Origin of the sequence: Leclercia sp. UBA5958 (assembly GCF_002430365.1) — a bacterium.
Taxonomy (GTDB): domain Bacteria; phylum Pseudomonadota; class Gammaproteobacteria; order Enterobacterales; family Enterobacteriaceae; genus Enterobacter; species Enterobacter pneumoniae.
Genome location: NZ_DJCE01000012.1, coordinates 171,836 through 397,688, shown reverse-complemented (window position 1 = coordinate 397,688; position 225,853 = coordinate 171,836). Strand labels below are relative to the sequence as shown.

General features: G+C 55.9%; 215 protein-coding genes, 4 tRNA genes and 3 pseudogenes (2 of these 222 cut by a window edge). 118 read left to right on the top strand and 104 right to left on the bottom strand.

Annotation, left to right across the window (positions count from 1 at the left end):
- The 4 genes from deoB to B2Q93_RS20220 all read right to left on the bottom strand — a co-directional run.
- Positions 1–1,155 carry the 5' portion of a phosphopentomutase gene (gene deoB, locus B2Q93_RS20235; protein ID WP_040077275.1) on the bottom strand. 69 nt of this gene lie to the left of the window's left edge, so 1,155 of the gene's 1,224 nt are visible here — the first part of the coding sequence; it begins with the start codon at positions 1,153–1,155; the stop codon falls past the left edge of the window.
- A 53-nt stretch (positions 1,156–1,208) separates the two neighbouring features.
- Positions 1,209–2,531 carry a thymidine phosphorylase gene (gene deoA / locus B2Q93_RS20230; protein ID WP_286934277.1) on the bottom strand — a complete coding sequence of 441 codons (1,323 nt, stop codon included), beginning with the start codon at positions 2,529–2,531 and terminating at the stop codon, positions 1,209–1,211.
- 54 nt (positions 2,532–2,585) lie between these two features.
- Positions 2,586–3,365, bottom strand: a complete 780-nt coding sequence (deoC, locus tag B2Q93_RS20225) for a deoxyribose-phosphate aldolase (RefSeq protein ID WP_040077277.1) — start codon at positions 3,363–3,365, stop codon at positions 2,586–2,588.
- A 1,140-nt stretch (positions 3,366–4,505) separates the two neighbouring features.
- A complete protein-coding gene (locus B2Q93_RS20220) occupies positions 4,506–5,729 on the bottom strand; it encodes an anaerobic sulfatase maturase (protein ID WP_046885044.1) in 1,224 nt (407 codons plus the stop codon).
- A 156-nt stretch (positions 5,730–5,885) separates the two neighbouring features.
- On the opposite strand from B2Q93_RS20220, the gene B2Q93_RS20215 reads away from it, so the two are divergent.
- The 6 genes from B2Q93_RS20215 to B2Q93_RS20190 are packed head-to-tail and all read left to right on the top strand — an operon-like array spanning position 5,886 to position 11,644.
- The gene (locus tag B2Q93_RS20215; RefSeq protein WP_286934274.1) at positions 5,886–7,427 is read left to right on the top strand and encodes a PTS transporter subunit EIIC; all 1,542 of its coding nucleotides are present in this window, start codon (positions 5,886–5,888) and stop codon (positions 7,425–7,427) included.
- A 14-nt stretch (positions 7,428–7,441) separates the two neighbouring features.
- Positions 7,442–9,202, top strand: coding sequence for a sulfatase (locus B2Q93_RS20210; RefSeq protein ID WP_286934273.1), 1,761 nt, complete (start codon positions 7,442–7,444; stop codon positions 9,200–9,202).
- 2 nt (positions 9,203–9,204) lie between these two features.
- Positions 9,205–10,071: an aldose epimerase gene (locus tag B2Q93_RS20205; RefSeq protein ID WP_286934271.1), complete on the top strand. Its 867-nt coding sequence runs from the start codon at positions 9,205–9,207 to the stop codon at positions 10,069–10,071.
- Positions 10,072–10,126: 55 nt separating this feature from the next.
- Positions 10,127–11,008 (top strand): MurR/RpiR family transcriptional regulator, encoded by an 882-nt coding sequence (locus B2Q93_RS20200; protein ID WP_046885048.1) that lies wholly within the window; start codon positions 10,127–10,129, stop codon positions 11,006–11,008.
- Positions 10,992–11,381 carry a YidH family protein gene (locus tag B2Q93_RS20195; RefSeq protein ID WP_046885049.1) on the top strand — a complete coding sequence of 130 codons (390 nt, stop codon included), beginning with the start codon at positions 10,992–10,994 and terminating at the stop codon, positions 11,379–11,381. The genes B2Q93_RS20200 and B2Q93_RS20195 overlap by 17 nt, the downstream gene beginning before the upstream one ends.
- Entirely contained in the window at positions 11,378–11,644 is a 267-nt protein-coding gene (locus tag B2Q93_RS20190; protein WP_207292951.1) for a DUF202 domain-containing protein, read from the top strand. The genes B2Q93_RS20195 and B2Q93_RS20190 overlap by 4 nt, the downstream gene beginning before the upstream one ends.
- A 97-nt stretch (positions 11,645–11,741) precedes the next feature.
- Here B2Q93_RS20190 and B2Q93_RS20185 read toward each other — a convergent pair whose 3' ends face one another.
- The 8 genes from B2Q93_RS20185 to B2Q93_RS20150 all read right to left on the bottom strand — a co-directional run bounded on the left by B2Q93_RS20185 (position 11,742) and on the right by B2Q93_RS20150 (position 18,137).
- Positions 11,742–12,524, bottom strand: coding sequence for a TatD family hydrolase (locus B2Q93_RS20185; protein WP_286934268.1), 783 nt, complete (start codon positions 12,522–12,524; stop codon positions 11,742–11,744).
- Entirely contained in the window at positions 12,521–13,591 is a 1,071-nt protein-coding gene (locus B2Q93_RS20180) for a patatin-like phospholipase family protein (RefSeq protein WP_233801893.1), read from the bottom strand. Before B2Q93_RS20180 ends, B2Q93_RS20185 begins: the two co-directional genes overlap by 4 nt.
- A 136-nt stretch (positions 13,592–13,727) precedes the next feature.
- Positions 13,728–13,889 (bottom strand): DUF1328 domain-containing protein, encoded by a 162-nt coding sequence (locus B2Q93_RS20175; RefSeq protein ID WP_046885052.1) that lies wholly within the window; start codon positions 13,887–13,889, stop codon positions 13,728–13,730.
- A gap of 126 nt (positions 13,890–14,015) precedes the next feature.
- On the bottom strand, positions 14,016–14,633 hold the full coding sequence (osmY, locus tag B2Q93_RS20170) for a molecular chaperone OsmY (protein ID WP_046885053.1): 618 nt from the start codon (positions 14,631–14,633) through the stop codon (positions 14,016–14,018).
- A 304-nt stretch (positions 14,634–14,937) separates the two neighbouring features.
- Positions 14,938–16,527 carry a peptide chain release factor 3 gene (gene prfC, locus B2Q93_RS20165; RefSeq protein WP_046885054.1) on the bottom strand — a complete coding sequence of 530 codons (1,590 nt, stop codon included), beginning with the start codon at positions 16,525–16,527 and terminating at the stop codon, positions 14,938–14,940.
- A 90-nt stretch (positions 16,528–16,617) separates the two neighbouring features.
- Positions 16,618–17,295: a pyrimidine 5'-nucleotidase gene (gene yjjG / locus B2Q93_RS20160; protein ID WP_040077282.1), complete on the bottom strand. Its 678-nt coding sequence runs from the start codon at positions 17,293–17,295 to the stop codon at positions 16,618–16,620.
- Between the two features lie 16 nt (positions 17,296–17,311).
- A complete protein-coding gene (gene rimI, locus B2Q93_RS20155; protein ID WP_040077283.1) occupies positions 17,312–17,755 on the bottom strand; it encodes a ribosomal protein S18-alanine N-acetyltransferase in 444 nt (147 codons plus the stop codon).
- The gene (locus tag B2Q93_RS20150; protein ID WP_286934264.1) at positions 17,724–18,137 is read right to left on the bottom strand and encodes a DNA polymerase III subunit psi; all 414 of its coding nucleotides are present in this window, start codon (positions 18,135–18,137) and stop codon (positions 17,724–17,726) included. Before B2Q93_RS20150 ends, rimI begins: the two co-directional genes overlap by 32 nt.
- Positions 18,138–18,238: 101 nt before the next feature.
- Here B2Q93_RS20150 and rsmC point away from each other — a divergent pair, with 101 nt between their 5' ends.
- The 4 genes from rsmC (at position 18,239) to B2Q93_RS20130 (ending at position 19,733) form a co-directional block, all read left to right on the top strand.
- Entirely contained in the window at positions 18,239–19,267 is a 1,029-nt protein-coding gene (gene rsmC / locus B2Q93_RS20145; RefSeq protein ID WP_286934262.1) for a 16S rRNA (guanine(1207)-N(2))-methyltransferase RsmC, read from the top strand.
- A gap of 147 nt (positions 19,268–19,414) precedes the next feature.
- Positions 19,415–19,500 (top strand) — tRNA-Leu (locus B2Q93_RS20140).
- A 28-nt stretch (positions 19,501–19,528) separates the two neighbouring features.
- Positions 19,529–19,614, top strand: a tRNA-Leu gene (locus tag B2Q93_RS20135).
- 33 nt (positions 19,615–19,647) lie between these two features.
- Positions 19,648–19,733 (top strand) — tRNA-Leu (locus B2Q93_RS20130).
- Between the two features lie 28 nt (positions 19,734–19,761).
- On the opposite strand, the gene B2Q93_RS20125 is transcribed toward B2Q93_RS20130, so the two are convergent.
- Positions 19,762–19,992, bottom strand: coding sequence for a DUF1435 domain-containing protein (locus B2Q93_RS20125; RefSeq protein ID WP_286934260.1), 231 nt, complete (start codon positions 19,990–19,992; stop codon positions 19,762–19,764).
- A gap of 151 nt (positions 19,993–20,143) precedes the next feature.
- Here B2Q93_RS20125 and fhuF point away from each other — a divergent pair, with 151 nt between their 5' ends.
- Positions 20,144–20,932: a siderophore-iron reductase FhuF gene (gene fhuF / locus B2Q93_RS20120; protein ID WP_286934258.1), complete on the top strand. Its 789-nt coding sequence runs from the start codon at positions 20,144–20,146 to the stop codon at positions 20,930–20,932.
- Positions 20,933–21,246: 314 nt separating this feature from the next.
- Here the strand turns inward: fhuF and B2Q93_RS20115 are convergent, their stop codons facing one another.
- Positions 21,247–22,590 (bottom strand): PTS sugar transporter subunit IIC, encoded by a 1,344-nt coding sequence (locus B2Q93_RS20115; RefSeq protein WP_040077289.1) that lies wholly within the window; start codon positions 22,588–22,590, stop codon positions 21,247–21,249.
- Between the two features lie 329 nt (positions 22,591–22,919).
- Between B2Q93_RS20115 and B2Q93_RS20110 the strand changes: the two genes are divergently transcribed.
- The gene (locus tag B2Q93_RS20110) at positions 22,920–23,378 is read left to right on the top strand and encodes a YbaK/EbsC family protein (protein ID WP_233801884.1); all 459 of its coding nucleotides are present in this window, start codon (positions 22,920–22,922) and stop codon (positions 23,376–23,378) included.
- A 32-nt stretch (positions 23,379–23,410) separates the two neighbouring features.
- Here the strand turns inward: B2Q93_RS20110 and bglJ are convergent, their stop codons facing one another.
- Complete coding sequence (gene bglJ / locus B2Q93_RS20105; RefSeq protein WP_040077290.1) at positions 23,411–24,046, bottom strand: DNA-binding transcriptional activator BglJ; 636 nt, start codon at positions 24,044–24,046, stop codon at positions 23,411–23,413.
- Complete coding sequence (locus B2Q93_RS20100; protein WP_286934252.1) at positions 24,043–24,777, bottom strand: helix-turn-helix transcriptional regulator; 735 nt, start codon at positions 24,775–24,777, stop codon at positions 24,043–24,045. Before B2Q93_RS20100 ends, bglJ begins: the two co-directional genes overlap by 4 nt.
- A 365-nt stretch (positions 24,778–25,142) precedes the next feature.
- Here B2Q93_RS20100 and B2Q93_RS20095 point away from each other — a divergent pair, with 365 nt between their 5' ends.
- The 9 genes from B2Q93_RS20095 (at position 25,143) to opgB (ending at position 32,607) form a co-directional block, all read left to right on the top strand.
- Positions 25,143–25,919 carry a threonine/serine ThrE exporter family protein gene (locus B2Q93_RS20095; protein ID WP_046886512.1) on the top strand — a complete coding sequence of 259 codons (777 nt, stop codon included), beginning with the start codon at positions 25,143–25,145 and terminating at the stop codon, positions 25,917–25,919.
- Entirely contained in the window at positions 25,910–26,383 is a 474-nt protein-coding gene (locus B2Q93_RS20090; protein WP_286783758.1) for a threonine/serine exporter, read from the top strand. Before B2Q93_RS20095 ends, B2Q93_RS20090 begins: the two co-directional genes overlap by 10 nt.
- Positions 26,384–26,448: 65 nt before the next feature.
- Entirely contained in the window at positions 26,449–27,090 is a 642-nt protein-coding gene (locus tag B2Q93_RS20085; RefSeq protein WP_212478240.1) for a TetR family transcriptional regulator, read from the top strand.
- 41 nt (positions 27,091–27,131) lie between these two features.
- Positions 27,132–27,584 (top strand): MarR family winged helix-turn-helix transcriptional regulator, encoded by a 453-nt coding sequence (locus B2Q93_RS20080; RefSeq protein ID WP_286934247.1) that lies wholly within the window; start codon positions 27,132–27,134, stop codon positions 27,582–27,584.
- Between the two features lie 82 nt (positions 27,585–27,666).
- Entirely contained in the window at positions 27,667–28,095 is a 429-nt protein-coding gene (locus B2Q93_RS20075; protein ID WP_040077297.1) for an organic hydroperoxide resistance protein, read from the top strand.
- 107 nt (positions 28,096–28,202) lie between these two features.
- Positions 28,203–28,748, top strand: coding sequence for a primosomal protein DnaT (gene dnaT, locus B2Q93_RS20070; RefSeq protein WP_046886509.1), 546 nt, complete (start codon positions 28,203–28,205; stop codon positions 28,746–28,748).
- Entirely contained in the window at positions 28,745–29,482 is a 738-nt protein-coding gene (gene dnaC, locus B2Q93_RS20065; RefSeq protein WP_040077299.1) for a DNA replication protein DnaC, read from the top strand. Before dnaT ends, dnaC begins: the two co-directional genes overlap by 4 nt.
- Positions 29,483–29,558: 76 nt before the next feature.
- On the top strand, positions 29,559–30,041 hold the full coding sequence (locus B2Q93_RS20060; RefSeq protein ID WP_212478241.1) for a DUF2501 domain-containing protein: 483 nt from the start codon (positions 29,559–29,561) through the stop codon (positions 30,039–30,041).
- A 274-nt stretch (positions 30,042–30,315) separates the two neighbouring features.
- Positions 30,316–32,607: a phosphatidylglycerol--membrane-oligosaccharide glycerophosphotransferase gene (opgB, locus tag B2Q93_RS20055; protein WP_286934243.1), complete on the top strand. Its 2,292-nt coding sequence runs from the start codon at positions 30,316–30,318 to the stop codon at positions 32,605–32,607.
- A gap of 80 nt (positions 32,608–32,687) precedes the next feature.
- On the opposite strand, the gene B2Q93_RS20050 is transcribed toward opgB, so the two are convergent.
- Positions 32,688–33,710 carry a zinc-binding alcohol dehydrogenase family protein gene (locus B2Q93_RS20050; protein WP_286934241.1) on the bottom strand — a complete coding sequence of 341 codons (1,023 nt, stop codon included), beginning with the start codon at positions 33,708–33,710 and terminating at the stop codon, positions 32,688–32,690.
- A 145-nt stretch (positions 33,711–33,855) separates the two neighbouring features.
- Between B2Q93_RS20050 and B2Q93_RS20045 the strand changes: the two genes are divergently transcribed.
- Positions 33,856–34,770: a GntR family transcriptional regulator gene (locus B2Q93_RS20045; protein ID WP_046886505.1), complete on the top strand. Its 915-nt coding sequence runs from the start codon at positions 33,856–33,858 to the stop codon at positions 34,768–34,770.
- A gap of 212 nt (positions 34,771–34,982) precedes the next feature.
- Positions 34,983–36,344, top strand: coding sequence for an MFS transporter (locus B2Q93_RS20040; RefSeq protein WP_212478244.1), 1,362 nt, complete (start codon positions 34,983–34,985; stop codon positions 36,342–36,344).
- Positions 36,345–36,382: 38 nt separating this feature from the next.
- Here the strand turns inward: B2Q93_RS20040 and tsr are convergent, their stop codons facing one another.
- A complete protein-coding gene (gene tsr / locus B2Q93_RS20035; protein WP_286783763.1) occupies positions 36,383–38,047 on the bottom strand; it encodes a methyl-accepting chemotaxis protein in 1,665 nt (554 codons plus the stop codon).
- A gap of 86 nt (positions 38,048–38,133) precedes the next feature.
- Positions 38,134–38,574, bottom strand: coding sequence for a homoprotocatechuate degradation operon regulator HpaR (hpaR, locus tag B2Q93_RS20030; protein ID WP_040077306.1), 441 nt, complete (start codon positions 38,572–38,574; stop codon positions 38,134–38,136).
- Positions 38,575–38,844: 270 nt separating this feature from the next.
- Between hpaR and hpaG the strand changes: the two genes are divergently transcribed.
- The 11 genes from hpaG (at position 38,845) to B2Q93_RS19975 (ending at position 49,081) form a co-directional block, all read left to right on the top strand.
- Positions 38,845–40,122, top strand: coding sequence for a 4-hydroxyphenylacetate degradation bifunctional isomerase/decarboxylase (hpaG, locus tag B2Q93_RS20025; protein ID WP_263617789.1), 1,278 nt, complete (start codon positions 38,845–38,847; stop codon positions 40,120–40,122).
- Positions 40,119–41,585, top strand: a complete 1,467-nt coding sequence (gene hpaE / locus B2Q93_RS20020) for a 5-carboxymethyl-2-hydroxymuconate semialdehyde dehydrogenase (RefSeq protein ID WP_286783764.1) — start codon at positions 40,119–40,121, stop codon at positions 41,583–41,585. The genes hpaG and hpaE overlap by 4 nt, the downstream gene beginning before the upstream one ends.
- A 1-nt stretch (position 41,586) precedes the next feature.
- On the top strand, positions 41,587–42,438 hold the full coding sequence (gene hpaD, locus B2Q93_RS20015; protein ID WP_286934234.1) for a 3,4-dihydroxyphenylacetate 2,3-dioxygenase: 852 nt from the start codon (positions 41,587–41,589) through the stop codon (positions 42,436–42,438).
- A 9-nt stretch (positions 42,439–42,447) separates the two neighbouring features.
- Positions 42,448–42,828, top strand: a complete 381-nt coding sequence (locus B2Q93_RS20010) for a 5-carboxymethyl-2-hydroxymuconate Delta-isomerase (protein ID WP_212478248.1) — start codon at positions 42,448–42,450, stop codon at positions 42,826–42,828.
- Between the two features lie 127 nt (positions 42,829–42,955).
- Entirely contained in the window at positions 42,956–43,759 is an 804-nt protein-coding gene (hpaH, locus tag B2Q93_RS20005; protein ID WP_015572593.1) for a 2-oxo-hept-4-ene-1,7-dioate hydratase, read from the top strand.
- Positions 43,760–43,768: 9 nt separating this feature from the next.
- Positions 43,769–44,566 (top strand): 4-hydroxy-2-oxoheptanedioate aldolase, encoded by a 798-nt coding sequence (gene hpaI / locus B2Q93_RS20000; protein ID WP_040077312.1) that lies wholly within the window; start codon positions 43,769–43,771, stop codon positions 44,564–44,566.
- Positions 44,567–44,587: 21 nt separating this feature from the next.
- Positions 44,588–45,934, top strand: a complete 1,347-nt coding sequence (hpaX, locus tag B2Q93_RS19995; RefSeq protein WP_286934230.1) for a 4-hydroxyphenylacetate permease — start codon at positions 44,588–44,590, stop codon at positions 45,932–45,934.
- Positions 45,906–46,838 carry a 4-hydroxyphenylacetate catabolism regulatory protein HpaA gene (gene hpaA / locus B2Q93_RS19990; RefSeq protein WP_212478250.1) on the top strand — a complete coding sequence of 311 codons (933 nt, stop codon included), beginning with the start codon at positions 45,906–45,908 and terminating at the stop codon, positions 46,836–46,838. Before hpaX ends, hpaA begins: the two co-directional genes overlap by 29 nt.
- Before the next feature lie 343 nt (positions 46,839–47,181).
- Entirely contained in the window at positions 47,182–47,580 is a 399-nt protein-coding gene (locus B2Q93_RS19985; protein ID WP_286934227.1) for a hypothetical protein, read from the top strand.
- Complete coding sequence (locus B2Q93_RS19980) at positions 47,568–48,131, top strand: PAAR domain-containing protein (RefSeq protein WP_286934224.1); 564 nt, start codon at positions 47,568–47,570, stop codon at positions 48,129–48,131. The genes B2Q93_RS19985 and B2Q93_RS19980 overlap by 13 nt, the downstream gene beginning before the upstream one ends.
- Before the next feature lie 11 nt (positions 48,132–48,142).
- A complete protein-coding gene (locus tag B2Q93_RS19975) occupies positions 48,143–49,081 on the top strand; it encodes a DUF6402 family protein (protein ID WP_286934221.1) in 939 nt (312 codons plus the stop codon).
- Here the strand turns inward: B2Q93_RS19975 and B2Q93_RS19970 are convergent, their stop codons facing one another.
- Positions 49,082–49,480: a hypothetical protein gene (locus tag B2Q93_RS19970; RefSeq protein WP_212478254.1), complete on the bottom strand. Its 399-nt coding sequence runs from the start codon at positions 49,478–49,480 to the stop codon at positions 49,082–49,084. It abuts the gene before it with no gap.
- A 209-nt stretch (positions 49,481–49,689) separates the two neighbouring features.
- Between B2Q93_RS19970 and hpaB the strand changes: the two genes are divergently transcribed.
- From hpaB to yjiA, 6 genes are all read left to right on the top strand, one after another.
- Positions 49,690–51,252: a 4-hydroxyphenylacetate 3-monooxygenase, oxygenase component gene (gene hpaB, locus B2Q93_RS19965; RefSeq protein WP_033144556.1), complete on the top strand. Its 1,563-nt coding sequence runs from the start codon at positions 49,690–49,692 to the stop codon at positions 51,250–51,252.
- Between the two features lie 17 nt (positions 51,253–51,269).
- Positions 51,270–51,782: a 4-hydroxyphenylacetate 3-monooxygenase reductase subunit gene (locus tag B2Q93_RS19960; RefSeq protein ID WP_040077316.1), complete on the top strand. Its 513-nt coding sequence runs from the start codon at positions 51,270–51,272 to the stop codon at positions 51,780–51,782.
- 205 nt (positions 51,783–51,987) lie between these two features.
- A complete protein-coding gene (locus B2Q93_RS19955; RefSeq protein ID WP_040077317.1) occupies positions 51,988–52,875 on the top strand; it encodes a helix-turn-helix transcriptional regulator in 888 nt (295 codons plus the stop codon).
- A gap of 215 nt (positions 52,876–53,090) precedes the next feature.
- Positions 53,091–55,244 (top strand): carbon starvation CstA family protein, encoded by a 2,154-nt coding sequence (locus B2Q93_RS19950; protein ID WP_046886494.1) that lies wholly within the window; start codon positions 53,091–53,093, stop codon positions 55,242–55,244.
- Between the two features lie 97 nt (positions 55,245–55,341).
- The gene (locus B2Q93_RS19945; RefSeq protein WP_003856610.1) at positions 55,342–55,545 is read left to right on the top strand and encodes a YbdD/YjiX family protein; all 204 of its coding nucleotides are present in this window, start codon (positions 55,342–55,344) and stop codon (positions 55,543–55,545) included.
- 10 nt (positions 55,546–55,555) lie between these two features.
- Positions 55,556–56,509 (top strand): GTPase, encoded by a 954-nt coding sequence (gene yjiA / locus B2Q93_RS19940; protein WP_286934213.1) that lies wholly within the window; start codon positions 55,556–55,558, stop codon positions 56,507–56,509.
- A 35-nt stretch (positions 56,510–56,544) separates the two neighbouring features.
- Here the strand turns inward: yjiA and B2Q93_RS19935 are convergent, their stop codons facing one another.
- Positions 56,545–57,024 (bottom strand): Hcp family type VI secretion system effector, encoded by a 480-nt coding sequence (locus B2Q93_RS19935; protein ID WP_286934210.1) that lies wholly within the window; start codon positions 57,022–57,024, stop codon positions 56,545–56,547.
- 234 nt (positions 57,025–57,258) lie between these two features.
- Positions 57,259–57,951, bottom strand: coding sequence for a hypothetical protein (locus B2Q93_RS19930; RefSeq protein ID WP_286934207.1), 693 nt, complete (start codon positions 57,949–57,951; stop codon positions 57,259–57,261).
- A gap of 546 nt (positions 57,952–58,497) precedes the next feature.
- Here B2Q93_RS19930 and B2Q93_RS19925 point away from each other — a divergent pair.
- Positions 58,498–59,043, top strand: coding sequence for a YfaZ family outer membrane protein (locus tag B2Q93_RS19925; RefSeq protein WP_233801866.1), 546 nt, complete (start codon positions 58,498–58,500; stop codon positions 59,041–59,043).
- A gap of 53 nt (positions 59,044–59,096) precedes the next feature.
- Here the strand turns inward: B2Q93_RS19925 and B2Q93_RS19920 are convergent, their stop codons facing one another.
- Together B2Q93_RS19920 and B2Q93_RS19915 are read right to left on the bottom strand one after the other, a co-directional pair.
- Positions 59,097–60,467 (bottom strand): NAD-dependent succinate-semialdehyde dehydrogenase, encoded by a 1,371-nt coding sequence (locus tag B2Q93_RS19920; RefSeq protein ID WP_040077323.1) that lies wholly within the window; start codon positions 60,465–60,467, stop codon positions 59,097–59,099.
- 104 nt (positions 60,468–60,571) lie between these two features.
- Positions 60,572–60,694: pseudogene (locus B2Q93_RS19915) on the bottom strand (BrnA antitoxin family protein); the annotation flags it as partial.
- Between the two features lie 117 nt (positions 60,695–60,811).
- On the opposite strand from B2Q93_RS19915, the gene B2Q93_RS19910 reads away from it, so the two are divergent.
- From B2Q93_RS19910 to B2Q93_RS19895, 4 genes are all read left to right on the top strand, one after another.
- On the top strand, positions 60,812–61,555 hold the full coding sequence (locus B2Q93_RS19910; RefSeq protein ID WP_286934205.1) for a helix-turn-helix transcriptional regulator: 744 nt from the start codon (positions 60,812–60,814) through the stop codon (positions 61,553–61,555).
- 45 nt (positions 61,556–61,600) lie between these two features.
- Positions 61,601–62,266, top strand: a complete 666-nt coding sequence (locus tag B2Q93_RS19905) for a LysE family translocator (protein ID WP_286934204.1) — start codon at positions 61,601–61,603, stop codon at positions 62,264–62,266.
- A 4-nt stretch (positions 62,267–62,270) separates the two neighbouring features.
- Positions 62,271–63,539 (top strand): DUF445 domain-containing protein, encoded by a 1,269-nt coding sequence (locus B2Q93_RS19900; RefSeq protein WP_040077327.1) that lies wholly within the window; start codon positions 62,271–62,273, stop codon positions 63,537–63,539.
- Positions 63,540–63,668: 129 nt separating this feature from the next.
- Positions 63,669–63,836 (top strand): tautomerase family protein, encoded by a 168-nt coding sequence (locus B2Q93_RS19895; RefSeq protein WP_242637298.1) that lies wholly within the window; start codon positions 63,669–63,671, stop codon positions 63,834–63,836.
- Here B2Q93_RS19895 and B2Q93_RS19890 read toward each other — a convergent pair.
- From B2Q93_RS19890 to B2Q93_RS19870, 5 genes are all read right to left on the bottom strand, one after another.
- A complete protein-coding gene (locus B2Q93_RS19890) occupies positions 63,827–64,891 on the bottom strand; it encodes a DUF2955 domain-containing protein (protein WP_040077328.1) in 1,065 nt (354 codons plus the stop codon). The genes B2Q93_RS19895 and B2Q93_RS19890 overlap by 10 nt on opposite strands.
- Positions 64,881–65,948 carry an HlyD family secretion protein gene (locus B2Q93_RS19885; protein WP_154298918.1) on the bottom strand — a complete coding sequence of 356 codons (1,068 nt, stop codon included), beginning with the start codon at positions 65,946–65,948 and terminating at the stop codon, positions 64,881–64,883. Before B2Q93_RS19885 ends, B2Q93_RS19890 begins: the two co-directional genes overlap by 11 nt.
- Entirely contained in the window at positions 65,945–66,415 is a 471-nt protein-coding gene (locus B2Q93_RS19880) for a MarR family winged helix-turn-helix transcriptional regulator (protein ID WP_040077330.1), read from the bottom strand. The genes B2Q93_RS19885 and B2Q93_RS19880 overlap by 4 nt, the downstream gene beginning before the upstream one ends.
- Before the next feature lie 110 nt (positions 66,416–66,525).
- On the bottom strand, positions 66,526–67,128 hold the full coding sequence (locus tag B2Q93_RS19875) for a YcxB family protein (protein ID WP_286808438.1): 603 nt from the start codon (positions 67,126–67,128) through the stop codon (positions 66,526–66,528).
- 134 nt (positions 67,129–67,262) lie between these two features.
- Positions 67,263–68,672: an aldehyde dehydrogenase family protein gene (locus B2Q93_RS19870; RefSeq protein ID WP_286808437.1), complete on the bottom strand. Its 1,410-nt coding sequence runs from the start codon at positions 68,670–68,672 to the stop codon at positions 67,263–67,265.
- Positions 68,673–68,772: 100 nt separating this feature from the next.
- On the opposite strand from B2Q93_RS19870, the gene B2Q93_RS19865 reads away from it, so the two are divergent.
- Positions 68,773–69,672 (top strand): LysR family transcriptional regulator, encoded by a 900-nt coding sequence (locus B2Q93_RS19865; RefSeq protein WP_286783779.1) that lies wholly within the window; start codon positions 68,773–68,775, stop codon positions 69,670–69,672.
- Here the strand turns inward: B2Q93_RS19865 and B2Q93_RS19860 are convergent.
- On the bottom strand, positions 69,662–70,138 hold the full coding sequence (locus B2Q93_RS19860; RefSeq protein WP_286808436.1) for a carboxymuconolactone decarboxylase family protein: 477 nt from the start codon (positions 70,136–70,138) through the stop codon (positions 69,662–69,664). The genes B2Q93_RS19865 and B2Q93_RS19860 overlap by 11 nt on opposite strands.
- Positions 70,139–70,240: 102 nt before the next feature.
- Here B2Q93_RS19860 and B2Q93_RS19855 point away from each other — a divergent pair, with 102 nt between their 5' ends.
- Positions 70,241–71,632: a PLP-dependent aminotransferase family protein gene (locus B2Q93_RS19855; protein ID WP_286934201.1), complete on the top strand. Its 1,392-nt coding sequence runs from the start codon at positions 70,241–70,243 to the stop codon at positions 71,630–71,632.
- Positions 71,633–71,735: 103 nt separating this feature from the next.
- A complete protein-coding gene (locus B2Q93_RS19850; RefSeq protein WP_040078604.1) occupies positions 71,736–71,990 on the top strand; it encodes a DUF4282 domain-containing protein in 255 nt (84 codons plus the stop codon).
- Positions 71,991–72,014: 24 nt separating this feature from the next.
- Here B2Q93_RS19850 and B2Q93_RS19845 read toward each other — a convergent pair whose 3' ends face one another.
- Positions 72,015–72,206, bottom strand: coding sequence for a DUF1127 domain-containing protein (locus B2Q93_RS19845; protein ID WP_040077337.1), 192 nt, complete (start codon positions 72,204–72,206; stop codon positions 72,015–72,017).
- Positions 72,207–72,383: 177 nt separating this feature from the next.
- Between B2Q93_RS19845 and B2Q93_RS19840 the strand changes: the two genes are divergently transcribed.
- Entirely contained in the window at positions 72,384–73,799 is a 1,416-nt protein-coding gene (locus B2Q93_RS19840) for a PLP-dependent aminotransferase family protein (protein WP_286934197.1), read from the top strand.
- A 37-nt stretch (positions 73,800–73,836) separates the two neighbouring features.
- On the opposite strand, the gene foxA is transcribed toward B2Q93_RS19840, so the two are convergent.
- The 3 genes from foxA to B2Q93_RS19825 form a co-directional block, all read right to left on the bottom strand.
- The gene (gene foxA / locus B2Q93_RS19835; RefSeq protein ID WP_154298916.1) at positions 73,837–75,945 is read right to left on the bottom strand and encodes a ferrioxamine B receptor FoxA; all 2,109 of its coding nucleotides are present in this window, start codon (positions 75,943–75,945) and stop codon (positions 73,837–73,839) included.
- A gap of 121 nt (positions 75,946–76,066) precedes the next feature.
- A complete protein-coding gene (locus B2Q93_RS19830) occupies positions 76,067–77,047 on the bottom strand; it encodes a helix-turn-helix domain-containing protein (protein WP_286783783.1) in 981 nt (326 codons plus the stop codon).
- Between the two features lie 148 nt (positions 77,048–77,195).
- Positions 77,196–77,429 carry a DUF2171 domain-containing protein gene (locus B2Q93_RS19825; RefSeq protein ID WP_040077340.1) on the bottom strand — a complete coding sequence of 78 codons (234 nt, stop codon included), beginning with the start codon at positions 77,427–77,429 and terminating at the stop codon, positions 77,196–77,198.
- A gap of 193 nt (positions 77,430–77,622) precedes the next feature.
- On the opposite strand from B2Q93_RS19825, the gene B2Q93_RS19820 reads away from it, so the two are divergent.
- Positions 77,623–77,808 carry a 6,7-dimethyl-8-ribityllumazine synthase subunit gene (locus B2Q93_RS19820; protein ID WP_040077342.1) on the top strand — a complete coding sequence of 62 codons (186 nt, stop codon included), beginning with the start codon at positions 77,623–77,625 and terminating at the stop codon, positions 77,806–77,808.
- Positions 77,809–77,857: 49 nt separating this feature from the next.
- On the opposite strand, the gene B2Q93_RS19815 is transcribed toward B2Q93_RS19820, so the two are convergent.
- Positions 77,858–78,979 (bottom strand): cupin domain-containing protein, encoded by a 1,122-nt coding sequence (locus tag B2Q93_RS19815; RefSeq protein WP_286934190.1) that lies wholly within the window; start codon positions 78,977–78,979, stop codon positions 77,858–77,860.
- Between the two features lie 201 nt (positions 78,980–79,180).
- On the opposite strand from B2Q93_RS19815, the gene B2Q93_RS19810 reads away from it, so the two are divergent.
- The 14 genes from B2Q93_RS19810 (at position 79,181) to B2Q93_RS19745 (ending at position 96,828) form a co-directional block, all read left to right on the top strand.
- Positions 79,181–79,477, top strand: a complete 297-nt coding sequence (locus B2Q93_RS19810; RefSeq protein WP_212478274.1) for an SH3 domain-containing protein — start codon at positions 79,181–79,183, stop codon at positions 79,475–79,477.
- Between the two features lie 253 nt (positions 79,478–79,730).
- Complete coding sequence (locus B2Q93_RS19805) at positions 79,731–80,948, top strand: VWA domain-containing protein (protein ID WP_286934187.1); 1,218 nt, start codon at positions 79,731–79,733, stop codon at positions 80,946–80,948.
- 264 nt (positions 80,949–81,212) lie between these two features.
- Positions 81,213–82,625, top strand: coding sequence for an SrfA family protein (locus tag B2Q93_RS19800; protein WP_286934421.1), 1,413 nt, complete (start codon positions 81,213–81,215; stop codon positions 82,623–82,625).
- Entirely contained in the window at positions 82,626–85,628 is a 3,003-nt protein-coding gene (locus B2Q93_RS19795) for a virulence factor SrfB (RefSeq protein ID WP_286934184.1), read from the top strand.
- Positions 85,628–88,279 (top strand): putative virulence factor, encoded by a 2,652-nt coding sequence (locus tag B2Q93_RS19790; protein ID WP_286934181.1) that lies wholly within the window; start codon positions 85,628–85,630, stop codon positions 88,277–88,279. The genes B2Q93_RS19795 and B2Q93_RS19790 overlap by 1 nt, the downstream gene beginning before the upstream one ends.
- 6 nt (positions 88,280–88,285) lie before the next feature.
- Complete coding sequence (locus tag B2Q93_RS19785; RefSeq protein WP_286934178.1) at positions 88,286–89,245, top strand: hypothetical protein; 960 nt, start codon at positions 88,286–88,288, stop codon at positions 89,243–89,245.
- Positions 89,246–89,254: 9 nt separating this feature from the next.
- Positions 89,255–91,210, top strand: a complete 1,956-nt coding sequence (locus B2Q93_RS19780; RefSeq protein WP_286934175.1) for a vWA domain-containing protein — start codon at positions 89,255–89,257, stop codon at positions 91,208–91,210.
- On the top strand, positions 91,210–91,896 hold the full coding sequence (locus B2Q93_RS19775; protein ID WP_286934172.1) for an ABC transporter ATP-binding protein: 687 nt from the start codon (positions 91,210–91,212) through the stop codon (positions 91,894–91,896). Before B2Q93_RS19780 ends, B2Q93_RS19775 begins: the two co-directional genes overlap by 1 nt.
- A gap of 31 nt (positions 91,897–91,927) precedes the next feature.
- Complete coding sequence (locus B2Q93_RS19770; RefSeq protein WP_349679671.1) at positions 91,928–93,109, top strand: ABC transporter permease; 1,182 nt, start codon at positions 91,928–91,930, stop codon at positions 93,107–93,109.
- On the top strand, positions 93,099–94,634 hold the full coding sequence (locus B2Q93_RS19765) for an SUMF1/EgtB/PvdO family nonheme iron enzyme (protein ID WP_286934169.1): 1,536 nt from the start codon (positions 93,099–93,101) through the stop codon (positions 94,632–94,634). The genes B2Q93_RS19770 and B2Q93_RS19765 overlap by 11 nt, the downstream gene beginning before the upstream one ends.
- 23 nt (positions 94,635–94,657) lie before the next feature.
- Positions 94,658–95,359: a hypothetical protein gene (locus B2Q93_RS19760; RefSeq protein WP_207292909.1), complete on the top strand. Its 702-nt coding sequence runs from the start codon at positions 94,658–94,660 to the stop codon at positions 95,357–95,359.
- 10 nt (positions 95,360–95,369) lie between these two features.
- Positions 95,370–95,852 (top strand): hypothetical protein, encoded by a 483-nt coding sequence (locus B2Q93_RS19755; RefSeq protein ID WP_207292908.1) that lies wholly within the window; start codon positions 95,370–95,372, stop codon positions 95,850–95,852.
- A 53-nt stretch (positions 95,853–95,905) separates the two neighbouring features.
- Positions 95,906–96,385 (top strand): hypothetical protein, encoded by a 480-nt coding sequence (locus tag B2Q93_RS19750; protein ID WP_212478279.1) that lies wholly within the window; start codon positions 95,906–95,908, stop codon positions 96,383–96,385.
- An 11-nt stretch (positions 96,386–96,396) separates the two neighbouring features.
- Positions 96,397–96,828 carry an IrmA family protein gene (locus B2Q93_RS19745; protein ID WP_286934167.1) on the top strand — a complete coding sequence of 144 codons (432 nt, stop codon included), beginning with the start codon at positions 96,397–96,399 and terminating at the stop codon, positions 96,826–96,828.
- Here B2Q93_RS19745 and B2Q93_RS19740 read toward each other — a convergent pair.
- Positions 96,825–97,433 carry an ATP-dependent Clp protease proteolytic subunit gene (locus B2Q93_RS19740; RefSeq protein ID WP_040077345.1) on the bottom strand — a complete coding sequence of 203 codons (609 nt, stop codon included), beginning with the start codon at positions 97,431–97,433 and terminating at the stop codon, positions 96,825–96,827. The two genes, B2Q93_RS19745 and B2Q93_RS19740, sit on opposite strands and share 4 nt — an antisense overlap.
- A gap of 62 nt (positions 97,434–97,495) precedes the next feature.
- Entirely contained in the window at positions 97,496–98,266 is a 771-nt protein-coding gene (locus B2Q93_RS19735; RefSeq protein ID WP_286934165.1) for a DeoR/GlpR family DNA-binding transcription regulator, read from the bottom strand.
- A gap of 86 nt (positions 98,267–98,352) precedes the next feature.
- Between B2Q93_RS19735 and B2Q93_RS19730 the strand changes: the two genes are divergently transcribed.
- The 4 genes from B2Q93_RS19730 (at position 98,353) to B2Q93_RS19715 (ending at position 100,893) form a co-directional block, all read left to right on the top strand.
- The gene (locus B2Q93_RS19730) at positions 98,353–98,535 is read left to right on the top strand and encodes a hypothetical protein (RefSeq protein ID WP_286808431.1); all 183 of its coding nucleotides are present in this window, start codon (positions 98,353–98,355) and stop codon (positions 98,533–98,535) included.
- Complete coding sequence (locus B2Q93_RS19725; protein WP_286934163.1) at positions 98,532–99,689, top strand: MFS transporter; 1,158 nt, start codon at positions 98,532–98,534, stop codon at positions 99,687–99,689. Before B2Q93_RS19730 ends, B2Q93_RS19725 begins: the two co-directional genes overlap by 4 nt.
- Position 99,690: 1 nt before the next feature.
- Entirely contained in the window at positions 99,691–100,077 is a 387-nt protein-coding gene (locus B2Q93_RS19720; RefSeq protein ID WP_286934160.1) for a VOC family protein, read from the top strand.
- Positions 100,078–100,275: 198 nt separating this feature from the next.
- A complete protein-coding gene (locus B2Q93_RS19715; protein WP_207292901.1) occupies positions 100,276–100,893 on the top strand; it encodes a response regulator transcription factor in 618 nt (205 codons plus the stop codon).
- On the opposite strand, the gene B2Q93_RS19710 is transcribed toward B2Q93_RS19715, so the two are convergent.
- From B2Q93_RS19710 to B2Q93_RS19690, 5 genes are read right to left on the bottom strand one after another with little or no spacing between them, the layout of a single operon-like run.
- On the bottom strand, positions 100,885–106,449 hold the full coding sequence (locus tag B2Q93_RS19710) for a trifunctional serine/threonine-protein kinase/ATP-binding protein/sensor histidine kinase (protein WP_286934158.1): 5,565 nt from the start codon (positions 106,447–106,449) through the stop codon (positions 100,885–100,887). The genes B2Q93_RS19715 and B2Q93_RS19710 overlap by 9 nt on opposite strands.
- Positions 106,450–106,505: 56 nt before the next feature.
- On the bottom strand, positions 106,506–106,874 hold the full coding sequence (locus tag B2Q93_RS19705; protein ID WP_046886471.1) for a response regulator transcription factor: 369 nt from the start codon (positions 106,872–106,874) through the stop codon (positions 106,506–106,508).
- 26 nt (positions 106,875–106,900) lie between these two features.
- Positions 106,901–107,158, bottom strand: a complete 258-nt coding sequence (locus B2Q93_RS19700) for a DUF1427 family protein (RefSeq protein ID WP_286934156.1) — start codon at positions 107,156–107,158, stop codon at positions 106,901–106,903.
- On the bottom strand, positions 107,155–107,364 hold the full coding sequence (locus B2Q93_RS19695; protein ID WP_046886469.1) for a DUF1427 family protein: 210 nt from the start codon (positions 107,362–107,364) through the stop codon (positions 107,155–107,157). The genes B2Q93_RS19700 and B2Q93_RS19695 overlap by 4 nt, the downstream gene beginning before the upstream one ends.
- A gap of 59 nt (positions 107,365–107,423) precedes the next feature.
- The gene (locus B2Q93_RS19690) at positions 107,424–108,116 is read right to left on the bottom strand and encodes a hydrolase (RefSeq protein WP_046886468.1); all 693 of its coding nucleotides are present in this window, start codon (positions 108,114–108,116) and stop codon (positions 107,424–107,426) included.
- A 232-nt stretch (positions 108,117–108,348) separates the two neighbouring features.
- Here B2Q93_RS19690 and B2Q93_RS19685 point away from each other — a divergent pair, with 232 nt between their 5' ends.
- The 4 genes from B2Q93_RS19685 to B2Q93_RS19670 are packed head-to-tail and all read left to right on the top strand — an operon-like array spanning position 108,349 to position 113,094.
- Positions 108,349–110,220: an amidohydrolase gene (locus tag B2Q93_RS19685; protein ID WP_046886467.1), complete on the top strand. Its 1,872-nt coding sequence runs from the start codon at positions 108,349–108,351 to the stop codon at positions 110,218–110,220.
- Between the two features lie 2 nt (positions 110,221–110,222).
- Entirely contained in the window at positions 110,223–110,636 is a 414-nt protein-coding gene (locus B2Q93_RS19680; RefSeq protein ID WP_040077359.1) for a DoxX family protein, read from the top strand.
- Positions 110,633–112,243, top strand: a complete 1,611-nt coding sequence (locus tag B2Q93_RS19675; protein ID WP_286934153.1) for an MFS transporter — start codon at positions 110,633–110,635, stop codon at positions 112,241–112,243. The genes B2Q93_RS19680 and B2Q93_RS19675 overlap by 4 nt, the downstream gene beginning before the upstream one ends.
- Before the next feature lie 29 nt (positions 112,244–112,272).
- On the top strand, positions 112,273–113,094 hold the full coding sequence (locus B2Q93_RS19670) for an alpha/beta fold hydrolase (RefSeq protein WP_040077361.1): 822 nt from the start codon (positions 112,273–112,275) through the stop codon (positions 113,092–113,094).
- Positions 113,095–113,225: 131 nt separating this feature from the next.
- Here the strand turns inward: B2Q93_RS19670 and B2Q93_RS19665 are convergent, their stop codons facing one another.
- Positions 113,226–113,681 (bottom strand): hypothetical protein, encoded by a 456-nt coding sequence (locus B2Q93_RS19665; RefSeq protein ID WP_286934151.1) that lies wholly within the window; start codon positions 113,679–113,681, stop codon positions 113,226–113,228.
- Between the two features lie 641 nt (positions 113,682–114,322).
- Between B2Q93_RS19665 and B2Q93_RS19660 the strand changes: the two genes are divergently transcribed.
- Positions 114,323–115,012 carry a helix-turn-helix domain-containing protein gene (locus tag B2Q93_RS19660; protein WP_212478291.1) on the top strand — a complete coding sequence of 230 codons (690 nt, stop codon included), beginning with the start codon at positions 114,323–114,325 and terminating at the stop codon, positions 115,010–115,012.
- Here B2Q93_RS19660 and B2Q93_RS19655 read toward each other — a convergent pair.
- From B2Q93_RS19655 to B2Q93_RS19625, 7 genes are all read right to left on the bottom strand, one after another.
- Positions 114,995–115,591: a 2-dehydro-3-deoxyphosphogluconate aldolase gene (locus tag B2Q93_RS19655; protein ID WP_286934149.1), complete on the bottom strand. Its 597-nt coding sequence runs from the start codon at positions 115,589–115,591 to the stop codon at positions 114,995–114,997. The genes B2Q93_RS19660 and B2Q93_RS19655 overlap by 18 nt on opposite strands.
- Positions 115,581–116,474: a 2-dehydro-3-deoxygalactonokinase gene (locus B2Q93_RS19650; protein ID WP_286934147.1), complete on the bottom strand. Its 894-nt coding sequence runs from the start codon at positions 116,472–116,474 to the stop codon at positions 115,581–115,583. Before B2Q93_RS19650 ends, B2Q93_RS19655 begins: the two co-directional genes overlap by 11 nt.
- Entirely contained in the window at positions 116,471–117,367 is an 897-nt protein-coding gene (locus B2Q93_RS19645; RefSeq protein WP_286934146.1) for a dihydrodipicolinate synthase family protein, read from the bottom strand. The genes B2Q93_RS19650 and B2Q93_RS19645 overlap by 4 nt, the downstream gene beginning before the upstream one ends.
- A complete protein-coding gene (locus B2Q93_RS19640; protein WP_046886459.1) occupies positions 117,361–118,512 on the bottom strand; it encodes a mandelate racemase/muconate lactonizing enzyme family protein in 1,152 nt (383 codons plus the stop codon). Before B2Q93_RS19640 ends, B2Q93_RS19645 begins: the two co-directional genes overlap by 7 nt.
- 17 nt (positions 118,513–118,529) lie before the next feature.
- Positions 118,530–119,771 carry an MFS transporter gene (locus tag B2Q93_RS19635; protein WP_040078607.1) on the bottom strand — a complete coding sequence of 414 codons (1,242 nt, stop codon included), beginning with the start codon at positions 119,769–119,771 and terminating at the stop codon, positions 118,530–118,532.
- Between the two features lie 268 nt (positions 119,772–120,039).
- Positions 120,040–121,419 (bottom strand): MFS transporter, encoded by a 1,380-nt coding sequence (locus B2Q93_RS19630; protein WP_286934143.1) that lies wholly within the window; start codon positions 121,417–121,419, stop codon positions 120,040–120,042.
- Between the two features lie 45 nt (positions 121,420–121,464).
- Positions 121,465–122,553 (bottom strand): cellulase family glycosylhydrolase, encoded by a 1,089-nt coding sequence (locus B2Q93_RS19625; RefSeq protein WP_286934142.1) that lies wholly within the window; start codon positions 122,551–122,553, stop codon positions 121,465–121,467.
- A 185-nt stretch (positions 122,554–122,738) separates the two neighbouring features.
- Between B2Q93_RS19625 and B2Q93_RS19620 the strand changes: the two genes are divergently transcribed.
- Entirely contained in the window at positions 122,739–123,746 is a 1,008-nt protein-coding gene (locus B2Q93_RS19620; protein WP_286934141.1) for a LacI family DNA-binding transcriptional regulator, read from the top strand.
- Here the strand turns inward: B2Q93_RS19620 and B2Q93_RS19615 are convergent.
- Positions 123,743–124,168 (bottom strand): FosA family fosfomycin resistance glutathione transferase, encoded by a 426-nt coding sequence (locus B2Q93_RS19615; RefSeq protein ID WP_286934140.1) that lies wholly within the window; start codon positions 124,166–124,168, stop codon positions 123,743–123,745. The genes B2Q93_RS19620 and B2Q93_RS19615 overlap by 4 nt on opposite strands.
- Before the next feature lie 260 nt (positions 124,169–124,428).
- Here B2Q93_RS19615 and symE point away from each other — a divergent pair, with 260 nt between their 5' ends.
- The gene (gene symE / locus B2Q93_RS19610; RefSeq protein ID WP_286808408.1) at positions 124,429–124,755 is read left to right on the top strand and encodes an endoribonuclease SymE; all 327 of its coding nucleotides are present in this window, start codon (positions 124,429–124,431) and stop codon (positions 124,753–124,755) included.
- Positions 124,756–125,017: 262 nt separating this feature from the next.
- Here the strand turns inward: symE and B2Q93_RS19605 are convergent, their stop codons facing one another.
- The 4 genes from B2Q93_RS19605 to B2Q93_RS19590 form a co-directional block, all read right to left on the bottom strand.
- On the bottom strand, positions 125,018–126,388 hold the full coding sequence (locus tag B2Q93_RS19605) for a carbohydrate porin (RefSeq protein WP_286934139.1): 1,371 nt from the start codon (positions 126,386–126,388) through the stop codon (positions 125,018–125,020).
- A 127-nt stretch (positions 126,389–126,515) separates the two neighbouring features.
- Positions 126,516–129,182 (bottom strand): alpha-L-rhamnosidase, encoded by a 2,667-nt coding sequence (locus tag B2Q93_RS19600; protein ID WP_286934138.1) that lies wholly within the window; start codon positions 129,180–129,182, stop codon positions 126,516–126,518.
- A gap of 13 nt (positions 129,183–129,195) precedes the next feature.
- Complete coding sequence (locus B2Q93_RS19595) at positions 129,196–130,497, bottom strand: MFS transporter (RefSeq protein WP_286934136.1); 1,302 nt, start codon at positions 130,495–130,497, stop codon at positions 129,196–129,198.
- 183 nt (positions 130,498–130,680) lie between these two features.
- Positions 130,681–131,523, bottom strand: coding sequence for a helix-turn-helix domain-containing protein (locus B2Q93_RS19590; protein ID WP_040077379.1), 843 nt, complete (start codon positions 131,521–131,523; stop codon positions 130,681–130,683).
- Between the two features lie 593 nt (positions 131,524–132,116).
- Between B2Q93_RS19590 and B2Q93_RS19585 the strand changes: the two genes are divergently transcribed.
- Together B2Q93_RS19585 and B2Q93_RS19580 are read left to right on the top strand one after the other, a co-directional pair.
- On the top strand, positions 132,117–133,130 hold the full coding sequence (locus B2Q93_RS19585; RefSeq protein WP_286934134.1) for an HNH endonuclease: 1,014 nt from the start codon (positions 132,117–132,119) through the stop codon (positions 133,128–133,130).
- On the top strand, positions 133,130–133,747 hold the full coding sequence (locus tag B2Q93_RS19580; RefSeq protein WP_286934133.1) for a class I SAM-dependent methyltransferase: 618 nt from the start codon (positions 133,130–133,132) through the stop codon (positions 133,745–133,747). The genes B2Q93_RS19585 and B2Q93_RS19580 overlap by 1 nt, the downstream gene beginning before the upstream one ends.
- Before the next feature lie 213 nt (positions 133,748–133,960).
- On the opposite strand, the gene B2Q93_RS19575 is transcribed toward B2Q93_RS19580, so the two are convergent.
- Positions 133,961–134,770: a toll/interleukin-1 receptor domain-containing protein gene (locus tag B2Q93_RS19575; RefSeq protein ID WP_286934130.1), complete on the bottom strand. Its 810-nt coding sequence runs from the start codon at positions 134,768–134,770 to the stop codon at positions 133,961–133,963.
- A gap of 92 nt (positions 134,771–134,862) precedes the next feature.
- A pseudogene (locus tag B2Q93_RS19570) lies at positions 134,863–135,318 on the bottom strand (type I restriction endonuclease subunit R); the annotation flags it as partial.
- A gap of 171 nt (positions 135,319–135,489) precedes the next feature.
- Between B2Q93_RS19570 and B2Q93_RS19565 the strand changes: the two are divergent.
- The 5 genes from B2Q93_RS19565 (at position 135,490) to B2Q93_RS19545 (ending at position 140,316) form a co-directional block, all read left to right on the top strand.
- Positions 135,490–135,882, top strand: coding sequence for a hypothetical protein (locus B2Q93_RS19565; RefSeq protein WP_286934129.1), 393 nt, complete (start codon positions 135,490–135,492; stop codon positions 135,880–135,882).
- 947 nt (positions 135,883–136,829) lie between these two features.
- On the top strand, positions 136,830–137,417 hold the full coding sequence (locus tag B2Q93_RS19560) for a tyrosine-type recombinase/integrase (RefSeq protein ID WP_286934127.1): 588 nt from the start codon (positions 136,830–136,832) through the stop codon (positions 137,415–137,417).
- Positions 137,418–137,697: 280 nt separating this feature from the next.
- On the top strand, positions 137,698–137,958 hold the full coding sequence (locus B2Q93_RS19555; protein ID WP_286934126.1) for a type II toxin-antitoxin system HigB family toxin: 261 nt from the start codon (positions 137,698–137,700) through the stop codon (positions 137,956–137,958).
- Positions 137,958–139,169: an ImmA/IrrE family metallo-endopeptidase gene (locus B2Q93_RS19550; protein WP_286934124.1), complete on the top strand. Its 1,212-nt coding sequence runs from the start codon at positions 137,958–137,960 to the stop codon at positions 139,167–139,169. Before B2Q93_RS19555 ends, B2Q93_RS19550 begins: the two co-directional genes overlap by 1 nt.
- Before the next feature lie 16 nt (positions 139,170–139,185).
- Entirely contained in the window at positions 139,186–140,316 is a 1,131-nt protein-coding gene (locus tag B2Q93_RS19545; RefSeq protein WP_286934122.1) for a beta family protein, read from the top strand.
- Positions 140,317–140,427: 111 nt separating this feature from the next.
- Here B2Q93_RS19545 and B2Q93_RS19540 read toward each other — a convergent pair whose 3' ends face one another.
- A complete protein-coding gene (locus B2Q93_RS19540) occupies positions 140,428–140,580 on the bottom strand; it encodes a hypothetical protein (protein ID WP_286934120.1) in 153 nt (50 codons plus the stop codon).
- A gap of 383 nt (positions 140,581–140,963) precedes the next feature.
- Here B2Q93_RS19540 and B2Q93_RS19535 point away from each other — a divergent pair, with 383 nt between their 5' ends.
- Positions 140,964–141,158, top strand: a complete 195-nt coding sequence (locus B2Q93_RS19535; RefSeq protein ID WP_032694866.1) for a hypothetical protein — start codon at positions 140,964–140,966, stop codon at positions 141,156–141,158.
- A 79-nt stretch (positions 141,159–141,237) separates the two neighbouring features.
- Here the strand turns inward: B2Q93_RS19535 and B2Q93_RS19530 are convergent.
- The 4 genes from B2Q93_RS19530 to rraB all read right to left on the bottom strand — a co-directional run bounded on the left by B2Q93_RS19530 (position 141,238) and on the right by rraB (position 143,396).
- Positions 141,238–141,322, bottom strand: a tRNA-Leu gene (locus tag B2Q93_RS19530).
- A gap of 108 nt (positions 141,323–141,430) precedes the next feature.
- Positions 141,431–142,147, bottom strand: coding sequence for a topoisomerase II (locus B2Q93_RS19525; protein ID WP_286934119.1), 717 nt, complete (start codon positions 142,145–142,147; stop codon positions 141,431–141,433).
- A 19-nt stretch (positions 142,148–142,166) separates the two neighbouring features.
- The gene (gene miaE / locus B2Q93_RS19520) at positions 142,167–142,925 is read right to left on the bottom strand and encodes a tRNA isopentenyl-2-thiomethyl-A-37 hydroxylase MiaE (RefSeq protein WP_286808389.1); all 759 of its coding nucleotides are present in this window, start codon (positions 142,923–142,925) and stop codon (positions 142,167–142,169) included.
- 45 nt (positions 142,926–142,970) lie between these two features.
- Complete coding sequence (gene rraB / locus B2Q93_RS19515) at positions 142,971–143,396, bottom strand: ribonuclease E inhibitor RraB (protein ID WP_040077411.1); 426 nt, start codon at positions 143,394–143,396, stop codon at positions 142,971–142,973.
- A 98-nt stretch (positions 143,397–143,494) separates the two neighbouring features.
- On the opposite strand from rraB, the gene argL reads away from it, so the two are divergent.
- From argL to B2Q93_RS19505, 3 genes are all read left to right on the top strand, one after another.
- The gene (gene argL / locus B2Q93_RS21295; protein WP_233803539.1) at positions 143,495–143,590 is read left to right on the top strand and encodes a putative translational regulatory protein ArgL; all 96 of its coding nucleotides are present in this window, start codon (positions 143,495–143,497) and stop codon (positions 143,588–143,590) included.
- On the top strand, positions 143,560–144,564 hold the full coding sequence (argF, locus tag B2Q93_RS19510) for an ornithine carbamoyltransferase (protein ID WP_286783810.1): 1,005 nt from the start codon (positions 143,560–143,562) through the stop codon (positions 144,562–144,564). Before argL ends, argF begins: the two co-directional genes overlap by 31 nt.
- Positions 144,565–144,746: 182 nt before the next feature.
- Positions 144,747–145,505, top strand: coding sequence for an IclR family transcriptional regulator (locus B2Q93_RS19505; RefSeq protein ID WP_046886436.1), 759 nt, complete (start codon positions 144,747–144,749; stop codon positions 145,503–145,505).
- Positions 145,506–145,509: 4 nt separating this feature from the next.
- Here the strand turns inward: B2Q93_RS19505 and B2Q93_RS19500 are convergent, their stop codons facing one another.
- From B2Q93_RS19500 to B2Q93_RS19475, 6 genes and pseudogenes are all read right to left on the bottom strand, one after another.
- Positions 145,510–147,129 (bottom strand): glycoside hydrolase family 43 protein, encoded by a 1,620-nt coding sequence (locus tag B2Q93_RS19500; RefSeq protein WP_286934118.1) that lies wholly within the window; start codon positions 147,127–147,129, stop codon positions 145,510–145,512.
- A gap of 12 nt (positions 147,130–147,141) precedes the next feature.
- Entirely contained in the window at positions 147,142–148,521 is a 1,380-nt protein-coding gene (locus B2Q93_RS19495) for an MFS transporter (protein WP_286934117.1), read from the bottom strand.
- Between the two features lie 350 nt (positions 148,522–148,871).
- On the bottom strand, positions 148,872–150,839 hold the full coding sequence (locus B2Q93_RS19490; RefSeq protein ID WP_286934116.1) for a YjhG/YagF family D-xylonate dehydratase: 1,968 nt from the start codon (positions 150,837–150,839) through the stop codon (positions 148,872–148,874).
- Positions 150,840–150,853: 14 nt separating this feature from the next.
- The gene (locus B2Q93_RS19485; RefSeq protein WP_286934115.1) at positions 150,854–151,762 is read right to left on the bottom strand and encodes a dihydrodipicolinate synthase family protein; all 909 of its coding nucleotides are present in this window, start codon (positions 151,760–151,762) and stop codon (positions 150,854–150,856) included.
- A gap of 291 nt (positions 151,763–152,053) precedes the next feature.
- Positions 152,054–152,506: a YhcH/YjgK/YiaL family protein gene (locus B2Q93_RS19480; RefSeq protein ID WP_040077420.1), complete on the bottom strand. Its 453-nt coding sequence runs from the start codon at positions 152,504–152,506 to the stop codon at positions 152,054–152,056.
- 146 nt (positions 152,507–152,652) lie between these two features.
- Positions 152,653–152,730 (bottom strand): annotated as a pseudogene (locus tag B2Q93_RS19475) (hypothetical protein); the annotation flags it as partial.
- Between B2Q93_RS19475 and pyrL the strand changes: the two are divergent.
- The 5 genes from pyrL (at position 152,710) to gbpA (ending at position 156,348) form a co-directional block, all read left to right on the top strand.
- Entirely contained in the window at positions 152,710–152,814 is a 105-nt protein-coding gene (gene pyrL, locus B2Q93_RS19470) for a pyr operon leader peptide (RefSeq protein ID WP_072039576.1), read from the top strand. The pseudogene B2Q93_RS19475 and the gene pyrL overlap by 21 nt on opposite strands.
- A gap of 34 nt (positions 152,815–152,848) precedes the next feature.
- On the top strand, positions 152,849–153,781 hold the full coding sequence (pyrB, locus tag B2Q93_RS19465) for an aspartate carbamoyltransferase (protein WP_046886522.1): 933 nt from the start codon (positions 152,849–152,851) through the stop codon (positions 153,779–153,781).
- 12 nt (positions 153,782–153,793) lie between these two features.
- Positions 153,794–154,255, top strand: coding sequence for an aspartate carbamoyltransferase regulatory subunit (pyrI, locus tag B2Q93_RS19460; RefSeq protein ID WP_040077423.1), 462 nt, complete (start codon positions 153,794–153,796; stop codon positions 154,253–154,255).
- Positions 154,256–154,318: 63 nt separating this feature from the next.
- On the top strand, positions 154,319–154,705 hold the full coding sequence (gene ridA, locus B2Q93_RS19455; RefSeq protein ID WP_040077424.1) for a 2-iminobutanoate/2-iminopropanoate deaminase: 387 nt from the start codon (positions 154,319–154,321) through the stop codon (positions 154,703–154,705).
- Between the two features lie 182 nt (positions 154,706–154,887).
- Positions 154,888–156,348: an N-acetylglucosamine-binding protein GbpA gene (gbpA, locus tag B2Q93_RS19450; RefSeq protein ID WP_286934113.1), complete on the top strand. Its 1,461-nt coding sequence runs from the start codon at positions 154,888–154,890 to the stop codon at positions 156,346–156,348.
- Between the two features lie 35 nt (positions 156,349–156,383).
- On the opposite strand, the gene B2Q93_RS19445 is transcribed toward gbpA, so the two are convergent.
- Positions 156,384–158,768: a beta-N-acetylhexosaminidase gene (locus tag B2Q93_RS19445; RefSeq protein WP_286934112.1), complete on the bottom strand. Its 2,385-nt coding sequence runs from the start codon at positions 158,766–158,768 to the stop codon at positions 156,384–156,386.
- Positions 158,769–158,971: 203 nt separating this feature from the next.
- Entirely contained in the window at positions 158,972–161,680 is a 2,709-nt protein-coding gene (gene mgtA / locus B2Q93_RS19440) for a magnesium-translocating P-type ATPase (protein ID WP_286934111.1), read from the bottom strand.
- 491 nt (positions 161,681–162,171) lie between these two features.
- Here mgtA and treR point away from each other — a divergent pair, with 491 nt between their 5' ends.
- The 5 genes from treR (at position 162,172) to nrdG (ending at position 169,484) form a co-directional block, all read left to right on the top strand.
- Positions 162,172–163,119 carry a trehalose operon repressor TreR gene (gene treR, locus B2Q93_RS19435; protein ID WP_286934110.1) on the top strand — a complete coding sequence of 316 codons (948 nt, stop codon included), beginning with the start codon at positions 162,172–162,174 and terminating at the stop codon, positions 163,117–163,119.
- A 125-nt stretch (positions 163,120–163,244) separates the two neighbouring features.
- Positions 163,245–164,663, top strand: a complete 1,419-nt coding sequence (gene treB / locus B2Q93_RS19430; protein WP_286934420.1) for a PTS trehalose transporter subunit IIBC — start codon at positions 163,245–163,247, stop codon at positions 164,661–164,663.
- Between the two features lie 48 nt (positions 164,664–164,711).
- Entirely contained in the window at positions 164,712–166,367 is a 1,656-nt protein-coding gene (gene treC, locus B2Q93_RS19425; RefSeq protein WP_286934109.1) for an alpha,alpha-phosphotrehalase, read from the top strand.
- Positions 166,368–166,740: 373 nt separating this feature from the next.
- Positions 166,741–168,879, top strand: a complete 2,139-nt coding sequence (nrdD, locus tag B2Q93_RS19420) for an anaerobic ribonucleoside-triphosphate reductase (protein ID WP_286934107.1) — start codon at positions 166,741–166,743, stop codon at positions 168,877–168,879.
- 140 nt (positions 168,880–169,019) lie between these two features.
- Positions 169,020–169,484 (top strand): anaerobic ribonucleoside-triphosphate reductase-activating protein, encoded by a 465-nt coding sequence (gene nrdG, locus B2Q93_RS19415; RefSeq protein WP_286934105.1) that lies wholly within the window; start codon positions 169,020–169,022, stop codon positions 169,482–169,484.
- On the opposite strand, the gene B2Q93_RS19410 is transcribed toward nrdG, so the two are convergent.
- The 10 genes from B2Q93_RS19410 to B2Q93_RS19365 all read right to left on the bottom strand — a co-directional run bounded on the left by B2Q93_RS19410 (position 169,481) and on the right by B2Q93_RS19365 (position 178,146).
- Positions 169,481–171,391, bottom strand: coding sequence for a BglG family transcription antiterminator (locus tag B2Q93_RS19410; RefSeq protein WP_040077433.1), 1,911 nt, complete (start codon positions 171,389–171,391; stop codon positions 169,481–169,483). The genes nrdG and B2Q93_RS19410 overlap by 4 nt on opposite strands.
- A gap of 19 nt (positions 171,392–171,410) precedes the next feature.
- Positions 171,411–172,547, bottom strand: a complete 1,137-nt coding sequence (locus tag B2Q93_RS19405; RefSeq protein ID WP_286934104.1) for a lactonase family protein — start codon at positions 172,545–172,547, stop codon at positions 171,411–171,413.
- A gap of 115 nt (positions 172,548–172,662) precedes the next feature.
- Positions 172,663–173,403 carry a 2-dehydro-3-deoxy-phosphogluconate aldolase gene (gene dagF, locus B2Q93_RS19400; RefSeq protein ID WP_286934103.1) on the bottom strand — a complete coding sequence of 247 codons (741 nt, stop codon included), beginning with the start codon at positions 173,401–173,403 and terminating at the stop codon, positions 172,663–172,665.
- Entirely contained in the window at positions 173,400–174,518 is a 1,119-nt protein-coding gene (locus B2Q93_RS19395) for a DgaE family pyridoxal phosphate-dependent ammonia lyase (RefSeq protein WP_286934101.1), read from the bottom strand. The genes dagF and B2Q93_RS19395 overlap by 4 nt, the downstream gene beginning before the upstream one ends.
- Entirely contained in the window at positions 174,502–175,635 is a 1,134-nt protein-coding gene (locus B2Q93_RS19390; RefSeq protein ID WP_286934100.1) for an amidohydrolase/deacetylase family metallohydrolase, read from the bottom strand. Before B2Q93_RS19390 ends, B2Q93_RS19395 begins: the two co-directional genes overlap by 17 nt.
- Before the next feature lie 42 nt (positions 175,636–175,677).
- Complete coding sequence (locus tag B2Q93_RS19385) at positions 175,678–176,319, bottom strand: DUF4310 family protein (protein ID WP_006179056.1); 642 nt, start codon at positions 176,317–176,319, stop codon at positions 175,678–175,680.
- A gap of 13 nt (positions 176,320–176,332) precedes the next feature.
- Positions 176,333–177,109, bottom strand: coding sequence for a DUF4311 domain-containing protein (locus B2Q93_RS19380; RefSeq protein ID WP_040077439.1), 777 nt, complete (start codon positions 177,107–177,109; stop codon positions 176,333–176,335).
- A gap of 22 nt (positions 177,110–177,131) precedes the next feature.
- Positions 177,132–177,431: a DUF4312 family protein gene (locus B2Q93_RS19375; RefSeq protein WP_040077441.1), complete on the bottom strand. Its 300-nt coding sequence runs from the start codon at positions 177,429–177,431 to the stop codon at positions 177,132–177,134.
- Positions 177,432–177,433: 2 nt separating this feature from the next.
- A complete protein-coding gene (locus B2Q93_RS19370) occupies positions 177,434–177,796 on the bottom strand; it encodes an SFCGS family glycine-rich protein (RefSeq protein WP_002437459.1) in 363 nt (120 codons plus the stop codon).
- 11 nt (positions 177,797–177,807) lie between these two features.
- The gene (locus tag B2Q93_RS19365) at positions 177,808–178,146 is read right to left on the bottom strand and encodes a PRD domain-containing protein (protein WP_154298914.1); all 339 of its coding nucleotides are present in this window, start codon (positions 178,144–178,146) and stop codon (positions 177,808–177,810) included.
- A gap of 417 nt (positions 178,147–178,563) precedes the next feature.
- On the opposite strand from B2Q93_RS19365, the gene B2Q93_RS19360 reads away from it, so the two are divergent.
- Positions 178,564–178,719 carry a Hok/Gef family protein gene (locus tag B2Q93_RS19360; protein ID WP_040077445.1) on the top strand — a complete coding sequence of 52 codons (156 nt, stop codon included), beginning with the start codon at positions 178,564–178,566 and terminating at the stop codon, positions 178,717–178,719.
- 70 nt (positions 178,720–178,789) lie between these two features.
- Here B2Q93_RS19360 and cybC read toward each other — a convergent pair whose 3' ends face one another.
- Together cybC and pmbA are read right to left on the bottom strand one after the other, a co-directional pair.
- Positions 178,790–179,176, bottom strand: a complete 387-nt coding sequence (gene cybC / locus B2Q93_RS19355) for a cytochrome b562 (protein ID WP_040077446.1) — start codon at positions 179,174–179,176, stop codon at positions 178,790–178,792.
- Between the two features lie 51 nt (positions 179,177–179,227).
- Positions 179,228–180,580 carry a metalloprotease PmbA gene (gene pmbA / locus B2Q93_RS19350; protein WP_040077447.1) on the bottom strand — a complete coding sequence of 451 codons (1,353 nt, stop codon included), beginning with the start codon at positions 180,578–180,580 and terminating at the stop codon, positions 179,228–179,230.
- Between the two features lie 95 nt (positions 180,581–180,675).
- On the opposite strand from pmbA, the gene yjgA reads away from it, so the two are divergent.
- The 3 genes from yjgA to B2Q93_RS19335 all read left to right on the top strand — a co-directional run bounded on the left by yjgA (position 180,676) and on the right by B2Q93_RS19335 (position 182,641).
- Positions 180,676–181,227, top strand: coding sequence for a ribosome biogenesis factor YjgA (gene yjgA, locus B2Q93_RS19345; RefSeq protein ID WP_040077448.1), 552 nt, complete (start codon positions 180,676–180,678; stop codon positions 181,225–181,227).
- A 518-nt stretch (positions 181,228–181,745) separates the two neighbouring features.
- Positions 181,746–182,069 (top strand): hypothetical protein, encoded by a 324-nt coding sequence (locus tag B2Q93_RS19340; RefSeq protein ID WP_052953290.1) that lies wholly within the window; start codon positions 181,746–181,748, stop codon positions 182,067–182,069.
- Between the two features lie 248 nt (positions 182,070–182,317).
- Positions 182,318–182,641: a hypothetical protein gene (locus tag B2Q93_RS19335; RefSeq protein ID WP_052953289.1), complete on the top strand. Its 324-nt coding sequence runs from the start codon at positions 182,318–182,320 to the stop codon at positions 182,639–182,641.
- 47 nt (positions 182,642–182,688) lie between these two features.
- On the opposite strand, the gene mpl is transcribed toward B2Q93_RS19335, so the two are convergent.
- Entirely contained in the window at positions 182,689–184,059 is a 1,371-nt protein-coding gene (gene mpl, locus B2Q93_RS19330) for a UDP-N-acetylmuramate:L-alanyl-gamma-D-glutamyl-meso-diaminopimelate ligase (protein WP_286934099.1), read from the bottom strand.
- 199 nt (positions 184,060–184,258) lie between these two features.
- Between mpl and fbp the strand changes: the two genes are divergently transcribed.
- Together fbp and B2Q93_RS19320 are read left to right on the top strand one after the other, a co-directional pair.
- The gene (gene fbp, locus B2Q93_RS19325; protein WP_040077452.1) at positions 184,259–185,257 is read left to right on the top strand and encodes a class 1 fructose-bisphosphatase; all 999 of its coding nucleotides are present in this window, start codon (positions 184,259–184,261) and stop codon (positions 185,255–185,257) included.
- A 250-nt stretch (positions 185,258–185,507) separates the two neighbouring features.
- Positions 185,508–185,861, top strand: a complete 354-nt coding sequence (locus B2Q93_RS19320) for a LysR family transcriptional regulator (protein ID WP_046886417.1) — start codon at positions 185,508–185,510, stop codon at positions 185,859–185,861.
- On the opposite strand, the gene B2Q93_RS19315 is transcribed toward B2Q93_RS19320, so the two are convergent.
- The 5 genes from B2Q93_RS19315 to ytfQ form a co-directional block, all read right to left on the bottom strand.
- The gene (locus B2Q93_RS19315) at positions 185,836–187,404 is read right to left on the bottom strand and encodes a methyl-accepting chemotaxis protein (protein ID WP_286934098.1); all 1,569 of its coding nucleotides are present in this window, start codon (positions 187,402–187,404) and stop codon (positions 185,836–185,838) included. The two genes, B2Q93_RS19320 and B2Q93_RS19315, sit on opposite strands and share 26 nt — an antisense overlap.
- A 93-nt stretch (positions 187,405–187,497) precedes the next feature.
- Positions 187,498–188,499: a galactofuranose ABC transporter, permease protein YjfF gene (gene yjfF, locus B2Q93_RS19310; RefSeq protein ID WP_286934096.1), complete on the bottom strand. Its 1,002-nt coding sequence runs from the start codon at positions 188,497–188,499 to the stop codon at positions 187,498–187,500.
- A complete protein-coding gene (ytfT, locus tag B2Q93_RS19305) occupies positions 188,486–189,508 on the bottom strand; it encodes a galactofuranose ABC transporter, ATP-binding protein YtfT (protein ID WP_040077455.1) in 1,023 nt (340 codons plus the stop codon). Before ytfT ends, yjfF begins: the two co-directional genes overlap by 14 nt.
- Positions 189,509–189,521: 13 nt before the next feature.
- The gene (ytfR, locus tag B2Q93_RS19300) at positions 189,522–191,024 is read right to left on the bottom strand and encodes a galactofuranose ABC transporter, ATP-binding protein YtfR (RefSeq protein WP_040077456.1); all 1,503 of its coding nucleotides are present in this window, start codon (positions 191,022–191,024) and stop codon (positions 189,522–189,524) included.
- Positions 191,025–191,070: 46 nt separating this feature from the next.
- On the bottom strand, positions 191,071–192,027 hold the full coding sequence (gene ytfQ / locus B2Q93_RS19295; protein WP_046886414.1) for a galactofuranose ABC transporter substrate-binding protein YtfQ: 957 nt from the start codon (positions 192,025–192,027) through the stop codon (positions 191,071–191,073).
- 309 nt (positions 192,028–192,336) lie between these two features.
- Here ytfQ and ppa point away from each other — a divergent pair, with 309 nt between their 5' ends.
- Positions 192,337–192,867, top strand: coding sequence for an inorganic diphosphatase (ppa, locus tag B2Q93_RS19290; RefSeq protein WP_040077459.1), 531 nt, complete (start codon positions 192,337–192,339; stop codon positions 192,865–192,867).
- Between the two features lie 255 nt (positions 192,868–193,122).
- A complete protein-coding gene (locus B2Q93_RS19285; protein WP_046886413.1) occupies positions 193,123–194,706 on the top strand; it encodes a methyl-accepting chemotaxis protein in 1,584 nt (527 codons plus the stop codon).
- 52 nt (positions 194,707–194,758) lie between these two features.
- On the opposite strand, the gene B2Q93_RS19280 is transcribed toward B2Q93_RS19285, so the two are convergent.
- From B2Q93_RS19280 to tamA, 3 genes are read right to left on the bottom strand one after another with little or no spacing between them, the layout of a single operon-like run.
- Positions 194,759–195,103 (bottom strand): gamma-glutamylcyclotransferase family protein, encoded by a 345-nt coding sequence (locus B2Q93_RS19280; RefSeq protein ID WP_040077463.1) that lies wholly within the window; start codon positions 195,101–195,103, stop codon positions 194,759–194,761.
- A gap of 2 nt (positions 195,104–195,105) precedes the next feature.
- The gene (gene tamB / locus B2Q93_RS19275; RefSeq protein ID WP_286808357.1) at positions 195,106–198,882 is read right to left on the bottom strand and encodes an autotransporter assembly complex protein TamB; all 3,777 of its coding nucleotides are present in this window, start codon (positions 198,880–198,882) and stop codon (positions 195,106–195,108) included.
- A complete protein-coding gene (gene tamA / locus B2Q93_RS19270; RefSeq protein WP_046886409.1) occupies positions 198,879–200,612 on the bottom strand; it encodes an autotransporter assembly complex protein TamA in 1,734 nt (577 codons plus the stop codon). The genes tamB and tamA overlap by 4 nt, the downstream gene beginning before the upstream one ends.
- A 223-nt stretch (positions 200,613–200,835) precedes the next feature.
- Between tamA and msrA the strand changes: the two genes are divergently transcribed.
- The gene (msrA, locus tag B2Q93_RS19265; RefSeq protein WP_040077466.1) at positions 200,836–201,477 is read left to right on the top strand and encodes a peptide-methionine (S)-S-oxide reductase MsrA; all 642 of its coding nucleotides are present in this window, start codon (positions 200,836–200,838) and stop codon (positions 201,475–201,477) included.
- 193 nt (positions 201,478–201,670) lie between these two features.
- Positions 201,671–203,008, top strand: a complete 1,338-nt coding sequence (locus B2Q93_RS19260; protein WP_207292873.1) for a hemolysin family protein — start codon at positions 201,671–201,673, stop codon at positions 203,006–203,008.
- 66 nt (positions 203,009–203,074) lie between these two features.
- On the opposite strand, the gene B2Q93_RS19255 is transcribed toward B2Q93_RS19260, so the two are convergent.
- Positions 203,075–203,281, bottom strand: coding sequence for a DUF1107 domain-containing protein (locus tag B2Q93_RS19255; RefSeq protein ID WP_012015808.1), 207 nt, complete (start codon positions 203,279–203,281; stop codon positions 203,075–203,077).
- A 328-nt stretch (positions 203,282–203,609) separates the two neighbouring features.
- On the opposite strand from B2Q93_RS19255, the gene B2Q93_RS19250 reads away from it, so the two are divergent.
- On the top strand, positions 203,610–204,167 hold the full coding sequence (locus B2Q93_RS19250; RefSeq protein WP_040077468.1) for a YtfJ family protein: 558 nt from the start codon (positions 203,610–203,612) through the stop codon (positions 204,165–204,167).
- Here B2Q93_RS19250 and cysQ read toward each other — a convergent pair.
- Positions 204,161–204,901, bottom strand: coding sequence for a 3'(2'),5'-bisphosphate nucleotidase CysQ (cysQ, locus tag B2Q93_RS19245; protein ID WP_212478339.1), 741 nt, complete (start codon positions 204,899–204,901; stop codon positions 204,161–204,163). The two genes, B2Q93_RS19250 and cysQ, sit on opposite strands and share 7 nt — an antisense overlap.
- Before the next feature lie 190 nt (positions 204,902–205,091).
- On the opposite strand from cysQ, the gene B2Q93_RS19240 reads away from it, so the two are divergent.
- Positions 205,092–207,035, top strand: a complete 1,944-nt coding sequence (locus B2Q93_RS19240; protein ID WP_046886405.1) for a bifunctional 2',3'-cyclic-nucleotide 2'-phosphodiesterase/3'-nucleotidase — start codon at positions 205,092–205,094, stop codon at positions 207,033–207,035.
- A 33-nt stretch (positions 207,036–207,068) separates the two neighbouring features.
- Here B2Q93_RS19240 and B2Q93_RS19235 read toward each other — a convergent pair whose 3' ends face one another.
- Positions 207,069–207,449 carry a winged helix-turn-helix transcriptional regulator gene (locus tag B2Q93_RS19235; RefSeq protein WP_233803580.1) on the bottom strand — a complete coding sequence of 127 codons (381 nt, stop codon included), beginning with the start codon at positions 207,447–207,449 and terminating at the stop codon, positions 207,069–207,071.
- A gap of 89 nt (positions 207,450–207,538) precedes the next feature.
- On the opposite strand from B2Q93_RS19235, the gene B2Q93_RS19230 reads away from it, so the two are divergent.
- From B2Q93_RS19230 to B2Q93_RS19220, 3 genes are all read left to right on the top strand, one after another.
- A complete protein-coding gene (locus tag B2Q93_RS19230) occupies positions 207,539–208,387 on the top strand; it encodes an SDR family oxidoreductase (RefSeq protein ID WP_046886404.1) in 849 nt (282 codons plus the stop codon).
- Between the two features lie 81 nt (positions 208,388–208,468).
- A complete protein-coding gene (locus B2Q93_RS19225; RefSeq protein WP_040077473.1) occupies positions 208,469–209,293 on the top strand; it encodes an AraC family transcriptional regulator in 825 nt (274 codons plus the stop codon).
- A gap of 75 nt (positions 209,294–209,368) precedes the next feature.
- Positions 209,369–210,334, top strand: a complete 966-nt coding sequence (locus B2Q93_RS19220; protein ID WP_046886402.1) for a DMT family transporter — start codon at positions 209,369–209,371, stop codon at positions 210,332–210,334.
- A gap of 7 nt (positions 210,335–210,341) precedes the next feature.
- Here B2Q93_RS19220 and B2Q93_RS19215 read toward each other — a convergent pair whose 3' ends face one another.
- Complete coding sequence (locus tag B2Q93_RS19215; protein ID WP_046886401.1) at positions 210,342–211,991, bottom strand: methyl-accepting chemotaxis protein; 1,650 nt, start codon at positions 211,989–211,991, stop codon at positions 210,342–210,344.
- A 243-nt stretch (positions 211,992–212,234) separates the two neighbouring features.
- Here B2Q93_RS19215 and ytfE point away from each other — a divergent pair, with 243 nt between their 5' ends.
- Positions 212,235–212,897 (top strand): iron-sulfur cluster repair protein YtfE, encoded by a 663-nt coding sequence (ytfE, locus tag B2Q93_RS19210; RefSeq protein ID WP_046886400.1) that lies wholly within the window; start codon positions 212,235–212,237, stop codon positions 212,895–212,897.
- 62 nt (positions 212,898–212,959) lie between these two features.
- Here ytfE and cycA read toward each other — a convergent pair whose 3' ends face one another.
- Positions 212,960–214,369 carry a D-serine/D-alanine/glycine transporter gene (cycA, locus tag B2Q93_RS19205; protein ID WP_040077479.1) on the bottom strand — a complete coding sequence of 470 codons (1,410 nt, stop codon included), beginning with the start codon at positions 214,367–214,369 and terminating at the stop codon, positions 212,960–212,962.
- Positions 214,370–214,676: 307 nt separating this feature from the next.
- A complete protein-coding gene (fklB, locus tag B2Q93_RS19200) occupies positions 214,677–215,297 on the bottom strand; it encodes an FKBP-type peptidyl-prolyl cis-trans isomerase (protein ID WP_040077480.1) in 621 nt (206 codons plus the stop codon).
- 231 nt (positions 215,298–215,528) lie between these two features.
- Here fklB and B2Q93_RS19195 point away from each other — a divergent pair, with 231 nt between their 5' ends.
- Complete coding sequence (locus B2Q93_RS19195) at positions 215,529–216,170, top strand: LysM-like peptidoglycan-binding domain-containing protein (RefSeq protein ID WP_286934093.1); 642 nt, start codon at positions 215,529–215,531, stop codon at positions 216,168–216,170.
- 42 nt (positions 216,171–216,212) lie between these two features.
- Here the strand turns inward: B2Q93_RS19195 and B2Q93_RS19190 are convergent, their stop codons facing one another.
- The 5 genes from B2Q93_RS19190 to rpsF form a co-directional block, all read right to left on the bottom strand.
- Positions 216,213–217,142, bottom strand: a complete 930-nt coding sequence (locus B2Q93_RS19190) for a DMT family transporter (RefSeq protein WP_286934092.1) — start codon at positions 217,140–217,142, stop codon at positions 216,213–216,215.
- A 150-nt stretch (positions 217,143–217,292) separates the two neighbouring features.
- Complete coding sequence (gene rplI, locus B2Q93_RS19185) at positions 217,293–217,742, bottom strand: 50S ribosomal protein L9 (RefSeq protein ID WP_040077484.1); 450 nt, start codon at positions 217,740–217,742, stop codon at positions 217,293–217,295.
- 41 nt (positions 217,743–217,783) lie between these two features.
- Positions 217,784–218,011, bottom strand: a complete 228-nt coding sequence (gene rpsR, locus B2Q93_RS19180) for a 30S ribosomal protein S18 (RefSeq protein ID WP_000135199.1) — start codon at positions 218,009–218,011, stop codon at positions 217,784–217,786.
- A 4-nt stretch (positions 218,012–218,015) separates the two neighbouring features.
- A complete protein-coding gene (gene priB / locus B2Q93_RS19175; RefSeq protein ID WP_006178996.1) occupies positions 218,016–218,330 on the bottom strand; it encodes a primosomal replication protein N in 315 nt (104 codons plus the stop codon).
- 6 nt (positions 218,331–218,336) lie between these two features.
- Positions 218,337–218,732 carry a 30S ribosomal protein S6 gene (gene rpsF / locus B2Q93_RS19170; RefSeq protein ID WP_040077485.1) on the bottom strand — a complete coding sequence of 132 codons (396 nt, stop codon included), beginning with the start codon at positions 218,730–218,732 and terminating at the stop codon, positions 218,337–218,339.
- 345 nt (positions 218,733–219,077) lie between these two features.
- Here rpsF and yjfY point away from each other — a divergent pair, with 345 nt between their 5' ends.
- The gene (gene yjfY / locus B2Q93_RS19165) at positions 219,078–219,353 is read left to right on the top strand and encodes a DUF1471 family protein YjfY (protein WP_286934089.1); all 276 of its coding nucleotides are present in this window, start codon (positions 219,078–219,080) and stop codon (positions 219,351–219,353) included.
- Positions 219,354–219,483: 130 nt separating this feature from the next.
- Here yjfY and yjfP read toward each other — a convergent pair whose 3' ends face one another.
- Positions 219,484–220,215, bottom strand: coding sequence for an esterase (gene yjfP / locus B2Q93_RS19160; protein ID WP_286934088.1), 732 nt, complete (start codon positions 220,213–220,215; stop codon positions 219,484–219,486).
- A 138-nt stretch (positions 220,216–220,353) separates the two neighbouring features.
- Here yjfP and bsmA point away from each other — a divergent pair, with 138 nt between their 5' ends.
- From bsmA to B2Q93_RS19145, 3 genes are all read left to right on the top strand, one after another.
- Positions 220,354–220,683, top strand: a complete 330-nt coding sequence (bsmA, locus tag B2Q93_RS19155) for a biofilm peroxide resistance protein BsmA (RefSeq protein WP_040077489.1) — start codon at positions 220,354–220,356, stop codon at positions 220,681–220,683.
- A 136-nt stretch (positions 220,684–220,819) separates the two neighbouring features.
- Positions 220,820–221,107 carry a DUF1471 family protease activator YjfN gene (gene yjfN / locus B2Q93_RS19150; protein WP_046886395.1) on the top strand — a complete coding sequence of 96 codons (288 nt, stop codon included), beginning with the start codon at positions 220,820–220,822 and terminating at the stop codon, positions 221,105–221,107.
- A 171-nt stretch (positions 221,108–221,278) separates the two neighbouring features.
- Positions 221,279–223,204 (top strand): methyl-accepting chemotaxis protein, encoded by a 1,926-nt coding sequence (locus B2Q93_RS19145; protein ID WP_286934087.1) that lies wholly within the window; start codon positions 221,279–221,281, stop codon positions 223,202–223,204.
- Between the two features lie 3 nt (positions 223,205–223,207).
- On the opposite strand, the gene B2Q93_RS19140 is transcribed toward B2Q93_RS19145, so the two are convergent.
- Positions 223,208–224,830 carry an isovaleryl-CoA dehydrogenase gene (locus B2Q93_RS19140; protein ID WP_046886393.1) on the bottom strand — a complete coding sequence of 541 codons (1,623 nt, stop codon included), beginning with the start codon at positions 224,828–224,830 and terminating at the stop codon, positions 223,208–223,210.
- Between the two features lie 193 nt (positions 224,831–225,023).
- On the opposite strand from B2Q93_RS19140, the gene B2Q93_RS19135 reads away from it, so the two are divergent.
- Positions 225,024–225,853 carry the 5' portion of an MFS transporter gene (locus B2Q93_RS19135; RefSeq protein WP_212478348.1) on the top strand. The gene runs 460 nt beyond the window's last position, so 830 of the gene's 1,290 nt are visible here — the first part of the coding sequence; its start codon is at positions 225,024–225,026; its stop codon lies beyond the right edge, outside the window.

The window sequence follows — 225,853 nt, the reverse complement described above, 5'->3', positions numbered from 1 at the left end:
CGCGAAAGTTTCACGGTGTCCCAGAGAGCCTGGTTTCACTTTCGGGCCGTACACCAGCACCGGAATGTGCTCACGGGTGTGGTCGGTACCGGTCCAGGTTGGGTCACAGCCGTGGTCAGCGGTCAGGATCAGAATGTCGTCCTCACCCACCAACTCCATCAGCTCAGGCAGACGACGGTCGAATAACTCCAGCCCACCGGCGTAGCCTGCAACGTCGCGACGGTGGCCCCAGGAGGAGTCAAAGTCTACGAAGTTAGTGAAGACAATGGTTTTATCGCCCGCCTCTTTCATCTCTTTGATGGTGGCATCAAACAGCGCGTCCAGACCGGTGGCTTTCACTTTTTTGGTGATGCCGCAGTTGGCGTAGATATCTGCGATTTTACCCACGGAAACCACCTGGCCGTCTTTCTCGTCGACCAGTTTTTGCAGCACGGTTGGTGCCGGTGGCTCTACGGCCAGATCGTGACGGTTGCCGGTACGCTGGAAGTTACCCGCTTTATCGCCGATAAACGGACGCGCGATGACGCGGCCAATGTTGTAGCCGCCTTCGGTCAGCTCTTCACGGGCGATTTCGCACAGCTCGTAAAGTTTATCCAGGCCAAACGTCTCTTCGTGGCAGGCAATCTGGAACACGGAGTCAGCGGAGGTATAGAAAATCGGCTTACCGGTTTTCATATGCTCTTCGCCAAGCTGGTCCAGAATCACGGTACCGGAGGAGTGGCAGTTACCAAGGTAACCCGGCAGGTTAGCGCGCTTAACCAGTTTATCCAGCAGCTCCTGCGGGAAGCTGTTTTCGTGATCGGAGAAATAGCCCCAGTCGAACAGAACTGGCACACCGGCGATTTCCCAGTGGCCTGACGGGGTATCTTTACCGGAAGAGAGCTCGTGCGCCCAGGCATAGGCGCCCACCACTTCCGCGTTACCGTCCATACCGGCGGCGATTTTGCCCGTCGCGCCTTCGTGGGCCTTCACCAGGCCCAGGCGGGTCAGGTTTGGCAGAGTCAGAGGGCCTTTACGACCGTTGTCCGCTTCGCCTTTTGCGCAGGCTTCAGCGATGTGACCCAGGGTATCGGAACCCACGTCACCAAAACGTTCTGCATCTTCGGTTGCGCCGATGCCGAATGAGTCCAGCACCATAATAAATGCACGTTTCATAATTGTTCTCCGTACGTAGTGCTTCAAAAATGAGTGATCAGATCAGTATACCGCTATTCAGTGACACGGCGATAGACCGTCGGCGTGGTTTCCGGCGCTTTATCGTCAAGGCAAATTGCCGCTTTCACCGCCTTCGCCGCTTCCTGCCAGCTGGCTTCATCTTTCGCGTGGATCACCGCCAGCGGACGTTGCCCGTCAACGCTGTCACCCAGGCGGGCCATGTCGGTGAAACCGACGCTGTAATCAATAGTGTCCGAGGCCTGACGGCGACCGCCACCCATCGAGACGACCGCCATGCCAAGCGCGCGGGTGTCCATCGCTGAGACGAAGCCTTCGGTATCCGCATACACGGCTTTGCTGAGCGTCGCCGTCGGCAGGTATTTGGCATAGTTTTCGACGAAGTCGGTTGGCCCTTTTTGCGCGGCAACCATCCGGCCAAAGATCTCGGCCGCTTTGCCGTTGTCCAGCACCGCCTGCAGCTTCGTCCGCGCCTCTGCATCGTCTTTGGCAAGCTTGCCGGAGATTAACATCTCGACGCACAGCGCCATGGTCACGTCGAGCAGACGTGGGTTACGGTACTCTCCGGTCAGGAACTGCACCGCTTCACGCACTTCGACGGCGTTACCCGCGCTGGAGGCCAGCACCTGGTTCATATCGGTCAGCAGTGCGGTGGTGCGGACGCCCGCGCCGTTGGAGACGCCAACGATCGCTTCGGCAAGCGCTTCAGAGAGCTCATAGGTTGGCATAAAGGCGCCGCTACCCACCTTCACGTCCATCACCAGCGCATCCAGCCCTTCCGCCAGCTTTTTCGCCAGAATAGAGGCGGTAATCAGTGGGATGGAGTCCACGGTGGCGGTAATATCGCGGGTGGCGTAGAAACGCTTGTCCGCTGGCGCAAGCGAACTGGTCTGGCCGATAATCGCCACGCCAACGTCTTTAATAATATCGCGGAAACGATTGTCATCCGGGAAGATATCGAAGCCCGGAATGGCTTCCAGTTTGTCGAGCGTACCGCCGGTATGACCCAGGCCACGCCCGGAGATCATCGGGATGTAACCGCCGCAGGCTGCCACCATCGGGCCCAGCATCAGGGAGGTGACGTCACCGACTCCGCCAGTGGAATGTTTATCGACGATCGGGCCGTTAAGGTTAAGGCTTTTCCAGTCCAGCACCGTTCCTGAATCCCGCATCGCCATGGTCAGCGACACGCGCTCAGGCATAGACATATCGTGGAAGAAGATGGTCATCGCAAGGGCGGCAATCTGCCCTTCAGAGATGGTGTTATCGCGAATGCCGTTGATAAAGAAGCGGATCTCTTCGTCGCTTAAGGCCTGACCATCACGTTTTTTACGAATAATTTCTTGTGCGAGAAACACGGTAACCTCCCGAAAATAGGCCGGGAGCGCAACGCGTCACCCGGCAATTCATACTTAGTAGCTGCTGGCGCTCTTACCGTCGCCATGACCCAGCGCTTTCAGCAGGCTTGCCAGCAGGCTGGATGCGCCGAAACGGTAGTGACGGGAATCCGCCCACTCTGCGCCAAAGAGTTCATCGGCAATGGCGAGGAACTGCTGGGCGTCTTCTGCGGTACGCACGCCGCCAGCCGGTTTGAAGCCGACGGTTTTTTCAACACCCATGTCGCGGATCACTTCCATCATGATGCGCGCGCTTTCCGGGGTTGCGTTCACCGGCACTTTACCGGTAGAGGTTTTGATGAAATCGGCGCCCGCTTTGATCGCGATTTCAGACGCTTTACGAATCAGCGCCTCTTCTTTCAGCTCGCCGGTTTCGATGATCACTTTCAGCAGCACGTTTGCCGCGGCACAGGCCTCTTTACAGGCTTTCACCAGGTCAAAACCGACCTGCTCGTTGCCAGCAATCAGCGCGCGATACGGGAAGACCACATCCACTTCGTCAGCACCGTAGGCAATGGCAGCGCGGGTTTCGGCCAGCGCGATCTCAATGTCGTCGTTCCCGTGCGGGAAGTTGGTAACGGTCGCTATGCGAACTTCCGGCGTGCCCTGCTCTTTCAGCGTTTTACGCGCAATCGGGATAAAACGTGGATAGATACAGACGGCAGCGGTAGTCCCCACCGGGGTCTTGGCCTGATGACACAGGGCGATCACTTTTTCATTAGTGTCGTCGTCATTCAGGGTAGTCAGATCCATCAGTTTCAACGCGCGCAGGCTGCTTGCGGTTAAATCGGTCATATCAGTCTCCAACGGCTTTGCCGTAAAATTTCACCTTGCGGGTCTGTGAATATTCTAACATCCGCCCGCATATACACTTCGACATTCATCACAGTTAATGAAAACTGCATACAAATTTGCATTACTGTAATGAGATCCAGTTCAAACAATCTCACCCTGACGGCTGAGGACGACGTCAGGCAGACGCGTAGTTTTTAAAAACCAGCCGCCACACGCTCTCTCCAGGTGGCTCATGCCAGACAGTCAGATTAAGGATGCAGTTATGCCCCTCATCCTATTCAGTGGCCTGCAATAACGTTGCCAGCTAAGTGTGACAAGCCTTCTATAACGGCCAAAATAGCTGGAACCGGAAGGAGGAAGCTTTGACTATGCCTTCTCGCGGCTCATTGGCTTTTAGCAGCCTCTTCCATCTAACATGCTGGTAAACGACGGCGAACAGAATGTTATAATTATAACACAAAAAACAATCTATCGTCGTCTTAAACCTTGTACCGTTCTGATGCTGTCGAAAGCTTTTATAGGTATGAAGATCGGTAGAGAAAACAGACCTTACATCTGAGAAAAATACGGTAAGAAGCGGACACCCAGCCATTAACGTCCACTTTGACAGAAGATAATTATCGGCAGAACGCCGCGAATGTTTGACGATGGGATGCGGGCAACCATCTTTGTGTAGCCAGCAAACATGACACCCCTGATGTCGAAAAATGGTAAAATAGTCACAAAAACATGCCAGTACCGTCATTTGTTACAACTCGCTGTCGTACGGCTGTTCTTTGCACCCTAAAATCACCGGTGCGCAGTGTTGATCTCTACGCACACGCTGGCTTTATTGATAATAGCGTTCTGGAAAAGGTGAGCGGCCCGACTGGCTATAAAATGAACGTTATGGAACCCGTCTCGCTGAGAGCAAGCGGGTAATATTCGGGACGCGTTGCCATGTAGTCGGGACGTTGAAGTAGTCGATGCCGTGTTACTGGTCGTTCGTGTTCGCAGGTGTAAAGAGACTATTCCCGACGGGCTACACAATTGAAGGGGCTGTTATTTTATCCACAAAGGTGACCGACCCGGCACGTTAAAATAACCTCTTCCGTGACATTACAGAGATAAGAGTGAGACGCTCCTCTTCGTCAGAATTGATTATTTCGATATGGATTCAGAGGCGCCAATCGAATCAATAACCTGCATAACCCTGGCCGGTGGTTGCTGAGCTTTTATTTGATCAGCCATATACCGCATGTAAGGATCCATGTGGCTAAAAATGGCTTTATAGCCCGCGCAAAGATGATTGTGCCAGCGCTCTCCACTCTTATGGATACGGTGTTTTGGGCAGCCGCCATGGCAGGCAAAGCGCCACTCACAACGCATACACTCTGCACTAACCTCTGTTTTTGCCAGACCAAATTTGCGCTGTTGTTTACTGGCGACCATCCTGGCCAGATTATCTCGCCTGACGTTTCCCAGCCGATGTTCAGGATAGACATAGTGGTCGCAGCTGTAGACATCACCGTTTTGCTCTACCACCAGACCGAACCCGCACGATGACTGCATGACACACAACGACGGTTTCTCTCCAAGCCAGGCAGCCAAAGCGCTGTCAAACATCTGAACGTACACCCGACCGACATCCTTTCGCACCCAGCGATCAAACACCCCCTTCATAAATTGTCCGTATTGTTCACCTGAGACCGACCACTCGGTGACAGAACCTTTGAGCGTCTGCGGATACAATAATTCACCGTATTTTTTATCAACAGCGCGTTGTTCTACGGCAGGAATGAATTGAACAAATTCCGCTTTCAACTCCTGAGTCAGGAAATCGTAGATTTCTTGCGGGTGCTCGGCCGTTACATTGTTTACGACTGTGAGTACATTCACCTCAACGCGATACTTTTGTAGCAGCCTCATAGCGCGTAGCACCTTATCAAAGACCGATTGCTGGCTGCGAGTCTTACGATACCGATCGTGTAGCCATGCCGGCCCGTCTATGGAGAGTCCCACCAGGAAGCGATTTCTCGCCAAAAATTCAGCCCATTGCTCGTCAATTAGCACGCCGTTAGTCTGAATACTGTTGGTAATGCGTTTCGTGCCAGCAAACTTTTTTTGCAATTCCAGAGCCTTTTGATAAAAGGCGATACCGGCAAGGGTGGGCTCCCCACCCTGCCAGGTAAACTCTACTTCCGGGGCTGGGTTTGATTCGATGTACTGCCGGACATAAGCCTCCAGAGTGCTATCGTCCATATGACGGGCAGCTTTACGAGGTTTGAGTGTTCCCTCTTCTTTCTCCAGATAAAAACAGTAGTCGCAGGCGATATTGCACTGAAAACTGACTGACTTAGCCATAAGGTGAAAGGGTTTGTTCATATGCACTCCTGAAAATCACGCCGGGAAATTTAGTGACAGAGTTCACTCTTTTGCTGACGTGTTTTGACTTTGTACAAAAAGGATCGAAACATATATTTCTCAAAAACAAATATAACATGAAATATAAACTTCATAACACCAACATCAGGGGTCTTTATGAGCAAACTGTTTGCCGGAGCACAAAATCTGGGTAAATCGTTTATGCTGCCGATTGCTGTCCTGCCCGCGGCAGGCCTGCTTCTGGGGTTCGGCGGCGTTTTCACTAATCCGGTTACCATAGCTACCTATCCCGTACTGAACAGCGAGATTATTCAGGCGATCTTTACGGTCATGAAGCTATGCGGCAGCGTGGTCTTCGATAATCTGTCCCTGCTGTTTGCTGTAGGGATAGCCGTAGGTATGGCCCGAAGTGATAAAGGCACCGCCGGTCTTGCTGCAGTGCTGTGCTTTATCGTGATGAACAAGGCGATCAATGCCTCACTGTTACTGTCAGGCACACTGGCGACAGAGAATCTGGCGGCGGCAGGTCAGGCAAGCGTAATGGGTATCACGACCTTACAGACTGGGGTCATGGGAGGTATCCTGAGTGGGCTCCTGGCGTTCTGGGTGCAGAAACGCTTCGGGAAAACGCAGCTTCCTAATCTGCTGGCCTTCTTTAGCGGTTCACGTTTCGTCCCTATCGTAACCTCTTTCTTCGCCATCTTCCTCGGGGTGGCTCTTTTCTGGATCTGGCCGCATATTCAGATGGGCATTACCCACCTTGGCGGGCTGGTCGAAAAGACTGGCTACGTCGGTACACTCATCTACGGCATGATCCTCAAATGCCTCATTCCGCTTGGTCTGCATCACCTGTTTTATCTGCCTTTCTGGCTAACCAGCGTAGGTGGGGAACAAATGGTCAACGGGCAGATAGTACAAGGCACGCAGAAAATCTTCTTTGCTCAGTTGGCCGATCCCTCTGTCACGCAATATTACATCGGCGTTTCACGCTTCATGGCGGGCCGCTTCGCCGACTTTATGTTTGGTTTACCGGGTGCAGCGCTGGCTATTTACCATTCCGCACGTCCAGAGAACAAAAGAAAGGTCGCCAGCCTGATGCTGTCTGCTGCGCTGACTGCCTTTGTCACCGGTATCACCGAGCCACTTGAATTTGCGTTCATGTTCTGTGCGCCACTGCTCTATGGCGTACATATTGTTCTGACCGGCGTGGCATTTATGTTGACGCATATCCTGCAAATTACCGTCGGTCAGACCTTCTCTGGTGGGCTCATTGACTTCCTGTTGTTTGGTGTACTGCAGGGCAATGCAAAGACAAACTGGGTACTGATGCTGCCGCTTGGGCTCGTCATGTTCTGTCTCTACTACTTCAGCTTCCGCGCGTTGATTAAGTGGTTACAGCTCAGAACGCCGGGCCGTGAAGAGGAATCGGAAGAGGAACAACCGGCATCCACGCTTGCCGGTAACGAGAGAGCTGAAGGCATCGTTCAGGCTTTAGGTGGACGTGAAAATATTGTGGATGTGGACTGCTGCGCTACGCGCCTGCGCATCACGGTAAAAGATCCGCAGCGGGTAACAGTAGAAGCCTTCAAACAGTTAGGTAGCCGTGGCGCCTTCGTCCGTGGAGAGGGGGTACAGGTAGTCTACGGCCCGCATGTAACCCTGATTAAGAATGAAGTAGAAGAGTTTATCGGTTCATAAAGAAGAGACGTCTTATGAAAGCTGTAATGTTAATGTTTGATACGTTGACGCGTAACCATCTCGCCCCCTATGGGGGCGATGCCATCACCCCTAACTTTACCCGGCTGGCAAACGAATCTGTACAGTTTGATAATTTCTACGTTGGCAGCATGCCTTGTATGCCTGCCCGGCGTGAACTCCACACTGGCCGTTACAATTTCCTTCATCGCAGCTGGGGTCCTATAGAGCCCTTCGATTTCTCGACGTTTCAGGCTTTGAAGCAGGCCGGTGTCCACACCCATATGGTAACCGACCACAAACATTACTGGCGTGATGGCGGCGCAACCTACCATACGCGTTATTCCACCTTTGAATTTATCCGGGGTCAGGAAGGCGATTGCTGGAAAGGTCAGGTTGAGAAACCGGCGATTAACTGGCAGGGCATGGAGGATGAAGAGACGCTTCGTCGCCGCAGTGGCCGAATGACTCAGGATCTTATCAATCGTGCCGCAATGCCCACGCAGGAAGAGCATTTCACGCATCGCACCATCAGCGCTGGCCTGGAGTTCCTCGATGTGAATCAGCACCAGGATAACTGGTTCCTGCAAATAGAGTGTTTCGATCCCCATGAGCCATTCTTTGTGCCCGAAAAATATCTCGCGCAGTACGGTTGCACGCCGGATGAGTTCGATGGCTGGGTGCCTTACTACTGCGGTTCGCCAGGCGGTAAAGACGACGATAAGGTCCGAAAATTTTACCAGGCGCTCATCACAATGTGTGATGACTACCTCGGGCAGGTGATGGATAAGCTTAAGGCGCTCAATCTCTGGGAAGATACCCTATTTATCGTCTGCACCGATCATGGCTTCCTGCTGGGTGAACACCAGTGGTGGGGCAAAAATATCATGCCGGTTTACAATGAAATCGCCAATACGCCGTTCTTTATACGCCATCCGCGCTGTAAGGCAGAGGGCGTACGCCGTAGCGCGCTGGCGCAAACCGTGGATATCCCGGCTACCCTGCTGGACTACTTTGACGTTACCCGTCCGCCATCTATGACCGGTAAACCTCTTCTTCCTGCCGTACAAGATGATACCCCGATCAGGGATTATGCAATGTTTGGCTATTTCGGTGGGCACATCAACATTACTGATGGCAATTACGTTTACATGCGATGCCCTCGCGAGGCCGGCAAGGAGAACCTGTACGAATATACCCTGATGCCAACGCGTATCGACAGCATGTTTAAAACTAGCGAACTCACTGATATCCGTATCCATCCCGGTTTCGATTTCACCCTGGGGGCTCAGGTCATGCAGATCCCTGCAACCTTTGGCTACCTTAACCCATGGCGTTTTGGAGATAAGTTCTTCGATCTGAAAAACGATCCCCGACAGATGCACTCTCTGCACGATGAGAAACGGACGCTTCAGTTTGCCAGCGCCATTGCTGAAGAGATGCGGCGTCATGACGCACCCTCTGAGCTTTACACGCGTTTTGAGTTAGACCCATTAGTGCCTGAGCGAGAACGCGCCTTTGCCGAGCGCTGGGCAAAGCAGACCTTATGGACTGGCAAAGAGTATCGCTGTGAACATCATGGTGTGGAAGAAGCCTTGCGCTTCATCCTTACTGCGGCAAAGGAACAGGGTCTGGCTGCCGAAGCCATACTCACCCATTTCCCGGCAGGGCATGTGTTGGTTGAACAGGATCTGTTTGCGCTCATAGATGCCTGCTTTACGGGCGATCGTCATAAGGCGCTGGTTTATCAGGCCCGGTTGCTGTTGAGGACGGAATAACCATGAATGTCTGGACGATTGGCAATGACCGCTTTCAGGTCTCAGTCAATGCACTCGGCGGGGAACTTTGCAGCCTGCGTGATAAACAGACAGGGGGGGAATGGCTGTGGCAACCACAAGCTGACGTCTGGAATCATTCCACCACACAGCTTTTTCCTGTTGTAGGAGGACTTGTTCAGGGCGGAATCAGGGTTAACGGGCACTTCCTGGCCTTAGCGCCACACGGTTTTTTACGTCACCAGACATTTTCCTGTCTCAGTAAAGGTAACAACCATGTTCTTCTCGAGGCCATGGCAACGACCGAAACAATGAAACAATGGCCCTGGCGATGGCGTATCAGGTATGAAGTTACTCTTGAAAGGGAGAGGGTTTGCGTATCGCAGCAGGTTTTTAATGATGACGATCGCCCTTTCTGGTACTCCATTGGCTGGCATCCGGGCTTTGCCTTACCGATAGCCAGTCAGCCTGGCTGGCATGTTGAGTTTGCAGATAATCCGGTGCGGGGGCCATTCCTTACCCGGAACAGAACGCTAATCACAGAAGAGCAATTCCAGACCACCGGGACCTTTCCGCTTGAGCCGTCCTCATTTCGCGAAGGGGCCGTTTACTTCGGGAACTGCCAGCAGCGGCAGATTTTTATCCGTAATCCTGAAGGTAACGTGGTGATGTCGCTGGAGACGGGCACACAAGATTGGCTGGCACTGTGGGGAGTTCCCGGTGCCGATTTACTCTGCATTGAACCCCTGGCGGGTACGACCGATTGCCCAGGATTCAAAGGGGATATAACTCACAAGCGTGGGATACGACAGCTTAAGCCGAATGAAAACGAGGCATTCAGAGTGAAGCTACGTTTTGCGGTGGACGCATGAGCGGGGTATTGCCAAAATATCCGCTTATTCATCATGCTTAAGGTCAGGTGTAGCGATGAGCGCTAATCGCGAGAATGTTCGGGTTTATATCAGCAATATCATGTCGGGATTGAGTGAAACTGACCAACATATTGCCCGCTTTATTCTTGAGCAGCCCGCAGCGGTGGCACAGATGCCGGTGCGTAAACTGGCAGAAGCTATCTCAGTCAGCGAAGCCACGATCGTGCGTTTTTGTAAGAAGATCGGTTATACCGGGTTGCTGGAACTGAAATCAGCCCTGAAGCGCGAGTTGCTGGAAGAGACCGACCAGCTTTTGCCCACCTCACCGGATATTTTTCTGGATGACACGCGCAATGACGTAGCGCAGAAGATCTCAATGACAGTGGCAACCACCCTCAATGAGACTATCGGCCTGCTTGATATGAAAGTCGTTAATCCAGTGGTGGAGCGCTTATTGACGGCCAACCGCGTTCTGTTTGTCGGATTTGGCGCTTCAGGGCTTTCAGCCATGGAAGCGAGAGACAAAATGAACCGTCAAGGTATTGATTCTGAAGCCTATACCGATCGCTTCACCATGACGCTAAAGCTTGCCAACCTGAAGCCCAACGATCTGGTCATCGCCTTCTCCCATTCCGGTGAAACGCCGGAAGTGGTCAACGCATTCAGGCTGGCAAAGAAAGCGGGAGCACAGCGTCTGGCAATCACGCATAGCCCCCAGTCACCGCTGACTGAACTTGCAGAAACCTGGCTATTAACCTGCGGCAGTGCAGGCCCCTATCAGGGCGACTCCATTGCTACGCGTATTTCGCAGCTATTCATCATTGAATTCTTATGTACTGAAGTGACACGCCATAACCTACGAGACAGTGCATCAACCGGACTGTCGATAAAAGAATTGCTAATTAAAGAAAGGATTAAACGTGAGTCAACAGGATAACGTCTCGTCCGTACGACCCAGAGGTAAATGGTGGCTGGCGGGTAAAACGCCAGACTACCGCTTCACTCTCGCAAACGAACGAACTTTTCTTGCCTGGATCCGCACGGCACTTGCGCTGATGGCGGGCGCCGTAGGAATTGAACAATTTTCTCCTCAACTCTCATCCGGAGAGTTACGTATAGCTATCTCGACAACGCTTCTGCTAAGTGCGTCCCTGATGGGATTTATGGCATGGCGCCGCTGGCGACGTAATGAGTATGCCATGCGGCTGGCGACAAATTTACCTTATACCCGTGCACTCGTAATCCTTTCTGCTTTGATGGTTGTGCTTTCTGTTTCACTTGGGATCTTGCTCTGGCAGGGAAAACCATGACGACTGGCGATCCCGGCCTTCAGCCGGAAAGGACCGAACTTTCCTGGCGAAGAACAGGCTGGTCGATGATTATTCCTGCGCTGTTGTGTCTGCGGGGTTGGGGAAAATATGGAGAAGTGCTTTATGCAATCGCAGGCACACTCTTGATGGGTGGCTCGGTATCGCTTTTTTGCGGGCTTGGTCGCGGGAAATACGCTTTTATTTCTCTGATCGTGGTGACGGCTGGCACGCTCTTATTATTAGCGGCTGGGCTGAGAGATTGAACGCAATCGCTAACAAAAACATCGTCTTGTAAACCCGCCAGCCCCCTCAGCATCCGCAGGCAGAAGAGGCTCATGAGTATAACGGCAACCACCCTTTCTAGAGCGGCAGATCAAAGAGCGCGCGGGTGTTATCCAGCAGCGCCCCGGCGATCACCTCTGGGGGTTCATTTCGCAGTTCGCAGAGAGTGGCGAAGACCCGGGCCGCCTGCTCGGGGCGATTCGGTTGCCCCTGAAAACCGTTAAGCGGCATGTCAGGCGCATCGGTCTCCAGCAATAGCGCGGAGAGTGGCAGCTGCGCCATCACATCACGCGTTTTACTGGCACGCGGGTAGGTAATGGTGCCGCCGACGCCAATTTTGTAACCCATGTCGATAAACCGCTGCGCCTGCTGCAGGCTGCCAGCAAAGCCGTGCACCACCCCGGTACGCGGAAGATCCTGCCGCTTAAGGTGCATAGCCAGCTTATCGTGAGTACGGCGGGAGTGAAGAATCACCGGTAGCTCATAGCGTTTTGCCAGTTTTAACTGGGCCTCGAGGATCGCTTCCTGGCGCGCAAACTGGGGATCAGCGCGATACAGATCGAGGCCGATCTCGCCGATGGCCACCAGCTTTTCAGGCCTGGCCTGAAGCGCCGCTTCCAGCACCTCCAGATCGCGCTCCTGATGGGTTTCGATCACGATAGGATGCAGGCCGAGGGCAGCATACAGAGCCGGATGCCCGCCTACTAATTGCAATACCTGCTCAAAGCGCGCTGCCTGAATAGCGGGCACGATGATCGCCTCCACGCCCACCTTTGCCGCCCTCTCGATGCTGGCCGTCTCATCGCCAGTAAACGGGGGAAAATCGAAATGGCAATGGGTGTCTACAAAGCGGTAACTCACGCTAAATCCTCGTTATCAAACAGCGTATCGTTCGCCTGGGGAATATCCACCAGCGGCGTGGTAACGGCATCGTTGGCCACGGTTGCAGGCGGTACCACCACCGTAGCCGGGGGGATAAGCCGCGTATGGCGGCGCAGCGGTGGACTTTCCGCCAGCAGCTTGCCGAGGGTGGCCAGAAAATAACGCCCACACTGGCGCCCTGTTTTGTAATCTTCCCGCAGCGCGGGCAGACGACTGCCCAGCGCCATACTGCTTAAAGGCCTGGGCGGATAGATTTCGATGACGCGCACCTTTCCCGGCGGCTTATCGATAAATTGCTGGATCGCGTGATAAGTCGTCTCATGATGATGTACGAGATTCATCAGCGGCTGCAGGCTGCTCTCCCCAAGCCAGCGCTCCATGCGCTTAAACCACTGGGGGGTGTAGTACATCTGGGAGGGAACCGTGCGGATCACCACGATTGTCTGTGCTCCACGCCGGGCCGCCTCCTGCACCGGAATGGCATCGCTAACGCCGCCGTCCAGATAGTTAATGCCATCCAGCGTGGCGCCATTGCGATAGAAACCCGGTATGGCGCTCGAGGCGCGGATAATATCCAGCCAGTTCTCTTTCAGCGGGGAAAAATAGCCCGGCGTATAGTCATCGCTGCGACTTGCGCACATCCAGAAAGACTTACCGGTATCAAACAGCCTCGCGGCGGTGTCCATCGCCAGCGGCATTTGACGAGAGGTAGAGTCCAGTAGCCAGTCGAGATCGATCAGATTTCCTCCCCGCACAAAACGTACCGGGTCAAAAAACTCCCGCGAGGTGGTGTAGCGCATAATGACCTTGCGGGCATAACCGGGCTGATTACAGACATAGGCAGAGAGATTTTGCGCACCCGCAGAGGTGCCGAAATAGAGATCGAAGGGGTTAAATTGCGCGCGCATAAACTCATCCAGCACCCCTGCTGTGAAGATGCCACGCTGCCCCCCGCCTTCGCAGACTAATGCTATCTGCCCCGGGCGAAAGGGTTTTATCGCCAGCGGCGCAATATTGCCGAGCGTAACGGGAATTCGCTGACCCACCTCTGCCTTCCTGTTTTTAATTATTGTGTCAGGACACAGTAACGCAAACGTGGCCTGTTCCTCAAACGGGAAAAGCCAGTCGCAAGGACTGGCTTTTAAGATGCTCCGGTATATCCGTGTTACGGATTAGCTGTTGCTATGGACGGCGTCGTCCGGTGAACAGGCTGACCAGGAACAGAACAATACCGACAACGAAGACAATTTTCGCCGCGCCAGCCGCGGTACCCGCCAGTCCGCCAAAACCAAGAGCGGCGGCAATTAACGCGATAACCAGAAATATAATGCCCCAACGAAACATAAGCCTCTCCTTTACCATAGTTAATGTCGACCGCTAAATCTGAGCGCTCAGATGCTCACGCGATATCTACAGGTGTAATTCTGATCTCGCCTTCTGGCCTCAGCCAGAAGGGCGAATTTAGATTTTTTATTTCGATTTCAGGTCGTTTTTAACGCTTTTCACGCCATCAACCGCTTTCGCGATGCTTTCAGCGCGGTCTACCTGCGCCTGAGAGTCAACCGTACCGGAGAGCTGAACTACGCCATCGGTAGTTTCAACTTTCACTTTACGTGACGGAACGATGTCATCTGCTAACAGTTTAGCTTTGATTTCGCTGGTGGTTGCAGTATCGCCTGCATAGCCTTTAACGCCCTGCTCTTTGCCATCACGGACATGCAGTTTGTCGCTGACTGAGGAGACACCCTCAACCTCTTTCGCCACTTTCACAGCCTGTTCGGCCTGTGCCTGGCTTTCAACGAAGCCACTCAGGGTGACGACAGCTTTTTCCGTTTTCACGGAGATATCGGTGCTCTTGATATTATCGTGATCCACCAATGCCGCTTTAACTTTAGCCGTGATAGCACTGTCATCCATGAAATTACCGACTTTATTCATAGAGCTATCGATTTTTTCACCTGCGCTGCTCGCGCTGTTTTGCGCCTTGTCCGTGGTGGTCTCTTCCGCCAGAGCGGAACCACTTACCAGGGCACTGCCCAACATGACGGCCAGCAGGGTTTTTGAAATCTTCACACTTTTCATATTCATCGATGTACTCCTGTTATCTACTCGTTATTCGAGCGACGAATATCCCTTAGATTCAGTCTTTAATATTGTGAGAGAACACAGGGTGAGGATGAGAGACTTATCAACACGCATTGAACAGAGCTTTCATCCACACCCGGTGTTAAACACTGAGTTAAATATAGATCACAATTTTAACGCCGCTTTCAGAATCGAGGAAAAAATGAACAACCAAAAGCAAATCGCGGTGATTTAAGAACATTCCGCAAGGAGTTAATAAGGCAGGGAATTAAGCAGAGCACGGCGACAGCCGTGCTCTGAGAGGGGATTAGTGCTCGCGGGTTTTGCGGAACTGTACGTCAGGATAACGTTCTTGAGTGAGGTTCAGGTTCACCATAGTTGGCGCGATATAGGTGAGGTTATCACCCCCATCCAGCGCCAGTTGAACTTCGTTTTTGCGCTTGAACTCTTCGAATTTCTTCACATCGGCACATTCCACCCAACGGGCGGTCGCGACGTTGACCGATTCGTAAATCGCTTCCACGTTGTACTCGCTCTTCAGACGGGCAACCACCACGTCGAACTGCAGTACACCCACCGCCCCTACGATCAGATCGTTGTTGGCGATAGGGCGGAATACCTGTACCGCACCCTCTTCGGAGAGCTGGACCAGCCCTTTGAGCAGCTGTTTCTGCTTCAGCGGATCGCGCAGACGAATACGGCGGAACAGTTCCGGGGCGAAGTTCGGAATACCGGTGAACTTCATCATTTCACCCTGGGTGAAGGTATCGCCAATCTGGATAGTACCGTGGTTGTGCAGACCAATGATGTCACCCGGATACGCCTCTTCTACATGCGAACGGTCGCCCGCCATGAAGGTCAGGGCGTCGGAGATCACCACGTCTTTACCGATACGTACCTGGCGCAGTTTCATGCCCTTTTCGTACTTGCCGGACACCACGCGCATAAAGGCGACGCGGTCACGGTGTTTCGGATCCATGTTGGCCTGAATTTTAAATACGAAGCCGGTGAATTTCTCCTCCTGCGCTTCCACTTCACGGGTGTCGGTTTTACGTGGCATCGGCTTCGGCGCCCACTCCACCAGGCCGTCGAGCATATGGTCTACGCCAAAGTTACCCAGCGCGGTACCAAAGAAGACCGGGGTGATATCCCCGCTCAGGAACAGCTCTTTATCGAACTCGTGAGAAGCACCTTTGACCAGCTCCAGCTCATCACGCAGCTGCGCCGCCAGCTCTTCGCCAACCGCCGCGTCCAGATCCGGGTTATCCAGCCCCTTCACGATACGGACTTCCTGGATGGTGTGGCCTTTACCGGTCTGATAGAGGTAGGTTTCGTCTTTATAGAGGTGATACACCCCTTTGAACAGCTTCCCGCAGCCAATCGGCCAGGTGATAGGCGCACAGGCGATCTTCAGCTCGTTCTCCACTTCATCCATCAGCTCCATCGGATCGCGGATGTCACGGTCGAGTTTGTTCATGAAAGTAAGGATCGGCGTATCGCGCAGACGGGTCACTTCCATCAGCTTACGGGTCCTGTCTTCAACACCTTTCGCGGCGTCGATCACCATCAGACAGCAGTCCACCGCCGTCAGAGTACGGTAAGTATCTTCGGAGAAGTCTTCGTGGCCCGGGGTGTCCAGCAGGTTGACCAGGCAGTCGTGATAGGGGAACTGCATCACGGAGGTGGTAATAGAGATACCACGCTGCTTTTCCATCTCCATCCAGTCAGATTTTGCATGCTGGCTAGAGCCGCGACCTTTTACGGTACCGGCGGTCTGGATCGCCTGTCCGAACAGCAGCACCTTTTCGGTGATGGTGGTTTTACCGGCATCCGGGTGAGAAATAATGGCAAAAGTGCGGCGCTTGGCCACCTCCTGCAAATAAGGAGACAACGTCATAATTAATCTTCTAAGTAAGCACGGCGAAGCGCCACGCATGATGAATACGAAAAATTGCGGCTATTTTACCCATCAACGGGGGGGAGGCAATCAGTGTTTACACAGGAGCTGCTCCAGTTCGCTCAACGAGGTAACGGTCCAGGTCGGTTCGATGCCTTCAGGCAGCGCGCGACCGTGCGCATTTAGCCAGCAGGTAGCCAGCCCGGCGTTCATGCCGCCGCGAATATCAGACTCTGCGGTATCGCCCACCATCAGTACGCGGGCGCGATCCGGATTACCGGCAAGCTCCAGCGCATAATCAAAAATACGCGGATCCGGTTTTGGTACGCCGACCTCTTCTGAGATCACCAGCGCATCAAAGTAGTCACGCAGACCCGTGCGTTCGAGGCGGATCTGCTGCAGTGCTGTAAAGCCATTGGTGATAATCCCCAGCTTCGCTTTGCCTTTCAATGAATCCAGCAAAGAGACGGCACCCGGCAGCGGAGCGCAGATTTCAGCCATCGCATTAAGGAAGGCATCATTCAGTACGCCAGGGCTGACGTTCAGGCGGCCGGCCCAGAGGTCAAAACGCTGATGTTGCAGCTGTAACGCAGTGATGGCGCCATTCTGGTAATCGACCCACAAAGGTTTGTTCACCGCCTGGTAATCCTGAAAATCCTCAGCGGTAAAGGTGATGCTGTAATCCAGAAACATCCGCTGTAAGCCGCCAAACGAATCGAAAGTAAACAGCGTTTCGTCGGCATCAAAGAAAATCCAGTCCCAGTTCATTTTACAACCTTTTTAGTTATCCAAGCGGTAGAGCCATGATGATGGCGTCTTCACGTCCTTCTGCAGTGGGGTAATAGTTACGGCGAATCGTCGCCTCGTTGAAGCCTAAGCTTTCATACAGGGCGATGGCGGCGACGTTCGATGCACGTACTTCCAGCCACAGCGTGAATACGTCTCGTGTTTCCAGCTCGCGAATAAGGTGCTCAAGCAGCGCCCTGCCCAGGCCACGGCGCTGGAAAGCAGGATCGACTGCGATGTTAAACAGCGTCGCTTCATCCAGAACAACCTGCGTGATGGCGAAAGCCGCCATAGTGCTATCGACATCCATGCGATAGTTCAGATACCGCTCACCCTGGTTGCTGGCGAAGGTTTTTTCACTCCACGGAAAGGCGTGGGCGCGTTTTTCAATGGCAAACGCCTGCGCTAAATCAGTCGTCGTGAGGGAAGAAATTGTGTTCATGTTCGCAGATTTGTTGCCACAGCGCGCTGAGGGCGGCCGGGTTGGCTTTAAGTTCGTCCAGCGCTGGGGTAGCAAGATTGCTGCCGTTAAGCGCCATCGCTTCCGTCACGCCGAGCTGCCAGCTGTTACAGCGACTCCCTTCTGGCAACATCGCCACGCGCTCCGGGGTGAGCTGTAGCACCTCATCGGGCATCAGCTTCAGGGCGCGAAGGACATCGGTCACGAAAGGCTCGCTCAGCGCGGGCAGGTTATTTGCCACCATCACCAGGCGCACATGCGCAGGGAGGGAGATGGCGATTTCGCCCTGCAATGCCGCCGGGCGGCGCAGCGCCCACTGGGTAATGCCCAGCTGCTGTAATTGCCTGTCTCGTCGGGATGTCATTGCGAAAACTCCTGTCTGTCAGGCGCGCAAATATACCAAACTCGTCGAATCTGCGCCAACAAACAACTATAATCGCCGCCACTGATTATTGAGGAACAACTATGTCTGCATTTACCCCGGCAAGTGAAGTCTTGCTGCGTCACAGTGATGATTTCGAACAAAGCCGTATTCTGTTTGCCGGAGATATGCAGGATGACCTGCCTGCCCGTTTCGATTGTGCCGACAGCCGAGCGCACACTCAGCAGTACCACCACTGGCAGGTTTTAAGCCGTCAGATGGGCGAGCGTGCGCGCTTTAGCCTGGTCGCGGAGCAGAACGATGTGGCTGACTGCGACACCCTGATCTATTACTGGCCAAAGAATAAGCCGGAAGCCCAGTTCCAGTTGATGAACCTGCTCTCACTGCTTCCGGTGGGCTGCGATATCTTCATCGTCGGCGAGAACCGCAGCGGTGTGCGTAGCGCCGAACCGATGCTGGAAGAGTACGTCACGCTGACCAAAGTCGACAGCGCCCGTCGTTGCGGCCTCTATCATGGCCGTCTGGACAAAAAACCGGCGTTCGATGCCGAAAAATATTGGGGGGAATACGCCCTCGATACGCTTACCATCAAAACCCTGCCGGGCGTCTTCAGCCGTGACGATCTGGACGTAGGAAGCAAACTGCTGCTTTCAACCCTGACGCCACATACCAAAGGTAAAGTGCTGGACGTGGGCTGCGGTGCAGGGGTGCTCTCCGCGGTGCTTGCCAGCCATTCGCCGAAGGTGCGCTTAACCCTGTGTGACGTGAGCGCGCCGGCCATTGAAGCCAGCCGTGCGACGCTTGCCGCCAATGGTATTGAAGGTGAAGTGTTCGCCAGCAACGTCTTCTCGGACGTGAACGGTCGTTTCGATATGATCATCTCAAACCCGCCTTTCCACGATGGTATCGAAACCAGTCTTGAAGCGGCCCAGACCCTGATTCGTGAAGCGGTGCGCCATCTGAACAGTGGCGGCGAACTGCGCATCGTCGCGAACGCCTTCCTGCCATATCCAAAAATCCTGGACGAAACCTTTGGCTTCCATGAAGTGTTAGCCCAGACCGGCCGGTTTAAAATTTATCGCGCCATCATGACACGCCAGGCGAAAAAATAACGTCTCCTGCCCGGCGTAAGCCGGGCACCGTTAAAGCCCATTTTTGCACCGTTCACGCTGCCCCTACGCATTTTTCTGTTGACGTCCTTCTTAAAACATCTAGAATGCGCCTCCGTGGTTACGATACTTTTAAAGTATCGATGGTTTGCGAAGGTGGCGGAATTGGTAGACGCGCTAGCTTCAGGTGTTAGTGTCCTTTGGATGTGGGGGTTCGAGTCCCCCCCCTCGCACCATAAATCACGTTGATATTGCTCGCACTGGGCGAAGGTGGCGGAATTGGTAGACGCGCTAGCTTCAGGTGTTAGTGTCCTTAGGATGTGGGGGTTCGAGTCCCCCCCCTCGCACCAACGAGGCGATATCAAAAAAAGTAAGATGACTGTGCGAAGGTGGCGGAATTGGTAGACGCGCTAGCTTCAGGTGTTAGTGTCCTTAGGATGTGGGGGTTCGAGTCCCCCCCCTCGCACCAAATCTTACCTTCTCTCTTGCAGTACCCTTCACTTCAGATTCATCATCAGCACCAACATCCCACTGATTAGCGCAACACACGATGGCAGCAACACAAAGTGCCGTAATGTTTTATGCCAGATCATGACCGATGTCAGCAGTAAACCAGTGACGATAATCCCTTTCCAGATCGCCATAGGCAGATCGACAAAGGCCAGCGTGGCGATAATCATCGCCGGCAGTAATATCCCCCACACACTCCCCAATGCTCTGCTTAACATAGTCTGTCCCGCACACTGATAATGATAACCAATATCATATGGTAATATTTCTCATTTGTCAGCACGGGCGGGAGTAAAATCCCTTGCGATCGGTTTTATCTATAGTTAGGATTGGCAATCATTATCATTTAGATTTTTATCCAATCCGCTTATGGCCATACAGTCCGCACATGCCGTTGAAAATATTCTCTGGCGCGCACCTCTCCCCACCGGGAGGTCGGCGCTTGCGGATGCGTTGCATAACACCATCGCCCAGACGCGTGAACATCTGCTGGAGTTCATTAAACTGGATGAAGCTCCCCCGCACAGCAGTATGACCCTGGCGCAGTGGCGCCGTCCGGTTGAGCTGCAATCGCTGTTGGCCGCCTATTCGGATCACATCTACCGTAATCAACCCAGCCTGACGCGTGAAAACAAGCCGCTCCTCTCTTTGTGGGCGCAGTGGTATGTCGGACTAATGGTGCCGCCGCTGATGTTAGCGCTGCTTGCGCAGGATACGGCGCTGGATGTCTCTCCCGAACATTTCCATGTGGAATTCCATGAAACCGGGCGTGCCGCCTGCTTCTGGATCGACGTCCATGAGGATAAGCAGACGTCCCGGCTTTCAGCTCAGCAGCGAATGGAAGTGTTGATTACGCGGGCGCTGGTTCCGGTCATTGAGGCGCTGGAAAAGACCGGGCAGATAAACGCGAAACTCATCTGGAGCAATACCGGTTACCTGATCAACTGGTATCTGAATGAGATGAAACCGCTGCTAGGGGAAGAGAACGTTGACGCACTGCGTCACGCCTGTTTCATGGACCGCTCGCTTTCTGATGGCAGCGATAACCCCCTTTTCCGCACCGTTGTTCTGCGCGACGGTTTGCTGGTGCGTCGTACATGCTGTCAGCGTAACCGCCTGCCCGATGTGCAGCAGTGCGGCGATTGCACGCTGAAGTAGGTTTTTGCGGGCGGATGCCCTTCCCCACGGCCCCGCAACGAAATCGGTGCTTCGCACTGCGCTCACCTCCCGACCTCCTGCCTGCGGTCGGCTCAACTCGACGTCCCTGTCTCGCTTCGCCTCTGGCCGCCATCCATGGCGTCCAGCCCTTGTCATCCGGTCTCCGGTTCGCCGATTTCAGCGGGGAGCCAACACCCGTGCACCGGTCAGGCCGCAGAGGAACCGGCATAAAGCAGAGATGCCTTAGTGAACGGAACGATTCCACCGTGCTTAACCGATCGGCATTATAACCTCCGTTGCCGGTTTGCTTTTACCTAAGCCACCTGCTGGCTCTCCTCTTCCGCGCGCTGCGCCTCTTCAGCCTCCTGCGCGAGCAGCTGTTTCTCGTACACCTTGAAGAACGGGTAATAAATAATGGCAGAAACCAGCGCCAGCAGTATCACCAGTACGGCGGCCCTGAAATCCCAGCCCAGTGCCCATGCCGCGCCAACCGGAGCCGGGGCCGTCCAGGGGACCACCGATATCACGCGTCCAATCAGATCCAGTTTCATTGCCGCCCATGCCAGTACCGCATTGACCATAGGTGCCAGCAGGAAGGGGATAAAGAAAACGGGGTTCATTACGATAGGGGTGCCAAAAATCACCGGTTCGTTAATGTTGAAGATGCTTGGCACCACACTCAGACGCCCAATAGAGCGTAAATGCGCAGACCGGCTACGTAAGTAGCAGAAGACCAGCCCCATGGTTGCACCCGAGCCGCCAATCACGATAAAGAAGGTCCAGAACGCCTCCATAAAGATGTGCGGCAGCGGTGCGCTCTGTGCCAGCGCCGTCTGGTTCATCCCGAGGTTAGTGAGCCAGAACATCTGCAGCATGCCAGAGACGATGGCAGCCCCATGGATCCCTGCAAACCAGAGCAGGTGCCCAATCAGCACCGCCAGCAGAATGGCTGGCAGCGAATCGGCAGCCGACACCAGCGGTTTGAAGATAGCCATAATGGCCTGCGGGATGAGCATATCGAACTGCGACTGAATAAACAGGCTCAGCGGATAGAGAGTTAACACCACCACCAGGACGGGAATCAGCAGATCGAAGGAGTTTTTGATCATTGGCGGCACCTGGTCAGGCAGGCGAATACCAATGTTGTGCGCTTTCAGGAAACGCATCATCTCCACGCAGTAGATCGCGACAAGGATGGCCGTAAAAATCCCCGTCCCGCCAAGGCTGTCTACCGGCATCGCCCCTTTCGTTTTAGGCGCGGCGATGAGTAAAAACGCCATTAAGGAGAGCATGGCGCACATGAACGGATCAAGCTGATGCGAGTTAACGTAATGCTTGCCCAGGTTGTAGGCAATGGCCGCGCAGATGTAAATGGACATAATGCCCATGGTCATATCAAACGGGGTCAGGATCTGGCCTTCAAACTGTTTTGCCATATCAAGCCAGGCGCGGGCAAAGCCCCAGGTGGTATCTGGCGAGAATGGCGGATAGGCAAACACCAGCAGGAACGAACCCACAATCATAAACGGCATGGCTGAGATAAAGCCGTCGCGGATGGCCATAACGTGGCGTTGGGCAGAGATACGCCCGGCAACAGGACTGACATAATTTTCGACAAAACGGAATATCAGGTTAAACGCAGCATGGTTGGCAGACATAACGGCTCTCCTGTCACAGGTTCGTTTCGGGCGCCTGCGCGCCGCACGGTGTTCCATAAACCACTTTCACCACCTTGCTGGTTCGTCTACCAGCGGTACTGCTCAAACGGATAGGTTTCATAGTCGACTCTTATTATTGGATACAGGGGGAGTTACGTATTCAGTATTAATCTCTGCATACGGCAACTGCAACCGGTTACTGTAACCGGTTTCCGTGAATGTGAAGGCGATCCAGAAATCACTGATACGGGATTTTTGTTACTTAAGGGATATTTACAGAGCATAATTTGATATGAAAGATTACGCAGACTATTTCGCAGGAGAAAACAATGAGTTTGCAGTCTGTAAGGCAATTTTTTGCCGACAATGCTCCGGACATTGAAGTCATCGAGCTCAGCCAGAGTACCGCTACCGTTGCGCTGGCTGCGGCGGCACACAACGTTGCCCCCGGCCAGATCGCCAAAACCCTTTCACTGAAGGTTAAAAACGAGGTGATTTTAGTGGTGGCAAAAGGTGACGCCCGCCTGGATAACAAAAAATTAAAAGAGGCCTTTGGCGCCAAAGCACGCATGCTCAGCAGCGACGAAGTCGTGACCGTAACCGGCCATCCTGTAGGCGGCGTTTGCCCTTTTGGGCTGGAAAATCCGCTGGCAGTCTACTGCGATGTCTCTCTACGGGAGTTTAAAGAGGTGTTACCCGCTGCGGGGGCCATTCACAGTGCCGTTCGCATTTCACCGGAGAGAATGGCCACGCTGACGGATGCAACCTGGGTGGATGTCTGTCAGTAAGCAGGGCGCCAGAGAAACCTCTGGCGTCATGTTCAGGAGTGATAAAGCATAAAGTTTTGTGGATTACGACGATCCGGCATAGGGAAGTGGCTCAGGATGTCGGCAGCATTCAGCAATCCCATGTCGGAGTGAACACCCAACTTAACCATGGCGTTAAACTTATGTGCGCGAATGGTTTTGATATTGCGATCCAGACGCGTGGCAATCTCCGGGATTGAATATCCGCTGGACATAAATTGCAGAATGGCGCGCTCTGTCGGGCTCAGTAAGCGTCCACGATGCAGGTTCCAGTGATTATGAATACTGTCACTGCTCCGCCGCGTTTCGCTTAACAGCGCACCTAACTGCTCCTGTAACGCTTTGACCGATTCCGATTTAATCACAATACCGTGCAAATGCGACGGGGAGAGGTGGTTGATAAGACTGGCCTCTTTGGTATCAGACGCCAGAACAATACGCTGAATATGGCTATGATTGGCGGCCAGCGACTTTAAACATTCCAGACAATAACGGCGCTCATTTCGCGAATCGGAAAGCGAATAGATAAGTGCTGAAAATGGAATAGTCTCAAGTGCTTCATTAAATTGCGCAATATCGCTGAAAATAGAGGGATGATAATTTTTAAGAGTCGGGCTGGAAAACAGATGTTCCAGACCAACGGCACTCATTGTGCACTTTTCGACGATAGCGATAGGTCTCTTAACGGCGCTCTTTTCCATTCGTCCTGTTCTCCATAGGCTGAAAAAAGATTCAGCTCTTTCATTCCCTTGTTACTGTTAATCCACGCGTACATTTCGGCATTACTGCGTAATGACAGTCGCCTCATGGCGCTATTTTTTTGGGCACTGACCGTTTTGTTGCTTTTTTTAAGCAAGGCGGCAATTTGATTTATGCCCCAGCCTTTTCCAAGCAGGCGTAACACCTTGCGTTCAGAGTGAGTCAACATCACCTCATCCCGACTTTCGTCGAGCTCCTCCAGCTCCGGTTTTAGCAGCGTCTGGCTAATGCGTTCTGCACTCTGGCTTCCGCCACGAATGGCGTTAATCACGCCCTCAATGGGCTCGATATCTGAAAGCAATGAACTCTCTGGTCGTAACAGAAGCTCTACCGCACAGGGATAGACCCGGCGTGAAACTAAAAATATCCAGTGAATATCACGGTAATGATTCTGCAAAGAATAATATTCTTCGCAAATTCGACGCGGGTTACGTTGCTCCCCGGAGATATCGGCAATGACAACATTCGCCCGACGTAATTGAAGAAGTGTAAGCTCTTCCTGAGAGCGGCAATAGGAAACTTCATAATCAGGCAAATTACGTGAGATAATACAACCTAAGCCCGTTTGCATTACCGGTAATTTACTGATAATAATTGCGTGCTGACAACTTATTGGCGTCATTTTTGTTTTGAGTCCTTTCCTGACGTTGATCAAACGCCGTTATCTTTATCGCATCCTCGATAAAGTAGTGCATCCTGTTTTTATACACCGCAAAAGTCGCTTACAATATCGCACACCCTGCCGAATTTGATAATGTACTATCACTGATCATTTTAAAAAGGTGAAGTTAGAAATTCTAAATATAACAAAAAGCGGAATGGATAGATTAATCATATAAAAATCCAGAATTAATAACGCCATTAATAACGCGAAAAATAAAATACCGATAGCCGAAAGTTTGATCTGCCTCAGCACCGGCGTTACAGCGATGTGTTGTAAAAGTAACCATTACGGGCTTTCAGGCATCACCATCGTCAGGGTAATCCATGCAGGTAGATCAATCATCGCAGCGCGCAACGACGCGGCTGTGTATTCAGTGCGGTCTGTTTTTATTACAGCACGGTGCGGAAAGCACGCTTGTTGAGGAGTTGTCCACCCGCCTGGGGCTGGCGCTGGGCATGGACAGCGTCGAAAGCGCCATCTCCTCCAATGCCATTGTGCTGACCACCATCAAAGAGGGCCACTGCCTCACCTCTACGCGCAAAAATCACGATCGCGGAATTAACATGCACGTGGTGACCGAGGTACAACATATCGTCATCATGGCCGAGCACAAGCTGCTGGATGGCAAAGATGTTGAAAAGCGCTTTAACCAAATTAAACCGCTCCGCTACCCCCGTTGGCTGGTAGTGCTGATGGTGGGGCTCTCCTGCGCCTGTTTCTGCGTGCTCAATAAAGGCGGCTGGGACGGGGCTGCCATTACCTTTGCCGCCAGCGCGCTGGCGATGTATGTGCGTCAGGTCCTTACCCACCGACAGATTCACCCGCAGATCAACTTCTGCATCACCGCCTTTGTGGCAACAACCGTCTCCGGCCTGCTGCTGCGGCTACCCGGCTTCGCCAGTACGCCCACTATCGCGATGGCCGCCAGCGTGCTTCTGCTGGTGCCGGGCTTTCCGCTGATCAACGCCGTGGCCGACATGTTCAAAGGCCATATCAATACCGGACTTGCCCGTTGGGCTATCGCCAGCTTACTCACGCTTGCCACCTGTATTGGCGTCGTGACGGCCATGACCTTATGGGGGCTTCGCGGATGGGCGTAATCACGTTTTTACTGGCGTTAGTGCAGGACATGCTGCTGGCGGCAATTCCGGCAGTGGGCTTTGCCATGGTCTTTAACGTTCCCCAGCGTGCGCTGGCCTGGTGCGCCTTACTGGGGGCTATCGGGCATGGTTCACGAATGGTGATGATGACAGCCGGACTCAATATTGAATGGGCAACCTTTATCGCCGCGATTCTGGTCGGCAGCATTGGCATCCAGTGGTCGCGCTGGTATCTGGCCCATCCGAAGGTGTTCACCGTCGCCGCGGTTATTCCGATGTTTCCCGGCATTTCGGCCTACACGGCGATGATCTCGGCGGTCAAAATTAGCCATCTCGGTTACAGCGAGCCCCAAATGATTATGCTGCTGACAAACTTCCTGAAGGCCTCCTCGATTGTCGGCGCGCTCTCCATTGGCCTGTCTATCCCCGGTTTGTGGCTATATCGCAAACGTCCTCGGGTATGAAATTTGTGTTCCCGGTCGGCCCCAGAGATAATCGCCTGACCCACCCGGCAATAAAAGGAAGCGATGTGGCATACCCTGACAGCGAAGCTGGCGAAATCACTGACGAATCCAGCCTGAAAGACAAAATTTTCCTCAGCGCCATCGCCCTGTTCGCCGAATACGGCCTGAACGGCGCGCGTATGGAGCAGATTGCCGAGAAGGCAGGTACCACCAAGCGCATGGTGGTTTACCATTTTAAAAATAAAGAGAATCTCTATCTGCTGGTGCTGGAGTATGTCTATACCCAGATCCGCGCCAGTGAAAGACAGTTGAGCCTCGATGGCATGCCTCCCGTCGAAGCGCTGGTGCATCTGGTGGAGACCACCTTCGATTACCACGCCGATCACCCGGACTATATTCGCATCATCTGCATGGAGAATATGCAGCGTGGCCGCTTTATGCAGCAATCCAGCTATTTGCGGCAGGTCAACCGCAGCGCACTGGAGCTGCTGGAGGCCATCCTCACGCGCGGCAAAGCAAAACAGCTGTTTAACCAGAGCGTGGATGCCCGGGATCTGCACCGTTTGATCAGCAGTTTTAGCTTTCATTATGTGGCGAACAGTTACACCTTTACCCTACTCTTTGAAGAGGGGGCAGACGAGCAGGCCCAACGTGAGCACTACCGTAAGATGGCGGTACAGGTCGCCCTGCGTTATACCTGCCCATAAAATCGCTTGCAATTAAATTGCGCACTACCTATATTGAAGACATGAAAACGATACCCACTGATAACACCGCTGCGCTGTTGCTGGATAACCAGCTCTGTTTTGCCCTCTATTCGGCGAACCTTGCGCTGAATAAGCTCTATCGGCAACTACTGGCGCCGCTTAATCTCACCTACCCGCAATATCTGGTGATGCTGGTGTTATGGGAAAAGGATGACATTACCGTGTCGGATATTGGTGAACGTCTCTTTCTGGATTCCGCTACCTTAACGCCGCTGTTAAAGCGTCTTGAGGTTGCGGGCTTAATCGTTCGCCAGCGTTCGCGCCAGGATGAGCGTCAGGTGGCCGTCACCCTTACTGAAGCAGGTACTGCCCTGCAACAGCAGGCGCTGGGTATTCCCAATGCCGTAGGCTGTGCAGCCCAGTGTGATGTCGACACGCTGTCCGTCCTGAAACAGCAGCTGGAACAATTACGTCATCAGCTTCACCGCGCGTGAAGCTATAGTTTATATGTTTGCCACACGTAACTAAATCGCTCGCTATTAAATAGCAAGCAAAACACAAGATAAGGAATCTGCCATGTCTTTAGAAAAAGTTGTCTACACCGCCAAAGCGACCGCTACCGGAGGCCGTGACGGCCGTGCTACCTCTTCCGATGGCGTTCTGGATGTTAAACTGGGCGTACCCAAAGAGATGGGCGGCGCGGGCGGCGAAGCCACCAACCCAGAGCAGCTGTTTGCTGCGGGTTACTCCGCCTGCTTCCTCGGTGCCATGAAGTTTGTTGCGGGTCGTGACAAAATCAGCATGCCGAAAGAGGCCTTTATTGAAGGCGAAGTGGGTATCGGTCCGCTGCCGACCGGTTTCGGGATTGAAGCCAAACTGAACATTCACCTGCCAGGTATGGATCAGGCAGAAGCGAAAAAACTGGTCGATGCGGCCCACATTGTCTGCCCTTACTCCAACGCAACGCGCGGCAACATTGATGTGACTCTCAACATCATCGCGTAATCCGCTGGCTGCCCTTATCCTCTGGATAAGGGCACATTCATCCCCCCTTCTCTCTGTGCTACTATGTGCTGCAATCACGCCCGCAGTAATCCAGTTGAGAAAGTGCTATGTCCTCCAGAATCCTGACAACCCGCGTCACTGGCCTTGATGCCCTCACGCACGATCCTCGTGGCGTGCTGGCCAATGCCGAAGGCGGCGCCATCGCGGTCTTTGTCGATAATGCGCCTGCTTTTTACGCCATTACCCCGGAACGTCTGGCGCAGTTGTTGGAAACCGAAGCGCGGGTTGCCCGCCCGGCCAGCGATGTCACCCTGGATACGCAATTTTTCGAAGAACCTACCAGCGCTCCGGTCGCCGTACCGATGGGCAAATTTGCCATGTATGCCGGCTGGCAGCCGGATCCCGATTTTCAGCGTCAGGCGGCCTTGTGGGGCATTGCCCTCACCCAGCCCGTCACGCCGGAAGAGCTGGCGGCGTTTACAGCTTACTGGCAGGCTGAAGGTAAAGTTTTTCACCATATTCAATGGCAACAAAAACTGGCGCGCAGCGTACAGATCAACCGCGCCAGTAATGGCGGCCAGGCCAGACGCGATATCAATTCATTTTCAGAACCGGATAAACAGATCCCCCACGGATTCCGAGGTGCCAAATGAAAGAGTTCGGCGAACTGATGAAACGCCTGCAGAAGATCATGCCGGCGAACGTAAAACCGGCGTTTACCACCGGCGAAGAGCTTCTGGCGTGGCAAAAAGAGCAAGGTGAGATCCGCGCCGCGGCGCTGGCCCGCGAAAACCGGGCCATGAAAATGCAGCGCACCTTTAACCGCTCCGGCATTCGCCCGCTGCATCAGAACTGCTCGTTTGAAAACTACAAAGTAGAGAGCCAGGGGCAACTGGCGGCGCTGACGCAGGCGCGTCAGTACGTGGAAGAGTTCGACGGGAATATCGCGAGCTTTATCTTTAGCGGCAAACCCGGCACCGGCAAAAATCATCTTGCTGCTGCCATCTGCAACGAGTTGCTGCTGCGCGGAAAGTCGGTGCTGATCATCACCGTAGCCGATATTATGTCGGCAATGAAAGACACCTTCAGCAATCGCGAAACCAGTGAAGAGCAGTTACTCAACGATCTGAGCAACGTCGACCTGCTGGTCATTGATGAAATTGGCGTCCAGACCGAATCCCGTTATGAGAAAGTGATCATCAACCAGATTGTCGATCGCCGCTCCTCCTCCAAGCGCCCCACCGGCATGCTGACCAACCACAACATCGATGAGATGACCCGTCTGCTGGGTGAACGCGTTATGGATCGCATGAAGCTCGGCAACAGCCTGTACGTGATATTTGACTGGGAGAGTTACCGTAGCCGTGTCACCGGGAAGGAGTATTAAGAAATCTACCCGGGAAGTGTCTGGCCGTGGGGTTTATACTGGCCCCACTTCCGCCCCAACTCTTTGAGTAAGTCTTATGAAAACAGCATCTCTTCTCAGCGCCGTATTAAGCGCCACGTTAGTTCTGGGTTCCGCCCACGCCGCATCCTGGCAGGATTCGCTCTCCAGTGCCGCCAGCGAACTTTCCAAAAGCAGCGGTTCAGAAAGCGGCGGCCTCTCAGCCAGTACCCTGACCGGCCTGCTGGGTAACAGTAACCAGAGCCTGAGCGCGGGCACCATGAACAACGCCGCCGGGATCCTGGAGTATTGTGCGAAACAGAAACTGGCGTCGGTCACCGACACGCAGAATATTAAAAATCAGGTTCTGGGTAAGCTGGGTCTGGATACGCAAGAACAAAAAGAAGATACCAATTTTATGGACGGTATTCAGGGTCTACTGAATGCACAGAATGGTCAGCAGCTGAACCTGAACACGCTGGGCGACTCCGCGCTGGGTAAAAAGGTCAAAACCAAAGCCTGCGATTTAGTATTGAAGCAGGGACTTAACTTCCTCTCCTGAACCTCCCCCTTTTTGACGACATCACGCCGCGATTAACAGCTTACGCTCACCTCGCGGCGTGCACGCTTTATTTCCCCTGCCTGACATTGCCTGAGCCCCCGTATCGAGGGATGAGACGCTGCTCAAAGTTTGCAATATCTAAACCAAATCCTAACAACAGCACAATTTGATGACACTAGAATTGCAGCTACATGGCATCGCAATTACATTGTATTACCCAAAAAATAGACAGTTGGTTTGTTAACCCGCGGCTGCAATCGTTGAGGATAAGCTGTTGTCAGAGTTACTTTCTTTTACCCTGTTTCTCGCTTCGGTAATGGTTTATGCCTGGAAAGCGGGTCGCAACACTTGGTGGTTTATTGCCACGCTGCTGGTGCTGGGGCTTTTTGTTGTTTTAAATATTACCCTGTACGCCAGCGATTACTTTACTGGCGATGGCATTAACGATGCCGTTCTTTATACCCTGACCAATAGTCTTACAGGTGCGGGGGTTAGTAAGTACATACTTCCCGGTATAGGGATCGCTACCACGCTAGCGCTGGTGTTTGGTCTGTTGGGCTGGGTGTTGCGCCGTCGTCGCCACCATCCGCACCATCTTGGCTATAGTCTGCTGGCGCTGATACTGGCATTGGGCTCTGTGGATGCCAGCCCGGCATTTAATCAGATTACCGAGCTGGTAAAATCCCAGTCTCGCGACGGTGACCCCGATTTTGCCGCCTGGTACAAAGAGCCCGCAAAAACCATCCCCAACCCCAAACTGAACCTCGTTTATATCTATGGTGAAAGCCTGGAGCGCACCTACTTTGACAACGACGCCTTCCCGAATCTGGCACCGGAGTTAGGGGCGATCAAAAATGAAGGGATTGATTTCAGCCATACTGCTCAGCTGCCGGGTACCGATTACACCATTGCGGGCATGGTGGCCTCCCAGTGCGGTATCCCGCTGTTCGCCCCGTTTGAGGGCAATGCCTCGGCCTCGGTATCGAGTTTCTTCCCGCAAAATATCTGCCTGGGCGACATCCTGAAAAACTCCGGCTATGAGAACTATTTTATGCAGGGCGCCAACCTGCGCTTTGCCGGGAAAGATGTCTTTCTGAAATCTCACGGCTTCGACCATCTCTACGGGGCCGAGGAGTTAAAAACCACCGTCGCCGACCCGAGCTATCGCAACGACTGGGGCTTTTACGATGATACGGTCCTGGACGAGACCTGGAAAAAATTCGAAGCGCTGTCCAGGTCCGGTAAGCGTTTCTCGCTATTCGCCCTGACGGTGGATACCCATCACCCGGATGGCTTTATCTCCCGCACCTGCCAGCGCAAGAGCTATGCCATTGATGGCAAACCGAACCAGTCGTTTAGTGCCGTTGGCTGTAGCCAGGAGCACATTGCAGCGCTGATTGAGAAAATCAAAGCCTCGCCGTACTTTAAAAACACGGTGATTGTGGTCTCTTCCGATCATCTGGCGATGAAAAATACCGCCTGGGACGAGCTGAATAAGCAAGATCGCAGCAATCTGTTCTTCGTGCTGCGCGGCGATAAGCCGCAGCAGGAGACGCTCGCCGTTAAGCGCAACACCATGGATAACGGCGCCACGGTGCTGGATATTCTCGGCGGCGATAACTTCATCGGTCTGGGCCGCAGCAGCCTGTCAGGGCAATCCTTGTCAGAAATTTTCCTCAATATGAAAGAGAAAGTGCTGGCCTGGAAACCGGATGTCATCCGCCTGTGGAACTTCCCGAAAGAGCTAAAAGCGTTCACCGTCGATAGCGATAAAAATATGATGGCCTTCTCCGGCAGCCATTTCCGCCTGCCGCTGCTGCTGCGCGTCTCAGATAAGCGCGTCGAGCCGCTGCCAGAGAGCGAATACTCCGCACCGCTACGCTACCAGCTGGCAGATTTTGCTCCGCGCGATAACTTCGTCTGGGTCGATCGCTGCTACAAGATGGGCCAGCTCTGGTCACAGCCGCTGGCGCTCTCTACCGACTGGTGCGTCTCCCAGGGCCAGTTGGGTGGGGAGCAGAACATTCAGCGTGTGGACAAGCCTCAGTGGCAGGGTAAAACGGCGTTCAAGGATACGGTCATCAGCACCGATCGCTATAACCGCAACGTCGAGATGCTGAAGGTGGCCGATAACGACATTCGCTATAAAGCCGACAGCTTTGTCTTTAACGTCGCCGGTGCGCCAGAAGAGGTGAAGCAGTTCAGCGGCATCTCGCGTCCGGAATCCTGGGGCCGCTGGTCTAATGCCCAACTGGGCGACGAAGTGAAGATTGAATATAACCAGCCCCTGCCGGCGAAGTTTGACCTGGTCATCACCGCCAAGGCCTTTGGCCCCAATGCTAATCGCCCTATCCCGGTGAGGATTGGCCAGAGCGAGCAGACCCTGAAGCTCGGCAACGAGGTGACCACCACTACGCTGCATTTCGACAACCCTTCACGCAGCAGCACCCTGGTCATTGTACCGCCGGATCCGCAGTCCACTAACGAGGGCAATATCCTCGGTCACTCTCCGCGCCAGTTGGGGATTGGGATGGTGGAGATTAAAATCGTCAACGCCGAAGGCTAACCGCAGGAGAGGGCTGCCTCTCCTGCGCGGCAATAAAAAAACAGCGCCCAACACCACCCCGGGCGCTGTATGGCAAGACGTTAAAAGGCAATCACCCCTTTAATCAGCTGACGATTATTGATCACCCCCGGTTCGTAACTCTCTGCCAGCTCGTGAAAAGCGTAGCGGTGCGTCAACATCATGTCTGCGCTCAGCTTGCCCTCCGCCATCAGCCTGCCGACCTTTGCAAAATCCTCTGCGGTGGCATTCCGGCTGCCCATCAGGGTGGTCTCTTTCTTGTGAAATTCGGGATCCGAAAAACAGAGATCGCCCTTAAACAGGCCGACAAAAACAATGCTTCCCCCGTGACGAATCAAGTTCACGCTGTTGTTCATGGCGTGCGGGTTGCCGGTAGCGTCGATCACCGTCTGCGCCAGCGCCCCGTCAAAGTGCGCCCGTATCTGGTCGGTAAAGTCCGCCGCCGCAGGGTCAACCGTCGACAGTCCAAGAGACCCGGCAACATGTTCACGCCTGGAAGCGCTGGTATCCGCAACGACCACCCGGGCGCCATCCGCATGGGCAATCGCCGCCGCCCCCAGCCCAATGGGCCCGGCCCCCACCACCAGCACCGCATCGCCGGGCTGTACGGCCGCACGGCGGACCGCATGGGCGCTGATGGCGAAAGGCTCAATTAACGCCGCCGCTTCGGGGTCGATACCCTCTGCCAGCAGCAAATTAGTAACGGGTACGGCGAGATACTCGCAGAAGCCGCCATCCTGATGCACGCCAATGACCGAAATCGCCTCGCAGCAGTTGGTCCTGCCGCTCAGGCAGGCGGGACAGCGCTGACAAGCCACATAGGGGATCACCGCCACCTGTTGCCCCGGGCGCAGCGTACGAATATTTTCCCCCACGCTAATGACCTCGCCACATATTTCATGGCCTAACACCCGGGGGTAATTAAAAAAGGGTTGATTCCCACCCCAGGCGTGAATATCGGTGCCACAAATCCCGACGGTTTTTATTTTTATTAGCGCTTCGTTTTCGCCCGCTACGGGAATGTCTCGCTGCGCCCAAATAAGTTTTTTTGGTTCCTGACACACCAGCGTATTCATTGTTGCCATTTTTTTGCCTCCCGTTTTTTTGTGGATTCAGATATTGATGAAAATAAGAAATAACGGGCAGGCAAAAAGCTGAAATGTGAAATCACGCGCATAAAGCCGTTTTAAATAGGGTTTTAATGCCTCTCCAATGGCAAAAGGAGCCCGTATGAGCCGCTCACAAAATTTGCGTCATAACGTGATTAACCAGGTCATCGATGATATGTCACGGGGGCACATTCCCTCGCCGCTGCCGTCGCAAAGCGCGCTGGCAGAGATGTATAACATTAGTCGCACCACCGTTCGCCACATCCAGTCTCACCTGTGCACCCGCGGCGTACTGGCCCAGGTGAACCATGACTATGTGATTATCCGTCAGCCTACCAGCGAGGATGGCTTCACCTGCGACGCGGCCCCGCTGGCCGAACAAAACCGATTATTTGAGCAGGCATTTTTTTCAATGATTAACCAGCGCCAGCTGCGCGCAGGTGAATCCTTTTCCGAGCTGCAACTTGCTCGTGCCGCCGGAGTCAGCCCTGTGGTAGTGAGGGAGTACTTACTTAAGTTCAGCCGCTACAACCTGATTGAGAGCGACAAACGCGGCCAGTGGAGTATGAAGCAGTTCGACCAGTCCTATGCCGAGCAGCTCTTTGAACTGCGCGAGATGCTGGAAACCCACGCCCTGCAGCACTTTCTCAACCTGCCAGACAACGACCCGCGCTGGCTACAGGCGAAAACCCTGCTGGAGGAGCACCGCGCCCTGCGTGACAGTATTGGCGACAGTTTTCGCACCTTCTCCCTGCTGGATCGCGACTTTCACTCGCTGCTGCTCAGCGCCGCCAATAACATCTTTTTCAACCAGTCGCTGGAGATCATCTCCGTGATCTTCCATTTCCACTACCAGTGGGATGAAAGCGACCTCAAACAGCGCAATATCATCGCCATTGACGAGCACATGACCATTCTCAGCGCGCTTATCTGCCGCAACGATCTAGATGCCAACCTGGCGTTGCGTAACCACCTCTCAACCGCAAAACAGTCCATGATTCGCTCCCTGCAACAGAGCGCGACGGTCTTTTATTAAGTACCGATTAAAAACGACAAACTATTAAGGGCAGCACGCTTCCGATAAAAGGCCCGCGCGAGAAAAAAAAGGCTGCCTATGCTCACGATAAGTCGACCTGGTGTTATTTCCCGTGAGTGACAGTGAATTTAAATTTACATCACTTGTCGTTATCAATATTCCTCTTATTTATAAAAAAAGAGAAATAATAAAAAATATTTCAGGAGTCAGGTGTGGAAAAAAACAATATTACTCTCGACCCGCAAACCACCTTCGACAAAGAAAAAACGCGGGATATTCCCGTACCGCCGGTGGGTGCCGTAGCGCGTTCTCCGCGTATTAAACGCATTCAGACGACCGCCATGCTGTTATTATTTTTTGCGGCGGTGATTAACTACCTTGACCGCAGTTCGCTGTCGGTGGCAAACCTCACCATTCGCGAAGAGCTGGGGCTAAACGCGACCGAAATCGGCGCCCTGCTCTCCATTTTCTCTCTGGCCTACGGTATCGCACAGTTACCCTGCGGCCCGCTGCTGGACCGCAAGGGCCCACGGCTTATGCTGGGGATAGGGATGTTTTTCTGGTCGCTTTTCCAGGCGCTCTCCGGCATGGTGCAGAACTTTACCCAGTTTGTGCTGGTACGCATCGGGATGGGGATTGGCGAGGCGCCCATGAACCCCTGCGGCGTTAAAGTGATTAACGACTGGTTTAACATCAACGAGCGTGGCCGCCCTATGGGCATCTTCAATGCCGCATCCACTATCGGCGTGGCCATGAGCCCACCTATCCTGGCCGCGATGATGCTGGTCATGGGCTGGCGCGGTATGTTTATCACTATCGGCGTGCTGGGGATTTTCCTCGCCATCGGCTGGTACATGCTCTATCGCAACCGTGAAGAGTTATCGCTGAGCGGCCAGGAAGAGGCTTACCTGAACGCGGGCAGCGTCAACGCCCGCCGCGATCCGCTCACATTCGCTGAGTGGCGTAGCCTGTTCCGCAACCGTACCATGTGGGGGATGATGCTCGGCTTCAGCGGCATCAACTACACCGCCTGGCTCTACCTCGCCTGGCTGCCAGGTTACCTGCAAACGGCTTATAACCTCGATCTGAAAAGCACCGGTCTGATGGCGGCCATTCCGTTTATCTTTGGGGCGGCAGGGATGTTAACTAACGGCTTCGCCACCGACTGGCTGGTCAAGCGGGGAATGGCGCCGGTGCGGAGCCGTAAAATCAGTATTGTTATCGGTATGCTCTGCTCAGCGGCCTTTACTTTCGTGGTACCGCAGGCAACCACGCCGATGAGTGCTGTTTTATTGATTGGGATGGCGCTGTTCTGCATCCACTTTGCGGGTACATCGTGCTGGGGATTGATTCATGTCGCCGTCGCTTCGCGCATGACGGCCTCGGTAGGTAGCATTCAAAACTTTGCCAGCTTTATCTGCGCGTCCTTTGCGCCCATCGTGACCGGATTTATCGTGGATACGACCCACTCCTTCCGCCTGGCGCTTATCATCTGCGGCTGCGTCACCGCACTGGGGGCGCTGGCCTATATCTTCCTGGTTCGCAAACCGATCGACGATCCTCGTCAGGCGTAAGTCTGAAATACGCGCCCCGGAACGGGGCGCGTGATTTATCAGAAGGTTTCCCAGTTGTCGCCAGCATCAGCGGTTGCGGTTTTACGCGCCATCGCCGGGGCCGCAACAGGTTTCAGCGACGCGTTAGCGCGCGCTTTCTGCTGCTCCTGCTGAATGCGGAAGACCGCTACAGCCTGCGTCAGACGGCTCGCCTGCTCTTCCAGCGCGGCGGCGGCGGCGGCGGACTCCTCCACCAGCGAGGCGTTCTGCTGAGTCACGCGATCCATCTCCGCAACGGCCAGACCTACCTGGTCGATACCGCGGCTCTGCTCATCAGAGGCCGAGGCAATTTCGCCCATGATGTCCGTAACGCGGGTTACGGCATTAACGATTTCACCCATGGTTTCACCGGCGCTCTCTACCAGGGTAGAGCCCAGATCCACGCGGCTCACGGAGTCTTCAATCAGACTCTTAATCTCACGCGCGGCCTGCGCACTGCGCTGAGCCAGGTTACGTACTTCGCCAGCAACAACCGCAAAACCACGACCCTGCTCGCCCGCACGCGCCGCTTCAACGGCGGCGTTGAGCGCCAGGATGTTAGTCTGGAAGGCAATGCCGTCGATCACGCTAATGATGTCGGCAATTTTTTGCGAACTGCCGGCAATATCACGCATGGTCTGCACCACGTTATCCACCACTTTGCCGCCTTTCTGCGCGGTTTCAGAGGCGCTCAATGCCAGATGGCTCGCCTGACGGGCGTTCTCGGCGTTCTGCTTCACGGTGGCGGTCAGCTCTTCCATGCTGGCGGCGGTCTCTTCCAGAGAAGCGGCCTGCTGTTCAGTACGGGAAGAGAGATCGTTGTTACCCATGGAGATTTCGCTCGCGCCGCTGTAAATCGCGTTCGCGCCATTACGCACGTCGCCGACGGTACGCACCAGCTCACCCTGCATATGACGCAGCGTTTCAGCCAACTGACCCATCTCGTTAGTCCCTTCCACATCGATGCGCTTCACCAGATCGCCGCTGGCGATATGACGAATGCTGTCGATCAGACGGTTCATCGGAGAGATCAGGGCCTGACGGATACCCAGCCACACGCCAACAATCACCACCAACACCGCAACCAGAATGCTAATCAGCACCCAAATCGCCTGGCTGTAAGAGCTGTTGCTGTCATCCACCGCAGTCTGATACAGCTTGTCGTTCTGCTGCAGGTAGTTAACGTACTCTTTCTCGAAAGCGTCCTGATAACCCTGAGTCGGCTGGTCAAAGAATTCGTTAATTTTACCCGCGCCCAGCAGCTGGATCAGCTCGGCCAGTGCGCCATGATAGATATCGTAGTTACGTTTAATTTCCAGCGCTGCGGCGTCGTTCTGACGCGGGTCGCGCGGCAGAGCTTCGTAGTCAGCCCAGCTTTTTTCCGCCTGCTTCAGGGAAGCCGCAGCAATCTGCATCAGATCGTTAACGGTCGCACCGCTGCCGATATTGTTCTGATCCATCATGTAGCGGATACCCGCACGGTTCAGGGTGTTACGGGTTTGCAGCAACGCGACCCAACTGCCGTTAAGCGTGGATTGTTGCTGACGAATGGTTTGCAGAACGGTGAAGTTTTCTTTGTCATGCTTCAGGGCATTAAAGAAAAGACCACCGGATGTGAGTTGTAAAAGGCCAAAAATAGCTAATACTATCAACAAGCTAGTAACAATCTTAATACGATTTAACATTTTTTCTCTTTCCACCAGACAGATAACAGAATTTTCGGCCTGGTAAGGGAAAACTTTACGAAAATCGTCCTGATCGTTAGCAGAATTTACTCTTCATCCTGCCTGGCGGAGCGCTGCTGACCCAGCGCAATAAACTCCCGCAGTAGTCCGGTCAACTGCTGCATCTTCTCTGCGGTAAATTCCGCCTCGATCTGCTGATACACCTCTTCCACTTCGGCCTGGGCGTGGGCGTACAGCGCCTGCCCCTCTTTGGTAAGCGAAACATAGAGTTTGCGCTGGTCATTTACCGGTTTTAATCGCAACACCAGCCCTACGCTCTCCATCCGGGTGAGGATGCCGGTCAGGCTGGGGCGCAGAATGCAGGTTCGAAAGGCGAGATCGTGGAAATCCATATTCGGGTTTTCAGCCAGCACGCGCACGATGCGCCACTGCTGCTCCGTCAGATTATGGCGTTTGACGATGGGGCGAAACCAGGCCATCGCCGCTTCTCTGGCCTGAAGCAAAGCAATGGTGAGTGAGTCGTGCATAGCACCTCCCTTAAAATCATTAACAAGCTAACAATCGTCTCCGACGGACTCTGACTGTCGCCTTCACGTGAAGAAAAAAGTCTAACAGAAAACAGATAAAATCATTAACTCACTGTATATAAACACAATTATTATAAATATGTAAATTTATTGTTATTGATATCACAAATATTTCACTTCCGTTTGCCAATGTCCGAACGAAAGCCTAAAACCTATTCATTAATATATTAACGAACTCAAAACCGGGCAACAGAGCCTGAGGAGAGAGCAATGAAAGGTACGGTTTTCGCAGTCGCCCTCAACCACCGCAGCCAGCTTGCCGCCTGGCAAGAGGCATTTGGACAGCCCCCCTACAACACACCGCCTAAAACAGCGGTATGGTTTATCAAACCGCACAATACGGTGATTCAGGCCGGTGAGCCGATCCCCCACCCCGCCGGTGAAAAGGTGCTGAGCGGGGCGACGGTTGCGTTGATTGTGGGCAAAACCGCCAGCCGCGTGCGGGTAGACGAGGCGCAGCACTACATTGCCGGTTACGCGCTGGCGAACGACGTGAGCCTGCCGGAAGAGAGCTTTTACCGCCCGGCCATCAAGGCGAAATGCCGCGACGGCTTTTGCCCGCTCGGGGAACTGGCCGCCGTTGATAATATCGATAACCTGAACATCATCACCGAAATCAATGGCCGCGAAGCTGACCACTGGAACACCGGCGATCTCGAGCGCAATGCCGCCGAACTGCTGAGCGCCCTGAGCGAATTCGCCACCCTCCAGCCCGGTGACGCCATTCTGCTGGGTACCCCACACACCCGCGCCGAGATCCGTCCCGGCGATCGCGTGCGCATTCTGGCTGAAGGTTTCCCGCCGCTGGAAAACCCGGTAGTGAATGAGCGCGACGTCGCCATTAAACCGACCACACCCCCGCACGCCACGCTGTTTGCCCTCGGGCTGAATTACGCCGATCACGCCAGCGAACTGGCCTTCACTCCCCCTACCGAGCCGCTGGTGTTTATTAAAGCGCCGAACACCCTTAACGGTGATAACCAGACGTCGGTGCGCCCGAACAACGTCGAGTACATGCACTATGAGGCGGAGCTGGTGGTGGTCATCGGCAAAACCGCGCGTAAGGTCAGTGAGGCCGACGCGATGGACGTTGTTGCGGGCTACACCCTCTGCAACGATTACGCCATCCGCGACTATCTCGAAAACTACTACCGCCCCAACCTGCGGGTGAAAAGCCGCGACGGGCTAACGCCGATCGGCCCGAACATCGTGCCGAAAGCTGCCATTCCCGATCCGCACAACCTCACCCTGCGCACCTTCGTTAACGGCGAACTGCGACAGGAAGGCACGACGGCAGACCTCATCTTCAGTATCCCGTTCCTGATCGCGTATCTGAGTGAATTTATGACCCTGCAGCCGGGCGACATGATCGCCACCGGCACGCCGAAGGGGCTCTCCGACGTGGTCCCGGGCGATGAAGTGGTGGTGGAAGTGGAAGGCGTAGGTCGCCTGGTCAACCGGATTGTCAGCGAGGAGACGACAAAATGAAAAAGATAAACCATTGGATCAACGGCAAAAACGTGGCGGGTAGCGACTACTTCCACACCACCAACCCGGCCTCCGGGGAGGTCTTAGCGGAAGTGGCCTCCGGCGGTGAAGCGGAGATCCATCAGGCGGTCGCCGCCGCGAAAGAAGCCTTCCCGAAATGGGCCAACCTGCCGATGAAAGAGCGCGCGCGCCTGATGCGCCGGCTGGGGGAGCTGATCGACGAGAACGTCCCGGCGATCGCTGCCATGGAGACCGCCGACACCGGCCTGCCGATCCACCAGACCAAAAACGTGCTGATCCCGCGCGCCTCGCACAACTTCGAGTTCTTCGCCGAGGTGTGCCAGCAGATGAACGGCAAAACCTACCCGGTCGACGACACCATGCTCAACTACACCCTGGTGCAGCCGGTGGGCGTTTGCGCGCTGGTCTCACCATGGAACGTGCCCTTTATGACCGCCACCTGGAAGGTCGCGCCGTGCCTGGCGCTGGGTAACACTGCGGTACTGAAGATGTCTGAACTCTCCCCGCTGACCGCCGACCGCTTAGGCGAGCTGGCGCTGGAGGCGGGTATCCCGGCGGGGGTGCTGAACGTGGTGCAGGGCTATGGCGCGACGGCCGGTGATGCGCTGGTGCGCCATCACGACGTGCGTGCCGTCTCGTTCACTGGCGGCACCGCCACCGGGCGCAACATCATGAAAAACGCCGGGCTGAAAAAATACTCAATGGAGCTGGGCGGCAAATCGCCGGTGCTGATTTTTGAGGATGCCGACATCGAACGCGCCCTGGACGCTGCCCTGTTCACCATCTTCTCCATCAACGGCGAGCGCTGCACCGCCGGTTCGCGCATTTTCATTCAGCAGAGCATCTACCCGGAATTTGTTAAACGCTTCGCCGAACGCGCCAGCCGCCTGCGGGTGGGCGACCCGACCGATCCAAACACCCAGGTTGGCGCGCTGATTAGCGCCCAGCACTGGGAAAAAGTCTCCGGCTATATCCGCCTCGGTATTGAGGAAGGGGCGACCCTGCTGGCGGGCGGGCCGGATAAACCCACCGATCTGCCTGCTCACCTGAAAGGCGGCAACTTCCTGCGCCCGACGGTGCTGGCGGATGTCGATAACCGGATGCGGGTGGCCCAGGAGGAGATCTTCGGGCCGGTGGCCTGCCTGCTGCCGTTTAAGGACGAAGCGGAAGGGCTGCGCCTGGCCAACGACGTGGAGTATGGCCTGGCGTCGTATATCTGGACCCAGGACGTCAGCAAAGTGCTGCGCCTGGCACGCAACATCGAAGCGGGCATGGTGTTTGTCAACACCCAGAACGTGCGCGACCTGCGCCAGCCGTTTGGCGGCGTGAAGGCCTCCGGCACCGGGCGCGAGGGCGGCGAGTACAGCTTTGAAGTGTTCGCCGAGATGAAAAACGTCTGCATCTCGATGGGCAACCATCCGATTCCAAAGTGGGGTATCTGATATGGGCACCTTAGCGTTAGCGGCAAAAATCACCCACGTGCCATCGATGTATCTCTCCGAGATACCCGGCAAAAACTTTGGCTGCCGCCAGTCGGCCATCGACGGGCATAAAGAGATCAGCAAGCGCTGCCGCGAACTGGGGGTCGATACCATTATCGTCTTCGACACCCACTGGCTGGTGAACAGCGCCTATCACATTAACTGTGCGGACCATTTTTCCGGCGTCTACACCAGCAACGAGCTGCCGCACTTTATCCGCGACATGACCTACGACTACGACGGCAACCCGGAACTCGGGCAACTGATCGCCGACGAGGCGGTGAAGCTCGGCGTGCGCGCCAAAGCGCACAACATCCCGAGCCTGAAGCTGGAGTACGGCACCCTTGTGCCAATGCGCTACATGAACGCGGATAAGCACTTCAAAGTGGTTTCCATTTCGGCGTTCTGCACCGTTCACGATTTTGCCGACAGCCGCAGGCTCGGCGAGGCCATCGTCAACGCCATCGAAAAATATGACGGCACCGTAGCGGTGCTCGCCAGCGGCTCGCTCTCGCACCGCTTCATCGACGACCAGCGCGCGGAAGAAGGGATGAACAGTTACACCCGCGAGTTTGACCGTCAGATGGACGAGCGCGTGGTCAAGCTGTGGCGCGAGGGCCAGTTCAAAGAGTTTTGCAGCATGCTGCCGGAGTACGCCGACTACTGCTACGGCGAAGGCAACATGCACGATACGGTGATGCTGCTGGGGATGCTCGGCTGGGACAAATACGACGGCAAAGTGGAGTTCCTTACCGAGCTGTTCGCCAGCTCCGGTACCGGTCAGGTTAACGCCGTTTTCCCGCTGCCCGCGTAAGGAGCCATCATGCCGCACTTTATTGCTGAATGTACCGACAACATCCGCGAGCAGGCCGACCTGCCGGGGCTGTTTGCCAGGGTGAACGCGGCGCTGGCCGCCACGGGTATCTTTCCAATCGGCGGTATCCGCAGCCGCGCCCACTGGCTGGATACCTGGCAGATGGCCGACGGGAAACACGATTATGCCTTCGTGCACATGACGCTGAAGATTGGCGCGGGGCGCAGCCTGGAGAGCCGTCAGCAGGTGGGCGAGATGCTGTTTGCGCTGATTAAAGATCATTTCGCCGGGCTGATGGACGCACGCTATCTGGCGCTGTCGTTTGAGATAGAGGAGCTGCATCCGACGCTCAATTACAAGCAAAACAACGTGCACGCGTTGTTTAAGTAGTACCTCTCGATCTGTCCCCTCTCCCTTTGGGAGAGGGTTAGGGTGAGGGAAATCTCTGCGGCCTGATGCCCTCACCCCGGCCCTCTCCCACAGAGAGAGGGAGAAAACAATACAACAGGATATCGCCATGCTCGACAAACATACCCACACCCTGATCGCCCACCGCCTGCATCAGGCGGAACAGTCCCGGGAGCAGATCCGCGCGATCTCGCTGGAGTATCCGGAGATCACCATAGAAGACGCCTACGCTGTTCAGCGCGAATGGGTGAGCCTGAAAATTGCCGAGGGCCGCGTGCTGAAGGGCCATAAGATCGGCCTGACCTCCAAAGCGATGCAGGCCAGTTCGCAGATTAGCGAGCCGGACTATGGCGCGCTGCTGGACGATATGTTCTTCCACGATGGCAGCGACATCCCCGTCGATCGCTTTATCGTCCCGCGCATCGAAGTGGAGCTGGCCTTCGTGCTGGCAAAACCCCTGCGCGGCCCAAACTGCACGATCTTCGACGTCTACAACGCCACGGACTACGTGATCCCCGCCCTGGAACTGATCGACGCCCGCTGTCACAACGTTGATCCTGAAACCCAGCGCCCGCGCAAGGTGTTCGACACCATCTCCGATAACGCCGCCAACGCGGGGGTGATCCTCGGCGGCCGCCCGATTAAGCCCGACGAACTGGATCTGCGCTGGATCTCCGCCCTGCTCTATCGCAACGGCGTCATCGAAGAGACCGGCGTCGCCGCGGGCGTGCTTAACCACCCGGCGAACGGCGTGGCGTGGCTGGCGAACAAGCTCGCGCCGTACGACGTTCAGCTTGAACCCGGCCAGATCATCCTCGGCGGCTCCTTTACCCGCCCGGTTGCCGCCAGCCGGGGCGACACCTTCCACGTGGACTACGGCAACATGGGGTCCATCAGCTGCCGCTTTGTCTAGGAGACGACCATGCAAAACGCATTCAAAACGGCACTGAAAGCCGGAACACCGCAAATCGGTTTGTGGCTGGGACTGACCAGCAGCTACAGCGCGGAACTGCTGGCGGGCGCAGGCTTCGACTGGCTGCTGATCGACGGAGAGCACGCCCCGAACAGCGTGCAGACAGTCTTAACCCAGCTGCAGGCCATCGCCCCCTATGCCAGCCAGCCGGTGGTACGCCCGTCATGGAACGATCCGGTGCAGATCAAACAGCTGCTGGACGTGGGGGCGCAAACGCTGCTGGTGCCGATGGTGCAGAACGCCGACGAAGCACGTCTGGCGGTGAGCGCCACCCGCTATCCACCAGCGGGTATCCGTGGGGTCGGCAGCGCGCTGGCGCGGGCATCACGCTGGAACCGCATCCCGGATTACCTGCAACAGGCCAACGACGCCATGTGCGTACTGGTGCAAATTGAAACTCGCGAGGCGCTGAAAAACCTGCCGCAGATCCTCGACGTGGAAGGCGTCGACGGCGTGTTTATTGGCCCGGCGGATCTCAGTGCCGATATGGGATTTGCCGGTAACCCGCAACATCCCGAGGTGCAGGCCGCCATCGAACGGGCCATCGCGCAAATCCGCGAGGCGGGGAAAGCCCCCGGAATTCTGATGGCGAACGAGACGCTGGCGAAACGCTATCTCGAGCTCGGGGCGCTGTTCGTCGCGGTTGGCGTCGACACTACTCTACTCGCCCGCAGCGCCGAGGCGCTGGCCGCACGCTTTATCGATAAACCGGTTACGTCAGTAAATAACAATAAATCCGTCTACTAAAGGTAAGATCAGGAGCGCAGCATGACGACCTCTACCCTGCAAGATGAAAAAGCCGTTGAACATCGTGCCATTAACAAGCTGTTCCGTCGTTTGATCGTGTTTCTCTTTATTCTGTTTGTCTTTTCGTTCCTTGACCGCATCAACATCGGCTTTGCCGGGCTGACAATGGGCAAGGATCTGGGCCTGACCTCTACCATGTTTGGCCTGGCCGCCACGCTGTTTTACGTCACCTATGTCCTGTGCGGGATCCCGAGCAACATCATGCTGGCGAAGGTAGGTGCGCGCCGCTGGATCGCCAGCATCATGGTGGTGTGGGGTATAGCCTCCACCTGTACGATGTTCGCCACCAGCCCGGAAACCCTCTACGTCCTGCGCATGCTGGTAGGGATTGCCGAAGCCGGCTTCCTGCCGGGGATCCTGGTCTATCTTACCTGGTGGTTCCCGGCATACCATCGCGCCCGCGCCAACGCGCTGTTTATGATCGCCATGCCGGTCACCATGATGCTCGGCTCGATCCTCTCCGGCTATATTCTGGCGATGGACGGCTTGTGGAACCTGAAGGGCTGGCAGTGGCTGTTCCTGCTGGAGGGGCTGCCCTCCGTGGTGCTCGGGGTGGTGACCTGGTTTTATCTTAACGACACGCCGGACCAGGCGAGCTGGCTGGACGAGGACGAAAAGCGGGCGCTGAAAACAATGATCGCCCGCGAACAGGAGATGGCCATTGCGCGCCCCTCCACGCCGCGCTCAACGCTGCGCGAGGTGTTAACCCCGGCGGTGCTGCTCTACACGCTGGCCTACTTCTGTCTGACCAACACCCTGAGCGCCATCAACATCTGGACGCCGCAGATCCTCCAGAGCTTCAACACCGGCAGCAGCAATATCGTGATCGGCCTGCTGGCGGCGATCCCCCAGTTCTGTACCATCCTCGGGATGATCTGGTGGAGCCGCCGCTCCGACAGGCTGAAAGAGCGAAAAAAGCACACCATCCTGCCGTACCTGTTCGCCGCGGCGGGCTGGATGCTGGCCTCCGCAACGGATCACGGCCTGATCCAGCTGCTTGGCATCATTATGGCCTCAACCGGATCCTTTACCGCTATGGCGATCTTCTGGACCACCCCGGATCGGGTCATTAGCCTGCAGTCCCGGGCGGTGGCGCTGGCGGTGATCAACGCCATCGGCAACGTCGGATCGGCCGTCAGTCCGCTGCTGATCGGCATTCTGCGCGACGCGACCGGCAGCTTTAGCTCAGGTTTATGGTTTGTCGCCGGGCTGCTGGTGGTTGGCGCGCTGGTGCTGACCCGTATTCCGATGACGCAGCAGGATCAACAGAGGAACGACCATGTGCCAGAGCCCTATCGCCAACATTGATATCAGCAAAGAGTATGACGAAAGCCTGGGCACCGACGATGTGCACTATCAGTCGTTTTCTCGCATGGCGGCCTTCTTTGGCCGCGACATGCAGGCGCACCGGCACGACCAGTATTTTCAGATGCACTTTCTCGATACCGGACAGATTGAGCTGCAACTTGACGATCACCGCTACTCGGTGCAGGCCCCACTGTTTGTCCTCACGCCGCCGTCGGTGCCGCATGCGTTCATCACCGAATCGGACAGCGACGGCCACGTGCTGACGGTTCGCGAGGATCTGATCTGGCCGCTGCTGGAGGTGCTCTATCCCGGCACCCGGGAGGCGTTCGGCCTGCCGGGGATCTGCCTCTCGCTGGCCGATAAACCGGACGAGCTTTTGGCGCTAAAACACTACTGGCAGCTGATAAAGCGCGAATCCACCGCGCAGCTGCCCGGCCGCGAGCATACGCTGGTACTTTTAGCCCAGGCGGTCTTTACGTTGCTGCTGCGCAACGCGAAGCTCGACGACCATGCTTCAAGCGGCATGCGGGGCGAGCTAAAGCTTTTCCAGCGCTTTACCCAGCTGATTGACGCGCATTACCACCAGCACTGGACGGTGCCGGAATACGCCAGCGAGCTGCATCTCACCGAATCGCGCCTGACGGATATCTGCCGCCGCTTCGCCAACCGCCCGCCAAAACGGCTGATCTTCGACCGTCAGCTGCGCGAGGCCAGACGGCTGCTGCTTTTTTCCGACAGCGCGGTGAACGAGGTGGCCTGGCAGCTCGGCTTTAAAGACCCGGCCTATTTTGCCCGCTTTTTTAACCGGTTAGTGGGGTGTTCGCCGAGCGCGTATCGGGCGCAGAAAGTACCGGTGTCGCCTGTTCCCTCCGGTGGTTCTGGTACGGTACTTAAACCCTATTAATGCGTATTTACCAAGTTCTCACACCCGGCTGCGGTTATCGCCATTACTCAGGCAACTTACGACTCAGCTAAGAGAAAAAGGTCAAAACCTTTCCTTTAATCTGGCTATTTTATACTTTACGAGCACTCTTTAAGAATGGCGAGGTTACAGGACGGGCGGCCTGTTCCCCTCAACCGCCCTCAATAAAATTGGGTTTTTATGCACCCTCAAACCTCATTCCAAATATCTACTCATAATTTGTAATTATATTCTGAAAAAACGAGCATCCATTTTAATTCTAAAAATGTGGGCATATAGTTCATAGGCGACATGACTTTTTTACTTAAAAAACAGGAAAAATAAAGTGAATAAAAAATTAAATGAATCGGGTATTAAAGAGGTCCGTTTATATGCTGTAACCGGTGCTAAAACCAAAAACAATGGCTTTATTATTGGCATATCAAGCCTTACTAGTTACGGCAAAAATATCGTGCTTGAAAACGATATCGTTACTTATCCTGATGGTACTACAGCCTTCGTTATGTCAGACCCTACCACGCGATTGACTACCGAAGTCAACGCAAAAATGCTGTTCGTTGCCGCTAGCGGTACGTTGATAAGCAATGGTGATGTCATCGCTGATGCTGGGCAAACTTCAATGGCCCTGGTCATCTTCGAAAATAATACAGCTATATGCTGCGTTATGGATGAAGGGAAATACGAAGCTGTAAAGGCTGAAGGAATTATTAGATGCGCGGTATGATAGCAAAACACACCATATGGACAGGTGATACCACCAGTCATGGTGGCACACTTCATGATGGTTGCGAGAACGACACCTATAACAATACTCACCGTGCTGTGCTGGTTGGCCATAAATTCTGGTGCCCACAATGTATGTGCTGGTCGAAATTCATTGAAGGTACCCCCCGCTACTCCATTCACGGCAGGGCTCGAGTTCTGGAAGGCTATAGGGCCTCATGTGGTGCTTTCGCCATTCACCGCCTCGACATCCCTGTAACCTGCTACGATCTCCCCTCTAATGAGCATAGAGAGCATTTACTGTCCCAGAATGCAAAAAAAGCTGCCCTGGCAAACCAGCAAATCAATGGCGAATACTCGCATCAATTCTCAATCCTCAATTCAGGACAAGAGCCGCTCAGATATGTCATTTTCAAACAGGATGGAATGCTTGAAATGGGTACGGCCATAAAGAATGATTACAGCGGCCCCGGTATTTATACAAAAGTGACGACTGGAAATAGTGAAAAAATTTTTGTGGCGATGCAAGCACCAAAGCCACTGCTGAAATAAAGGAATGATTTATGGCAATGCACATATCCGGTATTGAGAAGGATCTCTATTTTCTGATGGAGGATGCTAAAACCAGACCGAACGAAATGAACTCTCAAAGCGAGGTTGAATTACAGCCAATTCGTATAAGCGAGATTCCTAAGGTGATGCGAAAAATTGGCTGGAAAAAATCTGCTAAGATGATGGAACGTTGGCTTAATTCTCCAGGCTGGAAATGCCCTGACACCTGGAAGAAGGGAAGCGAATTACCACAGGGACTGTATATCCCCGATCAGCATTGTGACGACACCATCATTACGATGACATGGTTAATGCAGTACCCGTCGGCGGTTAGCTCCATGCGTACGCTGATGGCAAAAGCATGCTCTCCGGCCGCAATGAAAATGACCGCACAGCGATTGAAAGCGCTTGGGTGGAATGGCTCTGATACTTATACCTTTGGTCGACGGAATCTAATAGGCAGGCCATCAATGTCTGCACGAGAACTGGAACAAAAATATCAGAATAACTTTGAAGCTGTAGGCGGAAATTTCGTCACACATATGTTCGATACGCTGGATGACATATATGGCGCTCTCGGTACATATTCATTGAAGATTGCGGTTATCGGTACTGCATTCCAACATACCAATGGTAAGCATTATCTCGAAGCTGAGTGGGGAGGTATTTACGTCAAAGATTTTTATGATTTCAATAATAATGGAGCATGGGATCAGCCGTTAGGATACTGGACAAACGAAGGGATATTACGCCGGGCTGATTCGGCTGTTTCAACAATCGCCGGGCAAAAGATTTACATTAACAAACGGATACGCAAGGTATCAGTTGTCCATAATTCTGACTTCCTTAAATATCGTGAAGCCACTGGAAAAGGGGGCGACTTTGTGGTGTTTTCAGACGTAAATTGGGAAAAGATAAGCGGCACTTACGAAATTCCATGGGAAGCGTAATCACCCAATAATGGGGCCATTGATATCGTTGGCAATGTAAAACAGAAACGTAATACCCACCAGATAAAAGGCGATCAGGCAATAAATGAATCGCCTTTTGTTTGGCACATCCCTCAGAACAGTCCAGCAAAACGTACCGACATAAAAAATTATTGCAACTAAGGTCGCTACGGCTGTCGTGATATAACCCATTCCGCTCATTACTCCCGTGTATGGAAATACCACCAGACGTAAAACTGGCGGCATCAGCAGCCCAAAGGGAACGAATAACATTATCCGACCGGTAGCAAAACGTTTAAATCCGACTAACCTCTGCGCTATCTCGCAGATAATGATTGAGAGCAGGCCACCAACCACCAGCGCAATCATATCTGGCAGTATTATTGTTATACGTTCCATCGTTTTTCTCCTGCCATAATCCATAAAAAATAAGTGGTTAAAGTGCCGCCAGTTTATGCAAAACCCACCATGATCACAAATCTCACATCCACCCGAAAAGTACCCGCCGTTGTCCCAATCGTCCCTTCACGTTCCCTTCCTCTCAAGCTTCAATTAAACAACAAAAACAAAACATAAATTTAACAATCATCTTCCGATACGAGGTCCCTATGAAGCCTGAAGATTTCCGCGCCGATGCCAAACGCCCGCTCACCGGCGAAGAGTATTTAAAAAGCCTGCAGGATGGCCGCGAGATTTATATCTACGGCGAACGCGTTAAAGACGTCACCACCCATCCGGCATTTCGTAACGCGGCGGCGTCCATCGCGCAGATGTACGACGCGCTGCACAAGCCAGAGATGCAGGACACCCTCTGCTGGGGCACCGATACCGGCAGCGGCGGTTACACCCACAAGTTCTTCCGGGTGGCGAAAAGCGCCGATGACCTGCGCCAGCAGCGTGATGCCATCGCCGAGTGGTCCCGCCTGAGCTACGGCTGGATGGGCCGCACGCCTGACTACAAAGCGGCTTTCGGCTGCGCGCTGGGGGCTAACCCGGCGTTCTACGGCCAGTTTGAGCAGAACGCCCGTAACTGGTACACCCGCATTCAGGAGACCGGCCTGTACTTTAACCACGCCATCGTCAACCCGCCGATCGACCGCCACAAACCGGCGGACGAGGTCAAAGATGTCTACATCAAGCTGGAGAAAGAGACCGACGCCGGGATCATCGTCAGCGGCGCGAAAGTGGTGGCAACCAACTCGGCGCTGACCCACTACAACATGATCGGCTTTGGCTCCGCGCAGGTGATGGGCGAAAACCCGGACTTCGCGCTGATGTTCGTCGCGCCGATGGATGCCGAGGGCGTGAAGCTGATCTCCCGCGCCTCCTACGAGATGGTGGCCGGTGCCACCGGCTCGCCGTATGACTATCCACTCTCCAGCCGCTTCGACGAGAACGATGCGATCCTGGTGATGGATCATGTGCTGATCCCGTGGGAGAACGTGCTGATCTACCGCGATTTCGATCGCTGCCGCCGCTGGACCATGGAGGGAGGATTTGCCCGCATGTACCCGCTGCAGGCCTGCGTACGTCTGGCGGTGAAGCTCGATTTCATCACCGCCCTGCTGAAAAAATCGCTGGAGTGTACCGGTACCCTGGAGTTTCGCGGCGTGCAGGCCGATCTTGGCGAAGTGGTGGCCTGGCGCAACATGTTCTGGGCATTGAGCGACTCCATGTGCTCGGAGGCGACCCCGTGGGTCAACGGTGCGTACCTGCCGGACCACGCGGCGCTCCAGACCTACCGCGTGATGGCCCCAATGGCCTACGCCAAAATCAAAAATATTATTGAGCGCAACGTTACCAGCGGCCTGATCTACCTGCCGTCCAGCGCCCGGGATCTCAACAACCCGCAGATCGACCAGTATCTGGCGAAGTACGTGCGCGGCTCCAACGGTATGGATCATGTCGAGCGTATCAAGATCCTGAAACTGATGTGGGATGCCATCGGCAGCGAGTTCGGTGGCCGCCACGAGCTGTATGAGATCAACTACTCCGGCAGCCAGGATGAGATCCGCCTGCAGTGCCTGCGCCAGGCGCAAAGCTCCGGCAACATGGACAAGATGATGGCGATGGTCGACCGCTGCATGTCCGAGTACGACCAGCACGGCTGGACCGTGCCGCACCTGCACAACAACTCCGATATCAACATGCTGGACAAGCTGCTGAAATAACGTAGCGGGAGGTTTTAATGCAATTAGATGAACAACGCCTGCGTTTTCGCGATGCCATGGCCAGCCTGTCGGCGGCGGTCAACATTGTCACCACTGAGGGTGAGGCGGGACGCTGTGGCATTACCGCGACGGCGGTCTGCTCGGTTACTGATACGCCACCGTCCGTGATGGTGTGCCTCAATGCCAACAGTGCCATGAATCCGGTCTTTCAGGGTAACGGCAAACTGTGCATTAACGTGCTAAACCATGAACAGGAGCTGATGGCCCGCCACTTCGCCGGGATGACTGGCATGGCGATGGAAGAGCGGTTCAGCCTCTCCTGCTGGCAGAAAGGGCTGCTGGGTCAGCCGCTACTAAAAGGGGCGCTGGCAAGCCTTGAAGGCGAAATCAGCCAGGTACAGACCATCGGTACCCATCTGGTCTATCTGGTGGCGATCAAAAATATTGTCCTGGCTGAAGAGGGCCACGGGCTCATCTACTTTAAACGCCGTTTCCACCCGGTCATGATGGCACTGGAAGCCGCGCTTTAACCCTCTCTGCGCTGGCATTCTTTGATGACCAGCGCAAAATTTCCTCTCTTTTCCTCTCCTGCACAAAAAGCATTAATGTTTATCGCAAATCACGCCGTTATATATATCCATAAGAGAAATTTTCATGTCATTGACACGGCTGACATATTTTGTCAGCAGCGTGGGCATAATTCACAGCAATGCTTTAGTTTACGGGAACTTTATTATGACAATTCCGAGCAGGAGTCGATCAGCGGAGAGGCTGGTCGATATTCTGATGGAGCTGCATTTACACGGTGTGGTTAGCCGACATGCCCTGATGCACAAATTTAATATTACTGAGCGGACAGTCTATCGGGACCTCAATGCGCTCTCCCCTATTGTTGAACATACCGGAGGCGGACAATACCGCTTAATCCACGCAGTACAGAACTCAGCCGGACAGGGGTTGCACCATACCATTGCTAACTTCCTGAATGCCGATAGCTTTTTCCCTGACAGAGGCACGGAGTTCTGGCAAAAACTGGAGTCACGCGTCGACGAGAGTTATATTCAAATCCTTAACAATGATGCCGAACATTCGGTCGAAAACGATATCCGTCGATATTTACCGTCGATTGAGAAATCGATTAAAAATCGTAATGTTTGCAAGATCGTTTATAAAGACAAAAATCGTACTGTTCACCCCTATAAACTGATTAACAAAAAGAACATCTGGTATTTGCAGGCGACTGAAAATGGCCGTTTGAAATCGTTTTCTTTAAGCCAGATTAAATGGCTCGATATTCAGAATGCCACTTTTAGCCCTGAAGAACACGCGATAGCGCTGCTGGAAAAGAACCTTAGCCCGTGGGTATCAGAAGATACTTTCGAAGTGAAAATATTTATTAACAATACTATTTCGCACTACTTTCGCCGCCGCAATTTGCTGCCGCAGCAAGAGATTCTGGAAGATCACGCCCAGGGCACCACTATTCGCTGCATGGCGGCACACGAGAATCAGATCCTGCCGCTGATTTTCTACTGGCTGCCCAATATTCAGGTACTGGAGCCCGCGTGGCTTAAGCAAAAGATGGTCAAAACGCTGGAGAGCTATCTGACGCCCGAAACCTGACACGCAGGCCGCGTGATCCTTATCACACTCTCTCCTTCCCGCACGGCGAGCCTCAACCGCTCGCCCTCTTTTTTGACCGTTCATCGCCCCATTTAACCACTCACGCATTTACCGTCCTTTACGCGCGCGGGGATCTGGCACGATCGCCGTAGCATTACTCACTACATCTACAACATACCCTGACCCTTTTTTCAGCTAAAAAACCAGGTCTTATTATGGATACCAAAAAACTACTTAAGCACGTGCCCTGGGCGCTCCTCGGGATCCTCGGCGCTTTCTGTCTGGCAGTGGTTGCACTACGCCGGGGCGAGCACGTTAGCGCCCTGTGGATCGTGGTCGCCTCCGTCTCTGTCTATTTAGTGGCCTACCGCTACTACAGCTTATACATCGCGCAGAAGGTCATGAAGCTCGACCCTACGCGCGCTACCCCGGCGGTCATTAATAATGACGGCCTGAACTACGTGCCAACTAACCGCTACGTGCTGTTTGGCCACCACTTTGCCGCGATCGCCGGCGCGGGTCCGCTGGTCGGCCCGGTACTGGCCGCGCAGATGGGCTACCTGCCGGGTACCCTCTGGCTGCTCGCCGGCGTGGTGCTGGCAGGCGCGGTGCAGGACTTTATGGTGCTGTTTATCTCTTCGCGCCGTAACGGCTCCTCGCTGGGTGAGATGATCAAAGAAGAGATGGGCCGCGTGCCGGGAACTATCGCCCTGTTCGGCTGCTTCCTGATTATGATCATCATCCTCGCGGTGCTGGCCCTGATCGTGGTGAAAGCGCTGGCTGAAAGTCCGTGGGGCGTCTTTACCGTCTGCTCTACCGTACCGATTGCGCTCTTTATGGGCATTTACATGCGCTTCCTGCGCCCTGGCCGCGTAGGCGAGGTGTCGGTGATTGGTATCGTGCTGCTGGTGGCCTCTATCTACTTTGGCGGCATCATCGCCCACGACCCTTACTGGGGCCCGGCACTGACCTTCAAAGACACCACCATTACCTTTGCGCTGATTGGCTATGCGTTCATCTCCGCCCTGCTGCCGGTCTGGCTGATCCTGGCCCCGCGTGACTATCTGGCCACCTTCCTGAAAATCGGCGTTATCGTGGGCCTGGCGATCGGGATTGTGATCATCAACCCTGAGCTGAAAATGCCGGCGGTCACCCAGTACATCGATGGTACCGGTCCGCTGTGGAAGGGGGCGCTATTCCCGTTCCTGTTTATCACCATCGCCTGTGGCGCCGTGTCTGGCTTCCACGCACTCATCGCTTCCGGCACCACGCCGAAGCTGATGGCTAACGAAACTGACGCGCGCTTTATCGGTTATGGCGCGATGCTGATGGAGTCCTTTGTGGCGATCATGGCGCTGGTTGCAGCCTCCATTATCGAACCGGGTCTCTACTTTGCGATGAACACCCCGCCAGCCGGTCTGGGCATCACCATGCCAAACCTGCATGAGATGGGCGGCGAAAATACCGCAATGATCATGGCGCAGCTGAGAGAGGCCAGCGCACATGCGGCGGCAACCGTCAGTTCCTGGGGCTTTGTGATCTCGCCTGAGCAGATCATGCAGACCGCGAAAGACATCGGCGAACCATCGGTACTGAACCGTGCAGGCGGCGCACCGACGCTGGCTGTGGGGATCGCCCACGTGTTCCACAAAGTGCTGCCATGGGCGGACATGGGCTTCTGGTACCACTTCGGTATTCTGTTTGAAGCGCTGTTTATCCTTACCGCGCTGGACGCGGGTACCCGTGCGGGCCGCTTTATGCTGCAGGATTTACTCGGTAACTTCGTGCCGTTCCTGAAGAAAACCGATTCCCTGGTGGCGGGCGTTCTGGGTACCGCGGGCTGCGTCGGTCTGTGGGGTTACCTGCTGTATCAGGGCGTGGTCGATCCGCTGGGCGGCGTGAAGAGCCTGTGGCCGCTGTTCGGTATCTCTAACCAGATGCTGGCAGCCGTGGCGCTGGTGCTTGGCACCGTGGTACTGGTGAAGATGAAACGCACCAAATACATCTGGGTGACGGTAGTACCGGCCTGCTGGCTGCTGCTCTGCACGACCTGGGCGCTGGGCCTGAAGCTCTTCAGCGCCAACCCACAGCTGGAAGGCTTCTTCTTTATGGCTAACCAGTACAAAGAGAAGATTGCCGCTGGCGGCGCGGATCTGACCGCGCAGCAGATTGCCAACATGAACCATATCGTGGTGAACAACTACACCAACGCAGGTCTGAGTATTCTGTTCCTGGTGGTGGTGTATAGCATTATCTTCTACGGCATCAAAACCTGGATGAAAGTGCGTAATACCGACGGTCGTACGGATAAAGAGACCCCATACGTGCCGGTACCGGAAGGCGGCGTGAAGACCTCTTCACACCATTAAACCTTCCCCCTCACCCTAACCCTCTCCCTCAAGGGAGAGGGGACTGCCCGGCGCGCTCTTTTCTCCCTCGCCGGGCTTTTTCTGTCTGGAAGGCATAATGTTTGGTAATTTAGGCGAAGCAAAAAAATACCTCGGTCAGGCGGCGAAAATGCTGATTGGCATTCCGGACTATGACAACTACGTTGAACATATGAAGACCAACCACCCGGATAAGCCGTACATGACCTACACCGAATTCTTCCGCGAGCGACAAGAAGCGCGCTACGGCGGAAGTGGAGAAGGCGGCGTTCGCTGCTGCTAAAGGAGAGACCATGACCCCGATTGCCGTTACCCTGCTCACCGGCTTTCTTGGCGCCGGTAAAACGACCCTGCTGCGCCACATCCTCAACGAACAGCACGGTTTCAAAATCGCCGTCATCGAAAACGAATTTGGTGAAGTGTCCGTTGACGATCAACTGATTGGCGATCGCGCCACCCAGATCAAAACCCTTACCAACGGCTGCATCTGCTGCACCCGCTCTAACGAACTCGAAGACGCCCTGCTGGATCTACTCGATAGCCGCGATCGCGGGGAGATCGACTTCAACCGCCTGGTGATTGAGTGCACCGGCATGGCCGATCCCGGCCCGATTATCCAGACCTTCTTCTCGCATGAGATCCTCTGCCAGCGCTATCTGCTCGACGGGGTGATCGCTCTGGTAGATGCAGTGCATGCCGACGAGCAGATGAACCAGTTCACCATCGCCCAGTCGCAGGTAGGCTACGCGGACCGTATCCTGCTCACCAAAACCGACGTGGCAGGCGACAGCGAGAAACTGCGCGAGCGGTTGACGCGTATTAACTCACGCGCCCCGATTTATACCGTGACGCACGGCGATATTGACCTGGCACAACTGTTCAACACCAACGGCTTTATGCTGGAAGAGAACGTCACCTCGAAGCCGCGCTTCCACTTTATGGGCGACAAGCAAAATGACGTCTCGTCGATTGTGGTGGAGCTGGATTACCCGGTAGATATCAGCGAAGTCTCCCGGGTGATGGAGAACCTGCTGTTGTCGTTCGCAGACAAGCTGCTGCGCTATAAAGGCATGCTATGGATCGACGGGGAGCCGAACCGTCTGCTGTTCCAGGGCGTGCAGCGGCTCTATAGCGCCGACTGGGACAGACCCTGGGGCGAAGAAGTGCCGCACAGCGTGATGGTGTTTATTGGCATTGCGCTGCCGGAAGAGGAGATTCGGTCGGCATTTGCGGGGCTGCGTAAGTAAACACATTAGTGCCCTTCTCCCTTTGCAGAGGGGCACTAGCTTATACATTGAGCGTTCCACCTATCGCGATAGATAATATTGCCTTCCGTATACTTCCAGGTTATCGACTCATAACGTAATTCCAGCGTCTCCAGATGCGTGCTGCTCAGACCATTAGGCGACAGGTACGGCGAAACCGTTATCAGCTTTACGTTATCCAGCGTGATAGTGAAATATTCAGCCTCAATGCCGGACTCCAGAATACGGTACATCCTGAAGATTGCTCTCTTCAACGTGCGCCCCTCACACACCGCGCGATAAAGGATCGGGGTTGTCTGGTCGAACTCTTTGACGACGATAATAGGGCTGTGAACCCGTGTACTGGTGAGCTTGCCCCAGTGGGGATCTACGGGAATGGTTACGCTGTGAGAGAATGACTTTAATTCAATGGAGCCTAAGCGCAGAGGCATTAAACAGCTACCGACAATAGGAGAGCCGTTTTCATCTTCGAGCCATAAGTGTGCGGGGGTAGACATATTATTTCCTTATCAATGTTCCAGGCATATTACCGGATAATATTTATCACCTAATATAGCGGGCAAACATATATGTTATAAACATAGCAAACACGCCTACCAGCCAGAGTGGGCCATTCGGGAAAAAATAAAAAAGGGCTACAGCAAACAAAAGCGTTAGAAGAGCAGGACCCTGAATGGATATTAAGGACTTAAACACACGACAACAAATCCTTTTTAATATATTCATCATGATTATCGAATCATTCTTGTAATCATATCAACAATGTCGTTATTCGCGCTGTGTTGCATTCTAAATACCCCCGCACGTTCAAACAGGGGCTCAATCAAAAAATACATCATCTCAAGTTTGTTGGCGTAAAGCGCGGCGTAATAGTGTGGTTGAATGTAATGAAGTCGCCGGGCGCTATCAGCAGCCTTCTGTACGATTCCATATATTCCCAGGATAGTTATTGCCCCTCCTGCTACTTGTCCTGTGAGAACGTTCATTTCAAGATTCAGGCTCATTCCGAGCGCGACTGACGTTGTGACTGCTAAAGCGAAACCATGTCCGGTAAGAGTACTTGCAGCAATGTGGACATTCGCTTTCATTAACATCTTTTTTATGTGTTCCAACTGCTCCGATGTTTTGTTTTTAAATATTTCCTCGAAATATATTTTGAACATCTCATATATAATATCGACATTTTGCAAAAGTTGCGCGACTCCGTAGGAAAACCGTACATCCTCTGTCCTTTGCCTTTTACACACATCCTGATACTCATCCGTAAAGCATGAGGTGTAATATAATGCCCGCGTTGTACCGGCACCAATTGTTTCGATTTGATTCGTTACCGCCATCTTTACACCTGCAACCGCATGATCAAGTTTCAGTGCGAGAATCTTATTAGACTGCAAATAACTGATGACGTCGTTCCGGTAATACATGGACGCTCCTTGCCAATAATGACATCCTGCAAAAAGTGTATGTACTGCCTGTTTTCGAGTAAATGGATAAGGAGAGTTTCATTTGCGATCGCGATCAGAATTTAAAAAGACAATAAACCGGCTTATACAACCTAAGACTCACAAACGTTTTACACGCATTTTTTGGCCAAATGAAATCTGCGTCCAATATTCGCACTATCTATACGTAGAGATGACAAAATAGTGAGTTGATTTTAACCAAAGAAATGTAAACTTACGTTGTTATATATGACAAATGAAACACTTTATAGAAATTATTAGCGGCTTCATTAATACGTCCCGAATGACTATTACTTCCCTGTTCAGGGTCTGTTTAGAAAAAAATTAAACCTGGACTAAACGCCGAAAGATTAACCATTGACGCCAGAACAAACCAACCTTTTACAAACATGAAAAGGTAAATCCATTAACAAAAACAGCATAAAACCTCGATCCCCATCATATTTGCAGTCATAAACATCGCTTGCTAAGGTGCCCTCAGATTAATTTGATGACGAGGAAAACCACATGAAAAAACTGAATATCTTTATTCTTGCCGCGATGACTGCGGTATCAGGTTCCGCACTGGCGATGGGCGGCAGCATTGAGCAGGGTAAAAACTACACCAACCTCAATCTGGAAATGGGTAAATCCTCGTCCGGCCTCTATGCCGAAAGCAACTGGCTGAAAAACACTGACGACGGCACCCAGACCGGTGGCGTAGGTGCAGGTTATAACCTGGAACTGGGTCCGGTCATGCTGAACGCAGGCGCAAAAGCGATCTACATCGGCCCGAAAAAAGGCGATAACGGCGTTGCGTTCCCGATTGGCGGTGGCGTAAACGTGGCGCTGACTGACAGCATCCACGTTTTCGGTGAAGGGTATGCCGCACCGGAAGGGCTGAACAACAGCGTGAAGAACTACGTTGAAGCCAACGGTGGCGTAAGCTGGACGCCAATCAAACCCGTCACGCTGAAAGTAGGCTATCGCCACGTGAGCGTTGACGGCAAAGATGGCCGCCCTGGCCACACCCTGATCGACGGCGCTTATGTCGGCGGCGGCGTGAGCTTCTAAAGCGCCCTAAAACAAAAAAACCTGCCGGATGGCAGGTTTTTTTGGCTGATGCCTTACCGGCGAATGACCACCAGCTTCTGGTTCACAAACTCTTTGATCCCCAGGTCCGACAGCTCGCGTCCGTAACCGGAACGCTTCACGCCACCAAACGGCAGCTCGGCTGCGGTATCGGTGAGCCAGTTGATCCACACCATCCCGGTTTCGATACGCGAAGCCATCTTTTTAGCGCGCTCGGTGTCTTTGCTAAACACCGCTCCGCCCAGGCCGTAGTGGGAATCGTTGGCGAGGGCAACCGCCTCGTCGTCGTTTTTCACCACGTAAATCTGTGCCACCGGGCCGAAGAACTCTTCGAAGTACGCCGGGTTATCGCGGGTAATATTGGTCAGGATTGTCGGCTCGAAGAAACAGCCCTCGCGCGATACGGGCTTACCGCCCAGATGCAGCGTCGCGCCATTTTTCACCGCCTCGTCCACCTGTTTGGTCAGGGTTTCCAGCGCGTCTTTGGACGACAGCGGCCCCAGAGTGGTGCTCTCGTCCAGCGGGTCGCCAACCTTCAGCTGTTTGAAAGCCTCGGTATATTTTTGCAGGAACTGCTCAGCGATGCCTTCGTGCAGGATAAAGCGTTTAGCGGCGGTACAGACCTGCCCGGCGTTAGCGATACGGGCGTTAACCCCGATTTTCACCGCCTTCTCCACATCCGCATCGTCCAGTACCACGAACACGTCATTACCGCCCAGTTCGAGGGTCGATTTTTTGATGTGCTTCGCCGCCTGAGCGGCCACCACGCTCCCGGCCTTTTCCGAGCCCGTCAGCGCTGCACCCTGCACGCGATCGTCGGCGATGATGTTCGCCACCTGATCTGAAGAGATAAAGAGGTTAGTCCATGCCCCTTCCGGCGCACCGGCTTCGCGCACCAGGTGGGCAAAGGCTTCGGCACAGTGCGGCACGATGCTGGCATGTTTGGCAAGTACCGGGTTACCGGCCGCCAGGTTCGGCGCCAGCACGCGCATCAGCTGGTAGAACGGGAAATTCCACGGCTCCACGGCCATCACCACGCCAATCGGGTGATGCTCAACCCAGGCTTCGCCCATCTCGGAAGGGTATTTCACCGGTGCAAGAAATTGCTTCGCGTTATCAGCGTAGTAGCGGGCAATTTGCGCACAGAGCTTCACCTCGCCGCGACTCTGCTCAATGAGTTTACCCATCTCCGTACTGGCAATCTTCGCCAGCTCTTCGGTTCGCGCATCGATCAGATCCGCCAGTTTATGCAGCACCGGCAGGCGTTTATCGATACTGCCTTTCGCCCACTCGGAGTGATAAAGCGCGTCCGCCGTCTTTAGCGCCGCTTCGATATCGGCATCGGTATGGGAGGGGTATTCCTTGATGAGCTTGTTGGTAGCAGGATTCACTGTTTGATAAGCCATTATTGCCTCCTTTTTTAACGCAGAGGCTTATAAGGGTAGTCAAAATGGCTGGGGTTGAAGGTAAAGTTCGGTATATTCGCAGCACTACATCGAGGTGGCGTGGGTTATTTTGGCCAGCATCGCTTCGCGTAAAACCGGGTTTGATACCCTTTCCCGGGACGTTTTAACCATGCTCTAACCTCCGCATCGATACGCACCGAGGCCTGCGTGATTAACGGCCTCGCAAATCCCAAAGCGTGCTTGCAAAAATATCCGGCTGGCAACGCCAGAGAACAAGGGACAGCAGGACACCTCCCCCCTCCCATGCTATAACACCCCTCTACGCCCCTGCACAGGCACCCTTTATGACTCAGACTCGCCACGTCAATCAGACCTTCCTCCGCCGGCCCGGCGTTGAGCTGCGCAGTACCTGGCAGAGCACCCAGGCCTATAAATGTCACAGCCATGCGCAACTCTCCATTGGCGCCATCCTTGAAGGGCAGACCTGCTGCACGTGCGAGGGTGAAGCGTTGATCCTGCAGCCAGGCGATTTGATTGTCATCCCCGCCCATATGCCGCACAGTTGCAATCCGCTGGCGGGACAGCCTCGCAGCTACCACATGCTCTATCTTGATACCGACATCCAGCCGCGGCAGCAGGTGATCCGCAGCGACGCGCTGTTCAGCCTCTATCTCGAGATCGTCAATACGCTGTCGCCCACGGCCATTACGCGCCTGCTAACAACCCTTGCCACACAGCCCACCGCCTGCGGATCACTGCGCCCTACCAGCCTTGCGTTGCAAGACGCATTGCGCCACAGCCTGCACGCCCCGCCCTCGCTGGACGCCTTCGCCCGGCGCTTTTCGCTACGCAAAGAGACCTTAATCAGAACCTTTAAGCAAGATACCGGACTGACGCCCGGCGCCTTTCTGAACGTTTCACGTATTGAGTTCGCTAAAGCGCGGCTGCGTGCCGGAGATGACATTGCCGACGTCAGCTACCAGAGCGGTTTTGCCGATCAGAGTCATTTCCATAAAACCTTTGTCCGCTATACCGCCGCCACGCCGCGCCAGTACGCGACGGGTCGATCAATATCCGACAATAATTAACTCGCGCCTCACTCCAGGATGACCTTAGTTTTTATTGATGAGGTCATGATGGAACTGCTTAGCACACTTTTTCCCTCCGCGTTTCTCGCCCTGGCGCTGGCCCATTTCGTGGCGCTGTTAAGCCCGGGTCCTGATTTCTTTTTACTGATAGGGTTTGCCGCCCGCCACCGCCTGCGCGGTAGCGCCGGGTTATGCGTAGGCATCGCCGCAGGCAATGGGCTGTACATACTGCTGGTGATTTTGGGATCCCACGCGCTGCGTCAGTTCACGCTGCTCTTTACGCTGATTGAGCTACTGGGAGCGCTTTATCTGCTGTGGCTCGGCTGGCTGCTGGTGCGTAGCCCGGCGAGGCCACTCAGGTTATCCAGCACAGCGCAACGCTACCCCTCCTGGCGCAGGCAGCTCCTGCTGGGGCTGGGGTCGGCGTTGTTAAACCCGAAAAATGCCCTTTTCTATCTGGCACTCATGACCGCCCTGCTGGGGCCAGATGTCACCCTGGTGCAGCAGTCGGTGAGCGGTATCTGGATGGTCATGGTGGTGCTGACGTGGGATCTGACCCTGGTCTCCTGTCTCGCCCTGCCTGCGGTACAAGCGCGTCTGTGCAACAACGTATGGAAAATCGAGCGTACGGCGGGCGCGATACTGCTGCTCTTCGGCGCCGGGATTATCGTCCGATTTTTGCATCTTCTTCCCGCTTCACTCTATCCTTAACCCTATGGAAAAATTAGCTGAACTCAAACGCGCCAAGCTGCTGGCGCTGTCGCTGCTGCTGATCGCCGCCGCGACCTTTATCGCCACCCTCTTTTTGCCGCAAACTTTCTGGGTGCGCGGCGTCAAAGCCATTGCTGAAGCGGCGATGGTGGGGGCGCTGGCAGACTGGTTTGCGGTCGTCGCCCTGTTTCGCCGGGTGCCCATTCCGTTTATTGCCCGCCATACGGCCATTATTCCGCGTAATAAGGACCGGATCGGCGACAATCTCGGGCAGTTCGTGCAGGAGAAGTTTCTTGATACCCAGTCGCTCATCACCCTCATTCGCCGTCACGAACCGGCCCTGTTGATTGGCAACTGGTTCAGCCAGCCGGATAACGCGCAGCGCGTGGGGCTGCATATCATGCAGGTGATGAGCGGTTTCCTGGAACTGACCGATGATGGGCGCATTCAGCGGATGCTCAAACGCGCCGTCCATAAGGCGCTCGATAAGGTCGATTTCAGCGAAACCAGCGCCGCCATGCTGGAGAGCATGACGAAGAATGGCCGCCACCAGGTGCTGCTGGATGCGGTGATTAATCGCCTCATCACCCTTTTACAGCGCGACAGCACCCGGGATTTTATCGCCGCGCAAATTGTCCACTGGCTGAAGACCGAACATCCGCGCAAAGCGATGGTTCTCCCTACCGAGTGGCTGGGAGATCAGAGCGCCGAAGTGGTGTCGAACGCGGTCAATGCCATTCTGGATGACGTGAGCCACGACCGCACCCACCAGATCCGCCAGGCCTTTGACCGGGCGGTGCTGAAGCTGGTTGAAAACCTGAAAAACGACCCGGAAACCGCCGCCAAAGCCGAGAACATCAAAACCTATCTCAAGAACGACGAGGCCTTTAACCGCTACCTGGGTGAGATGTGGGGCGACCTGCGTCAGTGGCTGAAGAGCGACATGCAGAGCGAGGACTCCCGGGTTAAACAGCGCATCGCCAACGCCGGACTGTGGTTTGGTGAGACCCTGGTTGCCGATAGCAACCTGCGCAACTCGCTCAATGAGCATCTGGAACAGGCCGCGCACCGCGTGGCGCCAGAGTTCGCCACCTTCCTTACCCGCCATATCAGCGACACGGTAAAAGGCTGGGATGCCAAAGACATGTCGCACCAGATTGAGTTAAACATCGGCAAAGATCTGCAGTTTATCCGCGTCAACGGCACCCTGGTGGGCGGGACCATTGGTCTTATCCTGTTCCTTCTCTCGCAAATACCGACGTTTATCCATTAAGCGCCCTGAGGATCAGCGCGTGCATACTGCTCACCGCGGCATTGGTGGATCGGTCGCACGTATGCAGCGCCATTCCCAGCTCTCCGGCGTCGGGCAGCAGGCCGCGGTCGGTCTGTAGCGCGTCATATCGTGGCGGGGAAACCGCGAAGTGAGGCGCAAAAAGCCGCCTTTTATCGCCGGCTGGCCTCAGAGCTGAGCCAGCAGATGGGCATTGCAGAAGCCGATGTGATGGTCGTGATACAGTTTACGGCCGCTGAAGACTGGAGCTTCAGCGGCGGCATATTGTATCAACCCTGAATCACATAGCGGGTGGGGGCGAAACAGTTCAGAACCCGGTGCACCAGAAAGACCAGCGTCAGGGTCACCACCAGCGCCACGGTCACCGAGACGATGCGGTAGAGGTCGCTGAAGACCAGATCGCTATCCGGGTGCATGTTCTGACCAAACATAATGCCGATGGTGGTGGTAATGGAGAAACCGACCCCCGCCCCCACCTTCTCCATCACGTGCAGCCGGGCGCCAAACGCCAGCCCGAGGGCAATCAGCGGCATCATCAACAGCATATGGCTGCTGTGATCGTACAGCACCAGCTGCACCACCAGAATGTACAGACACCCCATCACAACGCCGACCACGCGCCAGATGGAGCTCATCACCGCGCCGCGATAGTTCATCGGAAAGAGGATCAAGATACCCGCCATCAGCGCGGAGAGAGAGTCGCTAAGGTCACTGATCTGAAACACCACAAAAATCAGGGTCGCCACGGTGCCGGAAAGCAAAGACTCATGGCGCACTCGAGCGTCGTCTTTCTCGATCAACGGTGGCGGCTTGCGTGGCTCAACGTCCGGCAGCAGGTAGTTCATCAGCGCGCTCAGGCACACCGCCATCACGCTGGCCTCGATGTTGGAAAAGAGCAGCGTATGCCAGTCCGTGGTGGGATAGCTCATAAAGTTGAGCATCACGCTCTGGCACACCACGCCCATTGAGCCAAACAGGAACAGCGGCCCCTTACTCATAAAGCGAAATCGCATCACATACAGCGCAAAGACGACCGCAGTCATGATCAGCGGCCATTGTGATAGATAGCCAATAATCAGTACCATTTCGACGCAGTTTAGCGAGGCGCTGAAGATAAATTGTTTCGCAACGTGGCGATTAAAGACCGGCACCAGCGACAACAACATGATCGGGTAGACCACAAAAAAGACGCCATAGCTGGTGTTGTAAAAGCTCGACACGCTAAGGGCAATCACCCCCGCCAGCACGACGCGTAGCGTCTGGCGAAAATCATTGGCGGTGTAGACGATGTTGCCGTGCGGGGTAAAAACCCGCGCGAGGGTATTAATAGACATAGTGCAGCAAGCTTACCAGGTGAATCTGTACGCCAGAGAAGAAGCGCGCAAACGGCCCTTCGCTGTTATAAAGCTGTACGGTAGCACGCGCGCCGGTGGGCAGATGCTTTGGCAAGGCGTCGTCCAGCGCCACGTGAATACGCATACGTTGCGCGTCGCGTACCCAGCGGTTAGAGGTCTCCGGCGCGGAAAGCTCACCGTTAACTGCCTCCTGCCCCGCCAGAATACCGGCATCGCTGCTGGTTACGTGGGCGCGGAACACCTGCCCCGGAAAGGCATCGAACACCACTGCGGCATCGGTCCCCTGGTGGGTATGACGCAGGCTTTTCTCGCGAAAATCGGCCACGATATCGGTCTGGTTGTTGACCAGCGCCAGCGCCGCCGAGCCGGACGAGGCGTAATACCCCGGACTTAGCTGCAGGTTGCTGACGGTCCCGTCGTTTTCCGCGTAGACCTTCGTCCAGCCAAGGTTAAGCTCGGCCTCTTCCAGTGCGTTACGGTACTTTTGCAGCGTCACGTTGCGGGCCTCATCGCGTTCGCCGCGCTCAATGCGCAGCTGATGGAGGGTGGCTTCAAGATTGGCAACCGACTGCTCGCTGCTCTGCCAGGTGGTGCGCACTTTATCGAGATCCGACTGCGACACATTCTGCATGCTACTCAGCCGCTGATAACGATCGAAGGTCACCTTGTCGTTACGCGCAGTGAGCTGCGCCGTTTTCAGGCTGGCCTGGGCGGCGACAATTTGTGCATCCAGCTGCTGATTAGCAAGGCGGGCCTGCTCCAGCGCAATCTGCGCCGCTTCCACTTTATTGCGGAACGGCGTTGGGTCGAGTTCAAACAGCAGATCGCCTCTCTTCACCTGGCTGTTGTTGTGGACATGCACCGCCGCCACGTAGCCCGGGACGCGGGCAGAGACCGGCGTCACCACGCGCATCACGGTGGAGTCTGGCGTCAGCGGGATCCAGATATCCGCCACGATGAAATAGACAAACATCAGCAGGAAAGAGGCAATACTCACCCTTACCCAGCGGGCAAACTTTTGTTCAGGAGTCATTATTTTTCAGTCTTGTTATCTTCTTCGCGGATTGTCCGCAAATTGCAGGCGATTTGGTTCAGTGTGGCGCTGAAAATGTCGAGATGCTCTGGCGCAATGTTCTGTGACACGCGCGCCTGAAAGGTTTCGATCACCTGGCTGAGCGTGACCAGAACCGCTTTCCCCTCGGGTGTCAGCGTCAGTAGCCGGATGCGCTTGTCATAAGGCGATGTGACGCGCAGCAGATAACCCTGCTTCTCCAGCTGTGTGAGGGTGCGCATGAGCGGCGGCAGTTCAATGCCCTGTACCTCCGCCAGTTCGCTTACCGAGACGTTATCCCCCAGCTGTTTTAGCTGCATCATTACCGTCCAGCTTGACTGGGTTAACCCGGTCTCGAGAATGGCATCGTCAATCACTGCGCGCCATTGACGCACAATCATGGCCATGCGCATGCCCATAGGCCGACGGCAGAACAGATCTTCTTCACTCATGGGGGGAACCTCGCTTCACACCGCGCCACGATAATGGTTATCAGGGTAAGTATCAAGAAACGAGGTTGATAAGCGCAGGAATTGCGAACCGGTGATAGCGATTCAGGGAGTTACGGCGTCATAAGCCGTTGCCGGTGGTGTGCAATCTGTGCCGCAATAAAGTCGTAGGTTTGTGCGGCCTCATCGGGGGAGGCAAAAATGCGCTCAGGTATCACTACGCATTGATTACTTCTCAAATGGATGAAAATAAAGCCCCCTTTTCTATAGCTCTCCTTGATATTTTCCCAGTAGGTTTTGCCGCTCGCCACCCGGGTAATATGTTCGATGAAATAGCGGTTTAGCTTAACCTTATGCTGGGTTTCGTCATCTTCCTGCTCCTGCGGCTCACGGCTGGCCATGATTTTGTTAATGAGCAGTTCATAAATTTTCAGTAACAGGCCCCCGGTGCAGAAAAGGCCGAGAAGCACCATGCTGCTGTGTCTCATCCTTTCCATAAATGCTGTGTCTGGTGAGCGAGTTATACTGAGCGTGATAAGCAGAAGAAGCGTCAATAGCGCGGCGGCAGCCAGCAGCAGTATCGCCGCCCGCTTAATAAGAAAAATGCGGTCATAGGGCAAAATCAGTTCGTCTTTATGCGCGTTAATGAGCTGACTGGCGCGGGTCCGTTCTAAAACGGACAGCGAAAAAGAAAATGCCATTCTGCTTTTAATCATCTCTCCCCCTCTGCGTAATAACGATTTCCTACTGGCCTTAACTGCGCAAAGCCGGGGAGGATGATAGCACGCTGAAATGCAGGGGCGCGGGATAAACAGACGGGCATCTATCCTGCCCCTGGCGGGGGAAGCCCTTACCCCAAAATTGATTTCGGCTCCATATAGGCGCGTATTCCCCAGGTTCCCATCTCACGCCCTACGCCGGAGTGTTTAAACCCGCCGAAGGGGGCTTTGGGTTCATGGGTAAGGGTATTGACCAGCACCCGCCCCGCCTCTATCTGCTGCGCCACCGACCCGGCGCGTGCGCCGCCCAGCACCATCGCACTCAGGCCATAGTGCGTATCGTTGGCAATGGCGATCGCTTCAGCTTCATCGCGATAAGGAATAATGCAGAGCACCGGCCCGAAGATCTCCTCCTGGGCAATCGTCATCTGGTTATGAACGTCGCTAAACATCGTCGGACGCACAAACCAGCCCTCTTCTGTTCCTTCCGGGCGTCCTTCACCGCCCACCAGCACCCTTGCCCCCTCATCAATGCCTTTGCGGATATACCCCTGCACCCGCAGCCACTGCTTTTCGCTCACCATCGGGCCGATTTCGGTATCGGGATGGCGCGGATCGCCAGATTTTACCGCTGCGACCGCCTGCGCCAGCGCGCTTTCGATCTCCGCTTTACGCGACGCGGGCACCAGGATACGCGTACCCGCCACGCAGGCCTGCCCGCTGTTCATAAACCCGGCCTGCACCGCCAGGGGGATCGCCTGCGCCAGATCCGCATCCTCCAGAATCAACGTTGGCGATTTGCCTCCCAGCTCCAGCGTCACCCGTTTAAAGCTGTCGGCCGCATTACGCAGGATCGCTTTGCCGGTCTGCGTCGATCCGGTAAAGGAGATTTTTGCCACGTCCGGGTGGCGGCTTATCGTGTCACCTACCGTGTCGCCGCGTCCGGTGACGATATTAAATACCCCCGGCGGCAGGCCGGCCTCGTGCAGGGCTTCGGTGACAATCTGCGTTTGCCAGGCGCTCATCTCGCTCGGCTTGATCACCGCCGTACAGCCGGCGGCCAGCGCCGCCGCAAGCTTGCCGCAGATAAATCCGGCGTCGCTGTTCCAGGGGGTGATCAGCCCTGCCACGCCAAGCGGCATCAGCTGTACGGTGGCCGCCCCGGCGCGGGTGGTAAAATCAATCGACTCCAGCGCCTCGATGGCCTGGGCGATGACCTCCGCCGGGTAGCGCGCCATCCAGGCCGAGCGGGCGGCAGGGGCACCATACTCCTCGATCACCGCCTCCAGCAGCGCGTCCTGTCGGGCCGTCACAGCGGCGTGCATCCGCTGCAGAGCCGCAATCCGCGTCGCTTTAGGGGTGTTTGCCCACGCCGGAAACGCCGCTTTTGCCGCCGCAATGGCGCGTTCGGCATCCTGACGGTCCGCAAGCCGTACCTGCCCGAACACCCGGGCGGTGGCCGGGTTCCAGAGATCAAACCGTTCGCTGCCGTGCGGGGTCACAAACTCGCCGTTAATGTAGATCTGTTCGATGTTGCGCATAAAAACCTCCTCAGACGGTATAGAGCCAGTCTGGCACGACTACGTCGTTTCGATAATCCACGCTATGCTGCAAAGGTTATTTCGATTTTCAGGATAATGTATGCATCGTTCAGGACTGACAGAGCTGGAAGTGGTGATGGCGGTTGTCCGTCGCGGCAGTTTTCGCGCGGCGGCGCAAGAGCTGGGGATGTCCGCCACGGCGGTAAGCAATGCGGTGGCCGGGCTGGAGAGCCGCCTGCAGACCCGGCTCTTCAACCGCACGACCCGCAGCGTGGCGCTTACCGACGCCGGGCAGCGCTATGTGGCGCGCATTGGCCCGGCGTTACAGGAAATTCGCCAGGCCAGCGAGGAGATCCACAGCGATACCGGTGAACCCGCCGGTACGTTGCGCCTGAACGTGCCGAACAACGTGGGCGCGTTGTTTCTTGATGCCCTGCTGATTGACTATATGCAGCGCTACCCGAAAATGCGGGTCGAAACGGTAAGTGAAGCGCGAATGATCGACATCGTGGCCGAGGGTTACGATGCCGGCATCCGCCTGGCGGAGTCGGTTCCCCAGGACATGATCGCTATCCCCCTTACCGCCGATATTCGCCAGGTGGTGACCGCCACGCCGGACTATTTCGCCCGCCACGGCACCCCTGGGGTGCCGGACGATCTGCTGCGGCATCAGGGGATTGGTATGCGCATGGCCCACGGCGGGATCTATCGCTGGGAGTTGGCGCGGCGCGGAGAACAGCTCGCCCTCGCAGTGCCGGCACGCTTCGCCACCTCGGATCTGTTTGCCTCGATCCGGGCGGTAAAAGCAGGGCTGGGGGTGGGATTTTTACCGGAACTCTATATTCAGCAAGAGCTGAACCGCGGTGAGCTGATCACCGCGCTAAACGACTGGACGCAGCCTTTCGCCGGGCTGCGTCTCTACTATCCCGGTCATCGCCATATCCCGCCGGGATTGCGGGCGCTGGTGGCGATGATCCGCGAACGCGGGGTTACAGGTTAGCCTTTTTCAGGCCATAGGCCTCATCCAGCGCGCCGGGCACCATGCGGGAGGTGATGCCTAAGCGGTTCCAGGCATTGATGGCCACGATGGCGAAATTCAGTTCGGAAATCTCCACGTCAGAGAAGTGCTCCGCCACGCTGCGGTACAGCGCGTCGCTCACCCCGTGGGCGCTGATTTGGGTCAGCGCTTCGGTAAAGGCCAGCGCCGCTTTTTCGCGGGCGTTGAACAGCGGAGACTCACGCCAGGCGGCAAGGTGATAAAGGCGCAGCTCGCGCTCACCGGCGATTTTCGCCTCCTTCGAGTGCATATCCAGACAGAACGTACAGCCGTTCAGCTGTGAAACACGAATATCAATCAGATGCTTCAGGGCCGGGTCGAGCGAGGTTTTGCCCACCGCCATGCTCAGATCGGACAGGGCTTTACTGAGGGCAGGTGTGGCTGTGTGATGATTAACGCGAGTGCTCATTTTCTTTCCTCTTTTTGGGGCGGCATAGTCATTGCGATGAGGCAAATGTACGCCGTTTATGACATAGTCAAAAGATACAAAAACCGTTAAAAGAGGTAGGACATGAAGCCGGGATATCAGCAGATTTATACCCGCTACCGGGACAATATTACGCGCGGTATCCTGAAACCTGGCGATAAAGTTCCGGCTATCCGCGTACTGGCGGCAGAGCTGAAGGTGGCGCGTAAAACCGTTGAAACCGCCTACGCCATTTTAAGCGGCGAAGGGTATCTGGTAAGCCAGGGGGCACGCGGTACGCGGGTGAATCCGGATCTGATCCTGCCCGCCAGCCCCTCCCCGTCGTCAGAGGCCGTAACCGGCACGCTGCCGGCCTCGCTTATTGCCCAGCGCGAACGGGCCGGTTTTTTACGCCCGGGTATCCCGTCGCTGGACAGTTTTCCCTATAAAAAGTGGTTGCTGCTGGCAGGACAGGCGACCCGTGCAATGCGCCAGGAAGAGATGCTGAATCCGCCGGTGATGGGCTGGTATCCGCTGCGCCAGGCGATTGCCAGCTATCTGAATATCTCCCGGGGACTCTCCTGCAGCGCCGAACAGGTGCTGATCACCAGCGGCTACAGCGGCAGCCTGCGTCTGATCCTCGACACGCTTGCCAGCCGTAGCGATAAGGTGCTGTTTGAGGATCCGGGCTATTTTATGGGCCAACAGCTACTAAAGCGTATTGTGCCAAACCTGCATACCGTGCCGGTGGATCGCGCGGGTATAGATACCGATTATCTGCTGCGCCATCATGCGGATGCCCGCTTTGCTATCGTCACCCCCTCGCATCAGAGCCCGCTGGCGGTCACGCTGTCGCTGCCGCGCAAGCAGCAGTTACTCGACTGGGCGACCCGAAACGATGCCTGGATCATCGAAGATGACTACGACGGCGAGTTTCACTATACCCGCAAGGTGCTGCCCTCACTGAAGAGCCTTGATCGACACGATCGGGTGATCTTTATGGGCACGTTCAGCAAAACGGTGATGCCTTCGCTGCGTCTCGGTTACGTGGTGATGCCCACCAGTACGGTACCTGCCTTTACCGACTGCGCGGATATTGTCGCCAGCGGTCAGCCGGTGCTGACGCAGAAGATCCTCACCGCATTTATTAATGACGGCCATTTCTTTCGCCATCTGAAAAAGATGCGCGCCCTGTATCAACAGCGGCGCGACTGGATGATCGCGGCGTTGCAGGAGGTGTATGGCGATCGCTTTTTCACCGAGCAAAACGACGGCGGGATGCACATCGTGGCGTTCCTCACCGCAGGCAATAACGACCGCGAGATCGCCCGCTGCTGGCAAGAGCAGCAGCTGCAGGTGAATGCGTTGTCGGAGTGGTATCGCGGCTCGGGCAAGCGCTACGGACTGGTCATGGGCTATAACAACGTGCGCTCCTGGGACGAGGCGGTGGCGTTAATTTCGCGGCCCAGGGCGCAAACACTCGAACTTTTAAAATAGCAACCCCCTGATTTCGCACCATTTTAAGGGGATATCAGGCCTGTACATCACGGCGAAGGACTTTATAATCAGCGCGCAAAATAAACATTATCAAGGATTAAAAATGAAACAACTTCTGGGATTTGACTACCTGCTCACACCGCGCGTACTGGTCTTCTTCTACTGGATCGTCATGCTGTTCATCCTGATCGGCGGGCTCTACTCCATGTTCACCGGCAGCCTGATTGCCGGCTTTTTCGGCATGCTGTTTAGCCTGATCGGCTGCCGCGTCACGTTTGAACTGATTATGGTCGCGTTCAAAAATAACGAATACCTGCGCCGCATTGCTGAAAATACCGGTAAACCTACCGCCGAGTAATGCTGTGACCCGCCGGATGAGATGTCACTTCATCCGGCCATCCTGCCCATAACGTCCCAAATCCGCCCGCGACAGACCAATATCCCGCAGATGTTCATCACTCAGCCGGTTCAGAATGCGCCGCGTCTGGTTAATGCGATACCAACGGACGAGCAACTTTCCCATCCAGATGAACAGGTAGAACGGTCTTTTGGCCCGATTTTCATAGAATTCCATATTGCGCTCCTCAGGTTGTCAGAGCCGTTATCATCACGGATTTCACACCCGGCAATACAGATTCAAAAATAACTTTTTTTTAACATACAGATCCGTTAAAACAGGATCTGAATGGCATTTTTTGCCCCGATCTGTACTGCTATTGAATTCTGTATGGTGATAACAAAGGATACAGCTATGACGCGCTATCAACACCTGGCCAACCTGCTGGCAGAACGCATTGAACAAGGGCTGTATCGCAGCGGCGAGCGCCTGCCCTCGGTGCGTGCGCTGAGCCAGGAGCATGGCGTCAGTATCAGCACCGTGCAGCAGGCCTACCAGATCCTGGAAAATCTGCAGTTGATTACCCCCCAGCCGCGCTCAGGCTATTTTGTTGCCCACCGTAAAGCGCAGCCCCCGGTTCCGGCCATGTCTCGTCCGGTGCAGCGCCCGGTAGAGGTGACCCACTGGGATGAGATACTGACCCTGATGGAAGGGCGCACCAAAACAGGTATCACGGCGTTTGGCGGCGGGCAGCCGGATCTAAGCCAGCCAACCCTCAAACCTCTGTGGAAAGAGCTTAGCCGGGTCGTTCAGCACAACGTCAACGAGATCCTCAGCTACGACGAGCTACCGGGGCGCCGGGAACTGCGCGAGCAGATCGCACGGCTGATGCTGGATGCCGGATCGGTCGTGACCGCCGACGATCTGATCATCACCAGCGGATGCCATAGCGCGCTCTCCCTGGCGCTGCTGACGATCTGCAAGCCTGGCGATATCGTGGCCCTTGAATCTCCCTCGTTCTACGGCACGATGCAGATGCTGCGGGGACTCGGTATCAAAGCCATCGAGATCCCCACCGATCCCGGGACCGGGATCAGCGTTGAAGCGCTGGAGCTGGCCCTGGAGCAGTGGCCGATCAAAGGGGTGATTGTGGTGCCCAACTGCAACAATCCGCTCGGTTTTATCATGCCGGAGGCCCGTAAACGCCAGCTGCTGGCGCTGGCCCAGCGCCACGATATTGTTATTTTTGAGGATGATATCTACGGCGAGCTGGCATACGAGTACCCGCGCCCCAGCTCGATTCACTCTCTCGACATCGATGGCCGGGTGCTGCTGTGCAACTCCTTTACCAAAACCGTGGCGCCAGGCTTGCGCGTGGGCTGGATTGCCCCCGGTCGCTATTACGATCGGGTGATGCACATGAAATATGCCGCGAGCGGCACCAATGTCCCCTCAAGCCAGCTGGCGCTGGCCGCCTTTATCCGCGAGGGGTACTACCATCGCCACGTGCGCCGGATGCGCCAGATTTATCAACTAAACATCGAGACCTACACCTGCTGGGTGCGGCAATTTTTCCCGTGCGGGATCTGCGTCACCCGGCCAAAGGGGAGCTATATGCTGTGGGTAGAGCTGCCAGAACACGTGGATATGGTCTGCGTCGCCCGCGAGCTTAGCCGGTTTAATATCCAGATTGCGGCAGGGTCGCTCTTTTCGGCGTCGGGTAAGTACCGTAACTGCCTGCGCATCAATTGCGCCCTGCCGCCGAACGAGAAACATCGTATGGCGGTCGAGCAGATGGGTGAGGCGGTGAATATGGCGATGGAGGAGTAAGCCCCATCCCTGGGGCTCAGATCGGTGCGTCAGGCGGTTAAAACTTCCAGGAGACGCTGCCCACAATGCTTCGCTCGGCGCCAAAGTAGCAATAAGAGAGCGAGTTACAGGCCGCCACGTAGTCTTCATCCGTCAGGTTATTGACGTTTAGCTGCGCGCTAAAGCCTTTTAACCCCAGCTTCGAGAAGTCGTAGCCCACCGCCATATCCACCAGCGTATACGAGGGTAAGGTATGGGTGTTCAGACGGTCGCTGGTGACGCCATTCACATAGCGCACGCCAGAGCCGAGGGTCAGGCCATCCAGCGGGCCGCTTTTCACGTCATAGCTCAGCCAGGTGCTGGCCATATTGCGTGGAGCGTAGACCGCGCGTTTGCCCTCCTCTTCCGGGCTGCTCTTCTTGTAGCGAATATCGGTGTAGGTATAAGCCGCCTGCAGGCGCAGGTTGTCGGTGATCTGCCCTACCGCTTCCAGTTCCACCCCTTCAGATTCGATCTCGCCGATGGAGCGGTACGGATCGGTCGGCTCCTCTTTGGTGGCGATATTTTTCTGATTGATGCGGAATACCGAGGCGCTGAACTGGCTGTTCATCCCCTCCGGCTCCACCTTCACACCCGCTTCCCACTGCTTGCCCTTCATCGGATCCAGCACGTTGCCGTTCTCGTCGGCAAAGCTGGTCGGGGTGAAGGCGGTGGAATAGCTAATGTACGGCGCAACACCGTTATCAAACAGGTACAGCAACGCCGCGCGGCTGCTGAAGTTGTTCTTATCCAGGTTGCTGCGGGTGTTGTTCAGCTTATCGATATTCGACACGCTCACCTGGTCGTAACGGCCCCCCAGGGTCAGGCGCCAGCGATCGAGGGCAATCTGATCCTGCAGGTAGTAGCCGGTCTGACGCAGCTTATGCTTCTCCTGGCTATACATGGAGATGTCAATCGGGCCCGCGCCATACACCGGATTAAAGGCGTCGATTGGCGGGAAGCTGCCATAGTAGCCGGTGGTATTGTTGCTGCGATCCTGATAGTCGAGACCAATCAATACGCGGTGGTTCAGCGCCCAGGTATCGAAGCTGCCGTCAACCTGGTTATCCAGGGTGATGGCGTTCATCTTCTCATCGGAGCCGGAGTAGCCGCGGTTCAGCTCGGTATCGTTCAGCCAGCCTGAGGCATAGACCTGATTCAGCTTCACTTTGGTGTGCAGATAACGCAGCTTCTGGCGCACTGTCCAGCCGTTATCAAACAGATGTTCAACGTTGTAGCCCACCATGTTCTCGCGGCGGTCGTACTTGTCGTAGTCGTCTTCACCCTCGAAGAAGGTGTTTGAGATGCGCTGGCCGGCGTGCGGCACCACGGTTCCGTCATAAGGCAGGCCGGAGTGGCTGCCCCCTTCCGGGTCGCGGTGGAGATAGGCCATCAGATCCAGACGGGTGTTATCGGTGATCCGCCAGGTCACGGACGGCATCAGCGCGTAACGCTCCTCTTTCAGCGGATCGAACTGGGAGTCGGCGTAGCGGGTCATACCGCTCAGGCGCGCCGCCACGCGGTCGTTGTCGTCCAGGGGACCGGTGACGTCGAACATCGCCCCGCGCTGGTTATTGTTTCCGGCGAAGAGTTTCACCTCCCCACCTGTATCGAAGGAGGGTTTGCGTGAAGTGAGGGCGACAATCCCGCCCGGCGATGAACGACCATACAGCACCGATGCCGGGCCGCGCACCACTTCGATATTTTCAAGGAACCAGGGGTCGACCACCAGCGAGCTGTGGGAGTTGGTATCGCCCATCATCTTCAGCCCGTCGAGATAGACGTTATCCAGACTGCCGTCGGAGAAACCACGCAGCACGATGTAGTCGAAGCGGTTAGAGGCGCCAATCTGGTTGCTGTACACCCCCGGCGTATAGCTCACCGCCTGACGGACGCTGGTGGCTCCCTGCTCTTCAAACTGTTCGCGGGTGACAATGGATACCGCCTGCGGGGTTTCGATATCCGGGGTCTCCAGTTTGGTAGCGCCGCTCTGCATTTGCGAGGTGACCACCACGGTATCGTTTTTCGGCGTCTCCTGAGCAAGTAAAGGGAAAGCAACGCTGCCGGTAACGCATCCCACCAGCAGGGCTAAGCGCGATTTAGCGAACATGAAAATCTCCAAAGGCATTTCTAATTGTTAATAAGAATTATTACCTTTTTCATCTCGCAAACAGCTATGCGCGCTGCCAGGTTATGTATGCGCAATGACAAAACGCACGTAAAGCGTTTGCGATTGGGAGAAAAGCGGATTAACAGCCGCTGCGCACACTGCCGGGGCAGATGCCGTAACGACGGCGGAAAGCGGTGGCGAAATTGGTGGCGTGCTGATAGCCGGACATCCACGCCGCCTGCTGCACGCTATGCCCTTCCAGCAGATAGCGACGCGCCAGCGCCAGGCGGCAGTCGCGCAGGTAGTCGAACACCGTGCAGCCATAGGTCTGGCGGAATTTGCTACGCAGGCTGCTGGGGCTCATTGCCGCCTGGTTAGCCAGGGCTGCGAGGGTATATTCCTGTTCGGGCGCCTGTTCAATGCGTCGGCGGACTTGCTCCAGTCGGGCCTGCTCCCCGTGCGTTGGGGCCTGGCCCACCCTTCCCTGCTGTTCCCGCAGGTGCAGGCCATGGCCCAGCAGTTGATACATCACCCCCTCCAGCAGCAGATGACGAGACAGGGAACTGCGTTCACGCTGCTGAGCATGCTGGATACCGGTCAGGACGAACTCGGGCACCTGCCAGACGAAGGCCGGTACGCTCAGCCGCGCCCACTGTTCCAGCAGCGAAGCCAGCAAGCTCTCGCGCAGGGCTTCATGGGGATAGACACCAAAAGAGAGCGTTTTGAGCGTAATATCAGCGTCGTGGCGGGCCGTCATCACCTGCTGTTCACTGAGCGTGGCACTAAAGGCCATGCCGGGGCTCAGGCTAAAAATCTCATCGTTGAGACGCAGGGTCACGCACCCTTCCAGCACCACCAGGACATACAGCGGGCTGCTGTGGCGGGAGGTGGTTTCATAAGGTTGCAGTACGCGCACATCAGAGTGGGTAAGAGAGATACCGGACGGCAAGACCATCTCTTCCACGTTTCCATGCAGGACAGGGCTGGCGCTGGCGCTGACGTCGGTCAGAAGGGGGAAGTGGTAGTCAATGCCATAGCGCTCGCCAAAGACGTTAAAGTCGGCAACGGAAAATGTTTTTCCCCCTACCGGGCCTGGGCTCTTGAGCGTTGTTTTCGACATACCTGCGCCTGAAGGAAGATAATAAAGTAAAACAGTATCACTCCTTCAACGTAACGGCAATGCAGGCCGTTTTTAACAGCTTATAAAATATATTAAGCCCCGGGATTAAACCGGGGCTAAAATATCACACTGGCGTGCGAGGTATTAATTAAGCTTCTTGCCAGCCGGCAAAGACCGCTTTATGATCCTGGGTCAGGACGACTTTATTATCATCCACTTTTGCTACCCACTCCAGCGGAATGTAATGGTGTTTACCACCGGATTCCGGGTCGCTTTTTGCCAGTTTAATACGCTCGCCGTCGAGATGGTCCACAACGCCTACGTGGGTACCACAGCTGGCGACAACCTGTGCATGATCCTTGATTTCGCTCTTATTTACCATTCTGAATTCTCCTCATCATGTTTATGCGGGTTGTGTCACGCTAATAACTGTAGACCATAAAAACGGTATTAACAGCGCCATTAGCATCTCGAAACAATATTCCGCCTCAGCAAGATAAGAATTCCCTGATAAATATTTTAGGCAGGTGATTATGTCGCATAATTAATTACTCGCACACGACATGGAGACATATATGGTAATTGAGCAAAATCGTACCGAAATATCCCTGGCGCTTGGCGAAGCGGTAATCGATGTCGTACAAAAAAACCAGGAGATCTCCCGGGCTAACCTGGCGCGAGCCATGCGGAGAAAAGCGGAGCAGGAGAACGATGACGATCGCCTCCTGAGTTACTGGAAGGCGTGTCATATCCTTGTGTAACCTGAGCGGCGGCGCAGCTTGCGCCGCCGGTGTCAAACGCCCGGTGGGGTTACTCGTCGAAGTACCAGTAACCCTGGTTAATCAACCCGGTCAGCTCGGCGATAAAGGCCGGGTTATCCAGTGCCTCTCCCAGCTCTTTTTTGCCGAACCCGGTATAGCGGCACAGGACATCAGCGTCTTTAGCATCGACGGTGTCCAGCTGTTCACTGTTAATAAAGAAACGGTCGGCGATATTCAGTACGCGCAACCCGCTGAGACGGGTGAGGGTCTCGCCCCCCTGCAGCGCATCCAGCACCTCTTCCGGGGTGTAAGGCGGCTCTGCGGCGGCAATGTCCAGTTCATGGCGCGGCGTGGAGATGAAGCTGCCAAACCACTGGGTAAAATCATCCGGCCGGCTAATCATCTCGATCATCATCTGGCGCAGGCGTTCCAGCTCATAGGCTTCAACCCGGCCCGGGTGCTCGCGGCAGGTCAGATCCGGATCGCTGTAGTGCTCCCCGCCCAGATCGTTCTCCAGGGCGTAATCGGCAAAGCTGCTGATCAGATCCCGACCATTCGGCCCCCGGAAGCCTACCGAGTAGTTCAGCGCCGTTTCGTGGGTAAAGCCGTCGTGCGGGAAGCCCGGCGGAATATAGAGGATATCGCCCGGGGCCAGTTCTTCATCAATGATCGGCTCGAAAGGATCGACATGCAGCAGCGCCGGATGCCGACAGAACTGGCGCATCGGCAGTTTGTCGCCCACGCGCCAGCGGCGGCTGCCCATCCCCTGGATGATGAACACGTCGTACTGATCGATGTGGGGGCCCACGCCGCCGCCCGGCACCGAGAAGGAGATCATCAGGTCGTCCAGACGCCAGTCCGGCAACACGCGAAACGGTTGCACCAGCTCGGCGGCAGGCAGATGCCAGTGGTTAACCGCCTGCGCCAGCAGCGACCAGCCGGTTTCACCTAAGCCATCAAAGTGTTCAAAGGGGCCATTACTGGCAGACCATTTTCCCTCTTTATGGCTCACCAGACGGCTGTCTACCTCCGGCTCCATGGCCAGCCCGGCCAGTTCATCCGGGGTAATCGGGTCGATAAAGTGGGGGAAAGCGTTCTTCAGAACGACGGGTTGTTTCTGCCAGTATTTTTCTAAAAATTCCGGCCAGTTCAGGTTGAGTTGGTAAGCCATGCGTCGCACCAGTGATAGACAAACGGGCCTGATTATAGGAAGAGGTGGCGGCTGGCTGCCTTGTCGTGGGTCAATGACGCACGAAAATCTGTGTCAGCCTTTTACATGACACATCCTGACAGCTTCACGCTTTATGGTTATCGCCCCCGTTTACCACGGCTTATATCGTTTAAAGATGCTTACGTTGTCAGGAGGTCTGAGATGAGTGATGTCACTGAAGTCGCCGTAACAGGTAGTGTGAAAACCACCATGCCAGTGTATGCCCGTCTGGGCACCCCCTCCGTCTATGCGCCGGTGGCCCTGGACCTCCCCGCTGGCAGCCGTATCGACGTGTGCGCTGCGGTCGTGGGCGATGCAGTTGAAGGGAACCCCCACTGGTACCGTATCGACGAGAATATCTTTGTCTGGACGGGCGCCTGTACGCGGCTCGATCCCTGTCCGGATTTCCCGGAAAGCACGAAAGTGAAGTGGATGGCGGTGGTGTTTGAGGTGCGCTAGCACGCTTAAAGGAGAACGCATGATGGGCGACAGACCTCCTGGTTTAGACCTAAAGCCAAATTAAAGGTCGCCCCACCCCCTTATAATTTAGGGGTTGCAAAACACATGTAAATTTTATTTCTAATAAAATGATCCCCAATGCCTATAAATATTAGTAGTTATTTATCGCAGCAATCATAATTAGAATTAAGAATTATCTTTTCATCTGTATAATTTTAATCTGTGATTTAGTGCAGATGGCGCAGCGATTTCCATGATCAGAATAACAAGGACGGTTAAGCATAGCGCCTCTGGGCAAAGTTATATCAACCTCTACCCCGCGTTAATTTCTCTGGTCGAACAGCATCTCCCGTCTGGCTACAAAAATCTTTTTGCACGTCCGCATCAGGCCTCAGATGGGGCAATTGAATGGTACAGCGATATTAATGGTCAACCTGTATCACTCACCGCCCTTCCCGTAGCAGAAAAAGAGAAAGCGCAGGCATTGCTGCAGCAAAAGCTGGTGGTGATAGAGCAGCTTTATCACCGGCTTGCGGCGGCTAACGCGGCGCCTGCCGACGTTATGCAGGTCCTCTCTCTTGCCGCTCGTCAGCCCGATGAACGCGGCGTCTGGGTGATTGATGGCCAGCCGGTGATTACGGCCTGGAGCGAAAGTCCCACCGCTCCCGTTATGCCAGCGGCTCCGGTGGTCAATAAGGGTCGCCGCGGGCTGTGGTTACTGCTGTTAGTGTTATTGCTGTTAGCGCTGTTGGCGTTATTTTTACTGCGCGGTTGCGTGCCTGCGGCTAAACCGCCCGCTCCTGCTGCCCCCGCTCCGCTGCCGGTAAAACAGATCTGCCCGGCAGAGAGGACCAAGCAGCAAGCCCCTGAAATGGTGCTAATTTTTGATGCTTCAGGCTCAATGGCTATCAGTATGGATGCCACACCGGATGAACTACGCCGCCTGATGCAGGATAAGCCGGTGAAGAATATTGAGCGTGAGCCACGCCGTATTAGCCTTGCACACCGCTCGGCAAAACAGGTGATCGATGAAGTGCCCAAAGATATGGATATTAGCCTGGTCTCGGCAGCAACCTGCCAGCAAGTATTCGTTTCTCCGGCCTTACCTTTTGCCCAGCGTAATGTGTTGAAACAGGCTATTGATAAGATTCAGCCGGTGGGCAAAACCGCACTGGCCGAAGCGCTGGAAAAGGCCGGCAAGTTGGTTGATGGCGTAGATCGCGATGCCATTATTGTACTGATAACTGATGGGGAAGAGACCTGCGGCGGCGATCCCTGTGAGGTCGCGCGTCAGCTCAAGCTGAAGAAGCCCCGTTTGCAGGTAAACGTGGTCGATATTATGAATACCGGTGCCGGAAACTGTATTGCCAGCAATACTGGCGGTGCTGTTTATGCCGTCAATAATACCCACGAATTTAATGAAAAGATGAGCCAGGCAATAAAAGAATATATCCCGGAGGGCTGCGATTAATTCATCAAAAACATTAATGAATGCCAGCAGCGTTTCGGCGTGGAATCAAAAATGTTTTTCGCGCATTTGACCGTAACCGCCGCCAAAAATTTAATTTATGGCTAAACGTTTTCTGTCACCTGCCGATAATTTTTCTGCTCAATTTATACCTTCAAATGTGATTACGGTCGCTGACGATTTGTTATCGCCGAGAATGCCGTACGTACCAATAAAAGCAGAGTTAACCCGAATAATTACCAGCAAGGGTATGCCAACGTGAAAGAGATGTTCCTGTGCAGTGACAGGCTCGATAAATACCAGTCAATGGGTGAGAACGGTCAGGCAGTACATATTTCTGCGCTGCAACTGCGCGAGACGCTGCGCCTGAGAAAACAGAGCGCCGTTGCCGATACGCTGGCAATTCCGCAGGTTAACGAGCACGGCGATCGTATCGACTGGTACGCCCCTGCCGCCGGAGATGTGATCCCCTGGTCTGCCGCCACCGAGAGCGAGCGTCAGGCTGCCCTCGGCCAACTGGAGCAGAGCCACGCTGTCTTACGCCAGCTCAGCGCTGAATACAGCCAGCATGCCAATCCGGAACAACGCCTGTTCGGCCAACTGCTTGAAAAAGCAATGCAGTTTCCCGACCAGAATCAGGTCTGGCTAGTGGGCGGCAAACCTGTCATCAGCTTTTGGGGTTTCGTTAATGCCCGTCATCAGTCACGTATCGACCCGCTCGACTGCCTGCGCCCACCGGTTCCATTACCCCCTACCGCTACCGCCCCGGTTGCGGCGTCGGCGCCTCTGGTAACGGAGCCGGTTACCGAGCGTCGCGTAACGCGTCGGTGGTGGTGGACGTTACCTGCGTGGCTACGCTGGTTGCTTCCTTTGCTGCTTCTGGCGTTGCTGATCCTGTTGCTGCTACGTAGCTGTGTTCCGGGCGTGCATATCCCTGGTTTTTCCGCCACGCTGCCTGGCCTGCCGGATGCCCATCTGAACACGTCAACCGTAAAGACCGGCCTACACGGAACCACCAGCTCGCAGGGGAGCGGCCTGAGCCTGAACGGCAATGGCACGGGTCTGCCAGATGCTTCACTCCCGGCGATGAAGACGCCAACTCACGGCGAGGCGCCGGTTAACGGTGAAACACCGACGGCACCGGCTCTGCCCGATGGCGCCCCCACAGAAAACGCGCCGCCCGTAAATCCCGCCGCACCTGATAACGCAGGTGAGCCACCCGCGCCACCTACCCCGGACGCCGCTGCGGGCGTTACCCCGCCGGAGGTTCCATCAGGAGATGGCCAGCCGGGTGTCAATGCGCCGCTGACCATTCCAACCGGGGCACTGGCACAGGGGAGTACCGACTTCTTAAACGGCCGCTGGCACGCCGGTGCTGGCATTCAGGACCAGCGCACCGGTAAGCCGCTGAGCCTGAATTACCAGATCAAAGATGGTCAGGGCGAAGTACAGATGGTGCGCGGCGATGGGGTGACCTGTCGCGGTGCAGTCAACGCGGCCATCCAGTCCGGCAATCTGGCCATCAACAACCAGGGTGAAGCGCAGTGCTCCGATGGATCGGTATATCAAATGCCCGAAGTCCAGTGTGCGCCTGGTGCGCAGAACATTGCGGATTGTAAGGGCCGTTACGACGCCAACACCCTTTTCCCTATTTCGATGAAGCAGGAGGCAAGTAAGTAAATGCTCGCTGAACTTACTGATTTTAAAAAACAGGTCAAACTTATTCGTGACAGCGGCATCCAGTTCCTGGACTTCGCTTTTACGCTTCCTGCCCGTAAAGAGTACGGTGAATTTCTGCGCCAGAATGGCGATGGCGCCATTTTGCGCCTGGTCTATAACGAACGTGAAGATAAGCTTCAAATCCCGGCGGCAGATAACGCCGCGCCGCGTTTTGCCGAATCGGATTACTCCCTGACGACAGAAGAGTCGCTGCGGCTCTACCAGGGGTTATGGCTACCGCTGCCCTTCTTCCGCTTCAATCCGCCACGTGCCTTTGCACACGGACCAACCAACTGGGCGCGGGTCCAGTTCCACGAGCTGGCAGAGCCCGACGAGAAGGGCAACACCTGGCGCGCCATCCTGATCTTCGATACTAAAATTTTCCCGGATCGTGAGAACACCCAGTACCTGGCACCGAGCGAAGATGATGTGCGCACCGGGGCCGGTTTTGCCCTGGCACTGCATCCCCATGAGATGGGCGATTTCCTGACGCTCCCCTGGATAGATGAGTGGCTGCGTGAGGTGTTCAGTACCCAGGCGCGCGATGTGCTGCGCCAGCACGCGGAAGACATTGATGAAAAACTGCTGCAGAAAGAGCATCAGGCGCACTATCTCAATCTGCTGAATATCCTGAGTGCCACTGTCGCTATCCCGGAAGTGCAGGTCAACGACGTGAAGATCCGCGACTCAGCCATTCCGGTGGATTTGGTGCTGGACATCGGCAACTCCCGCAGCTGCGGCATCCTGATAGAAGAACATCGGGATGACAATAAAGGGCTATCTCAGCTCTATCAGCTGCAACTTCGTGACCTGAGCCATCCGCAAAATGTCTATAACGAACCCTTCGACAGCCGTCTGGAGTTCGCCCAGGCCGAGTTCGGTAAGCAGGACTTCTCGCTAAAAAGCGGGCGCAGCGACGCCTTCACATGGCCGACCATTGGCCGCGTCGGGGACGAAGCCTTCCGCATGGCGGCGCAGCGCCTGGGGACAGAGGGCTCAACCGGGATCTCCAGTCCAAAACGCTATCTTTGGGACGATCAGCCCTATTCTCCCGGCTGGCGCTTTAGCCAGGCCTTTGTGAAATCCGATCGTGAGCCGCTCGCAACCGCAGCGCCGTTGCTGTACATGCTCAACGATCAGGGCAAGCTGTTGATTCGCCTGCCAGAAGATGAACGGATGCCGGTCTTCTCCCCGGTTTACAGCCGCAGCTCGCTCATGACCATGATGCTCTCCGAAGTGCTGAGCCAGGCGCTAATGCAGATAAACAGCCCGGCGCAGCGTCTGAAGATGAACCACGCCAGCACCCCACGTCGCTTGCGAAATGTCATCATGACCGTGCCACCGGCGATGCCAAAACCTGAGCGAGCCATCTTTGAACAGTGCATGCTGGACGCCATCCGCCTGGTGTGGAAAGCGCTGGGCTGGGAAGAGATGGATGACGAAAGTGAAGAGACCGCGCAGCTAAAACATCCGCGCCCAGGCGTGCATGTGAAATGGGACGAAGCCACCTGCGGACAGCTGGTTTACCTCTACAACGAAACCCAGACCTACTTCGGCGGCCGAACCGACGAGTTCTTTGCCGCGACCCGTCGCCCGGATAACCAACAGGCCGCCAACGAAGCCCGTAGCCTGAAGGTGGCCTCCATCGACATTGGCGGCGGCACCACCGACCTGGTGATTTCCCGTTATATGCTGGATGACGGTGAAGGGATCAACGTGCGTATCACGCCGAAGCAGCTCTTCCGCGAAGGCTTTAAGGTCGCGGGGGACGATATCCTGCTGGATGTCATTCGCCTGTACCTGCAGCCTGCGGTAAAAGCCGCGATGATGAAGGTAGGCCATAGCGATCTGTCGGCAGAGTCGATGATGTCGCAACTCTTTGGCAGCGAATCCATCGAGGCCGGCAAGCAGGTCCTGCGCCAGCAACTGACGCTGCAGATCTTTGCCCCGCTGGCGTTGGCAATCCTGCATCGCTACGAAGAGTACTCGCCGGAAAACGGCCGTGAGCTGCTTAATTACACCTTCCGCGATCTGCTGACAGAGAACACGCCAACGCTGAAAGTGCAGGATTACGTGAATGATGTGGTACGCCTGGGCCAGCTCTCCAGCGAAGCGCCATTCTCCATTCTGGACGTGGCACTGGAGATCGATCTGGCCAGCCTGCACAACGAATTCATCAACCCACGCAGTGGCCGCATGAATATCTGCCACAGCCTGCGCGCCCTGTGCGAAGTGCTCTGGCACTACAACTGCGACGTGCTGCTGTTGACGGGCCGACCGTCACGCCTGCCGGGAATTCAGGCACTGATTCGCCAGCTCCAGCCGGTGCCGCCATCGCGCGTTCTGCCGCTGCATGGCTATGAAACCGGCGGCTGGTATCCCTTCAACAAGAAAGGCTGCATCGACGATCCGAAATCCACCGCGTCCGTGGGGGCGATGTTGTATCTGCTGGCCGAGAACTCTCGCCTGAGCAACTTCTTCTTCCGCACCGCCAACTTTGTGCCGTACTCCACCATTCGTTATCTCGGCATGCTGGACGGTAACAACCTGATCAAGGACAGCAACGTCTTTTATCGGGATATCGACCTGGATGCGCCGGAGTTCCAGCTGCCGCAGGGGCAAGGTTTTGAAGCGCGCGGCGAAGTGCGTATTGGTTTCCGTCAGCTTGATAACGAGCGCTGGCCGGCGTCTGCGCTCTATACGCTGAAAATTACCAACCCTAACCTCGCCAGCGAGCTGGCAGGCGACGCCATGATGCGTATCGAACTCACCGCCGAGCAGGGTCGCCCACGCAACGGCGTCGAGGCGGTCAGTCCGGAGAAATTCCGTATTGAATCCCTCGAGATGGAAAATGCCCGTCGCAACTATAACCGCAAAGACGTGGCATTCCAGTTGAACACAATGGTCGGTAACGGTCTCAGCGAGACGCACTACTGGCTGGATAGCGGGAGTATCAAAAGCTAATGAGTACCCTTAATTCTGCAAAGATCGTTCAGGGCTGGCAGGGCGTTGAGCAAGGCGCCAGTCAGGCTATCGACTGGATTGCTTCCGTCCGCCATGACGCACCGCGTCTGAACACCGAAGCCGACCGACTGACGCTAAATTTGCGCCGCAGTCGCAACAAAGCGCGCCGACTGGCGCAGGCGGCGGCGCGACCGATGACTATCGGCTTCTTTGGCCTGTCGCAGGCGGGCAAGTCATACCTGATTTCGGCGCTTGCCGCAGGTGAGAATGGCAAGCTGGGCACCCAGCTCGGCGGACATCAGCTCGACTTTCTGACCCATATTAACCCGCCAGGCGGCGGAAAAGAGGCAACCGGTCTGGTGACACGCTTTAGTCGTCTGAAACACGAAGACGATAAAAACTGGCCGGTCAAACTGCAGCTCTTTAGCGAAGTGGAGATGGCGAAAATCCTCGCCAACGCCTTTGTGCATGACTTCAACCAGGAGAAGTTCGACTGGGAGTATGACGAAGGACGGATCCGTGACCTGCTGGCAACGCTGGAAAAACGTCGTCGCCCAACGCGGGTTCCGGGCGTTACAGAAGATGACGTCGTCTCCTTCTGGGACTACCTCATCCGCCATGCTGGAAAAACCCAAAGCCGCTTCGCCCTGCATTACTGGCCACAGGCGGTGAATCTTGCGCCGTGGCTGACCACTGACGATCGCGCGCAACTCTTCTCGGTGCTCTGGGGAGAGGTGCCCGAACTAACTCAGGCGTATGGCCATTTTGCTCAGACGCTGCAACGTCTGGGTGGCGTACAGGAAGTACGCGCGCCGCTAAGCACGCTGGTGGTAGAAGAGAACGGCCTGCTGATCCAGAAAAACAGCATCATGAATGTCGATATGCTGGAACACCTTAATCAGCCGAACGACCAACGCATTGAAGTCTGCCCGGTGCAGGAAGGCCAACTGGCCTCGCCTGTCGCCATCTCGCTGGCCGAACTGACAGTGCTCACGGCCGAGTTGCACGTTCCACTCTCCGCACCGACTACCGAACCGCTGTTTGATCACGTGGATCTGCTTGATTTCCCGGGTTATCGCGGCCGTATGTCGATCGATGCCTTCGGTGCCCAGTCGGCAGAGAGCGAAGGCGGTAGCCGTCTGGCTGAGCTGATCCTGCGCGGTAAAGTGGCCTACCTCTTTGAGCGTTATACCGAAAACCAGGAGATGAACGTTCTGGTGCTCTGTACCGCCTCCGCCAAGCAGTCTGACGTGAAGGACGTCGGCGATGCGCTGGACGAGTGGATCTGCCGCACCCAGGGCGCCGATGCCGATGTGCGCAGCCGCCGCTTACCGGGGCTGGTCTGGGCTTTAACCATGTTCGATAACCGCATCACCAGCGCACTGTCTCACGAAGAAGCGTTGCTTCGTCAGTACTGGGGACAGGGCGGAATGATCAAAATGGCGATGCTGGAGAAATTCGGCAAATACAGCTGGATGTCCGAGTGGAAGAAGGGTGAAACCTTCAACAACACCTTCCTGGTGCGTAAACCGGGCATGCAAACGCCGTTTATCCGGGTGAGCGGCGGTAGCGAAGTCGCCTTCAGCGAAGAGAATGCCGATCAGTTGACGCTGATGCGTAAAACCTTCCTCGAAGACGAGGCCGTAAATCGCTACATCGCCTCGCCGGCCGAGGCCTGGGACGCGATGCTCAACCTCAACGACGGTGGGATGAGCCGAATGGCGAACTACCTGAGCCAGGTTGCGCGTCCGGAGAACAAGCTTGAACGCATTGCCGAGCAGCTCGAAGAGAGCCGTCACGATCTGGTGGAAGGCGGTCTGGGCAACTGGTATCAGCCCGATGGTGAAGAAGAGGTAGCGAAGAAAGCCCGCATCGCGCAGGAGATTGTGGCGGCGGTGAAAAAACGCAACGGCATGCACGGTGAACTGCTGGCACGGCTGGTGCCGACTCGCCGCTCACTCCATGCGCTGTACATGCAGCAGGTCACCCTGCCTGAAGTCCAGGAAGAGGCAGATATCTTTGATATCGGTCTTGGAGATGGCCTTGATGACGGCATCTCGGGCATTAAGACCCATAGCCACGAAGTTGCCTTTGCCCGTCAGAGCGTGCAGCACTGGATCAACCACCTGCGCGGCCTGCCGGAAACCCCGGCGATGCTCAATTATATCGGCCTGCCGCGCGCCACCGCCGAGGAGCTGGTGGATGAACTGATCACCGGTTTGCTGCGCCTGCGTGCCGAAGACGCGCTGGTTAGCGTGATGCAGAACACCGAGCAGGACGGCGTGCGTCGCGATCGGATGGTGGATCGCCAGGTCTCTCGCGTGCTGCACGTGATGAGCGACTTTATGACCTGGCTCGGCTATCAAAGCGTGCCGGAGAAGAAGCGCCCGACCCGCCAGAACCAGCCCGATCAGCCTATCTTCACCCGCCCTGCCCAGTGCGACAGCGTAGTGTGGAAGGATGACGAGCGGCTGGTCAGCCTCACGCCGCAGCAGCTGAACTACAGCGGCTATTTCATCCTCGACTGGCTGATCGGTCTGGAAGCACTCATCACCGAGAATGCCGGACATTCCGCCGGCCGTGAAATCAGCGTGGCGCAGAACGAAAAGCTGGGAGCCATTCTTCACCTTATTCAGCGTTCACAGGAGTAACCGGACGTGATCAAACCCGAACTAAAACCCTTAGAGCCCGTCAACCCTGGCTACGCCACTCTGCTCCTTAAAGGCTGGAAAGGGGGCACTGAGGGCGTTGAGATCTCCATCCTGCGCAACCAGGACAGCCTGTATCTCGACAGCCGCGGCGGATGGGTAAGCAGCGAAATGTTCCTAGGCCTGCCTGCACTGAGCGTGATGGACGACGTTCCTGCCGTGCAGGTCGGTCCGTCGTTTATTGACCCACTGCTGGCTAACCGCCAGGCGGCGTATCGTATCGCCATTAAAGACAGCAGTACCCGGGATATGGGTATCCTGGCTATCACAGACGGTTTGCTGAGCTCGCAGGCAGGGGGAGAAAATCCGCTGGCAGAGAATAGCCAAACCCTGGACGTTGCCCCACCGGTTCAGCCCGAGCCGGCGATCGAGCCGCCAGCGCCGGCGCCAGAACCGGTAGTCGACGCACCGCCCGCGGCCCCGGCAAAACGGAAAGCGCCGATCGCCATTATCCTCGCCGTGGTTGCCCTGCTGCTGGCCGCCGCTGCTGCCGGATGGTGGTTTATGCATAAACCTGCAACTGCCGACGCCTCCGCACCTGCCGCCGCCCCGGTAGCGAAAATCAGCGGTCCCTGTGGGGATGAGCAGATGAGCAGTGGCAATGACATGGAGTTCGTAAAAGGCTGCCTGCGTAGCCAGCCAAGCAGCGCCCAACTGCTGGATGTGATTACCAAAGCCAAAGCCGACAAACGCTGCGATATCGCCCAACGCCTGTATGCCTATAAAGCGCAGTCTGGCGATACGCAGATGGCGATGCGCTACGCCCAGGAGTATGACCCGAAATCCGCCCAGGCGGACGGGTGCTTCAGCCCCGACCCGCAAACGGCCAGCTACTGGTACGAAGCGGTGGTGAATCAGGATCCGCAAAACGCCGAAGCGAAAGCCCGTTTAGCTGAGCTGAAAAAATAGGACGAAATAATGAGAAAAAGTCATGGGTTCAGCGGCCTGCTGTGCGCGGCGGCGTTAAGTCTGCCCGCCTGGGGCGCCGACACGCAGCCGCTGCTGCAGGAAGGGAAACACACCCTGTTCCAGCGCGTGCTTACTTATCCGGGCTGCCAGTTGGCTGCTAAAGCGGGCGAAGCAGGCAAAGAGCAGCCCGCGTTCAGCCGCTTTTATGTCTATCAACGTGAAAAGCAGGGCCAGGACGAGTGGCTGCAGGTTGGGCCAGACAGCTTCGGCCATGTTTCTGGCTGGATGAAAGCCGCCTGCACCGTCGACTGGAAAGTCCAGCTCACGCTGGCCTTTACCAACCCCGCCGGGCGCCACCCGATGCTGTTCTTCAAAGAGAAAAGCGACGTGGAGTCGCTGCTGAACAACCCTAAACCCGCGGCAGCGCTGGAGCCGATGGTCGCCAGTCTGAATCAGCATAAGCCGGTGCCGCAGGTGCTGGCTCGTGAACCCGACTACATGGTCGATCAGCTGAAAAACTTCTACCTGCTGCCGGTGCTTGGTTCCGATGATGTCTTTACCGATACCGGTTTCCAGGTGCGGGTGCTGAACGTGGCCTCGGTCACTGAGAAAGCGAGCACCGCCGCGCCGGCTAAAGCGACCGATGAGAAGAACATGATGAAGGGCTTCTCGGCATCTGTGGTCTTCGTAATCGACTCGACTATCTCAATGGGGCCGTACATTGATCGCACCAAAGAGGCGATCGACAAGATCTACAAACAGATCGAAAAAGAGAAACTTCAGGACAAAGTGAAATTTGGCCTGGTTGCCTACCGCTCCAGCGTAAAAGCGGTGCCGGGTCTGGAATACGACGCCAAAATGTATGTCGATCCGAACACGGTAAAAGATGGCAAAGATTTCCTCGCCAAAGTGCATGACCTAAAGCAGGCCACGGTCTCCAGCAGCAAAGTTGATGAAGACGCCTACGGCGGCGTGATGACCGCGCTGGATAAAGTGGACTGGACGCAGTTCGGCGCACGCTATGTGGTGTTAATCACCGATGCGGGTGCGCTCGACGGTACCGACAGCCTCTCCTCCACCCACCTGGGTGCGGAGCAGGTACGCCAAGAGGCAGCATACCGCGGGGTGGCGCTTTATACCCTGCACCTGAAAACACCGGGCGGTAAGAAAAACCACGCTTCCGCCGCGGCCCAGTATCAGGAGTTGACCCTCAATCCGTTCCTGCATAAGCCGCTCTATTACCCGATCGATTCCGGCGACGTGAATAGCTTTGGCACCATTGTGGATAGTCTTTCCAGCGCCATCGCCGGCCAGATCAAAACGGCCTGGAGTGGTGAAGAGACGGCAGGCAGCGCCCTGGGTGCCAGCCCGGAATACGCGGGCAAGAAAGACGATCCGTTGCTAAGCGATGCCGAGAAGCTGAGTAAAGCGATGCGTCTGGCTTATCTGGGCGAAAAACAGGGGACGCAGGCCCCGCCGGTATTCAAATCCTGGATCAGCGATCGCGATCTGGTAAATCAGAATATCCCCGCGACCGAAGTGCGCGTCCTGCTGACCAAAAGCGAGCTGAGCGATCTGAGCGACGTGATGAAGAAGATCGTCAACGCCGCCAACGAAGGGATGATCTCCCCGGACGATATGTTCGCCAGCCTGCGATCGCTGGCCGCCACCATGGGCAACGATCCTAACCAGGCAAAAGGCAAAAATGCGACCCGCCTTGGTGAAATGGGCCTGCTGGGCGAATACATCGAAAGCCTGCCGTATCTGAGTGAAGTACTTAGCCTGGATGAAGAGACCTGGAAGAGCTGGGATGGACTGGAACAGGAGCGCTTTATCCGCCGCCTGAATACCAAGCTCAACTACTACCAGCGCTATAACGAAGATGCCGATCGCTGGGTTGCCCTGGCACCCGACAGCGACCCGCGCGATAACGTCTATCCGGTTCCGCTGGAGAACCTGCCCTGATGCTTCACATTCGTGATATGGACATCCGCCGGGGCGGGCCGCAGGGCTTCTACGTCTCGCTGCCGGCGCTAACGCTCCGGCCCGGTGAAGTGGCGGCGCTCACTGGTCCAAGCGGCTGTGGTAAAAGCACGCTGCTGGAGATGACCGGCGCAATTTTGCGTCCGGGCTCCCTTGGGGTTTATCAGTTGGGTGAGCGAGATATTGCTGCCCCGTTGCTGGCCGAGGACGAGCCCACGCTGGCTGCCATTCGTGCCCACGAACTGGGGTTTATGCTGCAACATGGCGGGCTGCTGCCGTGGCTACCGGTGATGGAGAACATCACTCTGGCGCGACGGCTGGCGGGCATGGCCACCCACTCCCCCTGGCTGGAGACAGCCATCGACACCCTTGGCGTGCGTCACCTGCTAAAGAGCCTGCCTTCCCGGCTCTCTATCGGTGAGCGCCAGCGCGTGGCATTTATTCGCGCCATCGCCCACCAGCCGCGTTTGTTGTTGGCAGATGAACCGACCGCCGCGCTGGATCCCGATAACGCCAGCCGTCTGTTTGCGCTGATCGTCGAAATGGTGCACAGCCTGGAGATGACGGCGATCGTCGTCAGTCACGACTGGCAACGCGTGGATCACTATGGCCTTAAACGCTATACCGCCAGCATTGAGGAGGGGAAAAGTGTCTTCCTGCCCGCTTGACCGGCCGCCTGAACGTGGGCTGCTATGGCGCATGGCGTTCCGCGATCTGATCCACGATCGTAAAGTTGCCCTGTGCATCATCTTTTCGCTTATCGCCGTGATTGCCCCGCTGCTTCTGCTTTTTGGGCTGAAAAATGGCATCGTCAGCCAGCTACGCCACCAGCTTCTGGAGGATCCTCGTACCCGGGAGGTGCGGATCACCGGCAACGGTAATTACGATTTTAGCTGGCTGGAACGGCTGGCTGAACGCCCGGAAGTGGGCTTTTCGATCCCACTGACCCGATCGCTGAATACCCAGGCGGATCTGGTGCGCGATGGGCAGCACTTTGTGGCCGGCGCCGAGGTGATCCCCACCGGCGCCGGAGATCCGCTGCTGGCGGGCGTTGCCGTACCGCGTCAGGATCGTGAGGTGGTGCTCAGCGCCAGCGCCGCTCGTCGGCTCGACCTGAAGCCTGGAGAGACATTTCGCCTGATGGTCAGCCGTAAAATTGACGGTCAAAACCAGCGTGCCGCCTTCGCCCTGACGGTTAGCGGCATACTGGATGACGCCCGCTTTGCCCGGGCTGGCGCCTTTATCACCCTGCCGCTGTTGGTCGCGCTGGAGGATTACCGCGACGGCTACCAGGTACCGCTGTTGCAAGTAAGCGCAGGCAAGCCGCCCAGAGAGCGCACGCGCTTCTCGCGTGCCCGCGTTTACGCCCGCTCACTGGATGATGTCTCCGCGCTGGCTCGCTGGCTGGAAGCACAACACATTGAAGCGGTCACCCAGTCGGCACAGATCGAAGCCGTACGTGCCATCGATCGCGTGCTGGGCGTCATCTTTGGGGTGATCGCCTGGATCTCAGCGACCGGCTGCATCGCCTCGTTGATCGGCGCCTTTATTGCCAACATCGATCGCAAACGTAAAGACATGGCGGTGCTGCGGCTGCTCGGTTTCCGTCGACGCGCGGTAACACTGTTCATTGTGATTCAGGCCCTGTGCCTGACGGGCGTAGCTTTCGGTGCCGGGCTGGTGTTCTACCTGCTGGGCAGCGCGCTGTTTAACCGGGTGCTTGGCGCATCGTTACCCGATCGGGCGTTTGTCTGCCACCTCGAACCCCTTCATTTTTTGGCAGCGCTACTGTGCGTGCTGGTCGTTGCACTCAGCGTTGCCGCTATCGGGGCCATACGCGCCCTGAAGATTGAACCTGCGGAGAGTTTACGTGAAATTTAAACTGGCACTGGGCCTGACGCTGATGGGCCTGGGTTACTCCTGCGCCGTGCAGGCCACCTGGGATGAAAAATTCTGGAACCCGAAGCCGCTGGCAGACGATGTGATACTGCCCATGCCGTGCGATGGTGCGATGGCTTTCCGCAAGGTCGCCATTCCGCAGAACAAGCCCCTGGAAGATTACAACATCACCCTCGGTCAGGAGGGCGATGAGTGGGGTTACGTAGAGCAAGCGCGCCAGGAGCATATTGCCGGCAGCTTCCCGGACCAGAAGAACAAAGGCCGTTATTACCTGATGGCAAAGTATGAACTGAGCGACCTTCAGTTCCGCGCCCTCTCAGGGGAGTGCCCAAAGGCCGACATGAAAGGCCGCCTGCCAAAAGTGAACATTGGCTGGATGGACGCAATGGCCTTCGCCAATCAATACAACCTCTGGCTGCGGAAAGAGAAACTCGCCGCGCTGCCAAAAGACGATGGCCAGCCGGGCTTCCTGCGCCTGCCAACCGAAACCGAGTGGGAATTTGCAGCCCGTGGCGGGCTGGCGGTCTCACCCTCAGAATTTCGCGATGTGCATTTCCCGATGCCGGAGGGGCTGAATGGCTACGTCTGGTATGCGGGAGCGCAGTCGGCCAACGGCAAATTGCAGCTGACGGGCCTGTTAAAACCCAACCCGCTCGGCCTGCATGACATCCTCGGTAACGTTGCGGAGATGATGTTTGAACCCTTCCGCCTGAACAAGCTGGATCGCCTGCATGGTAAGGCGGGCGGCTATGTGGTGCGCGGCGGTAGCTACGTCACGACCCAGGGGGATATCCGCAGCGCTCTACGCGGTGAAGAGCCTTATTACAGCGAAAGCGGCGAGAACGTCAGTAAAACCACCGGCGTGCGCCTGGTAATGGTCTCGACCACCCTCACCTCCCGCGATCGCGTGAAAGAGATTGAGAAAGAGTGGCAGGCGCTGGGCAGCGAGCAAAAAACAGATGCAAAAGGTAAGGCACCGGATTCACTGCAAAACCTGAACGCCCTCTCTGCCAAAGTGCAGGATGACGGGCTGAAAAAGGAGCTGGAGAAGCTGCGTGCCGAACTGCGCGCCAACGGTCAGCTGCGCGATGAACAGCGCGACCAGGCTATTCGCACCTCGCTGCAGCTGGGCGCGTTCCTCTGCACCAAGATGAAAGATGATGGGGAGTTTCTTGATCGTCTGAATCAGCTCTACAGCAAAACCTGCGCCGCAGATAGCCAACTGGACGCTAACTGCTCACGCCGGCAGGAACAGCTTGGCCAGCACCAAAAAGCGCTGGATTTCATCTCCAGTTATTACGCTGACACGCTGGTCGATATGGGCACGACCTACAACAAATCGCTCATTGACCCGCAAATCACTGTGGTCCAACAGCAGATGGCTGCACGCGGAAAAACAAACCTGAATGGCTACCTGGACACCTACTGGCAGAACCTTCAGGGCTACTGGAAAGATGGCAAAGTCGCGCGTGATGCGTGGTTGATGGCATGTAAAAAAAATAAATAATTCTGACAAGGAGATAGCAGTTAATGATCACTTTTAAAGCGTTACGCACAGCAATGGTTGCCGGACTTCTGGTGGTACTGGCGGGTTGTCAGAGCACAGGCAGCAGCGGTGGCGGCGTCGATCCACGTCTCGCCAACAACCAGGATGTGGAGTTCTTTAACAAATCTGGCTGGCAGGCTTGCGCCGGCGGCGCGGCGCTGGGTGCGCTGGCGTGTGCCGTCAGTAACTCCAGTAACAAAGCTGTGTGTATGGCGGCGGCGGCGGTAGCAGGCTGCGGCGTGGGGATGGGTGCCAACGCCTATCTGGACAATCAGCGTAAAAAGTATGCCTCGAAAGAGCTGCAGTTAGACGCGGCGATCAAAGATGTGGAAAGCGAAAATGCCCGTATCCAGAGCGCCACGAACGTAGCGAAATCGGTTATCGCTTCCGACAAGCAGACGCTGGCCAGCATCGAAAAAGAGATGGCCGCTAAATCCGTGAAAAAAGACGAAGTGCAGAAAAAAATCAAAGGGGTGGATGCCAATATCGCCTACCTGCGGAACACCATCACGGATATGAAAAAGCATGAGAAACAGTGGAAAGACGTCTCTGCGAGCATGAGTAAATCCGGCAGCGACACCGAAAACCTGGACAGCAAAATTGCGCTGATGCGCGACAAGATCGGCTCTCTGCAGGGTGAGCTGGACAGTCTGTATACCCAGCGTACCGCGCTGAAAGTGGGTTAAGGAGAGAGTGATGCGTTATCTACTGCTGGCCGTAGGCGCGCTGCTACTAAGTGGCTGTGCGACCAACGCGCGTGACTGTGACCCGACCACGGGCGATGTCAGTATCATCACCAAATTCAACTGCAACTATTCCGGCACCTGGGATAAGCGCGTGGATGCGAAACAGAGCACGCTGGCGCACGAACAGGTATTGAATGCGGAATTCAAAGCGGTTAACGAAGCCATTGAGAAAGAGAAAGCGCAGAGCAACGCCAGCGTTGCCAGCAAACGTCAGTCTCAACAGGCGTTACAACGCTCGCTGAATAATCTGGTGGCGCAGCTGAAAAGCAAAACCGCCGGTCGTGCGGATGCGCAGAAGCAGGTCGCCGACCTGGAAAAAAGCATCAAAGCGGCGCAAAACCGTCCGAGTGACTCTGAAATGCAAAAACAGATGGAGCTGCAAAAACTGCAGGGTCAGCTGACCGATCTGCAAGCCATGCTGGCAACCCAGTAATGCGCCCCTGCCGGGTATCACCCGGCAGGTTTTCTCCTTTCCAGGACAACGCCATGAAAACAAAATTGATTGCCCTCTCCCTGCTGGCTACGGCGACGCTGATGAACTCTGCCGTTGCGGCGCCGCCCGACCCGGAGCTGCTGTTCAACTGTGACTTATCCAACGGCAAAGGGGTTGTCGTGCGCCTTAATAATGACGTGCCCACCTACTATTATGGGTCGATTGAAAAAGTCGAAATGACACTCCCAAAAATCGAAGGCGATAAAACCCAGGTTCGCGCAGGACAGATCCCGTTCTCAGGCGGGGGCGCCTTCTACTACCGTTTCATTAACGGCGTTTACAGCTACGTGGTGTACAGCGGCATGGGCAAAGGCTGGGAATTCACCGGCCTGAAGGTCTATAAAAACGCCAGGCTGTTGATGCGAAAAGCCTGTACCAACGGCGGCTTCATAACCCAGACCTACCGGGGTGAAAACCTGGTGCAGGAAACGGACACGGGCGACGACGGTACCTACGGCTTTGCCGACGAATGACGGGAGAGGTTATGAAACAACAACTGAAAGCAGGTGCCCTGCTCGCCTGCCTGGTCACCGCCGCGCCCGCCAGCGCGCTGGAAATCTGGCACTCAAACACCGTCTGGGCAAATCAGGGGATGTGCAGCGCCACCTTTATGCTGGATAGCGGCATGGAGGAGACTGGCCCGCTAGAGATAGGCGTCGAGCTGGTCAATGCGAAGGGGGTGGTCATCGCGTCCGATACGCTGAATGTGGATGCCTTCGGCGATGCCGAAGCCACCCGCTATCAGACGACCTTTCTGGAAGGTGAAGCCGTGTGTGAAGATGACCTCACCGTACGCTTCACCTCCCTGGCGCGGGTTTCTGGCCAGCAGAAACAGCCGCTACCGCTGAGCGATCTGCAGATCCGCGATTTTAAGCCCTTCAGGCTTATCAATACGCAGGCGGATAAGCAGGGTTAATCCAGCTTCAGCTCATCAAAGTGGGTAATGATCTTACCCACTATGCCGTAATCGAGCGCTTCAGACGGCGACATCCAGAAGTTACGGTCGGTGTCCTTTTTCACCTTCTCCAGCGGCTGCCCGGTGGCATCGGCAATCAGCTTATTCACGCGCTCCAGCATGCGGATGATCTCCCGCGCTTCGATCTCGATATCCGTTGCCTGCCCACGCACCCCACCCAGCGGCTGGTGAATCATAAAGCGGGTATTGGGCAGGGTATAACGATGCTCTTTTTTAGCGGCGAGGAAGATGGTGATGCCCGCGCTGGCGACCCAGCCGGTGCCAATCACGTGCACTTCCGGGCGGATAAATTTAATGAAGTCGTGGATGGTATCTCCCGCCTCCACGTGGCCGCCCTGGCTGTTGATGTAGATCTTAATCGGATCGTTATTGATGCTTTGCAGCAGGATCAGCTGGCTCACCACTTTCTCGGCCAGCGCCTGGTTGATCTCCCCGGAGATCACGATCGAACGTGACGCCAACATCTTCTGCTGAATCAGCGCGCTGCTGCCGGTTTCGTTCTCTTTGGTCGTCTCATCATGATCTTTATTCTGTGCGTAATACATGGCTCTCTTCCTCGGCTTTTAGCGCTAAAAACTGAGTGTAGCCCGTTTCGTGTCGCATGGCATCAGGCGCTGACGATCCGCACCTCCTGCGCGGCAAACGCAGCGATGACGTCGCTATCCAGATCCGCCTCCACCACCAGCACGTCGATATCGCTGCATGTCGCCACCACAAAGCGCGCTACGCCCGGAATTTTATCGGTGGTGAGTGCCACCAGGGTCTGATTGCTCTGGGCGATCACCGCTTTTTTAAACGCACAATCCGCAAAATCGAAGCCGGTCAGCCCCATCTCCGGATCCATGGCGCAGCCGCCGATAAAAGCCTGATCGAAGATCATGCCCTGGATTTGGCGCGTGGCGGTGCTGTCCACCGTTCCGCCTGAGGCGCGCTGGATCTGCCCGCCAGTGATAATCACCTCGCACAGGGGGTGGCGCAGCAGTTCGGCGGCAATGGCCGGGGAGTTAGTCACCACGGTCAGGGCCAGATCGGCCGGAAGGGCTCTGGCCAGCGCCAGGTTGGTGGTGCCCGTATCCATAAAGAGGCAGCTTCCCGCCTTCACCAGGGTTGCCGCTTTCTGCGCGATCTGCTCTTTTTTGGCATGATTCTGCTGCTCGCGGCTGATAAACGTGCCTGCGTCGGCCAGCTGTAATACCGCGCCGCCGTAAACCTTTTTACAGTTCCCCTCTTTGCTAAGCTCTTGTAAATCCCGGCGAATCGTGTGCTCAGAGACCTTCATTTGCTTCGCCAGCTCGGCGCATACCACTCTGCCCTGTTGTTGCAGGATCTGGCGGATCCGATCTTGTCGTTGTTCCGGAAAAGCTGCATAATCGAGCATAAATAGCCTTGTTAATTTTTTAAATCGAGCAATAGTGAGCATGATGTTGCATAGAGGCTCACCCTGTCAATCACTGGAGCGTCACCATGAAGCGCGATGATGATTACCGCCAACAAGTGCCCGCCACCAGGCCGCACGATGGCTTCTTTTTTGAGCCTGCCGCCCCCGGTGCCCGCGCCGAAGAGCGCGTAGGGCGCGACGCGTCCGGCTCCCCCCTTTTACGTAGCGCCAGCCCGGCCCTCCCCCGACCCGATAAGGATGTTAAATGAGTTTGCAGACCACAGGCCCGGTTCATCGCCTCGCCACCCGGATCGTCTTTTTTATTGCCGGCTACGTCACCGCCACCTGGGCGGTGCTGGTGCCCTATGCCAAAGCCAATACCGGTGTTAACGAAGCCACCCTGGGTTCCCTGCTACTCTGCCTGGGGATGGGGGCGCTGGTGGCGATGCCGCTTACCGGGATGCTCACCAGCCGTTACGGCTGCCGCAAGGTGATAGTGACCGCGCTGGCTATGGTGATTCTGACCACACCGCTGCTGGCGATGATCACCAGTCCGCCGCTGCTGGCCGCCGCGCTGCTGCTGTTTGGCGTGGGGGTGGGGGTAACCGACTGCGCGATGAACATTCAGGCCATTATCGTTGAGCGCGACGCGCCTGGCCCGGTGATGTCGGGCTTTCACGGGATGTACAGCGTGGGCGGTATCGCCGGCGCCGGTGCGATGACCCTGCTGCTGACGCTCGGGGCCAGCGCGCCGCTCGCCTGCCTGATCATTATTCTGAGCGTGGCGATCATGCTCGCCGCCAGCCTGAAAGGGTTATTACCCTGGGCTAACCCGGCCTCTGGCCCGGCCTTTGCGATACCGCGTGGCGTGGTGTTACTGATTGGCGTCGTCTGCTTCGCGGTCTTTCTCGCCGAGGGGACGGTGCTCGACTGGAGCGCGGTCTACCTGACGGAGGTGCGTCGCGTGCCGGAGTCGCTGGGTGGGCTGGGCTTTACCTGCTTCGCGGTGGCGATGACCTTGCTGCGTTTAACCGGGGATAAGCTCATTGCCCGCATTGGCGCACCGCGTGCGGTGGTGGGCGGCGCCCTCGTCGCGGCCCTCGGCTTCGCGATAGTGACCCTCGTGCCGGTGTGGCAGCTGGCGCTGCTGGGCTACGTGCTGATTGGCGCAGGCTGCGCCAATATTGTGCCGGTGATGTTCTCGGCCGTGGGCCGCCAGAACCGGATGCCGCAGTCGGTGGCGGTGCCAGCCATCACCACCCTGGGTTATCTCGGCGTCCTGGCCGGGCCGGCGGTGATTGGCTATGTCGCCCACACCACCTCGTTAACTCAGGCCTTTATGATCATTATGGCCCTGATGCTGGTTGTGGCAGGGCTTTCCCTGACGGTCACCTCGGGTCAACACGCGCAACGTGAGGGATAAGATGAAAATTGCACATGTCGCACTCTGGACCCGCAACCTGGAGGCTCAGGTCTCCTTCTGGCAGCAGGTATTTAACGGGCGCAGCAACGACCGCTATCTCAGTAAAAATCGGCCGGGATTTGCCTCGCACTTTATTACTCTGGCCGACGGCCCCACCGTTGAGCTGATGACGGTGCCGGATCTGCCGGATGCTCCGCCACATGCGGAGTTTATCGGCTGGGCGCATATTGCCCTGGACGTGGGCAGCAAAGCCGATGTGGATCGGATGGCGGCGCAGGCGCGTCTTAACGGGACCCTGCTCAGCCCTCCGCGAATGACCGGCGACGGATTTTATGAAGCGGTTATCGCCGACCCGGACGGCAACAGAATTGAGCTGGTGGGGGAGTAATTCCCCCTTTTTTACACGCCAAAATTATCTCTTCCCCGACATTCATACGGTTATCATATTGTTAAATGATAATGATAATTAATGTGTTAAAATTAATGCGTTCATAAAACTGCCGCCTGACCAGCATCGATAAAGGCGCGGTTTTCACGCTGTACGAAATCCTCTCATCTTTATCAGGCTGAAACATTGGGGTTATTAATGGAACACATTGTCTACGTCGTCGATGATGATCATGCTGTCCGGCGGTCCGTGGTCGGGCTGCTGGAATCTGCCGGATTGAATGCGATTGCCTTCTCCTCGGCGGAATCTTTTCTGCAACACCCTTTCGAAGATCTCCCCTCCTGCGTGGTGCTGGATATGCAGATGCCCGCCATCAGCGGCTTTGAAGTGGCAGATGCCCTGAAGGCCAGCGGGCGCGAAATTCCGATTATTTATCTTACTGGCCATGGCACCATCCCGATGACCGTGAAGGCGATGAAAGGCGGGGCCTATGAGTTCCTCACCAAGCCGGTGGCATCGAACGACCTGCTGAATACGATTGGCGACGCGCTAAAGCTGGCGCAGGACAACGCGCTCCAGCTACGCGAGCAGTACTCCCTGAAGCAGCGCCATCTTTCCCTTACCCCGCGCGAGCAAGAGGTGCTGCAGCTGGCCATCAGCGGCTTGCTGAACAAGCAGATTGCCGCCGAGCTGGGGGTGAGCGAAATCACGGTCAAAGTCCACCGCCGCCGGGTGATGGATAAGATGCAGGCCCGCTCGCTGGCAGACCTGGTCAGGGCCGCAGAGCGCCTGACCATAAGCCTGCCGTCAGAGTAACGCCTCGCCGCTTGCCAAGGGCAGCGTAAAGGCAAACACGCTGCCGTGGGGATCGCGGTGGCGGGCCGTCAGCTTGCCCCGGTGGCGTTCAATAATGCTGTAGCTGATGGTCAACCCCATCCCCATCCCCTGCGCTTTTGTGGACCAGAATGAGTCGAAAATGCGCTCCATCAGCGCCGGTTCAATACCGGTCCCGCTGTCGGCAATTTCACATCTCACCAGCCCCTCCTCGGGGTTCGAGGTCGAGAGAACCAGAGTGCCCGGCCGCTCCGTGACGTCCGCCATCGCCTCCACGGCGTTCATCACCAGGTTCAGCAGCACCTGCTGGATCTGCACGCTATCGCCCATGATAAAGCTGTTTTCCGCCGCCAGTTCATAGCTGACGTTGATACGGCGCTGCTCCAGTTCGCTGCGCGACAGGGTGATGATATGGCGGATCGCATGGTGCAGATCGAGGCGGGCAAAGGTGGGATCTTGCCGGCGGGTAAGGGATTGCAGGCTGCGGATGATCTCCCCTGCCCGCTCCCCCTCGGAGATGATCTCCTCCAGCCCCATCCGCGCCTTATCCAGCCGGGCCGGATCGCGATTGAGCCAGCGCAGGCTCGCCCCGGCGTTAGAGACGATAGACATCAGCGGCTGGTTGATCTCATGCGCGATAGAGGAGGACAACTGCCCGACGGTGGTGGCACGCGAGACGCGGGCTAAATCGGCCTGCGCCACGCGCATGGCGTCTTCGGCCATACGCTGGCTGGTGATATCGGTGATGATGCCGAAATATTCGTTCACCTCGCTCCCCACGCCCACCGGATCGCCAATCCCCAGAATGGTGCGGGTGGCGCCGTCGGCGCGAATAATTCGGAACTCGGCGCGCATGGTCAGGCCGTCGCGCACACTCTCGGTGACCAGGGTACTGATGCGCGGATAGTCATCCTGATGAACAAAGGTCAGGAACTCCGCCATCGAGATCATCTTCTGCTTTTCAGGCAGGCCGAGGATGCGCGCATACTCTTCGGACATAAACATCAGATCCTGCTGCAGCTCCCAGCGCCAGCTTCCGGTGTGGCTAATCTGCTCGCCGAGCATGAGTGAGGTCTGGCTGGCGCGCAGCTCCTTCTCGACCCGGCGGCGCTGAATGTTCTCCTCCACCAGCTCGGCGTACAGGCGGGCGGTCTCCAGCGAGATGGCCGCATGCGCCCCCAGCAGGCTTACCACGCGGGAGTGTTCAACGGTAAAGACTTCCGGCATCAGGCGGTTTTCCAGGTACAACACCCCCACCAGCCGCGCCTGTTTAAACATCGGCACGCACATCACCGCCGCGCCAGAGGTGACCAGATAGGGATCCTGGCTAAAGGGGTGAAATGCTTCCGGCTTGCCGGTGTGGATCTCCTGGCCGGTGCGGATCACCGCCGCCAGCACAGTGAGTGGCATATCGGAGGCCGTCGGCACGTCTTTCATGATCCGCACCCGCACGCCGTCCGTCGAGGTGATGGCGCTGGCCTCGATCTCCGGAATGGTGTTCTCGCCCACGCGGATCAGCAAGCCGCGCTGGGCGCCAGCACGCTCCAGTAGAATGGTCATCAGGGTTTCGATCAGCCGTTCGAGGTTGATCTCCTCCGACAGCGCGCGCGACGCCTTGATCACGCTTTGCAGATCGCGGATCTCTTCATTGCGCGCAAAGGCCACCGTGTCCCAGGCGTTCGCCTGTCCGGAGGCGAGCAGATAGGGGAAATCCTGCTCCAGCTGACGCATTTTGGATTGCGCCCCGGCCCGACCCCAGGCCGTTAACGCGCCACGGAAGTGGGCGTCGGCGGCGGTAGGGTAACCGCAGGCGTGAGCAAATCGCCCTGCCAGCTCGTGGGCCATGGCGTTATACGGGCTGAAGCCCGCCTCGCGCGACAGGCGCACCGCCTTCTCATACTGCTCCAGGGCGATGCTGTTCATGCCATCAAGGCGTACGATCTCGGCGTAGATCAGCGCCTCTTTATCGGCAAAGGTGCCCGGATTGATGCGCGCCCAGAGGGCGATCTTGTCATAGTGAAGATGGATCTGGCGGCGAAGATCGGCCGAGAAAGTCTCCGGCGTCAGCTGCTGCGAGAGCGCCAGCGCGCTGTAGAGATGGTAATCCAGCAGGTGAATATGCCCCGGCGCAGACCAGGCAAACTGCCCGGCCTTTTCGAGGTTTTCCGCCGCCTGCGGGTATTCGCGACAGGCGAAATGGGCCATGCCCCGGTAGAGCCAGAACCAGAACAGCATGGTTGAAGTCTGTTCCGACGCCTGTCCCGGCGCGGCGGGCAGCAAAGATTCCGGCAAGACCTGCGCCGCGCTCCACTGCCCCTCCACCGGGGTGCGCAAATGTTCCACATAGTGGCGCTGAATCAGCAGGGTGGCCTCCACATCCTGGAAATGGGTTTTGCGCACGTAAGCGAGGCCACGCTCAATGCTGGTCAGCACGGCGTCGAGGTGATCGCCCCGGGTCAGGAAGTTGATCACCTGATGGCAGGCGGCAAAGCAGGCCATCGTCATGTCACCGTGGGTCACGGCAGAGGTAAAGCAGGCTTTGGCGCACTCAATGGTGTATGAGAGCGGCTGCGTCCAGACGCTGAGCTGGTCCAGCGCCAGCAGGGTTTTGGCTTCAAAGGCGTCGTAGCCGTGACGGTTGACCAGCTCCCGCGCCAGGGTGCCGTACTGGAACCCAAGGCGATACTCCGCATAACGTTGGCCAATCAGCACGCCAAACCAGGCCATCGCCGTGGTAGAGGCGCCGGTGATACCGCGATCCAGCGTGAGCGCCATCATCCGGCACAGTAAAAGAAAGTGCAGGCGCGGGTGGGTAAAGCTGGCGAACAGACTGGCGCTGTTGAGCAGGTTCATCACCGCGTCGGTTTCGTCGTCATCCCTGCGCGCCAGTCCGCGAAAATGGCGATCCGGATTGTCCCCCACGCGGCGGCACAGGCTATGCCAGGCCTCGTCGCACTCGGCGTCATCGGGATAGCGGCTAACGTGAATACCAAAGACCGCCAGCCAGCAGAGCGCCGCCTCCAGCGCCAGCCGGTTGTCGGACTGTCGCATATACACTTCCGCCAGCAGGTTGGCCGCCAGCGCTTTTTCCGTTAACCCGCCCGGGGCACCCAGAATGCGATCGCACAGCCTGCGGGTGATGTCGAGATTGCCCAGGGCAAACTCGCACCCGGCCTCTTCGAGATCCAGCGCCACATCGCGCACGCTCCCGGCGTTACCCAGCGCGCGGGCGGTCTGAATATAGCTCAGGGCCGACCGGTAATCGCCCGAGCGCCTGGCGCGGCGGGCAGCCAGCAGGCTCAGCTCACGGAACTTCTGCCGCTCAGGGGCGGGCTGAATGCAGTCCAGCGCCGCCGTGACGTGGTGGACGGCGCGGAACAGGATCTCGTTGCCTGCCGCCTGGCGTGCCGACTCCGCCAGCACGCAGGCGGTGGTCAGGTGCAGGCGGCTCTTCTCTTCGTTATCCAGCAGCGCAAACGCGGCCTCCTGGACCCGGTCGTGAATAAAGGCATAGTCCCCGTCGCTGAGGGCGATCAGCTGCGCAGTCACCGCCGGGTGCAGGGCATAGCGGATCTCCGCGACAGACATCCCCACCACGCGGCAGACCATCTCCAGCTCGCCGCTGCCGCCCAGGCAGGCGATACTCCCCAGCAGATGGCGGGTCTCTTCCGGCATCTCCTCCAGCTGCTGTAACACCAGCGTGACCACGTTTTCGGTGTAGTGCCGGGCGCGGATGGCCTCAAGATCGTAGCACCACCGGTCCTGATACTTATTGTGCGTCACCAGCCCGTCATCAACGATGCGGCGGAAAAACTCATGTACAAACAGCGGATTACCGCCGGTTTTTTCGTGAATCAGCCCCGCCAGATCGGCGGTGCTGGCCGAGCGGGTATGGAAAATATCGGCCAGCCAGCGCGAGACCGCCTTCACCGACAGCGCCTCCGGGCGCAGCTCGACGGTGTTGCGCGATGCGCGCTGCAAATTGGCCAGCGACGGCTCATGCGCGCTGTCATCCCGATACGCAACCACCATCAGCATGGGGAGGGTGCTGCCGCTGGTCAGGAGGTCATGCAGGATCTGCAGGCTGGCGGGATCTATCCAGTGGATATCATCCAGCAGCAGCACCAGCGGGCAGCCCTGGCTGGCAAAAGCTTTCACCAGCGCCAGCACCATCTGGCTAAAGCGCGCCCGGGCATCGGTCGAAAAGGTATCGCTGGAGAAACGCGGTTTGTTATCCAGCAGCAGGCCAAGCTCCGGCACCAGGCCGACGGCTAAGGTTTCATAGCCCTCCAGATCGCGCGACAGGCGAACTTTCCACTGGGCCACCTCCTCGGTGGACAAGCCCAGCAGATGCAGCGCCAGGGCGCGAAACGCCGAGGTGAGCGCCGCATAGGGTAGCGCGGGAGAAAACTGATCCACCTTGCCTACCGCCAGCAGCACGTTGCGGTGCTGAAGCGCCTTCAACCCCGAGGCGATCAGCGACGATTTACCAATCCCCGACGGGCCGCTGATGGTCACCAGCCCGGCCAGGTTATCGCGGCACACCCGATCAAAGGCGTTAAGCAGCTCCGCCGCCTGGGGATGGGCATTGTAGAGGGTATCGGTCAGATAAAAGGCCGGGGAGCGATCCTGCAGGCCGGGGGTAAAGGCCGCGATATCCCCGTCGTCGCTCAGGGTCGCCTGGCAGCGGCGCAGATCGGCTATCAGCCCGTCCACGGTCTGATAGCGGTGCTCGGGTCTTTTCGCCAGCAACTTAAGGACGATAGCCGAGAGCATGGCCGGAATACCGGGCAAGACGGCCCCCGGCGCCCGGGGCTCAGAGGCGATGTGGTAGTGAGCCCACTTGCCCTGATCCTGGCCCCCCAGCTCAAAGGGCAGGCTGCCGGTCAGCAGTTCGTAGAGCACGACGCCGAGGCTATAGAGATCGCTGCGGCTATCCACCGCTCTGTGGGTGCGGGTGGTGTGCTCCGGTGACATATAGGCGGGGGTGCCGCCGGTCACCGACAGCCGCGTCTGGCTGAGATCCTCTGCGCCACCGGACGACAGGCCAAAGCCCCCCAGCCGGCAGCGATGTTCGTCATCGATAAAAATATTGCCGGGCTTGATATCCCCGTGCACCAGGTTGCGCAGGTGCATCAGGCGCAGGGGGAGGCAGATGCGGATCGCCAGATCGAGAAAGTGCTGCATGCCGGCCATCGGCGTGCCGACCCTGCGGGTCAGCAGCACAAAGGCGAAGGGGGCATAAACCAGGGCAAAGCGTCCGTGATATTGCGTGCTGGCCACCGGGCGCACGGCCCAGTCGTCGCTCAGGTACTCACGCAGGGCAAACTCATTGCGCAGCAGGCGCGTTGCGCTGGCCTCTTCCTCATCACTGACGGCGGTCGCGATGATAAACGCGCCGCCGGAGGCAGGCAGGCGTGCGTTCAGCCAGCAGAGGCTACCCTCCTGTCCCAGCGGCGTAAAAATGACGTCTTCTTTAAGCACAAAAGCCTGCCCCTCAGAGAGATTCTCAGGGGCAGGCAGCGATGGGTTGTTCATCCACGTTCCTTATTTTTCTTCATTAATGGTTCTCGTGGGGGTGCGGTACAGGGTTTTCAGGTCTGCAGGGCGTGCGCGATGTGCGCCAGCAGAACATCAATGTTTATCGGTTTGGGCAGAAACGCCACGGCTCCTGAATGCATAGCGTAGCGCTGCATGTTGTCATCTGCATGACCAGAAATAAGAATGACAGGCGGCGGGACGGAGGCGATCAGCTGTAGCTTCTCTACCATTTCGATGCCGGTCATGCCCCGCAGCCGGATATCGGCAACCACCAGGGCGATCTCCGCCAGAATGGTAGGATGGCTGAGAAACCCCTCTGCGGAGTCAAAGGTCTCGGTGGCATACCCTTCAGACTGCAGCAGGTTGCTTAACCCACTGCGGACAGAGCGTTCATCATCAATGATAGCTATGCGCTGCGGCATGCTCGCTTTCCTCAAACTGGACGTGATTATCCCTCGCTACCGTCGCCGGGACGCGGAGGAGGCGCAGTGCCGCTAATTTTGGGTACACACTCATGACGAAACCACGTCAACGTCAACTGACGACTCAGCAGACGGCGGCCGATCGGGATCAGCTGTTCACCCACCAGCATGCCAAACAGCCCCATCAGCGCGACAATAGGGGGCGCCGGGGAGTGTACATCAATAGCGGCATAAATCACGCCTGCCAACATTCCACACAGCAGGGAAACAACCCAGGCTTTCATGACGAGGCTCCTGTTGAGAGGGTAACGGGCGCTTTTTGTGCCGTCTCATCGGCATGCAGAAAATGACGGGTCGCCTGCTCACCTGCCAGCATCCCCAGCAGGCCAATCAGCGCCAGCGCGGGCGGCGCGGGAGATCGCACTTTCAGCAGCGCGTAAAGCAGGCCGATAAGCACGCCTGCCGCGAGGGAAATTAACCCAGTACTCATGATGAACTCCAGAGAGGTCAGAAGCAGGCCGGATGAGGGCCCAGCCTGCCGCTGAAAACTTAGCGAACCGGAGCCGGTACTGGCGCCAGGGTTTCGTGCTCGCTCTTCTGGCGAGATGGCGCTTTGTGCACCATGGTGTAGGCGTAGTCCACACCCATGCCGTAGGCGCCGGAGTGCTCACGCACGATATCCATCACCGCGTTGTAGGTCTCTTTACGCGCCCAGTCACGCTGCCACTCCAGCATCACCTGCTGCCAGGTTACCGGGATCACGCCGGCCTGGATCATGCGCTGCATCGCGTAGTCGTGCGCCTCTTTAGAGGTGCCGCCCGAGGCGTCCGCCACCATATAAATCTCGTAGTCACCTTCCAGCATGGCGCACAGAGCGAAGGTGTTGTTGCACACTTCGGTCCACAGACCGGATACCACCACCTTCTTCTTGCCGTTAGCTTTCAGGGCATCACGCACTTTCTGGTCATCCCAGGAGTTCATGGAGGTACGCTCAAGGATCTCTTTCCCCGGGAAGACGTCCAGCAGCTCCGGGAAGGTGTTACCCGAGAAGCTTTCGGTTTCAACGGTAGTAATGATGGTCGGGATGTTGAAGACTTTGGCCGACTTAGCCAGCCCTACTACGTTGTTTTTCAGAACCTGACGATCAATAGACTGCACGCCAAACGCCATCTGCGGCTGCTGGTCGATGAAGATCATCTGGCAGTTATCCGGGGTTAACACTTCGAGTTTTGAGTTAGACATAATGGTATCCAGTGAGGTTTGCAGGTGAAATCCGTCGCGATGTGACGGGAAGCTGGCTGCATCCTATTCCTCCCTCTCGTCTGGCGTAATTATCTCTTGGTATAACTACCCTTTCGTATAGCTATACGCGGGTATAGTTATACTTTGGTATACCTATCCCATTGTATAACTGGTTTTTTTCAGTAACTGGTTCCAATAATCCTGATATTTCCTCTCTCAGTCAGGAGCCGTTATGACTTCCTCTGCTAAAGCAGATTTGATTCTGGTCAATGGTCAGTTTCATACCGTCGATCGTGAAAACCCCCTCGCCGAAGCGGTCGCTATCCGCGACGGTAAATTCCTTGAAGTGGGAACCGTTGCCGAGGTGATGCAGTACCACGACGACGCCACCAAAGTGGTCGATCTGAAGGGCCACACCGCCATTCCCGGCCTGAACGATTCTCACCTGCACCTGATTCGCGGTGGCCTGAACTATAACCTCGAGCTGCGCTGGGAGGGGGTACCCTCGCTGGCGGATGCTCTGCGGATGTTAAAAGAGCAGGCCCTGCGCACGCCGTCGCCTCAGTGGGTGCGCGTGGTGGGCGGCTGGAGCGAGTTCCAGTTTGCCGAGCGCCGGATGCCGACCCTGGATGAAATCAACGAGGCTGCGCCGGATACCCCGGTCTTTATCCTGCACCTGTACGACCGCGCCCTGCTCAACCGCGCGGCACTGAAGGTGGTGGGCTACACCAAAGATACCCCGAATCCGCCGGGGGGTGAGATCCAGCGCGACGCCAACGGCAACCCGACCGGGATGCTGATTGCCCGTCCGAACGCCATGATTTTGTACGCCACGCTGGCCAAAGGACCAAAACTGCCGCTGGATCAGCAGGTGAACTCCACCCGCCAGTTTATGCGCGAGCTCAACCGTCTGGGGCTGACCAGCGCCATCGACGCGGGCGGCGGTTTCCAGAACTACCCGGAAGACTACGAGGTGATCGCCGAGCTGCACGAGAAAAAGCAGATGACGATCCGTATCGCCTACAACCTCTTTACCCAGCGTCCGGGCCACGAGCTGGAAGACTTTGAGAAATGGACCGATATGCTCAAGCCGGGCCAGGGCACCGACTTCTTCCGCCATAACGGCGCGGGGGAGATGCTGGTCTTCTCGGCGGCGGATTTCGAAGATTTTCTCGAACCGCGTCCGGATCTGGCCCCCGGCATGGAAGACGAACTGGAGCGCGTGGTGCGCCACCTGGTCGAACACCGCTGGCCGTTCCGCCTGCACGCCACCTACGACGAGTCCATCAGCCGCATGCTGGACGTCTTCGAGAAGGTGAACCGTGACATCCCGTTCGATGGCCTGCACTGGTTCTTTGACCACGCCGAGACGGTGACCCAGCGCAACATCGATCGTATCAAAGCGCTGGGCGGCGGCATCGCCGTGCAGCACCGTATGGCCTTCCAGGGTGAGTATTTCGCTGAGCGTTACGGTATGGAAGCGGTGCGCCACACCCCGCCGGTGACCCGCATGCTGGAAACCGGTGTACCGGTGGGCCTGGGCACCGACGCCACCCGCGTGGCGAGCTACAACCCGTGGACCGCGCTCTACTGGCTGGTCTCTGGCCGTACCGTCGGCGGCATGCAGATGTATGATCACAGCGCCCGCCTCGATCGCGACACCGCCCTGATGCTCTGGACTCAGGGCAGCGCCTGGTTCTCGAACGAGCAGAACCAGAAAGGGCAGATCAAAGCAGGCCAGCTCGCCGACCTGGCGGTGCTGAGCAAAGACTTCTTCCGCGTGCCGGAAGAGGAGATCAAGGGCATTGAGTCGGTGCTGACGGTGGTGGATGGCAATATCGTCTATGCCGCAGGCAGCTTCGGCCCACTGGCTCCGCCGGCTATCCCGGTCTTGCCAGAGTGGTCACCGGTGGTGAAGGTGCCGGGTCACTACCGCTCCGCGCCGCCACAGGCGGCCCGCGTAGGAATGAGCGCTGTGCACCACTGCAGCGGCCCGTGCGGCGTGCACAACCACGCCCATGATTTTGCCCGCACGGCAGAGATGCCGGTGGCCGACGATAACGCATTCTGGGGGGCGCTGGGCTGCAGCTGCTTCGCGTTTTAATCATGATCAATTCAAAAACTGACACCCTGCCCCGGTTAGACCTGGGGCTGTTCTTCCTGCGCATCACCGGCAGCCTGCTGTTGCTCTATGTTCACGGCCTGCCGAAAGTGTTGCACTTCAGCGAAGAGCTGACGCGTATTGAAGATCCCTTTGGCTTTGGGCCCTATTTCAGCCTGATCCCGGCGATCGTGGCAGAAGTGATCTGCCCGATCCTGATCCTGTTCGGCGTGGCGACGCGCCTGGCCTGTCTGCCGATTATCGCCGTGCTGCTGGTGGCGATGCTGGTGGTGCATCCGGGCTGGTCGATTGCCGAGGGGCAGTTCGGCTGGCTGCTGCTGATCATCTTCACCACGCTGGCGATCACCGGCCCTGGTGGCTGGCGGCTCCGCCCGCGCGTGAGCGAGAGGTTCGCATGACGCAGGTGACCGACGCGCACATTGAGCATCCGCCTGCCCCGACGATCTCCACCTGGCAGCCACTGCACCAGCGGGTCTTCCGCATGCTGTGGATCGCCACGGTGGTATCGAACGTCGGCTCATGGATGAGCGACGTGGGGGTCAACTGGAGCATGCTGACGCTGAGCGCCGATCCGCTGAATATCGCGCTGGTGCAGGCGGCGAGCAGCCTGCCGATGTTCCTCTTCGCCCTCCCCTCCGGGGTGATGGCCGATATCGTCGACCGGCGTAAATACCTGCTCTTTTCGCAGCTGTGGGTGTTTATCGCGGCGGCGGGGCTGACGGTGCTGTCGTTTACCGGCCAGGTGACGCCGACCGTATTGCTGGTGGCGGCGTTTCTGCTGAGCGTCGGCAGCGCCATGAGTTCACCGCCGTTCCAGGCGGTAGTACCGGATCTGGTGAGCAAGGCCGAGCTGGGCCCGGCCATTGCGCTTAACTCGCTGGGGGTGAACATCAGTCGTGCCATTGGTCCGGCGCTGGGGGGCTTTTTGCTCTCGCTGGCCGGGCCGTGGATGGTGTTTCTCCTCAACGCCCTGTCGGTGCTGGGGGTGGCCTGGGTACTGTGGCGCTGGAAGCCTGCCGCCAGCGTGCAGCGTCTGCCGCCGGAGCACTTTTTCTCGGCGGTGCGCGCCGGGGTGCGCTATGTCCATGCCGCTCCGGTGCTGCGTAACGTACTGATCCGCACCGTGGCGTTCTTCTTCTTTGCCAGCGCGGGCTGGGCGCTGCTGCCGCTGGTGGCACGCCGGGAGCTGGGCCTCGGCCCGGCGGGGTACGGCATTATGCTGGCCTGCATCGGGCTGGGAGCGATTGCCGGGGCGGTGCTGCTGCCGCGCCTGCGCCAGCGTCTGAACGCCGATCGGCTGATGGTGGCGGCAAGCCTGGTCTTCGCCCTCACCATGCTGGCGCTGGCCTTTGTACGCCACTTCTGGCTGCTGAACCTGTTTGAGTTTTTCACCGGTTTTGCGTGGATTGCCGTGCTTTCGACCCTGAATCTGGGGGCGCAGCGCAGTGCCGCCCGCTGGGTAAAAGCCCGGGCGCTGGCGGTCTATCTGACGGTGTTCTTCGGCTCGATGACCGCAGGCAGCGCCATCTGGGGACAGATTGCTTCGCACACCAACACCGCCACGTCACTCTGCGTGGCGACAATCGGCATGCTGCTGGCGAGCGCCACGGTGCTGTGCTGGAAGCTGGAGAAAGATCCGAACCTAAACCTCGATACCAGCGGCCTGATTGCCGACGACGCGCGGGAGCGCATTCCCAACGAACGCGGCCCGGTGCTGGTCTCCTGTGAATACCAGATCGATCCTGAAGCGGTAAGCGATTTCCTGCAGGCGGTCCACGAGCTGCGCCGGGTGCGCCGCCGCGCGGGCGCCATGAGCTGGGCCGTGTATGAGGATATCGATCGACCGGGCCTCTATATCGAGACCTGGCTGCTGGGCTCCTGGGTTGAACACCTGCGCCTGCAGGAGCGCCACACCATGAACGACCACCTGCTGCAAAGCCGCGTACTGGCTTTCCATCAGGGCGATACCCCTCCGGCGACCCGCTACCTGGTGGCGCCGGTATAAAAAACACAACCACACGTGAGGATAAGACTATGGCGACGATTAAAGCGAAAGATGGCACGCAGATTTACTACAAAGACTGGGGTGCGGGTAAACCGATTCTGTTCAGCCACGGCTGGCCGCTGGATGCGGATATGTGGGACAGCCAGCTGAACTATCTGGCCGAGCGTGGCTATCGCGCCATCGCCTTTGACCGTCGCGGCTTTGGCCGTTCGGATCAGCCGTGGACGGGTTACGATTACGATACCTTTGCATCGGATATCAACGACCTGATCACCGCGCTGGATCTACGCGACGTGACGCTGGTGGGCTTCTCGATGGGCGGCGGCGACGTCAGCCGTTATATCGGCACCTACGGCACAGACCGCGTGGCCGGACTGGCGCTGCTGGGTGCCGTTACGCCGATCTTCGGTAAATCGGACTCTTACCCGCAGGGTGTGGATCAGTCGGTATTCGACGGTATTCGCGACGGACTGCGTAAAGATCGCGCCCAGTTTATCAGCGACTTCGCCACCCCGTTCTACGGCACCAACGCCGGGCAGACCGTCTCTCAGGGTGCGCTGACCCAGACGCTGAACATTGCGCTGCTGGCCTCCCTGAAAGGCACCATCGATTGCGTGACCGCTTTCGGCGAGACTGACTTCCGCGCCGATATGGCGAAAGTCGACGTGCCTACGCTGGTGATCCACGGCAGCAACGACCAGATCGTGCCTTTTGACACCACCGGTAAAGTGGCGGCAGAGCTGATTAGCAATGCCCAGCTGAAAGTGTACGACAACGCCCCGCACGGCTTTGCCCTGACCCATCAGGACCAGCTGAACGAAGATCTGCTGGCGTTTGTGCAGTCGCTGTAAGTTTGTTGAGGCCGGGTGATGCTGAGCGATCCCGGCCAGGCGATTTTGTCGGCCCGTGCAAGCGCAGCGCTGCCGGGCAAATTACCCGCGCCTTAAGATGATGTTTGCCATCAGGTAGCTGGCAGCGAAGGTCAGGTGGCTGCTGGCGTGGGGCATGGGGAGTGCTCTTTTATAGAGGTTAGTGTCACTTCTTTAGCCTGCTTATTAACGTACAAATAAAAGCGATGTGTGCCCTCGTTGTTCGGCTGGCACCACACTTCCATTCCACGCAGCCTGCGCTGCTCTCTGACATACCCTAAACTTCCCAGGTAGGCTCGAAGCGGTTCGGGATGAGTAGCCTGTTTAAATATAATAGTATTTGATGGTGCGTTTCCGTCGCCGGGTTGAGATTCGAAATAATAATGTTGGGAAATTCTCGGTGCGTTTTTAATTTCCTTGTAGGTGAGAGAGTAATAATTATAGCGCTCGGTTTCTTTATAAACAGTTGCCGTATTTATACTCGATGCGATGAGGTAGACAAATAGCCCGCATAAAATTAATGCTGTAAAAGATGCACTCATAAAGAACTTCGCAAAAATGGAGAGCATTATTCAGTTCCTGCTTAACCGAATGCTGTATTAATTTCTGTCAGTGCATTGACGATATCAGAGATAAAATCGACCCTGGGAGTAAGCACATCGCTATAAACCAGTGCACTCAATGAATGTTCGAAGTCAGCACCATCTCTTATATCTTTCCTTGAGCTCACGATAAATGCCCTTATAAGCGTAAAGATCTGATGGTACTCAGGCTAATTTATCTTTGTCTATGCCAGACTTGATGATTAGGATTTTAACCCGACCCTGAATATAGTAGTTAAATTGGAATTCCTGCGCAGAAGCGATTTCATTTCTACGTAATATAGCCATCACAAATAAAAAACATGGCGACAGGCTGCTCCTCGCCCGAAACGAAAACGATTAAAGAAGGGCAGTAACGACATATACGGACCGTTGATCCTTTCAAGGGGAAAGAAAATGATGTTTTCGTTCTGGGGTGTGGCGTACAGAACAATAGCGGCACTAAACGGAGAATGAGGGACATCCCATTGCTCAGGGTTGCTGTAAGTGCTGACCGGGGCCCGGTTCTTTTTTTTCCTGCCGCCCTCACACTTATCGCACCCGACGCCAGGTTTCCCGCCCCGCCCCCCTTACACTTAACGCTTTGAAAAGTTTCCCCGGAAGGTGACATGAACAGCACCGTCTTTGACGCATTCCGTTGTCTGAATCTGCTGGCGACGGGCAACCGTGCGTTTGGCATTCGCGAAATTGGCCGCGCGCTGGATCTGGATCCGGCTAAGATCTCCCGCCTGATGCAGACCCTGCTGGCGCTGGAGATGGTGCAGCAGGATGCCCGACGTAAGTACAGCCTGGGGATGGGTATCCACCGGCTTTCGGCGAATGCGATCCATAATTCTGCGTTTTACACCGCCGTGCTGGAGATGCTGGAGGAGACCGGCAGCCATTCGGTGTCGATTGTGGTGGGCGTGTTAAGCGGTAAAAACGTGGTCTATCTCATCCATACCCGCGGGGGAAAAAGCATTGCCCGCGCTATCGGAAACTATGAATCGTATCCGGTGCATGACTCGGTCATTGGCATCAAGCTGCTGTCGGCAATGAGTGATGAAGAGATTGTGGCGCGTCTTGGGGTGCATGACTATCAGCTGCTGAAACGCGACATCGAAGAGGCCCGGCGGCATCAGGTATTTGGTAAAACCTTCAATGAAACGGATTACCGGATGGCCTGCATTATTCCGGGTATGCAGGCCGCCATCGCCCTGTCCAACATTCAGGGCGATAAGCTGGATATCGACAAACTACGCCATTTTCTGATCTCCGCCGCGCGTAAAATCAGCGGCGCCTCACGGCCTGCTCTCTAGCCATCGCGCACAGCGCGCGGCCGTGGTGGTGACCGGCTGCCCCGGCCGGTAGAGCGCGCTGCCTATCCCCACGTTGTCGTAATAACGCAGGTAGGCGGCCGCATTGTCCATGTCCACGCCCCCTACCGCTGAAAAGCGCACCGGCAACGATAGCGGCCCCTTGATCATCTGCGGATAATTTTCCGGCACGGCGCTGGCCGGGAAGATCTTCAGCACGTCGGCTCCCGCCTCGCAGGCGGTGAAGATCTCGCTGGGGGTCATCACCCCGGCGCATACCGCAAGCCCCTGGCGTTTGGCCGCACCAATCACCCGCAGATCGAGGTTCGGGGTGAGGATAAATTTCGCCCCGGCGGCGGCACAGGTATTCACCTGCTCAGGGGTTAACACCGTGCCCGCCCCCACCGTGACCTCGTCGCCAAAGGCCTCGTCCAGCCGTTGCAGGCTGGTGACCCACTCCGGGGAATTGGTGGTGATTTCAACGGTGGAGATGCCGTAATCGCGCAGGCAGGCCACATGCTCCACGCACTCCGCAGGGGTTATGCCGCGCAAAATAGCAATAATGTGCGCCTCAGCCATCATGACGAAATACCTCGTTCAGCCCGGCGATCAGTGCGGTTTCGGCTGCCAGCGTGGTGCAGGGGAGCCCGGTCTGCTCACACGCCTGTTGGTAGAGAGGTAGCAAAGCGGAACTCCCGATAAAGCAGACAGGCTCAGTGACCGGATGACCGCGCAGGATCTCATGACCAATCAGCAGGCCGGAGAGCCAGCTGGCGGCGAAGGCCGGATCAAGCTCGCCCAGAATGTAACGACCCCGGCAGCGGAATAGCTCGCTGGCCAGCTCCGCCTGCCCGGCCTCAATCGTCTGCGCCACGGCCACACCCTCGCTGAAGGCGGTGGCGGAGGTTATCTGCGTCGGCAGCCCTTTGCCCACCACCGACTGGTTCAGAACCAGGTGATAGAGCTCGCCGGTCATCAGGGTACGCAGGCCCGTCACCTGCTGCTGCTGGCGGTTGAGGGTCATCCATTTGCTGTGGGTGCCCACGGCGGCAAAGGTGCTGGCATCCGTCAGGACAATGCCCCCGGCCAACTGCATCTCTTCGCCACGGCAAATTTCGTTCACCCGGGGATCGCTAATGCCGGGCCGCAGGGTGAGCGGATTGCTCAGGATGCCGGGTAACTCGCGCCCCTTGCCCAGCAGATCGCCAAAGCTGAGCGGCAACGTCATGTAGCCCGCATCGGCAATACCGATGTTACTGCCGATCATGCCGCACAGCAGCACCGGCAGATGCGGGTCCCAGGCCTCCTCCAGCCGCTGTAATTGCTGGCGCAAAATCGCGGGCAGCGCGGCGCGCTCGCAGCTCGCCACGCCGCAACTCGCCTGCACGGTGCGGATCACCTTGCCCTCACGCACGCTGATGGCCCGAAAGTTGCTGGTACCCCAGTCGACGGCGATGTAGTTCATACCCGCGCTCCAAAGACGGCCAGCGGCAGCGCGTCGGTGAGATCCTGGAGTTCATCCCGGGTGACCGCATCCAGCCCTTTGGCCGGCTCACGTACCACGTCAGTGGCGAAGATCCCCGCCCGGTAGAGCACGGTTTTATGAATGGCCACGCCAATCCCCGGCTGCACGCCATAGCGCAGGAAAGGCAGATAGCGGTAAAAGAGCGACTGCGCTTCACGCGGGTCGTGCTGCCAGGCCTGCAAAATCATATTGATGACCTCCGGGAATTCACAGGCGGGCATGGTGCCGATCACCCCGCGCCGCAGCTCTTCATAGAGAAAACCGGCGTTCAGGCCGCCGAACAGCCCGACGCTATCCCCCAGCGCCTGCTTCAGGGCGGTGATTTTCAGCGTGGTGGGCGGTTGCTCCACCTTGATGTACTTGATGGCGGCAAACGACTGGCAGAGCGTCACCAGGGTTGGCACCGGGATGTTCACCCCGGTCATCAGCGGCGCGTCCTGGATCATGATGTCGATGTCGCAGGCCTCACAAATATCCCGGTAGAAATGGACAATCTCCTCAGGACCGGGCTTGATGACGGCAGGCGGGTTAACCATTGCCACCTGCGCCCCCCAGCGCTGCACCCGCGTAATCTCTTCGATAGCGACCGCCGCAGCGGCGCCCCCGGCGGCGGCCACCAGCGGCAGATCGCCGGTGAGATTTTTCACGCAGGCGAACAGCGCCTCTTTTTCGTCCTGGGTCAGGGCGTAGCCCTCGGAGGCGTTGCCAAACAGCGCCAGCCCATCGATGCCCTGTTGCAGCAGGAATTTCACCAGCCGCTCCATCGAGGTGAAATCCACGTTGCCCTGCGCATCAAACGCGGTGGCCAGAATTGGTACGTTGCCTTTTAACATGTCGCCTCCCTGACGGCGGTTTCATTGATGTCGATACCCAGCCCCGGCCCCTGCGGTAGCTGATACGCCCCCTGCTGGCAGCGCAGCGGCGTGGTAAGCAGTTGGTTGGCAATCTCAAAGACGGGAGGTTGATACTCCAGCATGTAAAGATTGGGAATAGCGGCTGCAACATGCAGCGAGGCGGCGATGCACGGCGCCAGGCCCACGCTGAGATGCGGGGCGACCTTCAGGTTCCAGGTCTCTGCCAGCGAGGCGATGTGCATCAGTTCGCTAATACCGGTGCGACCCACGTCCGGCTGGAGGATGTCGGCGGCGCGCTGCTCGATAAAGGGTTTGAACTGGTAGCGGGTACGCTCGGTTTCACCCAGCGCAATCGCCACCGGGCTTTTGGCCCGCAGCTCCCGGTGTCCGGCCACGTCCTCCGGCAACAAGGGCGCTTCAAGAAAACCGACGCCCAATTCACGCAGCGCCCCGGCCAGCTCGGCGGCCTCGGCCACGCTGTAGTTCCAGTGGGCATCGAGGAAGATCTGCGCCTCTGCACCCAGAGTTTCGCGGATCGCCCGCACGTTGGCGATGTCTTCCCGCACGCCGTAGCCCAGCGCCAGCTTCACCGCGTTAAAGCCCTTCTCCTGCCAGCGTTTCGCCAGCGCGCAGCGCGCGGGCAGATCCGGCTCCGGCAGCCCCGACACGTAACAGGGAATGGTGTCGCGGTACGCGCCGCCCAGCAGTTGCCAGACCGGCAGACCGAGCAGCTTGCCTTTCAGATCCCAGAGGGCGATATCCACGGCGGCCAGGGCATCAATGTGGTAGCCGGTGATATGGCCGCGATCGCGCATGGCATCGTACATGCGGGAGTTCAGCACCCCGCTTGCGAAGGGGGACTGCCCCTGCAGCAGAGGGGCGAAGAGCTGGGTGATCAGCTCGGCGATCACCTGCGGCACCACCGGCGCCAGCGCCTCGCCCCAGCCGACGCAGCCCTCTTCGGTGGTGATTTTGACCAGACAGGTCTCCATTTTGCGCGAGTAGACGCAGCGGTACTCCGGGCGATAGTAGTAATCGCTGGCGTGCCCCTCGGCGCTGCCCCCCAGATAGGCCTGCGCGGGGGTGATCTTCAGTGGAAAACATTCAACATTTTGGATCTTCATGACAACTCCGGGTGAGGTTAATCCAGCACTTTGCCGGCAGTCTCTTTCGCCAGCCACACGGCAATAAAGGAGATCAGCGCGGCGAACATCACATACCACGCGGGTGAGAGTGGATCGCCGGTTAACGAGATCAGACTGGCGGAGGCCAGCGGCGTAACCCCGCCGAACACCGCCACGGTGAGGTTGTAGGCGATGGCGATGCTGCCGTAGCGAATGGCGGTGGGGAAGAGTTCGACCATTGCCGCGCCGCAGCCGCCGTTAAACATGGCGACAAAGACACCCAGCATGCTCATAGCGGCAATGGAGGTGCCCACCGAGCCCTGGCTCATCACCAGCATCGCCGGCCATGTGAGCAAAATAAAGCCGCCGCAGCCCAGTAACATCATCGGCCGCCGCCCCCAGAGATCCGACAGATAGCCGGTAATCGGCATACAGACCGCCACGCTAAGCAACCCCAGCGTGGTGATGAGGTAGGCGTCGGTTTTGCTGTAGTGCAAATGGGTGGAGAGATAGCCCGGCATAAAGGATTGCAGCACCCAACTGCTGACCGCTTTCACCACCACGAAGCCGGTGCAGAAGAGCAAGGCGCGCGAGGAGGTCGAGAGCGATTTACGCAGGGGCGCTTTTTCCAGCTTGCCGGTGGCCTTGAGCTTATGAAACTCCGCCGAGTCGGCCATATTGCGGCGCATATAGAGCCCGCCTAACCCCAGCGGCGCGGCCAGCAGAAACGGAATGCGCCAGCCCCACTCGTTCATGGCCGTTTCGCCCAGGGTGTGGGTGAGGATCAGCACCAGCCCCGAGCCGCAGACAAAGGCCATAAAGCTGAAGTTTTCGCTCCAGCAGGTAAGCGTGGCGCGACGATTGGGTTTGGCGCTCTCTGCCAGGTAAGTGATGACGCCGGAGCTTTCGCCCCCGGCGGCAAAGCCCTGCACCAGGCGGGTGAGCACCAGCAGCACCGGGGCGAGCATACCGACCTGATGCCAGGTGGGCAAAATGCCCATTACAAAGGTCGAGCATGAGGTAATGACGATCACCGTCACCAGCACCTTACGCCGCCCGAGCCGGTCGCCCATCGAGCCAAAGAAGAGCCCGCCGAGCGGACGCATCAGAAAGCCGGAGCCAAAAACGGCGAAGGATTTCAGCAGAGCGATAACCGGATCGCCGCTGGCGAAGAAGTTGCTGGCTATAATCGCCGCCAGGGTGCCGTAAAGGCCGAAGTCGAACCACTCAATAAAATGCCCAATGCCCGCCGAGAGCATCATTTTGGTTCTGCTCTGGGCGGGTGCGTGCGGCCCGGCAGACGCGTAACCACCCGCGTATTCAGAATCGGTGTTAGCCATGTAACCTCCCGGTGTCAGGCAAGGTGTGTGTTGTGTTTGTTATGAATGGGCTGAGTGTAGAGAAAGCAGAGAGGCTGGCGAGCGGCGGGTGCGGGAGCGTGAAGAGCATCAAAGAAGGGGCGGAAAAAATGTTTCATATAGTGAAACAGGGGGAAAAGGACGCCCGCAGGGCAGGCGTCGGGTGAGATCAGTTGGCCGGCGCTGGCGTCTCCAGCGGCCCCTTGTCGCTTAGGTTGCGGCGCTCCGCCAGCAGGCGGCAGATCTCCGCGTGCTTCTCTTCCGTAAAGGTGAAGCGCGACATGACCGCCAGGCGGATCAGCGAGCCGATGGCGGGCAGCAGACAGATACCGAAGAACAGCCCGGTGAGCACGCTGTCGCTCTGGGCCTGCGCCTGCGGCACATAGCCGATGATGGTCAGGAACACGCCAATCAGCCCGCCCCCCACCGCTACCGACATCTTGCCGGTGAAGGTCTGCCCGGAGAAGGTGATGGCCGCGCAGCGCTTGTTGGTGTGGTACTCGGCGTACTCGATGGTATCGGCAATCATCGACGAGGTGAGGATATTGCTCATCATCACGAACAGCGTGCTCAGGCCCAGCAGGATAAAGAGCAGCGCCGTGTAGTGATAACCCGCAAACCACATCACTATGCGCACCGCGATATCCAGCCCGCAGAGGATCATAAACAGCCTCCGTTTCTGCATTTTGCGGGTCAGCATCGGGGCGACCAGGCACACCACCGCCGCCACGATCCCCATCACGCCTATCGCCATCTGCAGGCCGCCGTCGCCCATGTTGTAGATGAAGAAGTAGATGTAGATGCCATTGGCAACGTTGTGAAACACGCAGAAGAAGAACGACAGTAGGATAATAAACAGCGGCTTATTCTGGCGCAGGTTGTGGAAGGTGTCGCGCATCGTCACCTTTTCCGGGCTGGGCGGCACGCGCTCTTTAATCTGCATAAAGCCGTTCAGCATCAGCGGCAGGCCCACCAGCATCATCACCAGCGCCGCCATAAAGTAGCCTTTGTCATTGCTGTACTGGGCGAAGAAGGCCGTCAGCTTCGGGAAGAAGATATTGGCGCAGGCGATACCGGCGTTAACGCCCAGCATCGCCGCCGTGACCGCGCGGGTACGCTGACCAGAGTCGTTAGTCATCACCGACGACATCGACCAGAACGGGATATCGGAGATGGCATACAACGTTCCCCACAGGATGTAGGTCACCCCGGCGTAGAGGATTTTGGTGGTCATGTCCGCTTCGATTTTATAGAACGACAGTAGCGTGACGCCGGTGATCAACAGCGGGGCAAGCAGTAAAAAGTGACGAAACTTACCGAACCGGGTGTGAATGGTGTCCATGATGCTGGCAAACAGCGGATCGTGAACCGCATCCCACGCGCGGGCAATTAAGAAGATGGTACTGGCCGCCAGGGCCGAGATCCCCAGCACGTCGGTATAAAAGTAGTTAATAAATGAACCCACTAAACCAAAACTAAAACACTGACCTAAACCATAGCCAAAATAAGACCACAACTCGCGAGACGGTATTTTCATTGTCGTTGCCATAGTGCGTACCTTGCTGCCCGGCGCCGCAGCGCCGGGTCGTTATTTTTATGCCCGCGGCTGCGGGGCAATGTGACGGAGCTTTTGGATCAGGGCGATTTCCGTGCGGGAGAAGGGAATGCCGTTCTCTTCGAACACATCGTGGAACCACAGGCGACAGTAGTCGTTGGAGCTGGTCATCACCACCGGCCACGGCAGCCAGGTCTGGGTCTTGCCGCGCACCAGCCCCCACTGATACGGGGCAACCTTCGCCATGTACATGAGCGGTAGCTGCTCTTCGATGGTGCCGCCCACGTGCCGGGCCAGCCATTCGGTACAGAAGATCGGGCGACCCAGCGTCTGCAACTGCTGGATAATGGCCGTCATGCGGGCGGTGTTCGTGTAGGCGTGATAACTCACCACGTCCGACAGAGCCAGCGCAGTTTGATCCAGTGGGTGTTGATAGAAGGTCTCCCCCGCCTCTTCCGCCGGCAGACGCCAGGCGCAGACGGTCAGCGGCTGGACGGGATCCTCTTCCCGCACCCACTGGAACGCCAGCTTCATCAACTCATGGGCGCAGGTTTCCAGTTTTTCGTCGTATAACACCTCTTCGGTGCCGGTGGCGAAGATGCCCCGGTTACCCGGCTCGTTGTAGAGATCCCACAGCAGCACGCGCTTATCGTCGCGGAACTGGCGAACAACATCGCGGATATAGCGCTCAATCTGCGGCCAACAGTCGCGATCGCAGACTTTATCCCGGCCGGGGCTTGCCGCCGCCTGGCTGTTGTGCTTACCCGGCACCGGCGCTTTTTGCGGCCCCAGATAGGGCTCATCCCCCGAGAAGCCGCAGTCGTCCATTAGCGTAAGCATGGTGCTAAAGCCACGACGAGCGGCGATCGTCAGAAAACGGTCGATACGCGCCATCAGCCCGTCGCGATCGTGCTCCCAGACGATAAACGGCAGATTGATACGCAGCGTGTTAAAGCCCGCCTCCCCTGCCCAGCCCAGCTCCCGGTCGATGGTCTCCGGGTCGAAGGTCTCTTCCTGCCAGATATCGGTCCAGTTCACCGCCGTAGAAGGGAGGTAGTTAAACCCACACAGCCATCCCTGCTGCTGATACCACGCCTGCGCCTGTTCCTTGCTCCATTGCTGTTTCATCGCTGTTCCTCTTACTGATAATATTTAGCTAATAAATATTAGTAGCAGCATAAATGAGCAAATCGCCATGCGTAAAAAAGCGACGGCAATCACAAAGATCGTTGCGGCATCAGGAAGAAACGTGATCGACAGCGCTAAGGTGGGCAGGTAGGGTATGATGCGGTGTCGGGAGAGGGAGAGAACGGATGAAGCGGAAAAATAAAGTCACGATGAACGATATTGCGCGGGCGGCCGGGGTGTCGCAGGCGACGGTATCGCTGGTGCTTAACCAGTCTCGCAACATTAAGCTTAGCGACGAGACCCGCCAGCGGGTGATTGGCGTGGCGACCGAACTGGGTTACGACCGCCTGCCCGCCATCCATGCTCCGCGCAACCAGGAAGAGATCGCCCTGCTGGTTAGCTCCCTGCAGAGTTACGATCCCTTTATCGATGCCATCAGCCAGGCGCGGGAAGCGGCGTGGCGCAACGAAGCGCTGCTCACCGTGTATGACTACGGCGACGACGTGGAGCTGGCGCTGAACATTATCCGCCAGCTGGAGAAGCGCAACTGCGTGGGGGTGATCCTCGCCTCCCCGGTGACGACGCTGGTGGATATGGCGGCGTTTGAGGCGTGCTCGCGCATTCCGCTGGTGTTGCTGAACCAGCGCGATCCTGGCTCGCCGCTGCTGCCCTCGTTTATTCCGGATGACTATGCCAACGCCTTTCAGATCACCAAACACCTGATCGCCTGCGGCGCAACGCGCATTGCCCACATTACCGGTGAGAGCTGGATGGAGGCGTCGCGCCAGCGTCTGGCGGGGTATCAGGCAGCCTTACAGCAGGCCGGGTTAGCGTGCGATGAGCGCCTGGTGCGCCAGACCAACTGGCAGTTTAGCGAGTCGTTTACCGCTACCGCGTCGTTACTTGGGCAGGAAGAACGTCCGGACGCCATCTTTTGCGCCAGCGACTGGCTGGCGATTGGCTGTTATCAGGCCCTGGCAGGCGCCGGGGTGAAGATCCCGGACGATATCCTGCTGGCAGGCTACGACGATCAGAAGATTTCCGAGCAGATGTCCCCGCCCCTCACCAGCGTCCAGCTGCCCTACAGCGAACTGGGGCGACTGGCGGTGGAGTATTTGTGTAATCAGGAAGATGCCGCCACCCACGTGACGCTGGCAGGCAGGCTGAAGGTGCGTGCCTCCAGCTCGCGTTAGTTGTCGTCTGCAGTAAAGACCATGCCCGCATAGGGTTTCTCCCGACACGCCGCCAGCCGCGCGGCGAGATCGCCGACGTGCAGTTCCAGCTTGTGCCCGTCCGGGTCAAGAAAATAGAACGACGCCCCTTCGCTTTTGTTGTCTCTCCAGACGGTGACGTTGGCAGCGGTAAGCATTTGTACCAGCGTGTCGAAGTGCTCCGGCGCGACGGAGAAGGCATAGTGGGTATAGTCGCTGTTCTGCGGCGGAACATACTGGCGCGCGTCATCGTAAGAGAGGCAGAGCCAGAGATCCCCGCAGGTGAGGTACGCCCCGGTATCCCATTCGGCATGCAGGCGCAGGCCGAGAAGATCGCGCCAGAAGGCGATGCTGGTGGGGAGATGGCTGACGGCGAGGGTGAGATGGTTTAGGGCGTGGAGCATGATTTTATTGGCCTGTGAGCGGTGAGAGAATATAAGAAATATATCACACGTGGCACAGTGATTTATTAATTAAATATATTACCTCATCAAAAAATAATTATTCTGAAACCTTTCTTAATGACGCTTATTACGTTTTATATTCAGGTGGATTTTATTTTCTTTACTGGGTAGATTTACAGGTGTTGTTATTTTCGCGATGCGGATATGCGCCAACATACCCGCACCGCTAATCACAATCACTATTTAAGGGAATAGTAATCATGACTAAGCCAGATTGTATTGCAGATTGTTTTGATCCAGAAGTGTTTGATGCAGTGAGCCGCCATTTTACCGTGGGCTATGCGAGTCGTTACCCCGATCATCTGCACCTGCCGGCGCTGACGATAAAGGGCCATTGGCTTGAAGAGGCCGGGTTTGGTACTGGCACCAAAGTGGATGCGAAAGTGATGCAGGGCTGCATTGTGCTGACGGCGCGGGAAGAGATGTCGGAGTTCGAACTGGCGGTGCGCGAGGCGTGCAAGCTGTCGAAACGCAAGCAGAAGCAGGTGGTGGAGTTTATTGGAGTGATTGCGGGGAAAGGCCGCTGAGGCTCTGAATGCGGGTTGTGAATAAGGCGCTGATGGCGCCTTTTTTGTTATTGCGCCGCACCTGTTAATTAACCATGTTTTGTAGGCAGCATCGCGATGATGTAACGCATTCCGCACCCGGGATTTATACCCTCACGCGGCGATAATCAAAATCAACGGCCCCCTATTGGTTGTCCTGTATTGCCTTCACTAAGCACTAATTTTACGGAAGCATCACACAAGAGCCTGTAACAGGCTCTTGTGTGAGAAGACGGCCAGTCAGTCAGAAGAAATATTTAAAGCGAACGCGCGCGCCGTACCGGTCCTGAGCCTCCTCGTTCCCACCCTTCTCATTCAGCCATGACCAGTAAGTACCCAAATAGATGTTGAAATTCTTCATATCCATAATATTGGGTATCTGATAAGAGGCATGAAGAGTGTGAATATCATACGTGCCCGTATCCGATATCCAGCAATCATCTTCACAGCCGACCAGCGAGTTTTGATCGAACTGTTCAATTTTATTGTGAGCGTAGATATAACCGAGCTCAAAGCGTTTCCAGAGCGCATTGATCCCAGTAGAAAAATCTTTCTCGCCCGACGCATCCAGGTAGGCGGTACTCAGGTTCAGGACGACACCATTTTCAGGGTCATTTTTAAGCCCGTTCCATGTCATGACCGCGCCATAGCCGGTACGCTGAGATTGATCGACCCACTTGCCCTGCTGATCGTAATATCCGTAAGCGTTATTGACGACATTGGACTCCATAGCCGCAGAGAGACTTAAGGCATCCTGGGTCCAGGAGATCACCGGACGTAAATACACCACGTTTTTGTCATTGACCAGTTCCCGACCATGATAGGTCGAATCAACAAAGAGCGAACTGCCATTTTCTATCAGTGTGTTCAGTTCGAAATACCAGTTATCCAGTTGTTTACTGAGCAGGAAGTTACCGCCGGAATCCGAACGTCCACGAGCCTCTTTCATCATGTAGATATAACCGTGGCCATCATCATAAAGATCGCTCGCCGTATCGCCCGAGTGCTCGACGAAGGTATCCTGATTGAGCGGGAACATATCAAAGGCTTCAAATCGACCGATTTTAATTTTCCAGTCATTTTCTCTACCGAAGAAAAAGGCAGCGTCATCCAGATTCATCGAACCGGTCATATCGGCCAGCGGTTGGGCAGTAAATCCGGCAAAATGGCCGTTATTCAGATTTCGATAACCATCGATGCCCAGTAAAATACGACCATTAATATCCCATTTTTCATTATCATTATCCCTGTCACTAATTAGCGAGCCTTTGCGACTTTCGGCATCCATATTAAATTCGACATCGCCATAGAGTTTCAGATCGCCGAATCCGCTGAGTTTCAACGTGGGGGCCGCCACATTATTTCTGCTCTCTTCTGAAGGCGTCGCACTGACAACGGCTATAGCGGGGGTGTCTGGCGGCGCCGCTTGCGAAACAGGTTGCTGCGTCTGTTTTAACTGGCGTATCTCACTTTCCGCCTTCTGCGCCCGCGTTTCGGCTGCCAGTAAACGTTGTTCAAGGAGCTGCATACGCTGCTCCAGCGTCGTTGTTTGCGCCCAGGCCGCAGGCGCAGCCAGTGCCATCCCTAATGAGAGGGCGATAAGTGTCTTTTTCATTATATTGTCCATTACGTAGGGTAAAAGGTATTTTCTTTTTTATGGCGTAAGTACGCCCAAAATATCAGACCCGCATTAACGCATCTGATATTCCGGAGTTATTGATAACGTAACGACTTAGACGTTATTAAAAGCGATACTCAAAACGATATTTACCCGATCCAATATTGGCTTGACAGGTATTATCCCGGAGTGTGAAGGCGATATTATCTGCATCAACAATATGACTTTCCGCTGGCAGAATAACGGTTGCATGGGTGTTATGTGGCACAATAACACTTAAGACCACATGCTGCTGTTGATCCCCCGAAGCCTCAACCTGCCAGTTAACAGCAATATCACCATAACCAGAACGGTAGCGGGCATTCACCCACTCAAGATCGCCGCCGATCACCGGCTGAATGCGCGTATGTTTAAAGCCGGGCTCTGCCTCATCAACATCAATCCCTGCCACGGCGCGATATAACCACTCACCAATCGCACCATAGGCATAGTGGTTGAATGAGTTCATATCCGGACTCCACATGGTTCCATCTGGCTTAATACCATCCCAGTGCTCCCAGATGGTTGTGGCCCCCGCTTTGACCTGATACAGCCAGGACGGGAAATCGTCCTTCAACAGCAGTTGCCAGGCCTCTTTTGCACGACCATTGTTGCTCAGGGCATGGCAGAAATAGGGGGTGCCGACGAAACCAGTCACCAGATGCCCATCCTGTTCAGCCAGCAACTCCACCAGGGTATTGACGGTGCGCTCACGGAACTGCTCCGGTACCAGATCAAAATGCAACGCCAGAATGTGCGCAGTTTGCGTCCGGGCCGCTAACCGCCCGGTGGGGGTAAAGAACTCCTGCTGGAAACTGTTTACAATATCGCGGTGCAGCGCGAAGTAGGTTTCGTAATCGTCCTCGTGCCCCAGCACTTTTGCCGCTTTGGCAAAGAGCAGCGTCGACCAACTGTAATAGGCCATGCAGGTTAAATCGTTGGGCGTGGCACCAAAATAACTGCCCTCTTTGGCATCCAGCGCCACCCAATCGCCAAACTGCAGCTTATAAGACCACTTATTGTCCACGGCATGGGCACGCATAAAATCAATCCACGCTTTCATGCTGGAGTACTGGTTACGCAGCGTCTCTTTGTCGCCATACATCAGATACAACGTCCAGGGATTGATCACTGCCGCATCTGCCCACGCCGCCGCAGAGTGGGTGCAACCATCCGAGAGAAAACGGTCGTTATCGCAACGATCGGTGAGAATGTCTGGTACCACATGTGGTACCCCCCCTTCCGGGGTCTGGTCATAGTGCAAATCCGTTAGCCATTTGGCGAAGAAATTTCGCGTCTGCATGAGATAGCTCGCGGTACGGCAGAAGATTTGCGCATCCCCAGTCCAGCCCAGTCTCTCGTCCCGCTGCGGACAGTCTGTCGGTACATCGACAAAGTTTCCTTTAAGCCCCCACAGGATATTGTGATGGAGTTGATTGAGGTCCGGATTTGAGCAGAAGAATTCCCCGGTGCGCTCCATCTGTGAATGCACCACCACCGCCTTAATATCGTCCAGGACGATTTCGCCGGGCCATGCCTCTACGCTAACGTAGCGGAAACCCTGGAAAGTAAAGTTAGGATGGTAAGTCTCCGTTTCATCGCCACGGAGAATGTATTCGACACGCTGCTTCGCAGAGCGAAGGTTTGCGAGATAGACATTTCCGTCGGCATCCAGCACCTCAAAATGGCGCAAGATGACTTTGTCTCCCGCCTTACCGCTAACGCGAAACGCGACCCAGCCCGTGAGGTTCTGACCAAAATCGATAACCCGCTCGCCCTGCGGCGTGGTAATGAGCGCCCGCGGAGTGAGCGTTTCGATGGCCTGAACCGTACTGGCCCCCTGCGCGCGTAAAACCTTTTTGTCTGCCGGAATAACGGTTACATCACGCCAGGAGGAAAGGTCGCAATCCACGCGGTTCCATCCCGGCATTTCCAGCCGCGCGTCGTAGATTTCGCCGTCGTAGATTTCAGAAAAAAGTACCGGGGAGTCCGCACCACGCCATGCCGTATCTGTGCCGTAAAGCACCTGCCGTCCGTCTTGATAATTGACCACGATCTGGCAGATAAAGGCGGTACGTTCGCCATAATAATTACGATAGCGATTAAAGCTCATATCGCCTTTGTACCAGCCCGCACCGATGCTCGCGGCAATAGCATTATCACCTGCGCAGACAAGATCGGTTAAATCATAGGTCTGGTAAAGGAGGTGGTGGTGATAGCTGGTCCAGCCGGGGGCGAGCTCATCCTCCCCCACTTTCTGGCCATTCACATAGAGTTTGTAGAGGCCCAGGGCACTGGCGTGAACGATAACCGAGGCGACTTCATCAGCATCCGTAATCGCAAAAGTGTTTCTGAGCAATGAGCCTTTTGAAGAGGCTTGCTCCTCTGGCCTCTCAGCGCTAATAAATTCCGCCTGCCATTTCGCCGCAGGCAGGCCACTTATAAAGTGTGCAGCATCGCTCCAGTCGCTGTGTTGACCATGGTTATCGCTGATTTTTACTCTGACGTAATAACGTGTTGAATGATCGAGTTCGATTCCACTCAGCGTAATATTTTGCGATGTATCGCTGGCAACGGTTCCGCTGTCGAAAATAAGGGATGTAAATGCCGCATCAGCGCTGACCTGTAATTGCCAGTGAGTCTGTTCGACACCCTTTTTATCGCTGCTAATGACCCAGCCAACAACCGGCATGGACTCGACGCCGTACAGTGCGGACGCATAGTTTAGCGTGACGTTTTGAATTGCTAACATGTTAATGCTCCTGTTAATTTTCACCTACAAATCGGTTGTTCAGCTTTGGATCGTCATTACTGGACGCCACCATGTTGGCTTCGGCGTCAAATTCATTGCGTTGTTTGCCGCGAAAGCAGAGCCAGGCCAGAAACAGGCCGACTCCTACCGTAGAGGTGAGCATGGCGTAGAGCACCATCGGGCCGGCATCGAGAAGTACGGGAGTGATAAAGGCGAGCACACCGCAGGAGAGTCGTGCGACGGCAACAATGATCCCCTGAGCGGTCGAGCGCAACATGGTCGGAAAGGACTCCTGGGACCAGACTTTCATGATGCCTTCAAACGCCAGGCCATTGCCCATATTGGTCAAAAACATGCAGCCGAACCAGGCCGCAGGAGCAAAGTTGAAAAGCATCGGTAGCGCATAGCCGCCCGTTAGCATTACCGCGCCCAGAATAAAGAACGGCATACGTTTTGAGGTATCAACAATGCGCATAAACAGAATGCCGGATGCCATGCCTACGGGCATGATCAGCAAATTCCATAGCGAGTTAGTACTGACAGAGATGCCCACCACATTCACGGCGACATAGGTGCCGAATTGCCCGCCGGTATTAGCTGCAAGATTGGTGAAAGTGTAGAAAACGCATAGGGTCAAAAATGGCCAGAGGTATTTCCCCTGCAGGAGATCTTTAAAGGATGATTTTTGAGCCCGCACGGTAGCAACGCCGCGACGCAGTTCATCGCGTGCAACAAGCCACAGAGGGGATTCTGGAATAAACCAACGCAGAATAAGCAATATCAGCGCGACCAGGCCAACATGCATATACATGATTTGCGCGCCGACCCGGCCCCATTCCCCAACAACCGCGCCAATGCCCATGGTGACGCCGATCCCGACGGTCCAGAGTAAATTGGAGAAGGCGATAATTTTGCCGCGGTTTTTGTCGGATGCCGCTTCAGAGATAGTGGCCAGTGAAACCGGCAAATCTGCGCCTGTTGCCAAACCAATGAGTAGCGTGCCCACCAACAAGGTGATAAATGACAGCCCGAACGCTAACAACAGTGTTCCGACTATGATCATCGCCATGGTAATAATAAACACTTTACGACGGCCTACTCGATCGCCCAACCGCCCCCCCGTAAACGCGCCGAGGGCAATACATAATGTGAGCAACCCCGAGAGAATACCTATCTCGGTTGAGGTTGTACCAATCGTTTTTTGATAGATAACCAGTGCAGTGCCATTAGATATAATGGCAGCGGAATCAATATAAGATGCCATCCCTGACACCACCCCTATATACCAGGGGTTGGCAGTTTTATTCATTGACATAATATTTATCCTGTGTAGGGTTTATTTGTTTTATCAGAGGAAATTCTACGTCAACCACATAAATAACAGGCCCACTGAATAAATTGGGCTCCTGTCTTATTTCTTCACTACCTTTTTGCCAATACCTCCCTCCCCTACAATGGAAAAAGCGATGCCTGATAAATGTAATTTATCCTTACTGGATTAGCGCACCAATTTCCGCTCCTGAGAGGGCGTATAGCGGAATTGCCTTTTGTAGGTCTCCGTGAATCTTACGGTATTCATAAAACCGCAATTTATTGCCACTTCATTAATCGTTTTATCTGTGGTGCGTAAAAGCTCCTGAGCTTTCAATAAGCGAAAAAGCAGCTGAAACTTTGCGGGGGTATAGCCGGTAACATCCTTGACGAAGCGGAACATGGTCCGTTTCGTCATCCGACTTTCATCACATAGCCCTTCCCAGTTGATATGCCGTAAATAGTTGTGCTTCAGGGCATTGATCAAATATTTTCGCCCACAGGCTTCGGCCTGCTGCCGCAAGGTTTTTTTCCGCGCCCGGCGGCACAAGGTGTCAAGGATGCCCAGTATGGCAGTCTCTGCCGTAGAGAAGTAAAGCTCATCAAATTCATCATCCTGGAGCTGGTTTATGATTTGCGTAAAACCAAGGATTTTATCCAGTTCCTCTTCCGATAATGAAGTATCGTAGGTGCATCTCAGACTGTTGTTCTCTTTAAGAATGTCGATCAACTTAGCGATATTTGCCAGAAAGAAAAAGCTGCGTTCCTTATGAATTAATACGTTAATCACTGACAAATTATTGGTAGAAAGGTAACTGTGGGTATCGTTCACTGATACAAAAAAGAAATCACCTTTATAGATAAATTCGACGCTGCCATTAATAATATGGAAACCACTTCCTTCGCTTACAATGACAATCTCATCAAAATCATGTCCATGTACTTCCTCCATGTTTTGCTTTCCCAGCATAAACAGGCAGAAGGCATGCCTATCTGATAAGAAAAATTCCTGGCTTTGCAGAACTTTCATATTATCACCATATTGAACAGTTAATTTTCATTTTCTTTACTGCGCTTTCTGTTCATGCGTCACTGTATAGCTTTTTATCTCGTTATTAACATTCATCTGCATCTTATTTGTTTCCATTTAACAACATTAGTTATGCCAAGTCTACACGGTAAAATGGCACTCAGGCGTAATTCGGCGTGATTTAACCTTCATTTTTCGACAGCACTTCGGGGAATGCGTTATCTATTTCGACGCTATTGGACATTTTTGCAGAAAAGATAATTGCTGGGCGCAATTAAATTATCACCGCACTGTTTATACGCCTAATAAAACCTTTCGGAATAATCGCAGCCAGCGGTGCAATTGTGCAGAAGCAAGGGAAAAGGGGTTTGAGAGATAACGGTATCGCCAGGGTGATGAATGGAAATGCCCGGGACAATCGACTTCACCATCTTTTGCGTCGGGCTGAAGTATGAAATTCAAGCTTCAATACCCCCCATCAAGAATTCACCACATCTATCAATTTACGATTTACATCATCCACAATTTGTTATGTGATCCCGTTACAGGTTTCGGTTGCCCACAACCTTACCCACGTAACAGGACCCTTATCGATGGAATTTTACCAGGCCGATCCTACGCTGGAGAACTACTGGCGCGGGGTGATTCTCTTTGGAAGGAACGTCGCATCCTACAAGTTTGCGCTTGCGCATGCGCTCTATGAAGTGGATAAAACAGGCAGCGACCTAATCACCCTGGATGAACTCGCTGTCCCCTTCAGCCGCCATCTTTGCGAGCACCTGAAGCACGCCCCGAAGCAAATTACATCCAGCAAAAGCCAGTATCTGGATACCTGCGTTGGCTTTAATCAGGGTGAGGTCTCGCAGAGCCAGTTGATTGACAGCACCGTTCGCCGTGGGTTCGGCGTGGTACTGGACGCCTTCCATAATGTTAATGCCGCCGAGATCGACAAACGCTTTTTCATCGATGAGCGCAAAACGCATAAAGGCATACGGCTAACGGATAATTTCTACTTGCTGGGTGAACGCCAGCAATATCAAAACCTGGCCTTTGAAACGACGGCGCGCTGGAATCTGGTGGAGCAAGCCTGGGCGATGGGCGTGTCACGTAATCTGGTTGGTGTCGAATTCGATGAAAGTAATCAGATGCTGTTTGCCAAAGTGAATGCGCGACGCGTTGATATCACCAGCTGCCGCGACAGCCTGAATGGTTACCAGAAAGGCCGCTGTTTTTACTGTTACAGGCCAATCAGCCTGATTCCCGGCGATGCCGAACTGGCAGACGTTGACCACTTTATCCCCTGGGCCGCCCGTGAGGGGGTCGCCAATATCAATGGCGTCTGGAACCTGGTGCTCGCCTGCAAATGCTGTAACCGTGGTGCCGCAGGCAAGTTCGCGCATCTGCCGGGGATTAAACTTCTGGAAAGATTAAACCGGCGCAACGAGTATTTTATTCAGAGCAAACTTCCCCTGCATGAGACGATCGTCCAACAAACAGGGCGTCATCCCGCCGTGCGAAAAGACTTTCTTGAAAAGAACTGGAATGCTGCCAAAGTAATGCTCTTCCATATCTGGGAACCCAACGCCGAAGGCGAGGCCACATTCTAATGACGCTTAATTACTACCAGAACAACGCACAGACATTTTTCGACGGCACGGTGAATGTTGATATGTCTTCACTCTACGAAACCTTTACCCGCTCTCTTGCGCCCGGTGCGCGGGTGCTGGATGCCGGGTGTGGCTCAGGGCGTGATGCCAAAGCGTTTATGGAAATGGGCTACCAGGTAGAAGCCTTTGATGCCTCATCTGCCCTGGTTGAGATGGCGCGTGCGCATACCGGATTGCCGGTTCAGTTGATGACGTTTGCGAATGTGGCCTGGAAGGAAGAGTTTGACGGGATTTGGTGCTGTGCTTCTCTGCTGCATGTTCCGGCTGTGGAGTTGCCGGGGGTGATGCGGAGACTTGCGGATGCGCTTAAGCCTGGGGGGGTGTGGTATGTGTCGTTTAAGTATGGGGATGGGGAACGGGAGGTAGATGGAAGGCGATTTACGGATATGGATGAGGTGGGGTTAAGGAGGTTGGTGGAGGCTGTGCCTGGATTGGACATATTGGCGCTGTGGGGTACGCAGGATAAACGGCCGGAGCGGAATGAGAAGTGGTTAAATGGAGTGTTGAATAAGGCGCATGGAAATATTCGACTACCAGTCAAATTTCCCTCACCATAAAAATGGGTTAACACATAAAACAAGATAAAAATATATTTATCAAGCGCAAACAAAACTAATACAATATGATCTTAAACATTAACTCTTAAAAAATTAATGACATCACAATTAATTTTATGAGATTGGATTAAATTGCGCAATTACTTAGTCGGGTGACCGCCTAAGCGGTCACTTCTGAGGATATTGCATCCATATTAGCTTCAAACATTGCTATTATTTGGCAAGCATTTTATTTATTGCATTCGCAATTTCCGGAAGAGCCCTCCCCCCCTCCCACTGGATATAGCGATAAGCTTTCATAATATCCATTATTTTCCCTTCTGTAACACCAGCATCGATCATAAGGATTTTTTTCTTAGTATTCATTAAACTCATAAAAAATGCTGAAAATTCCGTTACAGGCCAGCCACTTCGGCTATCAAAGAAATTATCAGTCAGCACAAATAGACCAACATCAGATTTTTCAATACCTTCATTAACTTTAATCAATATATTATCGCCATAGTCAATATCAAAACTATCATACCAGGTCGCAATTTCATTAGCTTGTAAATAAGAGTTTAAAGTGTTGACGATTAATGGCTTATCTCTTGAAGAATGACTTATGAATACTTTTGACTGTTTTTTCTGAAGTCCGGCATATTGTGGATGGTTTTTCTCCAACAGTTCTCTTTCGGGCCATAAAAAGGGATGACTATTCCCTTGCTCGGATATAAATAAATCTACCATATCCTCATCTAAAAACGTCACTATATTATAGTGCATAAGATCTTTAGTGAATACATTATGTCGCCTCATTTTCTCTGGGTATTTATTTTTCAGCCAATTCTCAAATGGAATAGGATCTTTTTGCAAATTAACAGCCACATTAAATGAAAGACAGTATGGGTTATTATTTACCATAACCCCAACCATCGTTGCATAATCTTTATCAAAGGAATTGAGAATATCCTTTATAAATTGCTTTTCTTTTATTCGATGTCCATAGTCACACTCAAATACATAAAGGTAATCATTTATCATAAATTTTTTCCTGCATCAAAGATTGAAAAAGTATAAAAAATCAAATGTTCTTTGGAACATACTGGAAGCATTTTAGCTGCATTTCCATAAATTCAAGACCCTTTCAACATATCAAACACCACGCGGGCAAAGCCTTTCGCCAGCTCAGGATTAGTGAGGTATTGCACCATCATCTCCTGCTGGGCGTCGTTGATGTCCATCACGGCATCATCAATCGCCTTCGGGAAATCGCCCAGCATCGCCTGTTCACGCGTATTGTTGGCAGTCTGCGTCATCACCGCCTGGTTTTCTGACAGCTTGTCTCGCACCGCGAAGGCATAATTGAACATGTCTTTATCAGTGAGGTTATCAGTGACATACAGCTCGTTAAGGCGCGCCAGGATATTCGACAGAAACTCTTCTTTCTTGTCCTTCGGCTGTGCCGTACCGACATCATTATCAGGTTTGATTTTTTATTCTTCAGCATGTTCCTGGAGCTTAAAATGCTGTTCGTAGAGCTTCGACAGGAGGTAATGGCTCATCTCGACGTTGCTAAGTTTTATGTGCTCTTATTGCAGATCATACAGAACCTCCCCTATGTTCACTATTACCATACCCCCTCCCCTCTGGCAGAAGTTACCTCTTACCCAATGATTAATAGCACAGCGTCATATTTCCTTACTGGTACTTTCAACCGTAAATAAGTAACCTCGTTCAATCAGTGAACAAAAGGAAACAATATGGAATTCGTCCAAGGTAAAGACTGCTTTAACGAGATGGCAACCGGAATTCTGGTGAAACTGTTTGCGGACTATCCGTTTTACTCATATTTCGACTTTTCAGACTTCGGCTGGAAGCCCAGAGGAGACAGAGCTCAGATTGACCTGTTGTGCTACACGCTCCAGGCGCTCACTGATATGGGTTATACGGAGATTATTTCTTCAACCGACATGGACACCGCCGCCAAGTTAACACCTCGTGGTTTGAATTTACTTCAACAGCAGGCTCCGGGCGTAGGCGATACCGTGATTAACATTCTGAAAGCTGGGGCTGAAAAAACAGGTGGTGCAGTAGTTGGTTCAACAATAAGCACCCTGATTGATTGGATTTTTAAAGGCAATAAAAGCCGTTAAATGCAGTTTAATTGCTTTTATTTATCCGTAAATCCAGCCTTGCGTCACTGGCTCGCCTGTGGGGTGTCGTGATCGTTATATCTTGATATATACAACGAAGCCACGCCAGTGCTGGATGCGTTAAATCTGTCATTCATGGTGTGGCTAAACACAATCACCGATCCACCCTTCCATACCGAAAAAATAAATTTTCTTCACAACCTTTTGAAAATACTTCCATTTTTGGACGCAGTGAGCCACCTGTATAACGCTGTGGGATGTCGTGGATTATTGGTCTTTCAGTTCACAGTTGTGTGGAGATAATGCCGCTACGGGCTTCTGGTTAAGCGTAGGAGGGATTGGTGGGGTTAGAAGGTTTGATGCTGTTTTAATTGTGGGAAGAGGTCAAGATCTAGGTCGGAAGTTTAGAGAATATCTCCAGTCGCTGGCGTCATGCTGTGGGAATTGCAGCAGTGCAGGAGGAAGGAGAGCGAAGCACTGAAAGTGAAGACTTATAGTCTCCACTTTATAAGTGATTGATAATAAACAGATGAGACTACAATCACCATCAGACGACCTTTATATGCAGTATTTATGCAGGTTCAGGCAAGGTTTATTCACTTCGTTGGGGTGATGCTCGGGACTCGGGCGGTACTCGATAACTCAGCCACTAAGATATTTGCAAAAGATCCTGCCATTTCCGCAAGGGGCCATCAGCCCCGCCTAACCGATCAGACATAGGGACCGAAGGACATTTCCTTACTTGCCAAGCTATGGCACTACCCATGTTGGTTAGTCTCCCGGCGGTCGGGGGCATACCTGCCTTGCAATCACTTGGCGTACAATCCGCTCTCAACATTTGTTCATTTTGTGCTATTAATAAATTAAAGAACTTTATATCTAATTGTTTTTGATCAAAAATTTATCAATCAAGAGATTGGCAACCGCCCGGCGGCAAGGAGAAGGGCATGGGTAATTCGATGGTGGCATTGAAGACAGCGGACGAGGTGAAGGCAGTCATCGCGGAGTTAGCAAAGAACAAAAAGACGAACCTGTTTCGCTGCCTCTGGGCGATGCAATTTGAAAGCGCTCTCCGCTTCGGTGATGCAGTAAAGCTGACCTGGGATCAGTTCGCTGAGGGCAAAACACATCTGTCTATCAAGCAAGAGAAGACGGGGAAACTTCACAAGGTAACTATTACCCCAGCTATGCGCTCTATCGTCCAGGCTCGCCGGGAAGAAGCAGCAGACCGCCCAAAATTCAGTGACTACATATTCAGCCTGTCCGATCTGAGGTCGAAGGGCCTGCCAGTTTCACACAACGCGGTGTTGACTGAGTACGGGAAATGCGGACGCCGTGCAGGTTTTCAGGATGTGGGAAGCCATACACCACGCAAAAGCAAGGGCCGTATATTGTTTGAGAACGGTGCTCCACTGGAACACATCACAAAATTGTTGGGCCAGGCAAACCCTGCCTCAACGCTATTTTACATCGGGTTCACACAAGAGACTGCGGACACGCTATCAGAAGAGTTTTCTCTTGGGGAGGAATGGTAACGATGAAAAAATGCACAACATAAGTTTTGACTTTGTTGGCCCTGCTGGCATATCAGCCAATGGCGGCAAACGCAGACCAAATCAAGATGCAGTTAACCGAACATTATAAGACGTTATAATCCCTAAAAGCTAAAATGGCTATTCTGTTGATTGAATTCATGAAAATAATTACTGTAACGGGGTAAAATGTAACCACTGAAATTTCTTGCGTTCCATTTTTGGGAACAAGTTGACACAGCAAACAGAGAACACTATGATGTTCCCATATTAGGAACAAATTATGAGATTGTGCGGAAGAAATCATCTGGATGAGTTCAAGAAAACCACACCAGCCTGCATTGTTTGGATCAATGCATGGGCAGCAGAGTTAGATTCAGTGGTTTGGAAATCAGGCCATGATGTTATGAACCAGTTTCCAAGCGCCTCCAGTGTTGATGGACGCTCTTTCATATTCAAAGTTGATGGTAGCAACATCGCTGTTGAAACTATCATTGATTTCAACATGTTACTGGTGCTTATTACCTCAATAAAGGTAATGTAATGGATATCAAAGTTATAAAAACAGAGCAACAGCATCAGGAGTATTTAAAGAAGATTCACTCTTTAATGCTGGAAATGCCCCCCATTCATTCCAAGGCGCATGAAGACTTGGAGTTGCTAATAACTATTGTTGAAGCATATGAGAACTCCAAGTATCCAATCGAACCTCCTGACCCTATTGACGCCATTCTTTTCAGAATGCATGAGAAAGGTCTAAAGCAGGTTGATCTTGTACCCTATCTGGGAACAAGAAGCAGGGTCTCAGAAATCCTTGCCCGTAAAAGACCTTTGACGGTGTCGATGATCAAAGCGCTTTCTATTGGGCTGGGCATTTCCACAGATACGTTAGTTGGGATGAATGCAGACAATGAGCACTCTTCTGACGATCACATTGACTGGTCTAAATTTCCAGTTAAGGAAATGATAAACAGAGGTTGGCTTCCAGATATAGTTGATAGAACGAAGAAAAATACCGAAGAAATTATAAAGAGCTTTATTGATCAAGTGGGTTGGCAGGCAAGTAGCAGCGTTTCATTCAAACGGACGCTTTCTGGTGATGCTTATTCACCTGCAACAAAATATGCGCTGTTTGCATGGGTCAGCAGAGTGGTGCAACAAGCACGTAAGCGCAAGAATTCCTTAGGTGTCTTTAATCCAGATGTCTTATCAGCCAGCTTTATGCGTGATCTTGCTCAATTAAGTTGGTTCGAAAAAGGCCCTTTATTAGCAATTGAGTTCCTTGAAAAACATGGCATTGCGATAGTCATTGAGCCATGTCTAAAGGGAACAAGAATTGATGGTGCAGCGCTAAAAGACGTTGACGGGTTGCCGATCATTGGTTTGAGCTTACGATATGATCGGTTAGATAACTTTTGGTTTACTTTGTTACATGAAGTTGCCCACATATGGAAACATATTGATTCTAATGAGATTTTCTTAGATGACATCGACTCAAACACAGATGATAGACAGGAGTCAGAAGCAAATCGGCTTGCCAGAGAAGCATTTATACCCAGGTCGACATGGAAGCGAAGCCAAGCTTATTCATCCCCATCTAAAGAGGCAATTGATAGCCTCTCAAGAGAGCTAAAAATTACACCTGCGATTATTGCAGGTCGGATACGGCGTGAAAGCGGAAATTATAGAATTTTCAATGATCTGATTGGTCAAGGTGAAGTAAAAGCACTATTGGTTCCGGCCTTCGATAACTAAACGCAGGAGAGTTATTATGTACCCTACATATGTACCTATTCTCAAAGCAAAAGCAGGTGAATTCGCTGCTTTAAAAAATCTGAAGGCTGCATACTCTGAAAAAATAGCACCTTTTTTCGAGATTCCTATTTTAGTAAGAAAAGAAAAAGAGCCAAAATGGCTCATGGAATCAACACAGCCTTTGACAGATCATCTGCAAAGAACGGCTAAAAAGCTTGTAGCTTCATGCCAATCTAACGCCTTTTTCTTTGACATCACGCAATGGAAAGCCGACTGTTATATTGAAACTGGTGAGCATGTACTGAGCTATCTTTACAGAGAATTATCCAAAAGCGGCGCGATTATTCACCCTGTGGTGGGATTCGATAGATGGGATATTTTAGATTACCAAATAGCATTGAAAGATTTAAATATCCCTGATGGGAATAATTATTGCATTCGAATTGATTCATCTTCAATTATTGATGATTCTTACGATGTCGATTATTTCACCGAGACTCTTGAAACAATCATGGAGGAGCTTGGCTTATCAAGCAAAGAAGTCATGATAATGCTTGATTTTGATGATGTTACAAACAAATCGATTGAATCCTTAAACGCTCACGTCAAGCATGTTTTAAACATTTTATCCGATTATGAATTTTCATGCGTTATTATTTCAGGTGGTTCCTTCCCCGCATTCATAAATAAAGCAGTTAAGGACGAGAATTCATCTGATTATGTGACAAGGCGCGAAATTAACGTTTGGAAATCATTCGTTGATGATTCAAAGCTACCTCTTGTTTTCTCTGATTATGGTATCAGAAACCCTAAAGCCGAAGACGATATTATAGCTCCTAATGCCAATGGAAAAATACGATACACCATTGAAAACAAACACTTTGTTGTTCGTGGCTACTCTAAATTGAAAGGGGATGGTTACAAACAATTGCACAAATTGGCTGAAAACATCGTCAATTCCCCCAACTACTTAGGGCCAGACTTTAGTTGGGGCGATGAATGTATTAAGGCATGTAGTAAAAAAGAAAAACTCGGTGGTAATACTGAGTGGATCAGCTATGATACAAACCACCATATAAGTTATGTAGTTGAAGAAATTACCGAATTTAATAGAGTTAGAGTTGCTAAAAAAACAGCAACCATATAAAAAATCACGCCCATTATTTTGGGCGTGTTTCTTTATTAGTCTTAAAGGCCTGAGGAGAGACGGTGTAGATATTTATCGCCACTATAACGACTTCTTTATGATTAGCTCAACTCAGATAAATTTCCTGACCTCTGTGACCATTTTCAACTCAGCCTCTTCTGCCTTCTTCCGTTCGAGCCATGCTTTCCCCTCTGGTGTCGCCAGAAACTTACGAGCGTGAATTTTACGGTTGTTGCGTTTGGTTGCTGCTGCATTTTTCGCCATGATTACCTCCAGATCAGCCCTCACACTGGGGCTATAAGGGCAGGCTACAGAAAATCGCAGTGACATATCTAGGTGCCAAAATACCCTACCAAATGGTGCCGAAGGCAATAGGTGACAATTACGTGCCGTGTTGGGCACATAAGGAGGGGCGGAGCGAAGCGACTTCCGCAGAAGTATGATCCCCTAATGGGAATGATGACGCCTTGTCATGGCTTCTTATCAGGTAGCCGTTGTGATCCGGTGGCTGAAACCGTGGCAGAGCCGGATTCTTTCCCGATCCGGTTAGTCTTCCCAACATTACGCCTGTTTATTCGCTGCAACGTCATCTCGACGTGTTGCATCATGGAGCGCCGCACGAAGCGCGAGCCACATTGACAAGGGTTATGGGAAAAGGATTTGAGACGCTGGCGGCGTCTTCCGGCTTCAAAGGAAAAGCGCAACGTATAGACCAGCGACAAGAAATTAAGCCGTCAGTGCTGACCGTTCACGTTTTGTACAGGGTTGAGCCTGGAAATTACCTGCCGCTGCGTGATAACATCCCAAAAGCCACTACCAAACACAGCGGCAATCGTTGGTGACATTATTCAAGCAAAAAACACAGGCAAGAAAGGCAGAGTTATTTAACTAACGCTTTGTTTCTAAGAGGTTTTTCTTGATTGGTGCCGAAGGCCGGACTCGAACCGGCACGTATTTCTACGGTTGATTTTGAATCAACTGCGTCTACCGATTTCGCCACTTCGGCACTGAAGGGGATGCGGAAACGTTGTGGATTATACCTGTCACGCGCCGCCATGCAAGCGGCGGCGCGCTAAACCTGCGCTAAGTGTTGAAAAAACCAGCGTAACCGCCCTTACAGGTCCGACACCGCATAGCGGATCAGCCCGGCGGCGTTCTTCTCTGGCAGCGTCAGCACGTTGTTCCACAGGTCCTGCACCAGCTCGCAGCTTACTTTCTCTTTGCCCACCGCCTTGTTCGGCGCCTGCAGCAGTTCGAAATCCTGGCCGTACTTCTCGGCCAGCTTCTGCACAATCGGCACCACGTCGGTCTCGGCGCGTTTTACCTCTTCCGGGGTCACGGTGTGCTTGTTCGGGCCGAAAGCAGCACGCATCATGGTGGCATCCGCTTCCATGCGGCGCTGCATCAGCTCTTTACTCAGCAGGCGCATCGGGTTCACGCCCCCTTTCACTTCCGGGTAGAGGAAGCGGAAGCAGCTATCGTCGCTCACCTTCTGCATGGCGGCGGTCTGCTCCATATTGATCTTCATATACTCCACCACGTTGGCGTCCGGGGCGTTTTGCAGGCGCGCCATCTGCAGATGCAAAATCTGCGGCTGGATGGTGTCGATAATCTGCTGCTCGTTCTTGCCCGCCTTTTGCAGGGCGATCATCTCGTCCTGCACCTTTTTGCGGAACTGTGGGTCCTGCTCTTTAATCACCTGCCACACCGGCATGCTGCCCAGCGCGGTGTCGAGCTGCTGTTCCGTGGTGGGCTGCTGGTCGCGAAAGATCCAGCCCGCTACTACCATGCCCAGCACGACGGCTGCCGCAATACCTAACCCTTTTTTCATTATCCTTTGTCCTTATCAATTAAACCGGCACGCCGCTATGAAAGCGGAACTCGCTATCCGCAGACGTGATAAGCGTAGCCTCGACGTCGCCAAAGTGCTTAATGCGCGGAGTGATGTCTTCGTCACTCACCTGCTGCGCAAGGTGCAGATAGTCCTGATAATGGCGCGCTTCAGAGCGCAGCAAAGACAGGTAAAACTTCTGCAGGTCGTCGTCGAGGAAGGGGGCCAACGCGGCGAAGCGCTCGCAGGAGCGCGCCTCGATATAGGCCCCACAGATTAATTTGTCGATCAACGTCAGCGGCTCGTGGGTGCGCACGGCTTTCAGCATCCCTTTGGCGTAGCGGCTGGCGGTGATTTTGACGTACGGGATGTTACGCGTGACCATCGCCTCGCGCACCTGCCAGAAATGGTGCAGCTCTTCTTTAATTAACAACACCATGCTGTCGATAAGCGCCTGGCCCCAGGGGTCGTCGGTTTTGGGCATCACGCTTTTGCTTATCTGCTTATGCAGGGCGATAAAGTCGGGTTCCGGCCCGTCGCGAAAGGTGAAGGCTTCGTAGGGCTTAAGCCACGCCAACAGCGCGTCGGCACCGCTTTCATCGGCGACGTATTTACGTACCAGCAGTAGTGCGGTCTGGGCGGCCTTCAGTTCGCACACCATATGATCGGTAAGCAACAGCGGCAGGTTGGCCGGGTCGCGGGCTTTGTCTATCCATGCTTGCGGGGTGGGGCACGGGAGGAAGTCTAGAACGGGAGCAAGTATCTGCGGGTAATCCATGTTTGAACCTTGAAAGCGGCAGTGTGCACTGCCGCTAATACGCTATTAGTGACGCACGCCGTCGTCATCTTCGTCGACGTAGTCTTCGTCGTCGCCTTCTTCACCCTCTTCGCCGTTCGGATCTTCGAAGTAGGTGCCCCAGCCGTCGTACTCCACTTCAAAGCGCTCGGCCAGGTCCATCAGCTGTTCTACCTGCGCGTCGATCAGCTCAGCTTTCAGGGCGCCTTCGCTCAGGATATCGCAGCAGATGACGGTGTCGCCCTCTTCCACTTCCAGCTCTTCCGGCTCGGTCACTTCATAACCCAGACGGAACGCCTCCACCGCCAGCTTCTCCAGCGCTTCAAAATCATCCGCAGAGAAATGGTGCTCAATGGTGTACAGCGCATCCGGATCGCTGCCATCTTCCAGCAGCTCTTCAATAATCAGGCGCGTCTCTTCGCGTTGCTCTTCCAGTAGTTCCGGGTTTGCCATGGCTCAATCCTCTTTAAAGTGCGGCAGTACTTCTATTTTCACACACGGATGTGTTTGCCTCCACCTTTCGACGAAAGATTTGTGAAACAGGGTTGCAAATGAATATTCATATAGATAAATTGAATTTTAATTCAATAAGTGGCCTCTGCCATGTGAGGATAAAATGTCTGAACTGTTTAAAAAACACTTCCTGAAATTGCTCGACTTTACCCCTGCCCAGCTTACCGGGCTGCTCGCTCTGGCGGCGCAGCTGAAGTCCGACAAGAAAAAAGGGACTGAAGTACAAAAGCTTACTGGCAAAAACATCGCGCTCATCTTCGAAAAAGACTCAACCCGTACCCGATGCTCTTTCGAAGTTGCCGCTTTTGACCAGGGCGCTCGCGTCACTTATCTCGGCCCAAGCGGTAGCCAGATTGGGCATAAAGAGTCAATTAAAGACACCGCGCGGGTGCTGGGCCGCATGTACGACGGCATTCAGTATCGCGGTCATGGCCAGGAAGTGGTCGAAACCCTGGCGCAGTTTGCCGGCGTGCCGGTGTGGAATGGGCTGACCAATGAGTTTCATCCCACGCAGCTGCTGGCAGACCTGCTGACCATGCAGGAGCACCTGCCGGGCAAGGCGTTTAACGAGATGGTGCTGGTCTATACCGGCGATGCACGTAATAACATGGGTAACTCGATGCTCGAAGCGGCAGCGCTTACGGGGCTGGATCTGCGCCTGGTGGCGCCACAAGCCTGCTGGCCGGAAGCGAGCCTGATAGCCGAGTGCAGCGCCCTGGCCGAGAAGAACGGCGGTAAGATCACCCTCACCGAGGATGTGGCAGCCGGTGTGAAAGGGGCCGACTTTATCTATACCGACGTCTGGGTGTCGATGGGCGAGCCGAAGGAGAAGTGGGCGGAGCGGATTGCTCTGCTGCGCGGTTATCAGGTGAATAGCCAGATGATGGCGCTGACCGGCAACCCGAACGTCAAGTTCCTGCACTGTCTGCCCGCCTTCCACGATGACCAGACCACCCTGGGCCAGCAGATGGCGAAGGAGTTTGATCTGCACGGCGGCATGGAAGTGACCGATGAGGTCTTTGAATCCCCGGCGAGTATCGTGTTTGATCAGGCGGAAAACCGCATGCACACCATTAAGGCGGTGATGGTGGCGACGCTGGGGGAGTGATCTCAGGTTTGTCCTCTGCGGTCTGATGCCCTCACCCCGGCCCTCTCCCACAGGGAGAGGGAGCAAATAATAAAAAGCCAACTTACGTTGGCTTTTGCTTTTACCTTGGCGCCATTCGATTGATTTTTCAGCGAAAAACAGGTACTTTTTTTGCCTGATTCCAGCGCGAGTGATGCCTGATTATGCCTATTATTCAATCTGTTGAACGTGCCTTAAAGATCCTCGACCTCTTTAACGAGCAGGCCACGGAACTGAAGATCACTGATATCAGCAAACAGATGGGGCTGAGTAAAAGCACGCTTCACTCGCTGCTCAAAACCCTGCAACTGCATGGCTATATCGATCAGAACCCGGAGAACGGTAAATATCGCCCCGGCATGAAGCTGGTCGAGCGCGGTCATTTTGTAGTGAGCACCATCGACATCCGCCAGAAGGCGAAAAGCTGGCTGCAGGCGTTGTCCGACCGTACCGGGCAGACCACCCACCTGGGGATTCTGGACGGGCGCGAAGGGGTCTATATCGAGAAGATTGAAGGCAAACTCGCGGCCATCGCCTATTCGCGCATTGGCCGTCGCCTGCCGGTGCATGCCACCGCCATCGGGAAAGTGTTGATTGCCTGGCTCGGCGAGGCGGAGCTGAATACCCTGCTGGAAGGGTACGACTACGCCACCTTTACCCCGGCGACCCTTGCCAGCCGCGAGGCGCTGCTGGCGGCGCTGGCCGAAACCCGTGCGCAGGGTTACGCCCTGGATAGCGAAGAGAACGAACAGGGCGTGCGCTGCGTGTCGGTGCCGGTGCGCAACCATGAATCACGCGTCATTGCCGCGCTAAGCCTCTCTACCCTCACCTCCCGGGTGGACGACGCGGAGCTGGCCCGCTTCCGCGAGCAGTTGCAGGAGGCCGGGCAGCAGCTGTCGCGAGCCCTCGGCTGCCCGGCCTGAGGCGTTACGCCTCTTCTGGCGTGTAGCTAAAGTAGTCGAAATCAGCGTGGCAACCGTCACCGCTGATATCCTCGCAGTGCAGCCCCACAAAGGCCCCGGTAAAGAAGCCGCGCCCGCCAATATAGTCATCTGACAACTTCCACGCCTCGAAGGTGATGGGTACGCTGTGCCAGGTTTCACCGTCGAAGGAGTAGCTGTAGTGATACTCAAGACGATCAACCTCCACCCGCAGCCAGATGCTTTGTGCGTCGTCCGGCACCGGGATGGGCTGCTCATGCAGCGGCCAGAGCGGCTGGTTCTGATCGAGCTGAATAACTTTCAGGGTGCGCCCCTGCCCCTCCTCATAATCGACAAAGCAGTAGCTCCAGTTTTTGCTGTTGTAGTAGCAGGTGAGCCCGGCGCTCTGCTGGAAGTGGCGCGGCGAAAATTCCATGCGCGTCTCGGCCGTAAAGGTGAAATGTTGCCAGCGGCGTGCGACGGTAGATTGCACAAAGGTCGAGTTCAGGGAGTCGTTGCCGTACAGCCGCAGCCAGCCCTTGCGGGCGCTCAGGGAGCCGAGCGAGGCATCGAACGGGATACGCAGGGTCTGCAGTTCCGGGTCGAGGGCATCGTGATCAAAGTCATCCCGCCAGGTGGCGGGCGCGGCCACGTTGCTCTCTGCCATCTGCGGCCCCGGCACGCTGAGCTGCGCGTGCTTGCCCCCTTCCACGTACGGCCAGCCGTCGCGCCATGCGATGCGGGCGATGCCCGTCTCGCGCCCCAGCGAGCAGTAGCCGCGCCCGCCGCTTGCCAGCAGCGGGATGCCCGGTCTGCGCTGCGGGCGGCTGGTGAGGTAGGCCATAAACCACTCTCCGGTGTGGGTCTGGAGCAGCGAGCCGTGGCCGCTTTTTTGCAGCGGATTCTCCGGCAGGTGCCAGCTGGTCATCATCGAGACTTCCGGGTGCAGTTCGTACGGCCCCTCCAGCGTGCGGGAACGCAGCACCACCACCGCGTGCTCGTAGCTGGTGCCCCCCTCCGCCACCAGCAGATAGTACCAGCCCTCTTTACGATAAAGGTGCGCCCCCTCGGTGTAGCCCAGCGGCGTGCCGGTGAAGAGCGTTTTACGCTCGGGCGACAGAGTCCGGGTCTCGGGGAAGTACTCCTGCATCACGATGGTGTTATGCGGATTACTGTGGTGGCGCGGCCCCCAGGGGCGGTAGAGGTAGTATTTGCGTCCATCGTCGTCATGGAACAGGGACGGATCAAACCCGCCGTTGCCCATCGGGATCGGCTCGCTCCACGGCCCCTCGACGGAGGGGGCGGTGACGAGGAAGTTGCGCCCGTTTTTCCAGGGTGAATCGACAATTTTAACGTCGGTATAGAGCAGCCAGAACTGCCCGTCGGCGTAGCTCAGGCACGGCGCCCAGATCCCGCCGGAGTCCGGGTTGCCTTTCATGTCCAGCAGCGACACGCGGTCCAGCGGGGTGCTCGCCAGCCGCCAGTTTTTCAAATCCCGGGAGTGGTAGATGCGCACGCCAGGGAACCACTCGAAGGTGGAGGTGGCGATGTAGTAATCCTCGCCCTGCCGGCAGAGCGACGGGTCCGGGTTAAAGCCGGTAAGAATCGGGTTGGTAATGGTGTACATGGTGCCTCCTGCTTAATGCGATGCTGCGGTGGTGGCCGCCGGAAGATCGTCGCCTCTGGCCGCCCGGTGCTTGATCAGCTGCTGGCTGATAGCCTCCACGCGCGCGTCCGTCAGCTTGTAAAAAGAGAGCATGATGAACATGCCCACGTAGAGGATGACCGGCACCACGCAGAACAGGATTTTGATGGTGGAGAGCACTTCCACCGGCTGCACGCTGCTGCTGGCGGAGTAGTTCACCCAGGCCAGTATCCAGCCTACCAGCGCGCCGCCAATGGCCAGGCCAATCTTCAGGGCGAAGAGATAGGTCGAGAACACCAGCCCGTCCAGACGGCGGCCGCTGCGGCTCTCTTCGTAATCCACCACGTCAGAGGCCATCAGCCACTGCAGCGGCGTGGTGGTGTTAAAGACAAACAGGAACAGGATATTCAGGGCAAAGATCAGCGCGATGTGCTCGGCTGGCGTAAAGAAGATCAGCAGGCTAATCAGGGAGTAGGCCACGATGATCCACTTGAAGGCTTTAACGCGATCAAAGCGGCCCAGCAGCCGGGATGAGCAGAGCGAGCCAAACATGGTGGCGATGCTGCCGTACAGCAGAAACTGGGTCGCCATCTCCGGATGGTCCATCACGTATTTCACGAAGTAGAGCGTGGCCCCGCCGCGCACCACGTTGGAACAGGTCGCCATCATTTTAAAGGCACACATAATGCGCCACTGGCTGTTGCCCAGCAGCAGCTTAAGATCTTTCGAGATCGATGCCCCCGGCTGCACCTCAAAGGTGTAGCGCTCTTTGGTGGTGAAGAAGCAGACATAGAGCAGCACCACGCCGCAGAGCCCCAGCACGCACATGGCGCCGAAGTAGCCGAGCTGTTCGTCACCCCGGCCGATGATCCCCACCAGCGGCAGCGCGATACCGCTGATCGCCAGCGATCCCGCCGCCGCCAGGAAGAAGCGCCACGACTGCAACGCGTGGCGCTCTTTCGGATCGGCGGTGATCACCCCCGGCATGGCGCAATAGGGCACGTTAACGAAGGTGTAGACCAGCGTCAGCAGAATGTAGGTAACGCAGGCATAGAGGATTTTGCCATTGGCCGAAAACTCGGGCGTGTAGAAGGTGAGCATGCAGACCAGGCCAAAGGGGATCGCCCCCCACAGCAGAAACGGGCGGAACTGGCCGTGGCGCGTGCGGGTGCGGTCCACCAGCAGCCCCATCAGCGGGTCGGTCACGGCATCCAGCACGCGAGAGACTAAAAACAGCGTGCCCATTATTCCCGCCGAGAGGCCAAACACGTCGGTGTAGAAATAGGCCAGCAGGAACATGGTGGCCTGCCAGACGAAACCACAGGCGGTGTCACCCAGCCCGTAGCCAATTTTATCTTTCATGGTTAACTGCATCTTTACCCCCAACGCAAAGTGGAACGGTACCGACGTCAGGGACCTGAGCCAGGGAAAAAGCGCCCCGGCGCATCGACAGGAATACACCCTTTGGTCATCTGATTAATTACAAATTCGTGTTAATAAAGTGTAATAAGGGGCTTATTTTTCCGGCAATGGTCATTTCTGGTTTATGAATTATGATATTTTGCTTTTGTGATTCCGGTCGTTATCAACGCACCAGGTAGAATATTTTTATCTTATATTTTAGTGATTTATTAAATTCCCATTGCTTTAATCTAAATATATTTCAGACAGCTAAAAGCCGTCCGCGAATTTCTCTTCGCAGACAGCCTTTTTTATTTTAGAACCTAAAGTCCGAGCGCTTTTTTACCGGCGTTAATAACCTCGATAATTTTATCTGTGTCGTAAATACAGCCTTTCCAGGTGCCACCGCTCACCGACTGCAGTGCCGCCCACAGGCGGGTGTCGTCCGGCAGGAAATCGTGGGCGTGCAGTTCCGGATGCGGTGCGCGCAGGGCCAGCACCGCCGCCCCCTGCGCCGGGGTAAGGGGATCTTCCAGCGTGCCGATAAAGTTCACGCTCCCGGTCAGGCGAAGGCGATCCACCTCGATGGCGATGATGTCGTTATCGCGCAGCTTGCCAATCGGCCCGCCCGCCAGCGCCTCGGGGGCCACGTGGCCGAAACAGGCCCCGGTTGAAACGCCCGAGAAGCGGGCATCGGTGATCAGCGAGACCGTCTTACCCCAGGAGACATGCTTCAGCGCCGAGGTGAGCTGGTAGGTCTCTTCCATCCCGGTGCCGGAGGGGCCGCCGCCTATCACCACCATGATGTCGCCCTCGGCAATCTCGCCGTTTTTAATCGCTTTAATGGCCCGCGCTTCCGAGACAAACACCCGCGCCCGTCCGGTATGACGATAAACACCGTCTTCCCCGACCACAGAGGGATCGATGGCCGTGGCTTTGATTACCGAACCGTCCGGGGCGATGTTGCCCACCGGGAAGGCCACCGTCGAGGTGAGGCCGCGCGCTTTGGCACGCGCCGGGGGCAGGATCACGTCATCCGGATCCACGCCGTCTTCCTCACGCAGGCACTGGCGGAAGCGCGCCCGGCGCTCGGAGGCCTGCCACCAGTCAAGGTTTTCGCCCACCGTCTGGCCGGTGACCGTCATCGCATCTTCATGCAGCAGGCCCAGCGCACGCAGGTGGAGCATCACCTCCGGCACGCCCCCGGCAAGAAACGCCCGCACCGTGGGATGATAATCCGGGCCGTTCGGCAGCACGCTCACCAGCCGCGGGACTTTACGGTTGATGCGCGTCCAGTGTTCCACATCCGGAATGGTGCAGCCCGCCGCGTGGGCGATAGCCGGAATGTGCAGCAGCAGGTTGGTGGAGCCGCCAAAGGCCGCGTGGATCACCATCGCGTTCTCGATAGCTTTATCCGTCAAAATGTCGCGGGTGGTGATGCCGCGGGTATCCAGCTCGCTCACCGCCCTGGCAGACTGGCGCGATATCTCCAGCCAGACGGCCTGGCCAGAGGGGGCCAGCGCCGAATGGGGCAGCGCCAGCCCTAGGGCCTCGGCCACCACCTGCGAGGTGCCTGCGGTGCCAAGAAACTGACACCCGCCCCCCGGTGACGCGCAGGCGCGGCAGCCCAGCTCGGCGGCCTCCTGCAGCGACAGCTCGTGGTTGGCATAGCGCGCGCCGATGGTCTGAACCTTACCGGCATCTTCCCCGTGCGTCGGCGGCAGCGTGGCCCCGCCCGGCACCAGAATGGTGGGCAGATCGTGCATAGAAGCCAGCGCAATCATGGTGGCGGGCAGCCCTTTATCACAGGTGGCGACGCCAATCACCGCCCGGCGCGTGGGCAGCGAGCGGATAAGCCGCCGAAAGACGATAGCGGCATCGTTACGGTATGGCAGGGAGTCGAACATGCCGTGGGTGCCCTGCGAGCGGCCATCGCAGGGGTCGCTGACAAAGGCGGCAAACGGGATGCCACCGTTACGGGTGATCTCTTTCGCCGCCGCCTGCATTTGCAGGCCAATCTCCCAGTGGCCGGTGTGGTAGCCCAGCGCCACCGGGCGTCCGTCGCCCGCGCGGATTCCCCCCTGGGTGCCGATGATCAGCACCTCTTTGCCGGTCAGCTTGTTGGCATCCCACCCCATCCCGGCGTTTTGCGTCATGCCGAACAGGTTACCGCTGGGTGATTCCATCAGCATTTGCGGGGTCAGCGGCAGCGCCCCTTGCGGCCCGGCGGCGTGGGTTTTCACCGAGTAGAAGGCGTGATCCTGCGGCGTAAAAATCGTTTCAATCGACATCGTGACCGTCCGGCTCAGCAGAGTTTGAGCTGTTGTAGCAGCGATTTCAGCTGCGCTTTGCGCGCCTCATCCAGCGGCCCGGCAGGCGGCAGCACGTAGGTTGATACCGGGCGACCACAGAGGGAGATGGCCTCTTTGATCACGTTCACGAACGGCGTATCCAGCTGATACATCTGCGGAATTTGCAGCATGGTCTGGTGGTACTGCGCCGCCCGGGCCAGATCGCCGTCGCGGAATGCCTGCAGCAAGTTGACCGACACCTGCGGGGCAAAGTTACCGCTGGCCGAAATGGCGCCATCGCCCCCGAGCATCAGGGTATTGAACAGATGGTCATCGTAGCCGCAGAGCACCACAAAGTGCGGATGGGCCGCCTTCACGGTAAGGATCATGCTGCGCAGATGGGCCACGGAGTCGATGGTGTCTTTGATCCCCACGATATTGCTGCGCGAGTCCACCAGGGTTTTCACCAGCGCCGGGGTGAGATCCTGCCCGGTCAGGGCCGGGAAGTTGTAAAGGATCACCGGCAGGGTGACGCTGTCTGCCACCTGCTGGAAGTAGCGAATCAGGTTGGCTTCTGAGACTTTCCAGTAATAGGGATTGATGACCACAATCCCGTCCGCCCCTGCCTGCTGGGCATGCTGACTCAGCTCAAGGGTTTCGCGGGCGTTGGTGCCCCCGGTGCCAATCAGTACCGGTACGCGACCGTTCACATGCGCAATGGCAAACTCGGCGATCGCTTTGCGCTCGTTGGTATTGAGCTGGGTAAACTCCCCGCCGCTGCCGAGGAAAAACAGGCCATCCACCCCGGCGTTGATCATGTCGTCGACCAGCGCGGCGGTGCCCGCTTTATCGAGCATGCCGTCCGGGGTGAAAAGGGTGGAGACAGGCGGAATAATTCCCGAAAACTGCGCGGTCTGCTGCATGGGATCTCCTTGCTTAATCGTTTTGTTCTACATTATAGAACAGCGTTCGTTTATTTAACGATCATACTATGACGCAGAAAAAGCGCAGGACAATGGGATGAGATGAGGGAGTGCGGGAAATTTAAGCTGGATCACATTCTACAGGGTGCGGTCTGGTGCCCTCACCCTAACCCTCTCCCACAGGGAGAGGGAACTCTTACCCCCTCTGTCCAAAAGGGCGAGGAAGAAAAGACGGCCCGGTACAATCCCCTCTCCCCTCTGGGGAGAGGGTTAGGGTGAGGGGTAAGAGAATTACCCCACCAGCATCTTCACAACCACCTTACGCACCTGCCCCGGCGCGCCCACCGCGCAGAGCGGCTTGTGCACTTCACCGGGGTAGAAGACCACAAAATCCCCTTCGTTCAGGACTACTGTCTTCTCTTGCTCCCCTTCCGGCAGGAAAGCGATATCTTTGTCCGCCAGCCAGTCGGTATCCGGCGTGCCGTTTGGCAGGGTGCTGAAGGTCATCCCCTCCTGGCCTTTCAGGACAATCTGGATATCCAGATAGCGGGCATGATACTCCGCGCGGCGCTCAGCAAAGGGCTGGGTCATATCTTCCGAGACCAGGAAGAACAGACGGTTGCCGTCGATATCATGTTTACCGGTCGGGGTCGCCTCGGTAACGTGCGTTTTTACGTGCTCAATCGCCTGACGCAGTTCCGCAGGCAGCCAGCTCTGGAGGTTGTGAATGTTGCCAACGATCATGGTTGAATCCTCAATATAAAACAACGTTTCATTTTAAACTTTTATACGAGAAATTTGGCTGCCATACCACTACTTTTTGGCCGGGATTTGCCGCAGCGCATAACCATGCAATGCAAACCGTTTGCTTTGCTTAAAGCGTGAATTTATCGCTTGATCCCGCCTTCAGGCTGCGTATAATGCCCCACAATTTGCCGGGAGGAAGCATGGTTCAGTGTGTACGACATAATGTCTTACCGCGTCTCAAAACAGACGCTGGCCTGCCGTTTTTCTTCCCGCAGCTATCCCTATTCCCAGAGCCCCTCATTTGAGGGGCTTTTTTTTGCCCGGCGTCAGGAGATAAACATGAATCCGCTTTATCAAAAACACATCATTTCCATAAACGACCTTAACCGCGAAGAGCTGGAGCTGGTGCTGGAAACCGCGGCAAAACTGAAAGCCAACCCGCAGCCGGAGCTGTTGAAGCACAAGGTCATCGCCAGCTGCTTCTTCGAGGCCTCCACCCGTACGCGCCTGTCGTTCGAGACCTCAATCCACCGCCTGGGCGCCAGCGTAGTGGGCTTCTCCGACAGCAGTAATACTTCGCTGGGCAAAAAGGGCGAAACTCTCGCCGATACCATCTCGGTCATTAGCACCTACGTGGACGCTATCGTGATGCGCCACCCGCAGGAGGGGGCCGCGCGCCTGGCAACCGAGTTTTCTGGCGGTATTCCGGTGCTTAACGCCGGTGACGGGGCTAACCAGCACCCCACCCAGACCCTGCTGGATCTCTTCACCATTCAGGAGACCCAGGGGCGGCTGGAAAATCTGAACATCGCCATGGTCGGCGACCTGAAGTATGGCCGCACCGTCCACTCTCTCACCCAGGCGCTGGCGAAGTTTACCGGCAACCGCTTCTACTTTATCGCCCCGGACGCGCTGGCGATGCCGCAGTACATTCTGGATATGCTCGACGAGAAAGGCATTAAGTGGAGCCTGCACGCCAGCATCGAAGAGGTGATGGGGGAAGTGGATATTCTCTATATGACCCGCGTGCAGAAAGAGCGCCTGGATCCCTCCGAATACGCCAACGTAAAAGCGCAATTCGTTCTGCGCGCCAGCGACCTGGAGGGCGCACGCGCCAACATGAAAGTGCTGCACCCGCTGCCGCGCATTGATGAGATCACCACCGACGTCGATAAAACGCCGCACGCCTGGTACTTCCAGCAGGCCGGCAACGGCATCTTTGCCCGCCAGGCGTTACTGGCACTGGTTCTGAATCGCGATTTAGCTCTGTAAGGGGAGACGACCATGACACACGATAACAAACTCCAGGTTGAAGCCATCAAGCGTGGCACCGTGATTGACCACATCCCCGCGCAGGTGGGCTTTAAGCTGCTGACCCTGTTCAAGCTGACCGAAACCGACCAGCGCATCACCATCGGTTTGAATCTGCCGTCCGGCGAGATGGGGCGTAAGGATTTGATTAAAATCGAGAACACTTTCCTCACCGACGAGCAGGTTAACCAGCTCTCGCTGTATGCGCCAGACGCCACGGTGAACCGTATCGACGACTACGAAGTGGTGGGCAAATCCCGTCCGAGCCTGCCAGAGCGTATCGAGAGCGTACTGGTCTGCCCGAACAGCAACTGCATTAGCCACGCGGAGCCGGTTAACTCCAGCTTTGCGGTAAAAAAACGCGCCAACGATATCGCGCTGAAGTGCAAATATTGCGAAAAAGAGTTTTCCCATACGGTGGTGCTGGCCGGTTAATCTGCAATGACGTGTATAATGGCCGGGAATCCGTTTTTATCACGCTGTTATTCAGGAGAAAACATGACCAAAGTACTCGCGACGGAAAATGCACCAGCCGCTATCGGCCCGTATGTTCAGGGCGTTGATCTGGGCAGCATGATCATCACCTCAGGCCAGATCCCGGTGAACCCGAAAAATGGCGAAGTGCCGGAAGACGTGGCCGCGCAGGCGCGCCAGTCGCTGGAAAACGTGAAAGCGATTGTTGAATCCGCAGGGCTGAAAGTGGGCGATATCGTGAAAACGACCGTTTTCGTTAAAGATCTCAACGATTTCGCTACCGTTAACGCCACCTATGAAGCCTTCTTCACCGAACACAATGCGACCTTCCCGGCGCGCTCTTGTGTGGAAGTGGCCCGTCTGCCGAAAGACGTGAAGATCGAGATCGAAGCGATCGCCGTACGCCGCTAACGCTTGTTTTTTAATATTAAGGCAGCCCAGGCTGCCTTTTTTTATTTCCCCGATACACAGCCGAAAATAGCCTTCAAGTTTTTTCACTATTATTTTTCGTCCCGCCATTCCATGACTTCATTTTTATTCCGCGCAACACTAACTGCGCCCAAAAGCATTACTCTCTTTTAATGGAATAATAAATGAAACTGTCTAAAATTGCGTTGGCACTTGCCACACTCACGGTTGCTTCATCGGCTTTAGCTCACGGTTATGTCCAGTCTCCGGCCAGTCGTGCTTATATGTGCAAACTGGGTCAGAACGTTGACTGTGGCACCGTACAATATGAACCGCAGAGCGTGGAACGCACCTCCGGCTTCCCGAACGGCGCCCTGCCGCCTGATGGTCAGCTCGCCAGTGCGGGCATCTCCCAGTACTCTCAGCTGGATCGTCAGAGCCTGAACGCCTGGACCAAAACCCCAATGACCGCCGGCGCGCATACCTTTACCTGGTATCACACCGCACCGCATAAAACCACCAACTGGCGTTATTACATCACCAAACAAAACTGGGATCCAAATAAGCCACTGACCCGCGCGCAATTTGAATCCACGCCATTCTGTACCGTTAATGGAAATGGCCAGGCGCCAGCCGTTACCCAGAATATGAATTGTAATGTTCCGGAACGTACGGGTTACCAGGTTATTTACGCGGTATGGGAAATTGCCGATACCACAAATAGCTTCTACCAGGCTATCGACGTTGATTTCGGTAATGGCGGCAGCCAGACGCCGGACGAAACCCCAGCGGTCGTGTCTGAGTGGGCGAAAACCCTCAACGGCCAAATTTCCGGTAATAACCTGAACGCTGGCGATAAAGTGATTGCCCGCTTCTTCGATGCCAACGGTGAAGTGGTCTCCATGCGCACCGAAATGACCATCTCCTCTGACGCCCAGGGCGATGCTAACCAGTGGTCTTACGACCTGGCGCAGAAAATCAACGCCGAGCAGAACGATGTCCGCGTGGGGATGAAAGATGAAGGCGGCGATGTGAACCCGGTTCACGGCGCTAACAGCGTGTATGTGAGAGAGGGCAGCGCCCTGCGATCCGTAGCCATCTCTTATGAAGAGCAGCAGGCTCAGGTGGACGAAAGCATTGCCGTGAGCAATGTCCAGTACAGCAAAATCGTTAACGGCAACGCGACCGTCTCCTTCCACGTTAACACCCAGGGTGATGTGAATCTGGAAGCGCACGTGATGAACCATCAGGGCGCGGAGAAAGGCTATCTGAAGCAGGATATGAACAACGCGAATCAGGATGTCACCATGAACCTGACTAACGTGACAGCTGGCCACCACATGCTGAAATACTACGCGACCAATAAAGACGGCACCCTGTTTGCGCAGGACGTTGTCAACATGATGCTGGAAGAGGATTCAGCCAGCGCCGATACCGGTACTGCGGGCCAGTATGACTACCGCTTCCCGGAAAACCTGAGCAGCTACACTGCGGGCACCGTTGTTCTGCAGCCGAAAAATGGCAAAACCTACCAGTGCAAACCGTTCCCATATAGCGGCTACTGCGTACAGTACAAGAAAGCGGCTAACCAGTATGAACCGGGGGTCGGTTCACACTGGCAGCAGGCCTGGGTGCTGAAAAAATAACATCCCTTCCCTCTCCCGCCAGGGAGAGGGATTTTTTACTGATTGCGCGTCGCGCGCAGCAGTTTTTCCAGCGGATAGACCACCGCGATCACCACCTCATCCTGAATCTGTGCCGCACCGTCCAGTTCGCGCTGAATAGAGGCAATCTCGGCATCATCCAGCGTCCCTTGTCGCGCCACCAGATCGGTGAGCCGCAGGCCAATGGACGACAACTTATCCACCTCCTGAATTACCGGCTTCAGCGCTTTTAACTGATAGTTGCTTTCGCTGAGCGCCAGCGCATCGCTGGTGTTGTTCTGCCAGCGGGTAAAGACATGCCGCAGCGCGTCGGCGCTTTCGTTGTCTTCGGCATCGCTCACCAGACGTTCCGCCCACTTGTTCATCTGACGCACGGTATGACTTTCCGCACTCAGGGCATCCGCGTAGCGGTTCAGCGGCTCGAACTGATGGTAGTTGCCTGCCTGGAACTTCAGGTGCTGGCGCGTGTAATAGTGCGCAGGCTCCAGCGCCTGGGCGAGAATTTGCAGCGCCACGGTATCGGTGTTATTTGCCAGGCGGATAAACTGCGTTTGCTGCTGGCTATGCTGCTGCAGGCCTGCAGAGACGGTACTCCAGGTGTCCATCGCCTGCAGGCGAGTGTACATGTTGTCGATGTCCGTCACCTCTTTCGCCGACCATAGCCGCTCCGCCACCGCAAACGCTCGCGGCCAGAGCTTGATATCCAGCACCGGCGCGGCCACGTTCTCGGCCCACAACGCCACTTCGCCACCCAGCAGGTTCGCCTGTTGCGCGGAATCCGGAACGGCGGGCGTGATCCCCTTCGGCACCGCATCCAGGCGGGCACCGGTCACCGGATAGCGTACATTGCCCACCAGGAAGTAGCCGCTGAGCTTATCATCCGTGACGGTGATGACCGGGCGGGTTTCCCCCATCCAGGTATCCACCGTGAAGCTCACCTGATTGTCGGCGCGCCACTCAATGTCGTTTACCGCCCGACGGGATTTACCGTTGAAATCGATAAATCCGCGCCAGCCTTTCTCGCCGGTCACCAGCGTAAAGCTGCCCTCTACCGGCTTGCCTTTCAGACGCGGCATGCTAAATGACCAGCTCTGGGCGCTGTCGTTGTCGGTAATCACATCCACATTATTGAGCCCCTCGGGCACCACTTCGTTGCGGTAGTGATAAGCGGTGCTTTGTGGCTGATCGAGATAAAAACCGGTGGAGAGGATGCCCTTATACCCCTGCTTCGCCACTTCCCCCAGTGCGTCCTGCCCCTGCCAGGACTGGATCAGGATGCTTTTTGGCAGATCCGGGTGGAAGATTTCGTCCCAGCCCACCATCTGGCGCTGATTTTTCTCGAGGATGGTCTCCAGCTTGCGGTTGAAATACGCCTGCAGCGCGTGGCTGTCGGCCAGCTTATTGTCGCGCATAAACTGCTGGATCCTGGCATTGGCTTTCCACTGGCTGTCGTCCACCTCATCCCCGCCGATGTGCAGATAAGGATCGGGGAAGATCGCCGCCAGTTCGCTGACCATCGCCGCCGCGAAGGTATAAGTCGCCTCTTTGGTCGGATCGAGTACTGGCTTCAGCACGCCCCAGTGACGCTCCATCTCATACGGGCCGGGGGCGCTCATCAGCTCAGGATAGGCCACCGCAATCGCCGAGGCGTGGCCTGGCATGTCTATTTCAGGCACCACGCGGATCCCCCGCGCCGCGGCGTACCTGACCACCTCACGCATCTGCTCCGGAGTATAGAACAGTCCGTCGCTGGCGAGCTGGGTCAGCTTTGGATAACGCTTCGAGGTAAAGCGCCAGCCCTGATCGTCGGTGAGGTGCCAGTGCAGCACGTTAAGTTTCGCCGCCGCCATACCGTCGATCTGGCGTTTGATCGCCTCCAGCGGAATAAAGTGACGGGCAGAGTCGAGCAGCAGGCCACGCCAGGGGAAGCGCGGTGCATCTTCAATCGAGACCCACGGCAGCGCGGTGTTTTCCGGGCCGTTCTGAATCAGTTGCAACAGGGTTTCCATCGCCCGCAGCGCGCCGAAGCGGGTATTTGCGGTAATAGCCACGCCATTCGCGTTGACGGTCAGTTTGTAACTCTCATCACTGTCCGGCTTTGGCAGCGCGTCCACCTTGCGGGCAACGGTAATGGTGATGGTCGGCTTATCCGGGTTGGCGGGCTGCGGCTGTAACGTCCAGCCGGTTTGCAGCGCAATGCGATCGCGCAGACGGGTCACGGCATCGCTGAGATCGTCTCCGCTGACCTTGACCGCGACCTGATTGGTCAGCACAAGCGCGCCCTGCGTGGCGGGATGCTCTACCTTTGCCGGCCAGGGCATCAGGGGAAGATCGCCCACCGGGGAGGCAAACGCAGACGCGCCGAGCATAAGCCCGGCGGTTAAGAGGCTGTACCGTAACATGAAAGTTCCTTATTTGACGGGCCAAAAAAAGTAAAACATTTTGTTAACATGCCCCTTATTAGGGGTCAAGCTAACAGGATGATGTAGATCACAGCCTGTCTAATTTAGGAAAAAATAGGGGTCTGTTTGAGGAGTGCTTACCGCAATGCGCTGCGTGGAGAGAGTAAAATGGCAACCGGGGTTGCCATTTATTGTTAAAACGCTTACTGCCAGCCATAGCGGCGGCTATAGAACCCTTTAACCATCTGGGTCAACACCATGTACCCGGCCAGAATCGCCACCAGCCACGGGAAGTAGCTCAGCGGCAGCGCCTGTAGCTGCAGGTAACTCGCCAGCGGCGAGAACGGCAGCGCAATGCCCAGCAGCATCACCAGCCCGGTCATCAGGATCAGCGGCCAGGCCGCACGGCTCTGAATAAACGGGATGCGGCGGGTACGGATCATATGCACAATCAGCGTCTGCGACAGCAGCCCGACCACAAACCAGCCGGACTGGAATAGCGTCTGCGCTTCCGGCACGTTGGCATGGAACACAAACCACATCAGGCAGAAGGTCAGGATGTCGAAGATCGAACTGATCGGGCCAAAGAAGAGCATAAAGCGTCCCAAATCCGCCGGATTCCAGCGCTGGGGTTTGCGGATCTGCTCCTCGTCGACGTTATCGAACGGGATCGCGACCTGCGACACGTCATACATCAGGTTCTGAATCAGCAGGTGCAGCGGCAGCATCGGTAAAAACGGCAGGAAGGCGCTGGCAACCAGCACGCTAAAGACGTTACCGAAGTTGGAGCTTGCGGTCATCTTGATGTATTTCAGCATGTTGGCAAAGGTGCGGCGCCCCTCGATGACCCCCTCTTCCAGCACCATCAGGCTTTTTTCCAGCAGGATAATATCAGCCGCTTCCCGCGCGATATCGACCGCGCCGTCCACGGAGATACCGATGTCGGCCGCCCGTAGCGCCGGGGCGTCGTTAATACCATCCCCCATAAAGCCCACCACGTGCCCTTCGCGCTTCAGCAGGGTGACGATGCGCTCTTTGTGCATAGGCGTCAGACGGGCAAACAGAGTGGTACGTTTGGCCAGTACGGCCAGTTCATCATCTGACAGCCGTTCGATATCGCTGCCTGTCACCACGTCGCCCGCGTCCAGCCCCACGTCGCGGCACACTTTGGCGGCCACCAGCTCGCTGTCGCCGGTGAGGATTTTTACCGTGATGCCGGAGGCTTTTAGCGCCTTCAGCGCCGGAGCGGTGGTCTCTTTCGGCGGATCGAGGAAGGCGATATAGCCTTCGAGGATCAGATCCGATTCATCGATACGCTGGTAATCCCCCTCGCGCGCAGGCAGCCGTTTTGTCGCCACCGCCACCACCCGCAGCCCCTGACGGTTCAGGGTATCGGTCACCCGGGCGATGCGGCGCAGCATGCTCTCATCCAGCGGCACTACGTTGCCGTTATGACGCACGTGGGTCGAGACCGCGAGGACCTCCTGCAACGCCCCTTTGCAGATAAGCGTATGCACATCCTCCTGCTCGCTGACCACCACCGACATACGGCGGCGTTCAAAGTCGAAGGGGATCTCGTCCACTTTTTGCCAGCGGGCAGAGAGCGTCCGCGCGGCGGTTTCGTCTACCCCTTCCAGCACCGCCACGTCGAGCAGGTTTTTCAGCCCGGTCTGGTAGTGGCTGTTCAGCCAGGCGCTGTGCAGCACGTGCTCGCTGCTTTTGCCGGAGATATCCGTGTGGTTCTCCAGCACGATTTTATCCTGCGTCAGGGTGCCGGTTTTGTCGGTGCAGAGGATATCCATGGCGCCAAAGTTCTGAATGGCGTCGAGGTGTTTAACAATCACTTTTTGCTTTGAAAGCTTCACCGCCCCGCGCGCCAGCGTGGAGGTGACAATCATCGGCAGCATCTCCGGGGTTAAGCCCACGGCCACTGACAGAGCAAACAGCGCCGCCTCCCACCAGTCGCCTTTGGTGTAGCCGTTGATCACCAGCACGATGGGAGTCATCACCAGCATAAAGCGGATCAGCAGCATGCTGACGCGGCCAATCCCCTGCTGGAAGGCATTCGGTTCACTCTGCTGCTCGCTGACGCGCCCGGCAAGCTGGCCGAACCAGGTATTGCCGCCGGTGGCGATCACCATCGCTTGCGCTGTACCGCTTACCACCGTGGTGCCCATAAAGCAGAGCGTATCGCACTCCAGCGGATGGGTTTGCTGCGGGTTGCGGCTGCGGGCAACCTTCTCTACCGGCAGCGATTCCCCGGTGAGCGAAGCCTGGGCCACGAACAGATCCCTTGCCTGCAACAGGCGTAAATCCGCCGGGATCATATCCCCGGCGGCCAGCTTCACAATATCCCCGGCCACCAGCTGATCGACGGGCAACTCACACCACGCGTTCTCGCCTTTATCATTAATGACGCGCAACACCGTGGCGGTATTGCTGACCATCGCTTTCAGGGCATCGGCGGCTTTGGTCGAGCGCGCCTCCTGCACAAAGTTCAACAGCGTGGCGATGGCCACCATCAGGGCGATCACCCCGGCGGCAAAGAGATCTTCCGTGGCGTAGGAGATGACCCCCAGCAGCGTGAGCAGCAGATTGAACGGATTGCGGTAGCAGGACCAGAGGTGCCGCCACCAGGGGGCCGGCTGTTGCGCCGGAATTTGGTTGTCGCCATGGGCTTCGCGCACGGCGGCCACCTCGGCAGGATTCAGCCCTTCCGGGTGGCTGCCAAAGGTGTGCCACAGCGTCTCTTCGTCCATCGCCGCCACGCGCAGGCAGTGGGCAGAAAGGCTATCTGGCAGGGTGGCATCGGCCAGCTGTTTGCCAGTCATCATCGGGTCGCGCTGTACCAGACGACGCGGCAGGTGGCGGCTCAGTTGGCTGAGCAGCAGTTGGGTTAAATTTTTGAACATAGTCAGTCCCCCGCACCCGCCACAGCGGGTGCAGAATATCCTTCAGACGTGACAAGGCCGCGCCTGAGAGGCGATCTGTTTTATGCAGGGACGTTTTTGGACGTCACTGCCTTACGCATCCGGTAAGGCAGTGAAAACAGGCTTACCGGCGTGAAGGGGCTCTCCGTCGGGGGAGAGGGGTGGGATCGGGATCCATAAAGCCTCCGGTAAGAAAAAAAGTAAGCCGACGCGCAGTATAGGGTTTTAACCATACCGTGAGTGACATTTCGGGCGGTATGATAATCGCCGGGGACTAAACCAAACGTAAACCAGACTTTGCCCATTGCGGATCCCCCTGCCCGAATTAGAACCTATTCCACAGGGCCGACTTATTACGGCCAGTCTGGAGACGCACAACGCGGCCCGGACCCAAACAGGCCATTAAACGAGCCCAATGGGGTAGACTGTTAGGCTTATTGATCACTTCATTGTCGTATTACAGGGAACAGAGCATGCAGAACCGCCTGACCATCAAAGACATCGCGCGCTTAAGCGGCGTGGGCAAATCGACCGTTTCACGCGTGCTGAATAACGAAAGCGGTGTCAGCCAGCGTACCCGTGAACGCGTCGAGGCGGTGATGGAACAGCATGGCTTCTCCCCTTCTCGTTCCGCGCGCGCCATGCGTGGGCAGAGCGATAAAGTGGTGGCGATCATCGTCACGCGTCTCGACTCTCTCTCGGAAAACCTGGCGGTGCAGACCATGCTGCCGGCCTTTTATGAGCAGGGTTACGACCCCATCATGATGGAGAGTAAGTTCTCGCCGCAGATGGTGGAAGAGCACCTCGGCATGCTGCAGCGCCGCAATATCGACGGTGTGGTACTGTTTGGTTTTTCCGGCATAGAAGAGCAGATGCTCGCGCCGTGGCAATCCTCGCTGGTGCTGATGGCGCGCGATGCCGCCGGGTTTGCCTCGGTCTGTTATGACGACGAAGGGGCGATCCTGATGCTGATGCAGCGCCTGTATGAGGGCGGTCATCGCCACATTAGCTATCTGGGGGTGCCGCACAGCGATATCACCACCGGCCAGCGCCGGTATGACGCTTATCTCTCCTTCTGTAAAAAACGGGCGTTGCCTGCCGTGGCCTCGCTGCCGGGGCTGAGCATGAAGCAGGGCTATGACCAGGTGGCCGCCGTGCTTACGCCGCAAACCACCGCCCTGGTCTGCGCCACCGATACCCTGGCGCTGGGGGCGAGTAAGTACTTACAAGAGCAGCGCATCGATAACCTGCAGCTGGCCAGCGTGGGCAATACCCCCTTGATGAAGTTCCTGCACCCGGAGATCATCACCGTCGATCCCGGCTACGCCGAATCGGGTCGTCAGGCCGCCTTACAGCTGATCGAGCAGATCACCGGCCGCAGCGAACCCCGACGAATTACCATTCCCGCCACCCTCTCCTGATCCCTTCCGTTACGGTTTATTGTGATCTTCGCCGGGTTTCGGGAACGTTCCCGTTTCCGTGCGTCTGCTTAAAGAGTAGCCTTGCGTGCAGTTCCTTCCCTACACCTGTGTCATGAGGCTTCATGATGAGTAAAGTAAAACAAGACGATATTGATCAACTGATCGTACTGGTTGGTGGACGTGAAAACATCGCCACCGTCAGCCACTGTATTACCCGCCTGCGCTTCGTGCTGAACGATCCGGCCAAAGCCAACCCCAAGGCCATTGAAGAGTTGTCGATGGTGAAAGGGTGCTTTACCAATGCCGGGCAGTTCCAGGTCGTGATTGGTACCGAGGTGGGCGATTACTACAAAGCCCTGCTCGCCACGACCGGCCACGCGTCAGCGGATAAAGAGCAGGCCAAAAAAGCGGCGCGACAGAATATGAAGTGGCATGAACAGCTCATTTCACATTTCGCCGAAATCTTCTTCCCGCTGCTGCCTGCGTTGATCAGCGGCGGCTTGATTCTGGGCTTCCGCAACGTGATTGGCGATGTGCCGATGAGCGACGGCAAGACCCTGGTGCAGATCTACCCGACGCTGCAAAGCATCAATGACTTTCTGTGGTTGATCGGCGAAGCCATCTTCTTCTATCTGCCGGTGGGCATCTGCTGGTCGGCGGTGCGCAAGATGGGGGGGACGCCCATTCTGGGGATCGTGCTGGGCATCACGCTGGTCTCTCCGCAGTTAATGAACGCTTACTTACTGGGTCAGCAGGTGCCGGAAGTCTGGAACTTCGGCCTGTTCACCATCGCTAAAGTGGGCTATCAGGCGCAGGTGATCCCGGCACTGCTGGCTGGTCTGGCGCTGGGCATGATTGAAGCCCGTTTAAAACGCATGGTGCCCGATTACCTCTATCTGGTGGTGGTGCCGGTCACGTCGTTGATTCTGGCGGTCTTCCTCGCGCATGCCTTTATCGGCCCGTTTGGCCGGATGATCGGCGACGGCGTCGCCTGGGCGATGCGTCACCTGATGATCGGCAGCTTCGCGCCGGTGGGCGCCGCGCTGTTTGGCTTCTTGTATGCACCGCTGGTTATTACCGGCGTGCACCAGACCACCCTCGCTATTGATATGCAGATGATTCAAAGCATGGGCGGTACCCCGATGTGGCCGCTGATTGCCCTGTCGAACATCGCACAGGCTTCGGCAGTGACCGGCATTATTCTGGTGAGCCGCAAACATAACGAACGCGAAATCTCGGTTCCGGCGGCCATCTCTGCCTATCTGGGGGTCACTGAACCGGCGATGTACGGCATCAACCTCAAGTACCGCTTCCCAATGCTGTGCGCCATGATCGGCTCAGGTCTGGCGGCGCTGCTGTGCGGCCTGAACGGCGTGATGGCGAACGGCATCGGCGTGGGCGGGCTGCCGGGTATCCTCTCCATTCAGCCAGACTTCTGGCAGGTGTTCGCGCTGGCGATGGCGGTGGCCATTATCGTGCCAATGGCGTTAACCACCGTGATGTATCAGCGCAAGTTCCGTCAAGGCACGCTGCAGATTATTTAACTCTTTTCGGGGCGCCCTTGCGCCCCTTCGCATTTGCAGGAACGTATTATGACTACCCTTCCCCACTGGTGGCAAAACGGCGTTATCTACCAGATCTATCCAAAAAGCTTCCAGGACACCACCGGCTCCGGCACCGGCGACCTGCGCGGGGTGACGCAGCGTCTCGACTATCTGCAAACGCTGGGCGTTGATGCCATCTGGCTCACCCCGTTTTATATCTCCCCGCAGGTGGATAACGGCTACGACGTGGCGAACTATACCGCCATCGACCCGACTTACGGCACGCTGGATGATTTTGATGAGCTGGTCGCCGGCGCCCACGCCCGCGGCATTCGCATCGTGCTGGATATGGTCTTCAATCACACCTCCACGCAGCACGCCTGGTTTCGCGAGTCGCTCAACAAAGCGAGTCCGTACCGACAGTTTTATATCTGGCGCGACGGCACCCCGGATCAGCTCCCCAATAACTGGCGCTCTAAATTTGGCGGCAATGCCTGGCGCTGGCATACGGAGAGCGAGCAGTACTACCTGCATCTGTTTGCCCCTGAGCAGGCCGATCTCAACTGGGAAAATCCGGCGGTGCGTAACGAGCTAAAAAAAGTCTGCGCGTTCTGGGCCGATCGCGGCGTGGACGGGCTGCGCCTCGACGTCATTAACCTGGTGTCGAAGGACCAGGCCTTCCCGGACGACGAGCTGGGCGATGGGCGTCGTTTCTATACCGACGGGCCGCGCATTCATGATTACTTGCAGGAGATGAGCCGCGACGTCTTTACGCCGCGTAACCTGATGACGGTGGGTGAGATGTCATCCACCACGCTGGAGCACTGCCAGCAGTATGCCGCGCTGGACGGGCGCGAGCTGTCCATGACCTTTAATTTCCACCACCTGAAGGTGGATTATCCCAACGGCGAGAAGTGGACCCTGGCACAACCCGATTACGTGGCGCTCAAAGCCCTCTTCCGCCACTGGCAGCAGGGGATGCACAACCGGGCGTGGAATGCGCTGTTCTGGTGTAACCACGATCAGCCGCGCATCGTCTCCCGCTTTGGCGACGAGGGCGAGTATCGCGTCCCGGCGGCGAAGATGCTGGCGATGGTGCTGCACGGTATGCAGGGCACGCCATACATCTACCAGGGTGAAGAGATTGGGATGACCAACCCGCACTTTACCCGCATTACCGACTATCGCGACGTAGAGAGCCACAATATGTTTGCCGGGCTGCGCACCGCCGGACACGATGCGGACGCGCTGCTGGCGATTCTGGCGAGCAAATCCCGCGACAATAGCCGAACCCCGATGCAGTGGGATGCCAGCCTCAATGGGGGCTTTACCGGGGGCGAACCCTGGATTGCCCTGTGCGATAACACCCGCGACATCAACGTGCAGGCGGCGCTTAACGATCCCGATTCGGTGTTTTATACCTACCAGCGGCTTATCGCCCTGCGCAAAGCGATGCCAGTGTTGACCTGGGGCGATTATCAGGACCTGCTGCCCGAACATCCCTCCCTCTGGTGTTATCGCCGTCAGTGGCAGGGGGAAACATTAATGGTGGTCGCCAACCTGAGCCGGACATGCCAGTCCTGGCAGCCCGAGGCCGCAGAGGGGGAATGGCAGACGGTGATAAGCAACTATAGCGAAACGGCCAGCCATCCTGCTGCCATGACGCTGCGCCCGTTTGAAGCGGTATGGTGGCTGCAGTCATAAACCAGAAGGCCGGGCGTAATAATTACCCCGGCTTATTATGCTGTTTTTGTTGAATATTTAATCAGCTTTATTCTCTGCATATTTACAATCGTCCTAACGCCCGCCATTTGTACGCTCGTCTTTTTGCTTTGTCCTGAATCAAATAAATCGCAAACATGTTTGATGCAAATCACTATATGTAGCACTTAAAATGCACGCCAACCCAACATCTTGTATTAGGCGTCTACGCTTTCAACAACAAGATGACAAGAAATTGTGGATAACAACTGTGGGTAACGCGGGAAGTCGCTGGGCCCTGTGCCATTGCGCCCAGTGCATACTTCTCCACCTCTGTGGATAACCGGTAGTTATAAATAGATAAAATGGAGTGATCATGACACCGCATGTGATGAAACGTGATGGCTGTAAAGTGCCGTTCAAATCAGAGCGCATTCAGGAAGCTATTCTGCGTGCAGCTAAAGCAGCGGGAGTCGATGACGCAGATTATTGCGCCACCGTCGCAGACGTCGTTTGTAACCAGATGAACGGCCGCAGCCAGGTCGATATCAATGAGATTCAGACGGCGGTGGAAAACCAGCTGATGTCCGGCCCTTATAAGCAGCTGGCGCGCGCTTACATCGAGTATCGCCACGACCGTGATATCCAGCGCGAGAAGCGTGGCCGCCTGAACCAGGAGATCCGTGGCCTGGTGGAGCAGACCAACCCGGCCCTGCTGAACGAAAACGCCAACAAAGACAGCAAAGTGATCCCCACTCAGCGCGATCTGCTGGCCGGGATCGTGGCCAAACACTATGCCCGTCAGCACCTGCTGCCGCGTGACGTGGTGCAGGCGCATGAGCGCGGCGAGATCCACTATCACGATCTCGATTACTCCCCCTTCTTCCCGATGTTTAACTGCATGTTGATCGATCTGAAAGGGATGCTGACCCAGGGCTTCAAGATGGGCAATGCCGAGATTGAGCCGCCAAAATCCATCTCTACCGCCACCGCTGTCACCGCACAGATCATCGCCCAGGTGGCCAGCCATATTTACGGCGGTACCACCATCAACCGCATTGACGAAGTGCTGGCCCCGTTCGTAACGGCAAGCTTTGAGAAGCACCGCAAAGTCGCCCAGGAGTGGCAGATCCCGGATGCAGAGGGCTACGCGCACTCCCGCACCGAGAAAGAGTGCTACGACGCCTTCCAGTCGCTGGAATATGAGGTGAACACCCTGCACACCGCTAACGGTCAGACGCCGTTTGTCACCTTCGGATTTGGTCTCGGCACCAGCTGGGAGTCGCGCCTGATCCAGCAGTCAATTCTGCGTAACCGCATCTCGGGCCTTGGCAAGAACCGCAAAACGGCGGTGTTTCCGAAGCTGGTCTTCGCCATTCGCGACGGCCTGAACCATAAGTTTGGCGATCCCAACTACGATATCAAACAGCTGGCGCTTGAATGCGCGAGTAAGCGTATGTACCCGGACATCCTCAACTACGACCAGGTCGTTAAGGTTACCGGCTCGTTCAAAACGCCAATGGGCTGCCGCAGCTTCCTTGGCGTGTACGAAGATGAAAACGGCGAGCAGATCCACGACGGGCGTAACAACCTGGGCGTGATTAGCCTTAATCTACCGCGCATCGCGCTGGAGGCGAAGGGTAATGAAGCGGCGTTCTGGTCGTTGCTGGAGAGCCGTTTGACCCTGGCGCGTAAGGCCCTGATGACCCGTATCGCCCGTCTGGAAGGGGTAAAAGCCCGTGTCGCCCCCATTCTCTATATGGAAGGGGCATGCGGCGTGCGCCTGAAAGCGGATGACGACGTCGCGGAGATCTTCAAAAACGGCCGTGCCTCTATTTCGCTGGGCTATATCGGCATTCATGAAACCATTAACGCGCTGTTTGGCGACAAGCACATGTATGACAGCGAGGCCCTGCGCGCCAAAGGGGTCGCGATTGTGCAGCGTCTGCGCGACGCGGTTGACCAGTGGAAAGACGAAACCGGCTACGGATTTAGCCTCTACAGCACCCCAAGCGAAAACCTCTGCGATCGCTTCTGCCGCCTGGATACCGCGGAGTTTGGCGTGGTCGACGGCGTAACTGATAAAGGTTATTACACCAACAGCTTCCACCTTGACGTGGAGAAGAAGGTGAACCCGTACGACAAGATCGACTTCGAAGCGGCCTACCCGCCCGTCGCCAACGGCGGCTTCATCTGCTACGGCGAGTACCCGAACATTCAGCACAACCTGAAGGCGCTGGAAGACGTGTGGGATTACAGCTATCAGCATGTGCCCTATTACGGTACTAACACGCCAATCGACGAGTGCTATGAGTGCGGCTTTACCGGTGAGTTTGAGTGCACCAGCAAAGGCTTCACCTGCCCGAAATGCGGTAACCACGATGCCGCCCGGGTGTCCGTCACCCGCCGTGTGTGTGGCTATCTTGGCAGCCCGGATGCGCGTCCGTTCAACGCCGGGAAGCAGGAAGAGGTGAAGCGCCGCGTGAAGCATTTGGGGAATGGGCAGCTCGGTTGAGTTTTTACCGGGTTCTCCCCCTCACCCTACCCCTCTCCCTCAAGGGAGAGGGAACCGATCGAGCACGTTGTTATGCCTGTCGCCGGTTTTCTCCCTCTCCCTGTGGGAGAGGGCCGGGGTGAGGGCATCAGGTTAAACCTATGAATTATCATCAGTACTACCCCGTCGACATCGTCAACGGCCCCGGCACCCGCTGCACGCTCTTTGTGGCAGGCTGCGTTCACGAATGCCCCGGCTGTTACAACAAAAGCACCTGGCGTCTGAACTCAGGCATGCCGTTTACGGCAGAGATGGAAGATCGGATCATCAAGGATCTGAACGACACGCGCATTCACCGTCAGGGGATCTCCCTCTCCGGCGGTGACCCCCTTCACCCGCAGAATGTGCCAGAGATCCTGAAGCTGGTGAAGCGAATCCGCCGCGAGTGCAGCGGCAAAGACATCTGGGTCTGGACGGGCTATAAGCTGGATGAGCTGAACAACGCCCAGCGGGAAGTGGTAGATCTAATTAACGTGCTGGTGGACGGCAAATTTGTGCAGGATTTAAAAGACCCGTCGCTGATCTGGCGCGGCAGCAGCAACCAGGTCGTTCATCATCTGCGTTAAAAGCGGCTCAGGCACTCCACCGCCACCGTTTTAAATGCCGCAAAATCACCGCAGCCGCACAGCCGCGCCATCGCCCGCTCGCGTAAAAAGGTGACGAAAATATCGTAGATCGCCATCGCCTCTTCGTACTCGCTTTTGCTAATGGCCAGCAGGAAGATAACGTGCGCGGTTTCATCCCCCCACTGGATCCCCTGCGGGGCCAGCACCGTATAGACCACGGTCTTTTGCGCCAGCAGACCCAGCGAGTGCGGCAGCGCTATGCCATCGCCCAGCATGGTGCTGACGATGGCTTCACGTTCAATCACCGAGTCGAGAAATTCGCTGTTTACAAAGCCTTCTGACTGAAGCTGTTCACACAGCTGGCGGAACAGCGTCTGCTGGTCGATGGGCTGGTCAATAATGCGGAAATGAGCGGCGTCGAAATACTTCTCCAGCATCCACGGGCGGGTGCGGTCCACGAGCACCAGCTTGCCAATCTGCTCCAGTTGATAATCGGTCGGAAAGGGGGCGATCTGCACCACCGGCTTGGCTTTTTCGCTGATACGCGCGGTAGAGATAACAAAGTCTTCGGCGATGGCCTCACTCTGCTCGTACTCGCGCAGCGTCACGGTGCGGGTCACCTCCACCTGCGGGTATTTGCGCTGCAGCACCGCTTCGATCATTCGCACCATCGCGTTACCGGCATCACACACCAGCAGCACCCGCGGCTGGCGCTGGTAGCCGATATTGTAGTGACGCTCCAGCCCCACGCCGATATGCAGCACCAGAAAACCAATTTCGTTTTCGCTGATGACATAGGGGGTATATTTGCCCCAGCTCGACACGGCAGCCAGAGTCATATCCCAGGCCATCGGGTAGTGCTGTTTGATGTTATCCAGCAGCGGGTTGGGGATCATGATCTGATAACGCACCCGGGTGATCATGGTCTTGATGTGCGTGAGCAGATCCGCATGCAGCTGGGCATCGCTGAGCAGGTTGTAGTTATAATGGGTGTTGATATAACCCAGAATATAGTTAACCAGCGCTTCGTCGTCGTCGGCATTAATGGCGCTGGGGGCGATATCCTGGATCTGACGCGCGGCAAGGTGCACGCAGAGCCAGTTCTCTTCGGAGGGGGCCAGCGCTTTATCCGCCAGAAGCGCTATCGCCGCGGCAATATCCTTTGCGGCATCCCGCACGTTCTCTTCCACATCTTCCGCGCTGAACTCCGGCAGCGGGTAGCCTTCGCTGATGCGACGTACCGACACCGCGCAGTAGAGGCGGACAAACAGCTCCCCCTCATCGGTAAGGCGGATGTGATGGCGGGTCAGCGTATCGTGGAGTACGGCCACCAGCTGTTCCGGAACGCCCGCGTTCAACGCCACCTCGGTGACCAGCGGATTCAGGCCGTCCTGCTGCGCCAGTTCCCACAGCAAATCGGTCAGGCAGGCGCGAATGGACATCTCGCTGCCAAACAGCTTCATACCGTGGCGCGGACGCGTCTCCAGCGTCAAGTTATAGCGGGTAAACCATTCCCGAACTTCAACCATGTCACTTTGCAGGGTGGCACGGCTGATAAACCACTCGTCAGCCAAATCTTCCAGCTTGAGGGAAAAAGCCGAGGTAAGAAAACGCACCACCAGGTAGTGCACCCGCTCCGGCCCGGTTCGCGGAATACGCAGCGCGCGCGGGTGAGATGACTGCAGTTGCTGATAGCGCTCGGCGTCGTCAATTTTGAGTTGATAGCCATTGCCACGGCTCAGAATAAACTGCGCGCCGTGGCTCGCCAGCAGCGCGTTCAGGGCGGTGATATCAGCACGGACGGTTCGCGTGGAGACCGACAGCCGCTGCGCCAGTTCGTCCTGCGGCAGCGTCTCGTTTTGCAACAGGTCGAAAAGTTGCGCTAAACGTTGGTTCGGGAATCGCACGGGGATGTCCTCTTACAGCTTAAGGTGAAATGACCATCTGGGATGGGCTGCCGACCGGGGTATAGTCCGGCTCGAAGCGGAGCTTGCCGTCCTGCGCCACGCGAAAACGGGTAATGTTATCGCTGCGCTGATTCATGACGTACAGCCAGCGTCCCTGCTTATCAAGCGTGAGGGTGCGCGGATAATCACCCCGCGTCCAGACGTCGTCCCGGTGCGTCAGCGTGCCATCGGCTGTTACGGTAAAGTGCCCGATGCTGTTATGCAATCGGTTAGCCACGTAGAGCTGCTTTCCATCAGCACTTAATACCAGCCCGGCGGCAAAACTGGTGCCTTTGTAACTTTCCGGCAGGGCGGAGAGGGTTTTGCCCTCTTTGAGCTGGCCGTTGCTGTTCAGCGCATAATGGGTCAGCGTCGAGGCCTCTTCGTTAATCAGCCACAGGGCATCGCCTTTTGGCGTGAAGACGAAGTGGCGCGGCCCGGCCCCTTTCGAGGAGGCGTTAATGAACGGCGGATCGTTGGGCGTCAGCTTGCCGGTTTGCTCGTCAAAACGGTACTGGTAGATCCGATCCAGCCCCAGATCGGTGGAGAACACGAACTTCCCGCTCGGATCGGCGGCGATCATGTGCGCATGGGGACCATTGTGATCGCTAATGGCGAAGCTGCCTTCCACTGCCGCCTCGGGTTTGGCCGCACCGGGTTCACCGCTATCCTGGTGGGTATCCGTGGCCTCACCCAGGCTGCCGTCCGCCTTCACCGGTAAAACGGCGATTGACCCGCTCACGTAGTTCGCCACCAGCAGATGCTGACCGTTCGGCGTCAGAGCGAGATAGACCGGCCCCGCGCCGCCGGAAGCCACCTGATTTAACTCGCTCAGATCGCCGTTATCACCGATGCGCAGCGCCTGCACTACCCCCTGCTCCACCTCGCTTGCCAGATAGAGCGTTTTGCCGTCGTGCGAGACGGTCAGCTGCGCGGCGTTCGGCAGCTTGCTCACCAGCGTTTTGTTCGCGAGCGCGCCGGTTTGCGGGTCGAGGGTAAAGCGGTACAGCCCTTCACCGTTCGGGTTGTAGGTTCCCACCCAGGCGTACTGCGTCTGGGCGACGGCGGTAGTAGCGAGTAACGAGAGTGAAGCGACGAGCAGGTTGCGGGTGTGCATGGTGGCTCCTTTGGGTTTGTGCGGTTTGTTTCCCCTCACCCCGGCCCTCTCCCAAAGGGAGAGGGGGTAAAGGTTCCCTCTCCCTTTGGGAGAGGGTTAGGGTGAGGGGCAGTTTTTATTTCACCAGCTTCTTCGTCATCTCCAGCAGCGTGCGCACATCTTCCGGGCGCGTATCGCCGCTGGCTTTATCGATAATCGAACTGTAAATATGCGGAATGATCTTGCTCACGCCCGCGTCCAGAGCAATCTGCAGGATCGCCTCAAAGTTTTCCAGATCAATGCCGCCGGTCGGCTCGAGCCAGAAGTCGTGACGGGCGCAGGCTTGCGCCACCGCGGTGTACTCATCGCGGCACTTCAGACCGCCCATCGGGAAGTATTTGATGGAGCTGCCGCCGAAATCTTTCAGCAGGGCAATGGCGGTTTCAACCGGGACGATCCCGTCCGGTGCCGCGCTGCTCAGCGGGCCGGTGGAGATCTTGACCATGCCGACGGTGCCGGTTGGCGAGACCAGGCCGTTCACCACGGACTCGCTCTGCCCCAGCAGCGCACGGCTGGTGGCGACGCCGGTAAAGACCTGATTAACGTGCTGCGGCTGCACCTGACGGGAGATTTCGCTCACCATTGCAGACTGGTTCGGATCGCCCGCCCCCAGCCCCACGGAAAGCGCGTTATCGATAAGCGCGGCATACTCGCGCATGTCGGCAACCGCGCTGTCTACGTCCGGATAATTTTTGGAGAGCACGCCCACCAGAACGTGGCCTTCCGCCGCCTCGTAGATGGCGCTGGCGTTGGCTTTGGAGCCTGCCAGCACGTTGAGGCAGACGCGGTCACGGTAAAAATTGGGGGTCAGTTTCATGCGTTTTTCTCCTGTCCTACTACTTCGCTAATGCGGCGGTACACAATATTCAGCTGGTCAGCATTCACGCTGCGCACGTCCGCCTCGATAATCCCTTCGTTGGCCTTGTAACCACGGAAGTAGATGGCGTATTCGCCCTGTTTCAGGGCGTGCACAAGGTCACCGGTGCCGACGCCGGTAATGGCTTCGTCAAACTTAATTTCTGCGCGGGCGATATCACGTCCGGCGCTGTCCCAGACTACGCGCGCCGTGACGCCGTTCAGGGTGTTGAGCGCATCGATAAACGGCATCATCTTCGCCACCATCTCCGCCCCGCTCTCTTTCGTCGCCGTCAGGTAGTGTTCGATGGCGCAGGTCAGGCCGAGGATCCCCTCTTTACCCACCTTCATGGCGCGGCCAATGCCCGCCGTCTGTCGTTTCACCCACTCGACGTACTGGGTTTTGCCGATCACCAGGCCGCTGGTCGGGCCTTCGATTGCCTTCGCGCCGCTGTAGATCACCAGGTCCGCGCCGGAGCGGTAATAGACATGCAGATCTTCTTCCGCGGCGGCATCAACGATCAGCGGCAGATCGTGTTTACGGGCGACCACCGCCGCCTGCTCGACGCTGAGCATACTTTTCTGCACGCAGTGGTGAGATTTAATATAGAGGATCGCCGCCGTACGCGGGGTGATCGCCGCTGCCAGCTGATCGGCGGAGCACTCGTTCGCGTAGCCGGCTTCCACCAGCTTGCCGCCGCCCAGCGCTACCATGGTGCCGACCGGCGCGCCGAAGTTGACGTTATGCCCTTTCGGCAGGACAATTTCATTGTTCTCAATCGGGGTGATGTGTAGATTTTCCAGCAGCCAGTCGCTCTCTTTGACCAGCACCGCCGCCACGGATTGCGCGATACCCGCCGAGGCGCAGGAAACCACCGTCGCCCCTTCCACGTCCAGCAGCTTTGCGATGTACTCCCCGGTTTTGTTCACCAGGTCTTTCATTTCGAAGTACTGATTCATGCCGTCCATCGCCGCCTGCACCACCTCCGGGCGCGGCGTGGAGACACCCAGCGCCGTCATACGGCCAGAGGTGTTGATAACCTGCTTTAAATTGTACTTTTCAAAAATCGAAGGCATGTTCCGTGCTCCCTTGTTCGGTCATGTAGCCCTTGCCCGCGCGGATAGCGGCAAGCGGCACCAGAATATGTTCAGCCTGCAGGCTGTCGTTTTCAGCATCGGTCAACAGCGTCGGCTGACGTTTAACGGTGAAGAGCGTCAGGTCGGCGTCGAGACCCGGTTCAATCCGCCCTTTGCGCGTCAGGCGCAGGCCGTCGGCGGCGTTTTCGGTCACGCAGGCGATCACCTGCGGCAGCGACATGCCGATGGCGAGGAATTTCGACATCACGCTCGCCAGTGAGCCTACCGGGCCGTTGATGCGGTTGCGGCAGTAGATATCCGAGCTGATGGTGTGCGGCAGAATGCCCATCGCGATGGCGCGTTTCGCCACTTCAAAGCTAAAGCTCGCCGTGCCGTGGCCGACGTCGAGTCGCACGCCGCGCTTCAGGGCGGAGGTGATAGACGCGCGCAGCTCGCCAGAGGGGGTCAGAATGCGGTTCGGCTTGCCGTTGTAGCAGTGGGTAATGATATCGCCGCTGCTCAGCAGTTCGGCAATTTCATCGAGGTTCGGCGGGTTGTTGCCGATGTGCACCATCAGCGGCAGATCGCCGTTCTCTTTCTGAATGGCTTTCGCGCGCTCCAGCGGCGTAATGCCGTTGTCGCCCACCACGCTGCTGCTCATGCGCGCTTTCAGACCAACGATAAAATCGGGGTGGCGTGTTACCGCCTGCTTTACCGCCCCGGTGTCGATATTCGCCATATTGGCGAGCTCATTCTGGGCGATCAGCCCAACGCGGGAGATGTTCAGCAGGGCAAAGACCTCGGTTGTGGCCTTGCGGGTAATCGCGTAGAAATCGTCAACGTCGTCGGCCCCGGTACTGCCTGCGTCTACCACCGAGGTGACGCCGGTGGCGATGCCGACGCTGTCCGGCTCGTCGTGGTAAATGGGGGAGTTCGGGTAGCAGTGAACGTGAGAATCGATCCAGCCGGCGCTGACAAACACATCGCCGTTCAGCTCGACTGTTTTACGTGCGGGAGCGTCAATTTCGCCCAGCGCCGCGATTTTCCCGTCCTGAATGGCGATATCGGTCAGGGTATCGTCGGTAAGGCGCGCACGGCGCAGGAGTAAATCAAACATGCGTATCTCCTGAAGGAGCGGGCGCCGAAGCGCCCGCGGGTATTAAAGGGCGACCGGGAACAGCCAGCCCAACAGCATCGCACCGAGGATGGCGCCGCCAGTAATCGGCTTCTGCCAGATGTAAAACAGCAGTGCGCCCAGCAGTGAACCCACGCCAATCGGAATGGAGGCGGTCATGGCGCTAAGAATGATCAAGGGTCCGAGGAAGCGGCCAGAGGCGTTACCCGCGCCCATCATCACGTCTGCGCCGTAGGTGGAGTTGCTCTGGTTGATGGTGAACTTACGCGCCAGAATGATGACGTAGCCAATCGCCAGGCCAATCACCAGACCGGTTATCAGGGCGGCGATAAAGTTGGTCACCGGGAACATAATCCCCGCGCCCAGCAGCAGCGCCGGTACACCCAGGCCTACGCCGGTCTGGATCGCCCCGCCGATATCCAGAATACCGACCAGCGACCCTTCAATGATGCGCGCGAACAGGAAGCTGGCGCCGAACGCGGCAACCGCGCCGTACACGCCGGTATCCATTCCCGCTTTCAGCATCGCCACGAAGGCCACTTCGTTAAAGGCGCCGATGCCGTACAGATAGTACATGTGCGTCCCGGCGAAGACGCCGGAGGAGAGCAGGCCAACAAAGATCGGGAACGACCAGTCGGCATACCAAAAACCTTTATTCTGTTCCATATCGAGGCTCCTGTTATTTACCGCTGAGCGAGTTGTGGATCATGTCGAGCCAGTTCGGCACGGTCAGATGGAAGGATTCGATCATCTTCATGTCGAAGCCGCGGAAGAAGCCGCTCAGCACAAACAGCAGAACGATAGCCACCATCATCACCTTGGTGACGTGGTTCCAGCCGCTCTCTTCCACGCCTTTACCAATCAGGATGCCCAGCACCAGACCCGGTACGGCGTTACCCATAATCAGCTGCGCTGCGCCGCCAAACACGGTGGCCCAGAAGCCCGATTTTTTACCCGCGTCGATGGCCGCCAGCCAGAAGATCACCGGCATCACGGTGTTCACCAGCAGGTTGGCCGCAGGGACCAGCACCTTCACGGCGGTGACCTGAAGCGCGGCGGGAACGGAAGAGGCGGTCAGGTTAAGGAAGGTCACGACGAGCATGCCGATCACGCCGCAGGCAATCGCCATTTTGCGTGGGTCGTGCAGCGTTTCGCCGACGTTACGGTTTTTGATCATCAGCGCAGCCGCGCCCCAGTTCGGGATGATGCGATGGTCAACGTCCTGCGTGAAGGAGCCTGCTGCGACGGAAGAGGCCCAGGCGTTAAAGAAGAAGCCTAACCCAAAGGAGAAGTGAGACGCCGGATCTCCTTCACAGGAGTTCAGTTCCCCCAACGTACGAAACGCGCCCATACCCTGTGTGGTAGGCGCATGAAACATGCGTGCAGCCCCGGCGCCTACGCCGACGCCAACCAGGCCGCCGATGATGAGCGATTTTATTAAAATTATCAGGAACATTAGTCTGCCCTATTAGTAAGAATCAGCGTTGCGTGACAAAGTCCACCTGGTCCAGATTGATGGCAGTCACGTTGACGGTCACATCCAGCTCCACGCTGTAGGTGCGTCTTTCCCGGCGCAGAAAGAAGAACAGAAACGCCTCTTTCCGCACCGCTTCTTGCGCCTGAACAACCTGCACGTCCTGTGGCTCAATACGCAGTAAGATATGCGGCGATGCTTTCATCACCGCGGCCTGAACGTGGTTCAGCGCGTCGGCAAAGGCGCGCGCTTTGGCCTCGCCCTTGCCTTTCACTCTCACCGTGGTGGTGAATTGCTCTTTCATGTTTATGCGCCGTGCTTCTTCTGCCACGCCTGAACCAGACGCTCGCCCAGCTCTTCTTTATCCATAAAGCCAAAGCCCAGTACGTTGCAGCCTTCGTTGATGGCGGTCACGCCCTCTTCCACGGAACGCATGCCGTATTTCGCTTTGTAGCCATATTTGGTCTGCGCGGTGATCGCACCTGCGCCGCCGCTGCCGCAGAAAGAGATCCCGAAGGTCGCGTTTTCCGCTTTCATGACGTCGCCCAGCTTCATATCCGCCGCAACGCCCGGTACAACCACTGCACGACCGCCCGCTTTCTCTACACCTGCCGCCACTTTCTGGCCTTTACCCAGACGATCGCCAATAACCACAGTAATTTGTTCCATTGTGTTGCTCCTTAAAGGTTGTCTTTCGCGACTTCGAAATGAACGGAGAGCAGCCAGGCCTCTTCATCAGGAAGGTTGCCAAACTGCGCTACCACTTCACGGGCAAGCCGCATTGAATCAGGTGAAATTTCATCAAACAGGTCCGCTTCGACCTCCGGCAAAGGTTCGCCGGTCACTGACCGGTGCGCCATGGCGCGAACGTGGGAGGTCAGCATCTGCTTTTGCACGTCATTGGGGATGATGGTGTGGCGGCCAAGCAGGGCAAAAACCTGCTCTAGCATGGTGTCAGCGAGCTGTTCAGTTTTCGCTGCCTGGTCCTCAACGTCGTTCATTACCGCTCCGTTTATCACTCGTCTTACCCCGTTAATGGCTCTGGAATAAAACTAACGTTGCAGGTGGAGAGTTTGTAGCGAGTTGTTTTCCACTTCGAAGTGGAAAGGCGGGCGGCACCAGTGATCTGTGCCACAGAAATGGGTGAACTGGAGATAAAACCCGGGTTTTACGTGATGTGCATCACGCTATTCAGCGGGAGATAACGGAAAGCGAAGTGGAAAAGTTTACGAGCAGCCTCGTAGAAATGTGACGCAGATAAGGTTTTCTTATGGGGATGGGATAGAGTGGCTGCGGGTGCTTGAGACTGACCGTCTCAGGCAAGAGACGGAAAGTGGAAAGCCCCGCCTGACATAAAATCAGGGCGGGGGCCCGAAACATTACGCCTCACCACGTGACGTTTGCTACCTCGCCCGCATAAAAGCAAGGAGGCATCCATGAAACGCAGAGACCCCATTATCAGGGCTCTGATGATTATTTCTTTGACAATAATCATCTTAACACTGGCAACGAGGAAAACATTGTGCGAGATCGGTTTTCGTAACGGATCTTTCGAGGTGGTAGCGCGACTGGATTGTCGCTCCGGTAAGTAAGGAGCAAGCATGCGGAGGCGTTTCGCGCGCCTCCGCACACGGGGAGAAGACGTACAGCTCAGGCACCCATTTAACGGAATTTTTTGTGGTTCTCGTTGCGGGTGGCAGCAAACGCATCCGCAGCGGCCCGCGCCTCTTTCACTTTGCCTTCGTTAGCCAGTTTCAGTGCACCATCGATCTGACCGACCAGCGTCTCAAGACCCTGACGGTAATCTTTCATCTCTGCGCTATCGGGAGCTTTGTCTTCCAGCTTTGGCGGTGTCGCTTTCTGCGAATCGACCGCGGCGGCGCGCATCTTCGTTAATGCGGCTTTCATTTCATCCGCATTATCGGTTTTTTGCACCACTTTCAGATTTTCAGCGAGGGTATCCATGTTGTCTTCCAGATCGGCTGCGAAGACAGATGAACTCAACACCAGCGATGATGCCGCCAGGATAGCTAACAGGTTTTTACGCATTGCTCACTTCCTTTTTTTTGTTATTAAAAAAGCGCGCCGGGCGCGCTTGTTTTACTCACCAGCAATTTTCATCTCTGGTAACAGTACTGAACCACACTGAATATTGCTGCGTGTTTCGATATCGTTTCCGATCGTGACCATGTTGCGCCACATATCTTTTAGATTTCCGGCGATGGTAATTTCGCTCACCGGGTACTGAATCTCGCCGTTTTCCACCCAGAAACCGGCCGCGCCACGGGAGTAATCACCGGTAATACCGCTGACGCCCTGCCCCATCAGCTCGGTGACCACCAGCCCGGTGCCCATCTCTTTCAGCATCTGCTCGAAGCTCAGCCCCTGCCCTTCAATGCGCCAGTTATGAATGCCGCCTGCATGGCCGGTGCTTTTCAGCCCGAGTTTACGTGCCGAGTAGCTGGTGAGCAGCCACTGGGTGAGAATCCCCTCTTTGATGATATCGCGGCGTTCTGTGCGTACCCCTTCACTGTCGAACGGCGTTGAGGCCAGTCCTTTCAGCAAGTGTGGATGCTCTTCAATGGTGAGCCACTCCGGCAGGATCTGTTTGCCCAGCGAATCGAGGAGGAAAGTGGATTTGCGGTAGACCGCACCGCCGGCGATCGCCCCCACCAGGTGACCAAACAGACCGGTGGCGACTTCGTTGGCGAAGATCACCGGCGCTTTCATGGTAGAGAGTTTACGCGGCGCCAGGCGAGACAGCGTGCGGCGAGCGCACTCTTCACCGACCCATTCCGGCGTCTGTAAATCGCCGAAAGCCCGGCCAATGGTGTAGGCGTAGTCGCGCTCCATGTCGCCATTCTCTTCGGCAATCACGCAGCTCGACAGGGAGTGACGCGTCGAGCTATAGCCCTGCATCATGCCGTGGCTGTTGCCGAAAACTTTAATGCCGTAGTGGCTGTTAAAGCTGCCGCCTTCAGTATTGGTGATGCGTTTATCGGCTTTCAGCGAGGCCTGTTCGGCGCGGGCTGCCAGTTCGATCGCTTCGTCTGGCGAAATTTCTGCCGGGTGGAAGAGATCGAGATCCGGTGCATCAAAGGCCAGCAACTCTTTATCCGCGACGCCGGCGAAAGGATCCGGCGAAGTGTAGCGGGCAATATCCAGCGCTGCCTGAACGGTACGGGCGATGGCGTCCGGACTCAGGTCGGTAGAGGAGGCGCTGCCTTTGCGGTTTTGATGATATACGGTGATGCCCAGCGCACCATCGCTATTAAATTCAACGTTTTCCACTTCACCATAGCGGGTGCTTACGCTGATGCCGGTGGTTTTGCTGACGGCGACTTCTGCCCCGTCGGATTTCCCTGAAGCCAGCTCCAGCGCCGTGGATACTGCGTCTTCCAGTGCTTTACGCTGCGCTGCAACTTGTGAGATCACTTTCATCGTAAATGCCATAATGTAAGGTGTAGTTAGCTGAAGTCTAACAGAGAACCGTTTCTCAGTACGCGTCTTAACTGGTAACATTAGCCTCTTTTTTTAAGGAGCCTGACATGACTAAGCAGCCCGACGACTGGCTCGACGACGTTCCCGGTGATGACATCGAAGACGAAGATGATGAGATCATCTGGGTCAGTAAAAGTGAAATTAAACGCGACGCCGAAGAGTTAAAACAGCTTGGCGCAGAAATGGTTGATCTGGGTAAGAACGCGCTGGATAAGATCCCGCTCGACCCGGACCTGCGTGCCGCCATTGAACTGGCACAAAAAATCAAAAAAGAAGGCCGTCGCCGCCAGCTGCAGCTGATTGGCAAAATGTTGCGCCAGCGCGACGTTGATCCTATCCGCCAGGCTCTTGATAAGCTGAAAAACCGCCACAACCAGCAGGTTGCCCTGTTCCATAAACTGGAGCAGATACGCGATCGTTTGATTGAACAAGGTGATGACGCGGTACCGGAAGTTCTGAACCTGTGGCCGGAGGCGGATCGCCAGCAGTTGCGCTCGCTGATCCGTAACGCGAAGAAAGAGAAAGAAGGGAATAAGCCGCCGAAGTCTGCGCGTCTGATTTTTCAGTATCTGCGCGAGCTGGCCGAAAACGAAGAGTGATAAGCATTAAAGCGGTGCAGGCGTTTCCTGTACCGCTTTATTCACTGACTTAATTCACCTTTGCAATAAGACGATACAGCCGAATAATACAGAAATTGCGTCGACCATATTTCAGTAAACAGTCACTATCAGTGCTGGCGAGAATTAACCCCTGACCATACATTAAGAAACCCAGGCAATTTTTTTCATGTAATCTTTTATGGCTGGGAAATTAACTGAAGGATGAGAATAACAAGGCACCGATTATTACTTCTTATTCTGAGATGTAAAATAATATTAGCGTGCTTTACCATCCAATAAATGCACTCTGTTGACCATTATAAATATAAGAACTGCTGATATAAACCCTCTATCTCCACACTTCACATTCATATTTCATACGTGAAATAAAATCACACTCCTTCTCATCACTTCCATTCGTTGCTAACATTTTTTCGGCAAATTACGGGGTTTATTAAAATACGCGCTGTAATTTGTGTTTCACTCAGGATGAAATCAATTATCAATGGAGATAAATAATGCGTGAACTTAACATCATGGAAATGCAGGTCGTTAGCGCCGCCGCAGGTGAATTAACCGCTGACCAGCGTTTCGAAGGGGCTGTCTGGGGTTTTTTTGATGGCATTTCCACTGGCGTGGCCGTAGGCGGGAAGGTCAGCGGTGCGGGTGGATTAGTCATAGGCGGTATCAACCAGGCCGTCAGTGCAGTCATTGGTGTCGTTTGCGGCGCACTGTTTGGTGCTGTCGGTGGATTTATGGTGGGTCGCGAAGCTATCGCTGAGACCTGCCATGACTATCGCGCGACCTTTGGTCCTGCAAGTCAGGCATTTGGTACTATTTAAGCGCGTCTCGTGTTTCAGTGCACGGGGTCATCCCCGTGCATCTGGTTATCGTTGTAAATACATCCCATTAAATAAATATAACCCCCCCCCAATTCATACTCATATTTCATATATGAAGCAACACGCACTCTCTTCTCATTCAATGTATTAGTTGTTAATCTTTTTTCCGCAAATTACTGGGCCAACTAAAAATGCTTTGTGATTTGTTTTTCACTCAGGAATAAATCAATTATCAATGGAGATAGAAAATGCGTGAACTTAATATTATCGAAATGCAGGTTGTTAGCGCCGCCGCAGGTGAATTAACCGCTGAACAGCGTTTCGAAGGGGCTGTCTGGGGTATTTTTGACGGCATTTCCACTGGCGTGGCCGTTGGTGGGAAAGTCAGTGGTGCCGGTGGATTACTTGTGGGGGGCATCAACCAGGCGGTAACCGCGGTCATTGGTGTCGTCTGCGGCGCACTGTTTGGCGCTGTGGGTGGATTTATGATGGGCCGTGAAGTCATTGCCGATACGCTGCATGACTATCGCGCAACCTTTGGTCCGGCGGGTCAGGCATTTGGCTCAATTTAAGTCATTTATGATGACCCTGCCTGAGGCAGGGTCATTTTTACCGTGACTTACTCAGCGGACGCCTTCTTCGCCAGCCCGTCCAGCAGCTTCTGATGGATCCCACAGAACCCGCCGTTGCTCATCACCAGAATGTGATCGCCCGGCTGCGCGGTTTTCACCACCATCTCTGCCAGGGTATCCACATCCGCGCTCCAGTGCGCCGGCTGAATGCAGGCCTCGGCCACTTCCGCGACCTGCCACGGAATATGCTGCGGCTGCAACAGGAACACCTCATCGGCGCGGCCTAACGACGGCGCGAGATCGTCTTTGCAGATCCCCATCTTCATGGTGTTAGAGCGAGGCTCCAGCACCGCCAGAATACGCGCGGTACCGCCAACCTTGCCGCGCAGGGCTGCCAGCGTCGCCAGGATCGCGGTTGGGTGATGCGCGAAATCGTCATAGACCGTCACGCCATTGGCTTCGCCGCGCAATTCAAGACGACGACGGGCATTCACGAAGGAACCCAGCGCGTTCGCCGCATCCGCAGGCAGCACACCCACGTGGCGGGCGGCGGCAATCGCCATCAGGCCATTGTGCATGTTGTGTTCGCCAACCAGGCCCCACTTCACTGCGCCCACTTTTTCACCGTCGAGCAGCACTTCCCACTCCGAGGCGTCGGTGGTCAGCTTTTTCGCCTGCCATTTGCCCTGCTCGCCAACCAGCTCTTGCTCGCTCCAGCAGCCCATCGCCAGCGTCTGCTTCAGGTTGATATCGCTCTCCGGCGAGATGATACGTCCCTGGCCAGGCACGATGCGCACCAGATGGTGGAACTGCTTCTGTATCGCTTTCAGGTCGTCGAAAATATCCGCGTGATCAAACTCAAGGTTATTGAGGATCAGGGTACGCGGGCAGTAGTGAACAAACTTGGAGCGCTTATCAAAGAACGCGCAGTCATATTCATCCGCTTCGATCACAAAGAACGGGCTCTCGCCCAGGCGGGCAGAAACGTCGAAATTACCCGGCACACCGCCGATCACAAAGCCCGGCTTGTAGCCGCAGGCTTCCAGAATCCAGGTCGCCATCCCGGCGGTGGTGGTTTTGCCATGTGTACCGGCAACGGCCACTACCCAGCGATCGCGCAGCACGAAGTCGTGTAGCCATTGCGGCCCTGACATGTAAGGAATGTTGCGTTCCAGCACGGCTTCAACGCAGGGGTTACCGCGCGTCATGGCATTACCAATGATCACCAGATCCGGCTGAGGATCGAGCTGGCTGGCATCATAGCCCTGAATGAGATCAATGCCCTGGTTCTCCAGAAGCGTGCTCATCGGCGGATACACATTGGCGTCCGAACCCGTCACTTCATGGCCAAGCGAGCGCGCCAGCATGGCCAGTCCGCCCATGAAAGTGCCACAAATCCCCAATATATGAATGCGCATACGTCACTATCCTTCTTCAATGTGGCGCACATTTTACTCATATGTCTAACAGGTGAGAAACGCATTTCAGGTAAATCTGTAATTTGCTGGCGCGATTCACCTCTGCGCTACTATTTGAATATTTGTTAAGATTGTTGGAGTTTTACCGCTTTATCATCATCCGATCGCTTTACTCAACATATGATGCAGGGAAAGTGTTATGAAAACGTTAGGTGAATTTATTGTCGAAAAGCAGCACGAGTTCTCTCATGCTACTGGTGAGCTCACTGCTTTGTTGTCGGCAATAAAGCTGGGCGCCAAGATCATCCATCGCGATATCAACAAGGCCGGTCTGGTTGATATCCTGGGTGCCAGCGGTGCTGAAAACGTTCAGGGCGAGGTTCAACAGAAACTTGATCTGTTCGCGAACGAAAAACTGAAAGCTGCACTGCGCGCGCGCGACATCGTGGCGGGTATCGCCTCTGAAGAAGAAGACGAGATTGTGGTCTTCGAAGGGTGTGAACACGCAAAATATGTCGTGCTGATGGATCCGCTGGATGGTTCCTCCAACATCGACGTTAACGTCTCCGTCGGGACGATCTTCTCTATTTATCGTCGCGTGACCCCGGTAGGCACCCCGGTCACCGAAGAGGATTTCCTGCAGCCGGGCAATCGCCAGGTGGCCGCAGGCTATGTGGTTTACGGCTCCTCCACCATGCTGGTCTACACCACCGGCTGCGGTGTGCACGCCTTTACCTACGACCCGTCTCTGGGCGTGTTCTGTCTCTGCCAGGAGCGTATGCGCTTCCCGCAGAAAGGCAGCACCTACTCCATCAACGAAGGGAACTACATTAAATTCCCGAACGGCGTGAAGAAGTACATTAAGTTCTGCCAGGAAGAGGATAAAGCGACGCAGCGTCCTTATACCTCGCGCTATATCGGTTCTCTGGTGGCGGATTTCCACCGCAACCTGCTGAAGGGCGGGATTTACCTCTACCCAAGCACCGCCAGCCATCCGGAAGGAAAACTGCGTCTGCTGTATGAGTGCAACCCGATGGCCTTCCTTGCAGAGCAGGCGGGCGGTAAGGCCAGCGATGGCAAAGAGCGTATTCTGGACATTCAGCCCGAGAGCCTGCACCAGCGTCGCTCGTTCTTCGTGGGTAATGACCATATGGTTGACGATGTTGAGCGCTTTATTCGGGAATTCCCGGACGCGTAACGCAGAATGTTAAAAAGGGGCGACAGCCCCTTATTTGTCAGCACCCCGCGCGATTTCCTTCGCACACCATAATCATATAATTCCTTGATTAACCTGCAAAAAGAAACACAACGCGCTTTGCGTTGAGTGAATTGTTCACGCCAACTTATATTTTAACGAGTATAAATACATATAAAAATCTCGCTATTATTACGGGTAACTTCCCCGCATTATTGCCCCGGTAAATACGCTTTGTTGGAACCGGCTGCTAATGAAAAATCTCTCACGCTCATCAACGGGTATCGATCTGAATTTAATTCCTGTTTTTATCGAAGTGGTTCGCTGCGGCAGCATGGCGAAGGCCTCATTACGGTTAAAAATGTCCCGCCCTGCGGTAAGCCTGGCGTTAAAACGGTTTGGCTCGCTGTTTAGCGAGCCGCTGTTCACGCGCAAAGGGCTGTTTCTGGAACCGACAGCGGAAGCGCTGCGCCTGACCAACGAACTGGAGAAGTTGCTGAGCCTGATTCACCAGAATCTGGCGGGGGAAGTGGCAACTGTAGAGGACGTTCCGCCGCCTGTCGCGGCGGAACGCCTGCGTACTATGCCTGCTGCATCGACAGTTTAAAGGATGACATCGCTTCGATAAGTTCGCGGGACTGCTCTTCCAGCGAGCGCGTCGCCGCAGAGGATTGCTGCACCAGCGCCGCATTTTGTTGTGCGGTTTCATCCATCTGGCTAACGGCAATATTGACCTGCTCAATGCCCCGGCTCTGCTCCTGCGAAGCACTGGCGATTTCGCGCATCAGCTTTGTCATTCGCATCACTTCGTTGGCAATCTCATCCATGGTCTCGCCCGCCTGCTGCGCCAGCTCGCTGCCCTCGTTCACGTGTGACTGAGAATCACTAATAAGCAAGCGGATCTCTTTCGCGGCATCGGCGCTACGGCTCGCCAGATTGCGTACTTCCCCCGCCACGACCGCAAAGCCCCGGCCCTGCTCACCCGCGCGAGCCGCTTCCACCGAGGCGTTCAGCGCCAGGATATTGGTCTGGAAAGCGATACCGTCAATAACGCTAAGAATATCGGCGATACGGTCAGAACTGCCGGCGATATCGCGCATCTTCTCAATTACATAACAGACCATCTCACTACCGCGGTCAGCGGTATCGGAGACGGTCTGCGCCAGCTGGTGGGCCTGATCGGCATTATCGGCGTTTTGCCGCACCGTGGCGGTGATCTCTTCCATACTGGCTGCCGTCTGCTCCAGCGAGGTCGCGGTTGATTCCGTGCGCTGGGCCAGGTGGTTGTTGCCCGCAGTCAGTTCGCGGCTGCCGGTATCAATCTGCGCACTGGCATCGCGCACCCGCAGTACCGACTCCATCAGGGACTGACGCATTATTTCGATGGCAGCATTCAGGCGGTTAATCTCCTGGCTGGCCCGTGCATTCAGGGCGTGGGTCAGATCGCCTGCCGCCACATGCTCCAGTTGGGCAATTGAGCTGGAGAGGGGTTTCAGCAGCATATGGCGCAATGCCAGCCAGGCCAGCACGATAATACCCGCCGTCAGCAGCGCGGCTACGATGATGAGGATCATCACCCGATTTTTACTGGCCTGCACCGCCGCCACTTCGGCTTTGCCGCGGGTTTCGCTCCAGGCCTGGAAAGCCTGCATGTCGTTATTAAACTGACGCGCCACCGGTACCAGACTGTTTTCCAGCAGATCGTAGTAAGCATCGGCGCTCTGCTCATTTAGCGCAGCCTGCATCGGGGCGATCCCCTTCTCTTTATAGGCAGCAAAGCTCACTGCAACGCGCTTTAATAGCGCGTCACCCTGCGGATCGGTCACGCCACCGTCGATCACGGCTTTTAATGTTTTCTGTGCCTGGGCGAATTCAGCGTTGATGTTCTTCACCGATTTGGCGGCATCATCCAGTAACCCCACCTCCATCATGCGAACCGCCTGACCCGCTTCGTTGCGCGCGCGCAGGATCAGGGTGTAGCCCGCGTTCAGCTGGACTAGCTGTTCACCCTGTAGGTGGTTGATGCGCTGCAAAGAGGAGGAACTCTGTGTGAGGGCATAAATGCCAATACCGCTGACAAGCAGCAGCAGAAGGGTCATAACGGCCAGTAACGAAAGCAAGCCGGTACGAATCGATAGCGTTTTAAGCATGATGTTATTTCCGGTAGCGAGATATATCTGGACAGAAAGAAAGGTTATCGGCCGCTACCGGAAAAAGTTTATACTTTGCGCAAATTCAGCAGGTTACTGCCTGGTTCCTGGGGTGCCCACCCGGGTCACCGGTGAGCTCTGGCGGTTCTCCCAGAGCACGGTCAGGCCACGCTGCAGAGCGATAAAGACAAACAGCAGAATACCAATCGCAATCTTGGTCCACCACGAACTCAGGGTGCCGTCGAAGTTGATATAGGTCTGGATCAGCCCCTGGATTGCCACGCCAAACAACGTCCCCAGTACCGTCCCGACACCGCCGCTCAACAGCGTACCGCCGATAACGACAGAGGCAATGGCGTCCAGCTCCACCCCAACCCCCGCCAGCGCGTAGCCCGCCTGGGTATAAATGGAGAAGACGATCCCCGCCAGCGTCGCCAGCCCGGTAGAGAGCATATAGATACGAATGGTGGTGCTACGGGTGGAGATCCCCATCAGGTTGGCTGAGGTCGCGCTACCGCCAATGGCATAAACTTCGTTACCAAAGCGGGTCCGGTGCGCGAGGAAGATCCCGATCACCACCACCCCCAGCATCACCAGGCCCAGAATGCTGAGCCGTCCGCCGCCGGGGATTTTCCACGCCAGGCTGGAGAGGGTGTCATAGATCGGGTGGTTAATGGGAATCGACTCTTCAGAGACCAGATAACTGACGCCGCGCAGGAAGAACATCCCCGCCAGGGTGATGATAAAGGCTGGGATCTTCAGGGCGTCGATCAGCAGCCCCATAAAAGCGCCGAAGGCACATCCCATGATCATTACCAGCGGGAACGCCAGCAGCGGTGAGATCCCCCAGAAGCCGATCGCCTTAGCGAGAAAAACGCCAGTGAAGGCGATCACCGAGCCGACCGAAAGATCAATCCCGCCGGAGAGGATCACAAAGGTCATCCCCACTGCAATAATGCCAAGAAACGCATTATCCGTCAGGATGTTGCAAATGACCCGCGTAGAGGCAAAGCCGGGGAATTGCGTCAGGCAGTAGAGATACCCCAGCACAAAGACGCCGAGGGTGATCATTAGCGGTAAGTTACGTTTTATCATGACCACGCATCCCCTTAATTATACTGATAAAGCGCGGTGACTGGACGATCAGCACGCAGAGCACGACCACCGCTTTCACCACCTGATTGAGCTCCGGCGGGAATCCCGACAGCAGGATCCCGGTGTTCATCCCCTGAATAATCAGTGCACCAATTACCGACAGCAGCAGGTTAAAGCGCCCGCCCATCAGCGAGCCGCCGCCAATGACCACCGCCAGAATGGCGTCCAGCTCCAGCCAGAGGCCGGCGTTATTCGCATCGGCACCGCGTATATCTGCCGCGACAATCACCCCGGCAATGGCTGCACAGACGCCGCTCAGCACGTACGTCAGCATCACCATCAGGCGGGTACTGACTCCGGCGTTTTTTGCCGCGCGAATGTTAATCCCCACCGCTTCGATAAACATGCCGAGGGCCGTTTTGCGGGTGAAGAGCCAGAAGGCGATCAGCGTGACCACCACAATGATCACCGGAGTCGGGAAGAAGAGCAGCGAGCCGCTGCCGATCCACGCCAGGTTCGGCGCATTAAAGGTGACGATCTGCCCGGAGGTGATCAACTGCGCCACTCCGCGTCCAGCCACCATCAAGATTAAGGTTGCCACGAAGGGCTGGATTTTGAGGATCGCCACCAGCACACCGTTCCATAGCCCTGCCAGCACGCCGGTGCCCAGCGTCACCAGCAGCACCACCGGCAGGCTATGCCCGGCCACCGTCATTGAGGCGGCGGTCGCGCCCGCGATCGCCATCACCGCCCCGACCGACAGGTCAATGCCGCCGGTGGCGATCACCAGCGTCATCCCGATGGCCAGCAGCGCCACCGGCGCGGCGCGGTTTAAAATATCAATCGGGCTGCCGAACAGACGGCCATCCTGCAACACAATCTGAAAGAAATGCGGCGCCACAAGGCTATCGACCACCAATACCAGCAGGAGTGCGATAATTTGCGGCATGCCGGTGGGCCAGGAAAAACGGCGTTTGGGCTGCCCGGTTTGGGGGACTGTACGAGACATCACGCTGGTCTCCTTATGCCGCGATGGCATTCATAATTGCCGGAACGGAAAGCGCATCCAGCGGGATCTCTGCCACCTGCTTGCGATCGCGCATAATAATGACGCGATCGGCGTAACCCACCAGCTCCTCCAGCTCGGACGAGATAACCAGCAGCGCCAGCCCGTCGGCACACAGGGTTTCGATCAGGCGAATGATCTCCGCGTGCGCCCCCACGTCGATGCCACGCGTGGGCTCATCGAGGATCAGGAATTGCGGTTTGGTGAGAAGCCAGCGGGAGAGCAGCACTTTTTGCTGATTACCGCCGGAGAGGAATTCAATGGGCTGCTCGGCGCTGGGGGTGCGGATCCCTAGCTGGCGGATAAAGCGCTCGGCAATGGCGTTCTGCTCTTTACGCGGGATCGGGCGCAGCCAGCCACGCTGGGCCTGGAGCGCCAGAATGATATTTTCCCGTACCGAGGCAGCGGCAATAATGCCGTCGGTTTTACGATCTTCCGGGCAGAAGCCAATCCCCAGACAGGAGGCATGATGGGGAGATCGCAAGGTCTGCGGCTTGCCCTTGATCAGGGCCGTACCGCTATCGGCAGGCTTAATGCCAAAAATCACTTCAGCGGTTTCGGTACGCCCGGAGCCTAACAGCCCCGCCAGGCCGACGATCTCACCGGGACGAACCTCCAGATCGAACGGCGCAATGGTGCCTTTTTTACCGTAGTCCTTAAACGCCGCCACGGGTTTATCGCTTAACAGCGTGCGGCCCGCGCGTTGCAACGCATGGGTGTCGAGTTCGCGCCCCAACATCATTTTCACCAGCTCAATCTGCGGCAGTTCGCGGGTTTCGCGGCAACCGACAAAGCTTCCGTTACGCAGCACGGTAATGCGGTCGCTCACCGCATATACCTGATCGAGGAAGTGGGTGACGAAAATCAGGCTTACCCCCTGATCGCGCAGCTGGCGCATCAGGGTGAAGAGCATTTCGACCTCCTGGGTATCGAGGCTGGCGGTGGGCTCGTCGAGGATCAGTACCTTCGCCGAGAGGTCGATAGCACGGCAGATGGCGACGATTTGCTGCATCGCCACGGAAAAGCGGTTGAGCGGCTCGCGCACGTCGAGCGAGAAGCCATAAGATTCCATCAGCCGGGTGGCGCGCGCCTCCATCTCTTTGCGGCGTAGCAGGCCAAAGCGTCTGGGTTCCCGACCAATAAACAGATTATCAGCCACCGACATGTTCGGCAGCAGATTCACCTCCTGGTAGACCGTGCCAATCCCCAGCTGCTGGGCATGGGCCGTATTTTTCGGAGAGATGGCGTTCCCTTCCAGCCAGATGGTACCCCGGTCGGCATGATAGACCCCGGTCAGCGCCTTGATGAGGGTCGATTTGCCGGCGCCGTTTTCACCCAGCAGCGCCATGATCTCCCCGCGACGCAGACTAAAGTCGACGCCATCCAGCGCTTTGACGCCGGGGAAGTATTTACAGAGCCCCTCAGTGCGAAGGATTTCCTGATGTTGGTCAGTTGTCATAGTGTTCTCTCACCCTCTCCCCAACGGGGGAGAGGGAAGTAAAGACTCAGTAGCCCATATTTTTCTTTTTCTCTAACTCTTCTTTTGCAGTATCAGGCAGATAGAGAGTGGACTTGGTGATGGTGACTTTCTCTGGCAGGGTGCCGTCTTTCTTGAATTTTTCCAGCGCGTCGAATGCCGGGCCCGCCATGTTCGGCGTCAGCTCGACGCTGGCATTGGCTTCGCCGTCGATCATCGCTTTATAGATATCCGGTACGCCGTCGATGGAGCCGGTGAGGATATCTTTACCTGGCTTCAGACCCGCCTCTTTGATGGCCTGAATGGCCCCGATCACCATGTCATCGTTATGGGCGTAAACCATGCAGATGTTCTTGCCGTTGTTTTCCGCTTTGATAAAGCTCTCCATGACCTCTTTACCTTTACTGCGGGTAAAGTCGCCGGACTGGGAGCGTATGATTTTAATGTTTGGCGCTTTGGCGATGGCCTCGGCGAAGCCCTTCTTACGATCGATGGCGACGCTGGCGCCCACGGTCCCCTGCAGCTCCACTACGTTACAGGGCTTGCCGTTGACCTCTTTGATCAGCCATTCGCCTATTAATTGTCCTTCCAGCACGTTGTTGGCGGTGACGGTGGTCATATAGAGAGATTTGTCTTTGACGTCCACTGATCGGTCGAGCAAGAAGACCGGAATTTCAGCGTCTTTTGCCTCTTTCAAAACCGGTTCCCAGCCGGTCGCCACCACCGGCGCGATGAAGATGGCGTCAACGCCCTGCGCAATAAACGAACGCACAGCTTTGATCTGGTTTTCCTGCTTTTGCTGGCCGTCGGCAACCTTCAGCGTAATGCCGCGTTTCTCCGCCTCGCTTTTGGCGACGCTGGTCTCAGCGGCGCGCCAGCCGGACTCAGAGCCGACCTGCGAGAATCCTACGGTTAAAGGGGCGGCCATTGCCATAGACGACATGGCTGCCGAAACTGCTGTGACGAGAAGTAAGCGCTTCCACATAAGAACGTCCTCGTAGGGTAGTTTATTGTTGGGTAAAAGGTGTTCTGCGAACAAACTATAGCCAATGGCAGGTGTTACAGATTGCGTTACATCACACTTCGGAAAAGTGAATAAAACGTTAATCACAAGTTTGTAATCGCTTTCATCGAACCATTAAAAATGCGGCTGAGTTTATGGACATTCCTGTCATGAGAAGAGGCTGAAAAGGGCCCTGAGCAGGCAGAAGAGACAAAAACAGGAAAAGACATTCAGCGTGAGTTGGCTATAATACTCGCCACTTGTTTGCCAATCATTTTATAGGACACAGACATGAGCTTACTCAACGTCCCTGCGGGTAAAGAACTGCCAGAAGACATCTATGTAGTTATCGAAATCCCGGCTAACGCCGATCCGATCAAATACGAAATCGACAAAGACACCGGCGCACTGTTTGTTGACCGTTTCATGTCTACCGCGATGTTCTATCCGTGCAACTACGGCTACATCAATAACACCCTGTCTCTGGATGGTGACCCGGTTGACGTTCTGGTCCCTACGCCATACCCACTGCAGCCAGGCTCAGTGATTCGCTGCCGTCCGGTTGGCGTACTGAAAATGACTGACGAAGCGGGCGAAGATGCGAAGCTGGTTGCCGTACCGCACACCAAACTGAGCAAAGAGTACGATCACATTAAAGATGTGAACGACCTGCCAGAGCTGCTGAAAGCGCAGATCTCCCACTTCTTCGAGCACTACAAAGATCTCGAGAAAGGCAAATGGGTTAAAGTTGACGGCTGGGACAACGCAGAAGCGGCGAAAGCTGAGATCGTTGCCTCCTTCGAGCGCGCAGCGAAGAAGTAATGCTTTCCTGATTATAAGACCCCGATACGTCGGGGTTTTTTTTTGCCTGTATACTTGAGCCTCGCCTCTGCCCCCCCGCCAAAGTGAAATGTCACGAAATTGTCACAAAGCACTTTTCCCTATCAGTATTAATTAGATAGCGCTTTCCCCCTGCCCTAATGCCGGGTTACTGCCATAAAGTCTGCCTGATGTGGGTCGATATCTTCGGGACGTGATCGCGATCGCTTTATAACCTACAGGGAATCCCCGCTACAGATGAAACTCAATACACTCACCATCGGCCAACGACTGGGGCTGCTGGCCTCGCTGCTCCTGCTTGCGACGCTATTTATCGGTTTGCGTGGGCTGGCGATAAACAGCAACAGCCTGACGCAGAATGAACAGATTATGACGATGGAACAGACCATTACCGAGAGCATTGATACCGCGCGTAATGCGCAGGTGCAGTTCAAGATCCAGGTTCAGGAGTGGAAGAACACCCTGCTGCGCGGGGCTCAGGGGCAGGAGGCGTTCGATAAATATAAAGCGGCCTTTATTCGCGAGAGCCAGAACACCCAGGCGCTCTTAACACACCTGAGCGAACTGCTGCCGAAAATCGGGATGGATAATCAGCAGGTGCTGGCGACACGGGCGATCCACGCCGGGCTGCAGCAGCAGTATCTGTCGGCGCTGAACGCCTATCGGGTGGGTGATGTGACCAGCGCACAGGAGGTGGATAAACAGGTGACCGGCATTGACCGCGAGCCGACAAAAAGGATCGACGAGGTGGTTGCCCAAACGCTGGCCCACGCAAAAGCGCTCCACCAGCACACCATTGCCCAGAACCAGGCGCGCTTTCAGGAGACGCGCTGGATGCTCCTGCTGGCCATGGCGTTGACGCTCGCGGCGGGACTGCTGGTAACCTGGTGGCTGATTCGCAGTATTACCCGCCCGCTGGCACAGGCAGTGAGCATTGCCCGCACCGTGGCGGCCGGCGATTTGCAGTCACGCTTTACCATTGCCGGTCGCGATGAGACCGCCGAACTGATGCGCGCACTGCAGGAGATGAACGTCAATCTGACGCGCATTGTCTCTGGGGTGCGTAGCGGCACCGAGACCATTGCCACCGCCTCGGCACAAATTGCCAGCGGTAGCCATGAGCTCTCTTCGCGAAATGAAGCCCAGGCCAGCGCGCTGGAACAGACAGCCGCCTCGATGGAGGAGTTGACGTCGGTGGTGAAGAGCAACGCAGAGAATTCGCAGACTGCCAGCGATCTCGCCCGTAGCGCCCATCAGGTAGCCCGGCAGGGTGAGCAAGCGGTGGAACGCGCGGTACAGACCATGAACGAGATTCATAATTTCTCCAGCGAAATCAATACCATTATTAGCATGATCGACAGTATCGCCTTCCAGACCAATATTCTGGCGCTGAACGCCGCCGTCGAAGCCGCCCGTGCCGGTAGCGAAGGGCGAGGCTTTGCGGTGGTGGCGGCCGAAGTGCGCGCCCTGGCGCAACGCTCCGCGGCTGCGGCGAAAGAGATTCGGGTGTTGATCGACCGCTCGGTCAGTCGCATCGACGAAGGGAACGGTCAGGTGAAAGAGGCCGGCGCGGCAATGGCAGATATCCTGCACAGCGTGAGTAAAGTGAGCGAGCTGATCGAGGCGATTTCTCATGCCAGCCACGAACAGAGCACCGGAATCGACCAGGTCAACGTGGCAGTCACCCATATGGACACCGCCACGCAGCAGAATGCGACGCTCTCGCAGGAGTCCTCAGCCGCGGCCAGAGCCATGCACCGCCAGGCGGAGCAACTGCTGGACACGGTGCAGATCTTTAAGCTGCGCCAGGAAGGGAATTAAAAAAACAACGCCACCCGAGGGTGGCGTTGTTCATTTCAATCTTCAAGCGGGGTCAGTACTGGTCTCTGTCTAACCAATTGCCGCTTTCAATCAGCGTTAAGCCTTCGACCGGACGTTGGTACACGTACATCCATGCACTCCCGTATGGCGTCTGGATTAACTGGCGTGCATATTCACCGCCCCTGGTGCGCAAGGCATCAAGTTCGGCTAGCGTGGCATTATCAATGCGGTAGACCTCGCCTTGTACCGTTCCGTTTCCCGGAACCGCGCCTGGATAGTGGCCCAGACTGTACAACTGGTAGTTCTCGACATTGTAATTACCCAGCAACTGGGCGTTGGTCATCCAGTGGCTGTTGCCTTGCTTGGTTCGTAAACTGCCGTAGACAAATATTCGCATTGCTAAAACTCAAACTGATAGAGCAGATCGAGTGCCTGGTCTACGCCAGACACCGCTTCCAGATATAGCTTAGGCATCAGGCGATAGCGTAACGTGAGAGTCGCTAAGGAGTCAAAGATCCCCACACCGTATTTTACCTGCAGACCCGGCAGAACATAGCCGCTGACCACCACCTGCGAGGAGTCACCGACCCCCTGGGTGTCCAGCGCCAGATTGCTTACGCCAAACGTCTCGCCGATTTTACCCACAACCTGCCCACTTTGTGCAACCCCCAGGCCAACTAACATTGAGGTCATAGCAGCACTGTCGCTCTGGTTGCTGTCCAGCCCCTGGCCGCGCAGCAGGTAAGAGAGCGCTTCCTGTTGCGACATCGCCGGGTCAGAGAAGATCTCCGCTTTCGGTTCGTCGGCGGTGCCGGTTACCCGCACCCCGGCAATCACGTCGTTTTCTGTCGACTCCGGATTACGGATCGCTTCAATATTCAGCAGCGGCTGGTCCGGCGGACCAGAGAAGAGCAGCTCGCCTTTACGCACAAGCAGATCCTGGCCGTAGGCATGGAAGCGCCCTTCCGGAATATTGATCTGTCCGTTAAGCCCCAGCCCCTGCTTATCCTGAGCTACCTTCAGGTCGCCGGTAAGGCGGGCCTTCAGGCCAAAGGCATCCAGACGCACGTTGTTGCCTACGTGGACTATCAGGTTGCTGTTAATCGGAATGCCCGCGCTCTGCGCCTCTTTGGGCTGCAGATTGTTATCAAGCATCACCTCGTCGCTGGAGACGCCCACCGCGCTCTCTGGCAGGTCGTGCACCACGATTCGCGCCCAGGGCACATCTACGCGGCCATCGAGGGTGAAGAGGCTCGGCGTCGCTTCAAATACCACGTCCGGCGAGACATCCAGCCGCACCATTGGCGGCACCGTGATACGCACCTTGCTGCCCTTCGCGGCCACCCGTGCGCGCCAGTTATCAAGCTGGCTCCAGTCCGCATCGCCGCTCAGGTTGATCTGCCCCTGCTGCGTGCGCACGACCCCGGCAAGCGTCGAACTCATGCCGTTGAAGTTCATCGCGAGCTGGCTTGGCTGCATATCAAACGGCATAAAGTTACCGTCGATGTCCACGCCGTTCAGCTGCATCTGGCCAAACAGCTGCGGGCTCTGCGCATTCCCCGCCAGGCGCAGGTTGGCATTCAGCATCCCCGCCGCCTTTTCGCCGCGTGAGAAGATGGTGTTGACCATCGCCAGGTTGAGGTTGCGAATATTGACGTTGCCGCCCAGATTACGCTGCCCCTGTGGATCGCTTATCTGCACCTGACCATCGAGTTGGCCGTTGTTGACCAGACGAATTAACCACTCCAGCTGGGCGCGGTTGTTGTGCAGATCGGCACGCAGGTTGAGCGTACTGAAGTCCAGCGGCAGCGGTGCACCATTGACCTCCTGCGATACCTTCACGTTTCGTCCGGCAAGCGTCACGCTGCCCTGCGGCAGGCCCGGTTTGGTGGTATCCCACGCCACATCCGCTTTACCGCTGAATACGCCGCTCGCCTGCGTCGTCTCGGGCATAAAGGGTTTCAGCATCGCCAGGTCGAAGCGGTTCAGATTCACGACCGCGCGACCTTCGGCACCGGCATCAACGGCCTGAGGGAGACACAGCTCGGCGTTCGGGTTGGTCCAGCAGTGCGGGCCAATGTTGATTTTTTGTTCCGCGTTGCGGTAATCCAGCGCGACAGAGCGGGAGAGCGCCACCGGCCCCACCGGGGTGGTAAAGCGGGTGTTATCCAGCGTGCCTTTCCAGCGCTGCGCCTGACGATCAAAGCTGCCGGTCAGATGCAGTTGGCCGGCAACCGGCTCACCCTGCACCCGCAGCTGGAGATCGTGCTGTTTCTCGCTGCCTTTGGCCTCCAGGGTCACCAGACTCAGATTGACGCTCGGCTGAGCAATGCGCTCAACGCGCAGGTTCAGGTTACCGGCAATCTGATCAGTGGATTTTACGTCGCCCTCTACGCGCACGCGGGCCACGGAGAGTTCTTGCCAGCGCAGGTTATTGGCAGTGATATCCGCCAGCAGCTGCGGCGCCTCTACCGTACCGCGCACTTTCACCAGTCCTTTGGCCGTACCGCCTAGCCCTGGCAGGGCATTATCCAGATTGGGCGCATCAATAGTGGCGTCGAGGTTGAGGTCTTTTACCCCTAGCTCGCCTTTGATATCCGCGTTATTACGTCCCAGCGCCACGTGCAGCCCCGGGATAGTCCACTGGAGATAGCTGTTGCCCTTCAGGGAACCATCAACGTTGACCTTGTTCTGTTTCACGTTGCCGGCCAGCTTGATCTCCGGCACGTCCATTTGCCAGGTCCCGCCGTACAGACTGCCGCGCGTTTTGATCAGCCCGTCGAGCTTCGATGGCCACTCCGGGAACTCTTTTGCCGTGTTAATACCTGCCAGCTTCAGCTCACCGCGCCAGCTGATAGCCTGCTGCCAGTCGAGGAGTGCCGTCAGTTCGGTTTTGCCTTCCAGCGCCGCCACAGTGAGCTTATCGAGGTTAACCTGTTGCTCATTGCCCTTTGCATCAAGGGTGATGGTCGCGGGCGGTAAACCTTCGCCCTTCACCGCCGTGCGGAACGACAGGGTGTAATCGGTCATTTTGCCGCTGAGCTTCAGCTTCAGATCATCGGCCTGGTACTGCTTCTCACCGGTGAATGGCCAGTAGAGTTGCTCGCTTACCAGCTCCAGATTGAGCGGCAGGCCGGCTTCGGCAAGGCGGGTCTGGCCGCGCAGCACCATATCCACCGGGCCAGAGAGATTAACGCCAAATTCCAGCTGGTCGCGCAGGGCACCGCCTACCTTCAGCTTCACCTTCTCGCCTTTGAGCGGATCGATATTGAGGGCGCTATTAAGGGTGATATTTACCGGCCAGTTATCACGCAGCAGCGCATTACCGGTCGCATTCACGCTCCCCTGGTTGGTGTCGATATCCAGCGCATCGAGCTTCATGTTGCCGTCAATGCTGCTGACTTTAAGCAGCATGTTAAAGACGGTCAGGTCGGTGTCACCGGTCAGGCGCAGCTGCTCGCCCTTAAATTCTTCGATGTTAAGATTGAGCGGCAGATGAACGTCGGTCATCTCCGGCAGAACCGGTTTTGAGAAGAGATCCTTCAGCGTCTCGCCAAGCGGTTTTTCCTCAGGCTGCGGCTTCTGAATTTTTGGATCGACAATCTCTTCCTGCGCCACGTCGGCCACTTTTGGCAGGGCAATCAAGAGCCCCTGTAACGAGGTCGGGGTCAGGGTCAGGTTTTTCTCCTGCCAGCGCAGGCCGGACGTGAAGTCCATCACCGAGACCGTGGTATCGTCGATTTTGACGTTAACGTTGTTCAACGCCACCCGATAAAGGGCGATTTCATACGGCGTAGAGAGGTTCAGCGGGCCGCTGTCCTCCTCTTCTGGCGGCGCCGATTTCGGCATTTTGCTCGAATCAATCGCCACGTTGACGTCTTTAAGCGAGAGGTCATTGACGCAAAGTTTGCTGTCGCGCAAACAGCCCAGCTTCACCGCAAGGTGAAAATCGCCCGCATTTACCGCCACGCCCGGCTGGGTGTAACGCACGTTTTTCAGATGCAGATCGCGCCAGCCGCCGGTCACCTGGCCAATTTCCAGCCCCGGTACCCAGCGGTTCGCCGCCTTAAACAGTACATGCAGGCCGCTGGTGGTGCCCACCAGGAAGGCCACCGTCCCCAGCAGCAACAGAATAAAAATCAGTACGCCGAGGCTTATCTTCTTCCATAAACTCATAATTCTGGCCCCAGACCGATATAAAACTGCAGATCGTGGTTGTCTTTGTCACCTATCGGCACGGCAAAGTCGAGCTTGATCGGCCCCACCGGCGATTCCCAGCGCACGCCAACCCCGGCGCCGGTTTTAAAATCGCTACGGCGAATGTCGCTTACCGCTTCGCCGCTGTCGATGAAGGTCGCCCCCCACCACTTACCTGTCACGTTGTATTGATACTCCAGCGAGCCGGTGGCCAGCTTCGAGGCCCCGATCAGCTTGCCTTCGTTATCTTCCGGCGCGATAGATTTGTATTTATAGCCGCGAATACTGCGGTCACCACCGGCGAAGAAACGCAGGTCGGGTGGCACCTTGTCGAAATCGCCGGTTTCGATCCAGCCCAGATTGCCGCGGACCACAAAGCGGTGGCGATCGTAGAGGGTGCGAATCCAGGCGTTCTGGGCCTGCACGACCACAAAGTCCACGTCCGAGCCCCAGGCGCTATTGGAGTAATCCACCGAGTAACGCTGAGAATCCCCCCACGTCGGCATCAGGCCGCCGCGGGAGCGTGTACGGCTAATCATGACCCCCGGGTAGAGCAGCATCGTGGTGTTAGTCACGTTCGCCTGGGTAAAGTGATCGAGGCTCCAGCGCAGGTTAATCGCCCGCTGCCAGCCGCTGGAGAGATCCCAGTAGCGCGATATGGCAAGGGTGGTGGAGTCTGCCTCGGTGTCGTTCAGATCGGTACGCTTGAACCCGCCCTGCAGCAGGTAATATTGCTCCAGCGGGTTTTTCAGCAGCGGCATTTTATAGCTGAAATCGAGCTGCTGCTCCGGGGCCGAGATGCTGGCGCTGGTGGTCAGGCTGTGGCCGTAGGAGTTCATCCACGGTTTTTTCCAGGTCGCTTTAACGCGCGGCCCGACGTCCGTGGAGTAACCTACCCCGGTTTCAATGGTGTTTTCGGTGCGGGGTGAGACCACGCCGTGCAGCGGTAATACCTTGCTCTGACGGGCTTTGTCGAACTCGGGTGCCACCACTACTGAGTTAAACCAGCCGGTAGCGGAGAGACGCCGGTTCAGTTCGGCCAGGTCTTTTGACTCATAGAAATCCCCCTCTTTAAAGGGGATTAAGTTTTGCAGGTATTCGTCGCGGATTTGCGACCCTTCAAAGGTGACATCGCCAAAACGGTAGCGTTGGCCGCTGTCATAGTCGATATCCCAGAAAGCCTGATGCCGGTCCAGGGCGATGCCTAACTGGCTCTTATTAAACTGGCTGTCGAAGTAACCTTTGCGCAAGGCGACACGGGTGAGATTTTTTTTGAAACCTTCGTAGTCGGAATGGTTCAGCACCGTGCCGATAGCCGGCCGATCGTGCAATAACTTAATGTAATCCTGATCGTCACGCGCTCCACCGCGCAGCACCACGTCGGTGCCGCCAATTTTTACCGGCTCGCCCGGCGAGACGCGGGCAATCAGCACCTGGCGCCCTTTAGCCGGCGGCGGGCGAAGATCAAATTCGATGGTGGGTTCGTAATAACCCAACGCTTTTAACCCTTCGCGGATGGCATCGTCCACGCGTGCGCGAAAGCGCCTGTCTGGCGTGACTTCATCACTTTCGATGGTCGAAAGCTGCGCTCGCACGTTTTTTTGCAGCGCACCGGTTAACCCTTCAACCTGCAAACGGACATTCGCCGCGCTGGCGACTCCGCTTGTCAGCAATAAACTGACCAAACATAACTGGCGGATCTTTGGCACGTTTTCTCCTGAATATCCTTGTTTCCACCCTGGAAGCATTTGAAGTGCCGCTCCGCGGCGTATCACGGCATAGAGCCCAAAACCCGTTTAGTGGGTTGAAAAATGGCTGAGCACCCTAATATTTCTTATGTTTAAATCTAGACTCATTCAGCGTAATTATTGTGTTCAATTAAACGCGTCGTGACAACCTTAACCCCAATACCTTTACCCCGGAGGCCACACCGTGAGTATATTTGATAAAAAGCACCTTGTTGCTCAGGCGGATGCATTACCGGGACGTAACACCCCAATGCCTGTCGCCACCTTGCACGCCGTTAACGGCCACTCCATGACTAACGTCCCGGACGGCATGGAGATCGCGATCTTCGCCATGGGCTGCTTCTGGGGTGTTGAGCGCCTCTTCTGGCAGTTGCCCGGCGTCTACAGTACCGCAGCGGGCTACAGCGGTGGCTATACCCCTAATCCGACCTACCGCGAAGTCTGCTCCGGCCAGACCGGGCACGCTGAAGCGGTGCGCGTAGTGTACGATCCTGCAGTGATCAGCTACGAACAACTGCTGCAGGTTTTCTGGGAGAATCACGATCCCGCTCAGGGCATGCGCCAGGGTAATGACCACGGTACGCAGTACCGCTCGGCGATCTACCCGCTGACTCCGGAGCAGGATGCTGCGGCACGTGACAGCCTGGCACGCTTCCAGCAAGCGATGATCGATGCCCATGATACCCGTCATGTCACCACCGAAATCGCGACGGCCACGCCGTTCTACTACGCGGAAGATGACCATCAGCAGTACCTGCACAAAAATCCGTACGGCTACTGCGGTATCGGCGGTATTGGTGTCTGCCTGCCTCCTCAGCTGGCCTAACCGTTCTGCCTTGACCCGACTTTGCCTGCCTGCTGCAAGGTCGGGTCAAAAAGTGATCTCTGGCGGGTTTACAGTGCTTTACGCTATACTAGCCGCTGAAACAACCGGCCTACCGCTTCGGACCGGTTTTCACTATCTCTTCAAACGAAACTTAACTTCCCTTCCGAGGATCTGGCGAAAAGCCGGATAAGATATGTTAAACAGTATTTTAGTAATACTTTGTCTGATTGCCGTGAGTGCATTTTTCTCAGTTTCAGAAATTTCACTGGCCGCATCCCGTAAAATCAAACTTAAACTGCTTGCCGATGACGGTAACATCAATGCACATCGCGTTTTAAAAATGCAGGAAAACCCCGGTATGTTCTTTACCGTGGTGCAAATTGGCCTTAACGCGGTAGCGATTCTGGGCGGTATCGTCGGCGATGCAGCCTTCTCCCCGGTCTTTTACACTCTCTTCTCAAAGTACTTCTCGCCTGAACTCTCAGAGCAGTTGAGCTTTATTCTCTCGTTCTCGCTGGTGACGGGTCTGTTCATTCTCTTCGCTGACCTGACACCGAAACGCATCGGTATGATTGCGCCTGAAGCCGTGGCTTTGCGTATCATCAACCCGATGCGCTTCTGTCTGTATGTGTTCCGTCCGCTGGTGTGGTTCTTTAACGGCCTGGCGAATATGATTTTCCGCATTTTTAAACTGCCGATGGTGCGCAAAGATGACATCACCTCCGACGATATTTACGCGGTGGTCGAAGCGGGTGCGCTGGCTGGCGTGTTGCGTAAACAGGAGCACGAGCTGATTGAGAACGTGTTCGAACTGGAATCCCGTACCGTGCCGTCCTCTATGACCGGACGTGAAAGCGTGATTTGGTTCGATCTGCATGAAGACGAGCAGAGCCTGAAACAAAAAGTAGCGGAACATCCTCACTCTAAGTTCCTGGTCTGTAATGAAGATATCGACCACATCATCGGCTACGTGGACTCTAAAGACCTGCTGAACCGTGTGCTGGCGAACCAGAGCCTGGCGCTGAACAGCGGCGTGCAGATCCGTAATACGCTGATCGTTCCCGATACCCTGACCCTTTCTGAAGCGCTGGAAAGTTTCAAAACCGCGGGCGAAGACTTCGCGGTCATCATGAACGAATATGCGCTGGTGGTGGGGATTATCACGCTGAACGACGTGATGACCACGCTGATGGGCGACCTGGTGGGCCAGGGGCTGGAAGAGCAGATTGTTCAGCGTGACGAGAACTCATGGCTGATCGATGGCGGCACGCCGATTGAAGATGTAATGCGCGTTCTGGACATTGATGAGTTCCCGCAGTCAGGTAACTACGAGACCATCGGCGGCTTTATGATGTTTATGCTGCGTAAGATCCCGAAGCGTACCGACTCGGTGAAGTTCTCAGGCTTTAAATTCGAAGTGGTGGATATCGACAACTACCGTATCGATCAGCTGCTGGTGACCCGCATCGATAACAAACCGACCGTGCTGGTACCGAAGCTGCCGGATGCACAAGAGAAAGTGTCGGAATAACGCTGTCCCAGAAACATCAACGGCTCCCATCGGGAGCCGTTTCTTTATTACTGCATAGCACGTTGGTTAAGCCATCTCAGTCTGCAGACGCATAACCTGACGGTTGACTTCGGACATCACAGAATAGTGCTGTTTGTCCTTCACTTTTGGGATAAGGATCTTGCCCTTATCGAACTCAAAAGCGCCAACATCCTTGATATACAACCGTCCACGGAACAGGATTTTTACGTATTTCGCTACCTGAAGCGGATTGTAGCGTTGGAAAATTTTCATTTTAATATCTCCTGCGAATCATACGCCCTTGCGGTGCCACATTCAGCCCGACTTTCCAGAGCGCAAATTTTGATGCCCAATGACTATAGACCAGAAAATCAGTGATACCCAGTGTGCATAAGTTTATTTACCTTTTGATGACAGTTATTCAGAATTTTCTTTGCAAAGCTTACCTACAGGCAGTATAAGCCGTCGTTTTTGTCCAGTTATGTGCGTTCCACCGCAATCTGGCACCGGGATTGCGGGTAAACAGAGACGATCGCACATATCATTAAAAACGTATGACCAAGTGGTCGGATCACCTGCAATTTATAAAAAAGGAAAAACCATGACCCTACGTAACGTTCTGGCAGTCGCCTGCCTGATGCTTCCGCTGATGGCCAGTGCACATAATTTTGAAAAGGGGCAACGTGTGCCGCCGGTGGGCGTTGCCGACCGGGGAGAATTGATCCTCGACAATAATAAGTTTAGCTATAAAAGCTGGAATAGCGCGCAGCTCGCAGGAAAAGTGAGAGTTGTCATGCATATTGCCGGTCGCACCTCCGCAAAAGAGAAAAATGCCACACTTATTGAAGCGATCAAGACCGCAAATTTGCCACATGACCGCTATCAAACGACCACCATTGTCAACACCGATGATGCCATTCCCGGCTCCGGCATGTTTGTGCGCAGCAGCCTGGAGAGCAATAAAAAGCTCTACCCCTGGTCACAGTTCATCGTGGACAGCAACGGCGTGGTACGCGGAGCGTGGCAGTTAGAGGAGGAGGGCTCGGCGGTTGTGGTGCTGGATAAAGCGGGACGCATCCAGTGGGCAAAAGACGGAGGCTTAAGCCAGGATGAGGTGCAGCAGGTCACTGCCCTGCTGCACAAGTTGCTCGATCAATAGAGCGACACCCGGAACCCCGGGTTAAGGAACGATTCACGCGGGGTATAGTCGAGAGGCTTACCCTGCCAGTCGTGAACATGCGCGCCGGCGGCGGCGGCCACCGCATGGCCTGCGGCAGTATCCCAGATGTTGGTTGGCCCGAAGCGGGGATAGAGCTGTGCCTGCCCTTCTGCCACCAGACAGAACTTCAGCGACGAACCAATGGACGTGGTCTGATGCTCACCCAACTGCTGCAAATACTCCTGTAGTTCGTTGTCGCTGTGCGAACGGCTGATCACCACCAGCGGCGGCCTGGCATCCCGCACCTGAATCTGCTTGCGCACGCCGCACTCTTCTTTCCACGCCTTGCCTTCAGCCGCGCTGTACATCACCTTCAGCACCGGCGCATATACCACGCCGAGCACCGCTTTACCCTTTTCAATCAGGGCGATATTGACGGTGAACTCACCATTACGCTTGATGAACTCTTTCGTCCCATCCAGCGGATCCACCAGCCAGTAGCGTTGCCAGTGCTGGCGTTCATCCCAGCTTTGCGGTGCCTCTTCAGAGAGTACCGGGATTTCCGGCGTCAGCGCCTGCAGGCCTTGTAGAATCACGCTATGCGCCGCAATATCCGCCGCCGTCACCGGCGAGTCATCCACTTTGCTCACGACATCGAGCGGCACCTTGCCATCATAGACCTGCATAATGGCATCCCCCGCCTCCCGTGCGAGCTGACAAATTTTATCTAACATTCTCCACCTCTTTGTTATCACAGTGGGTATAACTCATTGTTTTATTTATATCGTATTGTGAATAAATCCGCTATCTGTGAAGCAATTCCGGTTTCGCGGTCCTTTTTTCTGGCAGGATTCACAATTCTGTAAGCAAAAAAATATACATACATATTCTTTTGTGGCCTGGATCGAAAAAAAGGACCCCTCAATGATTAAGTTTAGTGCAACGCTCCTGGCGACGCTGATTGCCGCGAGTGTACAGGCAGCGACGGTAGATCTACGTATTCTGGAAACCACCGATCTGCACAGTAACATGATGGACTTCGATTACTACAAAGATGCCCCGACAGAGAAATTTGGTCTGGTACGTACCGCAAGCCTGATCAACGCCGCCCGTGGCGAAGTGAAAAATAGCGTACTGGTCGACAACGGAGACTTAATTCAGGGTAGTCCGCTCGGTGATTACATGGCGGCAAAAGGGCTGAAAAAAGGGGATATTCACCCGGTCTATAAGGCCCTGAACACCCTTGATTACGCCGTAGGCAACCTCGGGAATCATGAGTTCAACTACGGGCTGGACTACCTGCATATGGCCCTCGCTGGCGCCAAATTCCCGTACGTTAATGCCAATATCATCGACGTTAAGACCCAAAAGCCGCTGTTTACACCTTACCTGATTAAAGAGACTGAGGTGGTCGATCAGGATGGCAAAAAGCAGACCCTGAAGATTGGCTATATCGGTTTTGTCCCACCGCAGATCATGACCTGGGATAAAGCCAACCTGAGCGGCAAAGTTACGGTGAATGACATCACCGAAACCGCGCGCAAATATGTGCCGGAGATGCGCGAAAAAGGCGCTGACCTGGTCGTGGTAGTCGCCCACTCCGGGCTATCAGCCGACCCGTACCAGGCGATGGCAGAGAACTCGGTTTACTACCTGAGCGAAGTGCCGGGCGTCGACACCATCCTGTTTGGTCACGCGCACGCGGTCTTCCCGGGGAAAGATTTCGCCAGTATTAAAGGGGCGGACATCGCCAAAGGGACGTTGAACGGCATTCCGGCCGTCATGCCGGGGATGTGGGGCGATCACCTGGGGGTGGTGGATTTGGTGCTGAATAACGACAGCGGTAAATGGCAGGTCACCACCTCGAAAGCGGAAGCGCGCCCCATCTACGATGCCGCCGCGAAAAAGGCGCTGGTAGGCGAAGATAAGGATCTGGTGCAGGTACTGAAGCACGATCACGACGCGACCCGCGAGTTCGTTAGCAAGCCGGTGGGGAAATCCTCCGACAATATGTACAGCTTCCTGGCACTGGTGCAGGACGACCCCACCGTGCAGGTGGTGAACATGGCGCAAAAAGCTTATACCGAGCGCTTTATTCAGGGCGACCCGGACCTCGCGAAGCTGCCGGTGCTCTCTGCCGCCGCGCCGTTTAAAGTGGGCGGGCGTAAAAACGACCCGGCCAGCTACGTTGAGGTGGAAAAAGGCCAGCTCACCTTCCGTAATGCCGCCGATCTCTATCTCTATCCCAACACCCTTGTGGTGGTAAAAGCCACCGGCAAAGAGGTGAAGGAGTGGCTGGAGTGCTCTGCCGGGCAGTTTAACCAGATTGACCCGACCAGCACAAAACCGCAGTCTCTGATTAACTGGGACGGTTTCCGCACCTATAACTTCGACGTGATCGATGGGGTGGATTACCAGATTGATGTGACTCAGCCAGCGAAATATGACGGCGAATGCCAGACCATTAACCCGCAGGCAGAGCGTATTACGCATCTGACCTTCAACGGCAAGCCAATCGATCCTAATGCCACTTTCCTGGTCGCCACCAATAACTACCGTGCCTACGGCGGGAAATTTGCCGGAACGGGCGATAGCCATATCGCCTTTGCTTCACCCGATGAGAACCGCTCGGTACTGGCGGCGTGGATTGGCGAACAGTCGAAGCAGTCGGGTGCAATCCATCCGGCCGCCGACAACAACTGGCGCCTGGCTCCGATTCACAGCGATGTGAAGCTGGATATTCGCTTTGAAACCTCACCGTCGGAGAAAGCGGCGGCATTCATTAAAGAGAAAGCCCAGTATCCGATGCATAAAGTCGGCAATGACGAGATCGGCTTTGCCCTCTATCAGCTGGATTTAGGTAAGTAATGCCCTGTCCCGGCAGCATTATGCTGCCGGGGTTCAGGCTGCGCGCCCTTCCCGGTTGCCGATCACCTCTGGGGTATGCAGCTCAATCCAGTCGGCCAGTGCGGCCACCTTCTCACTCACCTCTATCCCCAGCGGGGTCAGGCTGTACTCCACATGCGGAGGCACTACCGGAAACGACACCCGATTGAGAAAGCCGTCCTGCTCCAGCGCCTGCAGTGACTGCGCGAGCATCTTTTCGCTGACGCCCCCCATTTTGCGTCGTAGATCGCTAAAACGGTGGGTCCCTTCACGCAGCGCCACCAGAATCAGAACACCCCAGCGGCTGGTAACGTGCTTAAGCACCTCTCGCGACGGACACTGTTCGGCAAACAGATTGCCATCACGCATTTGCTCGGTGAGCGTTTGTTGACCCATTTGATACTTACCTTTTTGTACGTACTTACTAAAAGTTAGCGTTGGTGCTAGTGTGCCATAACACTCTCCTGAAACGAAGGATCTTCATCATGATCGCAATTACCGGTGCTACCGGCCAGCTTGGCCACCATGTTATCGAGCAGCTGTTGAAAACCGTTCCAGCCAGTCAAATTGTGGCGATTGTGCGTAATCCGGCGAAAGCCGGGGCCCTGAGCCAGCAAGGCCTTGACGTGCGTCAGGCGGATTACGCCGACCAGGCGGCGTTCACCTCCGCGCTCCGGGGCGTAGAGAAGCTGCTGCTGATCTCCTCCAGCGAAGTGGGCCAGCGCGCACCACAACACCAGAACGTCATTAACGCCGCCAAAGCGGCGGGCGTAAAATTTATTGCTTATACCAGTCTGCTGCATGCTGACACCTCCCCACTGGGCCTGCACGTTGAGCACGTCGCCACCGAAAAAGCGCTGGCCGAATCGGGTATTCCGTTCACCCTGCTGCGTAATGGCTGGTATACCGAAAACTATCTTGCCAGCGCGCCGCCTGCCCTGGAGCATGGCGTGTTTATTGGCTCAGCGGGCGATGGCAAAATCGCCTCTGCCACCCGTGCAGATTACGCAGCGGCCGCAGCCAAAGTGATCGCCGAAGAGGGCCATGCCGGAAAAGTCTACGAACTGGCGGGTGATAACGCCTGGACCCTGAGCGAACTGGCGGCCGAACTGAGCAAACAGAGCGGGAAGAGCGTGAAGTACCAGAATCTTAGCGAAGCCGATTTTTCTGCCGCGCTGAAGAGCGTGGGTCTTCCGGCCGGGCTGGCGGAGATGCTGGCAGACTCTGACACGGGCGCTTCAAAAGGGGGCCTATTTGACGACAGCCATACCCTGAGTGCGCTGATTGGCCGCCCGACCACGCCGCTGGCGGAGAGCGTCAAAGCGATTCTGTAATTGTTAAAGACAGGTTATTTTTTGTAGCATCCCCACGGGTCATCTCTGATAATGAAAGAATGACCCGTGAGGAGTGTGGCTGTGCAAGGCGTACCTGAACAGTTTATTGATGAGAGAGACAGCGCCCGCTTTCGCCATCTGGCGCAGCTACCTGGCGTGGAGCTTTACCATGCCCATATCTCCCGCTATGCCTTTGAACCCCATACCCATGAAGCCTTTGGTATCGGCACTATCGAAACCGGTGCCGAGCGCTTTCGTTATCGCGGCTCCCACTACCTCGCCCCTGAGAAATCAGTCGTCACCATGAACCCGGATGAGATCCATACCGGCGAGTCCGCGACCGATGGCGGCTGGCGTTACCGTATGGTTTATCTTGAACCCGACCTGCTGGAAGAGGTAACCGGCATACGTCACTGGTGGTTTAGCGATGTTACCCGTTACGATCCGCTACGCTCCCGGCAAATCGGCCAGCTTATCTACGCCCTGTGGCATACCGACGATCCGCTGGCTCAGAAAGGGTTTCTGCTGGATCTGATTGAGACGTTCCAGCCGCTGGCTCGCCATGCCCCGCAGATTCAGGAGGGGGCGCACCGCTTTGAGCGAGTGCGTGAATATCTGCACGACAACTATATGCACGCCCTGACCCTGGACGAACTGGCGCAGGTGGTGGCGCTCAGCCCGTATCATTTCCAGCGCCAGTTTAAGGCCCATTTTCACGTCACCCCGCACCAGATGCTGATGGCCATTCGCCTGTGGCGCGCCAAGGCTTTTCTTACCCACGGCATGCCCGCCGCTGAAGTGGCCGCCGCCACCGGTTTAACCGATCAATCGCACCTGACCCGGGCCTTTACCCGCCGTTATGGCATCACCCCGGTTCGCTATCAGAAGCAGGTGGCGAGGCGTTAATGCGCAACCTCGTACAATACTCTCCGCGCCTCCCTTTCTACACTTACCGCAGGTTTCTAAGATGTGGATAACAAAATGATTAGCGGTGTGTTGTATGCCCTGCTTGCAGGCTTGATGTGGGGGCTGATTTTTGTCGGCCCGTTAATCGTACCCGAATACCCGGCGATGCTGCAGTCGATGGGGCGTTACCTGGCGCTGGGGTTAATCGCCCTACCGCTCGCCTGGCTGGGACGCGCCCGCCTGCGCCAACTTACCCGCCGGGACTGGCTCACCGCCCTCGCCCTCACCATGATGGGCAACCTGATCTATTACCTCTGCCTGGCAAGCGCCATTCAGCGCACCGGGGCGCCGGTCTCGACCATGATCATTGGCACCTTGCCGGTGGTGATCCCGGTCTTCGCCAACCTTCTGTATAGCCAGCGCGATGGCAAACTGGCATGGTCAAAAATGGTGCCAGCGCTGATCTGTATTGCGCTGGGACTGGTGTGTGTCAACGTCGCCGAGCTGGGACATGGTCTGGTAAACGCCAGCGGTTGGCGTTACGTCTCTGGCATCATCCTGGCGTTTTTGTCGGTGGTCTGTTGGGCGTGGTATGCCCTGCGCAATGCCCGCTGGCTGCGGGAGAACCCGGATAAACATCCGATGATGTGGGCGACTGCGCAGGCGCTGGTGACGCTACCGGTCTCATTGCTGGGCTATATCGCGGCTTGCCTGTGGCTGAATGTCGAACTGCCGGCGTTTGACCTGCCGTTTGGACCCCGGCCGGGGCTGTTTGTAGGGCTAATGGTGGCGATTGCGGTGCTTTGTTCCTGGGTCGGTGCGCTGTGCTGGAACGTCGCCAGCCAGAAGTTGCCAACGGTGATCCTCGGCCCGTTAATCGTTTTTGAGACGCTGGCGGGGTTACTCTATACCTTCCTGATGCGCCAGAGTTTGCCGCCATTATTGACGCTGGGCGGGATCGCGCTGCTGGTGGTGGGCGTGGTGGTTGCGGTAAGCGCGAAACCGGAAAAACCAACGGTCGTTCCGGTTTCGCAAGGCTAATTAGCGATTAAAAGGTTTCCCAGTTCGCTTCAGAAACCGTGGCAACCGGTTTTGCCTTCGGCGTAGCAGCTTTGGTGGCTGGGGTTTTCAGCGTCTGACCGCGGGCGATTTTAAATACCGCCACGGCTTCGTTCAGGCGTGCGGCCTGTTCTTCCAGCGCGGCGGCGGCGGCGGCAGACTCCTCCACCAGCGAGGCGTTCTGCTGAGTTACGCGATCCATTTCAGCAACCGCCTGACCTACCTGGTCAATGCCACGGCTCTGCTCATCAGACGCCGAGGCGATTTCGCCCATAATGTCGGTGACGCGCGTCACGGCATTGACGATCTCCGCCATGGTCGTGCCGGCTTCATTGACTAACGCCGAGCCTGCGCTGACGCGCTCGCCAGAGTCATCGATCAGGGCTTTGATCTCTTTTGCTGCCTGAGCGCTACGGCTTGCCAGCGTACGTACTTCCCCGGCGACAACCGCAAAACCGCGACCCTGCTCACCCGCACGGGCGGCTTCTACCGCGGCGTTCAGAGCCAGGATATTGGTCTGGAACGCGATGCCGTCAATCACGTTGGTGATCTGCGCAATTTTGCTGGAGCTGGTGGCAATCTCATCCATGGTGCGCACCACGCCTTCCACCACGCTGCCGCCTTTTTTCGCGGTAGAGGAGGCGTCCAGTGCCAGTCGGGAAGCCTGACGTGCGTTGTCGGCGTTCTGCTTCACCGTTGCGGTCAGCTGTTCCATGCTGGCGGCGGTCTCTTCCAGAGAGGCAGCCTGCTGCTCAGTACGGGAAGAGAGATCGTTACTGCCCGCAGAGATTTCGCCCGCACCGGTATAGATGGTATCGGCACCTTCACGTACCACACCAACGGTGCGAGAGAGCGAGGTCTGCATCTCGTGTACATTGCGCGCCAGCACCGCCATCTCGTTTTTACCTGACGGATCGATAGACTGGGTCAAATCACCCGCCGCAATAGCACGGATATGATCAATCACGTCCTGCAGCGGCAGCAACAGCACGCGGCGCATCGCAATCCAGCTGGAGATAATCGTCGCGATGACCAGCGCCATCATTGTAGAGAGGATCCACAGGATGCGCTTATAGTCGCTCTCGTTATCCTTAATGCCCTTGTCGGTAAGCGCGGCCTGCGCCTCACGCCATTCACGGTAGACTTTCTGCATCGCGGTTTGCTTCTGCTCCGCGTTTTGTTTGAACATCTCTTCCAGGTTGCCCTGCGCCAGCAGAACGTTCATCTGCGCCAGAGTCGCGGAGTAGATGCGGTACTGCTCTTCCAGCTGGCTGGACAGCTTGTCATCCAGACCCGGCGTTTCCGGCAACGCATAGTATTTGTCGTAATGGGCCTGGGCATCTGCCAGCAGATTTTTCGCTGTGCTGACCAGCTCATTCAGCTGCCCGCCGTTGATCTGCGTCGCTACGCTGCTTTGCAGACGGAGCATGCCGCGGTTCAGCGTCACGCGTGCCTGGTTGAGGCTGATCCACGCGTCAGTAAACTCTGCCACGTTCTGGCTGGAGACCTGAGAAACCGTGAAGTTTTCTTTATCGTTGTTCAGGGCATTGATAAAAATGCCCGCAGAGATCAGCTGTATGATCCCGAGTGCCAGCAGCACTGAAATCAGCAGGGTAATGACTTTTATTCGTTTAAACATGCGTAGCCTTTATATTTGCAGGTATTGTCTGGGAGGGTATATCGGCAACCTCCGCCGCTTATTTACGCTCTCTACGCCTTTAAAAAGTTTCTAAACTGGTTTCCTGCATTCATTCAAGGAGTTAAAACCGGTATTTTTTTGTGATCTAACTCTCTTTTTTACCCCTTCCTCTAAAGGGTTATAGCCTGCGATAAAAGATGTATTTAAAATGCACCTTATATTCCTGATGACGAGGTAACTTCCATGGCCTTCCGCGACCAACCTTTAGGTGAGCTTGCGCTCTCTATCCCACGCGCCTCGGCGCTGTTCCGCAAATATGATATGGATTACTGCTGTGGCGGTAAGCAAACGCTGGCGCGTGCCGCCTCCCGTAAGGCGCTGGACGTGGAGGTTATCGAGAGCGAGCTGGCGGAACTGGCCGAGCAGCCTGTCGATAAAGACTGGCGCAGCGCCCCGCTGGCAGAGATCATCGACCATATCATCGTGCGATACCATGACCGCCACCGTGAACAGCTGCCGGAGTTGATTCTGCAGGCAACTAAAGTAGAACGCGTGCATGCGGACAAAGCCTCTGTACCGCGCGGGCTGGCCAAATACCTGACCATGCTGCACCAGGAACTCTCCAGCCATATGATGAAAGAAGAGCAGATCCTCTTTCCGATGATTAAACAAGGGATGGGCAGCCAGGCGATGGGGCCAATCAGCGTGATGGAGAGCGAACACGATGAAGCCGGCGAGCTGCTGGAAGTGATCAAACACACCACCAATAACGTTACGCCGCCTGCTGATGCCTGTACAACCTGGCGCGCCATGTACAACGGTATTAACGAAATGATTGACGATCTGATGGAGCACATCAGTCTGGAAAACAACGTCTTGTTCCCGCGTGCCCTCGCAGGCGAATAAAAAAGGCGCCTGAGAGCGCCTTGATAGAGTGTTTAGTTTGGCCACCCGCAGGTGGCCTTTTTTTAACGCACGCCTGCCATGCGTTTCTTGCCGATGAAAATCCAGCCCAGCCCCAGAACAATGAACCAAAGCGGCGTAACAATCAGCGCCTGACGGGTATCATCTTCCAGCGTTAGCAATACCAGCACGAAGACAAAGAACGCCATACAGACCCAGCACATCAGTTTGCCCAGCGGCATCTTGTATTTGGAAGCGGCATGCAGCTCTGGACGCTGTTTGCGGTACACCAGGTACGAGCAGAGAATGATCGTCCAGACGAACATAAACAGAATCGCCGACACGGTGGTGATCATGGTGAAGGCACCGATAACGCTTGGGTTCACATACAGCATGACCACGCCGCCCAGCAGGCAGATGCAGGAGAAGGTCAAGCCTTTCGCCGGCACAGCGCGTTTAGAGAGCTTAGCGAAGGCGCTCGGGGCCACCCCCTCCTGCGCCAGGCCGAACAGCATACGGCTGGTGGAGAAGACGCCGCTGTTCGCGGATGAGGCCGCAGAGGTCAGGACCACGAAGTTAATCAGGCTCGCCGCCGCCGGCAGACCCACCAGCACGAACAGTTCGACGAACGGGCTCTTGGTTGGCACCACCGAGCTCCACGGGGTAACCGACATAATCACGATCAGCGCGAATACGTAGAACATAATGATACGGATCGGAATAGAGTTGATCGCGCGCGGCAGGGATTTCTCCGGGTCTTTGGTCTCTGCGGCGGTGGTACCCACCAGCTCAATGCCCACAAAGGCGAAGACCGCTATCTGGAACCCTGCGAAGAAGCCGCTAATCCCTTTCGGGAACCAGCCGCCGTCATTCCACAGATGCGCGAAGGAGGCTTCAACGCCAGTTGGTGACTGGAAGTGCGTCAGCACCATCACCAGCCCGACCACGATCAGCGCCACGATGGCGACAATCTTGATCATCGCAAACCAGAACTCCATCTCACCGAACATCTTCACGGTCGCGAGGTTCAGCCCCAGCAGCAGCACAATCACCGCCAGCGAGGCGACCCAGTCCGACAGGCCGGGGAACCAGAACTGCGCATAGGCCGTGATGGCGACCACATCTGCCATGCCGGTAACAACCCAGCAGAACCAGTAAGTCCAGCCGGTAAAATAGCCCGCCCACGGCCCTAACAGGTCGGAAGCGAAGTCGCTAAAAGATTTGTACTCAAGGTTCGAGAGCAGCAATTCGCCCATCGCACGCATCACAAAAAACAGCATGAAACCGATGATCATATAGACAAAGATGATCGACGGCCCGGCAAGACTGATGGTTTTACCGGAGCCCATAAACAGCCCGGTACCAATAGCACCACCAATGGCAATAAGCTGTATATGACGGTTTGTAAGATTTCGCCGAAGCGATTGTTCAGTCGATGCCTCTTCTGTAGCAATGACTTTTGCCTGATCTACCATGTAATTTTCCTGTATTGCCTGTCTGTGTTGTTTAGGCTCTTCTGGCCTTTTATTGCGTCAAAATGCGACGACCCCTTGTTAAGGACTCATCGATATTAGGTAAGATTCGGCGGGATGAATACTATGATTTAGATATTATGTTAATAATATGTTGAAAGTGAGTGTCATATCACTCATACAGCGCGAAACAGCTCACAAAAATACACTCAAAATTCGCGTTTGCAACATTAAATGTTGATTAAGTTCTAACTATAGGTTTTTACGCTATTTTCCCCTCCCGCGGAGGGAGAGGAAAAACGCATGACGATTACAGGATTTCCAGTAACTCGACTTCGAAGACCAGGGTGCTGAATGGCGGAATAGACGCGCCTGCGCCACGCTCACCATAGGCCAGGTTCTGCGGAATAGTCAGTTCCCATTTAGAACCTACCGGCATCAGGGTCAGCGCTTCAATCCAGCCTGGGATCACGCCGTTAACCGGGAATTCAGCCGGTTCACCACGGGCAACGGAGCTGTCGAAAACGGTGCCGTCGATCAGTTTACCGGTGTAGTGAACGCGAACGTGGTTAGTGCGTGCCGGGATAGCGCCTTCGCCCTGGGTGATAACACGGAACTGCAGGCCGGATTCGGTGCTGTTCACGCCTTCACGCTGGCTGTTCTCTTGCAGGTACTTCTCGCCTTCTGCCGCCATCTCTTCGAAACGCGCACGACGTACGGCATCAGCACGCTCGTGGATTTCGCGCAGCGCACGGTGCACCACATCTACCGGCACGGCAGGCTGCTTGCCTTCCAGCGCGTCGGCAATACCCGCCACCAGCGCTTCAGGTAACAGTCCTTCCAGACCAGATTCGCTCAACTGCTGGCCTACCTGCAAACCGATACCGTAGCTCGCCTGCGCTTCGATTGTGTCAAAAGTCGGGGTGGTCATGGGTTTTCCTTCCATCACATTTAAAGTAGCGGGCAGCATAGCAGCCACGCTCCGACGGGTAAAACTTTGTCTTAAGTAAAGATGACAAATCGCGGCGAAACAGAAACAATAGCGTGGATCAGGATTATTCCCGAATGTGTGTCACGGAAGCCCACTTTGCTACGCCCTTCAGGCAGTTAGCAAACTATACTTCCCGGAACAGGATTAAAGACGCGGAGCAGGAGGAGAGCCATGCCCGGGCGATTTGAACTGAAACCTACCCTGGCGAGGATCTGGCATGCGCCAGACGATCTTCGCCTCATGGACCCGCTGCCGCCGATGCACCGTCGGGGCATCATACTCGGCCTGCTGCTGATGATTATCGGGTTCCTGCTGCCCTCCGGTGACGATGCCGACACAACGCCGGTGAGCCGGGACGCACAGCTTGATATGCAGTCGCAATCGCAACCTCAGTCGGAGAGCCAGCCGATGCAAACCCAGCTGGTGACGCCGTCGAACGATCCGGGGCTGGTCGCACCGGCAGAGCCCGAGCCGATTCAGGAAGAACAGCCGCAGGAGCAGGCGGCAGCGCCGGCGACCTCTCAGCCGCAGCAGGCGACCGGCATTGATCAGCAGTGGCGCAGCTACCGGATAGAGCCGGGTAAAACCCTGGCGCAGCTATTCCGCGACCATAATTTACCGCCAACCGATGTCTATTCCATGGCACAGGTAGAGGGGGCAGGTAAGCCGCTGAGTAACCTGCAGAATGGTCAGATGGTACAGATTCGTCAGAACGCCAGCGGCGTGGTGACAGGGCTGACGATTGACGCAGGGAATGGCCAGCAAGTGCTGTTTACCCGCCAGCCGGACGGCTCGTTTTTACGTGTGAAATAACGCCTCAGGCCGGGCGCAATTCGCCGCCCGGCCGCCAGCGCCTTATGCGCTACGCTTGTTGACCCACCAGATCCCCGAACAGACCAGCACCAGCGCCACGGCGTATTTGATCTCCAGGATATTCTCCCCAAGGAACAGAGCTGAGAGCAACGTCCCGGCCACCGGCACCACAAAGTTAAAGGGGGCGATCATACTGACGCGGTTCACCTTCAGCAGCACGCTCCAGAGCGCAAAGGCGACCGAGGAGAGCAAGGTTAAATATCCCAGAATCGCCAGCGCACTGAAGCTATGTAACTCCAGCGTACCGCCCGTCGCATACCCTCCTCCTAACAAAACCGCGCCGCCGATCGCCAGCTGCCAGCCGGTCATTACCGTCGGATCCACGGTTTGTGAGATGCGTTTGCCATACAGCGTGGCGGCGGAGAGGATAAAGGCGGCCAGCACCACAAAACCATCACCGTGCCAGACGAAGCTAAAATCCTGCAGGCCGCTACTGAAGTTCACCAGCATCACCCCGGCAAAACCCAGGATACAGCCGAGCGTCTTGTTATAGCTGAGTTTATCGTTGTGGTAGATAAAGTGCGCCAGCAGCACACTAAAGAAAGTGCCGATGGCGTTCATGATCGAGCCTTTAACGCCGGTGGTGAACGCCAGCCCTACGTAGAAGAAGATGTACTGAATGGTGGTCTGCGTCAGGCCAAGCAGAGAGAGCTGTCCAAACTGGCGTGGGCTCAGGCGGGCGATCGGTTTGCGCTGCGCCAGCGCAAAGAGCAACAGCAGCAGGCCAGCAAAGAGAAAACGATAGCCAGCGAACACCACCTTAGAGGGGATATCGTCGGTCGCAATCTGGAAGAGTTCATAGCCGCTTTTAATGGCCGGGTAGGAGCTTCCCCACAGCAGACAGCAGAGGGTCGCGCAGGCATAGGCAACATTTTTGCGGGCAAAGACGGGCGTGGGCAGAGGGGTAGCCATGACAGATCTCATAAATAAAATCGCGTTTCATTTTATTATCTGAGAATGCGCAGAGAATAGCGACCCTTAAAGCGCTAAAGCGTGGTACGTGACGCTAAAAAGCAAAACGCCGGCACAAGGCCGGCGCTTCGACGTGAGCAGAGTAAAAAATTACTCAGCTACTACGTTAACAACCAGTTTAGCGAATACTTCGCTGTGAACCTGGAAGTCAACTTCGTGCTCACCAGTGGTACGCAGAACGCCGTTCGGCAGACGAACTTCGCTCTTAGCCACTTTAACGCCTGCTGCAGAAACTGCATCAGCGATATCGCGGGTACCGATGGAACCGAACAGTTTACCTTCGTCGCCAGCTTTAGACGCGATGGTAACGGTGCCCAGTGCGTTGATTTCTTCAGCGCGAGCGTTAGCAGCCGCCAGAACGTCAGCCAGTTTGGCTTCCAGTTCAGCACGACGTGCTTCGAAAAACTCTACGTTTTTCTTGGTAGCTGGAACAGCTTTACCCTGTGGAACCAGGAAGTTACGAGCGTAGCCCGCTTTAACATTTACCTGATCACCCAGGCTGCCCAGGTTTGCTACTTTATCAAGCAGAATAACTTGCATTACCTTATCCTCTTAAAGTCGTATTAATGGACCGTGCCCGATTACTGATGACGATCAGTGTACGGCAGCAGGGACAGGTAGCGAGCGCGTTTGATAGCGCGAGCCAGCTGGCGCTGGTATTTTGCACGAGTACCGGTGATACGGCTTGGGACAATCTTACCGCTTTCGGTGATGTAGTTTTTCAGCGTTGCGATATCTTTATAGTCGATCTCTTGAACGCCTTCCGCGGTGAAACGGCAGAACTTGCGACGACGGAAATAACGTGCCATATGGCTAGTCTCCAGAATCTATCAAATCAATCTGCTCGGCATGCAGAACCATCTTGCTCAGGCCGTTCTTTGCCTTGTGGCAAGAGATGAACCCCTGAACGGTTACTGCGCTACCGACCGTTATACTGTGAGTAATGGCCTGGTTTTCGTGTCCGCTAATAATAACGGGCATTTGGCACCACGCCTGCCGGTGAAAGCCGGCTTCCTCCTGCACTGAACGATGCTCAAGCACGAACTGGCAGTGAGGAATTCCTGATGGGCTGACCTTACGAAGGGGGGTCCTGCACACGGTACCGGACAACACCAGACGGTTGGTCATCAGAAATTACTCTTCAGAATCCCCAGCATCAGAATCATCTGCGGTTTCGTTTGCGAAATCATCGCGACGCTCACGGCGCTCGTCTTTCGCTTTAACCATCGGAGATGCTTCGGTCACTGCGTTTTTGGTACGCATAACCATGCTGCGGATAACGGCATCGTTGAAGCGGAAGTTAGTTTCCAGCTCATCGATCGCTTCCTGCGGAGCTTCAACGTTCAGCAGAACGTAGTGAGCTTTGTGCAGTTTGTTGATCGGATAAGCCAGCTGACGGCGGCCCCAGTCTTCCAGACGGTGGATCTTGCCTTCTGCTGCAGTGATTGCACCAGTGTAGCGTTCGATCATACCCGGAACCTGTTCGCTCTGGTCAGGATGGACCATAAAAACGATTTCGTAATGACGCATCGAATTGCTCCTTACGGATTATTCAGCCTCCTGTCTGGGTCAGCCGAGGCCCGGGGAGGCAAGGAACGTGTTAAAGGTCGGCTGAAAAATTGACGCGTCATAATACTTGCGACCCCCGCTAAACACAAGGTCATTGCACAAATAATTCGCACAAAGGGCAAAGCGAGTCTAAGTGGGTGATTTAACATTGAACAGCCTCGATTGCGGCGTTTTTTTGAACAACAGCATCAGAAATGGTCGTCAATGTCCCCCGCAGAAGAGATTACACTTTAATCAGACCCCAACCGAGGATCAGAAGGAGAGAGAAACAATCGATTCACAGCATGTCGTCGTGGAGCGCATATCATGAAAAAGATCACTGTAGCGGTACTGGCTGTGCTTTTGCTGAGTGCAAACGCCATGGCAGCCATTCAGATCGACGGCCGACAGGCCAGAAACATGGATGATGTGCAGAGCTTAGGCGTGATTTATATCAACCATAACTTCGCCACTGAAAGTGAAGCAGATCAAGCCCTTAATCAAGAAGCCGATGCGCAGAATGCCCGCTATTATCACGTCACACTCATTCGTGAACCGGGCAGCAACGGGAATATGCACGCGAGCGCAGACATCTATCAGTAATGCATTAACGCTAGCACCAGGAAAGCCAACAACGAAAATAACGTCATCCTTTCATTCGCCCCCAGTTCGGGGGCTTTTTTTATTTTTATCTTTGATACGTATTCAGGCCGTGCTTACTGCTTCGTCAGACTCAGAGGTGCGTTTCAAAGAACCTGACGGTGGCCTCCAGCGCCGTGGGCGTGATGCGATGACGGACACCGGTCTCCCACAGGCAGGTGAGGTTGCCATCCAGTCCATCGCGCTGTAAGGCTTGCTGTAAACGGAACGTCTCCGTAGCCGGCACGACATCGTCCGCCTCGCCGTGCCAAAGCAGCAGTGGGCGGTCTGCCAGCCGGGGCAGCGCCCGGGTCACTTCCCAGTGGGCTAATGGCGCCAGCACGGCCTCCAGAGTCTGTTCATCCTGCGGTGGAAAGAGCGTGTGGGCAAGCGTGGTGAAGTATCCCGATCCCATCAGGCTGGCCACGCATTTTACCTCCGGATGGCGGGTCATAATGCCCAGCGCCGTCATCCCGCCCATCGACGCCCCCGCCACGGCCAGACGGTCGCCTGCGACCCACCCGGCCTGACAGATCGTGTCACGTAACCCGCTGAACTCGGTAAGACTGCCGTGCAAAATGGACCAGAACTGCCCTAACCGCGCCTGCTCATCGCCATTAAACCGTGCGCCATGCTCCGGGGCATCAGGCATCACTACGCGAAACCCTGCCTGCGCCAGTGCCACGGCAAAGTAGCTGTACACCAGCTTAGAGGAGGTAAAACCATGATAAAAAATGATCGTCGGCAAAGGCTGTTCACCTAACCCTGCCGGAAAAGCCTGTAAAATTTCATAATCTCCAGGCTGTTCTGTTTTAACTTCAATCATTGAGGATCCTTTACTCGCGGGGTGATTCATAATGTTGAGAAGTGGATTACGCTTTCACACCATTTTCATTCGAAATTTACGTTACAGATAACAGTTTGGGAACATTCCCCCAAAATGAAATTACCGGGCATCTACACTATGGCTATCAGGAAACGAGATAGGGTTATGCGAAAGTTTGTCGCTTTATTGCTGGTGTTGCTGTCATGCGGCTGTAGCGTGTTACAAGGCACGCCCCAACCCGCTCCGCCAGTGGCTGACCACCCCCAGGAAATTCGCCGTAATCAAACGGAAGGATTACAGCGTATGGGAACCATCACCGCCCTTGAGCGCGGTTCGCCGATGGATGTGGAAAATGCAATTAAAGCCCAGGCCGCCGCAGCGAAAGCAGATTATTACGTCATCATCCTCGTCGATGAAACCGTTATTACGGGACAATGGTATTCGCAGGCCATTTTGTATCGTAAATAACTGAAGGTATTTAAACGACATTTACACTGCTTTGCGTCCATAGACGTTTTCCTGTCCACAATAAACTCCGTGACTGTGACAATGGAAGTGAGTTTATTTGCGAAGGATTGCCCGGCGGATACCGGGGACACGTAGAATGGAGCTAACGATGAAACGAACTCTTGCTTTATCCTCACTGTTGCTCTCAGCAGGGCTGTTGAGCACGACGGCACAGTCGGCGGATTTTGCCAGCGCAGATTGTGTGACAGGACTGAATGAAATTGGGTTGATCTCCGTGAATGATATTTCCGGAAGCCAGCAGGACGTCGAACGTGTCATCGCCCTGAAAGCCGATGAGCAAGGCGCGTCCTGGTATCGAATCATCCGGATGCAGGAAGATGTTCATGTTGATCGCTGGCGGGTACAAGCCATTCTGTACGCGTGATAAAGCCTTTGAAAAGCCACTAAAAATTAGTGGCTTTTCAATATTTACAAATCAGTTATCCTTGTCGTTACTATATTGAGACGTTTCCGTAACATCCTGTTACATCTTCCCCGTAAATGTTAGCCCTGCCCTGCCGTTGAAGAGCCATACCTTTTCAATGCTGAGCAATTTATGATCACTTTTTTTCGCCGTGCAGGCCTTGGCACAAAGCTATCGCTGCTTACCGGCCTGAGTGTTGCCACACTCTTTTTGCTGTTCACTTTTCTCCTGAGTTACAACACCAGTAAAAAACTCGAAACCTTAGCTGTTGAAGATCTGCATAACCAGGCCACGGGCGTGGTGGATATGGTGCAGATGTTTAATACCAGCCTCACTGAAGAGGTGGAGAGCTATACCCGCCTGTTCACAACTTTTCTGCCCCAGCCGCTGAACATTGATTCCAGCCAGAGCCGCACCATTAACGGCCTGAACGTGCCGCTGCTAAAGGGTGGTGAGTCCGAGCTGCATGAAAACAACGCGACGCCGGATGATTTCCTTGCGCGCACGGGGGCTATCTCTACCCTGTTTGTCCGCAGCGGAAATGATTTTGTGCGCGTGGCGACTTCGCTGCGTAAAGAGAATGGCGACAGAGCGATGGGTACGGTGCTGGATGTCGCCAGTCCGGCCTATGCTGCGGTAACCAAAGGTGAGGTCTATCGCGGCCTGGCCCTGCTCTTCGGAAAGCGCTATATCACGCAGTATCAACCGGTGAAGGGTGCTGATGGGCAAGTGATCGCTATCCTCTTCGTCGGAGTCGATATCACGCACTCCTGGAACGTCATGCGCGAAAAGATCCTCAGCCGCCGCCTGGGCGAGAGTGGTCATTTCTTCGTCCTGGATCGTAGTAATGGCAAGAACCATGGCCAATATCTCTTCCATAGCACCAATGAGGGGAAATTGCCGGAGTGGGATAATGGCATCCAACAGCAACTGCTGGGCGATCAATCTGGTACCCTGGAGCGCCAGAGTGCCGATGGACGCACCCTGATTATGGCCTGGACCCCACTACCGGGCTGGAACTGGACGATTGTAGGTGAAGTGGACAAGCGCGTGCTGCTGGCCAGCGTCACGACCCTGCGTAATCAGTTTTTAATCGCCGGCGTTGTCCTTTCCGCCCTGTTCGCCCTGCTGTTCGTGATGATTATTCGCCGCTGGCTCTCGCGTCCACTTCGCGATGTAATTGGTCTGGCAGAGCAATATGCCGCCGGGGATCTGCGCGCTACGCTTCCCGCCACGCGACAGGATGAGGTCGGCCAGCTGATCGCGGCCATCAACGGCATCGGCGGCGGGTTACAAAAAATCGTACGCCAGGTAAGGGAAGCCGCAGGAGAGATCCACCAGGGCACTACTGCGCTGGCTTCTGATACCGGTGAGATCTCTGAGCAGATCAACAAGCAGGCCAGCAGCGTAGAAGAAACGTCCGCCAGCATGGAACAGCTGGCCGCCACCGTGCAGCAAAACGCCGCTAATATGGAACAGACTCAGCAACTGGTGGGTGAAACGTCACGCGCGGTGCATCAGGGCGGCGAGACCGTCAGCAACGCCGTCTCAACCATGGATGATATTCGCGACGCATCGAAACGTATCGAAGCTATCACCCACGTGATTGAGAGCATCGCCTTCCAGACCAATATCCTGGCGCTAAATGCGGCCGTAGAAGCGGCTCGTGCGGGAGAACATGGAAAAGGCTTTGCGGTTGTCGCGCAGGAAGTGCGTGCCCTGGCGGCACGCAGCGCCAACGCCGTGAAGGAGATCGAGCAGTTGATTGGCGATACGCTCAGTAAAGTGAGCGAGGGGCATGCGCTATCAGAACAGACCCGCCAGGCGATGGAGAGCATCATTACGCATATCGACAACATCAACCAGCTGGTCACCGAGATCAATCACGCCTCCCATGAGCAGTCAGCAGGGATTGGCCAGGTGAACCTGGCGATGACCCATATCGGCGAAGCATCCCATATCAACGCCGATCGCGTCTCGCGCAGCGAACAGACGGCCCAGACCCTGCGGGAAAAGGGCTCACACCTCAGCGAGCTGGTGAGTCTGTTCCGTTTGTAATTATCAGGCCACACCGCCCGTGGCGCGTAAGAGCAGGTCGTCCTGAACCTGCTCGCTGAGCAGGGAGCCACCACGGGCATCGAGCATTTCACGGCACCATGCCTGCGCGATGGGCGGCGAGGCATGGCGCAACATCTGTGCCCCTGCGCCCAGCAGGAAGATCTGCCGGGTTATCTCCCTGCCCTGCGCCTCCTGCGGTTTGCGTAGACGTTGCTGAAGCTGGCGCCAGCTACGATCGAAATGGCGATCTTGCCCTTTTACTTCAGCAAAATCGTCGGCCAGCAGATCCATGACGCCAGGCTGTTTTGCCAGCACGCGCAAAACATCCAGGCACATGATATTTCCCGACCCTTCCCAGATACTGTTAACCGGCATTTCGCGATAAATGCGCGGCAGCTCGCTCTCTTCGCAATAGCCGATACCGCCCAGCACCTCCATCGCCTCTGCCACGAAGGGAATGCCCGCCTTGCAGACGCTGAATTTTGCCGCCGGGGTAAATAACCTGGCCCACAGCGCTTCCTGCTCATCGCTGCGGCGATCCCATGCCCGTGCCAGACGGAACAATAGCGCCGTCTGCCCTTCGAGCTGCAACGCCATCCGGCTGAGTCCATCCCGCATCAGAGGCTGATTTATCAGAGTCTTGCCAAAGGTCTGGCGTTGATGGGCGTGATAGAGCGCCACCGACAGGGCGCGGCGCATCAAACCGTGACTACCCAGCGCACAATCAAAGCGAGTCAGGCCGCCCATCTTCAGGATCTGGCGAATCCCCTCACCTTCTTCTCCCAGCAGCCAGCCGGTGGCATCCAGCATTTCGGCTTCAGTGCTAGCGTTTGAACGATTACCGAGCTTCTCTTTCAGCCGTTCCAGCCGCACGTGGTTACGCAGCCCGTCGGGTAAAAAGCGCGGTACAAAAAAACAGGACAGGCCCCCTTTCGCCTGGGCTAACACCAGATGGGCATCGCTTTGCGGTACCGAGAAGAACCATTTATGACCCACCAGCCGATAGCTACCGTCGCTGCACTTTTCCGCCCGGGTAGTGTTACTCAGCACATCTGAGCCGCCCTGCTTCTCCGTCATTCCCATGCCTATCAGCAGGCCGCGCTTCTGGTTACCCGGCGCCAGATGAGGGTCGTAGCGATCGCTCATCAACGGGGTTAGCCAGTCGTGAAAGGCATGCGGCAGGCTCTGCTGCAATAGCGGCGTGGCGGCGAAGGTCATGGTGATGGGGCACAGGGTCCCGGCTTCCACCTGCGCATGCAGAATAAAACGTGCCGCCCGGGCCACAAACGCGCCCCGCCGCGCGTCCTCTTCCCACGCCAGGTTATGCACCCGGTTGGCGCACAGCCCCTGCATGAGCAAATGCCAGGCGGGATGGAAACGCACATCATCCAGCCGTGCCCCGGTGGCGTCGTAGCGGAGCAGTTCCGGTGGATTGGCGTTAGCCAGCCTCCCTAGCTCCAGCGACTCTGCCGTGCCCAGCTGCTGGCCGATACTGGCGAGCAGTTCCCCATCCCACTCCGCCCCCTCCCGGTTCACCGCCTCGCACAGGGCGCGATCTGAAAGAAACAGGTTGCTATTACTCAGCGGCGAAGGCTGATTAAAAACGGTATGCGTCTGCCAGTGCATTGTGTCTCCCTCCTTCAATGGCAAGTGAGGCTAAGTATGGACAGAGCTGGCCGCGGCTGCATGGGAGGAGGGTCACAAGGCAAGGAGATCGTTGAAATCATTCGTGAATCAGCTCACATAACGTACGAATAAACTATTTCAATCCGCGATTTATATAGAATAATTTATTCCCACCTTCCAGAAGAGAGTGATTATGCACGCTTCACAACATACGCCGGACGCACATAAACGTGCATTGATTGCCGGTTCTATTGGCAATTTTATCGAATGGTACGAATTCGCGGTCTATGGTTTCCTGGCGACGGTCATCGCGAAAAACTTCTTTCAACTGGAGGGGGAAAGCGGGCTGACGAGCCTAATCCTTACCTATGCCTCTTTTGCCATCGCCTTTTTCTTCCGTCCGCTGGGCGCGGTGGTTTTTGGACGCCTTGGCGATCGTATCGGGCGTAAACCTACGCTGATTATCGTTTTAATTATGATGACCCTGGCGACGGCGGCCATCGGCCTGGTGCCGGTATATGCCAGTATCGGCATTGCCGCACCGCTGATCATTACCGGGCTGCGCATTCTGCAAGGGCTGTTTGCGGGTGGCGAATATGGCGGCGCGGTGTCGCTGATGACCGAGTTTGCCCCTCGTGGCAAGCGTGGGCTGTACGGTGCCTGGCAGTCGTTTACCGTTGCGCTGGGTCTGCTGGCGGGGGCCGGTATTGTGGCGCTGCTGTCGGCGCTACTTACGCCCGAGGCGTTGTACGACTGGGGCTGGCGGATTCCGTTCTTTATCGCCCTGCCGCTGGGTGCCGTCGCGTTATGGCTGCGGGTCAGCATGGAAGAGACGCCAAGCTTTGTGAAGCAGCAGGCGCAGGCGGAGGTTCAGCAGGCTGAAACCGGCGCCACGCTAAAAGCCATTGTCATGGGGATTGGTCGTGTGATGGTCTGGTCGGCGGCGGGATATACCTATCTGGTGATTATGCCCGCTTATCTGCAGTCCGCTCTGCATACGGGCTTTAACCAGGCGCTGTTGAT

What these genes read in the sequence shown, in the direction of transcription:
- deoC (WP_040077277.1), bottom strand. Translation starts at nt 3,365, where the DNA reads ATGACCGATTTAACCGCAAGCAGCCTGCGCGCGTTGAAACTGATGGAT.
- B2Q93_RS20220 (WP_046885044.1), bottom strand. Translation starts at nt 5,729, where the DNA reads ATGAACAAACCCTTTCACCTTATGGCTAAGTCAGTCAGTTTTCAGTGC.
- B2Q93_RS20215 (WP_286934274.1), top strand. Translation starts at nt 5,886, where the DNA reads ATGAGCAAACTGTTTGCCGGAGCACAAAATCTGGGTAAATCGTTTATG.
- B2Q93_RS20210 (WP_286934273.1), top strand. Translation starts at nt 7,442, where the DNA reads ATGAAAGCTGTAATGTTAATGTTTGATACGTTGACGCGTAACCATCTC.
- B2Q93_RS20205 (WP_286934271.1), top strand. Translation starts at nt 9,205, where the DNA reads ATGAATGTCTGGACGATTGGCAATGACCGCTTTCAGGTCTCAGTCAAT.
- B2Q93_RS20200 (WP_046885048.1), top strand. Translation starts at nt 10,127, where the DNA reads ATGAGCGCTAATCGCGAGAATGTTCGGGTTTATATCAGCAATATCATG.
- B2Q93_RS20190 (WP_207292951.1), top strand. Translation starts at nt 11,378, where the DNA reads ATGACGACTGGCGATCCCGGCCTTCAGCCGGAAAGGACCGAACTTTCC.
- B2Q93_RS20175 (WP_046885052.1), bottom strand. Translation starts at nt 13,889, where the DNA reads ATGTTTCGTTGGGGCATTATATTTCTGGTTATCGCGTTAATTGCCGCC.
- osmY (WP_046885053.1), bottom strand. Translation starts at nt 14,633, where the DNA reads ATGAATATGAAAAGTGTGAAGATTTCAAAAACCCTGCTGGCCGTCATG.
- prfC (WP_046885054.1), bottom strand. Translation starts at nt 16,527, where the DNA reads ATGACGTTGTCTCCTTATTTGCAGGAGGTGGCCAAGCGCCGCACTTTT.
- yjjG (WP_040077282.1), bottom strand. Translation starts at nt 17,295, where the DNA reads ATGAACTGGGACTGGATTTTCTTTGATGCCGACGAAACGCTGTTTACT.
- rimI (WP_040077283.1), bottom strand. Translation starts at nt 17,755, where the DNA reads ATGAACACAATTTCTTCCCTCACGACGACTGATTTAGCGCAGGCGTTT.
- B2Q93_RS20150 (WP_286934264.1), bottom strand. Translation starts at nt 18,137, where the DNA reads ATGACATCCCGACGAGACAGGCAATTACAGCAGCTGGGCATTACCCAG.
- rsmC (WP_286934262.1), top strand. Translation starts at nt 18,239, where the DNA reads ATGTCTGCATTTACCCCGGCAAGTGAAGTCTTGCTGCGTCACAGTGAT.
- B2Q93_RS20125 (WP_286934260.1), bottom strand. Translation starts at nt 19,992, where the DNA reads ATGTTAAGCAGAGCATTGGGGAGTGTGTGGGGGATATTACTGCCGGCG.
- fhuF (WP_286934258.1), top strand. Translation starts at nt 20,144, where the DNA reads ATGGCCATACAGTCCGCACATGCCGTTGAAAATATTCTCTGGCGCGCA.
- B2Q93_RS20115 (WP_040077289.1), bottom strand. Translation starts at nt 22,590, where the DNA reads ATGTCTGCCAACCATGCTGCGTTTAACCTGATATTCCGTTTTGTCGAA.
- B2Q93_RS20110 (WP_233801884.1), top strand. Translation starts at nt 22,920, where the DNA reads ATGAGTTTGCAGTCTGTAAGGCAATTTTTTGCCGACAATGCTCCGGAC.
- bglJ (WP_040077290.1), bottom strand. Translation starts at nt 24,046, where the DNA reads ATGAGTGCCGTTGGTCTGGAACATCTGTTTTCCAGCCCGACTCTTAAA.
- B2Q93_RS20100 (WP_286934252.1), bottom strand. Translation starts at nt 24,777, where the DNA reads ATGACGCCAATAAGTTGTCAGCACGCAATTATTATCAGTAAATTACCG.
- B2Q93_RS20095 (WP_046886512.1), top strand. Translation starts at nt 25,143, where the DNA reads ATGCAGGTAGATCAATCATCGCAGCGCGCAACGACGCGGCTGTGTATT.
- B2Q93_RS20090 (WP_286783758.1), top strand. Translation starts at nt 25,910, where the DNA reads ATGGGCGTAATCACGTTTTTACTGGCGTTAGTGCAGGACATGCTGCTG.
- B2Q93_RS20080 (WP_286934247.1), top strand. Translation starts at nt 27,132, where the DNA reads ATGAAAACGATACCCACTGATAACACCGCTGCGCTGTTGCTGGATAAC.
- B2Q93_RS20075 (WP_040077297.1), top strand. Translation starts at nt 27,667, where the DNA reads ATGTCTTTAGAAAAAGTTGTCTACACCGCCAAAGCGACCGCTACCGGA.
- dnaT (WP_046886509.1), top strand. Translation starts at nt 28,203, where the DNA reads ATGTCCTCCAGAATCCTGACAACCCGCGTCACTGGCCTTGATGCCCTC.
- dnaC (WP_040077299.1), top strand. Translation starts at nt 28,745, where the DNA reads ATGAAAGAGTTCGGCGAACTGATGAAACGCCTGCAGAAGATCATGCCG.
- B2Q93_RS20060 (WP_212478241.1), top strand. Translation starts at nt 29,559, where the DNA reads ATGAAAACAGCATCTCTTCTCAGCGCCGTATTAAGCGCCACGTTAGTT.
- B2Q93_RS20050 (WP_286934241.1), bottom strand. Translation starts at nt 33,710, where the DNA reads ATGGCAACAATGAATACGCTGGTGTGTCAGGAACCAAAAAAACTTATT.
- B2Q93_RS20045 (WP_046886505.1), top strand. Translation starts at nt 33,856, where the DNA reads ATGAGCCGCTCACAAAATTTGCGTCATAACGTGATTAACCAGGTCATC.
- tsr (WP_286783763.1), bottom strand. Translation starts at nt 38,047, where the DNA reads ATGTTAAATCGTATTAAGATTGTTACTAGCTTGTTGATAGTATTAGCT.
- hpaR (WP_040077306.1), bottom strand. Translation starts at nt 38,574, where the DNA reads ATGCACGACTCACTCACCATTGCTTTGCTTCAGGCCAGAGAAGCGGCG.
- hpaG (WP_263617789.1), top strand. Translation starts at nt 38,845, where the DNA reads ATGAAAGGTACGGTTTTCGCAGTCGCCCTCAACCACCGCAGCCAGCTT.
- hpaE (WP_286783764.1), top strand. Translation starts at nt 40,119, where the DNA reads ATGAAAAAGATAAACCATTGGATCAACGGCAAAAACGTGGCGGGTAGC.
- hpaD (WP_286934234.1), top strand. Translation starts at nt 41,587, where the DNA reads ATGGGCACCTTAGCGTTAGCGGCAAAAATCACCCACGTGCCATCGATG.
- B2Q93_RS20010 (WP_212478248.1), top strand. Translation starts at nt 42,448, where the DNA reads ATGCCGCACTTTATTGCTGAATGTACCGACAACATCCGCGAGCAGGCC.
- hpaH (WP_015572593.1), top strand. Translation starts at nt 42,956, where the DNA reads ATGCTCGACAAACATACCCACACCCTGATCGCCCACCGCCTGCATCAG.
- hpaI (WP_040077312.1), top strand. Translation starts at nt 43,769, where the DNA reads ATGCAAAACGCATTCAAAACGGCACTGAAAGCCGGAACACCGCAAATC.
- hpaX (WP_286934230.1), top strand. Translation starts at nt 44,588, where the DNA reads ATGACGACCTCTACCCTGCAAGATGAAAAAGCCGTTGAACATCGTGCC.
- hpaA (WP_212478250.1), top strand. Translation starts at nt 45,906, where the DNA reads ATGTGCCAGAGCCCTATCGCCAACATTGATATCAGCAAAGAGTATGAC.
- B2Q93_RS19980 (WP_286934224.1), top strand. Translation starts at nt 47,568, where the DNA reads ATGCGCGGTATGATAGCAAAACACACCATATGGACAGGTGATACCACC.
- B2Q93_RS19975 (WP_286934221.1), top strand. Translation starts at nt 48,143, where the DNA reads ATGGCAATGCACATATCCGGTATTGAGAAGGATCTCTATTTTCTGATG.
- B2Q93_RS19970 (WP_212478254.1), bottom strand. Translation starts at nt 49,480, where the DNA reads ATGGAACGTATAACAATAATACTGCCAGATATGATTGCGCTGGTGGTT.
- hpaB (WP_033144556.1), top strand. Translation starts at nt 49,690, where the DNA reads ATGAAGCCTGAAGATTTCCGCGCCGATGCCAAACGCCCGCTCACCGGC.
- B2Q93_RS19960 (WP_040077316.1), top strand. Translation starts at nt 51,270, where the DNA reads ATGCAATTAGATGAACAACGCCTGCGTTTTCGCGATGCCATGGCCAGC.
- B2Q93_RS19955 (WP_040077317.1), top strand. Translation starts at nt 51,988, where the DNA reads ATGACAATTCCGAGCAGGAGTCGATCAGCGGAGAGGCTGGTCGATATT.
- B2Q93_RS19950 (WP_046886494.1), top strand. Translation starts at nt 53,091, where the DNA reads ATGGATACCAAAAAACTACTTAAGCACGTGCCCTGGGCGCTCCTCGGG.
- B2Q93_RS19945 (WP_003856610.1), top strand. Translation starts at nt 55,342, where the DNA reads ATGTTTGGTAATTTAGGCGAAGCAAAAAAATACCTCGGTCAGGCGGCG.
- yjiA (WP_286934213.1), top strand. Translation starts at nt 55,556, where the DNA reads ATGACCCCGATTGCCGTTACCCTGCTCACCGGCTTTCTTGGCGCCGGT.
- B2Q93_RS19935 (WP_286934210.1), bottom strand. Translation starts at nt 57,024, where the DNA reads ATGTCTACCCCCGCACACTTATGGCTCGAAGATGAAAACGGCTCTCCT.
- B2Q93_RS19930 (WP_286934207.1), bottom strand. Translation starts at nt 57,951, where the DNA reads ATGTATTACCGGAACGACGTCATCAGTTATTTGCAGTCTAATAAGATT.
- B2Q93_RS19925 (WP_233801866.1), top strand. Translation starts at nt 58,498, where the DNA reads ATGAAAAAACTGAATATCTTTATTCTTGCCGCGATGACTGCGGTATCA.
- B2Q93_RS19920 (WP_040077323.1), bottom strand. Translation starts at nt 60,467, where the DNA reads ATGGCTTATCAAACAGTGAATCCTGCTACCAACAAGCTCATCAAGGAA.
- B2Q93_RS19910 (WP_286934205.1), top strand. Translation starts at nt 60,812, where the DNA reads ATGACTCAGACTCGCCACGTCAATCAGACCTTCCTCCGCCGGCCCGGC.
- B2Q93_RS19905 (WP_286934204.1), top strand. Translation starts at nt 61,601, where the DNA reads ATGATGGAACTGCTTAGCACACTTTTTCCCTCCGCGTTTCTCGCCCTG.
- B2Q93_RS19900 (WP_040077327.1), top strand. Translation starts at nt 62,271, where the DNA reads ATGGAAAAATTAGCTGAACTCAAACGCGCCAAGCTGCTGGCGCTGTCG.
- B2Q93_RS19890 (WP_040077328.1), bottom strand. Translation starts at nt 64,891, where the DNA reads ATGTCTATTAATACCCTCGCGCGGGTTTTTACCCCGCACGGCAACATC.
- B2Q93_RS19880 (WP_040077330.1), bottom strand. Translation starts at nt 66,415, where the DNA reads ATGAGTGAAGAAGATCTGTTCTGCCGTCGGCCTATGGGCATGCGCATG.
- B2Q93_RS19875 (WP_286808438.1), bottom strand. Translation starts at nt 67,128, where the DNA reads ATGATTAAAAGCAGAATGGCATTTTCTTTTTCGCTGTCCGTTTTAGAA.
- B2Q93_RS19870 (WP_286808437.1), bottom strand. Translation starts at nt 68,672, where the DNA reads ATGCGCAACATCGAACAGATCTACATTAACGGCGAGTTTGTGACCCCG.
- B2Q93_RS19865 (WP_286783779.1), top strand. Translation starts at nt 68,773, where the DNA reads ATGCATCGTTCAGGACTGACAGAGCTGGAAGTGGTGATGGCGGTTGTC.
- B2Q93_RS19860 (WP_286808436.1), bottom strand. Translation starts at nt 70,138, where the DNA reads ATGAGCACTCGCGTTAATCATCACACAGCCACACCTGCCCTCAGTAAA.
- B2Q93_RS19855 (WP_286934201.1), top strand. Translation starts at nt 70,241, where the DNA reads ATGAAGCCGGGATATCAGCAGATTTATACCCGCTACCGGGACAATATT.
- B2Q93_RS19850 (WP_040078604.1), top strand. Translation starts at nt 71,736, where the DNA reads ATGAAACAACTTCTGGGATTTGACTACCTGCTCACACCGCGCGTACTG.
- B2Q93_RS19845 (WP_040077337.1), bottom strand. Translation starts at nt 72,206, where the DNA reads ATGGAATTCTATGAAAATCGGGCCAAAAGACCGTTCTACCTGTTCATC.
- B2Q93_RS19840 (WP_286934197.1), top strand. Translation starts at nt 72,384, where the DNA reads ATGACGCGCTATCAACACCTGGCCAACCTGCTGGCAGAACGCATTGAA.
- foxA (WP_154298916.1), bottom strand. Translation starts at nt 75,945, where the DNA reads ATGCCTTTGGAGATTTTCATGTTCGCTAAATCGCGCTTAGCCCTGCTG.
- B2Q93_RS19830 (WP_286783783.1), bottom strand. Translation starts at nt 77,047, where the DNA reads ATGTCGAAAACAACGCTCAAGAGCCCAGGCCCGGTAGGGGGAAAAACA.
- B2Q93_RS19825 (WP_040077340.1), bottom strand. Translation starts at nt 77,429, where the DNA reads ATGGTAAATAAGAGCGAAATCAAGGATCATGCACAGGTTGTCGCCAGC.
- B2Q93_RS19820 (WP_040077342.1), top strand. Translation starts at nt 77,623, where the DNA reads ATGGTAATTGAGCAAAATCGTACCGAAATATCCCTGGCGCTTGGCGAA.
- B2Q93_RS19815 (WP_286934190.1), bottom strand. Translation starts at nt 78,979, where the DNA reads ATGGCTTACCAACTCAACCTGAACTGGCCGGAATTTTTAGAAAAATAC.
- B2Q93_RS19810 (WP_212478274.1), top strand. Translation starts at nt 79,181, where the DNA reads ATGAGTGATGTCACTGAAGTCGCCGTAACAGGTAGTGTGAAAACCACC.
- B2Q93_RS19805 (WP_286934187.1), top strand. Translation starts at nt 79,731, where the DNA reads ATGATCAGAATAACAAGGACGGTTAAGCATAGCGCCTCTGGGCAAAGT.
- B2Q93_RS19800 (WP_286934421.1), top strand. Translation starts at nt 81,213, where the DNA reads ATGTTCCTGTGCAGTGACAGGCTCGATAAATACCAGTCAATGGGTGAG.
- B2Q93_RS19795 (WP_286934184.1), top strand. Translation starts at nt 82,626, where the DNA reads ATGCTCGCTGAACTTACTGATTTTAAAAAACAGGTCAAACTTATTCGT.
- B2Q93_RS19790 (WP_286934181.1), top strand. Translation starts at nt 85,628, where the DNA reads ATGAGTACCCTTAATTCTGCAAAGATCGTTCAGGGCTGGCAGGGCGTT.
- B2Q93_RS19780 (WP_286934175.1), top strand. Translation starts at nt 89,255, where the DNA reads ATGAGAAAAAGTCATGGGTTCAGCGGCCTGCTGTGCGCGGCGGCGTTA.
- B2Q93_RS19775 (WP_286934172.1), top strand. Translation starts at nt 91,210, where the DNA reads ATGCTTCACATTCGTGATATGGACATCCGCCGGGGCGGGCCGCAGGGC.
- B2Q93_RS19770 (WP_349679671.1), top strand. Translation starts at nt 91,928, where the DNA reads ATGGCGTTCCGCGATCTGATCCACGATCGTAAAGTTGCCCTGTGCATC.
- B2Q93_RS19760 (WP_207292909.1), top strand. Translation starts at nt 94,658, where the DNA reads ATGATCACTTTTAAAGCGTTACGCACAGCAATGGTTGCCGGACTTCTG.
- B2Q93_RS19755 (WP_207292908.1), top strand. Translation starts at nt 95,370, where the DNA reads ATGCGTTATCTACTGCTGGCCGTAGGCGCGCTGCTACTAAGTGGCTGT.
- B2Q93_RS19750 (WP_212478279.1), top strand. Translation starts at nt 95,906, where the DNA reads ATGAAAACAAAATTGATTGCCCTCTCCCTGCTGGCTACGGCGACGCTG.
- B2Q93_RS19745 (WP_286934167.1), top strand. Translation starts at nt 96,397, where the DNA reads ATGAAACAACAACTGAAAGCAGGTGCCCTGCTCGCCTGCCTGGTCACC.
- B2Q93_RS19740 (WP_040077345.1), bottom strand. Translation starts at nt 97,433, where the DNA reads ATGTATTACGCACAGAATAAAGATCATGATGAGACGACCAAAGAGAAC.
- B2Q93_RS19735 (WP_286934165.1), bottom strand. Translation starts at nt 98,266, where the DNA reads ATGCTCGATTATGCAGCTTTTCCGGAACAACGACAAGATCGGATCCGC.
- B2Q93_RS19730 (WP_286808431.1), top strand. Translation starts at nt 98,353, where the DNA reads ATGAAGCGCGATGATGATTACCGCCAACAAGTGCCCGCCACCAGGCCG.
- B2Q93_RS19725 (WP_286934163.1), top strand. Translation starts at nt 98,532, where the DNA reads ATGAGTTTGCAGACCACAGGCCCGGTTCATCGCCTCGCCACCCGGATC.
- B2Q93_RS19720 (WP_286934160.1), top strand. Translation starts at nt 99,691, where the DNA reads ATGAAAATTGCACATGTCGCACTCTGGACCCGCAACCTGGAGGCTCAG.
- B2Q93_RS19715 (WP_207292901.1), top strand. Translation starts at nt 100,276, where the DNA reads ATGGAACACATTGTCTACGTCGTCGATGATGATCATGCTGTCCGGCGG.
- B2Q93_RS19710 (WP_286934158.1), bottom strand. Translation starts at nt 106,449, where the DNA reads ATGAACAACCCATCGCTGCCTGCCCCTGAGAATCTCTCTGAGGGGCAG.
- B2Q93_RS19705 (WP_046886471.1), bottom strand. Translation starts at nt 106,874, where the DNA reads ATGCCGCAGCGCATAGCTATCATTGATGATGAACGCTCTGTCCGCAGT.
- B2Q93_RS19700 (WP_286934156.1), bottom strand. Translation starts at nt 107,158, where the DNA reads ATGAAAGCCTGGGTTGTTTCCCTGCTGTGTGGAATGTTGGCAGGCGTG.
- B2Q93_RS19695 (WP_046886469.1), bottom strand. Translation starts at nt 107,364, where the DNA reads ATGAGTACTGGGTTAATTTCCCTCGCGGCAGGCGTGCTTATCGGCCTG.
- B2Q93_RS19690 (WP_046886468.1), bottom strand. Translation starts at nt 108,116, where the DNA reads ATGTCTAACTCAAAACTCGAAGTGTTAACCCCGGATAACTGCCAGATG.
- B2Q93_RS19685 (WP_046886467.1), top strand. Translation starts at nt 108,349, where the DNA reads ATGACTTCCTCTGCTAAAGCAGATTTGATTCTGGTCAATGGTCAGTTT.
- B2Q93_RS19680 (WP_040077359.1), top strand. Translation starts at nt 110,223, where the DNA reads ATGATCAATTCAAAAACTGACACCCTGCCCCGGTTAGACCTGGGGCTG.
- B2Q93_RS19675 (WP_286934153.1), top strand. Translation starts at nt 110,633, where the DNA reads ATGACGCAGGTGACCGACGCGCACATTGAGCATCCGCCTGCCCCGACG.
- B2Q93_RS19670 (WP_040077361.1), top strand. Translation starts at nt 112,273, where the DNA reads ATGGCGACGATTAAAGCGAAAGATGGCACGCAGATTTACTACAAAGAC.
- B2Q93_RS19665 (WP_286934151.1), bottom strand. Translation starts at nt 113,681, where the DNA reads ATGCTCTCCATTTTTGCGAAGTTCTTTATGAGTGCATCTTTTACAGCA.
- B2Q93_RS19660 (WP_212478291.1), top strand. Translation starts at nt 114,323, where the DNA reads ATGAACAGCACCGTCTTTGACGCATTCCGTTGTCTGAATCTGCTGGCG.
- B2Q93_RS19655 (WP_286934149.1), bottom strand. Translation starts at nt 115,591, where the DNA reads ATGATGGCTGAGGCGCACATTATTGCTATTTTGCGCGGCATAACCCCT.
- B2Q93_RS19650 (WP_286934147.1), bottom strand. Translation starts at nt 116,474, where the DNA reads ATGAACTACATCGCCGTCGACTGGGGTACCAGCAACTTTCGGGCCATC.
- B2Q93_RS19645 (WP_286934146.1), bottom strand. Translation starts at nt 117,367, where the DNA reads ATGTTAAAAGGCAACGTACCAATTCTGGCCACCGCGTTTGATGCGCAG.
- B2Q93_RS19640 (WP_046886459.1), bottom strand. Translation starts at nt 118,512, where the DNA reads ATGAAGATCCAAAATGTTGAATGTTTTCCACTGAAGATCACCCCCGCG.
- B2Q93_RS19635 (WP_040078607.1), bottom strand. Translation starts at nt 119,771, where the DNA reads ATGCTCTCGGCGGGCATTGGGCATTTTATTGAGTGGTTCGACTTCGGC.
- B2Q93_RS19630 (WP_286934143.1), bottom strand. Translation starts at nt 121,419, where the DNA reads ATGGCAACGACAATGAAAATACCGTCTCGCGAGTTGTGGTCTTATTTT.
- B2Q93_RS19625 (WP_286934142.1), bottom strand. Translation starts at nt 122,553, where the DNA reads ATGAAACAGCAATGGAGCAAGGAACAGGCGCAGGCGTGGTATCAGCAG.
- B2Q93_RS19620 (WP_286934141.1), top strand. Translation starts at nt 122,739, where the DNA reads ATGAAGCGGAAAAATAAAGTCACGATGAACGATATTGCGCGGGCGGCC.
- B2Q93_RS19615 (WP_286934140.1), bottom strand. Translation starts at nt 124,168, where the DNA reads ATGCTCCACGCCCTAAACCATCTCACCCTCGCCGTCAGCCATCTCCCC.
- symE (WP_286808408.1), top strand. Translation starts at nt 124,429, where the DNA reads ATGACTAAGCCAGATTGTATTGCAGATTGTTTTGATCCAGAAGTGTTT.
- B2Q93_RS19605 (WP_286934139.1), bottom strand. Translation starts at nt 126,388, where the DNA reads ATGAAAAAGACACTTATCGCCCTCTCATTAGGGATGGCACTGGCTGCG.
- B2Q93_RS19600 (WP_286934138.1), bottom strand. Translation starts at nt 129,182, where the DNA reads ATGTTAGCAATTCAAAACGTCACGCTAAACTATGCGTCCGCACTGTAC.
- B2Q93_RS19595 (WP_286934136.1), bottom strand. Translation starts at nt 130,497, where the DNA reads ATGTCAATGAATAAAACTGCCAACCCCTGGTATATAGGGGTGGTGTCA.
- B2Q93_RS19590 (WP_040077379.1), bottom strand. Translation starts at nt 131,523, where the DNA reads ATGAAAGTTCTGCAAAGCCAGGAATTTTTCTTATCAGATAGGCATGCC.
- B2Q93_RS19585 (WP_286934134.1), top strand. Translation starts at nt 132,117, where the DNA reads ATGGAATTTTACCAGGCCGATCCTACGCTGGAGAACTACTGGCGCGGG.
- B2Q93_RS19580 (WP_286934133.1), top strand. Translation starts at nt 133,130, where the DNA reads ATGACGCTTAATTACTACCAGAACAACGCACAGACATTTTTCGACGGC.
- B2Q93_RS19575 (WP_286934130.1), bottom strand. Translation starts at nt 134,770, where the DNA reads ATGATAAATGATTACCTTTATGTATTTGAGTGTGACTATGGACATCGA.
- B2Q93_RS19565 (WP_286934129.1), top strand. Translation starts at nt 135,490, where the DNA reads ATGGAATTCGTCCAAGGTAAAGACTGCTTTAACGAGATGGCAACCGGA.
- B2Q93_RS19560 (WP_286934127.1), top strand. Translation starts at nt 136,830, where the DNA reads ATGGGTAATTCGATGGTGGCATTGAAGACAGCGGACGAGGTGAAGGCA.
- B2Q93_RS19555 (WP_286934126.1), top strand. Translation starts at nt 137,698, where the DNA reads ATGAGATTGTGCGGAAGAAATCATCTGGATGAGTTCAAGAAAACCACA.
- B2Q93_RS19550 (WP_286934124.1), top strand. Translation starts at nt 137,958, where the DNA reads ATGGATATCAAAGTTATAAAAACAGAGCAACAGCATCAGGAGTATTTA.
- B2Q93_RS19545 (WP_286934122.1), top strand. Translation starts at nt 139,186, where the DNA reads ATGTACCCTACATATGTACCTATTCTCAAAGCAAAAGCAGGTGAATTC.
- B2Q93_RS19540 (WP_286934120.1), bottom strand. Translation starts at nt 140,580, where the DNA reads ATGGCGAAAAATGCAGCAGCAACCAAACGCAACAACCGTAAAATTCAC.
- B2Q93_RS19535 (WP_032694866.1), top strand. Translation starts at nt 140,964, where the DNA reads ATGGGAAAAGGATTTGAGACGCTGGCGGCGTCTTCCGGCTTCAAAGGA.
- B2Q93_RS19525 (WP_286934119.1), bottom strand. Translation starts at nt 142,147, where the DNA reads ATGAAAAAAGGGTTAGGTATTGCGGCAGCCGTCGTGCTGGGCATGGTA.
- miaE (WP_286808389.1), bottom strand. Translation starts at nt 142,925, where the DNA reads ATGGATTACCCGCAGATACTTGCTCCCGTTCTAGACTTCCTCCCGTGC.
- rraB (WP_040077411.1), bottom strand. Translation starts at nt 143,396, where the DNA reads ATGGCAAACCCGGAACTACTGGAAGAGCAACGCGAAGAGACGCGCCTG.
- argL (WP_233803539.1), top strand. Translation starts at nt 143,495, where the DNA reads ATGAATATTCATATAGATAAATTGAATTTTAATTCAATAAGTGGCCTC.
- argF (WP_286783810.1), top strand. Translation starts at nt 143,560, where the DNA reads ATGTCTGAACTGTTTAAAAAACACTTCCTGAAATTGCTCGACTTTACC.
- B2Q93_RS19505 (WP_046886436.1), top strand. Translation starts at nt 144,747, where the DNA reads ATGCCTATTATTCAATCTGTTGAACGTGCCTTAAAGATCCTCGACCTC.
- B2Q93_RS19500 (WP_286934118.1), bottom strand. Translation starts at nt 147,129, where the DNA reads ATGTACACCATTACCAACCCGATTCTTACCGGCTTTAACCCGGACCCG.
- B2Q93_RS19495 (WP_286934117.1), bottom strand. Translation starts at nt 148,521, where the DNA reads ATGCAGTTAACCATGAAAGATAAAATTGGCTACGGGCTGGGTGACACC.
- B2Q93_RS19490 (WP_286934116.1), bottom strand. Translation starts at nt 150,839, where the DNA reads ATGTCGATTGAAACGATTTTTACGCCGCAGGATCACGCCTTCTACTCG.
- B2Q93_RS19485 (WP_286934115.1), bottom strand. Translation starts at nt 151,762, where the DNA reads ATGCAGCAGACCGCGCAGTTTTCGGGAATTATTCCGCCTGTCTCCACC.
- B2Q93_RS19480 (WP_040077420.1), bottom strand. Translation starts at nt 152,506, where the DNA reads ATGATCGTTGGCAACATTCACAACCTCCAGAGCTGGCTGCCTGCGGAA.
- pyrL (WP_072039576.1), top strand. Translation starts at nt 152,710, where the DNA reads ATGGTTCAGTGTGTACGACATAATGTCTTACCGCGTCTCAAAACAGAC.
- pyrB (WP_046886522.1), top strand. Translation starts at nt 152,849, where the DNA reads ATGAATCCGCTTTATCAAAAACACATCATTTCCATAAACGACCTTAAC.
- pyrI (WP_040077423.1), top strand. Translation starts at nt 153,794, where the DNA reads ATGACACACGATAACAAACTCCAGGTTGAAGCCATCAAGCGTGGCACC.
- ridA (WP_040077424.1), top strand. Translation starts at nt 154,319, where the DNA reads ATGACCAAAGTACTCGCGACGGAAAATGCACCAGCCGCTATCGGCCCG.
- gbpA (WP_286934113.1), top strand. Translation starts at nt 154,888, where the DNA reads ATGAAACTGTCTAAAATTGCGTTGGCACTTGCCACACTCACGGTTGCT.
- B2Q93_RS19445 (WP_286934112.1), bottom strand. Translation starts at nt 158,768, where the DNA reads ATGTTACGGTACAGCCTCTTAACCGCCGGGCTTATGCTCGGCGCGTCT.
- mgtA (WP_286934111.1), bottom strand. Translation starts at nt 161,680, where the DNA reads ATGTTCAAAAATTTAACCCAACTGCTGCTCAGCCAACTGAGCCGCCAC.
- treR (WP_286934110.1), top strand. Translation starts at nt 162,172, where the DNA reads ATGCAGAACCGCCTGACCATCAAAGACATCGCGCGCTTAAGCGGCGTG.
- treB (WP_286934420.1), top strand. Translation starts at nt 163,245, where the DNA reads ATGAGTAAAGTAAAACAAGACGATATTGATCAACTGATCGTACTGGTT.
- treC (WP_286934109.1), top strand. Translation starts at nt 164,712, where the DNA reads ATGACTACCCTTCCCCACTGGTGGCAAAACGGCGTTATCTACCAGATC.
- nrdD (WP_286934107.1), top strand. Translation starts at nt 166,741, where the DNA reads ATGACACCGCATGTGATGAAACGTGATGGCTGTAAAGTGCCGTTCAAA.
- nrdG (WP_286934105.1), top strand. Translation starts at nt 169,020, where the DNA reads ATGAATTATCATCAGTACTACCCCGTCGACATCGTCAACGGCCCCGGC.
- B2Q93_RS19405 (WP_286934104.1), bottom strand. Translation starts at nt 172,547, where the DNA reads ATGCACACCCGCAACCTGCTCGTCGCTTCACTCTCGTTACTCGCTACT.
- dagF (WP_286934103.1), bottom strand. Translation starts at nt 173,403, where the DNA reads ATGAAACTGACCCCCAATTTTTACCGTGACCGCGTCTGCCTCAACGTG.
- B2Q93_RS19395 (WP_286934101.1), bottom strand. Translation starts at nt 174,518, where the DNA reads ATGCCTTCGATTTTTGAAAAGTACAATTTAAAGCAGGTTATCAACACC.
- B2Q93_RS19390 (WP_286934100.1), bottom strand. Translation starts at nt 175,635, where the DNA reads ATGTTTGATTTACTCCTGCGCCGTGCGCGCCTTACCGACGATACCCTG.
- B2Q93_RS19385 (WP_006179056.1), bottom strand. Translation starts at nt 176,319, where the DNA reads ATGGAACAGAATAAAGGTTTTTGGTATGCCGACTGGTCGTTCCCGATC.
- B2Q93_RS19380 (WP_040077439.1), bottom strand. Translation starts at nt 177,109, where the DNA reads ATGTTCCTGATAATTTTAATAAAATCGCTCATCATCGGCGGCCTGGTT.
- B2Q93_RS19375 (WP_040077441.1), bottom strand. Translation starts at nt 177,431, where the DNA reads ATGAAAGAGCAATTCACCACCACGGTGAGAGTGAAAGGCAAGGGCGAG.
- B2Q93_RS19370 (WP_002437459.1), bottom strand. Translation starts at nt 177,796, where the DNA reads ATGGAACAAATTACTGTGGTTATTGGCGATCGTCTGGGTAAAGGCCAG.
- B2Q93_RS19360 (WP_040077445.1), top strand. Translation starts at nt 178,564, where the DNA reads ATGAAACGCAGAGACCCCATTATCAGGGCTCTGATGATTATTTCTTTG.
- cybC (WP_040077446.1), bottom strand. Translation starts at nt 179,176, where the DNA reads ATGCGTAAAAACCTGTTAGCTATCCTGGCGGCATCATCGCTGGTGTTG.
- pmbA (WP_040077447.1), bottom strand. Translation starts at nt 180,580, where the DNA reads ATGGCATTTACGATGAAAGTGATCTCACAAGTTGCAGCGCAGCGTAAA.
- yjgA (WP_040077448.1), top strand. Translation starts at nt 180,676, where the DNA reads ATGACTAAGCAGCCCGACGACTGGCTCGACGACGTTCCCGGTGATGAC.
- B2Q93_RS19340 (WP_052953290.1), top strand. Translation starts at nt 181,746, where the DNA reads ATGCGTGAACTTAACATCATGGAAATGCAGGTCGTTAGCGCCGCCGCA.
- B2Q93_RS19335 (WP_052953289.1), top strand. Translation starts at nt 182,318, where the DNA reads ATGCGTGAACTTAATATTATCGAAATGCAGGTTGTTAGCGCCGCCGCA.
- mpl (WP_286934099.1), bottom strand. Translation starts at nt 184,059, where the DNA reads ATGCGCATTCATATATTGGGGATTTGTGGCACTTTCATGGGCGGACTG.
- fbp (WP_040077452.1), top strand. Translation starts at nt 184,259, where the DNA reads ATGAAAACGTTAGGTGAATTTATTGTCGAAAAGCAGCACGAGTTCTCT.
- B2Q93_RS19320 (WP_046886417.1), top strand. Translation starts at nt 185,508, where the DNA reads ATGAAAAATCTCTCACGCTCATCAACGGGTATCGATCTGAATTTAATT.
- B2Q93_RS19315 (WP_286934098.1), bottom strand. Translation starts at nt 187,404, where the DNA reads ATGCTTAAAACGCTATCGATTCGTACCGGCTTGCTTTCGTTACTGGCC.
- yjfF (WP_286934096.1), bottom strand. Translation starts at nt 188,499, where the DNA reads ATGATAAAACGTAACTTACCGCTAATGATCACCCTCGGCGTCTTTGTG.
- ytfT (WP_040077455.1), bottom strand. Translation starts at nt 189,508, where the DNA reads ATGTCTCGTACAGTCCCCCAAACCGGGCAGCCCAAACGCCGTTTTTCC.
- ytfR (WP_040077456.1), bottom strand. Translation starts at nt 191,024, where the DNA reads ATGACAACTGACCAACATCAGGAAATCCTTCGCACTGAGGGGCTCTGT.
- ytfQ (WP_046886414.1), bottom strand. Translation starts at nt 192,027, where the DNA reads ATGTGGAAGCGCTTACTTCTCGTCACAGCAGTTTCGGCAGCCATGTCG.
- ppa (WP_040077459.1), top strand. Translation starts at nt 192,337, where the DNA reads ATGAGCTTACTCAACGTCCCTGCGGGTAAAGAACTGCCAGAAGACATC.
- B2Q93_RS19285 (WP_046886413.1), top strand. Translation starts at nt 193,123, where the DNA reads ATGAAACTCAATACACTCACCATCGGCCAACGACTGGGGCTGCTGGCC.
- B2Q93_RS19280 (WP_040077463.1), bottom strand. Translation starts at nt 195,103, where the DNA reads ATGCGAATATTTGTCTACGGCAGTTTACGAACCAAGCAAGGCAACAGC.
- tamB (WP_286808357.1), bottom strand. Translation starts at nt 198,882, where the DNA reads ATGAGTTTATGGAAGAAGATAAGCCTCGGCGTACTGATTTTTATTCTG.
- B2Q93_RS19260 (WP_207292873.1), top strand. Translation starts at nt 201,671, where the DNA reads ATGTTAAACAGTATTTTAGTAATACTTTGTCTGATTGCCGTGAGTGCA.
- B2Q93_RS19255 (WP_012015808.1), bottom strand. Translation starts at nt 203,281, where the DNA reads ATGAAAATTTTCCAACGCTACAATCCGCTTCAGGTAGCGAAATACGTA.
- B2Q93_RS19250 (WP_040077468.1), top strand. Translation starts at nt 203,610, where the DNA reads ATGACCCTACGTAACGTTCTGGCAGTCGCCTGCCTGATGCTTCCGCTG.
- cysQ (WP_212478339.1), bottom strand. Translation starts at nt 204,901, where the DNA reads ATGTTAGATAAAATTTGTCAGCTCGCACGGGAGGCGGGGGATGCCATT.
- B2Q93_RS19240 (WP_046886405.1), top strand. Translation starts at nt 205,092, where the DNA reads ATGATTAAGTTTAGTGCAACGCTCCTGGCGACGCTGATTGCCGCGAGT.
- B2Q93_RS19235 (WP_233803580.1), bottom strand. Translation starts at nt 207,449, where the DNA reads ATGGGTCAACAAACGCTCACCGAGCAAATGCGTGATGGCAATCTGTTT.
- B2Q93_RS19230 (WP_046886404.1), top strand. Translation starts at nt 207,539, where the DNA reads ATGATCGCAATTACCGGTGCTACCGGCCAGCTTGGCCACCATGTTATC.
- B2Q93_RS19220 (WP_046886402.1), top strand. Translation starts at nt 209,369, where the DNA reads ATGATTAGCGGTGTGTTGTATGCCCTGCTTGCAGGCTTGATGTGGGGG.
- B2Q93_RS19215 (WP_046886401.1), bottom strand. Translation starts at nt 211,991, where the DNA reads ATGTTTAAACGAATAAAAGTCATTACCCTGCTGATTTCAGTGCTGCTG.
- ytfE (WP_046886400.1), top strand. Translation starts at nt 212,235, where the DNA reads ATGGCCTTCCGCGACCAACCTTTAGGTGAGCTTGCGCTCTCTATCCCA.
- cycA (WP_040077479.1), bottom strand. Translation starts at nt 214,369, where the DNA reads ATGGTAGATCAGGCAAAAGTCATTGCTACAGAAGAGGCATCGACTGAA.
- fklB (WP_040077480.1), bottom strand. Translation starts at nt 215,297, where the DNA reads ATGACCACCCCGACTTTTGACACAATCGAAGCGCAGGCGAGCTACGGT.
- B2Q93_RS19195 (WP_286934093.1), top strand. Translation starts at nt 215,529, where the DNA reads ATGCCCGGGCGATTTGAACTGAAACCTACCCTGGCGAGGATCTGGCAT.
- B2Q93_RS19190 (WP_286934092.1), bottom strand. Translation starts at nt 217,142, where the DNA reads ATGGCTACCCCTCTGCCCACGCCCGTCTTTGCCCGCAAAAATGTTGCC.
- rplI (WP_040077484.1), bottom strand. Translation starts at nt 217,742, where the DNA reads ATGCAAGTTATTCTGCTTGATAAAGTAGCAAACCTGGGCAGCCTGGGT.
- rpsR (WP_000135199.1), bottom strand. Translation starts at nt 218,011, where the DNA reads ATGGCACGTTATTTCCGTCGTCGCAAGTTCTGCCGTTTCACCGCGGAA.
- priB (WP_006178996.1), bottom strand. Translation starts at nt 218,330, where the DNA reads ATGACCAACCGTCTGGTGTTGTCCGGTACCGTGTGCAGGACCCCCCTT.
- rpsF (WP_040077485.1), bottom strand. Translation starts at nt 218,732, where the DNA reads ATGCGTCATTACGAAATCGTTTTTATGGTCCATCCTGACCAGAGCGAA.
- yjfY (WP_286934089.1), top strand. Translation starts at nt 219,078, where the DNA reads ATGAAAAAGATCACTGTAGCGGTACTGGCTGTGCTTTTGCTGAGTGCA.
- yjfP (WP_286934088.1), bottom strand. Translation starts at nt 220,215, where the DNA reads ATGATTGAAGTTAAAACAGAACAGCCTGGAGATTATGAAATTTTACAG.
- bsmA (WP_040077489.1), top strand. Translation starts at nt 220,354, where the DNA reads ATGGCTATCAGGAAACGAGATAGGGTTATGCGAAAGTTTGTCGCTTTA.
- yjfN (WP_046886395.1), top strand. Translation starts at nt 220,820, where the DNA reads ATGGAGCTAACGATGAAACGAACTCTTGCTTTATCCTCACTGTTGCTC.
- B2Q93_RS19145 (WP_286934087.1), top strand. Translation starts at nt 221,279, where the DNA reads ATGATCACTTTTTTTCGCCGTGCAGGCCTTGGCACAAAGCTATCGCTG.
- B2Q93_RS19140 (WP_046886393.1), bottom strand. Translation starts at nt 224,830, where the DNA reads ATGCACTGGCAGACGCATACCGTTTTTAATCAGCCTTCGCCGCTGAGT.